The sequence below is a fragment of the Mannheimia varigena genome (assembly GCF_013377235.1).
Classification (GTDB): Bacteria; Pseudomonadota; Gammaproteobacteria; order Enterobacterales; family Pasteurellaceae; genus Mannheimia; species Mannheimia varigena.
This window is the reverse complement of sequence record NZ_CP016226.1, coordinates 1,844,715-2,075,400: the sequence shown is the minus strand read 5'-3', so window position 1 is coordinate 2,075,400 and position 230,686 is coordinate 1,844,715. Positions and strand designations below refer to the sequence as shown.

Sequence of the window (230,686 nt, the reverse complement as noted above, 5' to 3'; positions counted from 1 at the left end):
TAGACTGGCACGGTTTAATTTACCAAAGCCATAAGAATTTAAGTTTCTCACAATATGATAAAGCTCCGCAGAAAGTTCAATACCTGTTGCTCCTCCACCTACAATCGCAATTTTTACATCTTTGTTTTCGCTATGAGAAAAACGTAAGAATAGCTCCATCATTCGTTTTTGGAAATCTTTTGCTTGTTCTGAACCGTCTAAGAAAACACAATGCTCTGTAACCCCTTTTGTATTAAAATCATTTGATTTACTACCGATTGCAATAACTAATTTGTCATAGCTAATGTTACGTTCTTTAACTAATAATTGATTTTTATCGTTATAGATAGGCGCAAGTGATACAGATTTCTGTTCTCTATCTACCGCAACAAGGGTGCCTTGTTGAAACTCAAAACCGTGATTTTTAGCGTGAGCACGATAACTGAGTGCATCAGTCCCTTCATCAAGTGTGCCAGTTGCCACTTCGTGCAATAATGGCTTCCATAAATGAGTTGCGTTGCGGTCAATTAAAATAACCTTCGCTTTTTGTTTTCGACCTAATTTATTACCGAGGTAGGTTGCAAGCTCTAAGCCACCAGCTCCTCCGCCGACAATTACAATAGTTTCCATAAAATACTCCGAAAATTGAAAAATTTAAATTGAATACTAAAGTGCATTGTAGGGAGTAAAAAAATAAAGTCTAGCTAAATTGCAACATTATTTTAACTTTTACTCCACAAAATGAAGTGGCGTTTTACATAAACGACAAATATAGCTTCGTTTATCGCGCATTACGGCATTGTGTCTGCGGATAGAGAGTTGATGGGTTTGGCAACTGCATTGGTAAGTAAATTGTTGTTGCACATTTTGTGTATCAAAACAGTGATAAATTTCTGCTGGCACACCAAACACAGTTTCCATCATCATTTTCCACTCTTTGCCATGTGATCGAACTCGCCCAAAGTGTTGATAAACCAAAATATGAGCAAGCTCGTGTGGCACAACTTGGCTGATAAATTTCAGCCCGTTTTCTTGTAATAACACAGGATTGAACCGTACTTCATTGCGTTCTAAATAAGCAACACCGGCTTTTACTCCGCGCACATTATAATTCACTGCTGGTGGAAAAAAAGTTTTGTTAAAATAACTATTTGCACGGTCTAAATCACGCTTTAGCTGGCGTTGGACCTGCATTTTAAGTTGGCGAAAATCAGACATCAGCGTGGACAATCCATCGGCTGCCAAGATTTATCATAACAGATATAAAGCTCATCCTTTCCACCGCCTAAATAAACACCTTTAAGCTGCGGATTATTCGCTCTTACCCATTTAAATAGCTCAGATTTTGGCATATCAACATCAGGCAATGTCAGTTCATTAAAAAGTGATTTTTGCTTAGCAAAATAAGCCTCAGCTTGATTAAACGCACAAGCCCCGTGTTTTTCCCACTCACCTTGTAACAAGGTCGCTCCTGGCGATTCTGGTAAATATTTTTTGATAGTGTCTTCTTCTACTCTTGGCAAATCCCCTTGACAATAACGAGGGTGATCTTCAATGCGACGGGCATTTTCACTCTGTGGCCATAAGCCGTGAATTACCCAACCAAATTTTTTCTCCCCATCACACTGATATTTCAAATGTTGCGGAATTTTGCCGTTATTATTCCGTCTCTGCTTTTGACAAAACGCTGGAGACCACGAAAGAGCTAAAGTGTAATAATCAGTTCCCACAATATTTTGCTTTAAGCGATCATTTTTCATCTTCACATCATAATCGCCCAACGAAGAAGATTGAGAGCTTGGCTGTGTTATATTCGGCTGATCTTTTTTATCTGAAAAAATAAAAAATAGAAAAATAGCTGCTAATACAGCAGCGACAATAATAGAGAATAGTTTTTTCTGTTTCATATCAAACACTAAGATATTAAAAATATGATTATAAGCGGTCACAAAAAGCATCACTTTTTGAGTGTTGGCTTTGCCAACGGCAACGAAGCTGTGAAAAAGCCTTACAAGGATTGTGAATAATTTTATCTGATTTTTCTGCAAAATTTTAAAAAAATTAGACCGCTTGCAAGCCGAGCCTAATCCATTTTATCAGCTCATCAGATTCTTCGATCGCTAACTCAGGTATAGACCAATAGTGCATTTTTTGCACTTTTCCTTTCGCAAAATAGCTAAATTGCTCTGCATTTTCTGCCAAGAAAAGGGGTAAAGTTTCTATTTTGGTTTTTACAAAAATACGATAATCTTTGCTGATAATTGCCACAATTTTATCGTTATAAAACAAGCAATATGTACCAAACATTTTTTTCGCTCGCAAGCCTGAAATAGACGAGAGTTGATCTAACAAAAAATGAACAAATTCCGTATCAGCCATAGTTGCTCCTATGAGGATAGATTCAGGTTATAATACACAAATTGCAGGGAGAATGATATGAAAGTTGGATTAGTGCTGGAAGGTGGTGGTTTGCGGGGTATTTTCACCGCAGGTGTATTAGACGTATTTTTAGATGAAAATATTCATATAGACGGTGCAATCGGGGTTTCTGCTGGGGCATTGTTTGGAGTGAATTTCCCATCTAAACAAAAAGGCAGAGCATTACGCTATAACAAAAAATATGCAAAAGACAAGCGTTATATGGGACTTCACAGCTTGTTCACTACGGGTAATATTGTAAACCGTGATTTCGCCTATTATGAACTACCTACCACTCTTGACCCATTCGATCAAAAAACCTTTGAAGAATCTGGTATGGATTTTTGGGTAACGGTAACCAATGTGGAAACAGGCGAGCCTGAATATATTAAAATCACCAATGCTTTTGAGCAGATGGAGGCTTTCCGAGCGACATCATCAATGCCCATTGTGTCAAAAATTGTGGAAATTGACGGTAAAAAATATTTAGATGGCGGTGTTTCAGATAGTATTCCTGTACAGAAATTTATTGAGATGGGTTACGATAAGATTATTGTCGTACTTACTCGCCCGCTTGAATATCGCAAGAACCCCAGCTCAATGTGGTTGTTTAAGTGCTTCTATAAAAAATACCCGAAATTAGTCGAGCGTTGGAAAAATCGTTATTCAGAATATAATCAAGCTGTTGAACAGGTTATTCAACTTAACGAAAAGCAACAAATTTTCGTTATTCGCCCAAGCAAGACGCTTAAAATCAGTCGCTTAGAAAAAGACGTGAATAAAATACAGGCGATGTACGATTTAGGTGTGGAAGATGCGAGAAATGCCTTAACTGGACTAAAAGCTTATTTGGCAAAATAGCCAAATTCTATTTGCCTAAAACGTTCAAAAAATATATTATAGACGTCTAGATGGAAATACTTCCAAACAAAATTTCAACAAGCGGTTTATATTTGTAAATTTTTTGCAAAAAACGACCGCTTGTTATTATTTATAATCCGATATTTAAGATAGAGAGGAATACAATGGCAATTAATTTATTTACTTCTGAGTCCGTTTCAGAAGGGCATCCGGATAAAATTGCAGACCAAATTTCAGATGCAGTATTAGATGAAATCTTAAAACAAGACCCGAAAGCACGTGTGGCTTGTGAAACTTACGTTAAAACAGGTATGGCGTTAGTAGGTGGTGAAATCACGACTTCTGCTTGGGTTGATATTGAAAACTTAACTCGCCAAGTGATTTGCGACATCGGTTACACCCATTCTGATATGGGCTTTGATGCTCACTCTTGTGCGGTGTTAAACGCTATCGGTAAACAATCACCAGACATCAACCAAGGCGTGGACAGAGCTGATCCATTAGAGCAAGGTGCAGGCGACCAAGGGATTATGTTTGGCTACGCAACCAACGAAACCGATGTGTTAATGCCGGCTCCAATCACTTACGCACACCGCTTAATGGAACAGCAAGCGAAAGTACGCAAATCAGGCAAATTAGATTGGTTACGCCCAGATGCGAAAAGCCAATTAACTTTTGCTTATGAAAACAACAAAATTATTGGTATTGATGCAGTAGTGCTTTCTACCCAACACGCTGAACATATTTCACAAAAAGATTTGATTGAGGGCGTGATGGAAGAGATCATCAAGCCAGTGCTACCAAGCGAATGGTTAAGCCAAAATACCAAATATTTCATTAACCCAACCGGTCGTTTCGTAATTGGCGGACCAATGGGTGACTGTGGTTTAACCGGTCGTAAAATTATTGTGGATACCTACGGCGGTGCTGCACGCCACGGTGGCGGTGCGTTCTCAGGTAAAGATCCATCAAAAGTAGACCGTTCAGCCGCATACGCTGCCCGTTATGTTGCGAAAAATATCGTAGCGGCGGGTTTAGCAGAACGTTGTGAAATCCAACTTTCTTACGCTATCGGTGTGGCTGAGCCAACCTCAATTATGGTAGAGACATTCGGAACAGGCAAAGTTAGCAACGAAACATTAGTGAAATTAATCTACCAAAACTTCGATTTACGCCCTTACGGTTTAATCAAAATGTTAGATTTAATCAAACCAATCTACCGTGAAACCGCAGCTTACGGTCACTTTGGTCGTGAGCATTTCCCTTGGGAAAAAACAGATAAAGCAGAAGCATTAAGATCCGGTGCTAGTCTATAATTCATTCCTCTAGCAAAAAGCAGTAAAGTGCCCCTTTACTGTTTTTTTATTGGCTCACATCAGACTCAGGGAAACAAAAGGCATAGTAAAAATAATTTACTATGCCTTTGATTTTATCCAATTAAATATTGGTCATTACCAACCTTTAACCACACCACCGTTAAATAATTTTAATGCTTCTTGGAATACTTCTTCAGTTTGGAATGATTTCACGAAGGTTTGTAAACGCGGATCATTTTTGTTGTCTTCACGACTCACTACTAAATTTACATACGGAGAATCTTTTGATTCAACAATAATACCATCTTTATCCGGGCTTAAACCTGCTTGACCTGCATAAGTATTATTAATAATCGCTAACTCTACATCATCTAACATACGGGTTAATAATGCTGTGTCAGCTTGTACGATTTTGATATTTTTCGGATTTTCGATAATATCGTTTTCAGTTGCAAACACATTATTTGGATCTTTTAATTTCAATAAACCGTGCGCTTGAAGTAATAATAATGCACGAGCGGTGTTACTTGCGTTGTTTGGAATTGCAACTTGTGCACCATCTTTTAACTCGGAAATGTTTTTAATTTTCTTCGAATATGCTGCAATTGGCCATACTAAAGTGTTGCCGATAACCGCTAATTTATAGCCGCGGTCTTTCATTTCCTGTTCCATATAAGGCACAGTTTGGAAAGCGTTTGCATCTAAATCTTTGGCGTGTAATGCTGCGTTTGGTTGTGTGTATTCGGTAAATTGAACTAATTCTACTTCTAAACCGTATTTCTCTTTTGCAATTTTCACTGCAACTTCAGTCATTTGTGCTTCAGGACCGGTCATTACGCCAACTTTTAATGGAGCTTGTTTCTCCGCTTTTGCAGGTTCTGCTACCGATTGTGTTTTTTCTTCTTTACAGGCGGCTAATGCTAAAGCAGACACTAACACTACGCCTAATAGTTTTTTAAAGTTCATTTGAGTTCTTCCTATATAAGAGTTTTAAAATAAAAAGCGATTAACCTTAGAGATCAAGCTCAGCGATTAATCGCTATGTGAAAAATCAGAAAATTACCAACCTTTTACTACACCATCTTTGAAGTGTTTTTGTGCTTCTCGGTACACTTCTTCAGTTTGGTAAGATTTGATAAAGTTTTGTACGTTGTCTGCATCTTTATTATCTTGGCGAGCAACAATAATGTTCACATACGGAGAATCTTTAGATTCTACAAACACACCATGATCTTGAGTATTTAAACCAACTTGACCTGCATAAGTGTTGTTCACTACTGCTAAATCAACATCATCTAATGCTTTTGCAGCAATTGAAGTGTCTACTTCTTTAATTTCTAATTTTTTCGGGTTCTCAATAATATCTACTGACGTTGAGAATAAATTAGTATTATCTTTTAACTTAATTAATCCCTGTTTTTCTAATAAAATTAACGCACGGGCTAAGTTAGATGGATCGTTTGGTACAGCAATCACAGCACCGTCTGCTAATTCAGCAACATTTTTCACTTTTTTAGAATAACCGGCTAACGGATAAACGAAAGTGTTCCCCACAATTACTAAGTTGTTTAAGCCTTTTGATTGGCTGTCTTTATCTAAATACGGCTTGTGTTGGAATGCGTTAGCATCTAAATCTCCTTTGCTTACTGCCGTATTTGGTAATGCGTAATCGTTAAATAGAACAAATTCTACTTCTAAACCGTATTTTTCTTTAGCAATTTGTGCGGCTCGTTCTGCAACAGTATGTTCAGGACCTGACATTACACCTACTTTAATTTTTGCAGATGCCGGAGCTGCTGCCGCAGGCTCTGCTTTTTTCTCATCTTTACACGCAGTTAATGCTAATGCAGAAACTAATGCCACACCTAAAATTTTCTTGAAACTCATAAAAACCCCTATTTAATAAAATTAACGATGATCGTAACGTTTTGCTAAAGTATCGCCCAATTTCTGGCTTACCATCACAATCGCCACAATAATGATTGTTGCAATCCATTTTACATAAACCATATTACGGTGCTCCCCGTAACTGATTGCCAAGTTTCCTAACCCTCCGCCACCTACAGCACCTGCCATTGCAGAATAACCGATTAAAGCCACTAAGGTTAAAGTAATACCATTGATTAAAATCGGCAAGGATTCCGGTAAATAGAATTTAGTTACTACTTGCCAATTGGTTGCCCCCATTGATTTTGCTGCTTCAGTTAAACCTGATGGAATTTCCAATAACGCATTAGACGTTAAGCGAGCAAAAAACGGAATTGCTGATACGCTTAACGGCACAATCGCCGCCGTTGTTCCTAAAGTTGTCCCCACAATTAAACGGGTAACAGGTAATAAAATAATCAATAAAATAATAAACGGAATAGAACGTCCGATATTAATAATCACATCTAAAATTTGATGTAATCTTGGGTTTTCTAAAATTTCACCTTTACCTGTTAAAAAAGCTAAAAAACCAATCGGCAAACCAATGATGACAGCTAATGCCGTCGCCACAAAGCCCATATAAATGGTTTCAAAAGTAGATTCCCACACTAAGCCCCACATTTGTGGCGTCATCTCTCTCAAAAAATCAGCCCACATAGCCTAACACCTCTACTTTTACATTATTATCCATCAAATAAAATTTTGCTTCTGCAATCGCATCCGAATTACCGCTTACTTCTGCAATCACAAAACCAAATTTCACACCACCGGCATAGTCAATTTGCGACATCAAAATACTAAAATCAATACCGAATTTTTTCGATACAATTGAAAGAAGCGGTGCATCAACTGAACGCCCTGTAAATTCAAATTTAATAATCGGCTGACTATGTTCTGTTGGTGAACTTAAAAGTTGTTCTCTATATTCTTGCGGCAAATCAAAATGGAAAGTCGATTGAATAAATTTCTGAGCTAATTCCGTTTTCGGGTTCGAGAAAATTTCACTCACCGAACCAGATTCAATCAACTGCCCCCTATCAATAACCGCCACACGATCGCAAATGCGTTTTACCACTTCCATTTCGTGGGTAATCAACAAAATAGTTAAGCCTAAACGTTTATTAATATCTTTTAATAATTGCAAAATAGATTGCGTGGTTGCTGGGTCTAACGCACTGGTTGCCTCATCACAAAGCAGAACATGCGGATCGCTTGCCAACGCACGAGCAATCGCAACACGCTGTTTCTGCCCGCCTGAAAGATTTGCCGGATAAACATCTTTACGATCAGTTAAGCCCACCAACTCCAACAGCTCATTCACTTTCCTATCCACTTCTGCTTTTGGCGTATTGCTCAAACGTAGCGACAACGCCACATTCTCAAACACAGTTTGCGAAGAAAGCAAATTAAAATGTTGGAAAATCATCGCAATATTACGGCGAGCTTTAATCAACTCTTTATCCGACATTGCGGTTAAATCTTGTCCATCAACAATCACTTGCCCCATAGTCGGGCGTTCTAATAAATTTACGCAACGAATTAAGGTACTCTTACCTGCACCTGAAGCCCCAATCACACCATAAATCGTGCCTTTCGGAACTTCAAGGTTCACATTATCGAGGGCGGTAATCTGCTTACCTTTTACCTCAAATTGCTTGCTGATATTTTTCAGCTGAATCATTTTCTATCTATCCACATTAATTAAATTTGTTTTTGCGTATTTTAGACGTCTAGAATGCTATGTCAATCAACTCTCCCGATTTTTTTATTCCAAATAAGCATAACGCATAAAATAATGGCTTGCACTTGAAATAAATTGAGGTTGGGTATGATTGGTTTTCATCTAAATAAACAAGCGGTCGAAATTTGCTATTTTTTTGCAAAAAACAACCGCTTGTCATCCCTATTTTATCGGCTTAGCCTTTACGCCAAATCGTGCCATTTGGCGTATCTTCCAGCACAATGTTCATTGCTTTGAGCTTATCACGCACTTCGTCAGCTACTGCCCAGTTTTTAGCGGCTTTGGCTTCATTACGCTGCTTGATTAAGGCTTCGATTTCGGCAGCTTCGTCATCGTTCGCATCGCCTTTTAAGAAAGCCTCTGGATCTTGCTCAAGCAAGCCTAACACGCCAGCTAGCTCTTTTAAGCGAACCGCTAAACCGTTGGCTTTTGCCATATCTTCGGTTTTGAGTTTGTTCACTTCACGGGCGATTTCAAACAATACCGCTAACGCCCCCGGTGTGTTGAAATCATCGTCCATTGCTGTTTTGAAAGCAATTACATATTGCTCGCCGCCAATCGCTTCGCCCGATACATCACAACCACGCAAGGCGGTGTATAGACGCTCGAGAGCAGATCGAGCCAAATCTAAGTTATCAATGCTGTAATCAAGCAGTGAGCGATAGTGTGCGGTTAAGAAGAAATAACGCAGCGATTCCGCATCGTACAAGCCCAACATATGGCGAATGCTGAAGAAGTTGCCGAGCGATTTCGACATTTTCTCTTTATCAATCGTCAGCATTCCGGTGTGTAACCAATAATTGACATAATCGCCGCCGTGGGCACAGCAAGATTGGGCAATTTCGTTTTCGTGGTGAGGGAACATTAAATCTGAACCGCCGCCGTGAATATCGAAATGCTCGCCTAACTCTTTGCTATTCATTGCCGAACACTCAATGTGCCAGCCCGGGCGACCATTGCCCCACGGGCTTTCCCAGCTCGGCTCACCCTCTTTCGACATTTTCCAAAGCACGAAATCCATCGGATTTTTCTTAACCGATTTGATTTCAACCCTTGCTCCGGCTTGCAGTTGCTCTAAATTTTGGCGAGATAACGCACCATATTTTTGGAAAGATTCCACATCAAACATCACATCGCCATCGGTTGCCACATAAGCGTGTCCGTTTTTGATGAGTTTTTCCACCATTGCGATAATTTCAGGAATATGCTTTGTCGCACGAGGTTCCACATCTGGGCGGAGAATGTTCAAGGCATCGAAATCCTTGTGCATTTCGGCAATCATTCGTTCCACCAATTCATCGCACGTTTCGTTATTTTCTAACGCACGCTTGATGATTTTGTCGTCCACATCGGTAATGTTACGGATATAACGCAAATTGTAGCCCGAATAACGCAAATAGCGGGCAATGACGTCAAACGACACAAAAGTACGACCGTGCCCAAAATGACAAAGATCGTAAACCGTCACGCCACAAACATACATTCCCACTTGATTCGGTTTGATCGGCTTAAATTCTTCTTTTTCACGTTTTAGGGTGTTATAAATTTTGAGCATAGTGTCCTCTGATTAACATTTTCAGTAAAAATACGGCTAAGTATAGCGAATAAGCGGTCTGATTTTGAGATTTTTTTGCAATTTCGTTCAAACTTTTTAATAATAGCGAGCGAAATTTATTTTCCATCCCATTATTATTTATTAAGGAACTTAGAATGATTACATTACACACCAATTTTGGTGACATTAAAATCGAATTGAACTTTGACAAAGCCCCAATCACGGCGAAAAACTTTGAAGACTACTGCAAAGAAGGCTTCTACAACGGCACGATTTTCCACCGTGTGATTGATGGATTTATGATTCAAGGCGGCGGTATGACGGTGGGAATGACCGAAAAACCGACCAAAGCACCAATCCAAAACGAAGCGAGCAACGGTTTAAGCAACAAACGGGGCACGCTTGCAATGGCTCGCACCCCTGATCCGCATTCTGCTTCATCACAATTTTTCATCAACGTGGCGGACAATACTTTCTTAGATTATCGCTCAAAAGAGATGTTCGGCAAAACCGTGGTGCAAGAATGGGGCTATGCGGTCTTCGGCGAAGTGGTTGAAGGAATGGACGTGGTAGATAAAATCAAAGGCGTGAAAACCGGCAACAAAGGTTTCCACCAAGATGTACCAAAAGAAGATGTGGTGATTGAGTCAGTAACTGTGGCTTAATTTTCAGCATAAACAAGCGGTCGATTTTGCGTAAAATATTGCAAAAAATCGACCGCTTGCGTTTATAGAATTTGATAAAGCCAAATAATCAACGGCATCGTGAATACGCAAAGTAAAGTCGTCACACCATAAATTGCACTCGCTTTTCTAGCATCTTGCCCATAGGCCACGGCCATTTGGGTAACAGTTGCAGCTGATGGACTAATGGTTGCTAATAGTGTAATCATTAAAATAATCTCGCCATTTTTTACCCAGCCCTCAAACCCGCATAATTTAACAACGGTCAATAAAATAAGTGGGAGCAGGATTAATCGAAGGAAACTCACCAAATAGATACGTTTATCCGTAATAATTTCTTTAAATGGAATAGCCGCAATCAACATTCCAGCAACTAACATCGATAAAGGCCCGATCATTTGTCCTAAACTTGATAAAGTATGAGCAATTGTTGTAGGTAATTTAATATGTAATAAAAATAAGATTAGCCCTGCAAAAATCGCAATAATATTGATGTTAAAAAGCACTTTTCTCAACGGTACGCTACCCCTCCCACATATTAACGTGCGCAAATGAGACCAAAATAGCATCGTTTGTACCACAATAAATGCTGTTGAATAGATAACCCATTCATTTCCAAACAAAGAAGCGACAATCGGGATAATTAAATTCCCAGAATTAGAATAAACAGTAGTTGCTTGTTCAATATTGTCGAGCTTAAGGATTTTCTTAAATATCCAGCCTAGAAAAACTAACAAGCTACTTAGCAAAATTGAGACGATAAATGCAAGATACAATCCATTTAAAATGATCGGCGTGTAATCAACCTGAAACGCACTAATTAACACTGCAGGGCTAATGATATATAGCCCAATGATTGAAATTGGGTAACTTTGTTCTGACGTTAAAAGTTTGGTTTTTACAATAGCATAGCCTAGTAACACCATTAAGGTAAGCTGTAAAATTTTGTCTGCTAATAAAAGTGCGATTTCCATTACTATTTAAGAGATAACCTCTCTTCTCCCGAATAAATTGTGGATTTGCCTTTACGAGTAAATGCCAGTAGTGTAAATTGATTATCACGAGCCATTTTTACCGCCATTTCGGTTGTAGCTGAAATAGCACATAACATTTCAATCCCAACGGCTAAGCATTTTTGCACCATTTCGAAACTGGCTCGGCTAGTTACAAAAACAAAACCGTTTGGATAACTAGCTTTAGCATACCAACCAATTAATTTATCTAATGCAACGTGTCGTCCGACATCCTCCCGAATCGCTAGTAGTTCTCCCTGCATAGAGAAAAAGGCTGCAGCGTGGCTTGCTCCCGTTTCTTTCGATAAAATTTGCGCATTTTCTAGTTGTTCTAAACAACTTTCTAAAATAAGAGGATTCACACCTTGCAAGCGGTTATTTCTTTTAACAATTTTACAACTTTGATTAACTTGCTCCAACTGCTCTACACCGCAAATTCCGCAGCCTGTTCTACCTGCCATTGAACGGCGTTTATCTTTTAGGGCAACAAATTGTCGGGTTGAAATTTCAAGCTGAATCTCTACACCGTTTTCTTGCTCGATAACATCTAGTCCGTATAATTCCTGCGGTGAATTCAAAATGCCCTCTGCTAAGGAAAAACCGAGTGCGAAATCGTCTAAATCGGAAGGGGTTGTCATCATCACTGTATGAGAAATGCCATTATAAACAAGTGCAACAGGCACTTCTGAAATCAAATTATCTTCGCAATTTTGCTGTTTTAGCTCAGTTATTGAGAATAATAATTTTTTGGCATCTATTTTTGTGATCTTATTCACAATATTCGTCTCTTCCATGCTTAAAAAGTGGTTTGTTTTGTTAAAAAGTTGTATCATTATGAACACTAAAATTTGGTTTAAATCAAATTTCTTTGATATTTAACCTATTTACCGAAAAAAGAGTATATTCATTTCCTTTTATTAGGAGGAAAATGATACACCTCTTAGATCAATTTATTAACCCATTTTGATCAAATTTCTTTTTTATTTCTCATATTAAATATGATTTGGAGTGATTATGCAGATCTCAAGACGTAAGTTCTTCAAGGTCTGTGCAGGCGGTATGGCCGGAACTTCTGCTGCAATGTTGGGCTTTACGCCAGCAACAGCATTAGCTGCCCCACGTGAGTATAAGCTCTTACGAGCTAAAGAAACTCGCCAAACCTGTACTTACTGTGCTGTAGGCTGTGGAATGATTATGTACAGCTTAGGCGGCGAAGCAATGAACAGCAAAGGTAAATTAATCCACATTGAAGGCGATTCAGACCATCCTGTTAGCCGTGGTGCATTATGTCCGAAAGGTGCAGGTGCATTAGACTATGTGAATAGTGACCGCCGTGTACATTATCCAGAAGTGCGTGAACCAGGTTCAAATGAGTGGAAACGTATTTCTTGGCACGAAGCGATTGAACGTATCGCTCGTCATATGAAAGAGGACCGTGATGCCAACTTCATTGAGAAAAATGCAGAAGGCACACCAGTAAATCACTGGTTAACTGCGGGTTTCTTAGCTGGTTCTGCTTGTAGTAATGAAACAGGTTTATTAACGCAGAAGTGGATTCGTTCTCTCGGTATGGTATTTACCGACAACCAAGCGAGTATCTGACACGGACCAACGGTAGCAAGTCTTGCTCCATCATTTGGTCGCGGTGCGATGACCAACCACTGGGTTGATATTAAGAACTCTGATCTCGTTATCGTCATGGGCGGTAACGCTGCAGAAGCTCACCCTGTCGGTTTCCGCTGGGCGGTTGAAGCAAAAAAACAAAACGGTGCGAAGTTAATGGTGGTAGACCCACGCTTTAACCGTAGTGCTGCTGTTGCTGACATCTATATGCCGCTGCGTCCGGGTACGGACATTGCGTTCCTATTAGGTGCGGTCAATTATTTGCTGAAAAACGATAAAATTCAGCACGAATACGTCAAACACTATACCAATGCCACGTTCTTAGTACATGAAGGCTTCAAATTTGAAGACGGTTTATTTACCGGCTATGATGAGGCAACCCGTACTTATAAAGATAGATCAACTTGGACTTATCAAATGGATGAAGAAGGCAATCCGAAGCGGGATATGACTCTTCAAGAGCCTCGTTGCGTGCTTAATATGTTGCGTGAACACGTTTCTCGCTATACGCCAGAAATGGTTGAACGTATTACAGGTACACCACAAAAAGACTTCTTAATTTTCTGTGAAGAGATTGCAAAAACCTCTGCGCCAGATAAAGCAGCAACTTTCCTTTATGCGTTAGGTTGGACACAACATACCGTTGGTGCACAAAACATTCGCTCAATGGCAATTATCCAGTTACTTTGCGGTAACATCGGTGTTGCAGGTGGTGGAGTAAATGCGTTGCGTGGACACTCAAACGTACAAGGTATTACTGACTTAGGTTTATTCCCTGCTCGTCTTCCTGCCTATTTACCACTACCAAGCGAGTCCGATGTTTCATTAGAAGCATTCCTAACTCGCATTACACCAAAAACAATGGGTGCAGGTCAAACTAACTATTGGGCAAATACGCCGAAATTCTTCATCAGTATGATGAAATCGTTCTATGGCGATAAAGCAACTGCGGAAAACGAGTTTGGTTTCCACTATCTACCAAAACTACAAAAAGGTGGTATCGACCACTTCCGTTTCATTGAGCAGATGTATGAAGGCAAAATCAACGGCTACTTCTGTCAAGGTATGAATCCAATTGCCTCTTACCCGAACTCGCAAAAAATCATCAAAGCGTTAAGCAATTTGAAATATTTAGTCATTTTTGACCCGCTTGTAACAGACACTTCCGAATTCTGGAAAAACCATGGCGAGTTCAACAATGTGAATTCGGCAGAAATTCAAACTGAAGTGTTCCGCTTACCAACCACTTGCTTCGCCGAAGAAGATGGTTCAATTGCAAACTCAGGTCGTTGGTTACAATGGCACTGGAAAGCTGCAGATGCTCCACATCAAGCAAAACCAGATATTGATATATTATCTGAGTTACGTGCTGAGTTAATCCATCTTTACCACAAAGAAGGTGGTAAAGCTCCGATTGAGCCTTTTGAAGCAATGACTTGGAACTATGCGAATCCGTTAGAACCAAAAGCGGAAGAGATTGCGAAAGAGAACAACGGTTATGCATTGGAAGACGTAAAAGATGCAGACGGCAACGTGATCGTGAAAAAAGGCGAGTTGCTTTCAAGCTTCGCTCAAATGCGTGATGACGGTACCACCTCAGGGGCGTGCTGGATCTACACCGGTCAATGGACACAAAAAGGTAACCAAATGGCGAACCGTGATAACTCAGACCCGTCGGGCTTGGGTAACACCCTAGGTTGGGCATTTGCGTGGCCGGCAAACCGTCGTATTCTTTATAACCGTGCATCAGCGGATTTAAGCGGTAAACCATGGAACCCGAAACGCCAGTTAGTGAAATGGAACGGTAAGAACTGGAACTATATTGATGTGGCTGACTTCGGTACAGCGCCACCAAATGCACCAACAATGCCATTTATTATGCAGCCAGAAGGTGTATCAGGCTTATTCGTACGTGAGCGTATGATTGATGGTGCATTCCCGGAACACTACGAGCCGTTAGAAACACCAATTGGCACTAATCCACTTCATCCAAATGTGGTAAGTAGTCCTGTTGCTCGTATTCTACCAACAGATAAGGAAGATCTTGGCATAAGTGCAGATTTCCCATATGTAGGCACAACTTATCGCTTAACAGAGCACTTCCACTATTGGACTAAAAATGCACTCATTAATGTGATTGCTCAACCTGAGCAGTTCGTTGAAATTGGTGAGAAACTTGCTGAAGAGAAAGGCATCAAAAATGGTGATAAAGTACGTGTTTGGTCTAAACGTGGTGAAATCAAAGCCGTTGCAGTAGTGACTAAACGTATCCGAGCATTAGTTTCTGACGGTAAACCAATCCATACTATCGGTATTCCGATTCACTGGGGCTTTGCAGCAACTACCGGTGCAAAAAAAGGTTACTTTGCAAATAACTTAACTGTACGCTCAGGCGATCCTAGTTCTAATACGCCAGAGTCTAAATGTATGTTGTTAAACATTGAGAGAATTGGAGGCTAAAAATGGGTGTAGTTCAATCTCAAAACATTATTAAGATCTCCGCAACCTCTGGTTTAACACCTGCACCGCAGGCTCGTTCCCACCAAGTAGAAGTGGCAAAATTAATTGATGTAACTACTTGTATAGGCTGTAAAGCTTGCCAGGTAGGTTGTTCAGAGTGGAATGATATCCGCTCTGACATCAATGCTGCTTGTGTTGGTGTGTACGATAACCCAGCAGACTTAAACGCAAAAGCATGGACGGTAATGAGATTCAACGAAGTTGAAGAAAATGATCGTTTAGAGTGGTTAATTCGTAAAGATGGTTGTATGCACTGTATGGAGCCAGGTTGCTTAAAAGCCTGCCCTGCTCCGGGAGCAATTATTCAGTACGCAAATGGTATTGTTGATTTCCAATCTGACAAATGTATCGGTTGTGGTTACTGTATCGCGGGCTGTCCGTTCAACATTCCACGTATGAACCCGGAAGATAACCGTGTTTATAAATGTACTCTATGTGTTGATCGTGTGGCAGTCGGTCAAGAGCCAGCTTGCGTGAAAACATGTCCTACAGGCGCAATTCGTTTCGGTAGCAAGGAAGAAATGAAATTCTATGCCGAACAACGTATCGCTGACTTAAAAGCTCGTGGTTATGAAAATGCAGGTCTTTACGATCCAGAAGGTGTAGGTGGTACACACGTTATGTATGTATTACACCACGCTGATAAACCAGAACTTTATTCAGGTTTACCAAAAGATCCGAAGATTGATGCCACAGTTACACTATGGAAAGACATCTTAAAACCAGTTGCAGCCGTTGCATTAGGCGGCTTAGCATTAGCTGAGGTTGCACATTATGTGACCGTTGGTCCAAACGTTGAAGAAGATGTTGAAGATCACCACCACGATATTAAAGAAGGAGATAGACATGAGTAAGCCATTTATCGTTACGAATGATACTAAAATTGTTCGTCACAAACCTATTGCTCGTGTTAGCCACTGGTTCCTAGTAATTTCGTTCTTTATGACGATGTTTACAGGTGTGGCATTCTTCTTCCCTGATTTCGCATGGCTAACAGAGATCTTAGGTACACCACAAATTGCTCGTGCAGTACACCCTTTCACAGGGATCATTATGTTTATTGCATTTATTATTATGGCTCTCATTTATTGGCATCATAATATTCCAGAGAAAAACGATATTCGCTGGGCAAAAGGCATTGTTGAGGTGTTAAAAGGTAATGAACACGCGGTTGCCGATAACGGCAAATACAATCTAGGTCAGAAATTACTATTCTGGACATTGATTCTTGCGATGTTTACCCTCTTAATTACAGGGATTATTATGTGGAGACAATTCTTCTCTCACTACTTCTCAATTCCTGTATTAAGAATTGCAATTTTACTTCACTCATTTAGTGCATTTATGTTATTTACTGGAATTCTAGTACATATCTATATGGCATTCTGGGTAAAAGGCTCAATCAGAGGTATGGTTGAGGGTTGGGTAACTGTTCGTTGGGCAAAAAAACACCACCCAAGATGGTATCGTGAAGAAGTACTACCAGAAATTGAAAAACACGTGGTTGATAAAAACAAACACTAAATCATCATTTAAAGTGCGGTATAATAACCGCACTTTTATTTTATAGAGAAAATTATGAGCATTAAAATTTTACACCAAGATGAAATTAAGCAAGCAGCTAGCTCATTCCAACAACCAGAGCTATTATTTGCGAATCCTAAGAACCTCTATTCTCGCCGAGCAAAACGCCTCCGTGAACTAGCACAAGATAATCCATTCAGTGAATATCTAGAATTTGCAGCCAACTTAGTTGATATTCAACTTGAGTTATTAGGCAGCCATCCTATTGCAAATTATTCAGAAAAATTAACCGCTTATGTGGAATCAACACAAGGTGATAAACCTCTTAATAGTAAAAACTTCCAGCGTTCTGATGAATGGAGAATATTACTATTAGCAATCATTGATAAATTTAAACCTTATGCAAATGATACTGTACTTTCAACTATTGAGTGGCTAGAAAAAGCATCCATGTCAGAACTTGAGACTCTAGCTGATTATTTACTAAATGAACGCTACGAACAAGTTAGTGCAGACAAAGCGGTCTTTATTTGGTCAGCTCTATCCCTCTACTGGGTACAACTTACCCAACAACTACCTCGTACTGCTAGAGCGGAAATCGGACATAAACATTTTTGCCCTGTATGTAATTCAGCACCTGTAACGAGCGTTATTCATTTTGGTGAAGCTCAAGGTTTACGTTACTTACACTGTTCTTTATGTGAAAGTGAATGGCACGTAGTACGTTCAAAATGTACAAACTGTGATGAGTCCGGCAAATTAAACTATTGGAGTTTAGATAAAATAGAAGCGGCAGTAAAAGCAGAAAGCTGTGGGGATTGCCATTCTTACTTAAAAGTGCTTTATCAGGATAAAGATATCAATGTTGAGCCAGTCGCAGATGATTTAGCCAGTCTATTTTTAGATTCCGAAATGGAGCAGAAAAATTTTACACGTAGCGGATTAAATCCATTCTTGTTCAAAACAGAATAGTAAAAACGGGCAAATAGCCCGTTTTTTATTCTGGAATTGACACCTTCTTAACATCACATTTATTTTCAATTACGTCTTTATCAGACATAAATGCATATCGACATTGAGATTTAAAATATTGAATTTCCGACTTGTCTGGAATTTTTTGAGCACCAAGACGTAACTCTTCCATAGAAAAATTACTTACCTCATTTTCTATTTCTGAATTAATTTTCTTAGTAGGCTTTTTCAATATTCTACGCTCAGATATTTTAAACTTGGGCTTAGATTCTAGCTGCCACTTAATGGATTGAGTTTTACAATTGCTATCCTTTTGACCTGCATAGGCATTACCAATGATAAAACTACATGGAATAATAATATAAAAAGAAACTCTCATTTCATCCTTATATGAATAACAACAGTTCTTGCTCAAACATTATAATGTACTTAACGCATAGTGACAAATTCTTCAGAGCCAGTTGGGTGAATCGCTACGGTATTATCAAAATCAGCTTTAGTTGCTCCCATTTTGATTGCTACCGCAAAGCCTTGAATCATTTCATCTACGCCAAATCCAATACCGTGTAATCCAACAATTTTTTCCTCTTTACCCGCACATACTAACTTCATTTTGCACGGCTGACGATGTTGAGTCACCGCTGTGTACATTGCTGTAAAGGAAGATTTATATACTTTGACATTCTCCTTACCATACTGCTCAATAGCTTGAGGTTCCGTTAATCCAATAGTTCCAATTGGAGGATGACTAAATACAACTGTCGGTACTAAGTTATAATCTAAATGCTCGTTTGGTTTATTGTTAAATAAGCGTTCTGATAATCGACGCCCTGCTGCCACTGCAACTGGGGTTAACTCAATTCCACCTTCAATAATATCGCCTACTGCATAAAGATTAGGCACATTTGTATTTTGGAATTTATCTACTTTAATAAAACCACGCTCATTGATTTCAATCCCAGTTACATCTAAATTAATCATATCAGTCGCTGGCTCTCGACCAATTGCCCATACTAAAGTATCAACTATAGTTTCTCTACCATCTTCTAGTTTCAATGTAAGAGAACTGTTTTCATTTTTCACTACTTCTTGTGGAATCGCTTGGGTATGTAATTTAATACCATCCTGTTCTAATACCTCAACAAGTGCTTCTACAATTAAAGGATCTTGTTTACGCATTGGAGCATTCTGGCGAACAAAAAGATGTATTTCTACACCTAAACTGCTAAATACCCCTGCTAATTCCACGGCAATGTAGCCTGCGCCGACAATCGCAACTGATTTGGGTAATTCATTTAAGGCAAATACACCATCAGAAGTAATACCATACTCTGAACCTTTTAAATCAGGAATCGTAGGTCTGCCACCTGTTGCGATGAGGATATGATCAGCTGTAACCTCCTCAGAAGAACCGTCTGCATAGCTCACCTCAACCGTTTTCACATCTTTAAAACGAGCAAAGCCATTTAAGACATCAACATTATTTTTACTTAATACATTATTGTAAGAATTATGAATACGCTCGATATAAGCTTCACGATTTTCCACTAATTTGCTGTAATCAAACTTATTAACAGTCACATCAAAACCATAATCAGGTGCATAGCGATGAATCGCTTCTGCAATTTGAGCACCATAAAACATCACTTTTTTCGGCACACAGCCCACATTAACACAAGTTCCACCTAAATGTTTTGCTTCAATAATCGCACATTTTTTACCGTAACTTGCAGCACGATTGATAGAGGCAATACCACCACTACCGCCACCAATTGCTAAATAATCATAATGTTTTGCCATATATATCTCTATCCCTTACTCTTTAGTATTTTTTATGTTTAATGTGAGATGAATTCAATGCTTTATCAATATATGCCATTGCTAGTGCTGAAATGATAAAAGCTAAATGTATCACCACTTGCCATAGCATTGTCTTCTCATCTAATTTTGATGCATTGATGAATGTCTGCAATAAGTGAATGGACGAAATACTAATAATCGCCATGGATAGCTTCACTTTCAAAATAGTTGCATTGACGTGGTCTAACCATTCTGGTTGATCTGGGTGGTTATTCACCTTCAGACGAGATACAAACGTTTCATATCCACCAACAATAACCATAACTAACAGGTTAGCAATCATTACCACATCAATCAGATTCAATACGGCAAGCATTACCATATTAGAATCCATTTCGTTTAAATTTATCACTAATTCATACAATGATTTGATAAATTTATAGGCATAAATGCCTTGTACAATAATTAATCCTAAATAAATAGGTAATTGTAACCAACGGCTAGCAAAAATAATTTTGCCTAAAATATTTGCTCTTTTTTCTGCTCCAACGTTCATATTCATCCTATGTAATAACAATAATAAAAGCGGTCGAATTCTAACAATTTTTTGCAAAAAAATTAAGATATCCAACCGCTTGTATTTAAAGATATTAATTATTTTTTAAAGCCTTTCCCATTATTCCAAGAAACTGTATATTCTAACGGTAATCGACAGCTTGGTAGTGCTGGGGTTGCAGCCTTACCTATTGCCAATAACATAACAGGTAAGTAACGCTTTTCATCAATTTCTAATAAACGCATCACCGATTCACGATCAAAAACACCTATAGCGTGGGTATCGTAGCCTCTATCCTTAGCAATGAGCATAAATTGCATTGAAGCTAGACTTGAGTCAATAAGTACTTGATCGCGAATATCTGAGGCAGTTGCTTGATTATGTAAATTCAATAAAAAGTTGAATTGGCGATCTCGAAATTCTGAATGCAGACATCCTGTTTCAATCGCCCTATCTAAAATATCACCTAATAATTTTTCATACTCTAAATCAGCTAATACAGCTATTACCGCAGCAGCAGTTTCGCAAGGTGGGCCATTAAAAGCCACCTTAGTTGATAAAGTTTGTTTGATTGATTCATCATCGACAACAACAAAACGCCAAGGTTGCAAATTTGCTTTAGAAGGTGCTAATTGAGATAAAGACAACATTTCTTCTAACTCTGTACGGCTAATTTTCGCCATTGAATTAAAGGCTTTAATAGTCTTACGTTGCTCAATTACATTTTTTAAATCCATCTTTTTTCTCCTGCTTTGAGTAAACGGAGAATAGTCTATAGCTGAACTACAAATAATGTAATAATTGAAAAGGGGTATTCACGCAATTTATTGAACTAGGTCAAATTATTGACAAAAATTAACTTGCCCACGCATCTATTGTCAATTTTTGTCCAAAATGACTCTCAATAAGCCGTTTTGTAATCTGATGCTCAGGGTTCAACAAAACATCTTTGGTTTGCCCATATTCCACTACTTCGCCACTTTGCATCACCATTATTTTATCGGCAATATGTTTAATCAAACCGATATTCTGCCCAACATAAATATAAGATATACCTTGGCGTTGCTGAACACTCAACATTAAATTTATTAATTGAGTTTTAACCGAGAAATCTAGCGAATTAATCGTATCATCGATAATAATAATTTCTGGCTCTAGAATTAAGGCACGGGCAAAAGCAATACGTTGTTTTTGTCCGCTAGAGGCTTCAGAAATGGGAACAAGCGAATGCTCTGGATACATACCTACTAGTTTTAGGGTATTAAAAATCCTTTCATTCCTCTCTGCCTCAGATAAATCCGTCGCTAATCGTAAAGGTGTATCAAGGATTTGACCAATATTATAATTAGGATAAAAAGCATCGTTTGGGTCTTGAAACATCATTCGGATATGCTTGGCTCGATATTTATAATCACCAAAATTCAGTGCATTACCTCTAAAAATCATCTCACCTGAAGTAGGCTCAACCATACCGGCAATCATTTTCGCAAGTGTAGACTTACCACCCCCATTTTCGCCAATAATCGCCAAAGTTTCTTTTCGGTTAAGTGTAAAAGAAGCATCTTTAACCGCATAAAAATCCTGCTTATGCAAAAGACTGATACGCTCAATAAAACGTTTGCTGAGATGATTAACTTCAAGTAATGCCATAACAATGATTCAAGGAAAATAAAGTGATAGTTTACCGCAAAAAATAAATAAAAAAAGACCGCTTGTAAGCGAACAAGCGGTCTGATTTACGAGAAACTTTGCAAATTATAATACGTTCACGCAGTTTAAGTCTTCGAAAGATTGCTCTAAGCGTTTAGACATAGACTCTTCCATTTTGCGTAACCAAACACGTGGATCGTAGTATTTTTTGTTTGGTGCATCAGGACCTGTTGGATTACCTAATTGACCTTGTAAGTATGCTTCGTTTGCTTTGTAGAATTGAAGAATACCGTCCCACGCAGCCCATTGGGTGTCGGTGTCGATGTTCATTTTGATCGCACCGTAGCTGATCGCTTCACGGATCTCTTCACGGCTTGAACCTGACCCACCGTGGAATACGAAGTCTAATGATTTCGCCGGTAAGCCACGCTCTTTAGAAACGAACTCTTGTGATGCACCTAAGATAGATGGTTTTAATTTCACGTTGCCCGGTTTGTAAACACCGTGTACGTTACCGAATGCCGCTGCAATGGTGAAACGTGGGCTAATTGGGCTTAATTGGTCGTAAACATATAACACTTCAGACGGTTGGGTGTAAAGTTTAGACTCGTCCACATCTGAGTTATCTACGCCATCTTCTTCACCACCGGTTACGCCGATTTCAATTTCAAGGGTCATACCGATTTTGTCCATACGAGCTAAGTACTCACGGCAGATTTCCATATTTTCTTCGATTGGCTCTTCAGATAAATCGATCATATGCGATGAGAACAATGGACGACCGGTTTCTGCGAAGTGTTTTTCGCCCGCTTCTAGTAAGCCGTCAATCCAAGGAAGTAAGTTTTTCGCAGCGTGGTCTGTGTGAAGAATAACAGGCACACCGTATTCAACCGCTAATTGATGAACGTGTTTTGCACCTGCAATCGCACCTAATACATCTGGGCGAGCACCTGAAGTAGGTTTGATACCTTTACCTGCGTAGAATTGTGCACCACCGTTTGAGAATTGTACGATTACCGGTGATTTAACACGAGCTGCAGTTTCTAATACTGCATTTACAGAGTCAGAACCTACGCAGTTTACCGCAGGAATTGCGAAGTTGTGTTCTTTAGCGTAAGCGAAAACTTTTTGTACGTCGTCGCCTGTTACTACGCCCGGTTTTACGATGTTTAATAATGACATTTTTTGCTTCCTTATATAAAGAGTGAAACACACTGTTAAAATAAATAATAAATAGCGGTCAAATTTGCAAAATTTTTTGCAATTTCAACCGCTTGTAACTCATTAGCCGTTTGCACGTTTTTCTAAAATTTCAACCGCTGGTAATACTTTACCTTCAACGAATTCTAAGAACGCACCGCCACCGGTTGAGATGTAAGAAATTTTATCTTTGATGCCGAATAAATCGATTGCCGCTAAGGTATCGCCGCCGCCTGCAATAGAGAATGCACCATTAGCGGTTGCTTCAGCAATCGCATTTGAAATCACCTCTGTACCTTTACGGAAGTTAGGGAATTCAAACACGCCTACCGGGCCATTCCAAAGAATGGTTTTTGAGTTACGGATAATTTCTGCTAATTGTTCTGCTGATTTATCACCGATATCGAAAATAGACTCGTCAGCTTGTACTTCGTTCACCGCTTTTTCTGTTGCCAGTGCAGTTTCAGAGAACTCTGTACCCACACGCACATCAACCGGAACCGGAATGCTGGTCACTTCAGATAAACGTTTTGCTTCAGGGATTAAATCTGCTTCGTATAATGATTTACCTACTGCGTGGCCTTCTGCTGCAATAAAGGTATTTGCGATACCGCCACCTACGATTAATTGGTCAGCGATTTTTGATAAGCTGTCTAAAACCGTTAATTTAGTAGATACTTTTGAACCACCTACGATTGCCAACATTGGGCGTTGTGGTTCTTTTAATGCTTTACCTAAAGCGTCTAATTCAGCCGCTAATAATGGACCTGCACAAGCAACTGGAGCATATTCTGCTACGCCGTAAGTTGAGCCTTCTGCACGGTGAGCCGTACCGAATGCGTCCATTACGAAAACATCGCAAAGTGCTGCGTATTTTTTCACAAGCTCAGGATCGTTTTTCTTCTCACCTTTGTTAATACGCACGTTTTCAAGTACAACCACTTCATTTTCGTTCACTTCAACGCCGTCTAAGTAATCACGCACTAAACGAACCGGAACACCTAAATCTGAAGCATTTAAATAATCCACAACAGGTTGTAAAGAGTTTGCTTCTTCAAACACGCCTTCAGTCGGACGACCTAAGTGAGAAGTCACCATTACCTTCGCCCCTTTTTGTAAGGCTAATTTTAACGTTGGAATGGTTGCCACGATACGAGCATCAGATGTCACTTTGCCATCTTTTACCGGCACATTAAGGTCAGCACGAATAAATAAGCGTTTACCTGCTAAATCAAGGTCAGTCATTTTAATAACAGACATAGTTTGTTCCTCTTTTGATTAGAATTTAAAAAGTGATAACGGTCGGATTATATCAGCTTCTAATCATTTTGGGCTAACCTAGATCAAATAAAGTGATAATTTTTATCAAATTCCTAGAAATTTTTCTCTTTAACAATTTTTTAATCTTTTTTAAATAAAAAAGTTCTAGTATAGTGCTAAAACCTTCGATTTAAGATAACAAAAAATAATCTGGAGTTTATATGTCTAACACAGCTAAAAATCCTTTAAGAGGGTTAATCATTCTTGCAGTTGATATTGTGATTTTCTTTCTATTACTGCAATATCTTCCTTTCAGTGAACAAGAAAATAGAGGCTTAGCCCTGCTTGTTTTTATTGGTATTCTTTGGCTTACTGAAGCCTTCAATATTACCGTAACTGCCTTGATGGTGCCGATATTTGCTATCGGGCTCAACGTACTACCCACCAAAGCCGCTTTTGCTCCATTCTCAGAGCCAATTATTTTTATGTTCTTCGGAGGGTTTGTGATTGCAGCGGTATTAAATATCCAAAAAATCGATCTTTGGATTGCTAATCACGTTATCCGCTTAGCCAAAGGTAATTTAAAACGTACCGTTATTTATCTATTTGCGGTAACCGCTCTACTCTCTCTCTTTATTAATAATACCGCCGTTGCCGCAATGATGTTGCCTCTCACGCTTGGTATTCTGCATAAAGTGGAACTTAACACTAATCGTAATCTTTATGTGTTTGTTCTACTTGGCATTGCCTTTAGTTCTAGCATTGGGGGAATTGGTACATTAGTTGGCTCTGCACCAAATGCATTGTTAGCTTCTCAGATTAAAATTTCATTTTCTGAATGGTTGCCATATGGTATGCCTGTTGCGATTCTGCTGATGATTACAATGGTAATTAGCTTGCTCGTTATTCTCAAACCCAATTTCAATGTGCCGTTTAATGTTGAAATTGAAGATTCAAAACTTAATGGCAAACAGCTCGCTACGCTGATTATTTTCATTGTTACCGCAATTTTACTAACTTTTAGTAGCTACATTGAGCCTTTTATTCGCAATACTTTAGCATTAAAAGAATCCATTAAAAATTTCGATGCGGTAATTGCAATGGTTGCCGTTGTCGCACTTTGTATTTGTAATACTGCCACTTGGTCTGAAATTCAAGAACGTACTGAATGGGGTGTGTTAATGTTATTTGGTGGCGGATTAGTGTTAAGTATTGTGTTACGAGAAACGGGGGCGAGTAAAATTCTAGCAGATACTATTGTGAATTATATTGGCACAAAACATTGGCTGATTATGACCTTAGTAATGACAGCTTTCATCGTATTCTTAACCGAATTTACTTCAAATACGGCAAGCGCAGCCCTAATGCTTCCTATCTTTATTACTGTTGCTAATTCACTTGGTTTGCCGCCAATTTCACTGGCAGCAATTATTGCTTGCGGTGCTTCTTGTGCCTTTATGTTACCAATTGCAACGCCCCCTAATGCAATCGTGTTCGCAACAGGTTACATTAAACAAAGTGAAATGGTAAAAGTAGGTTTGCTGCTCAATATTTTCTGCGTCACGATTATTGGTTGCTTGTCTTATTTCTTCTGGATGACTTGGCATTAATTGCAAAAAACTCCAGTTTTTTGACCGCTTGAAAACTAAAAAGCTGTTTGAATATACCTCTCAAACAGCTTTTTTATATCAGATAATTTTTATAATGAATTAAAGAAAATCACTAAAATAATTACAGGGATCACAAAGCGAACATAATTAAACCAAATATTAGTCAATGTTTTACCCGTGCCAAGCTCTTCTTTTGCTTCATCTTTTAATACAAAGCCGACAAAAATTGCACTACCTAATGCAGTTAAAATAAAGAGAATATTTCCGCTGATATAGTCGAAGGCATCAAAAATACTTTTGCCCATAATTTGCACATTTTTTAGCACATTATCACTTAATGCAGACGGGATATTACCTAGTATAAAAATGGTTACTAAGGTAATAAAAATCGCTTTCTTACGGCTAATGTTTGCTTTTTCTTGAAGTGCAGTAATAATCACCTCATAAATTGTTAATGAAGTGGTTAAAGCCGCAACAACTAACAAGGCAAAGAAAATAATCGCAAAAATTGTACCGCCCCACATATTTGAGAACACAATCGGCAAACTCTGGAAGACTAATGTCGGACCGGAGTTTGGTGCAACGCCAAAGCTGAATAATGATGGGAAGATCATAAAACCGGCAAGAACCGCAATAATTGTATTCATCACACCCGTAATAGTCGCCGTTTTAACGAGGTTTTCATTTTTATCTAAATAGCTTGAAAGCGTAATTAACACACCAAACCCTAGACTTAATGCAAAGAACACCTGCCCCAATACAAACACAAAAAGTTTTGGCGTGATTTTAGAGAAATCAGGCATCAAATAAAATTTAATGCCTTCCACCGCCCCCGGTAAAGTTACGTTACGGATAACCATTACCAGTAAAAACACAAATAGAATCGGCATCAAGTATTTAACTGAACGCTCAATACCATCAACGATTCCCTTCACTAAAATAAAATAATTTACCAGCACAAAAATAGCGGTATAAGTAATAATAATCGCCGGACTATTAAAAATGCTTTGTTGAAAAAATTGATAAGTGGTTTCTACCGTAACAGGCGTTGAGAGGTCAAGGTTGCCCGTAATTAGGCTACCAATATAATTGAGTACCCAACCACCGAGCACCATATAATAAGCTAGAATACCAAATGCACCGAGTAATCCCATATAGCCTAGTATTTTCCAAGCAGGAGAGATTTTTTTACCATTTGCCGAACCACCAAAGGCATCAACGGCATTCACTCGCATTCTTCTGCCAATTACATTTTCAACTAAAATCATTGGGATGCCGATCACAATCATTGCAATGCAAAATAGGAATACATAAGCACCACCACCGTTTTCTCCAACTAAATAGGGAAAACGCCACGTTGCACCGAATCCAACAGTTGCTCCTGCAACAGTCATAATATACGCCAATCTGCTAGACCACGATTGACGTTCTTCACTTTGATTTGCCATTTGATACTCCACAGGCATAAAAATAAAAAATAACGATTAAATAATAAACACAAGCGGTAACATTTTTAGAAAAATTTGCAAATGATTAGGAAAATAACGCAAATAACTCGCCGACTTTAATTCGGGAATCCGCTTTCTGCCCGATTGAACGCTGAACTTGCACTGATGTGATTTGGGCAGATTGATAAATCAGCCGAGTAAAATCAGTGTCGTGATTTGAAATCAATACAGGAATGCCCTGCTCTTTCACCTCTTGAGCAAGGTTTGCTAAGCGAGTTTGCTGTAACAAACTAAATCCCCCACCTGCGTATTGAGTAAAGTTAGTCTCTTGCAATAATGGAGCATAAGGTGGATCGCAATAGATAACACAATCTATCGCACTATTTTTTACCAGCTCAAATACCTGTTCAAAATCCGCACAAACAAAGGTCGCTTTTTGAGCTTTTTCTGCAAAAAACCGCAACTCATTTTCAGGGAAATAATGGGTTTTATAACGCCCAAACGGCACATTATAACCTTTTTTTTGGTTATAACGACATAATCCGTTATAACCAAAACGATTTAAATAGAGAAAAATAACCGAACGGCGAAAAATATCTTTTGAACGATTAAATTCCGCACGGCGTGCTTTATAAAAGGTTTCAGTATTCGCTTTTGGGTGTAGAAAAAGCAATTTTGTTTGAGCGATATAATGCTCAACATCTGCTTTTACCGTATTGAAAAGATTAATTAAATCAGGGTTAATATCGGCAAGGATATAGTGTTCAAAGTCAGTATTCAGAAACACCGAACCCGCACCGACAAAAGGCTCAACTAGACAAGCCTTTTTCGGCAAATGGGTTTGAATATCTGAAATAAGGCGATATTTACCGCCCGCCCATTTTAAAAAGGCTCGGTGTTTAGAATGACTCATTTAAATTTTTAACGCTGGGTGAAACGTTCAATAGATGCCAGCACTTGTTCTTCGGTTGCTCTTGCTGAGACATAAGCTTGACCAAGTGATTTCAGTAAAATCAAACGTAATTGCCCACCTAATACTTTTTTATCTCGCCACATATACGGCAAGTACTCCAACGGCTCCATACCATCCGGCGAAATAGTAGGTAGGTTTGCTCTCGCCAGTAATTTTTCTAAACGAGCTACATCTTCCACATTCAAATCACCTAAAATGTGCGACAAAGCAGCCGCCTCAAGCATACCAACAGAAACAGCTTCGCCGTGTAGCCATACACCATAACCCATACGAGCTTCAATAGCATGTCCGAAAGTATGTCCAAGATTGAGCAATGCACGATCACCTTTTTCAGTTTCATCACGAGCAACAACATCCGCTTTTAATTGGCAACAACGCTGAATGCAATATTCTAACTCATCTTGTTTTAAACTTACTAAGTCATCAATGTGGCTCTCTAGCCATTCAAAAAACGCAATATCAAAAATTGCCCCATATTTGATGACTTCTGCCAAACCCGCACTCACTTCTCTTTTTGGTAAAGTAGAAAGCGTGTTGGTATCGACAATAACCGAAACAGGCTGATAGAAAGCGCCAATCATATTTTTGCCAAGTGGATGATTAACTGCAGTTTTTCCGCCAACAGAAGAGTCCACCTGTGCTAATAACGTAGTTGGAATTTGGATAAAACGAATACCACGTTGATAAGAAGCTGCAGCATATCCTGCTACATCGCCAATGACACCACCGCCTAAAGCAATTAAAGTGCTATCACGATTATGATTTTTATCTAACAACGCCGTAAAAATCAGGTTTAATGAATCCAAGTTTTTATGTTCTTCACCATCAGGAATTAGCACCGAATCTACTTGGCAGCCTAATTTAGTTAAAGTGCAAGTAACAGTTTCGAGATAATGAAAAGCAACAGTTGGGTTGGAAACAATCATCACTTTATCGCCTGCTTTTAACGGCGAATAACTTGCTGCCTGAGCAAGTATTCCCTCTCCAATAATAATTGGGTAGCGGCGTTCTTTTAATTCCACATTAACCTGTAACATTTCTCGCTCCTTAGCTTATATAGGGCTTAATTAGGGTTTCCTATGCGACTAAATTATCCATCATATCAATGATTTGATTTGCAACTACTTTTGCACTTTGCTCATCAGTGTGGATAGTAATATCTGCAATTTCTTCATAAAGTGGATTACGAATTTTTGCAAGTTCTTCCAATACTTTGCGTGGATCTTCTGTTTGCAATAAAGGACGTTTTTTATCACGCTGCGTACGCTCAAATTGCTTATCAACCGTTGTTTCTAAGTAAATTACAATGCCACGAGCTGATAATACATTGCGGTTATCTTTCGATAAAATAGATCCCCCACCTGTTGAAAGCACAATACCGTGATTCTGTGTTAATTCGTTCAAGATACGTTCTTCACGCTTGCGAAAACCTGCTTCACCTTCAACATCAAAGATCCAATCAATATCCGCACCAGCTCTTTCTTCAATTACACTGTCAGAATCTAAAAATTCCATACCTAATGTTTGAGCAAGTTGTCGACCAATAGTGCTTTTTCCTGCTCCCATAGGCCCAATTAGAAAGATATTACGTTTTTCAGCCATTATTTCTTCTTCTATTATTAAAATTTATAAACATCTGATTTGTGAAATTAAAAGAAAAAACGACCGCTTGTCATACAAGCGGTCTGATTTCTTATAAAAATTGCAATAAAATCGGTTTATTGACTAAAGGTATATAAATAACTCACAAATCGCCCAAAATAAAATTGATCGTTATTATCGCAAAAAATATCCCTATTTATCAACTTTTAAGAACATATTCCTTGCAATTTTTAGAATAATTCCCCACTTTGCAACACACCTGGTGGTGGAAGTCCTAATCGAGCAGGAACAGTTTGTGTTGGCGATTTCTCAGTATAACCTCTTTCAACCACGTATCGTTTTGTTGGTTCTGTTCCTTTAATAAAGAACTCTTTACGTCCATTACCTAAGAAACCACTATTTGGATCAATTTTCACTTCAACAATGTTGCCTGGCACAACATCTTTTTGCACAGGTTTATCAGCAAGGGCTACTTTCATATAATTCACCCAAGCTGGTAACGCTGTTACTGAACCTGAAGCACCTTTACCAAGTTCACGTTTGTTATCATCGAAACCAACATAAACTACTGTCGCAATATCAGCACCAAAACCAGCATACCATGTTGCTTTAGAATTATTTGTTGTACCTGTTTTACCGCCCACATCAGCCCGCTTAATTGTATTAAGCATTCGGTAACTTGTGCCGCGCCAACCATATTCTGGCTCACCAGTCACAGCAGTAGCTAATGCACTACGCATTAAGAATGCTAATTCATTACTTATCACATGAGGAGCATAACGTAGTCCCTTAACATGATGAGAAGACTCTGCCATCAGGCTAGGAGCATTTTTCTCACTATTTTCAGCTTGTAATTCTGGCTCTGATTCTACGATATCCTCCACTACTTCTTCCTCAATACTATTCTGAGTAACTGGAGCTGTCGCTACTTGAGTTTCATCATGAATTTTTACTGAGTCAAAATATTTCGGCTCAGGATAAATCACAGGATTATCGCACACTGAACAAGATACTACAGGATTTGCTTGATACAGCTCATAGCCTTGGGCATCAATAATTCGGTCAATAATATAAGGTTCAATTAAATAACCACCATTATTAAATACCGCATATGCTCGAGCCATTTCAAGCGGAGTGAATGAAGCCGCTCCTAACGCAAGTGACTCTGTGGCGATATACTGGTTACGATTAAAGCCAAAACGTTGTAAATAATCAGCAGTATAATCGATGCCCGCCATTTGCAATACACGAATTGCGACCATATTTCTGGATTTACCTAATGCCACCCTTGCACGCGTTGGACCGCCATAAACACCGTCCGCATTTTTAGGTCGCCACTCTTTTTGCCCTTTCTTTTTAATCACAATTGGGCCATCACTAATGGTGGTAGAAAGGCTTAATCCCTTATTCATAGCTGCGGCATAAATAAAAGGCTTAATCGCCGAACCTACTTGTACTAAAGATTGAGTCGCACGGTTAAAGCGGCTCTGTTCAAAGCTAAAACCACCCACAATAGCTTCAATAGCCCCATTTTCACTATTAATTGACACTAACGCTGAATTAACTTCAGGCACTTGCCCTAAAGTCCACTCCTTGGCTTTATTTAGTCTAACCCAAATCTGTTCTCCAACCTTTAACCCTTTAGGCGCAAAAGACGCATTAACACGTTTTAATGTTGCAGGCTCCCCATTTGCTAATAAAAGCGTATATTTTGATTTATCTGTTTGCATAACCACAGCAGGGGTAAAGGGATCAGATTTTGGTAATTTACTTAAATGGTCGATAATTTTTTCATCATCCCAAGCATCATTTCCTGCCCATAATTTTTCAGCTCCACGCCAACCACGTCTGCGATCATAATCAATCAAATTTTCACGCAATGCATCTTGTGCAGCTTTTTGGTCTGCAGAAAGTACGGTTGCATAGACTTTTAAACCTTTGTTATAAGCAATGTTTTCACCATAACGTTTTACAATTTCTTGGCGAACCATCTCTGTAACATAATCAGCACGAAACTCTAATGCTGCACCATAGTAATTTGCTACAATTGGCTCAGCTTTCGCTTTTTCGTACTGTTGTTGAGTAATATCTTTAGTTTCAAGCATTCTACCCAAAACTACATTACGACGATCTTCTGCACGTTTTACCGAATAAAGTGGGTTCATTGTTGATGGTGCTTTTGGAAGCCCTGCAATAATTGCAATTTCCGAAAGCGTGAGATCTTTTAACGCTTTATTAAAATAGGTTTTAGCCGCTGCTGCTACACCATGCGAGCGATACCCTAAATAAATTTTGTTCAAATAAAGTTCTAAAATTTCATTTTTCGTCAAAACTTGTTCGATTTCTAATGCCAAAATAGCTTCTTTTGCTTTACGCTCAATACTACGCTCAGGCGTTAAGAAAAAGTTTTTTGCTAACTGTTGAGTAATGGTACTTGCCCCTTGTGTATCGCCCTGACTGGTACGCCACAATGCACGCATAATCCCTTTAGGGTCAATCCCTTTATGTTCATAGAAACGAGCATCTTCTGTTGCTAAAATTGCTTTTATCAACATTGGAGGAACATCCTCAAGTTTAACCGGAATACGGCGTTCTTCGCCCACTTCACCAATTAATTTACCATCTAAAGTAAAAATCTGCATTGGTTGTTGTAACTCAACATTTTTAAGTGTTGCAACATCAGGTAAGTCAGACTTGATATGCATATAAAGTAAACCACCGATTACCCCACCTAAAATTAACAGTGAAAGTAAAGCACTAAATATTATTTTTGCGATCCGCATCGAAAAAATCTCTTTTGGTTAATGACGAAATATAAATTTAAAGCCAATATTAAGTTGCTAAGTATAAGCGAAAACGCCCATTTAACCTAACTAAATTGCTATAAATTTTACTTATTGAACTCATTATGAAACTACTTAAACCACCAGTAAAAAAGCCTGTCTCGCCTACAGTTTTAGGCTTAAGTGAAAATGAACAATATTATTGCTTAGTCAAAAATCAAGCTGAAAAATTCAGTACTTTTTGGCAGCAAAAGAGTGAAGGATTAGAGATAGCTATTCAAAAAATCATCGCAGCAGAAACGGTAAATGAACCTTTTACCCTCGTTCGCACCATTCCTTACCAATATATCTGGCGAAAAACTATTTTTATCTCTAAAAAACTTGATGAAATCCAATTACATAGGCAAGTTATCCAAATTTTAAAAAATGAGCAACCACTTGCAATTGAATTACTCAATTTTGAGTATCAGCGATTGCCAAGCAGTAATAACAATCTCGATAAAATAACAATTTATGCATTAAATAAACACTATGCAGAAAGTTTAAATCAATTTAACAGCATTTTAGATTGCGAACTGCATTGTTATATTCGAGGTATTTTTCATTTAAATCCTCAACTTGATAATAACTTTCCCTGTTTTTCTTTTAAGCAAAAAACAGTTCAATTTACAGAAAGCGAACTACTATTTCCTCTGGTTGAACCTAAGAATTGTATTTATTTATCTGATATTTTAATTACCGATACCGATATGCAATCGGATGAATCAAAGCAACTTTATTATCTCGCACTTGGAGCAAGTTTATGGAATGGCAAGGCATTGATTTAAGCGGAAATAGAAAAAGTAAATGGGTATTTACTCACTATAAAAGCATCAAAAATATCGCTTATACATTTTTATTAATCAGCCTTATCAGCTTATGTTTGCTCTTTTATAGTGTTCAGAAAAAGAATGAAATTGAATCTCTTACACAGCAATTAGAGAAACTACAAGCAGATACTGTTGATTTTGAAAACAAAATTTCACACCTTAAAAATAACAATAACATTATTTTACCTTTTGCTGAAAATCAGAAAGTCGAACAGCTATTTACAATAATTCAGCATATCCCTTTAAAAAATGGAGGGATCGATGTAATACAGTTATATCAAGAAAAAGATCTTTATTTAAGAATAGGGGGTAATTTAAGTATAGAGGAAGATTTCAAAAAGCTAGAGCAATATTTATATCAAAAAGAATTTATTGAGACCAAAACAGAGCAAGTAAGTGTTAATCATAAAAATGAAATATCTTTTACATTCAACATAAAACATAAAGGAAACTAAGGTGATTTTAATTAAAAATAAGCTAGAAAATTTATATTTAAATCCGAATAGCACTATCTTCAAAGTAGTTAATTTCATTAGAAAAAACCAAAAAACAATACAAGCTTTTATGTTCTTCACTCTTATTCTTTTACCTATACTTTATATAATCAAAATTCACTTAGATATTAATCAGTTCTTAGAAAAGATAGGCAATCAAAATGTAAACCTTACTCATCAGAAAAATTTATACAACCAATTATTTGATAAGGTTAAATCTAAAAAAACAGAAAATAACTTAACAAATATTAATACTACAATACAAAAAATAGCTCAGAAACATCATCTTAATATTGATAATCTAAATTGGAATTTAGATCAAGGTAAAAGCATTGAATTAAAAATAACTGCTGATAGCCATTCATTGTTTAATTTTATTAACGATCTTAACCAAATTGGCTATTTAAAATATCACTTACTTACTCTAACTAAATCTACTGAAGATAGAAAAGTAGAACTTACGGCTACATTAGTGGTTTTAGCCAATAAGGAATAATATGCGTAACTATTTTTTCTCTTTTTTATTCATTAGTTTTAACGCTACGGCTGTCGATCCATTTTTTGGTGAACAGCCTCAGATGAAAAATGAACAGAATACCCTTGAAGTTCTACCTGAAATTGCAAAAAATTCGGAAAATTTAACCGCTTGCAAGACTTTCGAGCATAAAAACTCTCTCAATTTACTTACTGAATTTGAGAAATTAAAACTTATTGGCTTAGTTAAAATTAATGAAAATTCTACAGCCTTGTTTATCGATGAAAAAGAACAATTACTTGATTTCAAGGAAAACCAGTTCATTCAAAATCAAGAAATTGAGATAAAAAACATTAATTTAAAATCACTCACTTATATTAATTGGAAACTCACAAAAGATTGTCATTTTCCATATGAGATCACCATAAAACTATAGGGGTTAGTATGTTCAGAGTTTTTATTTATTTATTATTTAGCTCTTCACTAGCGTTGGCTGATACTATTTCTCTTGCAGTAAAAAATGCACCAACTTCACTTCTGCTTACTTATTTATCCGAAGAAATAGGGAAAAATATAGTATTAGAGGATGATATTCAAACTAAATCCACCTTAAGATTAGAAAATAAGTCTATTGAGGAGATATTCAAAACGATCAGTAAAGTAAATAAATTATCTTTTAGCCAAGAAAGTGATATTGTTTATATCAGTAAAAAAGAAGAAAAATTGGCTGATTTAAATTCAGCTCCAATAGCCCATTTGCAAAATAACGGACAAAATCCACCGCTTGTAACCACTCCAAAGTTGATGACTAAAACGATAAAGCTCAATTATGCGAAAGCCTCAGAAGTGATTGAATCTTTAACTAAAGGTAGTGGTACGTTTTTATCTGAGAATGGCTATATCCATTTCGATGAGCGAAGTAATAGCTTAATTATTAAAGATAGTGCGAAATCACTGCAAAATATTGAGCGATTAGTCAAAAAACTCGACCAACCTACAGAACAAATTGCGATTGAAGCTCGCATTGTTACTATCAGTAGCGAACATTTGCAAGAGCTGGGAGTGCGTTGGGGAATGTTTTCCAGAGGAGCTGATCACTATAAATTTGGCGGGCAACTTGAAGGTAATGGATTAAGTAATGTAGCTAATAATCTCAATGTGAATTTCCCTGTTGCGAATGGAGCTTCCGCCGTTTTACAAGTGGCTTCCATTAATAGCCGTGTGCTAGATTTGGAACTTAGTGCATTAGAGCAGGAAAACAGTGTGGAAATTATTGCCAGTCCTCGTCTTTTAACCACGAATAAAAAACCTGCAAGCATCAAGCAAGGCACAGAAATTCCTTATGTGATGTATAACACAAAATCAGAAGCAACCGATGTCGAATTTAAAGAAGCTGTGTTAGGATTGGAAGTTGTTCCTCATCTTTCTACTCAAAATCAAATTTTGCTGGATTTAGTCGTAACCCAAAACTCGCCGAACTCTCAATCCGGTAGTAGCGGTTTAATTACTATTGATAAGCAAGAACTCAACACACAAGTTTTTGCTAAACACGGGGAAACTATTGTATTAGGTGGAATTTTTCAATATTTAGCCCAAAAAGGGGAAGATAAAGTGCCTGTTTTAGGTTCAATTCCCTTTATTAAGCGTTTATTCAGCCAAACTAGAGATAAAATCAGCAAACGAGAACTCGTCATTTTCGTTACTCCCTACATTCTTCAATCAAACGAAAAAGTAAGCAGTACGAAAAAATCAAAATAGCGAAGATAAACGCAAGCAAAAATAGGGGAAGTGTGCTAGAATCAGCCGTCATTTTTTGTGTTATAGAATTAGAGGTTTTATGAAAGTTTCCCCACGTCGCCGTGCAAGAGAGTGTGCGGTTCAAGCCATTTATTCTTGGTATATCTCCAAAAATACGGTTGAAGAAGTGGAATTAGCATTTATTGCCGATCAAGATATGAAAGGCGTGGATATGCCTTATTTCCGCAAACTTTTTCGTGGCGTTGTAGATAATGTTGAAGCCATTGATGAAGCATTACGCCCTTATTTAGATCGTGCTGAAGACGATATCGATCCTATCGAGCGTTCTATTCTTCGCTTATCTGGCTATGAGCTTAAATTTGAAGATGATGTACCTTTCCGTGTTGTGATCAACGAAGGTATCGAAGTTGCAAAAGTGTTTGGCTCTGATGATAGCCACAAATACATCAACGGTATTTTAGACAAATTAGTACCCGTTCTCGGTAAGAAATAAAATACTCCCCAATTTTGTATGAAATTGGGGATTTTATTGATCTGAAGGATTAAGGAAATTTTATGGGTGAATTTGATATTATCGATCGTTACTTCAACGCCTCTCAACGCCCACCTCGTAAAGATGTGTTACTCTCTATTGGCGATGATTGTGCGGTAACTTCTCTCAAACCCAATCAACAACTAGCCATCACAACAGATACTTTAGTTTGTGGTACTCACTTTCTTCCAACTATTTCACCTGCTGATTTGGCATATAAAAGTGTGGCAGTTAATTTAAGCGATCTCGCCTCAATGGGGGCTGAACCGGCTTGGATCTCATTGGCTTTAACCTTACCTGAAATCGATCACGATTGGCTGGCTGAATTTAGTGAACATTTCTTTGATATTTTAGATCACTATAATGTTGATCTAATTGGTGGCGATACAACCAAAGGGCATTTATCTTTAACTCTTACCGCACAAGGCATTGTGCCACAAGATAAAGGGCTTTTTCGCCACAATGCTAAAATAGGTGATTGGATCTACATTTCCGGCACACTAGGCGATAGTGCGGCTGGTTTGCAATTATTACTTAAGCAGAAAACCGATAATCTCAACTGGAATAAAGATGAAAGCTATCTTATTCAACGCCATTTACGCCCAACGCCTCGTGTTTTACTAGGCTTAACCATAGCTTCTATTGCGAATGCAGCGATTGATGTTTCAGACGGTTTACTCTCTGATTTAGGGCACATTTTGAAACGTAGTAACTGCGGTGCAGCCTTAAATCTTGATGATTTACCACTTTCAGAACCGCTACTAAATTGTTACTCAAAAGAAGAAGCTGAACATTTCGCATTAAGTGGAGGAGAAGACTATGAACTTTGTTTTACTGTTCATAACGATAATAAGCAAAAACTCGAAAAAGCCCTCACGAACATAGGTGTGAACTATACGTGCATTGGGCAAATTCGCTCCGCCAAAGAAGGCTTAACCTTATTACGCAATAATGAAGTAGTTACATTGCCCGCTCAAAGAGGCTTCGATCATTTCAAAAAATAACAATTATGAAACCAATTAATCTTAAAAATCCTATCCATTTTCTCGCTTTTGGCTTTGGTTCCGGTTTATTAAAACCTGCCCCCGGCACTTGGGGCAGCCTAGCAGGTTTAATAGTTGCGATTATTTTATGGACAGCTACCCAATCCAGCATTTTCTTTGCTATTGTTACCCTAATTAGCTTTATTTCAGGATGCTATATTTGCCACAAAACCAGCCAAGATCTGAATGCTCACGATGATGGACGTATCGTTTGGGATGAAATCGTTGCCATCTTTTTAATGTTTACGTATCTACCTGAATATAATTTATTAGGTTATATATTGGCTTTTATCAGCTTCCGCATTTTCGATATTCTCAAACCATTCCCAATCCGCTATTTTGATGAAACATTAGAAGGTGGCTTAGGCATTATGTTTGATGATATTCTTGCTGCCATTTTCGCTCTTATTTCACTTCATCTTTTATATTATTTTACCTAATATGCTGACAATTTTATTTATTCACTTAGCAGGGCTAGTCAGCCCCGGCCCTGATTTCTTTTATGTCGTTAGACAATCTGCCAGCCATTCTATTAAAAAAGGCATTTTAGCGGCAATCGGCATTTCTATTGGCATTATTTTTTGGGCAAGTTTCGCCATTTTCGGGCTGGCTTGGCTAAGCAAAAGTATGGGCGAAATTTTCCAATATAGCATTATGTTAATTGGTGGCGGCTACCTTGTATATATCGGTTCAAAAATGGTAAGAGTAACTGAAAGTGTTAGGTTTAAAGAACAAAAAACTGAGCTAATACCGCTCAATAATTGTGAAGAAATTAAAAAAGGCTTATTAATCAATATTTTCAATGCGAAAGCAGGGGTTTACTTTACCAGCGTTGTTTCTGCTTATTTAAGTAATTTCACTCAAACATCACAAATGTTTGAACTACTCTTTTTATTTGTAATAAGCACATTGGCTTATTTCTGTCTGGTCGCTCTCCTCTTTTCTCGTCAGCCTATCAGACAATTCTACGCAAAGCATAGCCGCTATATTGATAACATCTCAGGCGTGATTTTTATCCTGTTTGGTTTTATGCTGATTTATGAAGGCTTTACTCATCTCATCAGATAACAAGCGGTTGTTTTTAGCAAAAAATTTGCAAATCAGGTAGAGAATAAATAGTGTTATTTTATACAGTTTCTGCTATGCTACTGCCAATTTTAACTTTCGGATAAAACAATGATAGGACGATTACACGGCAAAATTATTGAAAAGCAACCACCAGAAATTTTACTGGACGTACAAGGTGTGGGCTATGAATTACTTCTCCCAATGACGAGCTTCTACAGCTTGCCACAAGTAGGCGATGAAACCACTATTTTTACCCATTTAGTGGTGCGAGAAGATGCTCACTTACTCTTTGGCTTTGCCCAAAAACAAGATAGAGCCTTATTTCGTGAGCTAATTAAAACCAATGGTGTTGGTCCAAAACTTGCTCTTGCTATTCTTTCTGCAATGTCGGTTTCACAATTTGCGACAGCAATTGAAAATGAAGAATTAGTAAAACTCACTAAAATTCCGGGTATTGGCAGAAAAACAGCAGAACGTTTGCTTGTTGAGCTAAAAGGTAAATTTAAAGGCATTGCTCAAACTGATTTCTTTGTTGAAGTTTCACAGGATGACATTGTTGCAAGCAATACGCCAGATCCGGCAAATGAAGCCCTTGATGCCTTAATTGCCTTAGGTTATAAATCAACTGATGCAGAAAAAATGATCAAGAAAGTCAATAAAGCGGGGGCAACCAGTGAACAGCTCATTCGTGAGGCATTAAAAAATTCGTTATAAACAGTAAATTATGATTGAAGCAGATAGAATTATTAGTGCCTCGCCAAAGCGTGAGGAAGAAGTCATCGACCGTGCAATCCGCCCTAAATTGCTTGCCGATTATGTTGGGCAACCTTCCGTGCGTGATCAGATGGAGATCTTCATCAAAGCCGCCAAATTGCGTGATGAGGCTCTCGATCATTTACTGATTTTTGGTCCTCCCGGTTTAGGTAAAACTACCCTTGCTAATATTGTGGCAAATGAAATGGGCGTGAATATCCGCACGACTTCCGGACCTGTATTAGAAAAAGCTGGCGATTTAGCCGCAATGCTCACTAACCTTGAGCCTTATGATGTACTTTTCATTGATGAAATTCATCGCTTATCTCCCGCTATCGAGGAAGTGCTTTATCCTGCAATGGAAGATTATCAACTCGATATTATGATTGGTGAAGGTCCTGCCGCACGATCAATTAAACTTGATCTACCTCCCTTTACCTTAGTGGGGGCAACTACTCGTGCTGGATCACTCACCTCACCATTACGGGATCGTTTTGGCATTGTACAGCGGTTAGAATTTTATTCAGTGGACGATCTCACGTTAATTGTAAAACGCAGTGCGGACTGTCTTAATCTTAATTTATCCGCAGATGGAGCTTATGAAGTAGCTCGCCGCTCACGTGGTACACCTCGTATTGCTAACCGCCTACTTCGCCGTGTGCGAGATTACGCTGATGTTCGCAATAACGGCATTATTACGTCTGATATTGCAAAGCAAGCCTTAGCAATGCTTGATGTAGATTCTGAGGGCTTCGATTTTATGGACATCAAACTACTCCAAGCAATTGTAGAGCGTTTTGACGGTGGCCCTGTTGGTTTAGATAACCTTGCAGCAGCGATTGGCGAAGAGCGAGACACGATTGAAGATGTGTTAGAGCCTTACTTAATTCAACAAGGTTTTTTACAACGTACTCCTAGGGGGCGAATTGCCACTAATAGAACCTACGCACATTTAGGCATCACCAAAATTGATTAAAGTAATAGATATAAAAAGCGGATAGTCTCAAAACTATCCGCTTTCATTTGTAAAAAATGAGCTAATTTTAACCGCTTGTAGCTACGCTTTTTCTACTTCGAGTCGCTCAAAGGCTAATACTTTGCTTTCTAATTTTCTGAGTATTACTGTCATAATGCCTGTAATCACTAAATAGATCACACCAGCCATTCCGTAAATGGTTAGAGCATCATACTCCGTGCCATATAATTGGCGAGCGTAGCCCATAATATCCATAATCGTAATGGTTGAGGCAAGCGATGTACCTTTGAAAACTAATATAATTTCATTACTGTAAGATGGTAAAGCACGTTTTAACGCATAAGGAATTAAAATTTTAAGCGTATCTAAACGGCTTAAACCCAATGCCGCACAGGTTTCCCATTGCCCTTTTGGGATTGCTTTTACCGCACCGTGAAACAATAATGTCGTATATGCGGCACTGTTCAATGATAATGCCAATACGGCACAGAACCAAGCATCTGAAAACAATCCCCATACAGCACTTTGCGTGATCCACTCAAATTGTCCCGGTCCATAATAAATCAGGAAAAACTGAACTAACAATGGTGTACCTGTAAACAGTGTTAAGAAACTATTAACCACCCATTTTACCGGGCGATTTTCCATTGAAAGTAAAAAAGTGAGGCTTACTGCCAATATAAAACCAACAACCAATGCCACTGCCATTAAAGCAAGACTGGTTGGAATACCCTGTGCAATCACGCTCAAATATTCTTGCCACATATTATCTGCCTCCTCTTTCAAAACGAGTAAAACGCAATTCAAGACGGCGGATAAATACCTGGCTGATTAAGGTAATCGCTAAATAAATTAAGGCTGCTAAACCATACCAAGTGAACGGTTCGTGAGTACGAGTGTTAATCAAGTCAGTTTGACGCATTAAATCGTGAACACCGATAAGCGAAACCAATGCGGTATCCTTCAGTAATACTAACCATTGGTTACTCAACCCGGGTAAAGCGTGTCGCCATACTTGAGGCATCACAATATGAATAAAAGTATAACTGCGGCTTAAACCAAGAGCTGCTCCAGACTCCCACTGCCCAAGCGGAATAGCTTGAATTGCACCACGCAAACTTTGTGAAGCATAGGAAGCAAAAATGAATGAAAGTGCTACAACACCACAACCGAACGGTCCAACTTCAACATATTGCCCTGTCAGCAATTCCAATACTTCAGGCGTACCGAAATAGATCAAAAAGACAACCAGAATTTCCGGTAAGCCGCGTAGTAATGTTAAAAAAGTACTCGTTGCTTTACGCACAACAGCCCACTTACTTGTTTCTAAGGAAACAAAACCAATAGACAGCACAAAGCCAAGTAGTAAAGAACAAACCGCTAACCCTAAGGTCATTAGGGTTGCGGTGTAAATTAAGGGAAGATAATCAGTAAACATCAGATTATTTTGTCATCCATTTATCGTAGATTTTTTGGTATTCGCCATTCTCTTTAATCGCTTTAATACCTTTATTTAGGCTTTCAACTAACTCAGCTTTAGATTTGTTTACCGCAATACCTAAACCATTATTGAAGTATTTTTTATCGGTAATTTTTTCGCCAATAAAACCTAACTCAGGGTTTTTATCGAACATTTCTCTTACCACATCAGTATCACCAAAGATAATATCAATACGTCCATTTTTCAGGTCTAAAATAGCATCTTGTAAACTAGCATAAGATGACACTGAATACTGCTTCGCTTCATTTGCAATATATTGTTGGTAAGTGGTACCGTTCTGCACGCCCACTTTTTTCGCTGTTTCAAGCGTTAAACCTTTATCTTTTACCGCAATAAAGCTTGCAGAACTTTCATAATATGGCTCAGAGAATAACACCTGTTTTGCACGAGCTTCTGTGATATCAATTGCTGAAATTGCCGCATCAAAACCACCACGACCTTTCACTAAACTTGGGATTAATGAGTCAAACGACATACTTTTGAAGTGGCAAGTCGCATTAATTTCTTTACAAATCGCATTGGCGATATCCACATCAAAGCCGATAATTTCACCTTTCTCATTGGTTAATTCAAAAGGCGGGTAGCTTGGCTCCATTGCAAAAGTAATTTCTTGCTGTGCGTTTGCCATTGCAGAGGTGGCAATTAAAGTCGCTAAAAGTAATTTTTTCATTGTTGTGTTCCTTATTTTTATTAGGAGTGTGAAAGATAATTTGCAAACTCAGCGGTTTTTGGTTTCATAAAACAACTTGCATCGCCTTGTTCAATAATTGAACCTTTTTCCATATACACCACTTTCGTTGCTACTTTGCGAGCAACACCAACTTCGTGGGTTACAATCACTTGCGTGATGCCTGTTTGTTGAAGCTCTTTAATAATATCAACAACTTGAGCAGTAATTTCAGGGTCAAGAGCTGCAGTCGGTTCATCAAAAAGTAGTACTTGTGGCTGCATCATTAAGGCTCTTGCAATTGCCACACGCTGTTGCTGACCACCGGAAAGATGCAACGGAAAACGCTCTGCAAACTCGCCTAAACGTAAACGTGCCAAGTGTGTTTTCGCACGGCTTATTGCTTCTTCTTTGCTTAACCCAAGCACTTTCATTGGAGCTTCAATTAAGTTTTGCATTACTGTCAAATGTGGCCATAAGTGATATTGTTGAAATACCATTCCCACTTCACGGCGTAATAAACTTACTTCTTTACTATTTGTTTTCGCGGCTAAATCAAATTTATGATTTGCAATTGCTAATGTGCCGGATTGCGGCACTTCCATTAAATTTAATGTACGAATTAAGGTACTTTTACCTGCCCCACTTGGACCAAGCAAGACAACTGTGTCGCCTTTTTCAATCTCTAAATTAATGTCAAATAAGGCTTGGTTTGAGCCGTAAAAAAAATTGACATTTTGAATGCGAATTGCCATTCGTTAAAATCCTACTACACTTTAAAATAATGAATGAATAGTAATTATTCCTGCATAAATATGCAATAACTTTTTTATTTTATTGTAATTTTTTACTAAAAAATGACCGCTTGTCGAAGTTAAAAGAGTACAAGCGGTTCAATTTCTTCAGAATTTTGCAATTTATTGCGTTATAATCCGTTCAATAGAATTTTAAAATGCTTGATTGAATATGATTAAGACGCTTTTTTCCCTATTTTTAAGCCTGTTGATGATAGGCTCATCTCACGCAGGGCTTTTCTCTTCTAAACCTAAATTTTTAAAAGCGGAAGAAGCCTTTGTTTTTTCGTTAGAAAACCGCAATGAAAACCTGCTACTTAATTGGAACATTGCCGAAGATTATTATCTCTATAAAAAAGAGATCAAAATTACACCACAGAATATTGAACTTGGCGACATCAAATTCCCAGCGGCTGAGCAGTATAATGACGAATTTTTCGGGCAGGTTGAAATTTACCGAAACGAACTACAATTAGCCGTGCCGTTTAAAGACGTTAAAGATAATGCAGCTATTGAGGTGGTTTATCAAGGTTGTACCAAAGGTTTTTGCTACCCACCCGAACGATTAGAACTGAAATTCGATAGTATTCTTACCGCAAATCCTGAAGAACTGGCAGAACAAGCGGTTGAAAATAGCGAAAATTTTGCAAAATCAGAACAAGATAAACTTGCCGATAAGCTATCAAACAACCGCTTTTCGATTTTTTGGTTCTTTGTGCTTGGGTTAGGTTTGGCTTTCACGCCTTGCGTACTGCCAATGTTACCATTGCTTTCTGCCATTGTGATTGGCAATAAAGAACGCCCTTCTACCGCAAAAGCCCTATTGTTAAGCCTAGCCTATGTTCAAGGTATGGCTCTAACTTATACGTTACTTGGCTTAATTGTAGCGGCAATTGGTTTGCCATTCCAAGCCGCACTGCAAAGTCCACCTGTATTGATTAGTTTATCCATTGTTTTCATTTTACTTGCTTGCTCAATGTTTGGTTTGTATGAAATCAAACTACCAAATAGCTGGCAACAAAAACTGAATGCAATGAGCCAAAAACAGCAAGGTGGTGCATTTGGCAGCGTTTTTGTAATGGGTATGATCGCGGGATTAATTGCTTCCCCTTGCACTTCAGCCCCTCTTTCAGGTGCATTGCTTTATGTTGCTCAAAGTGGCGATTTATTAACCGGAGGATTAGCTCTTTACTTATTAGCATTAGGAATGGGGCTTCCGCTTATTCTTATTACACTATTTGGTAATAAAATTCTGCCGAAATCAGGCGAATGGTTGCTAAAAGTCAAAACTACATTTGGCTTTGTGATGCTTGCACTGCCTGTATTTTTATTAAGCCGCGTGTTGCCAAGCCACTATGAACCCTTTTTGTGGTCGGCACTTGCCGTTGCATTTTTGATTTGGTTATTAGAGACAATTCCATCTCATTCTATAATCAGAAAAATTATCAAAATCTTTTTACTCATTGCTTTAGCCTTTGCCGCTAAGCCTTGGACAGATCTAGTTTGGAATGGCTCTCAAATCGAGAAACAAAATACTCAACACTTAACGTTAGAGCAAATTCACTCACTTGCAGATTTAGAGGCAAAATTAACCGCTTCCAAAGGTAAAAAAGTGATGTTAGATCTCTACGCAGATTGGTGTGTTGCCTGTAAAGAATTTGAAAAATATACATTTACAGATATTAATGTTCAGCAAAAACTCAATGAGATGGTTGTTTTACAGATCGATCTCACCAAAAACTCCACAGAGAATATTGCATTTATGCAACATTTTAATGTATTAGGTTTACCTACAATCCTGTTTTTCGATGAAAATGGCAATGAATTAAGCCAATCCCGTGTAACCGGCTTTTTAGATCCAGAAAAATTTGTAAAGTGGTTGAATAATTTATTATGAAGAAGATTCAAAAAATGACAGAATATGAAAAATATATACTTCCATTTTATACAAAGGATATTTTAGGGAATTATATTTTTTCGGAAACATTAACCTTGGTTAGCTATAATGCAAGATTATTTTTCCTTACTGCTGGTCATTGTATTAATGATAACTATGACTATAAGAGGTATGGACTTTATCTTATAACAAAGAATGGAGAAGTGGATTTTTCAAAATATATTCAATATTTTTATCGAAGTAATAAATTAGATTTAATCATAATATTAGTCACTCTTTGTATTAGAGATCATTCCTATATAATGCTTGAGGCTAAACCATCAGAACAACTTAAAGAAGTAGATAATTTCTTTTGGGCTGGTTTTCCTCAAAAGAAAACAGAAAAAACCCAAATAAATAAAGATACTGATATTCAAAGTCTATTTACATCATATTATAAAACTCAACCACATGATGGACATCAAAAGCTTCGCTCATCTTTAAATCAATCTTTGGGTGCATTAATTAAGTTTAATAAGTATGATGGTTACTATATTAAAGGTTTACACGATCTTAAAAATGTCAGCTATTATTATGATGGATTCAAAGATAAAGGGTACTCTTTTAAAGGAATGAGCGGCGGTTGCTTTTTTAATTTTGACAGTGATAAATTTAGCGGTTCTCTCGAATATTATGATATATATCATAACACCCCTACTTTCTTTATAAATATAACAAATTTTAATTTTTTAGGAATTGGGATTGAGCATAAAAAAGGAAAAGACATTATAGGGATATGCAAAAATGCTATTATAGAAGAGTTTATGAATATAAAAGACGAAATAAAAAATAAAGCAAATAAAATCTCTATCACAGTAGGCAAGATATGAACTTAACTATAAACCAAGAAAACCATAAGATTGAAGATATTATTCGCATTTTTGATGAATGCTTCTCAGGCGAATACAACACTCGCTTGGAACGAGGTGGTGATTACCCAATCTACTTGCCGGCATTTTTAGATGAAGACGGCGTACCAAGCGAACGCTCATACAATGTCATTTTGTTTGCCCACGGCTACTACAGCAGTGCATTGCACGAAATTGCTCACTGGCTGGTTGCAGGCGAAGCACGCCGAAAACTAGAGGATTTCGGTTATTGGTATGAACCGGACGGTAGATCAGCCGAACGCCAACGTGAATTTGAGAGCGCGGAAATTAAGCCTCAAGCAATAGAATGGGTACTCGCGACCGCTGCTGGCTTCCGCTATTTTGCGAGTGCCGATAATCTCTCCGGCAACCCGGGCGATAATTCTGCATTCAAACAAGCAGTATATGCTCAAGTAAAAACTTACGCAGAACGAGGTTATCTCCCTAAACGAGCCGAAACCTTGCGTAAAGCATTATGTGCGTTTTATGGCACGCCTGATGTAATTGACTTAAAACAATTTAATATTGAACGAATTTAGTTGCAAAAATCTGAAAAAATATGACCGCTTGTAAACATTACAAGCGGTCTTTTTTGCAAAATTTACACACCAGACAATTTGCTAACATCATCTTCTAATTGATACTTCTCCCCCCATTTAATTTCAGCGTACACTTGTTACTTTTTCCTAGATTTATCGGATAAAAATAGTTATATTAGAGTACACTTGTTCACTGAAATTTAAAATTAAAAACAGAATGATGACATCTTTAGACTTCCACTTTATCAATCGTTTTCACCAACAAGCTCAGAGATTACCTCTACAACCCGCAGCTCGTTTTCTCCAAAATGGGAAATGGGTGGAGTTGAATTGGGTAACATTGCAAAAACATATTGATGAACTTTCTTATGCTTTGCTAGCTAGTGGTATTGGGGTGCAAGACAAAGTGGCTATTTTTGCACAAAATATGCCTCGTTGGACGATTGCTGATATCGGCACAATGCAAATTCGTGCCGTTAGCGTGCCAATTTATGCAACGAACACTGCCAAACAAGTTGAGTATATTTTAAACGATGCCGATATTAAAATTCTCTTTGTTGGCGATCAAGAACAATATGATATTGCTATTGAAATAGCGAACAAGTGTCCACTATTACAAAAAATAGTGGCAATGAAACAGTCTATTAAATTGCGTGATATCAAAATTGCTCAACATTGGCAAGATTTTATCAACGTATCGCCAAATGATACTGAATTGAATCAACGATTAAATGATAAACGTTTAGATGACCTATTCACGCTTATTTATACATCAGGCACAACAGGTGAACCAAAAGGGGTAATGCTAGATTATGCGAATTTAGCTTATCAGCTTCAGGCTCACGATAAAGCACTTCCGAACATCGATGAAAATGATGTATCGCTCTCATTTTTACCCCTTTCTCATATTTTTGAACGGGCTTGGGTCTATTATGTTCTACACCGAGGTGCTATAAACTGTTATTTGGAAGATCCCCATCAAGTTCGTGATGCTCTTACTGCACTAAAACCGACTTTAATGTGTGCTGTACCAAGATTCTATGAAAAAATTTATGCGGCAATATGGGATAAAGTAAATCAAGCTCCAAGCCACCGCCAAACCTTGTTTAATTGGGCTATTCGCTCGGCTCAATCCCATTTACTTGGTAAAAAAACAACTTTTTTAAACCGCTTGCAATACATCATTGCAGATAAATTGGTTTTATCCAAATTACGTTCTCTTCTCGGTGGAAAAATCCGTATGATGCCCTGCGGTGGTGCAACACTTGATCCTTCTATAGGTATTTTTTTCCAAAGTATTGGTATTAACATTAAACTTGGGTATGGTATGACTGAAACTACTGCCACAGTTTCCTGCTGGTCAGAGAACAATATCAATGTTCATTCAATTGGTGTCTTAATGCCTGGTACAGAAGTTAAAATCGGTGAAGAAAATGAGATTTTAGTACGAAGCGGAGCCGTTATGAGAGGATATTACAAAAAGCCTGAAGAAACCGCTAAGACTTTCACAGCAGATGGATTTTTGAAAACAGGGGATGCAGGAGAACTTGATGCTCAAGGTAATCTTTATATTACAGATAGAATTAAGGAGTTAATGAAAACCTCAAATGGCAAATATATTGCACCACAATATGTTGAAGGGAAAATTGGTAAAGATAAATTTATAGAACAAATTGCCATTATTGCTGATGCGAAAAAATATGTTTCTGCATTGATTGTCCCTTGCTTTGACAGCCTTGAGGAATACGCCAAGAAACTGAATATCCGCTATCAAGATCGCTTAGAGCTGATAAAAAATGCTGAAGTGGTTAAAATGTTCGAACAACGCATAAATGAATTGCAAAAAGATCTTGCGAGTTTTGAACAGATACAAAAATTTACCTTATTATCTCAAGCATTTACAACTAAAATGGAAGAAATTACACCTACCTTAAAACTAAGACGAAAAGTGATTTTGGAACGCTACAAAGAACAAATTGAGCAAATGTATAAATAGCACAACTCTTTGAGTTTTAAGTGAAATTCACATAAAAGCAGATCACTGATCTGCTTTTTGTTATACGGCTGCCGTTACAACAATTTCCACTTTCCAGTTTGGGTTAGCCAATTTCGCTTCAACCGCGGCTCTGGGCGGAGCATTATTTTCGGCAACCCATTCGTCCCACGCTCGGTTCATTTCAGCATAGTCTGTCATCTCTTTTAAATAAACCGTTGCCATTAAAATTTTGCTTTTATCAGTGTTGGCTTTTTCTAACCATTTATCAATTTCAGCTAATACTTGTTGGGTTTGAGTGTAAACATCAGCGGTTTCATCAAGTGGCACTTGTCCAGCTAAATACGCCACTCCATTGTGAATAGCAACTTCCGAGAAGCGAGTGCCAACTTCAATACGTTGAATCATATTATTCCTCTAGCTTTTTTAAACATTGTCCTTTATACGTTCTATGCCCTTTAACTTCTTGTCTGATCTCCATTTTTTGATTAGAAAAATCCGTTACAGTTAATTCAATGGTTTTATTATTTTCATTATCAGACAATGAGCTAAATAAATTCTCTTCAAATTGTTGTAAAGCAGGATCACGCTGTAATTCAGCCCATATCTCGGCGCGATAAGTACGTTTTAATGATTGTGTTACTACACGATAAACAATTTTATTATTCTGTAAATTCCAACGTCCATTTTGTTGTATAGCATAAATAAAAATTGGTTTTTGGAGCGGATAATTAATTGTGCCTTGATTGGTAATATTACCATTTGCCGCAAACTTAAGGTTATCCACCGTGCTAATATTAAAATCGTTGTAATTAATCGTACATTTCCAATTGCCGATTAATTGGTTAGAATTAGAAATGTTTGATGAACAACCCGCTAATGCAAATGCGGTTAAACCTAAAAAAATTAACTTTTTCATATTCTCTTGAAAAATAAAGCGGTAAAAAAATCATATTTTTTGACCGCTTGTATGCGATATAAATATTATTCTACTTTAACAATCCAGCCTTCAGGGGCTTCTACATCACCAAACTGAATGCCAGTTAACTCCGCATATAAGCGGCGAGTAATAGGGCCCACTTCCGTTTCAGAATGGAATACGTGGAATTTGTCTTTGTGTTGAATGCCGCCAACCGGGGTGATCACCGCCGCTGTACCACAGGCACCGGCTTCGATAAATTGATCAAGCTGGTCGATATACACATCGCCTTCAACCGCTTCCATACCTAAACGTTCTTTGGCAATATGGAGCAATGAGTATTTGGTGATACTTGGTAAAATTGACTCTGAAATTGGCGTGATGAATTTATTATCTTTAGTGATACCAAAGAAGTTTGCCGCTCCCACTTCTTCAATTTTGGTGTGAGTTTTCGGGTCTAAATAGATTGCATCAGCGAATTTACGGGTAGCAGAACTTTCTTCCACGGCTAATTCGTGTGGTAATAAACTTGCTGCGTAGTTTCCGCCCACTTTTACGCCGCCAGTACCCATTGGAGCAGCACGGTCATAGTCTGTTGTGATAAAGTTAGATGGTGCTAATCCGCCTTTGAAATAAGCACCTACCGGACAGCAGAATACCGAGAAAATAAATTCCGGTGCAGCTCTCACGCCAATGTTTTCCCCCACACCGATTAAAAATGGACGTAGATAAAGCGTTGCACCTGAACCATAAGGGCCTAACCAATCTTGGTTTGCTTTCACCACTTCTTTACAAGCACGAATAAATAATTCGGTTGGCACTCGTGGCATTAATAGGCGATCTGCAGTGCGTTGCATACGCTCTGCGTTTTGATCCGGGCGGAATAGGTTAATCGAACCATCTTTACAACGATAGGCTTTTAAGCCTTCAAAACACTGTTGGCCGTAATGTAAAGCTGTTGAGCCTTCATGAATATGCAATGTATTATCCTGCGTTAATTCACCTTCATTCCATTTGCCATCTTTCCAGTGAGCAATAAAACGGTAATCTGTTTTGATATAGGAAAAGCCTAAATTTGCCCAATCTAAATCTTTTAATGCCATTGTTGTGTCCTTTTATTTTTTATGTTGTGAAATAATTTCCACATTCTAAAACAAAATGGCTAACTAGGTAAGAATTTTCAGCAGATTCAAATAAAAAAATAAGGCTCTTAATCTGATTAAGAGCCTTATTCTTTAATTCGAGCAATTATGCTGCGTGTTTTTCTGCTGTTTCTTTCAACAACGCTTGAAGTTCGCCTTTTTGGAACATTTCTAACACGATGTCGCAGCCGCCAACTAACTCACCCTCCACCCATAATTGTGGAAAAGTTGGCCAGTTTGCAAATTTTGGTAATTCAGCACGAATATCAGGGTTAGTTAAAATATCTACATAACCGAAAGGCACTTGGCAGTTAATTACTGCCTCCACTGCACGAGCAGAGAAACCGCAAGATGGGAATTTTGGAGAACCTTTCATATAAAGCAGAATTGGGTTTTCGCTGATTTGTTGTTTGATTTTGTCGATAGTTTCCATTTATGTTTAACCTCAATTTTAGAATAGTTGAGTAATTGTATCAGAATTACATTTTTACCGAAATAACTTTAAAAGCTAATATCACGCCGCCCGGCAAAAGAGTGCGAAAGCGTTGTACCATCCACCATTTCCAGCGAACCACCCACCGGCACACCGTGAGCAATTCGGGTGGCTTTCACATTGTACATTCTGCACATTTCGGCAATGTAGTTTGCTGTCGCATCGCCCTCGATGGTTGGATTTGTCGCTAAAATCACCTCGTGGAAAGATTCATTTTCCAACCGCTGCTGGAGTAAATCCAGCCCGATTTCACGAGGCCCAATACCGTCAATCGGGGAAAGGTGCCCCATCAACACAAAATAACGCCCTGAAAATTGCCCGGTTTGCTCAATCGCCTGAATATCTTCCGGCATTTCTACCACGCAAAGTTGCCCGCTCATCTGACGGCGAGGATTTTTACAAATGCTACATTCATCTTCTTCGGTAAATGTACGGCAAGATTGGCAATGCCCGATATGGCTCATTGCCTCGCTTAACGCTTTGGCTAAACCTACGCCGCCTGAACGATTACGCTGGAGCAGATGATACGCCATCCGTTGAGCCGATTTCGGACCCACGCCCGGCAACGCCCGTAAGGCTTCCATCAAATTTTCAAGTAAGGGACTGGTTTGCATAATTGCTTAGAATGGGAATTTCATACCCGGCGGTAATTGCATACCTGCCGTTACGCTTGCCATTTTCTCTTTTTGCATCTCTTCTGCACGGCGAACCGCATCGTTAAAGGCTGCTGCCACTAAATCTTCCACCATTTCTTTATCATCTTCTAATAATGATGGATCGATCTCAATACGGCGACAGTTGTGAGCACCATTAATGGTTACTTTTACTAAACCCGCACCAGACTCACCAGTTACTTCAAGTTGAGCGATCTCTTCTTGCATTTTTTGCATACGTTCTTGCATTTGCTGAGCCTGCTTCATTAAGCCGCCTAAGCCACCTAAACCACCTTTTCCAAACATAATTTTTCCTCTAAATTTAGCGATAAAATAAACGGTTCATTTTACTGAACGCTTTTCTGTTGTGCAAGCGGTTAATTTTTCCCAAAAGTTTGCAAATTTGGTAAAATAACGCCTATTTTTAACCGCTTGTACTTTTTTATGGCTTTAACCCGTTTACTGATTAATCATTTCCGCAATATCCAAAATGCCGATTTGGGCTTTAGCCCCCACTTTAACTTTTTAGTGGGTACAAACGGCAGCGGTAAAACGAGCTTGTTGGAATCGATTTTCTATTTAGGACACGGTCGTTCGTTTAAAAGTCATATCAGCAACCGTATTATTCACTACGATAAAGACGATTTTGTGCTGCACGGCAAAATTGATGAGGCTCAACATAGTTGGTCGGTTGGCATTCAGAAATCTCGAAGCGGCGATACCACTCTCAAAATCAACGGCGAAGATGGCAACAAAATTGCCGATTTGGCTCATTTGCTACCAATGCAGATGATCACCCCTGAGGGATTAACGCTGCTAAACGGCGGCCCGAGCTTCCGCCGTGCTTTTTTAGATTGGGGGTTGTTCCACCAACATTCTGATTTCTACACCCATTGGACGAACCTCCGCCGTCTGCTGAAACAGCGAAATTCTGCCCTCCAGCAAGTTCGCTCTTATCAAGAACTGAAAGCGTGGGATATTGAGCTGGTGAAAACGACCTATGCGGTAAGCGAAATGCGGGCAGCGTACGCCGAGGCTCTTCGCCCTGAAATTGAGAAAACTTGTCAATTTTTCTTGCCAGAATTGGAAATCGGTTTAAGTTTTCATCAAGGTTGGGAAAAGGGAACGGATTACGCCGACATTCTGGCACAAGGCTTTGAACGTGACAAAGCCCTCGGCTATACAATGATCGGAGCTCAAAAAGCTGATTTCCGTTTTAAAGCCAACGGCTTGCCGGTGGAAGATGTGCTTTCCCGTGGGCAGTTAAAATTATTGATGTGTGCCTTAAGGCTAGCTCAAGGGGAACATTTGGTCGCTCAAAAGCAACGCCAATGCCTGTTTTTGATTGATGACTTCGCCTCAGAACTCGATCCAACCAAACGTGAACTGCTCGCCCACCGTTTAAGAGAAAGCGGCTCGCAAGTTTTCGTCACAGCCATTACTCAAGATCAACTTAACCAAATGCAGTGGCAAGACCGGGCTGATGATAGTCTGTTTGAGGTAAAAAACGGCAATATTCAGCCGTTGTAAGCGGCTGAATTTTGGGGAAATTTTGCAAAAGAATTCCCTTCGATGGTGCGAGCGTCCACGCTCGTACCAGAAGATCAAATAGTACTAGCGTGGACGCTAGTGCTATCTGAAATTTATCGTCTAGAATCGTGAGCCTGTTGTAGCAAAACTCGGCTCTCTTTTAAGAACTGTTCGGAATAATCGCCAAACCATTGATGAACTTCTTCAAAGGCTTTGATAAAGCCGGCTTTATCCTTATTTTGGAAAAACGCCAAACTCTGCTCAAAGCTCTCTTTTAATGATTCGATAGTCGCAAAATTTTCCGGTTTGTCGGCGATGATGTCTGCATATAAGGCTCCGTCTTGGGCGAATAGACGTCCGATCATTGCCAGTTCCAAGCGGTAAATCGGGGAAGATAACGCCAATAATTGCGAAAGCTGCACCGGCTGGCGGGAAAGGTGCAAGCCAAAAGCAAAAGTGGAAAAGTGGCGTAACGCTTGAATATAGGTCATTGAATGGTCGTGCTCTTTGGCATCAATCAGCTCAATTTTCGCTCCCCAAATTTTCATCTGCTCAATCAACCATTCGTAACGCTCAGCAAAACGTCCGTGGCAGCAGGCGATGACCTGTTTGGCGAGGCTTGCGACATCAGGCCCGAACATCGGGTGCAAGCCCACCACTGCCCCATGGTGAATTTCCAACATTTTTTGTAACGGTTGATGTTTTACCGAGGTCAAATCCGCCAAAATCATATTTTCGGTGAGATACGGCTGCAAACGCTCAATCGTATTTAAGGTGTCGGCAATCGGCACGCAGACAATCACTACATCCGCACCGGATAAAATCTGCTCAGCGTGATCCCAATCGTTTCGCCCGAGGGCTTCCACCTGATAGCCGGAAAGTGTTAAATACTGCCCGAACAAGCCACCGAGCTTGCCCTTACCGCCCACAATCACGATTTTTTTCACATTAGGATTAACGGTTTTGAAGCCGTGCTTGTTCTCGTTAGCGTAAGATTCACGCATTACACGGCGTAAAACATCTTCGATTAAATCTGCCGAAATACCGTTTTTTTCCGCCTCTTCACGGCGAGCGGCAAGCATTGCAGCTTCACGCTCAGGGGCGTAAACCGGAATGCCGTGCTCCGATTTTACCTTGCCGACTTCGGCAACTAAAGCTAAACGCTTGGAGAGTAAGTCGATAAGCTGTTGATCGACTTGGTCGATTTGTTCTCGTAATGGGGCTAATGGGTTCATATTTTTACCAATATAACTTCCCCTCTTTGAGCCACGAGGGATTAGGGGAGATTTATTCGCTTCGCTCATACTGCGTACCGTTGCTAAAGCAACGTTCAAACGCAAGCGTTTGTGGCAGAAGTAATTTTACGCTCATACGAAATTTTAAAATCGTATCAAATCTCCCCCGACCCCTCTTTTCTAAAGAGGGGAGAGAGCTTAGTAAAACTACTCGCTATTGTTGTAAATTATTTATTCCGTAATTTTTCCGCAAAATGCGTTAATAGATTTTCGGTGGTTTCCCAATCAATGCAAGCATCGGTAATGGAAACACCGTATTTCATCTCATTAAATGGCAATTCTGACGACTGATTACCTGCGTGCAAGTTGCTTTCAATCATTAAACCGATAATCGAAGTATTACCTGCAAGTAGTTGCTCCAATACATTTTCTGCCACTATCGGTTGGCGGCGGTAATCTTTATTTGAATTGCCGTGACTACAATCGATCATAATCGCCGTAGGCAAATTCGCTTGCTTGAGCACCCATTCGCAGTCATCAACGTATTGTTTTTCATAATTAGGCGTTTTGCCACCGCGTAAAATAATGTGTCCGTCTGCATTGCCTTTGGTTTTAAGCAAAGTTACTTGCCCTTTTTGGTTAATACCGATAAAACGATGGCTTTGGGCTGAAGATTGCATCGCATTTAACGCTACCGCCAAGCCACCGTCTGTACCGTTTTTGAAGCCGACCGCCATTGATAAACCTGAGGCTAATTCTCGGTGAGTTTGGGATTCAGTGGTTCTCGCTCCAATTGCAGACCAGCTAAAGAGATCCGCCAAATATTGGGGCGTCATTGGATCTAAAGCTTCTGTTGCCAACGGTAAGCCGAGTTCTGCTAAATCAAGGCAGAGTTTACGTCCGATACGCAAACCCGTTTCAACATCAAAAGAGCCATCCATTTTAGGATCATTAATTAAGCCTTTCCAACCCACTGTCGTGCGAGGTTTTTCAAAATAAACACGCATGACAATGTAAAGTTGATCACTAACTTGGTCTGAAAGTGCCTTTAATTTTTTGCCGTATTCAATCGCTGCGACTGGGTCGTGAATCGAACAAGGTCCGATCACAATTAATTGGCGTTTATCATGTTTGTGGATAATATCGGAAATTTCTTTACGCGAACGTTCAATTTGCTTGCGTAAATGTTCCGGCAATGGAAACTCTTGTTTTAGTTCTTGTGGGGTAAGTAAAACTTTTTCATCTTGAATATTCACATTATGTACGCTATCTTGATTAAATACAGTGTTCATTTTTATTTCCTTGTGTAAACCTTAAATTACACTCACTTTACAGCTTTATTTTTAAAGTTTCAACTATTTTTTGCTTAACCATATCAACACTGATTTTTTCCATCCAATCTTTGCCTTTAGCTTTGGTTGCCCAAGCGAGTTCTTGCCAAGATTTAGCATAAGATTGCAAAATTGCTTCATCATATACAGACACAACTTTATCTAAATCTTGATAAGGCCCAGTACGTCTTGGATTGTGGATTGCGTACAAGCCAATAACAGGTGTATTCTGTGTAGTAGCAATATGGGCTGGGCCTGAATCTGAAGAGATCACTAAATCAACCTGACGAACAATACCTGCAAGTTGTTTTAATGAGGTTTTACCTGCAATATTGACGCATTTAGGTGCAAGTTGCTGAATTTTATTTGCTGTTTCCATTTCATATTGAGAAGATGAACCTGCAATTAATATATTGATATTTTGCTCACTTAACCAGTTCGCAATTTCTGCATATCTTTCCGGTAGCCAATCTTTCTCTTTTTTACTTGAACAAGGGGCAATTAGCACATTTTTTCTATTAAAATCAATGAATTGCCTTCCATAATCTAAATCTTCATCATTCACAGGTAAATACCACTTTGCTGATAAATCTGTTACTCCAATGGCTTTCGCAAACATCATTTGCCCATCAAGAACATGTGGGGAATTTATTATTTCTACTTTCTGATTGGTAAATAACCACTGCATTTCCCTTGCCCTGTCTTTATTAAATCCGATTTTTTTATTAGCTTTAATACCAAGCGAAAGCATTGAAGCCCGAAATGCAGTTTGCAAATTAAGTAAAAAATCAAACCGCTTGTGAGAAAGCCTGCTCCACACTGTAAATATTTCTTTCCACCCTAATTTCTTATCAAAAGGGATTAATTGCACATTAGGGATATCTTTCATTAAAGCAGCTTCTGTTTTACCGATAATCCAAGTGATTTCAGCAGAAGGATAATGTCTCTGAATAGCTTGTACTACAGCTAAAGTATGACACACATCACCAATAGCTGATAGACGTAAAATACAAATCGAGAGTGGTTTATTTGGCATAATGATCTAATAGGTTAAACATTAAATAAGCTTATATTAAGACATAAAAAAAGCCACATAAAGTGTTTTATGTGGCTTTTGGTTTTAATTGATGAGATTATTCAACTCTTAAGATACGGCAAGTGTTTGTGCCACCTGCTTTTAATTCATCACCGTGAGTTAAAAGCACTAATTCGCCTGTTAATAAATAACCTTGCTCTTTTAATAAAGAAATTGCTTTTTTCGCTCCATCCATTGTACGGCTTTCTTCATTGTAAAGCACTGGTGTTACACCACGATATAACGCACAAAGGTTCAAGGCTTTTTGGTTACGAGAAAGAGCATAAATTGGTAAGCCAGAGCTGATACGGCTCATTAATTTTGCAGTTTCGCCTGATTGTGTTAATGAAACAATTGCCGATACACCTTCTAAATGGTTTGCTGTGTACATTGCAGACATTGCAACCGCTTCTTCAATAGTTTTAAATGTACCTTCCATACGGTGGCGTGAAATATTGATGCTTGGCATCGTCTCTGCACCTAAACATACATCTGCCATTGATCTTACTGTTTCTACTGGGTAATCGCCGTTTGCTGTTTCGCCTGAAAGCATTACTGCATCAGTGCCATCTAATACTGCGTTCGCAACGTCCATAACCTCTGCACGGGTTGGCATTGGTTTTTTGATCATTGATTCCATCATTTGTGTTGCTGTAATTACCACACGGTTTAATTTACGAGCACGACGGATTAAACGTTTTTGTACGCCAACTAATGCTGCATCACCGATTTCAACCCCTAAATCACCACGAGCAACCATCACTACGTCTGCACCTAAAATGATGTCGTCCATTGCTTCTTCTGTGCCAACGGTTTCTGCACGTTCAACTTTTGCCACGATTTTTGCATCTAAACCTGCTTCTTTCGCTAATTGGCGAGCATATTCTAAATCCGCACTTGATTGTGGGAATGAAACCGCTAAGTAATCTACACCGATTTTCGCGGCTAATTTAATATCTTCTTTATCTTTTTCAGTTAGTGCAGGAGCTGATAAACCACCGCCTAATTTATTAATCCCTTTATTATTTGATAAAGGACCACCAACGGTTACTTCAGTATGAACACGCATACCTTCAACTTCTAACACTTTAAGTTGTACATTACCATCATCTAATAACAGAATATCGCCCGGTACTACATCGTTTGGTAGATTTTTATAGTCTAAACCTACTGCATATTGATGACCTTCGCCACGTGGTAAATCTGCATCTAAGGTAAATTTATCGCCAATGTTTAAGAAAATTTTGCCATCTTTGAAAGTCGAAACACGAATTTTAGGACCTTGTAAATCGCCTAAAATAGCAACATGGCGACCTAATCTTGAGGCAATTTCACGCACTTTATTTGCACGTTCAATATGATCTTCAGGAATACCATGAGAGAAGTTCATACGCACCATATTTGCACCTGCAGCAATAATTTTTTCTAACGTATTGCCACGATCTGTTGCTGGCCCCATTGTACAAACGATCTTGGTTCTTCTGAGTTTTCTAGACATTATTTGACTCCGTAATAAATTTAAAAATATAAGTTAAAATCTTTCTAAGCACTTGATTATGTGTTAAACGGGGGTCATTATACGCCTAAATGGCAAGAGTTTAAATACAAGTAAGGAGAATATTATGAATATTTGGATTATGCGACACGGAGAAGCCAGTTTTAATTCCCCAAACGACGCCGATCGCACTTTAACCAATAATGGTATAAAAAATGTTATTTCGCAAGGCAAATGGCTTGGCGAATATTTAAACGGAAAACAAATTAAACTCGATAAAATTCTGGTTAGCCCTTACCTTCGTGCTAAACAAACCCTTGAAAATCTCATTACAGGTATGCAAGCGGTCAATTTTTCGCAAAATTTTGCAAATCTTACTGAAGAGTGGGAAGAAATTACTCCAGATGGCAACCCTTATGTGATTGAAGACTATCTCCATTTTTTAAGAGAAGAAGGGGCAAAAAATATTCTGTTGATTTCTCATTTACCACTGGTTTACGATTTAAGCCAACGCTTAACGAATAATCAAAGCAATGTGCAATTCCCAACTTCCACCATTGCGGAAATTCATTGGCTTGGAAACAGTGGCGAAGTTGCTGAAATAAAACACATTTAGCCCTATTTTTTATATTGTCAATAAAAATATTTTCACTATTTTTGCAAATTGTCTAATTTATAGACTTCCAAAATGATTAAAAAATGCGTATTATACGCCCCCTAAATCAGTAAAACTGATAACTAAATGATTAATAAAGAAGTACGGTATTTGCCGTACTTTTTATTTGGATATCCCTCTGGTTAAAATTACTTCAAATTTGTTAATAAAAGGTTAAAAATGCAAATAGGACAATATGAAATTAAAAACCGTATTTTCCTTGCACCGATGGCAGGTATTACCGACCAGCCTTTTCGCCGATTATGTAGCCAACTTGGTGCAGGTTTGACGTTTTCAGAAATGATGTCCACAAATCCTGATGTATGGCATACCGAGAAATCGAGATTGCGTTTAGCACATCACGAAGAAATCGGTATCAATGCTGTGCAAATTGCAGGTTCAGACCCATTTGAGATGGCAGAAGCCGCAAAAGTAAATGTTGAGTATGGGGCAGATATTATTGATATTAATATGGGCTGTCCTGCGAAAAAGGTAAACAAAAAAATGGCAGGCTCTGCTCTGCTGCGTGAGCCTGAATTAGTCGCTCAAATATTAGATACTGTAGTGAATGCCGTTGATGTACCTGTTACTCTCAAAATTAGAACAGGCTGGGATCCTGAAAATAGAAATTGTCTGACAATAGCCAAAATTGCAGAACAAGCTGGCATTAAAGCCCTCACTATTCATGGACGCACTCGCAGTTGTTTATTCAATGGCGTGGCAGAATATGAAAGCATTAAAGCCGTTAAACAAGCCGTATCCATTCCAATTATTGCCAATGGCGATATCATTTCAGCAGAAAAAGCGAAATCTGTTTTAGATTACACTAATGCTGATGCAGTGATGATCGGACGAGGTAGTTTTGGAAATCCTTGGCTATTTAAGGAAATCAACGATTTTTTTGAAACTGGGCAATATTCCACATTACCCGAAAATGAAAAATATCAACTGATGTTTAAGCATATTGAAGACTTACACCAATTTTATGGGGAAGATAAAGGCTATCGAATTGCCCGTAAACATGTTGGTTGGTATGTGGAACAATTGCAACCGGAATCAAATTTTAAACGCACTTTTAATACGTTAAGCTCAACTAAAGAGCAATTAAACGCATTAGAAGATTTTGTTAAATCGATTCGTTAGAATCTTAATAATAACGTTGGATAGAAAAAAAAATGTTAGAACAACAACCTACACAAAACCCATTAACAGTAACAATGTTAAATGCACAGGCACAGCAGGTTAATAAACCTCTGCGCGATAACGTTAAAGCAGCATTAAAAAACTATTTATCTCAATTAAATGGTGAAGATCCAACAGAATTATACGAATTAGTATTATCTGAAATCGAACACCCGATGTTAGATATGGTGATGCAATATACTCGCGGTAACCAAACTCGTGCTGCAACAATGTTAGGCATTAACCGTGGCACATTACGTAAAAAATTAAAAAAATACGGTATGGGCTAATCTTAAGCATCATAAAAAACGATTTTAATTCGTATATTAATTAAGCAAATAAAAAACGCTGAATATACCATTCAGCGTTTTTTCTAGTTTATTTAAACAGCTAGAACTTCATTTCAAATGCTAAACTGAAATTTCGTCCGGGAGCAGCAAATCGGGTATAATTGCTACCTTGGTCTTGATTGACTGCATTCACACTAGATTGGCGTACAGACTCCCAAGTGGAATATTTACGATTAGTTACGTTATAAATACCGCCACGTAAAGTATAGTTTTTATAGTTGAGATAGCCCGTAATATCATGCGTATACCAAGAATTGGTGAGCTTGCCGCCTAAATCAACACGATGTATACCGTGGTGTCGTGTTCCTGAAACCTCATCTGCTTTTTTAGCTCTAGAGTAAGTAGTTGTAATTCCAATCCCCCATTTTTCTTCGGGATGATCATAGCCAAATCCAAACACATAGCGAGCAGGTTGAATCGCATCTAATATCGGATCATTTACACTGGTCAATCTTTGGTCGGTGAGTTTCCGATCTTTTACTTTGACACGGTTGTACGCTACCGAAGAATAAAATCCATCAGGAATTAGTGAGAGAATACCGTGTAGATCGAATTTGGCGATTAAATTCACTCCATTTAAAACCACATCTTGAATATTATGGTAGTTATAGAAACATTCGGATTTCTTATGTGTGAGTTTTTTACAAGCCGTTGCGATCATATTCCGATAATTATTTCGGAAATAGCTCACATCAATATAACCAAATTGCCCTTTAAAACTTACCCCCATTTCATGATTCATTGATTTTTCCGGCTCTAAGCGGTGGTTGCGTTGCTCATTTTGCACATATTCATTATCAATTAAGCCAATATGAGTTCGTTTACCATAAAGTTCGTAGAAAGCCGGTACTCTAAATCCATTGGAAATACGGTATGAAAGTGCAACAAAGTCGCTTGGTTTGAGCGTGATACCACCATTCCAAGACCAATTTCGATAAGTTCGACTAAGTGTCCATAGATCATCAGATTTAAATCGATGTTGATCAAAACGTACCCCTAAGCCAAGATCAACATACTCGCTAGTTATTAAATCACGGAAGCTGACAAAACGGCTGTCTCCTTTAATTTTACGAGGTTCGCAGTTTAAAATACCGCCATGTTTATTGTCACATAATGATACAGTTTCAATACTACGTGGAAGGCGTCGATAGATATAAGGATCATCTAATCGTCCTCTGCCGCGAATATTGATATATCCGCCTTTGGTGTATTGGGCATACATATCACCGTGGTTCATTAGAGAATTAAAACGATCAAAGCCAAGGCTAAAATTCATCTTATGAGTCTGTTTAAATATCCCTTGCCCAGCAGTAAATGCTTTATCAAATTCTAAGCGGATCAAGCGGTGTTTTTCTTGATAATTATTGCGTTCAGTTTGATACATAGACCAAGCTTTATCCAAGCTAGGGCGGCAATTTTTATCAACGTTCGGATAATCGCTACAATGCAAGCGGTGCATACGGCTATATAACTCAATATTTTGTTTATCAGCAATGAGTTTAAAACTATCCAGCCAACGATTATTTTCCGGCTTGTATTGATAATTGAAACCTAAACGACGTTTATGATGATGTTCATCAAAAAATTTTACACGGCTATAACGCAGCCCATAAGGGATACTTCTATCAAATACTAAGCCATCTAAAATATTATTACCTTCATAAACAGGGTTCTTACTCCATAGATTATCTAGCTTAATATTAACATCATCTTTTGTGTAGTAAGCCGGCGTTTGCATATCACGTATATCATAACGCTGCTTCGTATCTTCTAAAACCGTACCAAGATAATGAGAAGAATTAAAATGATAACCTAACTTCACGAAAACAGAATTGCTCTTATAATCCAAAGGATTTGGTGCAATACGCTCTTTACCTGTATATTCTTTAGCAGATAACTGCTCAGTACGATAAGGAATTTGCTCAATCTGTTTACGTTCTTCGGAAGTATATTCCGGTGCTTTTCTAAACGGGAAATTATCACGATTCAATTTAACGGTTGCTCGTGGGGTGCAATCCAATGTTGGACAAGCATCCTCTACGATAAAAAATGATCCTCCAGGAGCATTTTGTGCAGACCCGGGGTAAAGATCATAGCGATTTTCAAAACCGGTGATACGTTGAATATTATGATGTAGTTTATTGGCTTCAGAGTGGACTTTAGTCTCTTTACCGTTACGATGGGTCGCAATTACAAGGGCTTCAAATCCGTTGGCTTCTCCCGCAGCGGCAATAGATTGTAAAAAATGGCTATTTTTACTGGTATAAGCGGTCTTAGTATCTAATCCCCACTGTTGTCCATCTTTAATTACATCCTGAGCATCTTTACTGCGGAAACTAATTGCTCCACCGAGAGCACCAGAGCCATATTCAGCAGAGCTTGCCCCTTTACTTAATTCAATTGAGCGAATATTCTCATATTCGATTTCATTTATCGCCCCACCATTAGCACTTGAGCCAAGAGTATTATAATGCTGTGCTTGTGGTAGACCATCAACTAACATAGCAACTCGGTTTTTATCTACTCCTCGAATAGCATAACCACTACTAGCCCCTCTACCTTGTTCAACAACCGAAATCCCGGGATCATAGCGAGTTAAATCACGAATCCCAAGAATTTGATTTTTACTCATCTCACTATAATTTTTAACAACTTTTCCTAAGCCGGTTACCTCGTTTTGACGTTCGTGAGCGTAACGACTTTCTGTTACAATAACTTCGTCTAAAACAGCCACATCACTATTTTCTGTCATTTTTTCATTTTCAGTCGCCGCACTATATGAATGGGAAAGTGCAAACAACACCGCTGACGCAATGGTTGAATAGCGAAAATGATGATATTTCATTATCATTAAGTAGGATCTCCTTTATTTAATTTTGCAAATTTTTATAAAAAATAACCCGCTTGCTTAAGTGAAACGAGCGAAGAAATTATGATTATTTTTCTATTTGACGTTTACCGCCAAACATAATACTGACTTTATCTTTATCCGTTTCTGCACTATGCACAATACCACCTAATTCAGTTGCTTTGGGACCATAAAAACCCCCTTCAAATTGGGTATTGATATGTACTACCGTGCCACCATTGGTACTTTTCGGATCAAGATTAAAACCAGAATCACTCGTTTTGGCAGTCCCTGCAAAACCATTAGCTTTCACTTCACCTTCAAGTGTTAGCATTGGACGTTCTTCAACGCCATCATTAGCAATCAATTTGCCATTGATTTTTTTATTGGCAAAATCTACATCAAAGAGTGAGCGAGTGCCACTTTCACTATTACTTGGTGACTCAGCTCCTACCGGACCGGATTTGCTACGCATTATCCCATTCCAAGTTCCGCGATATTGCACCATCCCGCTTGGTAAATCCATCACTGCTGTACGTTCACCCACTAAATATTGATGAGCACTATCATTATCGTTTTCTACATTGTAAGTCCCAAATTTGACATAGTCTAAATTATTACAACAAACTGAAATTCGATACGTTTTACCATTTATAGTACGGGTAACCACATCATCAAATTTCATTTCGGAAAAGCTATTTTTACCTTCTGCGATAAGAGGAATTTGCTGATTATTAATAATCAAATGTGTCGCATTCCCGAAAGTATCCATTTCAGTTTTACTCAAGTCTTTCAAGTTAATTTTGAGAGCATCAAAGGTTCTTTCGCTATCATTTTCTTTTGCATCCCGTTTGCCTGCAAAAACAACAAATATTGACTTATCATCCGCTAAGAATTTACCGGCGAGTTCTTGAGCCTCTCCGCCAAAAAATCCCCCTTCAAGCGTAGTAGAACTTTTACCAAAATAAGGATCATTGGGATTTTTTGCATTTGCTTTACCTGCAAAGCGATTGCCTTTAATTTTGGCATCTATGTAGTACATTGGTGTAATTTCTTGCTCTGTAGTACGACTAACATAACCATTACTTACTAATGTTCCAGTTAAAGTTTTATTAGTAAAATCAGCAGTAAACTCGCCTGTATGCCCCATTGGTTTTGTAGGGTCATCCACATTAACATCGTGCCTATTTTCCGGCGTTGCACCAATGTTTATACCTGCTGCTGAATTATTAAAATACTTGTTATCTTTCCCTTTTCTTGCATCAGTAGTAAAATCCCAGTACCCATTATAAGTAGCTTTTTGGGCTGGCATTGCTTTTGCAGGCTCAGTACCTAAATAGTAAACATACCCATGTGCACCTATTCTAAAAATATCTTTAGCCTCCCTTTCAGGTTTTGCACCAGAGTGCAATACATAGCCGGAACGGACAAAATTAAAATCTCTTGTATGTAGTTTGTGCTTACCATCATGAGTATGACTAAATCCGTCATCACTACTACCGTACGCTTTTACCTCTTCTTCATACGGAATTTTGGTTATATCTCCAGTAATCTCCGTTATATCACCAATAGGAGCTACTTCTTCACCTCCTTTCGAAAAAGGTTGTAGATTACGACGCGGAATTTTGGCTGAAAAACCAAATCCTGGCTTCAATAGAACTGCAGCTTCAGTACTATTTACTGTACGTCTTGCGCTGCTATTATCATCTTGTAAACTTGGTTTTTGAGGTACATTTGACGTATGAGATTCAGCTTTAGATGATTGAACATCAAAACTTCCACCATTTGCTGAGCAAGCAGTAAGTAACGCTGCATTAAGCAGCACAAAGCCGCTTTTAAGTTTAAACATAGTGTCTCCTTTTAAATAAAATAATAATCATTATCATTTTATTTATTATATAAACTAATGTAAAGGTTTGAACTTATTTTGCAGCATGTTAATGCTTTTAATTAAGCAGGAAGGAGAGAGATGTAGCTAACGCTTTGAGTATAAATAAATGAGCTAACTATGCTAGCGATCTCCACACTATAAGGGAAAAAGTAAAGAAATAGGGTAAGGTAATTAATTTACTGACTTGAATGTAATAACAATAAAAAAATCTGCCCGTTACATATAATGTAACGGGCAGATAAAATCACTGTTTCACTTTCCAAATTATAGATGTTCTTCTACCGACACAGGTGGAAATCCGCCTAACTCTTTTAGCTTATTGACCATTGCACAAAATAGTTCGGTGGTTTTTTCAGTATCATAGAGTGCGGAGTGGGCTTGATGCCCATCAAAGCTGATCTTCGCGGCTTGGCAGGCTTTAACTAACACCGTTTGTCCGTACATAAAACCTGCAAGAGTTGCAGTATCAAACATTGCAAAAGGGTGGAAGGGATCACGTTTGGCGTTAATCCGTTTAATTGCTGCTTGTAAAAAGCCCTGATCGAATGCTGCATTGTGAGCAACAATTACCGCACGTTGGCAGCCTTGTTCTTTCATTGCTCTACGCACCATTTTAAACATTTCGGGAATGGCAATATTTTCTGCCACTGCACCACGCAGTGGGTTATCAATATCAATGCCGTTAAATTTGAGCGATTCAGGATTAATATTCGCCCCCTCAAACGGTTTGATATGGAAATGGCACTTTTGATCTTCCACTAAGTAGCCGTTTTCATCCATTTTAACCGTAATTGCTGCCAGTTCTAATAACGCATCAGTTTGAGCATTTAGCCCTGCGGTTTCAACATCAATCACAACGGGCAAATAGCCACGAAAGCGATTTTTTAATAGATTATAATCCGTTGGTTGTGTAATCGATTGAGGGGTAGATTCAGTTATATTTTCCATTTTATTTTCAACTTAAAAATACAAGCGGTCTGATTTGCAAAATTTTTTACAAATCCGACCGCTTGTGAATAGGTAAAAGGAATTAGTTTCCTAATGCAGCTGTCGCATTTTTGTTTTCAATAAATTCAATTTTATAACCATCTGGATCTTCAGCAAAGGCAATTACTGTTGTGCCACCTAATACAGGGCCTGGCTCACGAGTAATTTTGCCGCCTGCTGCACGCACATCTTCAATCGTTTGATAAATATCATCAACGCCTAATGCGATATGACCATAAGCCGTGCCTAGCTCGTAGCTATCTACGCCCCAGTTGTAAGTTAGCTCAATAACTGCACTTTCGCTTTCATCAGCATAGCCTAAGAATGCTAAAGAGTACTTGTATTGCTCGTTCTCGCTTCTGCGTAACAAACGCATACCTAATACTTCGGTATAGAATTTGATTGAACGCTCTAAATCTCCAACGCGTAACATTGTGTGTAAAATTCGCATATTTTCTTTCCCCCTTGAAGTTAAAAAGTATTGCGTATTATGGCATAATTTGTGCCTAAAATCATTTTCTTTCCATTTTTTAGGATTATTTATGGCTCACGATCACGACAGCCCATCAAAACTTGAAATTGCCACACACGCCGCCTTGCCGATGGTGTTAATGTTATTTATTGAAATGGCACTTAATTTTTACTCTGCTCCAGATAATACTATTTTTATCTCCCCTTACTTATTAGCGTTTTTTGTTACTTCTTTTATTGCTATTTTAGTGTTATGGAAAGGTGAAATTTGTCGTGGGCAAACCAGCCGTTTAACCTTTATTCTGCCTTTCTTACTAATTTTTGCCGTCGGAAATTTTATTTATTCGATTGGCTTCACGCCTAAATATAACCCAATGGCGATTGCCAGTTTTGCTGCTATTTTATCTTGCTTAATTTATTTCCGCCTACCAGAAGATGAACCATTATATAACACGTTGATCTATTGTGGCTTTGGCATTGTAGCAATTGGCATTATTCAATATTTAGCGATTTATTGGATTGAACTGCCCTCACTATTTAACGGAATTCGTGCTAATAACTTTGCCCAAGTGCTGCTCGGCATTTTACTCGCTGGCTGGTACTTAATGTTGGCAAAAAGCCGCTTAGAGATTTTCTTAAAATTATTGGTAAAAGCGGCGTTAATTGCCTTAATACTTAACTACTGCTGGTCATCATTTGTGTTATATCAACACTTGCAAATTATGCCAGAAATGCCTTTGCTCTCATTTATTCTCTATTTCATCGCCCAATTTATAATTTTATTGATGTTGGCGTGGCTGTTACTTGGAAAAAATATTAAAAATCCGACCGCTTGGAGTGTCGCAACACTGCTTGCGATGCTATATCCTTTTTCTAATGTTGTAGTTTGATTTTATGAAATGGGCATTAAGAATTTTCGGCATATTTACCGCAATCTTGATTGCGGTGATTGCCTTTTTATTCGTACCTAATGCCCAACTAGCTATTCCCATTAACTGGATTTTACCAAAAGATTGGAAAGTACAACTTCCACAAGGGTTAAACCTGAATTGGCAAGGTTCATCAGTTTCACAATTTCAACTTTCTTATCGAGATTGCCCGCTGATTAGTACAGATAAAACGGATCTCACTTGGATTAAGCAAAACCATCTATTTGTTGAAAAATTAGACATTGACTACCACTGCCTATCACTCTTACCGCAATCAGAAAATAATTCCGAGACTTCGCTAAAAGCATTACTGGCAGTTATTCCTGATGGCGAAGCAACCATTCAGTCGCTTAATTGGAAAAATCTGCCAGCAAATTTTAATCCAAGAATTATCCAGTTATTAGAGCAACAAGCTGCTTTAAAACTTTCATTGTTTGATGGGAAAATCAAGGCAGCATTGGCCCAACAAGCGGTCGATTTTTCCGCATTTTTTGCAAACGGCAAATTGAATGCCGATTTAACTTATCAGCCGAGTGAACAAGAGCAGCATAAACTTACCTTTTCTGCTGAAATTGAGGATAATTTCCTCACTCTCCCACCCACCCTTTTTGCAGAATATCACTGGCAGCTGCCCAATGAAATCATTGCCACCAAAGCCTTACAAACAGGGCATTCAACTTTAAATTGGCAGAAAAATGCCCAACAACAACTTGAGGGTAACTGGCAAGCAAGCCTTAATAATGCTGAAAATGATAAGCTCGATTTCCCTTTTCTGTTTGATGGAAAAAGCCTAGAAATTAAACAAGGGCGTTTTGACTGGAGCTTAACCGAACGCTTTCCGCTGCACGGTTTTGTTACGGCGAAATTTACACCACAATCTTTTACCAATGAGCCATTTTTTCCCCTCAAAATCGCTATTCGTATCAGCTTACTTTCCCAAAATAGTTGGGGGAAAGGTAATATTGTTATATCCAACTCGGAGGGAGAAATTACCGAACAAGGGTTGAATTTACCGCTGCGTTTAACGGGTAATATCAAGCAAGGTAACTTTATTTTATACAGCAGCATTCCTCTGGATTTTCAAGGTAATTACGATGATTTAGCCCTGAAATTTTTACCTACTTCCCTTCTTCGTTTGACAGGGCAAGAGCGTTATTTAACGATTGAAGATTTACGCTTTCCGCTTGCAGGGATCAAAATAGATAAATACGGCATTCACGGGCGACTACACGCTATTTTGCGGGGGCAAAGTCCTGACTTTAAAAATATTGAATTCCATTTAGATGGACAAGCTCAAAATTTTAAAGCGGGTGCGTTGGATTTCTTCCAAGATCCGAAAGACCCTAAGGCAATTAAAGACAGCTGGAAATGGCGAATTTGGGGAAGCTCAAACCTTAAAGCCCTTAATAGCAAAGTCAATTTAAGTGGACGAGGGCAATGGCATAAAAATATTGTTCAACTCAACGAATTAAGGGGAGATTTATCCTCTGTGAGGCTTGATGGCACAACCATTCCTAAAACAGAGCTAACCAACACTCAAGCAATTAAATTCAATATCAAAAAATTCACACTTGATGGAGCTATGCAGCTCAAATCGCCTGAAATTACCTTTGATTACGGCGGAGGACTACCAAAACCACAAGCAAAACTGGCTTTTAGTGGCGAGTTGGAAAATCTTAATTTCAAAGGTACTATAAGTAGCACCGAACTCGGTCCACTGAGATTATTTGCTCATCGCCAACTAACCGCAGATGCCAGCCAAATTATCGGCAAACTTTATTGGCCAGAACAATCTGCACACGGTTTTCAGCCACTTTTTCCATTCCGTAGCCAATGGGTAATTAATAACGGCACAATTCGTGGCGAAACCGCCTTTACCGCCAGCTCGCAAAAGGGATTAATTGCAGGCGGACATTTAGCTATTCGCAATGGAGGATTATCCTTGCCCGATGGCGAGGCGAAAGGTATTGAATTTGCGCTGCCCTACCGTTATCAAAACGGACGTTTTCATTTTGGGGTCAAAAAACCCATTGATGTTAAAGTTGCACAAGTCAAACTAGGTGATTTAGCCCTTGATAATGCCTCAATGAAAATTAATGGGTATTATCCTTACAATAAATCTAAGCCACTCAATTTAAATAAGCTATCCTTTGAATTATTTGGTGGTAAACTCAATGTAAAACGTTTTGCTTTACCACAAACCGAGATTGCTTATCTCAATTTAGAGCGGCTAGATTTTGAGAAAATTTTACAATTTATGCAATACCAACAAATCGATCTAAAAGGCAAAGCCAACGCCACTTTGCCATTTTGGCTAAGCGGCAAGCCTTGTTATATTTGTGATGGCTTACTCACGCAAGCAGAAACTTCTTATTTAACCTTTACTCCTGAATTGCTTTCAGAAATGAAGAAAAGTGGTTACACCGAACAAATTTTGCTACATTTAGTGGATAAAAGCACGATTAATGATTTTCGTAGTCTGATTAATGTTGGCCCGAAAGGCGATTTAGTGTTGGACGGAAAATTAAAATTATCGTCTAACCAAGATCAATCCAAAGTGAATTTAAACTATAATCACCGAGAAAATATGTTTGATTTGTGGAAATTAATTAACTACAGCTCACAATTTGAGCAAAAGCTAGAAAATTATCTCTACCAAAAATTAGATGATGAATAAAAATAACGGAAGAAAAATGAAAACAGCCTCATTTTGTTTTGCAATTTTTTTGCTAAATTTGACCGCTTGTACACCCAAAGTGCAGCTCGAAACGCCTGCTGATGGGATAACCATTAATATGAATGTAGTAGTAGATCACCGCATTGATGTGAAGATGGACGAAAAATCCCGTGCGGTGATCACGAAAAGTGAAAATAAAACGAAAAATTAGTTAAAGGTTGCCATTTGGTGATCTTTAAATTGCTGATAAATATCGGCTAACTTTTCTCCTGTCGGTAACACGAGATCCGGACTTAAATCAAACATCGGCACAATCACGAATTCACGATTTTTCATCTCAATATGTGGCACGTTCAAACGCTCGGTTTGAATTTGCTCATTGCCGTATAAAATAATATCCAAATCCAACGTCCGCTCGCCCCAACGGCGTAAACGCACTCTGCCCTGCTCATTTTCAATGCTTTGTAACTTATCTAGCAATTCAGTTGGCGATAATTCGGTTTCAAATTTCGCTACGGCATTCACATAATCAGGCTGATCTTGCGGTCCAACCGGTTTTGAGCCATAAAATGGGCTAATTTCAAAATGAATTGCAAATTTTTTTAATTTTTCGACCGATTGTTTAAGCTGTTCGAGAGGATTATCAAGGTTTGAGCCTAAGGCGATGTAGACAGTTTGCATAATTTTCCTTTCCTAAAAAAGTAGGAGCGAAAGATTTTTCGCCCCTACAACATTATTCAGTTTTAGATGTTTTCGTTTTTTTCTTAAACGTTCTACGGCGGCGTTTTTTCTTCGCTTCAGGCTGAACATTAGGCAAATGACGAACCGATTTTAACAACTCACCACGTTGCCCCTCATTGCTGAATTGGTATTCGTGCCACCAAGCAGAAAGTTCAACTAAATCTCCACCTTCAATCTCCGCACGCATCACTAGCAAGTCAAAGCCTGCACGGAATTTGATATGTTCCAGCGTTTGTTTCGGGCGGTTGCCACTACGTTTCATCATTTGAAATTGCAATGCCCAAATATCACGAATAACCGAAGTATGGCGACGGTGCAGAGCAACTGCTTTACAGCTATCAGCTAAGATATCGTTTGCTGCTAACATCATTGCATCGTGGCTGTTGAAACCTCCTTCATTTTTAAGCTGTTCCATTTTTTCACGTAATGGATACCAAAGCAGTGCAGCAAATAAGAAAGCAGGATTAACAGGTAATTTATCCGCAATGCGTTCATCCGTTGAGGCTAATGCTTTATTAATCATACGCTCAGCATTTGAATCCCCTTTCGGGGTAAAAAATGGCGTTAGCACAGGGAACAAGAATTGCCACAAATTGTATTCACGCAATAATTGATAGGTTTTTAGACCTGCTCCTGTTTGTAATAATTTGAGTGATTCATCAAATAAACGAGCAGCTGGTATATTCGTTAAAAGTACCGCCATATCACGAATTGGAGCTTCTGCTGCTTTATCAAGGAACATATCCAACTTCGCCATAAAGCGAATCGCTCTGAGCATACGCACAGGATCTTCTTGATAGCGAATAGCTGGTTCGCCAATTAGCGATAATTTGCCTGCTTGTAAATCTTCAATACCGTTGAAGAAATCAAAAATCAAGTTACGTTTTGTGTCGTAATATAACGCATTGACGGTAAAATCACGGCGTTCTGCATCATCTCTTAATGTGCCATACACATTATCACGCAACAACATTCCTTCATCACTTACTTTGGAAATTTTATCGTTACGATGTGATTCGTGTCCTGCACGGAAAGTTGCTACCTCAAAAATTTCACGCCCGTAAACAATATGAGCTAAGCGGAAACGACGACCAATCAAGCGGCATTGTCTGCCAAAAATACGTTGAATTTCTTCTGGACGAGCATTGGTGGCAATATCGAAATCTTTTGGTTTTTTCTCAAGTAATAAATCACGGATACAACCGCCAACAATATAGGCTTCAAATCCTGCAAGATGTAATTTATCTACAATAGAAAGGGCATTTTTAGGGAAATCCTTTGGACTAATGCCGTATTGAGCAGCACTTACCGTAAATTTTTTATGTAGGAGATGAGAAGGCACATCTGCTTGATGACCTTTACTACCTTTTTTATGACTTTTTTGTTCTGTTAATTTAGGTGCTGAACGTTTAGAGCGACTTGATTTATTGGTTTTCTCTACTCTTGACCCAACTTCTAGCTTATTTTCCTTTTCTTGCTTTTTCGGTTTGGAAAACAAGGATTTAATATAATTAAAAATAATACACCTCTAAATAGTAAATGCCTCTTATAAAAGAGGCATTATGTTACTTGATTATAAACCTAGCTGCTTCTCACGAATTTCAGCCAATGTTTTGCAATCTATACATAAATCTGCAGTTGGACGAGCTTCTAGACGTTTAATGCCGATCTCAACACCACAGGTCTCACAAAATCCGTAATCATCTTCTTGAATTTTATGTAGCGTTTGCTCAATTTTTTTCAATAATTTACGTTCGCGATCACGATTACGAAGTTCAAGGCTAAACTCTTCTTCTTGGCTTGCACGATCATTAGGATCAGCAAAATTAGTCATATCTTCTTGAAGCTGACTTTTAGTTCGCTCTGCTTCTTCCATAATTTGCCCGTGCCATGCTGTCAGAATTTTTTTGAAATGCTCACGTTGAGCTTCATTCATATATTCTTCATCTTTTGCTGGCTCGTAAGGCTTAACACCTGCTAATGCTAATAAACCGAGAGAGGTGGTTTTAGCCGCTTGAGTCATAGATTTACTCCTTGTGTGGAATTTTATTGTTTAAATTATCACCCGAATACAACTTAACTTCCTTGTAACCGCACTACACGAAAAAATCAACATCTTCGGGTTTTTAGTAATGGCGGCTATAAATAACACAAAATTGGTTTACTCACAAACAAATTTGCAAAATTTTTGTATTATCTTCAATTAATTTGATAAAAAATAACAGCCGAATAAAAATTCGGCTATTCTATACTAAGATACTAAGTAAATTTTACCAGCTTTTCGACCATTCAGAGAGCCATTTTTGAATAGTCTGCTGAGAAACTGGGGTAAATTCTAACGATTTATATTCAGGCATCTCTGAAAACGCAGGATCAACACCTTCTTTTATCACAGGGCTCATCACATTATGATAAGAGATGATATGTTGTGCCTGTGGGTTGTGTAAAAACTCCAGAAATTGATTTGCCAATGCTTTTTGCTTTGTCGTTTTCACAATAGCTGCATTTTCGACTTGTACTAAATGCCCTTCCTCGAATGGAGCTGCCACATATTTATCGGTGTTTTCGTGCCACTTATGATATAAAGGCGATGTTGTGTAACTTAACACTAAATCTGACTCGCCTTTCAGGAATGCACCATAGGTTTCAGACCAACCTTTGCCCACCGTGACCGTATGTTTTGCCAATGCTTTCCACGCATTTGGAGCCTCATCACCATATACTTGATTTATCCACATTAAGAAACCACGCCCAACGCTACTGGTCCTAGGGTCTTGATAGATAATTTTTAAGTCTTGGCGTTCAACCAACTCTTTCAAACTTTTTGGTGGGTTTTTCAGCTTTTCTTTATCGTAAATAAAGGCATAAGAACCTGTATCATACGGGAAGAAAATTTTATCTTTAATTTCTAGCTTTGTTTTAGCCTCAAATTCTGTAAATAAACCACTTTTTTCGGCTTCAGGTTGAAGAAAATTATCAATGCCTAATACCACATCTGCTTTCGTTTTTTCACCTTCCAAACGCACACGATTAAACATCGTTACACTATCATCAAGTGGTATAAATTTTAAATCACAGTTACACTCTTTCTCGAAATTTTGTTCCAACTTAGGTGCAGGTCCATATTCAGAAGCAAAAGAGCTATAGGTATAAACCGTGAGTGTCGGTGAGTTAGCGGAAGTGGCAGCGCTAAGCAGTACAAGTGAAGATAAAATGAATTTCATAAAACGTCCTTCTAAAAATCAATGAATAGAAGGATTTAAGAAAGGCAAATTGCAATCTCAAATCCCTACGCTGATATTAATCAGATCAGGTTCTATGGGTATTTCTCAGCCACAAGCAGTTAGTTCTTATAGAAAATTTGTAAATTTTTATACAAATTAAACCGCTTGCAGCACCCCAATGAGAACGCTGCATTGTAAAAACTTTATCGGAAAATTTCAACAGCAAGCAACCGTTTGCTTTTCATGTAAAAAGCCATTATACTACCGCCCTAGTCCAAACAAGGAACTAGAAATGAATTATCCAATTTTGACAACACCAAATTCCATGCAGCTACGCTTCGTATTTCGAGGCGTGGCTGTTTTTTTATTCATTTCATATTTATTTCAAAATCGCTTTTTTAAGCGGTTTTTTTTCGCCTAAATTTTGCAAATACTACATTTTATAAGAGGAAGAATATCAATGAGCCAGCTAATTCGCACCCTGAAAAGCCATATTCGAGATGAGATCATCAAAAAAGGCGGTTGGGTTAATGCGCACGCCCACGCAGACCGAGCGTTTACGATGACACCGGAGAAAATCACCGTTTATCAAAATGCGAATTTGCAGCAGAAGTGGGATTTAGTGGACGAAGTAAAACGCAACTCCAGCGTAGATGATTACTACCGCCGCTTTTCACAAGCCATTGAGTTGATGATTTCGCAAGGGGTCACGGCATTCGGTACTTTCGTGGATATCGACCAAGTATGCGAAGACAGAGCGATCATCGCCGCCCACAAAGCCCGTGAAGTGTATAAAAACGACATCATTTTGAAATTCGCTAACCAAACCTTAAAAGGTGTGATCGAACCCACGGCGAAAAAGTGGTTCGACATCGGTTCAGAAATGGTGGATATGATCGGCGGCTTACCTTACCGTGATGAGCTGGATTACGGTAAAGGCTTAGAGGCGATGGATATTTTGATGGACAAAGCGAAATCGCTCGGCAAAATGTTGCACGTTCACGTCGATCAATTCAACTCGCCAAAAGAGAAAGAGACGGAACAGCTTTGTGATAAAGCCATCGAACACGGAATGCAGGGGCGAGTGGTGGCAATTCACGGCATTTCGATTGGCTCTCACCCGAAAGAGTACCGCAAAATGCTCTACCAAAAAATGCGAGATAGCCAAATGATGGTGATCGCCTGCCCGATGGCATGGATCGATAGCGGCAGAAAAGAGGATTTGCAGCCGTTCCACAACGCTTTAACCCCAGCCGATGAGCTGATTCCCGAAGGCATTACGGTGGCGGTTGGCACGGATAATATCTGCGACTATATGGTGCCACTGTGCGAGGGGGATATGTGGCAGGAATTGAGCTTACTTTCGGCAGGTTGCCGCTTCACCAATCTTGAAGAAATGGCGAATATTGCCAGCATCAACGGGCGGAAAGTATTGGGATTAATTTAGTTTCCAAAAACGTTAAAAGGCGAACATCAGTTCGCCTTTTGCAAAATTCAGAGAAAAATTGACCGCTTGCAGCCACTACCTAGCCGGCCAAAATCGCTCGCACTCGTTCCAAATCTTCCGGCGTATCCACCCCAACTTGTGGAGCTTCTTTTGCTAGCTCGATATAAATTTTCTCTCCGTACCATAACGCACGCAGCTGTTCTAATGATTCCAACTGTTCCAATGCGGTTGGTTGCCACGCTACATATTGCTTCACAAAACCGGCACGGTAAGCGTAAATCCCGATATGGCGTAAGTAATTTTGGCTTGCCACGAAAGCATCATCGCAATCTGGGAAGCTGTCACGAGCAAACGGAATGCTGGCTCTGGAAAAATAAAGAGCCATTCCGTTTTTATCCGCTACTGCTTTTACGGCGTTCGGATTGAATAATTCCTCTCGAGTTTCCAACTTCACACCAAGGGTTGCCATATTCACTTGGTAGGCGTCTAAATTGCGAGCCACTTGTTCCACAATCACCGGTGGCACTAACGGCTCATCGCCTTGAATATTAACGATGATGTCGTTATCCGCAATCTGCATTTTGTCGATCACTTCTGCCAAACGCTCGGTGCCGGAATTGTGTTTGTCAGAAGTCATACAGACTTCCGCCCCGAACGCTTTAGCGGTAGCTTCAATTTCAGGGTGATCGGTGGCGATAATCACACGGCTCGCCCCAGCCTGTTGAGCTTTTTCCCAAACGTGTTGAATCATCGGTTTGCCGGCAATATCCAACAACGGTTTGCGAGGTAAACGGCTCGAGGCATAGCGAGCTGGAATAATTACGGTGAAGTTCATAGTCTATCCTTACGCTTCTTGAGCGTCTAAGAAACGCTCTGCATCAAGGGCTGCCATACAGCCTGTTCCAGCAGAGGTAATCGCTTGGCGGTAGTTGTGATCCATTACATCACCGGCGGCAAACACACCTTCAACCGAAGTTGCCGTTGCATTGCCTTCTAAGCCTGATTTCACTTTAATATAGCCGTTTTCAAGCTCTAACTGACCGTCAAAAATTGCTGTGTTCGGAGCGTGACCGATTGCCACAAAGAAACCATCAACTTTCACTTCTTCGGTGCTCTCGTCTTTGGTCGATTTTAAACGCAAACCGGTTACGCCCATATTGTCACCCAGTACTTCGTCCACGGTGCGGTCTGTGTGCAGAATGATTTTGCCCTCTTCAATGCGTTTTTGTAGGCGACCTAATAAAATTTTCTCAGCACGGAAGCTATCACGGCGGTGAACCAAATGCACTTCGCTGGCTAAATTCGCTAAATATAACGCTTCTTCAACCGCGGTATTGCCGCCGCCAACTACCGCAACAGGCTTGTTACGATAGAAAAAGCCATCGCAAGTTGCACAAGCGGAAACGCCTCTGCCTTTGAATTTTTCTTCAGACGGTAAGCCCAAATATTTTGCCGATGCCCCGGTTGCGATAATTAACGCATCGCAAGTAAAGGTGTGTAAATCGCCTTTTAAGGTAAATGGGCGTTGAGATAAATCGACCGTATGAATATGGTCAAACACAATTTCAGTATCGAATTTTTCAGCGTGTTTGAGCATTTTGTTCATCAATTCAGTGCCGGTGGTGTGTTCAAATTCCCCCGGCCAGTTCTCGATTTCATCAGTGGTGGTCAGCTGCCCACCTTGTTGCATACCGGTGACTAAAACAGGGTTCAAGTTAGCACGAGCCGCATATACCGCTGCCGTGTAACCTGCCGGGCCTGAGCCTAAAATTAATAGTTTTGCGTGTTTGGTTGTCATCATAAATCCTCTCAATAAATGTAGTAGTATTCTATCTTAAAATTCCATTCAACTCTATTTTCGTTTTCACTCAAATTTTTTTGATTTTGTGACACACTTAACAGAAATATCAACACTTTTCCTGTAGATTAAAGCCGCTTCACTCACTTCTAAAAGGAGAAAACTTATGAAAAAGCTTATTAATTCAATTGAAACTGTGTTAGATGAACAACTCTCCGGTTTCGTAAAAGCACATTCTGACTTAATATTAAATAAAGAACCTGTCTATATTTATCGCACACCACCAAGTAATCAACCGAAAGTTGCTTTAATTTCAGGCGGTGGAAGCGGACACGAGCCAATGCACGCTGGCTTTATTGGAAAAGGTATGCTTGATGGGGCTTGCCCGGGAGCAATTTTCACCTCACCAACGCCAGACCAAATGTTTGAATGTGGTTTAGCAGTAGATCGGGGCGAGGGCGTTTTGTTAATCATCAAAAACTACACTGGTGATGTGCTAAATTTTGAAACCGCAACTGAATTATTGGCAGATAGTGGTGTGCAAGTGGCAACGGTATTGGTTGATGATGATGTGGCAGTAAAAGACAGCCTCTATACCGCCGGTCGCCGCGGTGTTGCCAATACCGTCTTGATTGAAAAATTACTCGGTGCAGCCGCAAACAAAGGCTATTCCTTAACCGAGCTTGCTGAACTTGGTAATAAACTCAATAATAACGGACACTCTCTTGGTATTGCGCTTGGCGCTTGTACCGTGCCAGCCGCAGGTAAACCATCATTTACCTTAGCAGAAAATGAAATGGAGTTTGGTGTGGGTATTCACGGTGAACCTGGCATTGAACGCCGTCCGTTTGAGAATTTAGATAAAACCGTAAAACAGATGTTTGAAACTTTAATTGCTCACGGCGATTACACTCGAACCATTCGTCATTGGGATAATCAAACCCAACAATGGAATGAAGTAGAAGAAAGTAAGCAAGCGCTCCAGAAAGGCGATCACGTTATTGCTCTTGTAAATAATTTAGGTTCTGTACCGCTTTCAGAGCTTTATGCCGTTTATGATACCCTCGAAAAAGAATGCGAATCTTTTGGTCTAACCATTGAACGTAGCCTTGTTGGCTCCTATTGCACTTCTTTAGATATGCAAGGAATGTCTATCACCTTACTCAAAGCCGATGATGATATTCTGCAATTATGGGATGCACCGGTTAATACCCCTGCATGGCGCTGGGGCGAATAATCATTTTAAGGAAAATATATGACAATATCAAAACAACAAATTTTAAAATGGCTTGAATTATGCCAACAAGTAATGGACGAAAAGCGTGATTATTTGACCGAGTTGGATACCGTTATCGGCGATGGAGATCACGGCTTGAATATGCAGCGTGGCTTTAGCAAAGCAATTGAAAAAGCTAAAACGGTGGAAGACAAAGACATCGGCACAATTTTAAAGACGGTCGGAATGACCTTACTTTCACAAGTTGGAGGTGCAAGCGGTCCACTTTACGGTACATTTTTCATTAAAGCTGCACAAAGTGCAAATACGAAAGAAAGCCTTACTTTCTCTGAACTGTTAGCTTGCTTGGAACAAGGAATTGAAGGCGTTGTGCAACGAGGGAAAGCAGAAATTGGTGACAAAACAATGTGCGATCTATGGTTGCCTTTGCTGGCTGAGCTAAAAAAAGCAGATATCTCTCAATCGATTGGCCCAATTTTGTTACAAGCGGTCGAAAAAGCAGAAAATTTTGCAAATCAAACAGTCCCTCTTGTTGCTAAAAAAGGACGAGCCAGCTATCTGGGAGAACGAAGTGCAGGGCATCAAGACCCAGGGGCTACTTCGAGTTACTATATTTTCAAAGCCTTGGCAGACGCAGTACAGTAAGGAGAAAATATGGTTAATTTAGTCATTGTTTCTCATAGCGCAAAACTCGCGGAGGGAGTCTCTGAAATTCTTTCACAAATGGCTCAAGGCGGTTGCCGAATTGCTGTTGCAGGAGGAATTGACGATGCGGATAATCCGATCGGCACTGACGCCGTTAAAATTATGCAGGCGATTGAATCGGTCTTTACACCTGATGGTGTGATTGTTTTTGTCGATTTAGGCAGTGCAGTATTAAGTACCCAAACCGCTATTGATTTACTTGAGCCGGAAATTGCCGAAAAAGTGGTTATCAGCTACGCACCTTTAGTGGAGGGAGCTTTTGCTGCGGTGGTAGCAGCCTCAGCCGGCGATAGCTTAGAGTTAATTTTAAAAGAAGCCAATGAAGCCGCTCAGCTTAAACAAGAGCAAGCGGAATAAGCCTCGCTTAAAACAAAAAATGCCGTAATCAGTTACGGCATTTTCATTTTATTAATACAGCAGAGAATAAAGCTGTCTTCTGAATTTAGACACAATAGGATCTGTTCCAAGTGCTGATAATATTGCTAAAAATTGGTTTTTCAGCTCGCCGTTTGATACATTCAAATCTGATTTCAACCAATCAAATAAGAGCGTTAAGGCTTCTTCATTTTTGTGAGCTTGGTGTAATTGATTAGCCAATTTAATCGCAATTTCAGGTGTTTTGCTTTGAGCATAATCAGCTTGCAACTGTTGCAACTCGGGGGATTCACTCGCCTGCTCTAATAACTCGATTTGAGCTTGCAAACCGTGCCAACGGCTATCTCTGTCTTGAATTGGAATCGCTTTTAAGATTTCACGAGCCGGCTCAACATTTTTCATTGCGATATAAGTTTCAGCGTAGAGCAAAGCAAAATCGCTGTTTTTCTTTTCCGTCATTTCCCAAGCGGCTTTTAGCAAAGGCAAGGCTTCATCGTAGCGTTGATCTTGTAGAAGTTCTAGAGCTTGGTTAAATTTAAGTTCTTCCTCTTTCGGTAAAATATTAGCAAGCCGAATTCGCAACTCTTGCTCACTTACCGCACCTTGAATAGCATCAATCGGCTGACCGTTCGAGAAGAGATAAAGCGTTGGAATTTGTTGAATGCGAAATTGTGCGGCTAATGTCTGCTGTTCATCACAGTTAATCGTTGCCAACAAAAATTGCTGTGGGTTTTCATCCGTAATACGGCGGAGTAAAGCATCCATTTCTAGCGAGGCAACCTCACGGGGAGAAATAAAATGAAACACTGTCGGCATTTGCCCTGCAGCACTCCACACTTCACTAAAATTTTGTTCGTTTACATTTACCAAATAGTCCATAAAAATCTTCTTTAAGCTAAAAATTACATTTTATATTGTAGTGTTAATAAGAGGTTTCAATAGGTAGCCCGTTTCTTTCCCACGCTTCAAAACCACCCTTTACGCTGTAAACGTTTTCAAACCCTTGTTCAATCAAAAATTGAGCGGTACTTTGACTACTAACCCCATGATAACAAATAACGACAACAGGATCATCGTAATCAACTTCGTCTAAAAATTTACCGTAACTTTGGTTAGTTAAATGAAAAGCATCTTGCGGGTGGCTATAAACGTAGCGACGAGCATCACGAATATCAGCAAGCACCGCCCCTTCTTTTTCCATTAATTCCCACGCTTGCTGGGGGAGTATTTCTTTAAAAGTAACTTCCATAAGTGATTTATTCCTCAAATAAATAGGCAAAACTATACCATAAAATAGCTAAGAGAATGGCTATTATTTCGAGTTGAAAATTCAATGTTCATTAGATATAATTGCGAACTATTTTCAAATGCGAGATTTATCCATTTTTTCTTTGAGGTTTTATATGAATCAACTTTTTCATTTTTTAGAACGTTATACAGACTTCGTTATTTTAGGTTTATTAGGTTTATTAAGCGTTATTTGTGTATGGAAGGCAATTGAACGTATTATGTTCTATTCGAAAGTGAATATTTCCAAATATAGCACCTTAGAAGAATTAGAAATCGACTTAACCCACAACCTAACCACCATTTCTACTATTGGCTCAAATGCACCTTATATAGGGCTATTGGGCACCGTTATTGGTATTCTTCTCACCTTCTACAACTTAGGACAATCAGGTGGCGATATTGATGCTGCCGCTATTATGGTAAACCTTTCCTTAGCATTAAAAGCAACTGCAGCAGGTATTTTAGTAGCAATTATTGCAATGGTTTTCTATAACGGTTTTGGCCGTAAAGTAGAAGAAAATAAATTGAAATGGTTAGCTCTACAAGCTAAAAATCATCAAGCGGTCTAATTTCCTCTATTTTTTGCAAATTAAGAAGGCATAAAGATGAAAAAATTTGATGAAATCAACATCATCCCATTTATTGATATTATGTTGGTATTGTTGGCTATCGTGTTAGTTACAGCCTCTTTTATCTCACAAGGTAAAATTCAAGTGAATGTACCAAAAGCGACAACAACACAGCCGATGCAAGCAGATGAACTTGCTAAACTTTTGACCATTACTGAAAACAATGAATTTTTCTTTAATGACAAACCTATCACAAAAGAACAGCTTGTGGCGGAAGTTTCAACTTGGGATAAAAGCCAAAAAGTATCACTTAAAGTTGATGGTGCAGTTGCTTTTGAAAAATTTGTGGAATTAACCGATGTGTTATCTGCAAATGAGATCAAAAATGTGGCAATTATTACGAAAAAAGAAACCGTTGCGACACCTGCTACCAATACGCCAACCACACCAGCTCAAGCACCAATAATGCCTTAGTAGGATAAATGAGATGAAAAAACACCATTCTAGAATCGGATTAATTGCCTCATTAGCCATTCACGGTGCATTGATTGGTGGTAGTTTTGCCTTGCTTAATGAGCAAAAAATTGAAAAAACGGCAGAGCAAAATTCGCTTTCAATGGAAATGGTTGCGGCTTTATTAGAGCAACCACAGGTGGCAGTTTCACCCGAAACTACTGAAGAAGTGAAGGAAATTGAGCCGGAAAAAGTTGAGCCACCTGAACCAGAGGTTCAACCTGAGCCTGAAGCTATTCCTGATCCAGTCCTAAAACCGAAAAAAGAAAAGCCAAAGGAAGAAAAACGTAAAGAACGTCCAAAAGAGAAAAAAGAAAAACTAAAAGAAGAGAAACGCAAAGAGAAGCCAAAAGAGCGAGAGAAACCTCAGCAAAAACCAATCAAAGCCCTAGAGCGTGGTCCTGAAGTTAAACAAGGCATTGTAGCAAAAGCTATTCCGAATGCGGTACAAGGCGAAAAAATGGTTACTGGCGTTGTAGGCGGGCAAAAAGGCGGCTCATTGAATTCAACCTCGACTACAGGAGGCAATGCAAGCGAGCTTTCCGCTTATAAAACCGCATTACAGCGTGCATTACAACGTAAAGCAAATAATTCATACCCTCAGCGTGAAAAGATGATGCGTAAAACAGGCACGGTAACTATTAAATTTAATGTTACCTCATCTGGAGCAATCTCAAATGTCTCAGTGGTTAATTCTTCAGGTAACAGCAATTTGGACAATGCCGCGGTAAAAAGTGCACAGGCGGTAAGTATGCCATCGCCACCAGCAGGTTTCCCACCTTCAGTTACCGTACCAATTAGATTTTCTCTTGAATAAAAAAACACCCTCAAAAGTAATGAGTTTTGAGGGTGTTAATGCAAAAAACGTAGAGAAAACAACCGGTTACTTGCGACTTACATCACTATTTCTTACATCTCTACTTACCTCACCTGAACGCGTTTGCGTACTAACTGCCGTTCCAGGGTGTTTAAAGGTATAGTCTGCTTTGCTGAACTCGCCTGTTTGATTGTTTAAGAAGAAATGGCGATATTCGTTTACCCATAATGCTGTTGCCCCACACACTGCTACAGGCATTACTACCAAATTAACAAATGGGATCATCGTAAATAAGCTCACTAAGGCACCAAAAGTAAAATTAAGGGTGCGATATTGTGCAAGTGCATTTCGCATACGTTGAAAACTGATTTTATGGTTATCAAACGGATAGTCGCAATATTGAATTGCAATCAACCACGCACCAAACATAAAGGTCAGAACCGGCACTATGGTTTGCCCAACCACAGGTAAAAAGCCAAGCACAAAGAGAACAATTAATCTTGGAATGCTGTACATCATTTTCTGCCATTCACGTTTTAGCATTCGTGGCACATCTTTTAACATTGATCCGAAAGACATATCGCCCAATGGCTCACCCGTCAGTTGTAGTTCAACTTTTTCAGCCAGTAAACCATTAAAAGGAGCTGCAACAAAGTTTGCTAATGTGGTAAAAGCAAAATAAAAGCCGACTAAAATCATTAAAAAAATTAACGGAATTAGAATAAAGCTAAGCCATTCCAACCAACTTGGTAACATTAATGCCAACAACCCACCAATATTGGCAAAAAACGCCCATATCAGCCCTACCATTAACACCGTATTAATCAAAATCGGAAAAATCACAAAGGGTAAAAATTGGCGTTTCAGCAACAACTTCCAGCCATAAATAAAGTAATGAAAACCAAGCCCTACTTGGTTTTGTGGCTCTGAAAAAACAGAAGACATAATGATTCCTTATTTTTTGTCAAAAATTCTTTAGAAATATGGTAAGCTACACACACTATTTTCGCAAATATGAAAATGTATTTTTTACTGATTATTTAAAAATAAAGAGGACACAATGGAACTGCATATTATTTTCTTTATTCTAGCTGGATTATTGATTGCGGTGTTGATCGGCTTTAGTATTTGGTCTGCCCGCCGTGAAAAATCGAACATTTTCTCAAATACCTTTTCAAGTAGACCTGTTATTGTGCCTCCACCAAATAATGAGTTAAATAACAATATTCCTGCTTCGTTGCAGCCACAGGCTAATGAGTATCAAGCGATGTCTGTACCGGAAGAAAATCCACAGCAGATCCAACAGGAAGTGGAAAGCTCATTGCAAAATATCAAAATCAGTTTACCGGGAGAACCTCAAGTTCAAGCAGTACCACCTGTTCAACAACCTATATCTGAGCCTGTTAGTACTTATGGTCAGCAAATTTCGAATCAGCAACATATTCAAAATACACCTGACTTTGCGAACCCGACGATTAATGTTGCTATTACTCCTGAACAAGAAGTGCAAGTTGCACCTGTAGAAGAAAGCGAAGTTGTACAAACTGAGCAGGAAGAAAACCCATTTGTAACGCTTTATGTTTATGCACCACAAAACGAGCCGTTCCGTGGCGACTATGTGGTTCATTACTTGGAAGAAGTTGGGTTGCGTTTTGGCGAACACCAAATTTTCCACCGCCACCAACACATTGACGATTCGCTCAGCCCAATTATTTTCAGTGCGGCAAACTTAATGAACCCAGGTACATTTGATTTACACAATATTACCAACTTCTCGACCGCTGGCTTGGTACTATTTATGCAGTTACCAACCGAAGGCAACGATATTGTGAATATGAAATTGTTACTGAGCAATGCGGAACACTTGGCATCATCGCTCGGTGGCTATTTATATGACGATGCTCAACAGCCATTTAGCGAAGAATCCCGCCAACGTTATATGCAACGTGTAATGCATTAATTGCAAAAATAATTGTTTTTTCGACCGCTTGTTACAAGCGGTCTTTTTTGTAGAGAATTTTACCAATGTCTTTATTTAGCCAAGGCTCTTTATTTGAAGAAAATACAACATCAGCGTTAGTTGAGCAAATCGAACAGCTTCGCCAAAAGTTACGTCAATACGAGTATGAATATCACGTTTTAGATAATCCTAGCGTACCGGATGCGGAATACGACCGCTTAATGAATGAACTGAAAAATATTGAATGGCAACGCCCGGAACTGATTACCGCAGATTCGCCAACGCAACGAGTGGGTGCAAAGCCATTATCAGGCTTTGCTCAAGTTACACACGAAATGCCAATGCTTTCGTTAGATAACGCCTTTGGTGATGATGATTTAGATGGCTTTTTACGCCGAATGGAAAGCTATATTATTGCCAATCCAAATGAGTTAACATTTTGCTGCGAGCCGAAATTAGACGGTTTAGCCGTAAGTATTTTGTATGAAAACGGCTTACTTACCCGTGCAGCTACCCGAGGCGATGGCACAACAGGCGAAGATATTACCGCCAATATCCGTACCATTCGTAATATTCCATTAAAACTAAACACGCTCAATCCACCAGCTCGTTTAGAAATTCGTGGTGAAGTGTTTATGCCACAAGCGGGCTTTAATGAGTTAAATGAAAAAGCCTTAGCCAAAGGCGAGAAAACCTTTGCTAACCCTCGTAATGCGGCAGCAGGTTCGTTAAGACAGTTAGATCCAAAAATTACTCGCCAACGCCCACTCGTGCTAAATGCTTACGGTATTGGCATTTATGAAAGTGATGATGAATTGCCAAACACTCAGTTTGAGCGTTTGCAATGGCTCAAATCGCTTGGCATACCTGTCAATAATGAAATCCGCTTAGCTCAAGGCAAAACAGAACTCTTGGCGTATTATGCTGAAATCCAAGCTAAACGCCCAACGCTAGGCTATGATATTGATGGCACAGTATTGAAAGTCAATGACATTGCCTTACAAGAGCAACTTGGTTTTATCTCTCGCTCCCCACGCTGGGCAATTGCTTACAAATTCCCTGCACAGGAAGAAATGACTATTTTGAAAGAAGTAGATTTCCAAGTAGGAAGAACAGGGGCAATCACGCCTGTTGCAAAATTAGAGCCTGTGTTTGTAGCAGGTGTAACAGTAAGCAATGCTACGCTACATAATGGCGATGAAATTGAACGTTTAGGCATTGTGATTGGCGATACCGTGATTATTCGCCGTGCAGGCGATGTTATTCCACAAATTACAGGGGTGGTTGCTGAACGCCGCCCTGAAAATGCAAAAAAAATTGAATTTCCGACCGCTTGTCCAATCTGTAATTCAGCGGTGGTGCGTGTGGAAGGCGAAGCCGTAGCACGCTGCACTGGCGGACTGTTCTGCGGAGCCCAACGCAAAGAAGCGTTAAAACATTTCGTTTCTCGCAAAGCGATGGATATTGACGGCGTAGGCGAAAAACTGATTGAGCAGTTAATGGCTCGTGAGTTAATTAAAACTCCAGCCGATCTATTCAAGCTCGATCATACAACTTTAATGCGATTAGAACGAATGGGCGAAAAATCGGCTCAAAATGCCCTAAACAGTATCGAAAAAGCGAAAAATACCACCCTTCCCCGCTTTTTGTTCTCATTAGGCATTCGTGAAGTTGGGGAAGCAACTGCTTTGAACTTAGCTAACCATTTCGGTTCACTTGAAGCAATTCGCCAAGCCACTTTCGAGCAATTAAAAGAGGTGCAAGATGTGGGCGAAGTGGTAGCAAACCGCATCGTTAGCTTCTGGCAAGAACCACATAATGTTGAAGTAGTTGAAGATTTGATTACTCAAGGCGTGCATTGGGAAAATGTAGTTAAAATTGAAATTGTCGATAATCCATTAAAAGACAAAAACGTAGTGTTAACTGGCACTCTCACCCAAATGACCCGAGATGAAGCCAAAGCTCTATTACAAAGTCTAGGCTGCAAAGTTTCAGGTTCGGTTTCAAGTAAAACCGATTACCTCATCGCAGGTGAAAAAGCAGGCTCAAAGCTAACTAAGGCTCAGGAATTAGGGATACAAATTCTCAGCGAACAAGGATTTATTGAGCTCACAAAAGGCTAATAAAAAGGGCAGTATCTGATGGAATACTGCCCTTTTGTTTATTATTTCACTTAATTACCCAATAATACCAAACTGCTGTGCTAAGAATAGTAAGGCAAAAGCAGTTAAATAAATTAGCCCAACTACAGCTAACCAGAATAATCCACCTGTTACACGATGTTCACCTTTCAACACTAATGAAAAGTTTAACCACGCAAAAATTGGCGTTGAAACAAATGATGAAATCATTGCAAATTTCAGCATTGCCGCTACATCACTCATAAATACACTAATAATTAAGATGCCAATTGCAGATGTGAGTGTTAACCAAATCGCTAATTCTGTTTGAGAATGCGCTTTACGCCCTGTTAAAATACGCAATGTTTCTGCATTCGCACGGGAATAACCATCAATAACCGTAATGGTTGTACCAAACATACACATAAAGGCAATGAATGCAATTAACAGTTTAGACCAATCACCAATTGCAAAGGCGTACATTTTGATTAATTGGGCAATATATTTTACACCTGCCTGCTCAACTTGTTCGCCTGAACCATATTGTACTAATGCACCTAATGCTAAGAATACGATTGCTAAAATTGCTGTACCAATATAACCCACATTAAAGTCAAAAATACCATCTTGATAGCTGATTTTACTAAAACGTTTTTTGGCAATAACCCACATTGAGTTAATCGCTGAAATTTCAATTGGTGCAGGCATCCAGCCCATTAATGCAACAATAAAACCAAGAGCAGCTAAATTCCAAGGTGATGGTTCAATAAAATCAGGAGCAACTGGAATACCGCCTTTTAACGCTGCAATAACTACCGCTGTTACTGTTGAAATGGTTAGAGCAATCATAATCCATTTAGAGAGAGAATCTAAGAAACGATATTTTCCTAAAAGCAATATTCCCCAGGTTACTACAATCACGATTGTTCCTGCCATTGGAATGCTTAAATCAAATGAAACACCTAGTGCTGAAAAAATAAATTTTAAGATTGCAGCAGTTACAATACCCACGGCTGCAGTATTAATCATACCTGCCAGTACATTTAGAATAAAGAAAATAACAAGATAAATACCACCCTTATCTTTATAACCTTCTAATAAACTTTTGCCACTAGATAAAGTGTACTGCACTCCGAAACGGAAAAACGGATACTTAAACAAGTTTGCTAAAATAATAATAATCGCTAATTGCCAACCATAAATCGCCCCCGCTTGAGTGGAAGCAACAATATGCGAACCACCCACAGCTGCTGATGCCATTAAAATACCCGGTCCCATTGCGGCAAATTTACTTTTCCAAGTTGATTGTTCTATTTGTTGTGTCATATATTCTCCAAAATATGTGTAAGACCTCGAATAAGTTTTCATTCTACTCATAAAATAAAGTAAAAAATAGATGTTCAAAAATCTTGTTAAAAAAATGCTAAAATTATTATTCTGCTTAATAAATTGAAATTCTTTTATATGGCGATCATAAAAACAATTTAACAAAATTTAATGCTAAAAATATAAATATAAGCAGATAAAAATAAAATTTGATTTTTTTGTGAAAAAAATAGAGAAGATACGAAACAGGAATCAATTTGCAAATTTTTAGCAAAATTCAACCGCTTGTAGGTAATAAAAAAGTGCGTTACCGCACTTCTTTATCTTTATCCATTAAGATGAAATTATTTTGAATAGCGTTGGAACACTAAACAAGCGTTTGTACCACCAAAGCCGAAGCTATTAGACATTACAGTGGTTAACTCTTTGTCTTGGCGTTCAGTTACAATATTCATACCTTCAGCTTGCTCATCGAGAGTTTCAATATTAATGCTTGGTGCGATAAAATTGTTATCCAACATTAATAATGAATAAATTGCCTCGTGGGCCCCTGCAGCACCAAGAGAGTGCCCTGTCATTGATTTAGTTGAAGAAATAGCAGGAGTCTTATCGCCAAATACATTGCGGATTGCACCCAGTTCTTTCACATCACCGACTGGAGTAGAGGTACCGTGTACGTTAATGTATTCAATTTCGCCATTTACAGTTGCCATAGCTTGTTTCATACAACGTTCTGCACCTTCACCACTTGGGGCAACCATATCGTAACCATCAGATGTTGCACCATAGCCCACAATTTCTGCGTAGATCTTGGCACCACGAGCAAGGGCGTGTTCTAATTCTTCAATCACTAAGATTGCACCACCACCTGCAATAACAAAACCATCACGATTTGCATCATAAGCACGGCTCGCTTTAGTTGGCGTGTCATTATATTTAGAAGATACTGCCCCCATCGCATCGAACTGTGCCGCGCCTTCCCAGCAAAGCTCTTCTGCACCACCCGCAAAAACAACATCTTGCTTGCCTAATTGGATTAACTCCATTGCGTGTCCGATTGCGTGAGCTGAAGTTGCACAAGCAGAACTAATGCTATAGTTTACTCCTTTAATTTTAAAGGGCGTAGCTAAACAAGCAGATACGCTTGATGCCATTGTTTTAGTTACCGCATAAGGCCCAATACCTTTTACACCGCGAGGTCCACGCACTGCATCTGTTGCCGCAACTTGAGCACGAGCAGAGCCGATACCAGAGCCAATTACTAAACCTGTACGCTCGTTTGAAACATTATCTTCAGTTAAACCGGCATCTTCGATTGCTTCTTTCATACAAATGTAGGCATAAGCTGCCGCATCGCCCATAAAACGGTAAACTTTACGGTCAATCAGCTCTGCTGGGTTTAATTTAATCGTGCCCGCCACTTGGCTACGCATACCTACTTCAGCAAAATCAGGTACAAATTCAATACCTGACTTACCTTCTTTTAATGAGGCTAACACTTCTTCTTTATTGTTACCAATACTTGAAATAACACCTAAACCTGTAATAACAACTCTTTTCATTTTGTTTCCTTCATCATTTATGAAAAAATAGTAAATTCAGCTTACACTTGTTCGCTCAAATAAGCTACTAAAACTTATCTATTTTACACAAAATTGTGACTGGTCTGAACTCTTTTCGAATAAGATAGTGGTCAGATCCGAGCTGTTTTATACAAAAAGATATAAATCAGATTTATTTTTACAGCATTCCATAACAATAGCTTTTGAGCTAAAATGTTGAGTAGATCACATTTTTAGTAAGGAAGCTGACGTGAAAACACTAAGTCTGAAAGCTAATCAAATCACAGTAGAAAAAACGACTATTACTACTGATAAACTTAGCTTTTCTCAAAAATTAGACTTTACTAAAAAGCGGCTCGATCAATTAAATACCTACCGCATTGAACGAGCAATGAGAGCAAATAACCAATGCTTCACCCATGTTTTTTCGTTACTTCCACTGCTTATCCATCTAAATCATCCTACATTGCCTGCTTATGTTGAGAATGCTCCGCAAGGTATTTGGCGTTTTGAACTCTCTGATTATCAGAAACAATCATTAATGTCTTATAGCTTTGATGAGGCAATTTCTGCTTATCATTTAAAAAATCAAATCAGTTTTGATGCACTTTACTGTATGGGAAGCATCGGTTCTATTACCCAAACAAGTTTGTCTGATTTAGATTTATGGCTCTGTTATTCAAATGATTTAACCATTGAGCAATATAAGCTAATGGAGTTAAAAATCACTAAACTACAAGAATGGGCAAAAACTTTCGATGTAGATATCAATATTTTCTTAATGAATCCAGAGCAATTTAAAGCTCAAACTTATAGTAGCGGTGTGACAGATGAACATAGTGGTTCAGCTCAGCATTTTTTCTTACTTGATGAATTCTATCGTTCAGCAATCTTACTTGCTGGCAAACGCTTACTTTGGTTACATTTACAGAAAAATGAATATTTAAACGCACATAACAATCCTGATATTGATCTCAGTGAATGGATAGATTTTGGTGATTTTTCTAGTCTTTCAACCAGTGAATTTTTTGGTGCAAGCTTATGGCAACTCTATAAAGGTATTAATAATCCGTATAAATCTGCTATTAAAATTTTATTGCTTGAATGCTATGCCCATACTTACCCTAAAACAAAGCTCATCTCAAAAGAGTTTAAGAAAAAAATATTAAGTGATGAGGCAGTAACATATCATTTTGACCCATATCTTGCGATGCTTGAGCTAGTTACCGAACATCTTATTGCTCGTAAAGAATGGGTAAAATTAGACCGCTTGCGTGTTTGTTTTTACACTAAAGCGATTGAAGGAACTCTCCATAAAAGTTGGCGAGCAAATGATTTACAAGAACTAGTAGAATCTTGGTCTTGGAATGAGAAACAGACTAATTTGCTGTTTAATCGTCCCAATTGGAAAATCAAACAAGTGATGAAACACGAAATCATGCTTGTCGATCACCTACTACAGAGCTATCGCAATCTTATCCATTTTGCACGGAAATTTCATATTAATCCGAGTATTATGACAAACGACATTGATATCCTAATGCGCCGACTCTATTCTGTTTTTGAAAATCTGCCAGGTAAAGTTTCTCTCATTAATCCTAAAATTTCATCGAATTTAGCAGAACCTAATCTGACTATTATTGAAGCAAGAACTGGTGGCTCGATGCAGCCAGGTTGGTATTTAGTAAACCAAGTGCCAAAAAGCCAATATGATGCCGAAAATCGTTATGTTCACTATAACCGTAGCCCAATCAAATTAATTGCTTGGGGATACTTTAATGGGATTATTAATGCAGCAACGCATCTACACACAATAAGCTCAAGCCTAAACACCGAGAAATTACGCCAATTCATTACTGATTTACGTCTTTCATTTCCTATTCAAGCTCCCGAAATGACAGATGAAGATCTATATCATCCAAACGAGATTCGTAATTTATCCATCGCGATTAATTTAGTACAAGATCCAACACTAAATATCCAGAACTTACCGAAAAAAATTCAACAAAGTGATTTGTTTAACTTTAGTAGTTCACAAAAGTCATTAGTGGGAAGCGTAAGCATTATTTACCGAAATGTCTGGAATGAAATCAGAACCCAACACTTTGAAGGCGATGATGCTATTTTAAAAGCACTTAAATTAGTCTCTAACCGCATTTATCAAAGTGCATCTTCACCACAATCAGTCAATGTGTTTTGTTATAGCAAATACTTACGAAGCGAGCTACGTGATTTTGTTGCAGATTTAGTGCATAAATGTATTACGATTCAAACAGGTTGCGTATTACCATCTGATGGTAATGACACCTTCAAAATGGCAGGTAAAACCTGGCAGCTCGTTTTCAGCAAACAGAATTTTGGTATTCGACAAGTAGAAGAACAAGCGGTCGAAAATGCCGATAATTTTGCAAATACGAAGACAACCTCACCTGAAAATAACAAGAAATCATTCCCGAAACAAATTAGTGAATTTGCCAGTGAAGGATTCCTTCAATTTTTCTTTGAAGACAATTCTAACAGTAGCTTTAACGTTTATATTGTAGATGAGCGTAATAATGTAGAAAGTTACTACAACTGCCAAGGAAACAAAGAAGAAAAAATAATAAAAATCAATAAGTTACAACATGACAAGCATCTTGATTCAGATGAATATTCCACATTTAGTAGTTTTAACCATCCGCAGTTTTATCAATTAATTTCACTAAATGATGATATTTCTATTGTGCCTTACCAAAGCAGGCAACACTTAGATTATTTAGCTCAAAAAGCCCTTTCTAAATAAGCAAAAAGGCTAATATGTATATTAGCCTTTCTTATAACAAAACTCTTAGTGTCTATATTTACCTGCCATTGCTTGGTACACCGCATTTTCATTCGCTAAGATGGTGTACTTGGCATTTAAAATGGCAAGTTGGGAATTACGCTCGGTGTTCATTGCAGCTATCCATTCACGGAATTCTGAAACACCTTGTTCATAACGATTTTTGTAGTATGTACTGATGCGTTTATCTTGATTATATGCATCTTGTAGCACTTTTAACGAGCTTCTTGATTGCGTATAGCCATAATAATAACGATCAATTTCATTTAACGCCGAAGTAATTTTTTGCTCATAATTTAAACGAGCCGTTACATAATCCGTTTCTGAAATTTTTACATTATTTTTTACACGATTCCAATCTAAGAATGGTAAATCCAGTTTAATTAACGCATTACCAACCAGGTTATCTGCAATATTCCCCACATTTGTAGCATTACCTGTAATAGAACCGCCAATAGTTAAAGTTGGGAACCAGCTTTTCTCTGTCGCCGTTAAAGATTTAAAGGCACTTTGTAAACGTTGTAGCGAACCCACTACATCAGGGCGATTTGCAATCGCTGAAACCGGCACATTTAAATCCACACCTTGCAATTTCACGTTCATAATATTTGGATAGCGGATATTAAGCGGTGTATTTGGGTGAACATTTAGCAAATTGCGTAACGTCTGCTCTGCCGTTTTTTGCATTGTGCGTAATTCAATCACCTTGTTGCGAGCAGTTAAAACTGCTTGCTGTGCTTGATCTACCGCTAAACGGTCAATTGCACCTGCATTCATCTTGTTCGTTAAAATACGGCTGATTTGCTCATAGTTTTTAATGCTTTCTTCGGTAATACGAATAGCATCACGGTAATAAGCTAATTGATAATAAGTAGTTACCACTGAGTTGATGATAGATAAGCGAGTTGCTTTTAAATCTTCAACCGTCGCTTTATGAACCCATTCTGCCGCACTCGCGGTGTCAGCTAAACGCTGCCATAAATCAATGGTATAACTTAAATTGAATGCTGCTTGAGCCGCTGTAGTTGAAACACCGGTTGAAATATTATTAGAAGAAGCCGAACCCAATCCTTTTGCGGCTGAAGCAGAACCTGAACCACTAAAGGTTGGAACTAGATTTGCCCCCACTAAGTTCGCATTATAAAGAGCTTTATTTACTGCAATCCCGCTTTTTGCTAAATCAAGGTTGTTTTTAATGGCTAAATCAACAACACGGTTTAATTCAGCATCACTATAACCTTGCCACCATTGCTCGTTAATTTGATATTGCTTAGTGATTTCATCATAACTTTGATAAGTTTCTTGTGCTTTTTGCAAAGAACCATCATTGCTCATATTTCCGGTGGTACAAGCCGTTACTGTTAAGGCTAACACCACAGAAAAGGCTAATTTTGAGAGTTTCATTCTATGTCCTTATTTGGGATAAAATAATTTTGTGAAAAAATTTGGGTAGAAAACCGGCGTATTCTACCCAAAAACTGCGTTTCTTTCCAGCTAAAATGAACGCTTGTTCATTTAGTTATGTAATAGTTCACTAATCAGATTGGTATGACGAATTTTCTGACTATTTAAACTGACACGCTCTGCCACTAAAATTGCTTTTAGCTCAGAAAGAGCTTGTTCAAAGTTATCATTAATAATCACATAATCAAACTCATCATAATGGCTCATTTCAGAAACGGCTTCTGCCATACGTTTTGCAATGGTTTCTGCTGAGTCTTGCCCTCGCCCGATTAAGCGTTTTTCGAGTTCAGCTTTTGAAGGTGGCAAAATAAAGATCGTTTTCACATTTGCCACTTTTTCCCGAATCTGTCTTGCCCCTTGCCAGTCAATATCAAGGAAAACATCAATCCCTTGTTCAAGGCTGCGTTCAATCATTGGTAGCGATGTGCCATAGTAATTACCGAACACTTCCGCCCATTCCAAAAAATGCTCTTGCTCAATTAAACGCTTAAATTCTTCGTGGTTGGTAAAGTAATAATGCACGCCATCTTGTTCAGCCGGACGTGGATTACGGGTTGTGTGAGAAACAGAAAGTTGGACTTCAGAACGTGGCAAATCAGCTAATAATGCGTTAATTAACGACGATTTACCTGCACCACTGGGTGCTGAAATAATATAAAGATGACCTAAACTCATTTTCTTAATCAATTTAAAACAGATAAAAATAATGGACAATTTTCATTGTCCATTACACAAAATTACTTACGAGCCAAAGGCGGAACAAAGGTAATACCTAAATCCCAAGGCTGCTCAATCCAGGTTTCTTGTGGAATGTCGATGATATAATCATCAACTAATGGAGCACCTTGTGGTTTAGCAAATACGGTTACAAAACGTGCTTTCGGGTACATTCTGCGAATTTCTTTTGCGGTATTTCCGGTATCCACCAAATCATCTACTACAATAAAACCTTCGCCGTCAGTTTCAGCTGCGTGTAATACTTTTAATTCACCTTGATTATCGTGATCGTAGCTTGCGATACACACTGTTTCTACGTGGCGAATACCCAACTCACGTGCTAAAACAGCAGCAGGGAATAAACCGCCACGACTTACTGCAATAATCCCTTTCCACTGAGAAGCGGGTAATAAATTTTCTGCCAACTTACGGGCGTGCATATGGAACATATCCCACGTTACCACATATTTTTCGTTTGTGTATTTTTCGCTCATAGAAACAACCTAATATAAAATTGGGGCTCACCCCGATATAAAAAAATTGCACTAGAATAACCTGAAAATGGTTTTTTCGCCATCATTTCATTCATTTTTTTATACAACTTATTACGCAACCGTATGCGTAGTGCAAAAAACCAGCACTAAAATAGCTTCTCTAACGTAAAAAACAGTTCTTTATTTTGTCGAGAGTAAAAATCGGCAATATTACTATCCATTTTTTGATAACGGAAATTCAACTTCGGCACAATGCCTTGCCAATGCCAAGTACGATTCCAAACCGCAAGATTAACTTGATATTCCTTATCTTGCCGTTTATAGCCAAATAAATAGTGCTTATCAGCAAAATAGCGTTTTCCAAAGCCTAAACTTGCCTGAGCTGCCCATTTTTCGCCTTGATAAATCGCTCCAACTCTTGCTAACCACTTATTTGACGTTTGAGCTTTCTCACGAGCAACCTCACGGCTGCTGTCTAAATTTGCAAAAAATCGCCAATTTTTGACCGCTTGCCATTGTAATCCGCCGCTGATTTGGTGCTGGTAACTGCTATAACGACTTGCGGTTAGCTCATCAAAATAGCGTTTTTGTAAATGGGTAACACTGCCTGATATCAACCATTGTGAATTGAGATAACGCAAGCCACTTACCGTTGCCCCAAACTGATAATTATAACGGCTACTGCCTAGCCAATTCTGCTCAATAAACGGCGAAACGCTAAAGCGATAGCGAGCCTTGCGGTAACTATAACTTGGTGAAATAGAAAGAGATTGTTCACGGTAATCTTGATTATCCCAATAATAAATACCGCTATAATTTAGCCCTAATTCCACAAAGTGATTACCACGCAAATTCTGTAATTTGCTTAACCCTAAGCCATAACGAATTCCTTTGGCCGATTGTGGTAAATTTTCTTCATTTTTGCGGAAAATCCGCCCATTTACGCTTACAATCGGCGAAGATGACGCATTATTCACGTTATTTGTCTGGGTATATTGCAAGTAAAAATCAGGCTGCCAACGCTCATTTTCTGCAATTTGCATTTGAGTATTCGCCGCAATTTTGCCTAAATCGGGCGGTAAATTGGCTTGAATACGGCTAAATTCACGCTCCGCCTCACGAAATTGCTGATCTTCTGCCAAAATTAACGCTAAATCAAAACGTGGATAAACCAAATTGGAATTTCTGGAGAGTAATTGGCGATAGTGAAAAATGGCTGAATAATGATCTTTTTTCGCATAGGCAAGTGCCGCTTTGGCGTAATGCCAAAGTAAAGGATCAACATTGGGCATTTGCTGATAATGGCTTAAAAGCGGTGCTAAGTTTTCCCAATTTTGGCTCAAAATTGCTTGATTAATTTGCTGTTCAACAGTCTGATTGAATGAATATTCAGCTTGATAAGCGGTCGTTTTTTGCGATTTTTTTACAAAATTTTGCTCAAATTTGACCGCTTGTGAATGGCGTTCAAAAGAAACGGGATCTGTGTTGTGCTCAATCGCGGTTTCTGCCAACACAAAAGAGCTAAAAAGTGGAAATAACAGGGTATATTTTTTCATAAAGACAAAGAAAATTGGGGATACGGTTAATATAAATGCCGTTTAATTTGTGGTTAAACGGCATTGGATATTAGAAAAGGTTATTATTGGATATCGCCACGAGTGCCTGCTAGACCGAGTTTTTCATCACCAATATTTAACTCTCCTCCTATTTCTTCAGCATTCGGTCCAAAAAATTGAACTTTATAATCCCCACCTGAATAATAATTTCCACTATTATGATTTGGATTACCTTGATGTTTTGAGGCTGTGCCCGAAATTATCCCATTATCAATATTCCCCTGTGATAGCGTATAACTATCCCCAAGTGAATTTCTAATCTTTCCAGATCCAATTCTTTGAGAAAAATCTACATTATATGACAGATCACCAGAGCGATAAAATCTATAGTCAAACGCTTTCCCTGTGTAAGTAGCTTTTCCTTCCTTAGGTAGAATTTCTGTTTTGAGACCTCTAGTATCTACAGTAGATACATCAGAATTTACATAAACATCATTATTCCAACCTATTTTAGTAGTAGTTGTTACAACGACAACAGAATATTTTTGGTTATACAAATTTCCCCAATGCTGTACATCTAGATTACCTTCTTGGCTAGATGTGTGAGGGACTGTTGAAAATCCCTTTTCTTCAATATCTATCCCTTTGGCTTTTGATATCTTTTCAGCGTCTAAACGCTCTGCTTCCGCTTTCTCTTTCGCTGCTTTTTCGGCTGCTAAACGTTCCGCTTCCGCTTTCTCTTTCGCCGCTTGTTCCGCCGCTAAACGCTCCGCTTCTGCTTTCTCTTTCGCTGCTTTTTCTGCCGCTAAACGTTCCGCTTCCGCTTTCTCTTTTGCCGCTTTTTCTGCCGCTAAACGCTCAGCTTCTGCTTTTTCTTTAGCAGCCTTGTCCTTCGCTGTCTTCTCAGCTACGGCTTTATCGGCTTGTTGTTGAGTGGTTTGCGGTTTAGCATTCGGTTTTGTTGCATTGTTTGAGTTGCCACCGGAGCCGCCACTACCACAAGCCGTTAAACTCAACAAAATCAAACTTGCTAATGTTACTTTTTTAATAGACATAAAATGTTCCTTTTGTAAGATAAAAGATAATTTTTGTGTTTAAAACACACTCAGATTGTACAAAAAAAAAACAATCAGTCATCAAGTTCTTTTTTCACTTTTTTTAAGATTTTTTTATTAAATTTCAATCAAATTATTCTACAATGGTAGAGATAGCTATCCAGCTTAAATACAAGCGGTGATTTTTTCTCAATTTTTTACAAAAGGAGCTCATTATGTCTGAAATTGCAACTCTCTCCCCTCAACTGCTCTGGCAATGGTTTGATAAAGTGTGTGCTATTCCGCACCCGTCTTATCACGAGGAAGAACTAGCAGAATTTATTGTGAGTTGGGCAAAATCGAAAAATTTCTTTGTAGAGCGTGATGAAGCGGGTAACGTGTTAATCCGTAAGCCTGCAACGGCAGGAATGGAAGATCGTGCCGTCATTGCCCTACAAGCTCATTTAGATATGGTGCCACAAGCCAATGCCGGCACAGTTCACGATTTCAAAAAAGACCCGATTCAACCTTATATTGATGGCGAATGGGTGAAAGCGAAAGGTACAACGCTTGGGGCGGATAACGGCATTGGTTTAGCTTCGTGCTTAGCTGTGTTGGATAGTGATGACTTAGCTCACCCAACCATTGAAGTGCTACTTACAATGACAGAAGAAGCGGGAATGGAAGGAGCGATTGGTTTACGCCCGAACTGGCTGACTGCCGATATTATGATTAATACCGATACCGAAGAAAATGGTGAAATTTATATCGGCTGTGCCGGTGGCGAAAATGTGAATATAACGCTTCCCGTTTTTTTAGTGCCACATCAGCAAGATGCGGCTCTTACCTTTACGCTTAAAGGCTTACAAGGCGGGCATTCAGGTTGTGATATCCACACAACTCGAGCAAATGCAATTAAAGTTTTCGCTCGTATTTTGGAAGAAGCTTACAACGAAGTGGAATTTCAAATTTCCGCTGTTCAAGGTGGCTCTGTGCGTAACGCTATTCCACGTGAAGCTCACGCAACACTAATTGTTTCTGCAGAAAATAAGGAAAAATTGACCGCTTGTTTAACCCAAACTGCCGAGCAGTTAAAAACAGAGCTCAGAATTGCAGAGCCAAACTTCCAATTTTTCATTGAAGAAGCTGGCGTGCCTGAACAAGTATTCGACCTAGCGAGTACCGCACGTGTAATTCACTTCATTAACGCTCTGCCAAATGGTGTGGTGCGTAATAGCGATGTTGTGGAAAATGTGGTGGAAACTTCATTAAGCATTGGCGTGCTGAGTACCAAAGAGAGCGATGTAAAAGCGACTATTCTCGCTCGTTCTTTAATTGAAGGGGGCAAAGCCGATATTCGCAGTAAAATTCGCTCATTAGCCACACTTGTAGGGGCGGAGGTTGATTTTTCCGGCAATTATCCGGGCTGGGAACCAAATCCATATTCAAAAATCACCCCATTAACCAAAGCGATTTACGATGATATTTTAGGTTATGAATCTCAAATTAAAGTTATTCACGCAGGTTTAGAATGCGGTTTAATCAATAAAATCTATCCTAATATGGATTTTGTGTCGATTGGACCAACTATTCTCAACGCCCACTCGCCAGATGAAAAAGTGCATATTCCGGCGGTGGAAACGTATTGGAAGTTATTAACTCGCTTGCTTGCACAAGCTCCGCAAAAATAATTTCATCAATATAAAGGGCGAATACCTTTCGCCCTTAAATACCTTGTTATTTTTTATTTGCTTTCAACATCGCCATTAAATTCGCGATATTCGCCGAAGACTTCGCCCCTTTTTGTTGCTCGGTGAGCGGTGGTTTATCTCTTTCCCACACCAAATCATCTTGCGGCAGCTCCAGTAAAAAACGGCTCGGCTCAGGCTTGATAATTTCACCATATTGACGGCGTTCTTTGCAGAGCGAAAAAGTCAGTGTTTGTTGAGCCCGAGTAATACCCACATAGGCCAAACGGCGTTCTTCCTCTACATTCTCTTCATCTAGGCTGGTTTGGTGCGGCAAAATGCCCTCTTCCATTCCAATTAAGAAAACATGCGGAAACTCCAATCCTTTCGAGGCGTGGAGCGTCATTAGCTGCACTTGGTCGGCTTCGTCATCGTCTTCGCCACGCTCGAGCATATCTCGCAACGTCAGGCGGTTCACCACCTGCACCAAATTCATCGGCTCTTCAATTTCATCCCCCTCAAGCATTCCTTGCACCCACTCAAACAAGGTTTGCACATTGCGGCTCTGCATTTCCGCCACTTTCAGGTTCGCCGCCATTTCATACAAATGGGCTTCGTATTGAATTTTTGCCAGCAGATCTTTCACCGCCTCAATCGGATCTGAACGCTCCGCTTGGTCGGCAATTTCCACAATCCATCGAGCAAAATCCTGCAAAGCTTGGTAAGGCTTCGGCGTGAGACGTTGAATCAGCTCAAAATCGAAAATCGCCTCAAACAAGCTCACCTGTTTTTCATTCGCCAGCATGCCCAATTTTTCCAGTGTTGCTGCCCCGATTTCACGTTTTGGCGTGTTCACAATGCGTAAAAATGCCGCATCGTCATCTTGGTTCACCACCAACCGCAAATAGGCCATCATATCTTTGATTTCCGCCCGAGCAAAAAACGAGGTGCCGCCCGAAATTTTGTAAGGAATGCGGTTCTGCATCAGCAATTTTTCCAGCAATCGGGATTGATGATTGCCCCGATATAAAATCGCATAATCCTTATATTTCGTCTTGCGAGAGAAACGGTGAGCAATCAGCTCGCCGACAATCCGCTCCGCCTCGTGTTCCTCATTTTTTGCCTCAATCACATTCAGTTTTTCGCCCTCGCCAAGCTCGGAAAAGAGACGTTTGGTGAACAGGTGATCGTTATTGTCGATTAAAATATTGGCACAATGCAAAATCCGTTGGCTGGAGCGGTAATTTTGCTCCAGTTTTATCACTTTCAGCTCGAAATCTTCACGCAGCCGCTGCATATTTTCCGGCTTCGCCCCACGCCAAGAGTAGATGGACTGGTCATCATCACCCACTACGGTGAAATTCGGCTCGTTGCCGACAATCAACTTAATCAGCTCGTATTGGCTGGTGTTAGTGTCTTGATATTCGTCCACCAGCAAGTAACGAATTTTCTGCTGCCAACGGGCTTTTGCCTCTGGAAATTGGCGGAACAGCAGCACCGGCAGCATAATTAAATCGTCGAAATCCAAGGCGTTATAAGCCTTGAGCTGGTTTTGGTAGAGCTGATAAAAATGCGAAAAGACTCTCTCACGCTCATCACGCACCCGAGCAATCACCATTTCAGGCGAAAGCAGATCGTTCTTCCAATTTGAAATGGTGGAAATCAGGGCTTTGAGCAAATCCTTATCTTCCGTCACATTTTCCGGCAATAGATGTTTGAGCAGAGCAATTTGGTCGTGTTCGTCAAATAGCGTCATTCCCGATTTAAAACCGAGCAGCTTGTATTCACGCTTTAAAATATCAAAACCGAGCGTGTGGAACGTGGAAATCGTCAGCCCTTTGCTGTTTTCCTTGCCGATAGAGTGAGCCACCCGCTCCCGCATTTCACGAGCCGCCTTGTTGGTAAAAGTCACCGCTGCAATCTGCTTCGGCGAATAGCCACAATGTGCAATTAAATGGGCGATTTTATTAATAATCACCCGAGTTTTGCCCGAGCCGGCTCCCGCCAGCACAAGACAAGCCCCCTGCGTATATTCCACCGCCTGTTGTTGTTGAGAATTGAGTTTCATTGGATCTGTTGAAAAGTGATTTTGCCGGCTATTTTAACGGAAAGAAAACAAGCGGTCGAATTTCTGCTAAAACTTGCAAAAAGTAGAGGAAATTTGACCGCTTGGTAAATTGAATCACGAATGTTGAGAAATATAGTCTTCCAACACTTGGTTCATTCGGGTTTGCCAACCTTTGCCAGTGGCTTTGAATGCTTCAATCACTTTTGAGGAGTAACGAATAGTGACACTCACTTTTTTATCAGCACTTGTCGGTCTGCCTCGTTTTTTGGCTTGTGAAACTAAGACTAAATGTTGTAATTGTGGTGGCAGTTGGTCAAAATGAAGTGCATTGTCGAAATCTGTTTGTGTCCACATCGGATTTTCAATCTCAATCACTGAATTTTTTGTTTTGCTCATAAAGTTTTATCTCCCTCACATTCGCTTTTCTAAAACTGATTACTCTCACGGCTTCATTTCTCAAACAGAAAACGAGAGCATAAAGCCGATTGCCTATTCGCCCTAATGCTCGGTATCTTGTTTCTGCATATTCATAACGTAAATCCTCTCGAATAAAGGCCGTATCAAACTCGAAATCTGCAACCATAGAGAATGGCAAATCCCGTTCTATACGATTTTTCTCGCTTTTTTGTTCGTCATATTCTAGCTTCATTCATAGAACCTCTGAATTTATAGCATTCTGATTTTTTAAGATCAATGATTTTTTGTTGTTACAAAAAGTCATTAGACTCTTAGCATATTCGGAATATATCAATTCGGCATTCATTAAAATGCCATTTTTCGACACAGATCGCAAAAATAAATTTATTGATGTACAAAGCGGTCAGATTTCTTCCAAAATTTGCAAAAAACAAGCAAAAGTAGACCGCTTGTTAATCCGAGAAAAATCGGGAAAACGCAAATTTTTCCTTTCAATCTTGCCCCTTTAGCTATATCATTATCAATTGATTTTTTGGGGGCTGCAGGCCTGGTTTTTTAATCCTTTTCTTTTGATTTAAGGGAAAACAACAGTAGATGGAAAAATTAGAACAAAAAGCTATCATCGAGCTTAAAAATGTAACAAAAAGCTACGGTAGTAAAACGATTCTTAAAAATTTGAATTTAACCATTAACGATGGCGAATTTTTAACAATTTTAGGGCCTTCGGGTTGTGGTAAAACAACTGCATTACGTTTAATTGCCGGTTTTGAAGATTTGACTGAAGGCTCAATTATTCTTGATGGGCAAGATGTTTCTAATGTTCCAGCGGAGCAACGCCCTGTTAACACCGTATTCCAAAGCTATGCGTTATTCCCACATATGACCATTTTTGAAAACGTGGCGTTTGGTTTACGTATGCAAAAAGTACCTAATGCAGAGATCGAGCCTCGTGTCATGGAAGCATTGCGTATGGTTCGCTTGGAAGACAGAGCTCAGCAAAAACCGGCTCAACTTTCCGGTGGTCAGCAACAGCGTATTGCGATTGCTCGTGCGGTGGTGAATAAGCCAAAAGTGTTGTTGTTAGATGAATCGCTTTCAGCATTAGACTATAAATTGCGTAAAGAGATGCAAAACGAGCTGAAAGCGTTGCAGCGTCAATTAGGCATTACCTTTATTTTCGTAACACACGATCAGGAAGAAGCCTTAACAATGTCTGACCGTATCATCGTAATGAACGGCGGTAAAATTGCTCAAGATGGAACACCTCGTGAAATTTATGAAGAGCCGAGCAACTTGTTTGTGGCGAAATTCATTGGCGAAATCAACGTATTTGATGCGACTGTGATTGAGCGTGTTGATGCCAAAAACGTGAAAGCGAATGTGGAAGGCCGTATCTGCAACATTAAAGTAGAAGATATGGAAGTTCATCCAAATCAAAAACTGAAAGTGTTGTTGCGCCCTGAAGATATTGTGATTGAAGAGTTAGACGAGAACGAAAGCTCGAAAGCGATCATTGGTCACATTATTGACCGTAACTATAAAGGTATGACGTTAGAATCAAGCGTAAAACTTGATCACAACGGCTTGAACGTGTTGGTTAGCGAATTCTTCAACGAAGACGATCCAAACATTGACCACGATGTGGGTCAGAAAGTGGCTCTCACTTGGTACGAAGGTTGGGAGGTTGTGTTAAACGATGAAGGCGAATAACAAATTCCAAAATGGTGCGGTCGCAACTATTTTCGGTTGGTTATTACTTTTCGTATTAGTGCCGAACGTACTCGTTTTAATTATTAGTTTCTTAACAGAAAACCGCCAAAGTCAATATTTCGTTGATTTTGCTTTCAGTCTTGATGCTTATAGATCGTTATTTAACGATACCTACGCCAAAGTGCTATGGAACTCGCTTTATATGGCGGGTATTGCGACGTTCTTCTGTTTAATTATCGGCTACCCTTTTGCCTTTATTATTGCCAAAATGCCAGCGAAAGTTCGTCCGTTTTTACTCTTTTTAGTGGTATTGCCGTTCTGGACAAACTCACTCATTCGAATTTACGGTATTAAGATTTTCTTAGGCGTAAAAGGCTTTTTAAACGAAAGTTTAATGGCATTAGGCATCATCAGCGAGCCGTTGCGTTTATTAAACTCCGAAGTGGCGATTGTCATTGGTTTGGTTTACATCTTGTTGCCATTTATGATTTTACCGCTTTATTCTTCTATTGAGAAAATTGACAACCGCTTATTGGAAGCTGCGAAAGACTTGGGTGCAAACGCATTCCAACGTTTCGTTAAAGTCACAATTCCACTCACCATGCCGGGCATTGTGGCAGGCTGCTTGTTAGTATTGCTTCCAGCAATGGGTATGTTCTATGTAGCAGACTTATTAGGCGGCGGTAAAACACCATTAGTGGGTAACATTATTAAGAGCTTATTCTTAAATACCAACCAATTTGCCTTAGGCTCTGCGGTGAGTATTGCTTTAACTATCTTAATGGCATTAATGCTTTATGTTTACTATCGTGCAAATAAATTATTGAATAAAAAGGTGGAGCTTGAATAATGAAAAAGACAGTTAGAAACCTTTTTATGTTAGCAGTGTTTGCCTACCTCTACATTCCAATTATCATTCTTGTGATCAACTCATTCAACGCTGATCGCTTCGGTCTGAATTGGAAAGGCTTTACCTGGAACTGGTACGAACGCTTATTTGCCAACGATACGCTCGTACAAGCGACAATGAACTCATTAACCATTGCGTTCTTTGCAGCAACATTCTCCACTATTTTAGGAGCATTAACCTCTATCGCTCTCTACCGTTACCGCTTCCGTGGTAAAAAATTAGTGGGCGGAATGTTATTCGTGGTAATGATGTCGCCGGATATCGTAATGGCGGTGTCAATGCTTGTGCTATTTATGATTTTAGGCATTAAATTAGGCTTTATTTCGCTGTTAATTGCCCACATCACCTTCTGTTTGCCTTATGTAGTGATTGCGATTTCATCACGCTTAAGCGACTTTGACGGCAAGATGTTGGAAGCAGCGAAAGACTTAGGAGCAAGTGAAGTAACGATTTTACGCAAAATCATTCTACCGCTTGCGTTGCCTTCGATCATTTCAGGTTGGTTATTGAGCTTCACGATCTCATTAGATGACGTCATTGTTTCATCATTCGTGACCAGCCCAAGCTACGAAGTATTACCACTGAAAATCTTCTCATTGGTGAAAACCGGTGTGACCCCAGAGGTCAATGCCCTTGCAACCATTATGATCATTTTCTCACTAACGCTTGTGGTATTAAGCCAGTTAGTGGTGAGAAAGAAGGTTTAAATCACCATAGCTAGATAAAATAAACCCCTTAACATTACTGTGTTAAGGGGTTTATTATTTGCAAAATTCTGACTAAAAACGACCGCTTGCATAACAAAATATTGAAAATATCCTAATTATAAATATAGTTATTACAAATCAAATCTTTACAAAACTTTTAATTTACGCTATTAATTACTCCCAAAAATAACTAAAAAGAGTGGTGTTTATGCTGAAGTTTATCTTTAAACGTCTTCTTGAGGCGATTCCAACCCTGTTTATTCTGATTACCTTTTCTTTTTTCCTAATGCGGCTTGCTCCCGGCAGTCCGTTTACCAGCGAAAAAGCCTATCCGCCCGAAGTGATGGCGAACATTGAGGCGAAATACCATATGAACGAGCCTCTCTACAAGCAATATTTCATCTATATGGAAAACTTGGCGAAAGGCGATTTCGGCCCCTCTTTCAAATATAAAGATCAGTCGGTAAATAACCTGATTGCTTCTGCCTTTCCTGTTTCAATCAAACTCGGCATTACCGCTTTTATTTTTGCGGTGGCGATTGGGCTAACCGCTGGCACGGTGGCAGCTCTCAAACAAAATAGTAAGTGGGATTATTGGGTGATGGGCTTTTCGATGACGGGCATTATTATGCCAAGCTTCGTCTTCGCTCCGCTTTTAGTTCTTGTCTTTGCGATTTACCTCAAATGGCTGCCTGCCGGTGGCTGGAACGGCGGTCAGCTCTATTATATGGTGCTGCCGGTGCTTTCTCTTACTATCAGCTATGTGGCAGGTATCGCCCGTATCACTCGTGGCTCAATGATTGAAGTGCTGCACTCAAACTTCATTCGCACCGCCAAAGCTAAAGGTTTGCCGATGAATAAAATCATCTTTAAACATGCCCTCCGCCCTGCTCTGTTACCGGTGATTACCTATTTAGGCCCTGCATTCGTGGGCATTATTACCGGCTCAATGGTAATTGAAAGCGTGTTTGGCTTGCCAGGCATCGGGCAGCTTTTCGTGAATGGGGCGTTAAACCGTGACTATTCATTAGTGTTGAGCCTGACGATTTTAGTCGGCACCCTCACCATTTTATTCAATGCGATTGTCGATATTTTATATGCGGTGATCGACCCGAAAATTCGTTACTCATAAGGAGCGGAAAATGCAAAATTCTACTGAAAATCAACCGCTTGTTGAGCTAACCGCAACCGTTCAAGGAAGAAGTTTATGGCAAGATGCCCGCCGCCGTTTTTTCCGAAACAAAGCTGCGGTGGCAAGTCTGGCGATTCTGTTTTGTATCCTATTATTTATCACCTTTGCCCCAATGCTAATGCCGTTTAGCTATGAAGATACCGACTGGAATATGATGGGTATTCCTCCGGATTTTGAATCTCAACACTATTTCGGCACAGATTCGTCTGGGCGAGATTTATTAGTGCGTGTGGCAATAGGCGGACGCATTTCATTAATGGTCGGCATTGCTGGTGCATTAATTGCGGTGATTATCGGCACTATTTACGGGGCGATTTCCGGCTATTTCGGCGGTAAAGTCGATATGGTGATGATGCGTTTTCTCGAAATTTTAAGCTCATTCCCATTTATGTTCTTCGTGATTTTACTTGTTACCTTCTTCGGGCAAAATATTTTCCTGATTTTTATTGCTATCGGAATGGTAGCGTGGCTGAACCTCGCCCGTATTGTGCGTGGACAAACCCTTTCCCTGAAAAATAAAGAGTTTGTGGAAGCCGCCATTGTGTGTGGCGTCTCTCGCCGTCAAATTATTTGGCGACACATTGTGCCAAACGTGCTGGGCTTGGTGGTGGTTTATGCCTCTCTTGAAGTGCCGTCTTTGATTTTATTTGAGTCTTTCCTGAGCTTCTTAGGGCTTGGCACACAAGAGCCGATGAGTAGCTGGGGAGCGTTATTAAGCGATGGTGCGGCACAAATGGAAACCTCGCCGTGGTTGCTCGCCTTCCCTGCTTTTTTCCTATGTTTAACGCTGTTTTGTTTTAATTTTATTGGTGATGGCTTGCGTGATGCCCTCGATCCAAAAGATAAATAGAGGTTGAAAATGAAATTATTAGAAGTTAAAAATCTCGATGTTTATTTAAAAACGGACGAAGAGTTGGTGCACGCAGTGCGTAATGTCTCTTTCTCGATTGAAAAAGGGCAAACCCTGGCTATTGTGGGCGAGTCCGGCTCGGGTAAATCCGTCACCTCAATGGCGATTATGCAACTTTTGCCGAAAAACATTGTGAAATTCGGCGAAAATTCCAGCATTATTTTTGAAGAGCAGGAGCTACTCTCGCTGTCCGAAAAGTCAATGCAAGCGATTCGAGGTGATCGTATTGGTATGATTTTCCAAGAGCCGATGACCTCGCTCAACCCTTATCTGCCTATCGGAAAACAAGTGGCAGAAGCAATTCAAACGCATAATCCACAAATTACCAATGCTCAAGCCGAAAAATTGGTATTGGAAACCTTACAGAAAGTAAAAATTCCTGACGCTGAAAAGAAAATGGTGTGCTATCCGCACGAATTTTCGGGCGGTCAGCTACAGCGGATTATGATCGCAATGGCAATTATCAACAAACCTGATTTGCTGATTGCCGATGAGCCAACCACTGCTTTAGACGTGACAACTCAAGCCGAAATTTTGGATTTAATGCACGATTTACAGCGTGATATGGGAATGGCGATTATCCTGATTTCCCACGACTTGCGTTTGGTGCATAAATACAGCGATTTCGTCTGCGTAATGCAAAGCGGCGAAATCATTGAGCGTGGCGAAACCGAGCAAGTGTTCACAAATCCACAGCACCCTTACACTCAAGAGCTGCTAACCCCAATTCCCGATAATCTCAAAGGCGAATTGCCGGCAAATGCTCCAACACTGATTCGAGCAGAAAATATCGAGGTGGATTACATCTTAAAACGCTCGCTATTCGGCAAGCCGAAAAAGGTGTTCAATGCGTTGAAATCGATTTCGCTTGAGCTCAAAACCGGCGAAACCCTCGGCATTGTGGGGGAATCGGGCTCGGGCAAATCTACGCTCGGGCGTGCGATTATGCAAATTTTGGATTACCGAGGCAATCTCACTTTTGCCGACAAAACCCTCGCTAAATTGAATAAAGCCGAACACCAAGCACTGAAAAAAGATATGCAAATGGTGTTCCAAGATCCGTTCAACTCGCTTTCGCCACGCTTAACCGTGGGCGAAATCATCGCCGAAGGCTTAACCGTGCATTATCCGCAAATGAGCAAAGCCGAACGCCGTGAAAAAGTGATGAAAATTTTGGAAGAGGTGAATTTAAACCCTGCGATGATCAACCGCTATCCGCACGAGTTTTCCGGCGGACAACGCCAACGTATTGCGATTGCCAGAGCGATTATTTTAGAACCAAAATTTGTGTTGCTGGACGAGCCAACCTCCGCCCTTGACCGCTCTACCCAAATCACCGTGATCGAACTACTCAACCGCTTACAGAAAAAATATGGCTTAAGCTATATTTTCATCAGCCACGATCTCGCCGTGATCCGAGCCTTAAGTGACCGAGTGCTCGTAATGAGCCAAGGCGACATTGTAGAAAGCGGCGATGTGAAACAGATCTTCAACGCCCCACAACAAGAGTACACCAAGCGGTTAATTTTGGCGTCTAATTTGTAAATTAAAAAAACCTTATTTTAATCAAAATAAGGTTTTTTGTTTTATAGAAAATCATTCTATTTCTTATTTTTATAGACTATATCGCTAAATATTGGAACTTTTATGAAATTCTATACTCCAATAGGTATGGTTATCTAGCACATTAGATAATATATCATCTCAATATTTAAAAGGAAACTTTATGAAAAAATTAATGATGATCGCAACAGCAGCAATGATGGTTAGTGGTTTCGCCCATGCAGCCGGAGAGCAAAGCGATCCAAGAGAAGCTCACGAAAGCACAGTAAAAACGTCAACAGTCAAATACAGCTGTCAAAATGGTAGGAAGGTAACAGTTAAGTACGGCTTTAATAAGCAAGGGATTCCAACTTATGCAGAGGCAAAATTAAACGGAAAAACCCGTTTTATGCCGATTAACTTAAATACAACGGATGCAACCGGCACTAACTTCGGTGATGAAAATAATTTTAGTCTTTACGGTGACCCAATGGAGTTCGACAACCACCGCAAAGTGGAAATGAGTATTCAAAGCCCTTCAAGTGAAATTTTATATAAATTCTGCAAACCAAGAAAAAACTAAGGCTTGGTTTAAAAGCCCTTAACACTCTAAAACACTAGGTAAAAAACCTTATTCTTAGGAATAAGGTTTTATTCTTCAGCATATCCTGTTACTGATAATTTTTTCCCATCTAAATAAGCTTTTCCATCTTTAACCACCAAGCGCCCCGAACAGAACCATTCAATAACCAGTGGATAATATTGATGTTCTTGTTCAACAACACGCCCCATAACATCTTCAACTTCATCATCAGGATAAATAGGTACTTTTGCTTGCAGTACAACCGCCCCAGCATCAACCTCTTCATTTACAAAATGAATGGTTGTCCCGTGCTCAGAATCGCCCGCTTCTATCGCTCTTTGATAAGTATTTAATCCTGGATATTTTGGTAATAATGAAGGATGAATGTTTAGAATTTTCCCCTCAAAACGTTGGGTAAACTCAGGCGTTAAAATCTTCATATAGCCTGCAAGCACGATTAACCCTGCTCCTAACCGCTCGATTTGCTCAGCAATCGCTAGATCCATTTCTAGATTACTTTTATAATCTTTACGAGAGAATACAAAGGTTGGAATGCCTTCATTTTTCGCTCGAACAAGTCCATAAGCATCGGCTTTATTACTGATTACACCACAAATTTTCCCACTTATTTGCCCTAAATTTTGTTTATCAATAATTGATTGTAAATTTGAACCATTACCTGAAATTAATACAACAAACTTTTTCATTTCATCACCAAATAAATTAAAAGCGGTAATATTTTATGAAAATATCACCGCTTGTCAGTCTATTTAATTCATTATGCGTAAACTGGTAAACGTTTACAGATATCTAATACTTTCGCTTTCGTCTCTGCAATCACTTGTTCGTGATTGTCTTTACCGATACTTTCCAATACATCACACATCCAACCGGCTAGTGCGGTTACGTCTGCTTCTTTAAAGCCACGACGGGTAACAGATGGTGTACCTACACGGATACCTGATGTTACAAATGGTTTTTGTGGATCGTTTGGTACTGAGTTTTTATTTACCGTGATATTTGCTGCACCTAAAGCTGCATCTGCCGCTTTACCAGTTAAGCCTTGTTTTACAAAACTTACTAGGAATAAATGATTTTCCGTTCCGTTAGAAACAACTTCAAAGCCACGTTGTTTAAATACTTCCACCATTGCTTTTGCATTTTTTACTACTTGTTGTTGGTAGGCTTTAAATTCAGGCTCTAATGCTTCTTTAAAGCAAACCGCTTTTGCTGCAATAACGTGCATTAACGGACCACCTTGACCTGCCGGGAATACCGCAGACTGTAGTTTTTTATAGATTTCTTCATCGCCACAAGCAGATAAAATTAAACCACCGCGAGGACCGGCTAATGTTTTATGTGTTGTAGTTGTAACAACATGTGCGTGTGGAAGTGGATTTGGGTAAACTCCAGCTGCGATTAAACCTGCAACGTGTGCCATATCCACAAATAAGTAAGCACCTACTTCATCAGCAATTTCACGCACTTTTGCCCAATCAATCACTTGAGAATAAGCAGAGAAACCAGCCACAATCATTTTTGGCTTAACTTCTTGAGCTTGCTTACGCAATGCATCGTAATCAATTAAGCCTTCTGCGGTAATACCATATTGCTCCGCTTTATAGATTTTGCCGGAAAAACTGACTGAAGCACCGTGTGTTAAATGCCCACCGTGAGCCAAACTCATTCCTAAAATCGTATCGCCCGGATTTAATAACGCCATATATACTGCGGCATTTGCTTGCGAGCCAGAATGCGGCTGCACATTAGCATAATCAGCACCAAATAGCTCTTTAGCACGATCAATAGCTAATTGTTCAACAATATCCACATACTCACAACCGCCATAATAACGTTTACCTGGATATCCCTCAGCATATTTATTTGTCAATTGTGAACCTTGAGCTTGCATTACACGTGGGCTTGCATAATTTTCTGATGCAATTAACTCAATATGTTCTTCTTGGCGACGATCTTCATCTTGGATAGCCTGCCATAAAACAGCATCATAATCTGCGATATTCATATCACGTTTTAACATTGTTGGACTCCTATAAAGCTTAAGTAAACGTTTGCGTAAGTTGATTTACCGATATTTTACGCATTTTTTAATCTAATAGATAGTATTAATTTAAATAATCATATTCCTATAAAAGCAGAAAGCAACAAGCGGTTATATTTTGTAAACATTTTACAAAATATAACCGCTTGTAAGACAGTAATTTCGCTTTTCTAACCCGCCAATTCTGCTCTAATTATTGCTGCACCTTGACTAAGTGCATTGAGCTTACCACGAGCGACTTCACGAGAAAGTGGAGCCATACCACAATTAGTGCAAGGATAGAGCTTATCGGCATCAACAAATTGTAATGCTTTACGCAATGTATCTGCTACTTGTTCTGGCGTTTCAATTACATTGGTAGCCACATCAATTGCTCCCACCATTACTTTTTTACCACGAATAAGTTCAATTAAATCCATTGGTACTTTAGAGTTCTGACATTCAAGCGAGACAATATCAATTTTAGATTGTTGTAATTTCGGGAAACTCTCCTCGTATTGCCGCCATTCTGAACCAAGCGTTTGTTTCCAGTCCGTATTGGCTTTAATACCGTAGCCGTAGCAGATATGCACCGCAGTTTCGCATTTTAAGCCTTCGATAGCTCGTTCAAGAGCTGCAACGCCCCAATCGTTTAATTCATCAAAGAATACGTTAAACGCAGGTTCATCAAATTGAATAATGTTCACCCCTGCTGCTTCTAACTCTTTTGCTTCTTCGTTTAGAATTTTGGCAAATTCCCACGCTAATTTTTCACGGCTTTTATAGTGAGCATCGTACAGAGTGTCGATCATTGTCATCGGGCCCGGCAATGCCCATTTGATTGGCTTATCAGTATGAGCTCGAAGGAATTTTGCATCTTCAACGAAGACTGATTTAGGGCGAGAAACTGCACCTACCACGGTTGGCACGCTGGCATCGTAACGATTACGAATGCGGACAGTTTCACGCTTGTTAAAATCTACACCGTTTAAATGCTCAATAAAAGTAGTTACAAAATGTTGGCGAGTTTGTTCACCATCACTCACGATATCAATGCCTGCTGCTGTTTGTTCAGCAAGTGAAACTAAAAGAGCATCTCTTTTTGCTTGTAATAATTCACTACCGCTGAATTTCCATTCAGACCAAAGCTTTTCAGGCTCGGCAAGCCAAGTAGGTTTTGGTAAACTGCCAGCAGTGGACGTTGGGAGAAGGATTTTGCTCATAATTTTGTTTTCCTATATAAAATGCGTAAGAGCGAGCCCTGTTCCCGCCCAATATTAAGTATTACGGTCGGCACAGAACCTGACCTAACAGTGACATTCGTTTATTTATCGTACACCCAAGCATCTAAAATCGCTTTGTACGGCTTTATGAAATACTCTTCAGCATATTTACCTTGCTGAATAGCCAACTGTGTGCGTTCAACACGATCGTATTCTACTTTGGTTAAAGAGTAATCGTCATAAGTCAGGCTTGGTTTGTAAGTTTCGCCTGCCACAGAGTTCGCATTATAAATTTCCGGACGGTAAATTTTTTGGAATGCCTCCATTGTTGCAATGGTGCTAATCAATTCTAAGTTACTGTAATCATTTAACAGATCTGCTGTTTCAGCAAAATAGAATGCATAAGGTGCGACTGATTTTGGTGGCATAAAGTAACGCACTTTTAATCCCATTTTTGCAAAGTATTCATCGGTTAATGAATAGTCGTTTTGCACATACTCCACACCTAAAACTGGATGAATGTTAGTAGTTTTATGGTAAGTACGAGTAGTTGCCACACTTAAGCAGAGGACTGGAGCTTTCTTAAATTGGGATTTGTACTCCGCTGATGCTAACAAGTACTTATACAGCTTACCATGTAAATCACCGTAGCCCTCTGGCACAGTAAAGTTCGGTTTATCTTTGTTGAAATCAAGCAGTAATACGCTAAAATCGTAATCACGTACAAATGAAGAGAAACTGTTACCTAGAATACCATCAAGGGTTTTACCAACTTTATGATCAACCACTGAGGTTTTTAACCACTCTAACGCAGGGAAAAACTCACCTTTACCTTCAATGTCAATATCCATAGACACAATGTCTAATTTCACCGCATAACGAGCTGCTGATGGGTTATCCCAATTCGCTAAATCGTTGAAACGCTTATTGATCATCGCAATCACATTTTGTAGATTTTGCTTGCGGTTTTCGCCACGTGCAAGATTCGCAAAGTTAGTTGTTAAACGGGTATTGTTTGCCGGTTCATAGTTTTCGGTAAATTCAAGTGTGTGTAGTCGGCATTTGAAATTTGTGCTCATCTTAACGTCTCCTTTTGAGTTCTTATTGTTGCTGAGATGACTTATTGAACCACAAATTCTCATTGAATAAAAATGATATGTTTTGAAGTTTAATATGAATAAATTTCATATTGCATTCTAAAGAATATTCGAGGATAAAAAAGGCGAACACTATTAGTTCGCCCTTATTTCTTTTTATTTATCTTGTTATAGTCCAACTTTTTTATAAATATCTTCCCCATTTCGTCTAGTTTTGAGTAGTCGTAGGATCCAAACATATTGCTCTGGGTTTTTCTCCACAAAGTATTCAATCACACGGTTCATTTCTCGGGCGGATTGAACAGGATCGCCAGAAAATTCAAGTGGTGGTAAAATTTCCATCTCATATTTTGCTTTATCGGCATTATAGTTCGAGAACATCGGGATCACTTCCGCATTTGCCACCCTCGCCATTTTATTCAAACCAGGAAGGGTTGCTTTTTCGGTTGCAAAAAAATCCGCATACACACTTAATTCCTCACCGAAATCTTCATCAGGCAAGAAGTAACCAACATCGCCTTTGCGTACATCCGCTAAAAAGGCTTTAATGCCATTTTGGCGAGTGTGCATTCGCCCACCTAAACGCTCTCGGGTAATGTTCCACAGCCAATCAACTAACGCATTGCGGTGTGGATTGTACATTGAGGTCATAGGATAGCCTAACGAGAACATTGCCACCCCCGCCATATCAATCGACCAAGTGTGTGGCACAAGCATAATCACGTTTTTTCCGCTCTCTTTGGCTTTTACCACATATTCAAAACCTGTAAATTCACAACGTTTTTGTAAATACGACACTGGGCGGATTGCCGTTTCACCAATTGCTAACATCGTTTGAGCCACCGTGATAAACATTTTCTCCACCACTTCTTCACGCTTTTGCTCACTCCAATGCGGAAAGCAGTAACGCAAGTTCACTTTTGCCCGATGATAGCCTTTTTTATTTTTCTTTTTAAGGTATTTATAGGCAGTTTTACCTACAAAAGTAGAAAATTTATCTCTTATTCTTGCCGGCACATATGCCAAAATCACAAGCCCCAATACGCCTAACCACACGCCCCAATACTTTGGGTGGAGAAAAGACCATCGGAATTTGTGTGTGTAACCGTCTTGAGCGGTAATTCTTGTCATTCTGTATTCCTCTTTATTTGTCACTTTTCTTTGCTTGTGCAAAGAAAAGTAACGAAATCTTATCTCTTATCAATAATATTCTTCACCGCCAATATCACCCCAAGCCCGATAAAAGCTCCAGGTGGTAAAATTGCAAGCAGCAAACCTGAATCAATATGCAATACGTCAATATAGAGTGCTTTTGCCCAGTCGCCAAATAATAAATCTAAACCATAGAAAAGCGTTCCATTACCAAGAATCTCACGCAACGCTCCTAACACCACAAGGCTTAATGTCATTCCTAGCCCCATTGAAAAACCGTCAAAGGCGGAGAATTTGACTTCATTTTTCGAGGCGTAGGCTTCAGCTCGCCCAATCACAATACAGTTAGTCACAATCAGCGGAATAAAAATACCTAGCGATTGATACACAGGGAATGCAAAAGCATTCATTAGAAGCTGTACTGCCGTTACAACCGTTGCAATAATCATCACATAAATTGGAATGCGGATATCGTGCGGTGTAATTTTACGGAAAAGCGATACCGTTACATTAGTGCAAATCAGCACAAACATTGTCGCTAAGCCCAGGCCTAACGCATTGGTTACGCTATTTGAAACCGCTAACAAAGGGCAAAGCCCTAATAATTGGACTAACGCACCGTTATTTTTCCACACACCATCGGCAAACAGATCTTTCCACACTGCTGCCTGTTTAGGTTCTGCTTCAATATTGGCTACAGGGATTTGGTTTTCTCTTTCCATTATTGCCCCTATCTACACTCTTTAAATTGGTCGATCATTTGCGGATTTTGTACAAGTTCGGTAATCACCCATTTTGCACTTTGGCGGATATTATTCACTACTGCACGAGGAGTAATGGTAGCACCAGTGAATTGGTCGAATTGTCCGCCATCTTTTTTCACATTCCACTCTGCTTCATTTTCTAAGCTAAAATGTTTATTGGTGAAAGATAAAATCCAGTCTGACACACGGGTTTCAATTTTATCGCCCAAGCCCGGTGTTTCTTTATGTTCAAGGGTACGAACACCTAACAGATTACCATTTGGTTCTATACCCATTAATAATACGATGTTGCCTGAATAACCATCCGGTGCGGTACTTTGAATTAAGTAAGCGGTCGTTTTTTCCGATTTTTTTGCAAAATAAAGACGATTTAAGTAAGTGTGATTTTCTAACTCAATCATTTTACAAGTGGCTAAAACATCGTTATCAAAATAGGTTTTTGGCACAACTTCTTCTAATAATTTACGCTGTTGCATTGCTGTTACATCATCAATTCTGCTTTTAGTAAGCAGATACACACCGGTGGAAACTGCGGTACTTAACAACGCAATTAAACCTAAAATTAGGGCATATTTTAACGTGATTTTTGAGGTATTCATTATTTTCTATCCAATTTTGTACCGTAAAGTCTTGGTTGTGTGTAGTGGTCGATTAACGGTACGCAGATATTTGCCAGTAAGACGGAAAATGCAATCGCATCAGGGTAATTGCCGTAATAGCGAATAACATAGAGCAGAATGCCGACCAACGCCCCGAAAATCAGTTTTCCTTTAGGTGTAATAGAGGCACTGACAGGATCGGTTGCAATAAAAAATGCCCCGAACATCATCGCACCACTGAATAAATGGCTGATAAAATTAAGATGTTCTTGTTCGGTTACTAACTCAGTTACTCCGCTTAACACAATAAACACTGCCAGCATTGAAACGGGGATTTGCCAGTGGATAATGCGTTTATAAATCAGCACAAGCCCGCCTAATAAAAAAGCAATATTAAGTTGTAGCCAACCTGTTGCAAATAATCCGTTAAAAATCGGTGTATTCATTACAGCGTCGAAACCCGATTTGGATAAACTGCTTTTCATACTGTCTAACGGTGTGGCTTGTGCGATGCCATCAACGCTACTCACTAATTGGTGAAGGCTAAAACCATCGCTGGTTACTCCACTGAAAATTAATGAAATTGCATCACTAAATGTAGGTGGCTCATTTAACAAATCAATCGGCACAATCCAAGAAGTCATCTGCACAGGGAAGGAAACCAATAATAACGCATAACCGATCATTGCAGGATTAAACAGATTCTGCCCTAAGCCGCCATAACTGTGTTTTGCTAGTAACAGAGCAGCTATAACGCCAATGACGATAATCCAATAAGGAGCATAAGGTGGGATCGACATTGCTAAAATCAATGCGGTTAAAATGCCCGACATATCCGCCAAATAGAAAGCGGTCGTTTTTTTGCGTAATTTTGCAATTCCCACTTCAATGATAATTGCCAACACAATCGCAATCACAATTTGGATTAGCACCCCAAAACCGAAATAATAAAGCTGAACCCCAAGTGCGGGTAACATCATCGCAATCACCCACAACATAATATTGGCAGTGAGATTACTTGAATGGGTATGTGGGGAACTTACAATTTTGAACATTAATATAAGCCTTTTTATAAAAAATAAGAAAAGATCTAATTAAACCTTTGGCAAATTCAAATTAAACCGAATTGCTAATAAGCGGATAATAATCACGGTGAAAACGGTAGCGAGATAAACCCAATCACTTTCTAGCCCAAATGAATTTGCCATTACAAAAATCACGCCGCCAATCAAGCTTGCCGTTACATAAACTTCTTTTTGTAGCACAATCGGCACTTCGTTGCGGAGAATATCCCGAATGACACCACCGAAACAGCCGGTTACGCCGCCGAGGGCGATACAAATTAAGGGGTGCAGCCCGAAATCTAAGCCTTTTTGTACACCGATTACGGTGAACACACCAAGCCCGATGGCATCAAACACCAGCAGGCTGGTTTGCCAACTTTTGCGAGGAATTTGATTACGGAAAATCGCCGTAATCACCACCGCAATGGAGATCATCAGCACATAAATCGGCTGTTTCATCCAAAACACCGGGGTTGAGCCGATCATCATATCTCGCAGCGTGCCGCCACCGACGCCGGTCACAAAAGCCAAAATAAACATACCGAAAATATCCATTTTGTGCTGGCGGGCGGCGATTGCCCCTGAAATCGCAAACACAATCGTCCCAATCAGATCCTGAATAAACAGGAACGACCAAGGCTGCGGTGGAAATAATTCGCTAAACATTTTTGTATCCCAGTAGCACTAAATCTTCAAAATGGCTTTGCATATCCGCCACTTGAGGCAATTTACCCCATTCGGAAAAACCACATTTTTTCAGTAAGCCCAAACTTGCGGCATTGTTGCCAAACACTAACGCTACCAGCGTGTGTAAGCCGTGTTTGGGCATTTTGTCAATCACAAACTCCACGCACATTTTGCCTAAACCTCTGCCTTGAGCGTTGCTGTCTAGGTAGAAGCTGATTTCCGCCGTGCCATCATAAGCTACTCGGGAGTGAAATGGCGAGAGGCTGCACCAACCAAGGATTTCGCCCTGTTGTTCATACACCCAAATCGGGTATTTTTCGCTGGCACGGTGGAAATCGAACCATTCTCGGCGGCTTTCCTTTGTCGCAGCAACGAGATCTGCCGTCACGGTGCGGCGCTCGATGACTTGGTTATAAATCGCCAAAATGGTTGGGAAATCAGCTTCTCTGGCTAATCTAAACATCACTTTTCTCCAATGCTGATTTTTTGGCTTTAGCTCGAGCGATTGCAGCAGCTACGGCTGCTTTACGTGGATCGGTTTCAGTATTGTCCGCAATTCCTGTTTCACTATTTGCAATATTTTCTGATTTTTCGACCGCTTGTTGAGCAGCTTTTTTCGCTTTTGCTCGGGCTAGTGCGGCGGCTACAGCGGCTTTGCGTGGATCTGCTTCGGTAATTTCAGCTTCGCTGTTTGCAATATTTTCCGATTTGTCAACCGCTTGTTGAGCGGCTTTTTTCTCTTTTGCTCGGGCTAATGCCGCAGCAACTGCCGCTTTGCGTGGATCAGTTTCTGCATCGCTTGTACCTTCAGTTTCAACGTTTGCAATATTTTCCGATTTTTCGATCGCTTGCTCTGCCTGTTTGGCTAAACGTCTAGCTCTGCGTTGTGCCATTAAATCGCTGTTATCAGGCTCGCCGTTAGGTTTTGCTTGTACTTCTGGAGCTTCTGCCACAGCCTCCGATGCTTTTTTCGCTTTCAAACGTTCAAGAGCTGCTTTTACAGGATCAACCCCACCTGCATTTGCCACTTCTTCACGACGTTTTTCAGCAGCTTTAGTAATACGAGCTGTTCGAGCATCTCGCTCTTTTTGTAAACGGGCTTCTCTCGCCTCAAATCGGATTTTCGCTTCTTCTGCCTTGCGTGCTTTTTCCTCGATCTCAAAGATTTTCGCTTTTTCTTGGCGGAAGTATTGAATGAGCGGAATATAGCTTGGGCAAACGTAGGCACAAACACCACACTCAATGCAAGAATCCAAATTGTATTCTTTGGATTTATCGTGATCTTCTGCACGAGCAAACCAATAAAGCTGTTGTGGTAATAAGCCAACAGGGCAAGCGTCAGAACAGTTTGAACAACGAATACAGCTACGCTCTGGCTCAGGCGGTGCGTATTCAAAATGATCTGGAGCAATCAAACAGTTTACCGTTTTGGTAACAGGTGCCTGCAACGAAGGCAGAATAAAGCCCATCATCGGCCCGCCTAAAAACACGGGGAATCGTTTATCTGCTTGGTAGTCCACCTGCTCTAATAGGTGCTGAATTGGCGTACCGAGTCTTGCCCATACGTTACCTTTATTGCGAATTTTATCGCCCGTAAGCGTAACTACTCGCTCAATTAACGGCTCATCATCAATAATCGCACGTTTAATTGCATACGCTGTGCCGACATTGTGCATTACAATACCCATTTGAATCGTGCGTTGCCCCGCAGGGATTTCAAGCCCTGTTAAAACTTGAATTAGCTGATCAGACGCCCCAGACGGATATTTAGTCGGAATAGCTCGCACAAACATATCATTCGAGCCTTTTAAGGCATCTTCTAAGGCTTTAATGGCATGCGGTTTGTTATCTTCAATCGCAATCACTACTTCTTCAGGGCGAAGCACATAACGCAAGATCCGAATGCCTTCAATCAGATCGCGGGTATAATCTTGCATTAATCGATCATCACAAGTGATGTAAGGCTCACATTCTGCCCCGTTAATCACAAGCAATTTGCAGCGTTTATCCGCAAGGCTTAATTTTGTTGCAGTTGGAAACACCGCTCCACCTAAGCCGGCAATGCCGTATTGGTAAACTTTTTGAATAATTTGATCGCTTGTAAGGCTTAAGAAATCTTCAATTGGCTGGCGTTCTACCCATTCATCTTTGCCATCGGTTTCGATGATAATCGTCATTTCAGGCAAGCCTGAAGCGTGGGTGGAAATATAAGGCTCAATACCAATCACTCGTCCTGATGTTGGGCTGTGAACGGGTAATTGGCGATAATTTTCGCCTTTTGTGAGTGGCTGTCCTTTTAGCACCAAATCCCCAACTTTAACCAATAATTCTCCTGGCCAGCCTGAATGTTGCACCACTGGCACATAGAAAAAGCGAGGTAAATTTAGCGTTCTAATTGGTTTGCTGTTAGATTGGCTTTTATTTTCCATTGGGTGGATACCACCCGGGAAATCCCACAGTTTGCCTATTTCTTTATTTTGGCGGATTCGTTCAATCACTAAATTAGGATTGCTCATTTTTGCCTCCGCCAGTCACTAATCTTTTCTGTAATTCGGTTGTATTTACCACAGGAATAATTAAATTTTGGTCAAACTTCCAGTTCCACGACTGCGTGGTTTGTTTAACCGGAATCATTTCAATACAGTTGGTCGGGCAAGGAGCAACGCAAAGCTCACAACCTGTACAGAGATCAGGTATGATGGTGTGCATTGCCTTATTGGTGCCGATAATCGCATCCACAGGGCAAGCCTGAATACATTTAGTGCAACCAATGCAAAGATTTTCAATCACAAACGCTACTTTAACCTCAGGCTCTTCCATTCCTTCCATCGGTGGCACTTCTACTCCTAAAAGTTCGGCAAGATTAACCACTAAAGGCTGACCGCCCGGTACACATTTTGTAATTACATCACCGTTAGCAATGGCTTCTGCGTAAGGTTTACAACCCGGATAACCACATTGCCCGCATTGGCTCTGTGGTAATAAAGCATCAATTTGTTCAACAATTGGATCAGCTTCAACTTTTAATTTTATGGAGGAATAGCCCAAAATCGCCCCGAAAATCAGTGCGATAAAAGCGATAGCGATAAGGATATAAGCGATAATTGGTAAATCAAGCATTAGAGTTTCACCAATCCTGTAAAGCCCATAAAGGCAAGCGACATCAAGCCTGCGGTGATTAACGCAATAGAGGCCCCTTGGAATGGTCGAGGCACACTAGCAGCTGCCAAACGTTCACGCAAGGCAGCAAATAAGACTAACACTAATGAAAAACCTGCCGCTGCACCAAAGCCATAAAGCACAGACTCCACTAAGTTATTAGCTAAATTCACATTTAATAATGCGACCCCAAGCACCGCACAGTTGGTGGTAATAAGCGGTAAATAAATCCCTAATAGGCGGTAAAGTGTTGGGCTAGTCTTGTGTACGATCATCTCGGTTAATTGCACGATTACCGCAATCACTAAAATAAACACTAGTGTGCGTAAAAACTGTGCGTTTAGAGGCACAAGTAAGTAGGTTTCAAGCAAATAGGCAGAAAGAGAAGCGACAGTCAGCACAAAAGTGGTCGCAAGCCCCATCCCAATAGCGGTTTCAACCTTTTTCGACACTCCCATAAACGGACAAAGCCCTAGAAATTTCACAAGGACAAAGTTGTTAATAAGTGCCGTGCTGATGATTAACAGAATATAATCGACCATAGATTCCACAACATAAAGAGAACAAGCGGTTAAATTTGTCTGTTTTTTGCAAAATGTTAGCAAAATTCGACCGCTTGCTATGAAAATTTCAATAAAAAATAACGTGATATTATCCCCTGTTTTTGCTTCATTCACAATAAGAAATCGGAAGTACTTTTTTAAGCCAAAAACTGCCCTATATTTCAAGGTAAAATTCAAGTAAAATAGGGAGAATTTTTTTGTGAGGAATACGAACAATGTCAAGTCAATTTGTCTATACGATGCACCGAGTCGGCAAAGTTGTGCCACCGAAGCGTCATATTCTGAAAGATATTTCCCTGAGCTTTTTCCCAGGTGCGAAAATCGGGGTGCTTGGTTTAAACGGTGCGGGTAAATCAACTTTACTTCGCATTATGGCAGGCGTGGATAAAGAGTTTGAGGGTGAAGCTCGCCCGCAGCCGGGGATTAAAATCGGCTACTTGCCGCAAGAGCCGAAGCTCGATCCGCAACAAACGGTGCGTGAAGCGGTAGAAGAAGCAGTAGCAGAAGTGAAAAACGCTTTAACTCAGCTTGATGAAGTTTATGCTCAATACGCTGATGAAAATGCCGATTTCGACAAATTAGCCGCCAAACAAGCGGAGCTGGAAGCGATTATCCAAGCTCACGATGGTCATAATTTACAAAACCAATTAGAACGTGCAGCAGACGCATTACGCTTACCGGATTGGGATGCAAAAATCGAGCATTTGTCAGGGGGCGAACGTCGCCGTGTGGCACTTTGCCGTTTATTACTCGAAAAACCGGATATGTTGTTGTTAGACGAACCAACCAACCACCTGGATGCTGAGTCTGTGGCGTGGTTAGAACGCTTCTTACACGACTACGAGGGCACTGTGGTAGCGATTACCCACGACCGTTACTTCTTGGATAACGTAGCAGGCTGGATCTTAGAGCTTGACCGTGGTGAGGGCATTCCTTGGGAAGGCAACTACTCTTCTTGGTTGGAGCAGAAAGAAAAACGTCTTGCCCAGGAGTAAGCAGCGGAATCTGCTCGTCAAAAATCCATTGAGAAAGAGTTGGAGTGGGTTCGTCAAAATCCAAAAGGTCGTCAAGCAAAGAGCAAGGCTCGTATGGCACGCTTTGAAGAGCTTAACAGCGGCGAATACCAAAAACGTAATGAAACCAACGAACTCTTTATTCCACCAGGCCCACGCCTAGGCGATAAAGTGATTGAGGTGCAAAACTTAACCAAATCTTACGGCGACCGCACTTTGATTGACGATTTGTCATTCAGCATTCCGAAAGGGGCGATTGTCGGCATTATCGGGGCGAATGGTGCGGGTAAATCGACCTTATTCCGTATGCTTTCAGGTCAAGAACAGCCGGACAGCGGTTCTATCGTAATGGGCGAAACGGTTGTATTGGCAAGCGTAGATCAGTTCCGTGATGCGATGGGCGATAAGAAAACCGTATGGGAAGAAGTCTCTAACGGACAAGATATTCTCAATATCGGCAACTTTGAAATCCCAAGCCGTGCTTATGTTGGGCGTTTCAACTTCAAAGGCGTCGATCAACAAAAACGAGTAGGCGAATTATCGGGCGGTGAACGTGGTCGTTTACACTTAGCGAAACTTCTACAACGTGGCGGTAACGTACTGTTATTGGACGAACCGACCAACGACCTTGACGTAGAAACCCTGCGTGCGTTGGAAAATGCGATCCTAGAATTCCCGGGCTGTGCAATGGTAATCTCGCACGACCGCTGGTTCTTAGACCGTATCGCCACCCACATTTTAGACTACGGCGATGAAGGCAAAGTAACCTTCTACGAAGGTAACTTCTCCGACTACGAAGAGTGGAAAAAGAAAACCTTTGGTGAGGCAGCTACTCAGCCGCATCGTGTGAAATATAAACGAATTGCGAAATAAAGCGTAATAAACTAAAAAAGCTCAAATCTGCCATCAGATTTGAGCTTTTTCATATCTCTATGTATAAAAATAGAATTTATTTTTTACACGGAGAAACCGCTTCAATAATAGAAATGCCCATAAAGGTCGCATTTTCACATACAGGACCTGAACCGTCGTGTCCACGCACACCTGTACAAGCGGATAATGTTGCAACAACAGATACAACTGCAAAAATTTTCATTATATTTTTCATATTTTGTCTCCTTTAAAATTAAAACTTTTATATTATATTAAAAATCATCTTTTAACGAAAGCAATTTAACCACATTCAATGTATGGTTTTTGTGCATTTAATCTACTTTTAAAACTCAAAGTAAAAATTTCTCTACAAGCGGTTCAATTTTGGTAAAATTTTACAAGATCAAATTATAGAAAGGGAAAATATGACAGAAGAAAAAATTATTCGCCAAGTGGTTCTGGATACTGAAACCACAGGAATGAATATGGCAGGTGGCCCGCCACAAATTGGGCATAATATTATCGAAATCGGAGCGGTTGAAGTGATTAACCGCCGTTTGACCGGGAGAACTTATCACGTTTATATCAAGCCACCTCGTAACGTGGATGAAGAAGCGATTGCGGTTCACGGTATTACTAATGAATTTTTGCAGGACAAGCCTGTTTTTGCCGATATTGCTGATGAATTTTTAGACTTCATCAAAGGAGCTGAGCTGATTATTCATAATGCCCCCTTCGACGTGGCGTTTATGGATCAGGAATTTTCTTATCTGCCTAATCCTCCGGCGAAAACATCTGAAATGTGTACAGTTACCGATAGCCTACAAATGGCACGAAAGATGTATCCGGGTAAGCGAAATAATTTAGATGCTTTGTGTGATCGTTTAGGCATTGATAATAGTAAACGTGTATTACACGGAGCTTTACTAGATGCTGAGATTCTAGCCGATGTTTTCTTGATGATGACCGGCGGGCAAATTTCATTATTAGGCGAAGAAGAAGTAGAAACGATATCGGCTGTTGTCGATAGTGAAGAAGAATTTTCAGCAATTACACTAAATGCAGATGATGCTATTATTCTTAAAGCCAATACTGAAGAGGAAGAATCGCATTTGGCATTATTAAAGCTGATTGAAAAGAAATCGAAAGGTAATTGTCTTTGGACAAAAGCAATGACTGAAGAATCGGAAATCTTAAATTAATTCAAAAATAAACCCAGCACTAGGCTGGGTTTATTTTTATCTTTATTACTGATTATTCAGCAACAACGTTTACTGCTACAGTTGCGTTCACTTCAGCGTGTAAGTGAACTTTAACTTCGTGTTCGCCAGTTGTACGAAGTGGACCTTCACCTAAACGAACTTCAGATTTAGCTACTTCAACGCCTGCTGCTGTTAATGCTTCAGCGATGTCTTTAGCAGAAACAGAACCGAATAAACGACCATCATCACCTGCTGTTGCAGATACTGATACAGCTGCGATTTCAGCAATTTTAGCTGCGCGAGCTTGTGCAGTTGCTAATGCATCCGCTGCTTTCGCTTCTAATTCTGCACGGCGTGCTTCAAAGTGAGCAATGTTTGCTGCAGTTGCCATAACCGCTTTACCTTGTGGGATTAAGAAGTTACGAGCAAAACCAGATTTAACGGTTACTTGGTCGCCCACAGAACCTAAGTGAGCAACTTTGTCTAATAAAATAACTTGCATTGTACTCTCTCCTGATTATTGGTGGTTATCAGTATATGGAAGTAACGCAAGGTAGCGAGCGCGTTTGATCGCACGAGCTAATTGACGTTGATACTTCGCACGAGTACCAGTAATACGGCTAGGAACAATCTTGCCGCTTTCAGAAATGTAGTTCTTTAATGTAGCGATATCTTTGTAATCGATTTCAACAACATTTTCCGCTGTGAAACGGCAGAACTTACGACGACGGAAATAACGTGCCATTTGGCTTCTCCTGATCTATAAATTCAATTTGTTCGGTGTGTAAGACTAACTGATTTAAACCGTTAAAGTCTTTGTGGGTGTGGATAAAACCTTTCACTCGCACATTGGCACCGAGCTTGATTTGTTGGGTTAAATAACTAAATTGATTGCCACTCAAAATCACTTGGATTTTGCACCACGCTTGACGTTCTAAATTTACCTCAGTTTGTGTTGAACGATGTTCTAACCAAAAACTGTAATGAGGTATGCCAAGAGGGCTTAGGCTTTGTTTAATCAACGTGGCGACTTTGCCCGTTAGTATTAAACAATTTTCAACAGACAAATTATTCGCCTGCTTCTTCTACTTCAACTTCTGCTGCTTCAACAGGCTTACGCTCTTCACGTGCTTTTAACATCGGAGAAGCTTCTGTTACAGCCGCTTTAGTGTGAACGATTAAGTTACGAAGAACTGCATCGTTGTAGCGGAAGTTAGTTTCTAACTCGTCGATTACACTTTGAGGTGCTTCTACATTCATTAACACATAGTGTGCTTTGTGAAGTTTGTTGATTGGGTATGCTAATTGACGACGACCCCAATCTTCTAAGCGATGAACTTGACCGCCAGCTTCTTTAACAGATGCTGTGTAACGCTCAATCATTGCCGGTACTTGTTCGCTTTGGTCCGGGTGAACCATAAAAACGATTTCGTAGTGACGCATTGATGACTATCCTTACGGGTTAGCAGCCTCCAACTTTAGCCAGTCACCAACTTGTGGAAGCAAGGATTAAAAAACAAATGTGACTGAACGGCGGAATTATACGGAAAAAAGACTATTTTGCAAGCAACAATTCGCAAATTTGCAAAATTTTTAGGAAAAATAACCGCTTGTTTTGAGGTTTATTTGTCAGCCTAAATAAAGTAGAATACGCAAACGTTTGCTTTGGTTACACATAAGGAATTCAAATGAATATTTTAATTATTGGAAATGGTGGTCGTGAACACGCATTAGCTTGGAAAGTGCGTCAATCTCCCCTAGCGGATAAAGTATTTGTCGCACCGGGCAATGCCGGTACAGCAACGGAAAACGGTATTGAGAATGTGGCGATTTCAGGCACAGATTTACCGGCGTTAGTTGCGTTTGCAAAAGAGAACAACGTAGGTTTAACCATTGTCGGGCCGGAAGCCCCGCTTGTGGCTGGCGTAGTAGATGCTTTCCGAGCCAACGGCTTGAAAATTTTCGGCCCAACCCAAGCAGCGGCTCAGTTAGAAGGCTCGAAAGCCTTTACCAAAGATTTCTTGGCTCGCCATAATATCCCAACCGCAGAATACCAAAACTTCACCGAAGTTGAACCGGCACTTACCTACCTAAAAGAAAAAGGTGCTCCGATTGTGATTAAAGCGGACGGTTTAGCCGCAGGAAAAGGCGTGATTGTGGCAATGACGCTGCAAGAAGCGGAAGATGCCGTACGTGATATGCTTTCAGGCAATGCATTTGGTGACGCCGGCAGCCGTGTGGTGATCGAAGAGTTTTTAGATGGCGAAGAAGCGAGCTTTATCGTGATGGTGGACGGCAAAAACGTGGAGCCGATGGCAACCTCACAAGACCACAAACGTGTGGGCGAGGGCGATAAAGGCTTGAACACTGGCGGAATGGGGGCTTACTCACCGGCTCCGGTTGTGACCCAAGCGCTCCACAACCGTGTAATGGAAGAAATTATCTACCCAACCGTGCGTGGAATGGCGGCAGAAAATAATCCATACACCGGCTTTTTATACGCAGGTTTGATGATTATGCCAAACGGTCAGCCGAAAGTGATCGAATTTAACTGCCGCTTTGGCGACCCTGAAACCCAACCGATTATGATGCGTTTGGAGTCCGATTTAGTCGAACTCTGCTTAAAAGCGTGCGATGGCGAGCTAGACACCATTCAATCCAAATGGTGCGAACAAGCCGCGCTAGGCATTGTGCTTGCCGCTGAAGGCTACCCAGGCGATTACCGCAAAGACGATGAAATCACCGGTATTCCAGCCGCTACCCCAAATCAAAAAGTATTCTTAGCTGGTGTGGAGCAAAAAGAGGGCAAATTAGTCACCAACGGCGGACGTGTGCTTTGTGCCACCGCTCTCGGCAACTCAGTATTTGAAGCCCAACAACAGGCATTAAAACTGGCTGAACAAATCCAATGGACAGGCAGATTCTACCGCCGTGATATCGGCTACCGAGCGGTTGCCAGAGAACAAGCAAAATAATAAACAAAGCTAAAAAATAAAGGCATACAACTTCTGGTTGTGTGCCTTTTTCATATTATGATTCTGCTATTCAAGAATTCTGATAAAGATGCTTAAGGAACACAATGACAACGCCAAGCCCTTATTTTACGATCCTAACATCAAAGAATATGCCAATCCGGCGGCTTTTGGGAAAATTGAAGCTCTGTTAAATGCGAAAGGAGATTTGCAAAAAAATAACCAAATCTTACCGCTTGTAAAGGTGATTACAAAGCAGATGCCGAACCACAAGTGGTCAAAATTCCGCTATTTTTTGCCAATTTCCGCCACTTAGAAAATCACGCTTGAAATAACGTAACAAGCGGTCATTGTTTCGTAATTTTTTACCAAAAAATAACCGCTTGCATTTATTTAATTATCTAATTTCTTGCCTATGATTTCTATGAAGTTTAATCCAGTTGTAATAGCCGTAAATTGAGTTGCAGAGATACATCACATACATCACTAATAATGGCAAGCTAGTTTCTCCATTTTTGAAATACATTGCCGCCCAAAGTGAGATCGTCATAATATTAACGATAATCCATAACGCCCATTGTTCTCGGTAACGCAGCACCATTAGGATTTGTGCCACAATTGAAATCACAACTGTCGCACCATCTAATACCGCTAATGCACTACCTAGATATTTTAGCAATTGAATATAGAGGTAAGTCCCAACAATAGTTGAGATAACAACAATTACCCACTGTTTAGCCGTTAAAGCCTTTGCAATTACCTCCTTTGCACCTGATTTATTCACCGTATTTTGGCTGCTCATATTCTTGCGCCAAAAGTAAAAACCGATAAATTGCACAGGAACATAAACCAAGAGGTTTAACATCATTTCACCATAAAGTTTGAAGGTATAAGAAATATAGGCATAAAGCGACACAGAAATTAAGCCAAAGAAGTAGTTACTGATCTTCCCCTTCCCTACAAACACTACACATAGAATACCATTGATAGCGGCGATGGTAGCAAGCCAAGTATCGGGTTGATAGACAAAGATTCCTATTTGAATAACAAGAAAAATTAATAGCCAAATAGCCTCAAAAGTAGTCCAACCACTAAAAATTTCTTTCCTTATTTTATCTAAAATAGATAAGTCGCCCATTTCTCCTCCAAATAAAGTGAAATATACGTTTTAAATTCTAGATCATACAAAGCAAAAAATCAAAATAAGCATAACATCTACAACAAAATCTACCATCTACAAAAACTGACAAAAAATTACGTAAACTTACAAAGTTAGCACTACTCGTCAGTGGTATTACCACTATAATTCTCTACTACTTATTAGAACATTAAAGCAAGTGCAATCTTTCGCATTAAATTTCTAATAAACAAATCTAAGGAGTAATTTATGAATAAAATTTATCGAATAGTTTGGAATCACGCTAAGCGTACTTGGACTGTGGTTTCTGAATTATCGAGAAGTTCAAGTAAATCAGGCTCGAAAATAGCAAAAACATCTTTAACTTCTAAGGCATTTAAATTAAGTGCAGTAAGCCTTGTGCTGTCAGCATCTTTTGCAAATGCAGCGGAGGTAGCTTATACCTTTAATGGGGGAATGGTTCCTGACAATACGCAAACGGCTGAATCAATTGATAAGTTAACAGCAGTTGCTATTGGCACAGGCTCTAACGTGAAGTCAACGATTACTACTGTGACTGATCCTGTTTCAGGAGAAACTATTGACAATATTAGTAATGCAGGTAAGTACTCTACTGCTATCGGCTATAATGCAACTGCAACTGCAGATGCTTCAACTGCTTTAGGAGGACTTGCTAGTGCTACATATGCGTCAACCGCTTTAGGGGCAAATTCAACAGCAAGTAATTTATCTGTTGCGGTTGGTTATGAGTCTAATGCCACAGGTTTTCGTGAAGTATTTATTGGTAACAAAGCAGGTGCAAACCATACAGATACCTCATATAACATCGGATTAGGTTATTCTGCTGGTTCTAACTTAACTGGTAATAATACTATTTCTATAGGTAATGCGGCAGGTGATGGCACAAGTGGTGACCATAATATTGCGATTGGTACTTATGCTAATGCGAAAGTAGCAGGGCCTACTACTAACGTAACCAGTAGTAACAATATTGCGATAGGTAATTCGGCTCTTGCAAATGGCATTAATAATTATAAGAGCTCAGCAACAGCAACAACTACAGATGTAGGGGGGGCTACTGCTATAGGTAGTCACGCATATGCAACTGGTATAACGAGCTCTGCCTATGGTGCTGAATCAAATGCTTCTGCGATTCACTCAACTGCGTTAGGTTCAAAATCTAAAGCAAGCGGTGATAACTCAACAGCGGTTGGTTATGAAGCAAGAACATCTGGGCATGGTTCAACTGCATTAGGCTACTACGCAAATGCTACTGCTCTTTTAACAACAGCTGTTGGTACAAATTCAAATGCAGGTAAAGACTATGATTCTGCTTTTGGTCGTGAAGCTAACGCAAGCGGTGGCTCTGCAACGGCTTTAGGTAACCGTGCAACAGCTTCAGGCGCTGCTTCAATTGCTCTTGGTTTAAGCTCTAAAGCAACAAACCAGCGCACTATTGCAATCGGTGATTCAGCAAATGCAACAGGCTTTTACTCAACAGTTATTGGAGCTGCTGCAACTGCAACAAACTCAACGGTGATTGGTCGTAATGCAACAGCAGGAAATGCTGATGCTGTAGCGTTGGGTAGTAATTCCGTTACGGCAGAGGCTGTATCAACAACAGATGCAACGGTAAATGGAATTACTTATAGTGGATTTGCAGGTAAAGAACCAATTGCCACCGTTAGTATTGGTGCAGAAAGTAAAGAAAGAACGCTTACTAATTTAGCTGCTGGTCGCATTTCAGACACTTCTACAGATGCTATTAATGGTTCACAACTATACTTAACTCAAAAAGCATTAGGTAATGTAGCCAATTCTACTGCAACTATTTTAGGTGGTGGAGCAACGGTTAATACTGATGGTAATATTACTGCTCCAACTTATACTTTAGTAAATGGAAGCCCAGCTACTGATGAAAACGGCAATCAAGGAACATACACTAATATTTCTGCAGCACTAAGTGCATTAAATACTGCTGTTATTAGCCCATTAACCTTTGCTGGTGATACAGGCACTAGTGTTACTCGTCGTTTAGGCTCAACACTAAATATTAAAGGCGGTGCAACAGATACATTAACTGATGGAAATATCGGTGTTGAAACTGATGGTACTGATACTTTAACTATTAAATTAGCAGAAAAAGTTAACTTAGGTGCAAACGGTTCATTAACTACAGGTGATACTGTTTTAAACACAACAGGTGTAACTATCTCTAATGGTGCAGCAGGAAACACAGTAAGTTTAACTAAAGACGGTTTAGATAATGGCGGAAACAAGATTATTAATGTTGCCGCTGGTGAAGAGGATACTGATGCAGTCAATGTAGGTCAGCTTAATGAAGTAATTAGTAAATTTGCAGTGCATTATGTGAGTATTTCTGATGATGGTATCCAACGTTACAACTATGACAATACAGGCTCTAGCGGAGTTAACTCTATGGCTATTGGGGTTGCAACCAGTTCAAATGGTAATCTTGCAACCGCTTTAGGTTCAGAGGCTAAAGCAAATGGTGAACGTACCACTGCTGTGGGACCTCGTGCAACAGCTGATGGCATGAATGCAACCTCTGTAGGTTATAATGCAAATGCAAATGCCACAAATGCCTTAGCAGTTGGTTCTGCAGCTAATGCAAATGGTGATACCTCAACAGCTATTGGTACTGCTTCAACAGCAACAACTGCTCGTGCAACTGCATTAGGTGCTAAATCTGAAGCTACCGGTGAAAATTCAACCGCTGTAGGTTATGAAGCAACTTCAACCGGCGCTGGCTCTCTTGCTGCAGGTTATAACGCAAACGCTGGGGGTACACAGTCAACCGCTTTAGGTAATTCTGCTAATGCAGATGGAATGTGGTCAACCGCTGTGGGGAGAAATGCTAACGCTACAGGCAGCTCCGCAACTGCTTTAGGTAATAACGCAAATGCTGTTGGCGCTGCTTCTGTTGCATTAGGCGTTAGCTCACAAGCAACTACAACTGGTGCTGTAGCTCTCGGACAAAATGCTTCAGCAACACATATTGGTTCCGTTGCTTTAGGTACAAATTCTGTTACCGCAAAAGCAGTTGCAACAGAAAGTGCTCAATTAAATGGCAATACATACACATTCGCTGGAACGACCCCAACTTCAACTGTAAGCATTGGTTCTGAGGGTAATGAACGAACATTAACGAATGTTGCTGCAGGCCGTATATCCGGAACCTCAACTGATGCAATTAATGGTTCACAACTTTATGCAGCTTATACTGAAATTGATAATTTAAGTACTGAAGTAACTGATCTAAAAAATGGCGGACTTAGTTTTGCAGATGATACAGGTACAAAGCTTACTCGTAAGTTGGGCGACACATTAAATATTAAAGGTGGTGCTGATACAACAACATTAACTGATAACAATATCGGTGTTGTTGCAAATGGTGATGATACATTAATTGTTAAACTAGCTAAAGATGTTAATTTAGGTGACGATGGTTCTGTTACTACAGGTAAAACCAAAGTAAATACTAATGGTTTAACTATTGAGAATGGACCAAGTATCACGACAACAGGCGTAGATGCAGGTAGTTTAAAAGTAACTAGTGTTGCTGATGGTGATATTTCACCTGTTTCTGCTGATGCTGTGAATGGTAGCCAACTCTATAGCACTGCAAATTCTATAGCTAATGCATTAGGTGGCGGATCAACCGTTAATACTAATGGTACTGTTTCAGCTCCAAGCTATACTGTTGTTAATGGTGCTCCTGCCAGTGAGGCAAATAAGACTGTTAACAATGTAGGTGATGCAATTACTGCACTAAATGATGCTGTAACGAGCCCATTAACATTTGCCGGCGATACAGGAACTGCTTCTACTCGTAAGTTAGGTTCTACAGTAACAGTAAAAGGTGGAATATCTGACGAATCGGCGCTAACAGATAATAATATCGGCGTTGTTTCAGATGGTAATGGCACACTAAATGTAAAGCTAGCTAAAGATGTTAAGGTGAATTCTGTAACAGCAACAACTGTGGCCGCAGATACTGTTAAAGCAGGCGATACTGAAATCACAACAAATGGATTAACTATTAATGGTGGTCCAAGTGTTACTAAATCAGGCATTAATGCAGCTAACAAGAAAATTACTAATGTGGCTAAAGGTACAAATGATACTGATGCAGTTAATTTCGGGCAATTAAAAGCATCTGAGCAAAATATTAACAATAAGATCAACAATATCGATTCTAAAGTTAATAAAGTAGATAAACGTTTACGTGCAGGTATTGCAGGAGCTACTGCAACAGCTGGCTTACCTCAAGCATATTTACCAGGCAAAAGTATGCTTGCCGCTTCAGGAGGTACATATCGTAATGAAGCTGCAATCGCGGTAGGCTATTCTCGAATCTCGGATAATGGAAAGGTTATTTATAAATTAACCGGTAATAGCAATACCCGAGGTGACTTCGGCGGAAGTATTGGCATGGGGTATCAATGGTAATATCCTAACAAAGAAATTCATTTAACATTAGCAAGGTTTACAGAATTATAGTTCTGTAAACCTTTTACTTTCTTATGGAAATATGAGGCAGAAAAGAATAATAAACAAAATAGTTAGTCTTTTTTACTCTTAACCTGCCTTTTTATAAACTTCGTCTATTTATTATGGATAAAATGGGAAGAAAATTGGAATTAACAGCACAGCTAGACCCCAATAGATTAAATTCAATGGCAATCCGATTTTAATAAAATCAGTAAATTTATAACCACCCGCACCATAAACCATCGTATTAGTCTGATAACCGACAGGTGTCATAAAACTCGTTGCTGCAGCAAACATTACCGCAATAATAAATGGCGAAGCATCTACCCCAAGCATTTTGGCTGTTGAAATAGCAATAGGCGTTAATAACACAGCAGTACCAGCATTACTCATAAACTCTGTTAAGGTTGATGTAAGTAAGTAAAGTACTGCTAGAACAACCAATGGACCAAATGCACCAACTTTTCCAAGTGTATTATCTACAATAAATTGAGCAGCTCCACTATTTGCCATTGCTTCACCTAATGGTAATAAACCGGCTAATACAAGAATAATTTTCCAGTCTATTGATTGGTAAGCCTCATCAGCCGTTAAACATCCAGCAATACACATTGCCACCGCACCAACTAAAGAACTAATTGAGATAGGAACAATATCCAATGCGGCAGTAGCTACTACAGCAGCCATAACTACTAGAGCAAATTTTGCACGCCATGATCTCTCTGTTTTGACTAATTCGGAAGACAAAACGATAAAATCTTTATTTTTACGCAAACTCACCATATCTTCACGAGGTAAGGTAACTAATAGAATATCTCCCATTTTAAACCTTATCCCACGCAAACGCTCACGAATTACTCTACTACGGCGCTGCATACCCAATACCGTTGCATTTTTATTCCAGCGTTGTTGCAAGATAGGGATGGTACCTCCTACCCAGCGAGAAGTTGGTGAAATCATTACTTCTGTTAAAACTAAATCATCAAAACTTTCTTCATCAAGATCACGCCTGCCATACACAACATGATGTAGACCATATTTTTCACGTGCACTCGCTAAATTTTCCGATTCACCACGTAATAATAAAATATCGTGTTTTTGCAGTACTTGATGACTTGGTGTGGATAAACGCTCGCCATCGCGCAATACCGCAATAGTAAATAGATTAAATTCGTCCATTAAGCCTGAATCAGATACTGTTTTTCCAATTAATACAGAATCTTTGTTTACCTTAAGCTCAGATACATACTTACCAAAACCCTCTCCATCTTCTAGTTGTAATCGAGATTCTGGTAATAGGAAACGACTTGTAATTAATAGATAAGCCCCCCCTACTAATAAGAAAATGATTCCCAGGGGTGCAAACTCAAACATACTAAACCCAGGATGTCCTTGTTGTTGAGCAATTGCATTAACTAATAAGTTAGTAGATGTACCAATAAGAGTACAGACCCCAGCCATTTGAGATGAAAATGAGAGAGGAATTAATGCCTTAGAAGGCGCTAAATTAATATTCTGAGCAGCAGCAATCACAATTGGAATTAATACCGCAACAACTGCTGTATTATTCACAAAAGGAGAAATGACAGCATTTACGCCACATAATACCAAAATAAATAACCAAGGCGTTTTCACCTTTGCCAGCAAACCACCTATGCTATCTAACGCTCCACTATTCTGTAAACCTGCAGCTAACACAAACATTGCAGTAACAGTAACTGTTGCGGAATTAGAGAATCCGCTTAATGCGGATTTAGTATCAATTTGTCCTAATAAAACCAAAGACGATAAAACTAAAATAGCTACCGCATCCATTCGAATTTTTTCTGTTGCAAATAAAAATACCGCAATAAAAGTTACTGCTAATGTTGCGACAATATCCCAAGACATCCTTTTACTCCAATTTCAATATAAGAAAGCGCAATCATAAATCAAGCCTTTATGTTTGTCTTTAAATTTTATTAAAATAAAAAATAGCCGACTCACACTAGAATCAGCTATATCATTCAACTAACCACGATATTTTTGATGTTGTTTTACCGCTTTTCTGATCTGGCGAATGTTTGTTCGGCGTCGGTTTGCCGTAACGTCCACTTTGGTTTCCGTTTCTGCTGGTAAGCCGACCAACTCACGCAAGTAGTTTACCTGCTCCAAGCCCATCTCTTCCCAACCGCCACGAGGCAAGCCTTTATCAAGCTTGATATTGCCGTAGCGAATGCGAATTAAGCGACTTACTTCCACCCCTTGTGATTCCCACAAACGGCGAACTTCACGGTTACGCCCTTCAGTTAAGGTCACATCAAACCATTGGTTTAAGCCTGTTCCGCCCACGACTTTAATTTGCTTGAAGTTTGCCGGGCCGTCTTCCAGCTGCACACCTTTGCGTAAGCGTTGCAACATTGCATCATCAATATTGCCGAACACACGCACCGAATATTCACGCTCCACCTCACGGCTCGGGTGCATTAAGCGGTTTGCCAGCTCGCCGTCTGTCGTGAACAGCAATAAGCCTGAGGTGTTGATATCCAAACGCCCCACCGCAATCCAGCGTGAACCGGTTAAGCGAGGCAAGCGGTCAAATACAGTTGCTCTGCCCTCAGGGTCTGAACGAGTGCAAAGTTCGCCTTCCGGTTTGTAATACATCAACACACGACAGATCTCTTTCTGGGTAGAAATTAAGTTGATCAAATGTCCGTCAATACGAATTTTGGTGGAAGAACTCACTTGTACACGGTCACCCAAGGTAGCAATTTTGCCGTCTACGCTCACACGCCCTGCGGCAATGATCTCTTCTAATTCACGGCGAGAACCTTGCCCTGCACGAGCCAAGATTTTTTGTAGTTTTTCACCCACCACTTTGACTTTTTTCTCTTGGTTTTCCGCCCCTTTTGCAGCGTCACTAGCGGTCGTTTTTACGACTTTTTTTGCAACTTTGGCGGCTAAAGGTTTCGAGGTTGGTCGCTGCGGTTTTTCCGTGCTTTTGCCGAATTTACGTTCTGATTTTTGATCTTCTTTTTTGAAAGAAGGACGGCTATCGCCACGTTTGTCCGAGCGAGCGTTGTGGGTTGGTTTCTTTTGAAAAGTTGTCATAAAGTTCCTTTTGTCGCTTTCACAAGCGTCTGAATATGCGGACGCTGATGCGTCCATACAAAATTAATTAAACGGCGTTGGGTCACCCGAGCCTTCTCGAATAACGGTTGGCGAGTCTTCACTTAAATCCACCACCGTGGTTGGCTGTTGCCCTAAATAGCCGCCGTGGATAATCAAATCCACCCGATGTTCCAAATGCTCTCGGATTTCATCAGGATCGGATTCGGTCATTTCGGTATCCGGCAGCATCAGCGAGCAAGACAAAATCGGTTCACCAAGGGCGGAAATTAATGCCAATGCAATCGCATTATTCGGCACACGAATGCCGATAGTTTTACGCTTCGTCATTAAACGGCGAGGCAATTCTTTGGTTGCCGGCAGAATAAAAGTGTAAGGATTTGGCGTATTATTTTTGATTAAGCGGTAAGATTGATTGGTCACCGACGCATAGGTTGAAAGCTCAGACAAATCACTGCACACTAAGGTAAAATTGTGATTTTCCGGCAATTTACGAATGGCGACAATTCTGTCCATTGCGTGCTTATCGCCAATGGCACAACCTAAGGCATAACCTGAATCGGTCGGATAAACGATTACGCCCCCGTTTTTAATAATTTCCACCGCTTGATTGATCAAGCGTGGTTGCGGATTATCGGGGTGAATATAGAAAAATTGCGTCATCTTACCTCAAGCCTTAGGCTGCACTCAAAAAGTGCGGCAATTATACACGAATATCTTTTAATCACGAATAAATATCTGAAATAACCGCTTGACTTCTCTTTAATGTACTAGTTTAATAGTGCAAAACATTTTTAATTCGGGAACCTGCTATGCCTCAATTACAAATCACTCAAACTCAGCTGCCTTATTTTGCAGATACCACGGCGGTTTGTTACGCCTTGTGCGGTGAGCGTCCGCATACGCTGTTATTAGACTCCGCCGAAATCCAAAGCAAAAATAGCCTGAAAAGTTTACTGTTCGCTAAATCGGCGGTGCATATTTTTTGTGAAGATCAAACCGTCACTTTCCACGCTCTCACCGAAAACGGCAAAGCAGTGTTGCCTTTAATCGAACAAGCCCTCGGCAAATTAAACCCTGCTCCGATTTGCAAATTATTAAGCGAAAATAACCGCTTGCAAGCGGTTTTCCCAACTATCAGCAACCATTTAGACGAAGACAGCAAGCTGAAAGCCACCACCATTTTTGACGGTTTACGCAGCGTGAGCCGCCTTTTTGCCGAAAGCCCATCGCCGGTCTATTTGGGAGGCTTATTCAGCTACGATTTGGTGGCGAATTTCATTCCAATGGAGAACATCAGCCTGCAAGATGACGGTTTGAGCTGCCCAGATTATAGTTTCTATTTAGCCGAGCAGCTGCTCACTATCGATCACCAAACCGAAACCGCTGTTCTCAACAGCTTCTGTTTTAACCCGAGCGAGCAGGAAAATCTCGCCCAACAAGCGGTGGAATTTTCCCAAAAATTAGCAAATCTGAACGAAACGGAGCTTTCACTCAACATTCAAGCCGCAAGCGGTGAGGCGAAAGCGAATATTGAAGATGAAGCATTTAAAGACATTATCCGCAAGCTGAAACACCATATTAATATTGGTGATGTGTTCCAAATTGTGCCATCTCGCCGTTTCAGCCTGCCTTGCCCGAACACCTTGGCAAGCTATCGCCAACTGAAAATCAACAACCCAAGTCCGTATATGTTTTTTATGCAGGGGGAGAATTTCACCCTGTTTGGGGCTTCTCCGGAAAGTGCGTTGAAATATTCCGAGTATAACCGCCAGCTCGAAATTTACCCGATTGCTGGCTCTCGCCCTCGTGGATTTGACGAGCAAGGCCATATCGATCCTGAGCTAGACAGCCGTTTGGAGCTGGAATTACGCCTCGATCAAAAAGAGCTTGCCGAGCATTTAATGTTGGTGGACTTGGCTCGAAATGATGTGGCTCGAGTGAGCGAATCCGGCACTCGCCGTGTGGTAGATTTAATGCAAATTGACCGCTATTCGCAGATTATGCACCTCGTTTCCCGTGTGATCGGCACACTTCGCTTTGACTTAGATGCTCTTCACGCCTACCAAGCCTGTATGAATATGGGAACATTAACCGGAGCCCCGAAAATCAAGGCGATGCAGCTTATCTACCAAGTGGAACAGCAAAAACGCCATAGCTATGGCGGTGCGGTGGGCTATTTGACTTCAGACGGCAATTTAGACACCTGTATCGTGATTCGCTCCGCCTTCGTGCAGAACGGCATTGCCTATGTGCAAGCAGGCTGCGGCGAGGTGTTGGATTCCGATCCGCAAGCAGAAGCAGATGAAACCCGCCACAAGGCAAAAGCGGTGTTGAAGGCGATTGGGCAAGTAAATTTGGGGTAACACACTATGGCAAATATTCTTTTTATTGATAATTTCGACTCTTTTACTTACAACTTGGTCGATCAATTCCGTGAGCTTGGGCATCAGGTGACGATTTTCCGCAACGACTATCCGCTTGAGGATTTCCTCGCCAAAGCCCAAAATACCGAAAATTGCTTGGTGGCACTCTCCCCTGGCCCAGGAAATCCGGCTGAGGCGGGTAATTTGCTGGAAATCATTCGCCGTTTGAAAGATAAAGTGCCAATGATTGGAATTTGTCTCGGACATCAAGCCTTGATCAAAGCTTTCGGCGGTAAAGTGGTTCACACCGGCACGGTGTTACACGGCAAGGTTTCTCGCATTGAGCACGACAACCAAGCGATGTTTGCCGGCATCAACAACCCGATGCCAGTGGCTCGTTATCACTCGTTAATGGGCGATGAATTGCCCGAAGAATTTGAAGTGAACGCCAAATTTGAGCATATTGTGATGGCAATCCGCCACAAAACACTACCGATTTGCGGCTTTCAGTTCCACCCGGAATCCATTCTCACCGTGCAAGGCACAAAATTATTGAAACAGTCGGTGGAATGGTTACTTGGAGGCAGAAATGATTAGTGTCTATGGGCTAAAACAGGCCTTAGCCGACCGCCGAGCAAAAATCGCCGAAGTCATTTTTGACTGTATGGAAATGAGCCTTGGCGTGCCAAAACAACGCCACGCATTACGCTTTGAATTGTTAGAAGCGGAGAATTTTTATCCGCCGATTAACCGCAGCCAAGATTTTATTGTGATTGAAATTAACTTGATGCAAGGGCGTAGTGAGCAGATCAAAAAACGGCTGATTAAAGGCTTATTCAGTGCCTTGCAATCCAAAGTCGGCATTGTGCCAATGGACGTAGAAATCACCATTAAAGAGCAACCCGAACATTGCTGGGGCTTCCGTGGAATGACAGGCAATGAGGCAACTGATTTGGAATATCAGGTGCACCGCTAATCTGTGATGCCTCAAGCGGTCACAAAAAGCATTGCTTTTTGAACGTTGGCTTTGCCAACAGCCCCAACAGGGTGAACAATCCGTCATACGGATTGTGAATAATTTTTAAGGAAAATATTATGCAAAAATTACTCGATAAATTATTCGCCAACCAAGCCTTAACCCGAGCGGAATCCCACGCTTTTTTCAGTGAAGTGGTGAAAGACAATATCTCAAACGAACAGCTCGCCGCCGCGCTTATCGCCTTGAAATTACGGGGCGAAACGGTGGAAGAAATCGCAGGGGCTGCTACCGCAGCGTTAGAAAATGCCGCCCCATTCCCAACGCCGGATTACGCCTTTGCGGATATTGTCGGCACGGGGGGCGATGGGCATAACACCATCAATATTTCCACCACCTCAGCCTTGGTAGCGGCGACAATGGGCTACCGCATTGCCAAACATGGCAACCGCAGTGTATCGAGCAAAACCGGCTCAAGCGATGTGCTCACCCATTTGGGCATTAATGTGGGCGTAAGGCCTGAAACCTCACGCCTCGCCCTTGATGAAACCGGCATCTGCTTCTTATTCGCCCCAACCTACCACGGCGGTTTTAAATATGCGGCTCCGGTTCGCCAAGCGTTGAAAACTCGCACCCTGTTCAATATTTTAGGGCCGTTGGTAAACCCGGCTCACGCCAAACGACAACTACTCGGCGTTTATTCGCCGGAACTGGTGAAAGTTTATGCCGAAACGGTGAAAACTTTAGGTTGCGAACATACCATTGTGGTTCACGGTGCAGGCTTAGATGAGGTGGCGGTACACGGCGAAACGCAAGTGGCAGAAATCAAACAAGGGCAGATTAAAGATTACACGCTGACCCCTGAAGATTTCGGAGTTCAACGTCACTCTTTAGAAACCCTCAAAGGCGGCGAACCTGCAGAAAATGCGAAAAAAGTGACCGCTATCTTGCAAGGCAAAGGCGAACCGGCTCACATTGATGCGGTGGCGGTAAATGTGGCGTTATTGATGAAAACCTTCGGCGAAAACGATTTAAAAGCCAACGTGCAGAGAGTGAAAGAAACCCTCGCCAGCGGAAAAGCATTTGAAACCTTGGTGAAATTGTCGCAATATAACGATTAGTTATTAATTCCCCCTACTCCGCCGTTGGCGGTACTTCCCTCAGAGGGGGAAGTACCTTGCTTCGCAAAGGGTAGGGGCAATATCATCAAGGAAAACCTATGCTACAACTCTATTTCAATCCACCGAAATCATCGTGGTCGCTCAGAGTTTGGATTCTGCTCAAAACGTTGAATATTCCCTTTGAGCCCAAAATCGTCCGCTATCAGTCTGATTTAAACGCTCAACGTCAAGCATTTCAGCAATTTTCTCCCACCGCTAAAATCCCTGTTTTGGTGGATAACGGTCACACGGTTTGGGATAGCCTAGCCATTACCGAATATGTGGCAGAAATCTACCCACAAGTTTGGGCGGACGATAAAATTGCACGAGCGTGGAGCCGAAGTGCGTGTGCGGAAATGCACTCAGGTTTTAACGTTTTGCGAGAAATTTGCGATTTTCGACCGCTTGAACGCATCACATTAACCGAGATTCCTGCCAAATTAGCCAATGAATTAAGTCGAATTGATCAACTTTGGCAAGAAGGGTTGAACCGTTTTGCCGGCAACTTTTTAGGCGGCGAGCAATTCACCGCCGTTGATGCCTTTTTCGTACCCATCGCATTACGCATTGAAACCTACGGCTTGCACGCTTATTTCAGCGAAAAACCACTGGCTTACCAACGCCGATTATTAGCGTTACCTCAATTAAAAACCTGGTTGGAAGGGTAAGGAAAAATGAAAAAAAGCATTTACGACACCCCGATTTTTTTCGAGCGTTACCAGCAGCTTCGCCAAAATCCAATCAGTATGAATGAAGTGGTGGAAAAGCCGACAATGTTCTCTCTTCTGCCCGATTTAAAAGGCAAAAAAGTGCTGGATCTCGGCTGCGGTACCGGCGTGCATTTAGCTCGCTATTTGGAACTGGGGACGGAAAAAGTGGTCGGGTTGGATCTTTCAGAATTAATGCTACAACAAGCGGAAACGGATCTTTCCGCTCGTTGGCAAAAAGGGCAGGATTTTTCCCTCTATTGCTTGCCGATGGAGCGTTTAAATGAGATCGCAGAAAATGATTTTGATCTGGTTACAAGTTCCTTTGCCTTTCACTATATTGAAAATTTCCCCGACCTACTTGCAAAAATTTCCGCAAAAATGACCACTTTCGGCATGCTGATTTTCTCGCAAGAGCACCCGATTGTGACTTGTTACAAAGAGGGCTACCGTTGGGAAAAAAACGAAGCAAAACAGCAGGTAGCTTATCGCCTCAATTATTATCGGGACGAGGGCGAGCGAGACCGCAGTTGGTTTCAACAGCCATTTAAAACCTATCACCGCACAATGGCAACCATTGTGAATAACCTGATTCAAGGTGGATTTCAGATCGAGCAAATGGAAGAGCCGATGTTTGCCGAACAACCCGAATGGCACAATGAATTTAAAGATCTGCAACATCGCCCGCCGCTGCTTTTTGTGAAAGCAAGCAAAGGTTAAGTGTTTATTTTGCAATCATTTGATTATTTTTTAGCAAAAAACATTTGCTAAATTTAGGTGAAAGCACTATTATTCACGCACCAGTACGGAGCGGTAGTTCAGCTGGTTAGAATACCTGCCTGTCACGCAGGGGGTCGCGGGTTCGAGTCCCGTCCGTTCCGCCAACAAATTGAAGCCTCTGAGAAATCAGAGGCTTTTTTCATTTATCACACTGTAATCCATTTTTGGAGCTGCCCCAGTCCATTCAGGCGGGTACTCGTCAAATTCGGCGAGATTTTCAATTCATCGAACATCGCTTTTAAATCGAAACTTTTCAATTCTTCCATGGATTTCTCAGTGAGTGCGGTCACGACAATAAATAAAATCCCCTGCATTAATCGGGCATCACTGTAAGCTTGTACCTTTCTCGGATCAAGTTGGAACTGAAACCACAATCGGCTTTCGCAACCTTCAATTTCGGGCAAGGTTACGAGTTCTACCTCACTCGGTTTCGGGAGTTGGCGGCTGAATTGAATTAACAAGCGGTATCTTTCTTCCCACGATTTGCAATCTTCAAATTTTTGGTAAATCTCTGCTAATGTCATAGTATCCTCAATAAATTTGCAAAAGATTTTAACAATCTGTCCGCTTGTTGTTAATGATTTTCTGAAAATTTGCTAGAATAGAGTGATTTTCGTATTACGATAGAGGAAATAATAATGGCATTAGTCCCAATGGTGGTAGAACAGACCTCAAAAGGCGAACGTTCTTACGACATTTATTCACGCTTATTAAAAGAGCGTATTATTTTTTTAAATGGTCAAGTTGAAGACCAAATGGCAAATTTAATTGTGGCACAACTGCTCTTTTTAGAAGCGGAAGATCCTGAAAAAGATATCTATTTATATATTAATTCGCCAGGTGGTGTGGTAACGGCAGGCTTAGCGATTTACGATACGATGAACTTTATTAAGCCTGATGTGGCAACCCTTTGCACAGGGCAGGCAGCTTCAATGGGAGCATTTTTACTCTCAGCAGGTGCGAAAGGTAAGCGTTTTGCCCTGCCACACGCTCGCATTATGATCCATCAACCTTTAGGTGGTGCGAGAGGTCAAGCAACCGATATTCAAATTCAAGCTGAAGAAATTTTACGCTTAAAGGCAACGCTAACTCGCCGTATGGCAGAACATAGCGGACAAGATTACGAAAAAGTGTTAGCTGATACTGAACGTGATAATTTTATGTCTGCGGAAGAGGCAGCTGAATATGGCTTAATTGACAAAGTTTTAACCTCTCGTAGCGAGGTGGCATAATGGCGTTTGAAAAAGAACCACACTGTAGTTTTTGCGGTAAAAAACGCACTGAGGTCGATCAATTAGTAGAAGGCACTGAAGGCTATATTTGTAACGAATGTATCGAGGAATCGTACGCCCTATTGCACGGTGAAGAAGAGCCGTTAATTGATGAAAATCAAGATGATGATGCAAGCTTTTTTACCAATGTGCCAACACCACACGAATTACACGAACATTTAGATGATTATGTTATCGGGCAAGAACACGCTAAAAAAGTGCTTTCTGTAGCAGTTTACAATCACTATAAACGTTTAAGAAGTGCATTATCAAATCATGAAGCAACCAATGGTGTTGAGCTAGGTAAAAGTAATATCCTGTTAATTGGTCCTACTGGTAGCGGTAAAACTTTACTTGCCGAAACCCTGGCTCGCCGTTTAAACGTGCCGTTTGCAGTGGCTGATGCGACTACTCTTACCCAAGCCGGTTATGTGGGTGAAGACGTGGAAAACGTTATTCAAAAATTATTGATGAAATGCGATTTTGAAGCAGAACAAGCGGAACGTGGCATTGTCTTTATTGATGAAATCGACAAAATCACCCGTAAATCGGAAAGTGCCTCCATTACCCGTGATGTGTCAGGCGAGGGCGTACAACAAGCCTTACTAAAACTGCTTGAAGGCACGGTGGCGAATATCAATCCACAAGGTGGGCGTAAGCATCCGAAAGGGGAAACCATTCCGGTGGATACCTCAAAAATCCTCTTTATTTGCGGTGGGGCGTTTGCAGGTTTAGATAAAATTGTAGAATCTCGCACAAATACGCAGGGCGGTATTGGCTTTGGTGCGGCATTGAGAAAAGATAAAGATCGCCAAGATTTAACAGAATTATTCAAACAAGTTGAGCCTGAAGATTTGGTTAAATTCGGCTTAATTCCTGAGTTAATCGGTCGTTTACCTGTAGTTACGCCACTACAAGAGTTAGACGAAGAAGCCTTAATTCAGATCTTAACCGAGCCTAAAAATGCAATTATCAAGCAATACCAAGCCTTATTCGAAATGGAAGGCGTAGAATTACACTTCACCAAAGAAGCATTAATCGCCATTGCAGGCAAAGCCATTGCCCGTAAAACAGGGGCTCGCGGTTTACGTTCAATCGTAGAAAACTTGTTGCTTGATACAATGTACGATCTCCCAACCTTAAATGCGAAAAAGGTAACTATCGGCAAAGGTTGTGTGGAAAACGGCGATAAGCCGAAGGTGGAATAATCCACAATAAAGCACATATTGATGTATGTGCTTTATTTTTACTCCTTATTTTAAATTATGAAAATCTGGCAAACAAAATCCCTTATTACTTGGCTGCTTTCGCCGCTTTCATTTCTGTTTTGGTTGATTAGTAACGTTCGCAAGCGGTTATATTCTTGGAATATTTTGCAATCGTACCGTTCACCTGTGCCGGTGTTGGTGGTGGGTAATATTTCTGTGGGCGGAAATGGCAAAACCCCTGTGGTGGTATGGTTGGTGGAGCAACTGCAAGCTCGTGGCGTAAAAGTTGGCGTGGTTTCTCGGGGTTATGGCGGCAAAATCAAAACTTTTCCGCAATTAGTTACTCACGAAAGCTCAGCTGAAATGGTAGGCGATGAACCTGTTTTGATTGTTCAGAGAACCAATGCTCCTCTTGCAATTTCGCCAAACCGCCAGCAAAGCATTGAATTACTGCTAAGCCAGTTTGAGCTAGACATCATTATTACCGATGATGGCTTGCAACATTATGCCTTACAGCGAGATATGGAATGGGTGGTGGTGGATGGCGTTCGGCGTTTTGGTAACAGTTTTGTATTACCAGCCGGAGGTTTGCGAGAACTGCCAAGCCGTTTGAAATCGGTAGATGCGGTGATTTGTAACGGCGGAGAGCCAAAGCCTAATGAGCATTTAATGACGCTTGAGCCATCTGATGCGATTAATCTGCTTACCAATGAACGTAAGCCGTTAAGCGAATTTATCCAGCCTTGCGTAGCGATTGCCGGTATTGGTCACCCACCTCGCTTTTTTACGATGTTGGAAAAACTTGGGCTTCCGCTTACTCATACGCAAGGTTTTGCCGATCACCAAGACTTTGATAAAACCCAACTTCTTGAATTAGCCGATAGTCAAACACCATTATTAATGACGGAAAAAGATGCGGTAAAATGCAAAGAGTTTGCACCAACAAATTGGTGGTATGTGCCTGTTTCTGCAAAATTTTCAGAAAATTCGACCGCTTGCTTGTTAGACCCAATTCTACAAAAACTAGGAAAATAGTATGAACGAAAAACTACTTAACAACCTTGTCTGCCCTATTTCAAATGAACAATTAGAATGGGATAAAGAGAACAACCAGTTAATCAATCGTAAGCTCAATATCGCTTACCCAATTAAAAATGGCATTCCCGAATTACTACCCGAGGCCGGGAAGGCATTATAAATTCAACAGATGTTAGTAGAATCTTATTAATCGGATAAAATATCAATAAATTTATTGAATCTCTACATTAAAGAGGAATACAAAATGGCAATTTTAGTAACAGGTGGTGCAGGTTATATTGGCACTCATACAATCGTAGAATTATTGAATATCAACCGTGAAGTTGTAGTATTAGATAATCTACATAATGCTTCCGAAATTTCATTAGAGCGTGTAAAACAAATTACAGGCAAAGATTTAACCTTTTATAAAGGTGATGTGTTAGATCGTGATATCTTACGCAAGATTTTTGCAAATCATAAAATTGAATCCGTTATTCACTTTGCTGGCTTAAAAGCGGTGGGGGAAAGCGTACAGAAACCTTTGTTTTACTATGAAAACAACGTAGGTGGCTCAATTGTTTTAGTGGAAGAAATGCTTAAAGCAGGCGTAAATACGATTGTGTTTAGCTCGACTGCAACAGTATATGGTGTACCTGAAATTGTTCCTGTAACAGAAGAATTTCAAGTGGGCGCAACAACTAGCCCTTATGCAACGTCAAAATATATGGTTGAACGTGTTTTAGAAGATACTGTAAAAGCCAACCCACAATTTAGTGCGGTTATTTTACGTTACTTCAACCCAGTAGGGGCTCACGAAAGCGGCTTGATTGGTGAAGATCCAAACGGTATCCCAAATAATTTAATGCCATTTATTAGCCAAGTTGCGGTAGGTAAATTACCACAATTATCTGTTTTTGGTGGCGACTACTCTACCCACGATGGCACGGGTGTGCGTGATTATATTCACGTTGTTGATTTAGCGGTAGGTCATCTAAAAGCCTTAGATAAACACCAAGACCAAGCTGGATTACATATCTATAATTTAGGGACTGGCATCGGTTATTCTGTGTTAGATATGGTAAAAGCATTTGAAAAAGCAAATGACATTAAAGTACCTTACCAAATAGTAGCACGCCGTGCAGGTGATATTGACTCATATTACTCTAATCCTAAAAAAGCCCTCGAACAACTCGGCTGGAAAACAGAACGTGGCTTAGAGCAAATGATGAAAGACACTTGGAATTGGCAAAAAAATAACCCGAATGGTTATAAAGGCTAGAAAAATTAAGAGCTATCGAAAGATAGCTCTTTTCTTTAAATCGCAAATAATTAGAGAAGATGGTATATTAATCCATATCATCTTCCCTTTTGCAAAATTTAGGAAAAATATGACCGCTTACAATGCTGAAAATAACGCAGCAAAGCCCTCTATTTGGCAGCATATTTTCACAAAAAATATGCTACTTTGTCTTTACACTGGGTTTTGTTCTGGCTTGCCGTTATTTGTGTTAATTCAGCTAATGCCAGCGTGGCTAACTAGTGCGAATTTAGATATTAAAACCATTGCGGCATTTACTCTAACTTCCCTTCCCTATACTTGGAAATTTTTATGGGCTGCGTTATTAGACCGTTATTTTCCACCATTTTTGGGCAGACGTAGAAGCTGGATTTTTATTTCGCAAATTGGGCTATTAGTTATTTTAGCTAGCTTCGGCTTGTTCGACCCTGTCAAAGATATTTCTATCATTGTTACCCTCTCGGTACTATTGGCGTTTCTTTCTGCTACCCAAGATATTGTGGTAGATGCTTTCCGCCGTGAGATTTTATCGGATAAAGAACTGGGTTTAGGTAATTCTATTCACGTTAATGCTTATCGCATTGCGGGTTTAATTCCCGGCGGCTTATCACTGTTTTTAGCGGATCATTACGCTTGGGATACCGTTTTCCTGATTACGGCTGCTTTTTTAGTGCCTTGTTTATTCGTTACGTTAATAGCCGCTGAACCTAACCATAAACCAATCGACCGCTCTAAGCCGTTTTATATGGCGTTTGTTGATCCGTTCAAAGAGTTCTTTACTCGTAAAGGAGTTGCAGGGGCTATTGGCTTAATTCTGTTTATTTTCCTCTATAAATTGGGCGATTCTCTCGCTACCACACTGCAAACTAAATTTATTTTAGATATGGGTTTTACCAAATCGCACATTGCAGGCATTGTGAAAATGACTTCACTATGGTGTAGCATTGGTGGTGGTATCATCGGTGGTATTGCAATGTTAAAACTGGGCGTGAACCGTGCCTTGTGGTTGTTTGGTTTAGTTCAGTTAGTAACCATTTTAGGTTTTGCTTATCTTGCCAGCTTTGGATATTTCCCCACCGAAAGCATTGGGGCTGCCGAGCTTTGGAAATTAGGTTTAGTGATGGCAGGCGAATATCTGGGCGTAGGGCTTGGCACCGCCGCTTTCGTAGCCTTTATGGCTCGTGAAACTAACCCTGCTTATACTGCAATGCAACTGGCTATTTTCACTAGCCTTGCTGCCCTGCCAAGCAAAATGCTCGGGGCATACACCGGGCACCTGGTAGAAATGATGGGCTATTATCAATTCTTCTGGCTCTGCTTCTTTATTGGCATTCCGGGAATGTTAATGCTGTTTAAGGTTGCTCCTTGGACAGAGCAAAACTCAGCTTAGTTACAAGCGGTTAAATTTATAAAAAAATTTGCAATTTTAGGCAGTAATCGGTAAGGTTATTGCCTAAGTTATTTATTCATTTTTTTAGTTATTGAGGTTTATAAATGAAAGTGATTTTATTAGGCGCACCGGGTGCAGGCAAAGGCACTCAAGCTCAGTTTATTATGAACAAATTCGGTATTCCGCAAATTTCAACGGGTGATATGTTCCGTGCGGCAATCAAAGAAGGTACGGAATTAGGAAAACAAGCTAAAGCCTTGATGGACGAAGGTAAATTAGTACCAGATGAATTAACCGTGGCGTTAGTAAAAGATCGTATCGCACAACCAGACTGTGCCAAAGGTTTCTTATTAGATGGCTTCCCTCGCACTATTCCACAAGCGGACGCATTAAAAGAATCAGGCGTGAAAATTGATTTAGTGCTTGAGTTTGATGTGGCTGATGAAGTGATTGTTGAGCGTATGAGTGGTCGCCGAGTGCATCAACCGTCCGGTCGTACTTACCACGTAGTGTACAATCCACCAAAAGTAGAAGGTAAAGATGATGTAACTGGCGAAGATTTGATCATTCGCCCAGATGATAAAGCAGAAACAGTATTAGAGCGTTTAGCAATTTACCACAAACAAACCAAGCCGTTAATTGCTTACTATACTGCAGAAGCAGAAGCAGGCAACACTCGTTACGAGCGTTTAGATGGTACAAAACCTGTTGAAGAAGTGAGTGCAGAATTAGCGAAAATTTTAGCTTAATTTAAGACGCACAAGCGGTAAAATTTCTTGAAAATTTTACCGCTTGTTTTTTTAACTAAACATAGTTTCTTGTTAGCATAAACAGATCATCATAGATTGGTGAAATAAACACTTCTGGATTTTCAATCTGAATCTCTTTTGTATTCTCTTTTTTCTCTAAGGTCTGCTCGATTTTACTTTCTTCTTTAACCATATCACTTTGTACAATTGGTTTATTTTCTGCAAGGAGTGATATTTGATTTTCCACATTTTCCTGCTTAGATTCTAATTTTTGAGCTTGTTCTACTTTAGGTATTTGATCATTAATTTCTACCGTAGTTTCAGCTTGTGGTGAAAAAAGCTGTTCACCAACTTCTTGAGTTTGTTCAGACTGTTTTTCCTCTACTCTTGGTTTGTAAGATGGATCTAACAATTGGCGGCTAATATCCATTTTGGGGTCAAGCCAAATAGCAACAATGGCATCATTAAAAAGTTTGTCAAATACTTTAGAAACCACTTTATCATTTAAGATAAAATATCCTCTATCTTCTAGTGCGATATAGTGCAAAGTATCTTCTGGCTTAATATCAGGAAAGGTTTTTCTTAGATGAGTGATTATTTCATTTACCTCTTTTTCTGGTAGTTGAATACCTAAATTATTCCAAGTTCTTGCAAGAGAGGCCGCAAAATCACGCCCTTCCCACGGCTTTTTATATTGTAGGGTCAACATTAAAGGGCGAGTCCCCTCAGAATAACTCCCTGTTTCTGTAAAAAGCGTAACATGGTAGATATTAAACGGCCCCCAGGTATAATTCACATCATTAATTTTCATCCAATTCGCATTCGCTGTGCCTAAGAAAAGCGAAAACAGTATCGAAAAGAGCGCTTTGTAACGCATTATATTGTGTCCTTAAATCTAAAATTGCTGCCGATTATTATAGCGTTAAATATCTTGATTACGCATAATAATTTTCGATATAAATTTTGTGATCTAGTTCAAATTTTTGGAAAGATTTCAACAAGATTTATCTAAAAAATGGTAGCATCTAGCTATTAAATTATTTACAAACACACTATAGGAGTTAAATATGTTTCCAGAATTTCGTGATTTAATTACAGAGTTGAAACAAAGCGATGCACATTTTACTCGCCTGTTTGATAAACATAATGAGCTAGATCAACGTATTAAAAATATGGAAGCCAATATTGAGATTGCTACCCAAGAAGAAGTTGAGACGCTCAAAAAAGAAAAATTACATTTAAAAGATCAGATTTATTCAATCTTAAAACAGAAATCAGCCTAATCAAAATGAATAAAGCTCAGAAAAATTCTGAGCTTTATTGTTTTAAAATTAAAGCTTTACCGGCTCAATAATTTCACTTGGGTAGCAGCCAAGCACTTTCAGGTAACTCGTCACTTTTTCCAATTCCGCTAGCGCTTTTTGCGTGTTGTCAGAATGAATATTAGCCTCTAGCTCTACATAGAACATCTCTTCCCACGGCTTACCGTAAATTGGGCGAGATTCCAGTTTCATCATTCGGATATTGTGTGTTTTAAACACCATTAACGCATCTACCAACGCACCTGCCTGTTGAGTCGTGGTCATTAATAATAGCGTTTTGGTCTGCACTTGTGGCGACACCTTCACCACTTCTTTCGAGAGTACAATAAAGCGAGTGATGTTATTCGGTTGGTTGGCAATATCGGTTTTGATATTGGTTAAACCGTATAACTTGCCACCATCTTCATTACCCAACGCCACAATATTCGGCTTGTTTAAGCGAGCCACCATTTGCATTGCGTGGGAACTGCTTTCGCAATATTTGATATGCATCTTGTCTAGCGTTGCCAAGAACTGACTGCATTGTTGAGCCGGTTGTGGATGGGTGTAAACCGTGTCCACTTCCGCCAAATCCACATTGCCGTTGGCTAATACGCAATGTTTGATGGGGTACGCTAGCTCACCTACTAAAGTGAGATCAGTATGTTGTAATAAATCGTACACCTCGTTGATCGAACCTGACGTGGTATTTTCAAGCGGCAACACGCCGAAATCTGCTTCGCCAAGGCTGACTTTTGAAAAAACTTCATCAAAAGATCCGCAGCTTAATTCCACTAGCGAACCTTGATATTTCTTCGCAAACTGACGAGAAGCCATATTAGAATACGAACCTCGCATTCCCAAAAAGGCGATAGAAACCTGCTCTTCTTTTTGAGCATTCAATTTATTCTGCAGATAATTTTGCTGAGTGAGCACCGAATCTTCAATAATGCGTTGGAAAATTTGGGTCACATATTGCGGATCGAGCTGGTAATTTTCCGCCTCGGCAAAATTCACCAACTCTTGTAATAACGCTTTTTCACGCTCCAAATCACGCAACGGTTTTTGGGTAATCTCTTTGCTTCGCACCACATCAAACGCCAAGCGATGACGCTCCGCCAACAATTTTAATAAATTGCGATCAAGAGTGGTGATTTGTGTTCGAATATCGGATAAATCTAAAGACATTGTGCATTCTCTCAATAATAGCTTGCCTGAAATTATAACCTGTTCAAAAATAAAGGAAAGACAAGCGGTTGATTTCGCAACAAAATTTGCGAAAAATTCAGCTTTTTCTACCGCTTGCTACAGTGTAGAAAAGCATTTCTTTCACCGATTTTTTTGTTAGAATAGCCTCGCTCTCGGCACTCACCGAGTGATTACCAACCAAATGGAGTTTTTTTATGAAAAAATTACTAGCACTTTCTGCTATCGCACTTTTAGCAGCTTGTACTCAGTCACACCATCACAAAGGTCACGATCATCACCATAAAGGTAATGAAGCTCACGCTAAAAATCCGGCTCTAGCACAAGCGATGAAAGATTGCCATAGTACCTTCAACAAAGACAGCAAAGACAGCAAAGATATGACAGCATTTGAAAAATGCTTAAAAGAGAAAGGTTTCGAGAAACCGGCTGATCACCCAACAGCAGGAAAAATGCACAAGCACAAAAATCCTGCACTTTCGAAAGCGATGAAAGAGTGCCACAAAGCAGTAAAAAGCAAAAAAGACCGTGCGAAATTTGAAGCCTGCTTAAAAGAAAAGGGCTTTGAAAAACCGGCAAACCACCCGAAAGTGAGCGGTCACCACTAAAACATAAGCGGTTGAATTTACAATATTTTTTGCAAATTCAACCGCTTGTCTTCGTACGTTAAACTACCTGCCTTTAATTCCCCGAAATCCCTTTATGGCGTAACAACGCATCAAGAGTTGGTTTTCTGCCACGGAAGCGTTCAAACAGCACCATTGGTTCTTCTGAGCCGCCACGGGTTAAGATGTTGTCAAGGAATGACTGCCCGGTTTCGGCGTTGAAAATGCCCTCTTCTTCAAAGCGTGAGTACGCATCTGCCGAAAGCACTTCCGCCCATAAGTAGCTGTAGTAGCCTGCCGCATAGCCGCCGGCGAAAATGTGCGAGAAACTATGTGGCGTTCTTGCCCATTCCACGCCTTTTGTGACCGCTACTTGCTCTTTCACGGCTTTGAGTAATTCCAACATTTGCCCTTGTTTGTTCGGGTCATATTCGGTGTGTAGGCGGAAGTCAAACAAGCCAAACTCCAACTGACGAAGCACAAACATCGCCGCTTGGAAATTTTTCGCTGCTAATAGCTGATCTAACTTCGCTTTTGGTAACGGCTCGCCGGTTTCGTAATGCCCTGAAATAAAGGCTAACGCCTCTTCTTCCCAGCACCAGTTCTCTAAGAATTGGCTTGGTAATTCCACTGCGTCCCACGGCACGCCGTTAATTCCGGCAACATCGCCCACGTCAATTTCGGTGAGCATATGGTGAATGCCGTGCCCAAATTCGTGGAATAGCGTGGTGACTTCATCGTGAGTGAATAACGCCGGTTTGTCGCCAATCGGTTTGTTGAAGTTACAGGTTAAATACGCCACTGGTTTTTGCAAGCTGCCGTCAGCTAAGCGTTTTTGGTTGATGCAGTCGTCCATCCACGCACCACCACGTTTGTTTTCACGGGCGTATAAATCAAGGTAGAACGAACCACGCAAGCGGTCATTTTTGTCAAAAATATTGAAAAAACGCACATCTTTGTGCCAAACGTCCACACCTTGTTGCTCTTCCACACGCATTGCAAAAATGCGTTTCATCACTTCAAATAAGCCTGAAAGCACACGATTTTCCGGGAAATAAGGGCGAAGTTCTTCATCGTTTACCGAATATAACGCCTGTTTCTGTTTTTCGCTGTAGAAAGCGATGTCCCACAAATCAAGCTGTTCCACGCCGAAATGTTCTTTCGCAAACTGTTGTAATTCGCTCAATTCATTTTTACCTTGAGCTTTTGAGCGAGCAGCCAAATCGTTTAAGAAATCCAACACTTGTTGAGGATTTTCCGCCATTTTGGTGGCGAGAGAATAATCCGAGTAGGTTGTGAAGCCAAGCAGCTGCGATCTTTCGTGGCGAAGTTTTAAGATCTCATCGATCACGGCACTGTTGTCCCACTTACCGGCATTCGGGCCTTGATCTGAAGCACGGGTTACGTAGGCACGGTACATTTCTTCACGCAACGCTTTGTTTTCGCAGTAGGTCATCACCGGCAAATAGCTTGGAATTTCAAGGGTGAAGCGATAGCCTTTTTTGCCTTTGCTCTCTGCGGATAATTTCGCTGCCTCTAATGCAGATTCCGGCAAGCCTTTCAGTTGGGCTTCGTCTGTAATCACAATATCCCAGCCCATTGTGGCATCTAGCACGTTGTTGCTAAATTGCGAGTTGAGTTCCGATAAACGAGCAGAAATTTCGCCGTAGCGCTTTTGTTTATCCGCAGGTAACGAAATACCCGATAATTCAAAATCTTGCAGGCTATTTTCAATCGCTTTTTTCTGAGCGGCGGAATAATTCGCAAATTCAGGGCTATTTTTTAATTTCACATAGCCTTGATATAAGCCTTGGTGCTGCCCTGCCCAAGTGCTGTATTCCGAAAGCAGCGGTAAGCAGGCTTGGTAAACTTCACGCAATTCCGGCGAATTTTGCACCGCATTCAAATGCCCAACTGGCGACCACGCACGAGAGAATTTATCTCCCGCCATTGCTTGTGGCATATAGAAATTTTCCCAAGTCGGAGTCTCGATTTTTGCAACCGCTTCTACCGTTTCACGACATTCTTTGATCACTGCTTCCACAGCAGGTTTAATGTGTTCCGGTTTGATTTGCGAAAAAGCCGGCAAGCCGGTGTAATTTAAAAGAGGGTTTGACATTATTTTTCCTCACGTTGTAGGAGCGAAACATTTTCCGTCCCTGTTATCATTGTTTTTGTAGGGGCTAATTGCAATTAGCCCCTACAGATTAGAATTTCACTGTATGTCCGTAACTTTCAATGATTTTTTGGATACGTTCTAAATCTTCTTTTGGTGGCGGCAACACGCCGTCCAGCTCATATTTGTAGCCCAAGGTTTCCCATTTGTGAGCCCCGAGGCGGTGGTATGGTAGCAACTCGACTTTTTCGATGTTGTCCATTCCTTGAATAAATTGCCCTAAACGGTGGGCGGAATCGTCATCGTCCGTGTAGCCCGGCACGACCACATAGCGAATCCAAGTCGGCTTGTTCATTTTGTGTAAATAACGAGCAAAATCCAGCGTTCGCTTGTTAGACACGCCGATCAAATCTTGGTGGATTTCATCATTCAGCTGTTTTAAATCAAGCAACACGAGGTCGGTCACTTCCAGCATTTCATCAACCACAGGGCTATAGTTACGCACAAAGCCGTTGGTGTCTAAACAGGTGTTGATGCCCTCGGCTTTGCAAGCTCGGAACCAATCTCGCACAAATTCCATTTGCAGCACCGCTTCACCGCCTGAAGCCGTCACTCCGCCGCCTGTTGCTTTCATAAAGTGCTTGTAAGTGGTGACTTCTTTCATCAGATCTTCTACGCTGATTTCCTTGCCACCGTCCAAATCCCAAGTATCACGGTTGTGGCAATATTTGCAACGCATTAGGCAGCCTTGCAGGAACAGAATAAAACGAATCCCCGGGCCGTCCACCGTACCGCAAGATTCGTAGGAGTGATAACGAGCAATAGACATAAACAACCTTCTATTTTGTAAAATTTTTCTAAAAATTGACCGCTTGTAAGGGGCAAATTACAATTTGCCCCTACGTATTTAAAAGTTAGCCGTTGCTATAACACCGCTTGCCATACTTTTTGCGGCAACAAATAAACATCTTTCTCCGCTTTCTCGCCCTCGCCGACAATATGCCCGATACCGCTTGCCATCACTGCCAAAGTCACGTCAAACGCATTGAGGCTGTCGCCGTAGCCGGCGGTGAGGTTGAACATTGAGCCGTCTGCAAGTAGGTAAATGGTTTTGTCGCCAACTTGGTAAGCATTTACATACGGCATCGGTTCGCTCATCGGGTGCTGTTTGAGGAATGGCACGTCAATCTCTTCGGCAACGTGGCCGACATTCAGAATAAATAAGCCCGATTTTGCCTGTTCGATCAGCTTGCCGCCCAGCACGTTTTTCGCTCCTGTGGCTGTTGCAATCACATCGGCGATTTTCACCGCTTCTGCCAGTGGCATTACCTGCCAGCCGTCATATTGAGCTTGTAACGCACGGGCTTTGTCGATTTCCGCGATGATCACTTTACCGCCGTAGGCTTTCGCCGAAGCCGCCACGCCTTGCCCCACTAAGCCATAACCAATCACCACCACGGTTTTTTCGTGCAGGGTTAAGTGGGTGGTGTCGAAAAAGGTGTGCCAAGCAGTTAAGCCGACCATATGGCGGTTGTGTAAGCCCTCTTTCACTGGCAAGTCGTCCCAGTTAAAAATCGGGTAGTTTGGTTTCAAACCATTTAAGCGATTCACGCCCGAGCCGGTCGCTTCCAAGCCTGCTTTCACGCCGGTTTGTAAGCCTTTGGAGTGAATGAGCGAGGTTAAATCTGAACCCATTTCGCACAAATGGGTCGGCTGCCAGTCAATCGCTTTTTGGAAACTCTCGTGCCATTCTTCATTCGACATATTTCGCCAAGCGTGAGCTTCTGCTCCGTGTTCCACCAAATAAGCGACCACATCATCTTGCACCGTGGTTGGATTGCAAGTGGTTAAAAACACCTTCGCCCCTTTGTCCAACAAGCCTTTTACCAGCGGTGCCATTTTCAGGTCTAGGTGCATATTGCACGCTAAACGAATGTGAGAAAGGTCAGGTAATGCCTCAACAGCAGCACGGGTACGGGTTAAATGAAGTGTTGCCCAATCCAATTCGGCAGAAAAATTTTGGTAAATCATAAATCCTTATCAGCAATAAATAACATCGTCATCGAAGACTAGAATTATACGCTATTCTTCAAGGTTTTTGGAGGAAAATGCAAAATGTAGCAAAAACAAAACCGCTTGTAAGTTGCCCTACAAGCGGTCTTTTTTCATCAGAGATTTACCAATTCAGATTACATACTTTCAGTAAAAGTACGGGTAATTACGTCCATTTGTTGCTCTTTGGTGAGTGAGTTGAAACGCACCGCATAGCCTGACACACGAATGGTTAATTGTGGATATTTCTCTGGGTGCTCTACCGCATCTAATAGCGTATCACGGTTTAACACGTTTACGTTTAAGTGCTGACCACCCTCTACTGTTGCTTCGTGGTGGAAGTAGCCATCCATTAAGCCCGCAAGGTTACGTTTTTGTGCTTCATAATCTTTACCTAACGCATTTGGCACGATAGAGAAGGTGTAAGAAATACCGTCTTTTGCGTAGGCAAATGGCAATTTAGCCACAGAAGTTAATGACGCTACCGCACCTTTTTGGTCACGTCCGTGCATTGGGTTCGCACCCGGTCCGAATGGAGCACCTGAGCGGCGACCATCTGGTGTATTACCTGTTTTCTTACCGTAAACCACGTTAGATGTAATAGTAAGAACAGACTGAGTTGGCGTTGCGTTGCGGTAAGTTTTGAGTTTTTGAATTTTCTTCATAAAACGTTCGACTAAATCAACAGCAATTTCATCCACACGGTTGTCGTTGTTACCAAATTGTGGATATTCGCCTTCAATCTCGAAGTCGGTTGCTACATTTTTCGCTACACCAACCACTTCGCCTGCTTTGTTTTTGATCTCAATATCACTGCGGATTGGTTTTACTTTCGCATATTTAATGGCTGAAAGTGAGTCTGCCGCTACAGATAAGCCTGCGATACCACACGCCATTGTGCGGAATACATCACGATCGTGCAGTGCCATCAATGCTGCTTCATACGCATATTTATCGTGCATAAAGTGAATGATATTTAATGCAGTAACGTATTGTGTTGCTAACCAGTCCATAAAGCTGTCTAAGCGTGTCATTACATCATCGTAATCTAAATATTCGCTTGTGATTGCTTCTGTTTTCGGACCAACTTGGTCACCTGATTTCTCGTCCACACCACCATTGATTGCGTATAATAAGGTTTTCGCTAAGTTTGCACGAGCACCGAAGAATTGCATCATTTTACCTACGATCATCGGTGATACGCAGCACGCAATCGCATAGTCATCGTTTTGGAAATCTGGACGCATTAAGTCATCATTTTCGTATTGTACTGATGATGTGTCGATAGACACTTTCGCACAATAACGTTTGAAGCCTTCCGGTAATTGCTCAGACCATAAAATCGTTAAGTTTGGTTCTGGCGATGGGCCCATTGTGTAAAGAGTGTGTAAAATACGGAAGCTGTTTTTCGTTACTAATGTACGACCATCTAAACCCATACCAGCTAAGGTTTCAGTTGCCCACATTGGGTCACCTGAGAATAATTGATCGTATTCTGGTGTACGTAAGAAACGCACCATACGTAACTTCATTACTAAGTGGTCAATCAACTCTTGCGCTTCTTGTTCGGTAATTTTGCCTGCTTTTAAGTCACGTTCAATGTAAATATCTAAGAATGAAGAAACACGACCGAACGACATTGCTGCACCGTTTTGCGATTTAACTGCTGCAAGGTAAGCAAAATAAGTCCATTGCACCGCTTCTTGTGCGTTACTTGCCGGTTTAGAAATATCAAAACCGTAGCTTGCTGCCATCTCTTTCATTTTGCCTAATGCACGGTGCTGCTCGGCAATTTCTTCACGCAGTTGAATAGTGGCTTGAATATCTTCACCGGATTCTAAACGAGCTTGTAATGAAGCAAACTGACGTTGTTTGTCTTTCATTAAGAAATCTGCACCGTAAAGAGCCATACGACGGTAGTCACCGATAATACGGCCACGACCGTAAGCGTCTGGTAAGCCGGTAATTACACCCGATTTACGGCAACGTAAAATATCCGGGGTGTAAACGTCAAATACACCTTGGTTGTGAGTTTTGCGGTATTCAGTAAAAATTTGCTCTACTTCAGGTTTTAATTCACGACGATACACTTTACAAGAGCCTTTCACCATATTGATACCACCAAAAGGCATAATTGCACGTTTTAATGGCGCATCAGTTTGAAGACCCACAATTTTTTCTAATGATTTATCAATATAACCCGGAGCGTGTGAAGTAATGGTTGATGGAGTATCACAATCAATATCGTACGGTTCGTGCGTTTTATTTTCTACTTTAATCATTTCCATTACATCTGCCCACAATTTGCTTGTTGCAGGTGTTACTTCAGCTAGGAAAGACTCATCACCCTCATAAGGTGTGTAGTTTTTTTGGATAAAATCACGCACATTTACTTCAGTTTGCCAATCGCCAGCGGCAAAACCTTCCCACGCTTTTTGTTGAGCGTCTGTTAATTGAGTCATTTTAAGTCCTCTATGTTAGTAAGTTAAAACGAAAAGCAGTTAATTTTTGGTAAAATTTTGCAAAAATTTGACCGCTTGATTCTAAAATCTTAGTGCTTTCTAATATATAAGAACCATTGCATTAAGCCGATGAAAAAAACTCCACCGACAATATTGCCTAATGTAGCAGGAATAAGGTTCTTAAATACAAAATGGTATAAATCTAAATCCGCAAATTGTGCAGGATCAACATTAATTGCAGCCCAAAATTCTGGACTTGCAAAATGAGAAATTGCAATTCCCATTGGAATCATAAACATATTCGCCACACAGTGTTCAAAACCTGATGCAACGAACATTGCAATTGGCAACATCATAATAAAGGCTTTATCGGTTAGGCTTTTACCTGCATAAGACATCCAAACGGCAATACACACCATAATGTTACAGAAAATGCCTAAACAGAATGCTTCAAACCAGGCGTGATGAATTTTATGCTGTGCCGTATTTAAAATAACCAAGCCCCATTGCCCTTTAGCCGCCATAATCTGACCGCTAAACCAAACAAGCAACACAATTGAAATTGCACCGATAAAGTTACCAAAATAAACTACTACCCAGTTTTTAAACATTTGTAGCCAGTTAATTCTTTTACTGGCTCGGGCAACAATGGTAAGGGTTGAGGAGGTAAACAATTCTGCCCCAAATACCACACACATAATAACGCCAAGCGAGAAAACCAAACCGCCGATTAATTTGGCGACACCCCAAGGCATTTCACTCGCACCCACTTGGGTTGTGGTATAAAATACAAAAGCTATTGCAATAAAACCACCTGCGGTAATGGCAGAGAGAAAGGAATATAATTGATTTTTTGTTGCTTTATAAACCGCACCATCTTCTGCGATTTTTGCCATTTCAGCAGGAGAAAACATCAGACAACCTTAAAAATGAGAATTGAAAAACCGATATATTTTGAAGGAATTATAGACCTCTTCGTTTCATCTTTAAATAAATTCTTACATAATCAGAAGGATTTCCACCCTTTTTTTTGATGTAGAACAAAATCCCTTTAAAGTACAACATTTAATCAAATTTCAACAAACAAAATTTTAACAAATTAACAATAAATTTATGACAGATTATCTTACTTCACTTTTCAGCTTATTCTCCTCTGAGCAAAACCAACTCATGACGATGTTTTTTAGTGGACTGCTCAGTTCAACATTATTACCCGGAAATTCTGAAATTATTTTTACTGCTCTTGCAAGCCAACATTTCGTTACAAATATAACGCTAACTTCTTCGCTAACTACTCTGGTAATTGTTGCCACTTTAGGAAATAGCTTGGGTAGCTTAATTACTTATGCAATGGGCTTATTAGTGCCTCATCCGAAAAAATCAGATAGTAGCTATACACAATGGGCATTAGAAAAAAGTAAAAAATATGGCATTTTAGTCTTGCTTTTTAGTTGGCTCCCCATTGTTGGCGATATTTTCTGCGGCATCGCAGGCTGGCTCAGATTCAACCCTTGGCAAAGCATTATATTGATTATAATTGGCAAGCTATTGCGATACCTCTTTCTATTGGCAACACTCTATCCTGTTTTGAAGTATGTTTTATAAAGCACAAAGCGGTTATTTTTAGTAAATTTTTTACCAAAAACAACCGCTTGTATTTAATTATAAGCCTCTTAACGCCTCAATACGTTTTTCTAATGGTGGGTGACTCATAAATAATTCTTTACTACGTGCACCATTAATCATAAACGCGGCAAGAGAACCATGTAACTCTTGTGGCTCGTGAATGCGTTGTAAACGTTGTAAAGCCGCAATCATTTTCTCTTTACCCACTAATTGTGCGGAACCTGCATCAGCACGGAACTCACGATGGCGAGAGAACCACATTGCGATCATAGTCGCTAACACTCCAAATACCATTTGTAGAGCAATGTCCACCACCCAGAACACTAAAGTGTTGGTGCTTGAATTACCGTTACTGTCACGAGAGCTTGCCGCCATTGTGGAAATAATACGCGCCAAGAAAATTACGAAAGTATTTAATACACCTTGTAAAAGCGTCATTGTTACCATATCACCATTTGCAATATGGGCTATTTCATGTGCAACAACAGCCTCAGCCTCATCTTCTGTCATAGAATTCAGTAAACCGGTACTTACCGCAACAAGTGAATTATTTTTAGTCGCCCCTGTTGCAAAAGCATTCACATCTGCTGAGTGATAAATTGCAATATCCGGCATTGGAATATTCGCTTGTTGTGATTGACGTTGAACAGTATTAAATAACCATTTCTCGGCTTGGTTACGTGGTTCTTTGATTACCTCAGCACCAACAGAGCGTAACGCCATTGATTTAGATAGAAATAAAGAGATCAATGAGCCTGAAAAACCAAATACTAAAGAAAGGATCAGGATGCCACCAACACTTTGCCCTTGAATGCCCGTTGCATTAAAAATAATGTTCAGCACAATCCCTAAAACAAAGGTAATTGCTAAGTTTGTTAATAAAAATAGAATGACACGTTTTGCCATAATGTTGTAAATCTCCAAAAATAAATAATGCAATAATTGCTTACCTAAGATAATGATTTTGTCAGCAATTTCAAGCAATTGTTCACAATTATTCCCATAAATTTAACTGATGATTTACTTTTTTCTCAGGAAAGTGAACTGTTAGACCAATCAATCTTATTTTTCGTTCATTTCGTCTAACAAAAATTTGCTGCAAAAGCGTTTCAAAACGTGCGTAACTCAAGCCGTCTGTTGTCCTCTCAAGAGTGGTTTGGCTGAAATCGTCAAATTTTAATTTAATGCCTAATTTTTTAAACTCGCTCAACGGCATTTCCGCACCGCTTCGCTCAAGGCGAAACATCAATTTATCGAATAAATCGGCGATAATCTGTTGAGCCTCTTCAAAGGTAGAAATATCATCAAGCAAGGTATTTTCTACCGCGAGCGATTTTCGAGGGCGAAACGGCTCAATTTTCCGCTCATCAATACCGTGGCAGAAGTCCCAAAGCCGCTGCCCGAATTTGCCAAATTCCCGATAAATCAACGCCTGCTCAGCGTTTTGTACATCACCACAGGTTTCCAGCCCCAGCTTGTGTAGCTTCTCATTCGTCACTTTGCCCACACCAGGAATTTTTGCAAGCGGTAGATTTTTCACAAAAGTTTGCACCTCATCAGGCGTAATCACAAACTGCCCGTTTGGCTTGTTTTGATCTGAGGCGATCTTCGCCAAAAATTTTAGCGGAGCAACGCCAGCCGAGGCAGTTAATTTCAATTCCTGCCAAATATCATTGCGAATAGCCTGTGCAATCCAAGTCGCCGAACCGGAGTAAAGCTCGCAATCCGTCACATCTAAATAGGCTTCATCAAGAGAAAGAGCCTCAATAATCGGCGTGTAGCGATAAAAAATTTCATGGATTTGTGCCGAAACCGCTTTATAAAGTGGCATATTCACCGGCAGCAACACCAAATTCGGGCATTTTTTTAGGGCGGTTGCGGTCGGCATTGCACTGCGTAAGCCAAATTTTCGGGCTTCGTAATTGCAGGTAGTCAGCACGCCACGCTGATTAGCTCGACCGCCCACTGCGACAAGCTTGCCCACTAACGAAGGATTATCCCGCATTTCTATCGCTGCATAGAAACAATCCATATCAATATGGATAATTTTCCGTTGAAACTCCGCCACCATTTGCAAAATTTTCCTCAAAAACGACCGCTTGCCGCCTTCTTTCTCACAAAAAAAAACTGTATATAAAAACAGTTTTATTTTATGCTCTTGTTGTTAGAATTTCAAGCTCTACAAAATAATTAAAATAAGGATAAAAAAATGCTCTACGGTTTAGCCATTGTGCTGATTCCCCTCTTTCTGGGTTACCTAATCACGGTTAAAAACCACCGCTATATGGCAATCGTCAATAAAGTGGTGAACATCTGCCTTTACCTGATTTTGTTGGTAATGGGGATTTCGCTCGGACAAATTGACAACATCTTAACCGAGCTGCCGCAAATCGGCGGAATGGCGTTTAGTTTGGTGGCGATTTTGCTGCTTTCTAACATTGTAGGATTGGTGATTTACGACAAATTTCAGCCAATGAAACGAGAAGAAGTAAATCAAGACGAATTACCCTCTCGCCTGCATTTATTAATTGATTCCCTCAAATTAATCGGCGTAACCTTACTAGGCGGCATTATTGGCTATTACACTAAAGGCTCTGTAGATTTCCCTTTACACTCAAGTACTTATGTTTTAGAAGTGATGATTTTCGGGGTGGGTATTCAGCTTCGCAACAGCGGCATTCCATTGCGTGAGGTGTTTTTCAACAAACGGGGGATTTATACTTCTATCGTAATGGTGGCAAGTTCGTTAATTGGCGGTGTAATTTCCGCTTTCTTGCTGGATATTTCGCTCGCCAAAGGCTTAACCTTTGCTTCTGCTTTCGGTTGGTATTCGCTTTCAAGCGTGTTGGTGAACGATGTGTGGGGTCCGATTTACGGCAGTATCGCCTTTTTTAACGATATTTCCCGCGAAATTTTATGTCTGTTTTTAGTGCCACTGTTTATGCGACAATTCCCCTCCACCGCCGTTGGAATCGGCGGAGCAACCTCGCTGGATTGTATGCTCCCAATTATTCAAAAATCAGGCGGTATTCAAATTGTACCACTAGCGATTAGCTTCGGATTTATTGTGAATTTAGCCGCACCACTCTTGCTGGCAATTTTTATTGGGTTAGAAGGCTAAGTTACAAGCGGTGATTTTTAATCAACATTTTGCAAAAATTTGAGTAAAAATCACCGCTTGTGTGTTTTTATTTCTCACTTTCAAGCCAATTTCCGCTATAATTTGCAAGTTTTCCCCGATGTTCGGGCAATCATTTTCAAAATTCAAAAGGATAATTTTATGATGCGTTCTCACTATTGCGGCCACCTAAACCGCACTCATGTTGGACAAGCCGTGATATTAAGCGGTTGGGTTCACCGTGTTCGTAACCTTGGTCGTTTTATTTTTATGCAAATTCGTGACCGTGAAGGCATTGTGCAAGTGTTTTTCGATGAGAAAGACGAGGCACTTTTCAAACAAGCCTCTGCTCTACGTTCAGAAGCCTGCGTGCAGATTCAAGGTGAGGTGATCGCCCGTGATGAATCGCAAATCAACAAAGAGATGGCGACCGGTGAAATTGAAGTCTTGGTGAAAAATCTAGTGGTATATAACAACGCTGAAGTGATGCCGCTTGACTTCAACCAAACCAACACCGAAGAACAGCGTTTGAAATATCGCTATTTGGATTTACGCCGCCCTGAAATGGCAGAAAAACTCAAAACCCGTGCCAAAATCACGAGTTTCGTTCGCCGCTTTATGGACGACCACGGTTTCTTAGACATCGAAACCCCAATGCTTACCAAAGCGACACCTGAAGGGGCTCGTGACTATTTAGTGCCAAGCCGTGTGCATAAAGGCAAATTCTATGCATTGCCACAATCTCCACAACTTTTCAAACAGTTGCTGATGATGTCGAGCTTTGACCGTTACTACCAAATCGTAAAATGTTTCCGTGACGAAGATTTGCGTGCAGATCGCCAGCCGGAATTTACCCAAATCGATGTGGAAACCTCGTTCTTAACCGCCGAAGAAGTACGTGCGTTAATGGAAGAGATGATTCACGGCTTATGGTTAGACCGCTTGAACGTGGACTTAGGCAAATTCCCAATGATGACGTGGGCAGAAGCGATGCAACGTTTCGGCTCAGACAAACCGGACTTGCGTAACCCGTTAGAAATGGTGGACGTGGCGGATATTTTAAAATCGGTCGATTTCAAAGTATTCAGCGGCCCAGCGAACGATCCGAAAGGGCGTGTTGTGGCTCTTCGTGTACCAAATGGGGCATCGCTCACTCGTAAAAATATTGATGACTACACTCAATTTGTCGGCATTTACGGAGCAAAAGGCTTAGCGTGGTTGAAAGTGAATGACGTAAACGCCGGCTTAGAAGGTATTCAAAGCCCGGTGGCAAAATTCTTAAACGAAGAGGTGTTAAAAGCCTTATTTGAACGTTTAAATCTACAAAAAGATGACATCGTGTTCTTCGGTGCAGACAACTGGAACGTGGCAACCAACGCTATCGGTGCATTACGTTTGAAAGTGGGTAATGATTTAGGCTTAACCGACACCAAAGCGTGGAAACCATTGTGGGTGGTTGATTTCCCAATGTTTGAGCGTGATGACGAAGGCAATTTATCCGCAATGCACCACCCATTCACCTCGCCAAAAGATTTATCGCCGGAAGAGTTGGTGAAAGATCCTGAAAATGCGGTGGCGAATGCTTATGATATGGTGATCAACGGCTACGAAGTGGGCGGCGGCTCAGTGCGTATTTTCAGCCAACAAATGCAACAAACCGTGTTCAGCATTTTAGGCATTAACGAAGAAGAGCAACAAGAGAAATTCGGCTTCTTGCTTGATGCGTTAAAATTCGGTACACCACCACACGCAGGTTTAGCGTTCGGTTTAGACCGCTTAACAATGTTGATTACCGGCACCGACAACATTCGTGATGTGATCGCCTTCCCGAAAACTACCGCAGCAGCGTGTTTAATGACAGAAGCACCAAGCTATGCAAATCCGAAAGCGTTGGATGAGTTGGCGATTACGGTGAAAGCGGTTGAAAAAGCCGAATAATTTGCAAATAGCTTTTAGCTCCCGGCACGAGCCGTGCCGGGTTACGCATAATTGAGCAGCTCCGCTGCTCTTTTTTCTTTTTGGGTTAAAACAAACTCTGCTGTCCTAACAAATGCTCCGGCACAGGTTTTATCTGAAATCCTTTCTCCGCCAAAAATCCTTTGAGCGTTTGGATATTATAAAATGCGTGACTTTTGGTGGTGTTTTCAAAGTAGAGATAGAGTTTGTCGAACTCTGCTTTTCGATGAAACAGCAAATCTGCCAAACCGTTCAACTCTTCGTCCGAATAACGATAATCGTGGCGTTCTGCCGCACTTTGCCCTTTCCACCAATCAGAATTGCGACCATGCAGTCGTAAATAAGCGGTGCGTTGGTTTGCGAAAAAATGAAACGCTGGCAAACCGATATTCTGCGGATAATCCACATTGCACCAAATCAGATTTGGGCTGTTCGCAAAGGTGTCAAACACAGGCGAAATATGCCAACTTGGATGGCGAAACTCAATCGCAAGCGGTTGATTTTCAAACCATTTTATCAATTCACCCAAATAACGGCGATTGGGTAGCGTGCGTTCAAATTGAGTTGGGAACTGAATAAACAAATTCGCCAATACATTTTGCTCCATAAGCGGTTGCAACACATTCAAAAAGGCTTGAGCTTGCTCTAAAACTGCGGTGCGTTGGTGGCTGAAATCTTGGTGTAATTTCACCGAAAAATTCAGCCTCCCCTCCGCTTTCTGTACCATTCCCTCAAAAGCTTTCTGCCCAATGGGAGCGTGGAAAGTGCTATTGATTTCGAGCGTGTCGTAATGCTGGCTGTAAACCGCCAGAAAATCCTCTTTTTTCGTGCCGAAAGGATAAAGTGTGCCGAGCAGATCGGTGTCGGCATAGCCGCCTGTGCCGATGTAAATATGGGGAAAAGTCATCATCATTTGTTGCCAAAATTGTTTTTGCAAATTTTAGAGCTTTTTAGACCGCTTGCAAATGGTTAATAAAGGAGTAAGATTTGTTATCTTTTGTTGTGAGGGATCACTATGTGGATTTGGTTTACTCTACTTGCTGCGGTGGCTCAAGCCGGTCGCAATGCCTTTCAAAAACAGCTCAGCCGAGATGTGCCAGTGCTGGGTGTTACCCTTGCTCGCTTTTTCTACGCCGTGCCATTAGCAAGTGGCTATTTGGTGTTTTTATATTGGCACGATGAATCACTGACTTTACCGAATTTCCCACAGCTCTTTTTTGTGTATGTGGTGGGTGCAGGCTTAGCTCAAATTTGGGCGACCTCATTAATGGTTCAGCTCTTTCACTTAAAAAATTATGCCATCGGCGTGGGTTTAGCCAAAAGTGAAGCCGTTTGGGCGGCACTGCTTGGGGTGCTGTTTTTCGGCGTAACCATCAGCCCAATCGGTTGGCTAGGCGTGCTGTTAGGTGGCGTGGCGATTTTCCTGATGACCGGCAGCGGCAATTTACGCCAACTTTCGTGGAAAACGCTGTTTCTCGGCATCAGTAGCGGTTTGTGCTTCGCCCTCACCTCACTTTGGGTTCGGGAGGCCAGTCTGCAGCTCAACAGCCATTTTTTAATTTCAGCGGCGTGGGTGCTGTTTACTGTGATCACGTTTGAAGCGGTGCTTTTGGTGGTCTATTTAGCCCTTCTCCAAAAAGAAACGCTGACCAAATTTTTCCAATTCCCGAAACTAGGAATGCTCACCAGCCTATTCTCTTTTCTCGGCTCATTCGGCTGGTTTAACGCAATGAGCCTCAACCACGTCGCCTTTGTGAAAACCCTCGGGCAGGTGGAAATTTTCTTTATTTTAGGCATTTCCTACTTTATTTTTAAAGAACGTCTGAAAATTCAAGATTTTGTCGGGCTAATTTTAGTGGTAATTGCAGCTATTTTGGTGGTAATCAATTAATGCAGTATAAAAATCCAAATAGTGTGCTAGTGGTGATTTACGCCCAAAACACTCGCCGAGTGTTGATGTTACAACGCAAAGATGATCCTGAATTTTGGCAGTCGGTAACAGGCTCTATCGAAATAGGCGAAAAGCCGATTGAAGCTGCTGAGCGCGAAGTGTTCGAGGAAATCGGTTTGCAAATTTCCGCTGAAACACGACCGCTTGTCGATTGTCAAAAGCAGATAGAATTTGAAATTTTTCCGCATTTTCGGTATAAATACGCACCTAATATTACACACTGTGTCGAGCATTGGTTTTTGTTACCGCTTGAGAGCGAGCAAGAGCCGATTTTAAACGAGCATTTGGCTTACCGTTGGGTTGAAGCAGATAAAGCCGTTGAGATGACTAAATCGCCGAATAATGCCGATGCAATCAAAGAATTTATTTTAAGGTGCGAGTAACCGTACCATTTTCATTAAGAGGACAACAAAATGGCAGGCCATAGTAAGTGGGCAAATATTAAACACCGCAAAGCAGCACAAGATGCACAACGTGGAAAAATCTTTACCAAATTAATTCGTGAGTTAGTGACCGCAGCCAAACTCGGCGGTGGCGATGTGAGTGCAAACCCTCGTTTGCGTTCAGCGGTAGATAAAGCGTTATCCAGCAATATGACACGAGACACCATCAACCGTGCGATTGAGCGTGGTGTGGGTGGTGGTGATGACACCAATATGGAAACCAAAATCTACGAAGGTTATGGCCCGGGCGGCACAGCAGTAATGGTGGAGTGTTTAAGTGATAACGCAAACCGTACCATTTCACAAGTTCGTCCAAGTTTCACCAAATGTGGTGGTAACTTGGGGACTGAGGGGTCTGTAGGTTATTTATTCAGCAAAAAAGGCTTAATCCTAATCGCATCAGGCGATGAAGATGCGTTAACGGAAGCTGCAATCGAAGCGGGTGCAGACGATATTCAGCCACAAGAAGACGGCTCATTTGAAATCTATACTGCTTGGGAAGATTTAGGCGATGTGCGTGATGGTATTGAGCAAGCAGGTTTCAAAATTGAATCTGCAGAAGTGACTATGATTCCATCAACCACCGTTGAACTTGATGCAGAAACTGCACCAAAACTTCTTGATTTAATCAACCGCCTTGAAGATTGTGATGATGTGCAAAACGTATATCACAATGGTGAAATCAGTGATGAAGTGGCTGCGTTGCTTTAATTAAACAGCCTGTTTAAAAGTATAAAAATGAGCATAATTTCAGTTATGCTCTTTTTTTATGAACTTTTTCCTATCATAGCGTACTAATTAATTAGAAGTACCAACTTCTATATTCTATGAAAATTACTTAAGGAGAAAACTATGAAATTAGTTAAATTCGTTCCTGCTTTAGCAGCAACCTTAGTTTTAGCAGCTTGTTCTAATGCAAATAATCAACCAGCTCCTCAGCCAACAGTAGATCCTGTAACAAAAGCAGCTGACCAGGCAACTCAGCAAGTTAATGAAATTGCAGGCAATGCAGCTCGTGGTGCAGCAGCTGTAAAAGTAGAAAAAGCAACTGACGGTTCAAAATCTATCGTATATCGTTGTCAAAGTGGTAAATTAGTTACTGCAAACTATGTATTCCAAGGCGATGATGCTAGAGCAGTAAATTTAGTATTACAAAACGGTAAGAAAACACAAAAAATCCCTACATTAGCACGTGATGACGCAAACCAAGACTTTACATCATTCAAGTCTGATAACTATATCTGGAATGTTTCAACCGGCTTTACACTTGCAAATGCAACAGGTGAAACAACCGGTATGCTAACCAAGTTAGGTAAAGGTTCAGATGAAATCTTAGCAAAACTTTGTGATGTAGATAAACAATTAACATCAAGATTAAATAAATAGAATTGATTGATTCTATCACCCGGCGAGAGGATAATATCCTCTCGCTTTTTATTTTACTATCCACAATATGACTATTATTTTAGGAATTGACCCCGGCTCAAGGGTGACCGGTTATGGAGTTATTCGTCAAACGGGACGGCATTTGGAGTATCTCGGCAGCGGTGCAATTCGTACTTCTGTTGATGATCTGCCAACCCGTTTACAACGCATTTATGCCGGTGTGAGTGAAATCATTACTCAGTTTCACCCGGATATGTTTGCGATTGAGCAAGTGTTTATGGCTAAAAACCCAGACTCTGCATTAAAACTCGGCCAAGCTAGAGGAACAGCCATTGTCGCTGCAGCGAACCATAATTTACCGGTATTTGAATATGCTGCGCGTTTAGTTAAGCAAACCGTGACAGGTATTGGCTCTGCCGATAAAGTACAGGTTCAAGATATGGTCACTCGAATGTTACAACTTTCAACTAAACCACAAGCAGATGCGGCTGATGCTTTAGCTATTGCCATTACGCACGCTCATTCAATGCAACATTCATTAATTGTCGCGAAGCAAAGTCAGCAAAATGTACATAGTGAGAAAGAACAGATTTTAGCTTTGATGAAAACCCGTTATAGCAGGGGAAGATTTAGGCTGAAAGGTTAATAAAAAACCGCTTGATAGTTATATAACTAACAAGCGGTTATTTTTTGAAAAAATTTTGCAATTACTCGCCTTCAAATGGTGCAGAGAAGCGTTCTATTCTTGCTCCGATGCCGCGTAATTTTTCTTCAATGTGTTCATAACCACGATCGATATGGTAAATTCTGTCCACAATAGTTTCGCCATTTGCAATACAGCCAGCTAATACTAAGCTGATTGATGCACGAAGATCGGTTGCCATTACTTCTGCTGATTTCAAACGATCTACGCCGTAGCAAATAGCAGTATTGCCTTCAATTTCTGCTTTAGCTCCCATACGGATTAATTCTGGAATGTGCATAAAACGATTTTCAAAAATTGTTTCCGTAATACGACTTGTGCCATCTGCTACCGCATTTAGTAACGTAAATTGAGCTTGCATATCCGTTGGGAAGCCTGGGTGTGGCATTGTGCGAATATTTACAGCTTTCGGGCGACGACCAAGTGAATCTAAAGTAATCGTACTTTCTGTAACATCCACTTGCATTCCTGCCTCACGTAATTTCTCAATTACTGCATCAAGTGTATCAGCTTTGGTGTTACGACAAGTAATGCGGCCACCAGAAATGGCAGCAGCCACTAAGAATGTCCCTGTTTCGATACGATCTGGCACAACGCTGTGTTCACAACCGCCTAAATGCTCTACTCCTTCAATGGTAATCATATCTGTACCAGCACCCGAGATTTTAGCTCCCATTGCATTTAAGAAATCGGCTGTATCAACAATTTCAGGCTCACGGGCTGCATTTTCAATAATAGTTGTCCCTTTTGCAAGCGTACCTGCCATCATCACCGATAAAGTTGCCCCTACGCTCACTTTATCCATATAGACTCTTGCACCGTTTAAACGACCTTGTGAGGTTGCTTTTACATAGCCTTCATCTAACTCAATTCTAGCTCCCATTTTCTCTAAGCCAGAAATATGCATATCGACTGGTCGAGCACCAATCGTACAACCGCCTGGTAAGGAAACCTGCCCAACTTTAAAGCGTGCAACTAATGGCGCTAACGCCCAAATAGAGGCTCGCATTGTTTTTACTAATTCGTATGGTGCAATATAGTTATTGATGTTACTTGCATCAATATGAACAACGCCTTTTTCCTCTGTTTTTTCAACAGACACACCTAATTGACGTAAAATTTTAAAGGTTGTATCAACATCTTTTAAATCAGGTACATTTTTTAATGTCACTGGCTTTTCTGCCAAAATAGAGGCAAATAAAATAGGCAGGGCTGCATTTTTTGCACCTGAAATATCTACCGTTCCACTCAGAGAGAATGGACCGTACACACGAAATTTTTCCATTTGGGATTAGTCCTAAAATTAAGAATAGTATTTGTACGAATTTGTAGGGGCCAATTGTAATTTCCCCTAAGATTAACCGACAATATTCAATAAGCGCTCAGTTTTCCACTTTTCTGTGCTGAATACTTTAATGGTTAATGCATGAATTGCATTAGTAGTAAAATATTCAGCCAGTGGTGCGTAAACAGCTTGTTGCTGTTTTACTCGTGAAAGTGTAGCAATACTATCGCTCACTACAATGACACCAAAATGGGCATTTTCCCCTTGTGCATGTACTTCAATTGCATCAGGTAAGGCTTGTTTTAAAATTTCTTCAATTTGTGATGGATTCATTACTCAGTCCTAATCTAATTTGCTTATTAATTTCTAATAATAAATTGTTCAAGCCAATTGTCTAAATCATATAAATCTGCCAACGTTTTTATTGAATCAGGCGTATTAATTAGACTATTTGGAATAATTTTATGATAGTGATTTAATAAATCAGCAAGCAATGTAAAACCAGCTGAATCTACTCGAGCTAGATCTTTTAAATCCCAATAGAGATATTTTTGTCCATTTAGAGATAAAAAAGAAGCACGTTGCTTCCATAATGGAAGCAACGTGTCACGAGTTAATTCACCTGACAGTTTCACAAAAAGACTTTCATTGTTTCGCTGAATGTCCCATTGTAATGTTTTTTGAGGCATAACTAAACTACTTATTTTAAGGTAATTGGTTGTTTTGCTGATTGAGCAACTTGAGCTGTTAAAGCATCAATACCTTTTTGACGAATTACACCTGCCCACTCATTTTGCTTAGTTGCAACCATACTTACCCCTTCAGCAGCCATATCGTATGCTTGCCATTCACCCGTTCTGCTATTTTTACGCCATTTAAAATCTAATTTAATTGGCTGAGCTGCGCCTTTACCAGATACGTTTACACGAATGCTTACGACTGATTTTCCATCAACCGATTTCGGGCTTTCGATTTGTACTTGTTGATCTTGGTATTGAGTCAAAACTTGTGCGTAAGATTGCTCTACAAATTGGCCAAACGCGTTAAAGAATGCTTCTTTTTGTGCATCAGAGGCAGAAGATAAGTTTTTACCTAACACTAACTGCCCTGCATATTTAACATGAACGTGCGGCATTAAATCACTACGCACGATAGTACGCAAATATTCAGGATTTGCTTTGATTTTGCTTTGGTTTGCTTTGATATTGCCAAATAATTTATCTGCTGTTTGTTGCATTAATACATAAGGGCTTGTTTCAGCAAATGCAGTAGTTGAAAATAACGCAGAAACTGCTACTAACCCTGTTACGATAATTTTTTTAATGTTTTTTAACATTATTGATAATCTCCAAAAACTCTAAATTAGAGGTTATTGTTACGCTGATTATTCTGCTGGAGCAGAATCAATCGTTTTTTCACCTTTAGTTTTATCTGACTTTTTATCGCCATATAAGAACTGACCAATTAAATCTTCCAATACCATTGCCGAGTTTGTATCCACAAAGGTATCACCTTCTTTCATCATTGCGGTTTCACCTTCAATCATAAAGCCGACATTTAACGCAACGTATTGCTCACCTAATAAACCTGAGGTTTTAATCGAAAGTGAGCTAGTGTCAGGAATCTGATTGAAGTTTTGATTCACTGCTAAAGTCACTTTCGGGGTGTAGGTTTTGCTGTCGAGGGAAATATCTGCCACTCTGCCTACTACCACGCCTCCTACTTTAATTGGAGCACGTACCTTTAGTCCACCAATATTGTCAAAAGTTGCATATAAGTTGTAAGTTTTCTCTGAAGAAAATCCTTGCACATTTGCCACACGCAAGCCTAAAAAGACCAACGCCCCTAAACCCAGTAGTACAAATAAGCCTACCCAAAATTCATATTTAATTGATTGACGCATTGCCTGTTCCTTTTCCTAAAATCAACCGCCGAACATAATCGCTGTTAAAATAAAATCTAATCCTAAAATCACGAGTGAAGCATTTACTACAGTTCTAGTCGTTGCTTGGCTAATGCCTTCCGAAGTTGGCACACAATCATAGCCATTAAATAATGCAATCCACACCACGGCAAAAGCGAAAATCACACTTTTAATAAAGCCATTGATTAAATCGCTGGCATTAACCGAATTTTGCATTACAGACCAGAAACTACCACTATCAACGCCTTTCCAATCTACCCCAACAAGCGAGCCTCCCCAAATACCAATCGCTGTAAAAATCACTGCTAGAACAGGCATTGAGATCACCCCAGCCCAAAAGCGTGGTGCAATAATGCGTCTTAATGGATCAACTGCCATCATCTCAAGGCTAGAAAGTTGTTCCGTAGCTTTCATTAAACCGATTTCTGCCGTTAATGCTGAACCTGCACGCCCTGCAAATAATAATGCGGTAACAACAGGTCCAAGTTCTCGTAATAATGAGAGAGAAACCAATGTGCCTAGACTGCTTTCCGCAGCAAAGTCCACCAACACCACATAGCCTTGTAAGCCTAATACCATACCGATAAATAAACCCGAAAGCATAATAATTAAGAGAGATTGCACACCAAGTACATAAAGTTGCTTAATCAGCAACGGCGTATGTTTTCTAAATTCAGGCTTACCAATTAATGCTCCCCATAACATAAAGGCCGAACGCCCGAGTGTACGGATAAAATTAATCACAAAAGCCCCAATAGAGCTAATAAAATTAACCACTAAACAGCTCCTCTGTATATTCTTTTGCCGGATAATGGAAGCGTACTGGACCGTCTGATTTACCCGCCAAGAATTGTACTACTTGCGGATCTTCACTTTCCAACAGCATTTCAGGAGTGCCTTCAGCGATCACTCGCTTATCCGCCACAATATAGACGTAATCCGCAATACTCAACACTTCTTTCACATCATGCGAAACTACAATTGAAGTCAGATTCAATGCTTGGTTGAGCTCTTTAATCAACTCCACTATCACCCCCATGCTGATCGGGTCTTGCCCTGTAAATGGCTCATCATACATAATCAGATCAGGATCCAATGCAATAGCGCGAGCAAGTGCGGCACGGCGAGCCATACCGCCTGATAATTCAGAAGGCATTAAATTTGCTGCACCTCGAAGCCCTACTGCTTCAAGTTTCAACAGCACTAATTTTCTAACAAGTTCTTCAGGTAAGCGTGTATGCTCTCGAATAGGGAAAGCCACATTGTCAAATGTAGAAAGATCAGTAAATAACGCCCCAGATTGGAACAACATTCCCATTCGCTGACGAATTTCGTAAAGTTCTTTGTTATTGGCTTTACAAATATCTCTGCCATCAAATAATATTTCACCTGATTCAGGTAAAATTTGCCCGCCAATTAAGCGTAATAAGGTGGTTTTACCTATTCCAGACGGCCCCATAATGGCAGTTACTTTGCCTTTTTGCACTTGCAAATTGAGGTTGTCATAAATCACTCTCTCACCTCTTTTGAAGGTTAAGTTCTTTACTTCAACCAAATTTTCCGTTTTAGACATCAAAATAGGACTCAAATTAATAAAAGTGATGTATGGTCTATTAAATTTGAGAGAAAGTCAAAAAACTTTTAATAATCTGACAAAACTTTGGCTTACAAGCGGTTTGATTTTAGAAAAATTTTGCAAATTGGTGAACTGATAAAAAAAGGTCTTGTCTTAGTAAGGACGAGCGATTTCACTCGTAGATTATAAAAACATAGGATATGAGGAATATATACAATATGAATAAAACACTCAAAAAATCATTTTTAACTGCATTAGTTTTAGGTTCAAGCATTGCAGCGATGCCAATAGTGGCACAAGCGACATTACCAACGGCAGTTAATGGTCAAGCTGTACCTAGCCTGGCTCCGATGTTAGAAAAAGTTCGCCCTGCGGTAGTAAGCATTGCAGTTGAAGGTAAAACAAAAAACGACTCTCGCCGCACCCGTGAAATTCCACCAGAATTTGAATTTTTCTTTGGTCCAAATGCAGATTTCTTCGGCGATCGTCAATCAGCACCTCGCAACTTTCGTGGCGTAGGTTCAGGCGTTATTATTAATGCAGAGAAAGGCTATATAATCACAAATAACCACGTTATTGATAATGCAGATAAAATGACGGTAAAACTAGAAGATGGTCGTGAATTTAATGCTAAATTAGTCGGAAGCGATCCACTTTCAGACGTAGCCTTAATCCAAGTTGAAAATCCAAAGAACTTAACCGAAATTAAATTTGCTGATTCCGACAAATTACAAGTAGGCGATTTTACCGTAGCTATCGGCAACCCATTCGGTTTAGGGCAAACCGTAACATCAGGTATTGTATCTGCACTGGGTCGTTCAACAGGTAAATTAGACGAAGGTTATGAAAACTATATCCAAACTGATGCTGCAGTTAATCAGGGTAACTCTGGTGGTCCATTAATTAACTTACAGGGTGAATTAATTGGTATCAATACAGCAATTATTTCCCCAAGCGGTGGTAATGCAGGTATTGCTTTTGCGATTCCAAGTAATATGGCAAACAGCCTTGTTAGCCAGATTATTGAATTTGGTGAAGTAAAACGTGGAATGCTTGGTATTAAAGGTGGCGAGTTAAATGCCGATCTTGCGAAAGAATTTAATATTTCAGCCCAACAAGGTGCGTTTGTAAGTGAAGTATTACCAGACTCGGCAGCAGCTAAAGCTGGCTTTAAAGCAGGCGATGTGATTACTGAAATCAACGGTCAAAAAATTCGTAGCTTCAGCGAATTAAGAGCGAAAGTCGCTACGTCAGGGGTAGGTAAAGAAATTGAATTAACCTACTTGCGTGATGGCAAAGAAAATAAAGCTAAAGTTACGCTACAATCAGACTCAGAAGCCAAAACCACCGCAGAAAATATCATTCCTTCATTAAAAGGAGCGGAGTTTAATAACTACAGCTCAAAAGGCATTAAAGGTGTTGAAGTTTCAAGCGTAGAAAAAGGCTCAATCGCCGAAATGCGTAGCTTGAAAAAAGGCGATATCATCATCGGCGTAAATCGCCATTCGGTAGAAAATATCGCCGATTTACGCAAAATTTTAGATTCTAAACCATCTGTAGTCGCACTGAACATCGTGCGTGACGGCGGCAACTTCTATGTAATTTTGCAGTAAGTCAATAAGCCAACAAACGAAAGCCGATGGTTAAACTATCGGCTTTTTTACTGCTTTGCCTCCAATATCTGCCGTGCCATTGTCATACTTTGAATAATGGCTCGGCGGTCGATGGCGTCGTTATTGCTATCTAGCACTTTTCGCCAATAGACTAAAGCTTGGGCGTAGTTGTTGGTGAGGAAACTGTCGGAAGCCAATAACAGCAGGCTGGCAGTTTCGTTTTTGTTTAAAGCGAGGGCTTGCTCAATCAGGGCTTGGATTTCAGCATTCATTTTCTGCCCGTTGTCATAGTAACGAGCCGTTGCCATTGCCCCAAGCACTGTCGGCTTTTTGCCGAGCAGTTTCTCGGCATTTTGGTAGCAAACCAAGGCAGCGTCAAAATCATTATCTAACGCATAGGCTTGCCCCAGTTCATACCACAAATCGCCATTATTCGGATTTTCTCGCAGCTGATTTTGTAGGCTGACAATATAGCGTTCATTTTTTGATGTGCCGTGCGGATCGTTTACTTGCTGTTCAAATTTTTGGTGAACCTGCAGCCCTTCTTGCACGATCTGGTAACGCCCTGAAAACCCATAATAAGCGGATCCAATCAGTAAAATGGCCAGAATACTTACGGCGGCGAGCTTTGCAAGCGGTCGATTTTGGGTAGAATGTTGCAACTGATTTTGTTCAAATTGAGCCTTCTCAAAGGTGTAACGCTCCGCCGCTTCTTGCTCAAGCTCGGCTCTCTCTTCATTTGCAAATTGTTGGGCAAATTTCACCGCTTGTTGGTAGCTTTGTTGGCTTAATTGTTCCCGGGTTTCCATTATTTCGCTCTCCGTTTTTTCGTTCGCCACAAGATCGCTGCCAATAGTAGGCTAAACAGCCCCACCGGTAATCCCCACAGCACCCAAGTTTGCGGATTGAACGGCGGATCGTAATGGACAAAACTACCGAAGCGGTCGGTCATAATGCGGATAACTTCCTCATTCGTTTTGCCTTGGTTGACCATTTCATACACTTCAATTCTCATATTGTAGGCAGCGGTGGCATTAGATTCCACCAAGTTTTGGTTTTGGCATTGCAAGCAACGTAGCGAACGAGCCAAGGAAATCGCACGCACTCTGTCCGCCTCGTTTTGGAATTGGAAAGTATCCACCATTTCAGCTTGAAGCGAGCCTACCAAACCAAACACAAGCGGTAAGATTAGCCATATTTTTTGCAAAAACGACCGCTTACTTTTCATTACGCAGTTCCTCTAACTTTGGCAAGAAATCTTGGGCAAAATCGGGGTTGTAGCCTTTTTGTTGGTAACGCACTACGCCGTGGCGGTCAATCAAATAGCTTGACGGAGCGGATGATACTTTAAGCGTTTGAATTAAAAAGCCTTTTTCGTAATCATCAATAATCAAACTGAACGGATTTCCCCAATTTTCTAAGGCTTTCAAGGCATTATTCGGGCGGTCGCTGTAGGTTAGCCCAACAATCGGCACGCCTTGCTGTTTGAGTTCTAATAAAATCGGAAATTCTTTAATACACCAAGTACACCAGCTTGCCCAAACGTTGAGAATATAAGGCTCTTGAGGCAAGCTGTTGTTATTTAAATGAGCATTACCATCAAGTAAGTTTTTGCCCACAAATTCAGGGAAAGGCTTGCCCTGCCAATCTTCGGTTGGTGAAAGTGCATCTTTATTCATTAACGGCACGGCAAGAAAGCCCACAATCATTACAAGTATCAAAATAGGAATAAGTAACAGTGTTTTTTTCATTTTTTATGTTCTCTACGATAGCCGAATAATGCCAAAATGGAGGCAATAATCATAATAATACCACCCAGCCAAAGGGCTTGCACATAAGGCTTGTAATGCAGGCGGAAAGCGTATTCTAAATTACCGAATTTATCGCCCATAACAATGTAAATATCGTCTAAATAGTGGTGATAAAGCCCGACCTCTGCCATTGTCATCGTACGCACATCGTAATAACGTCTTTCCGGCGTTACTGTTGCAAGCACTTTCTCGTCTTTACTAATTGAAAATACGGCTTGTTCTGAGGTGTAATTTGGACCAATTAAATCGTGATAATCTTGATATTTGAAGGTAAAACCCGCTAATTCCGCCTGTTCATTTGGTTTTAAACGCACGCCGATTTCATCGCCATAATAGCTGTTCATCATCGCTCCAATCACGCAGATCGCAAAGCCGATGTGGGCTAATCGCATTGCAAGCGGTTTTATTTTGAACATAAATGGCAAATAAGGGATATGGGTTAAAATAATCCATACCGCGAAACTGATGAACACAATTGTCAGTAGCACGAAATCAAAATGCGGTCTTTGTGAAATAGAGGTGTAAATTATGCCGAGAGCCAAGCCTACTGCCACAGGGAATAACCATAATTTTACTAAAATCTGTTTAGCTGGGATCTGTTTCCAGCGTAGCACTACTGCAAATCCCATCACTACCATTAGCAGTAAACTAAGCGGAGCAAAAACACTATTGAAATACGGAGCACCAACCGAGATCGATCCCCAATTCATTATGGTAAAGATCATCGGATAAAATGTACCTAACAATACGACACAAGCTGCTACACTAAATAAGCCGTTAATCAGTAGGAATGCAGTTTCTTTCGAGAGCAAATCAAAACGAACTTTGCCTTGCCATAAATTAGCTCTAAAGGCGAAAAGAGCTAAAGCAACGAAACTGAGGCTAAAAAAGAGGATAAGAATTGCCATTCCTCTGTCAGGATCAACCGCAAAAGCGTGAACAGATGTTAAAACCCCGGAGCGAACAATAAATGTGCCTAATAAACTTAGAGCGAAAGCGAAGATGGCAAGTAAAATTGTCCAGTAGTAGAACACGCCTCGTTGTTGGCTCACAATCAAACTGTGTACTAATGCTGTGCCTAATAACCAAGGCATTAATGAGGCATTTTCGACAGGATCCCAGAACCACCAGCCGCCCCAGCCGAGTTCATAATACGCCCACCAAGCCCCTAAAATAATGCCTGCGGTGAGAAATCCCCACGAAATCATCGTCCACGGGCGGATCCAACGCATTACTGCCGCATCCATTCCACCAGAAATTAAGGCAGCGACAATCATCGCAAAACTCACCGCAAAGCCTACATAGCCTAAGTAAAGTAGCGGAGGGTGGAAGATTAAACCAATATCTTGCAACATTGGATTGAGATCTCGCCCTTCCGGTGGAGGTGGAAAACCTCGCTCGAACGGGCTAGAAACTAACAAAATGAAAAGCAAGAAACCAAGCGAAATCAGCCCCAGCATTACCAAAGTTCGATTGGCAAACAAGCGGTCAATTTTTTGCGAAAATTTGCAAAATACCGCAGACCAAAGCACAAGAGCAGTGAGCCAAAACAGCATTGAGCCTTCGTGTCCGCCCCAAGTAGCAGCAAATTTAAAGAAATCAGGAAGTTGGCTATTGGAATGGGCTGCGACATAGATAACAGAAAAGTCATCTGTCAAAAAAGCATAGGCTAAAGCAGAAAAGGAAATTGTGGTAAAAGCAGCTTGCAAATAAGTAAACAAAGGCGATAACGCCAGCCAATGATATTGCTTGCGTAGCTCTCCCCAGAGTGAAAAACCAATTTGAAAAACCGCTGAAATCGCAGCCAATAAAAGTGAAAAATAGCCCAGTTCAGGTAGCATAAATTATCCCAAGATGACTGCGTTTAGAATAAAACGGGAGGGTTAAAACCCTCCCCTACATTCATTAGACTTTCCTTTTAGCTTGCAACAGTAAGCTGTCCTGCATAAAGGATAAAGTAACGTAAACAGAGTACACCGATTAAGTCGAAAACGGAAATCAAGATAATAAATTTCACGTTGTGTTTCAAGCGGTGGCTGCCGAAAATATTGGCAATCAGTGGAATGGCAATACCGATAAGCATTACGCCAATCCAGAACACGGTTCCCCAGAAGCCGCTTAGAGCGTTGCTGAGAGCGAGCTGTTTGTCTGCTCCGCCGAAGTGTAAGCCCACGAAGAATGCCACGATTAAGCCTAATTCGGTTACCATAATCGGCACTTCAAATTTGTGCATAAAGTAAACTTCGTTGCTTTCGCCCGATAATTTCCCTGCCAGTAAAACCACAAGGAAAGTCGCAGCGATACCCGATGATGCCCCTGAAGCTAAGAACAACGCTGGAAGTACCGGGTTATTCAGCATTGGGTAGCTCACCAGAGCCGAGAGTAAGAAGCCTGTATAAGCCCCAAGCACTGCTGCCAGCACGAATAAGATGAACTCAATCGGTTTAATGAATTTCGCTTCAGCAAAATCGATCCAACCCAAGACAAATTTAAACATTGGCAGATAACGGCTGATAAATACTGCCAGCCAATCTTTAAACATTATGGCAATCCAAACGACCAACACTGCCATATACACTTGGAATAGCATTACCCCCATCGACATCACGGAAGTGAAGTTGTAGTTGAACATCAATTTCCAGAATGTCCAAGGTTTGGTCAAGTGGAAAATCAGCAAGGTTAAACCGATAAGTGTTGGCACCGTGCCAAGAATTGCCGCACTGCGAATTACCCAGTTTTGGCTTGGTTTCTCAATTTTGGCTCCACTGTTGCGGTAAGCAATCGCTAACTGAACCGCACCTGATGAAATCCCCAACAGGAATAAGTAGATAGCGATGGTGCTGTCCCAAACTAAATTTGGGGTTTGGAAAGGTACATATTCATTCATTATCTATGTTCTCCTTTACCAAATGGAATGTGATACAAGTTCGGTTCTGTGCCGAGCGAAGTTTTCGTGCGATAAACAGGGTTGTTTTTCACTTTATGGAAAATATCACTGGTTGGGTCGTTCATATCACCGAAAGTCAATGCTTTGGTTGGGCAAGCCTCAACACACGCCGGCTGTTTGCCTGCTGCCAAGTTGGTATCACGGCAGAAGTTACATTTATCGGCAGATTTTTTCTCTGGGTGAATGAAACGAACACGGTACGGACAGACCGCAATACAATATTGACAACCTACGCATAAGTCTGAGTGAACGTCCACAATGCCGGTTTCAGGATCTACAAATGAAGCTCCTGTCGGGCAAACGCTCACGCACGGTGCGTTGGTACAATGTTGGCAAGATTGGCGGAAGAACTCGTACTCGACATTCGGAAATTCGCCAAACGGTTCGCTACGGATAATTTCTAAACGGGAAACACCTTCTGGCACGTTGTTGGTAGTGCGGCAAGCGTCCATACAAGCCGTACAACCGATGCAAGCGGTTTCATCGTGAACCATCGCATAACGGATTTTCTTTTTTTCTTTCTCAGTCGCAAGAGTTATAGAGGTGGCAAGCCCTGTACTTGCCACAACTGCGATAGCACCAGCCCCTGAGACGAAATCTCTACGGGTGCAAGTCATTATTTTGTTCCTTTTGCTTCTGTGGATTTCATTGCAGGATTTTTAAATTCTCCTGAATGCACTTTGGTATGGCAATCTACGCAGAGTTTGATACGATCTTTCTCTGCAATACCTTTCATCGGCTCTTTTTCCGGATGAATTTCGTGGCAGTTAGTGCACGAAATTTTTGATGCGTGAGTATCGTGAGCCCAGAATTTTTCACGCAAAGTGTCCGGATTATGGCATGCCATACACACTTGGTTTTGCTCGTGAACAGAACGCTCTAACTCAGAGTTAGATGCCTTACCGTGCGGATTAAAACGCATCACATCTTTCGCCCCTTTACGGTGGCTTTCAGAAATATTGCCGTGGCAGCTTACACAAGTAATTTGCTCACCGTTATTCGGGCTTTTCACATCTTTCTGGAAGTGTTTGCCAGCGTGGTGGAACGGTTTACCTGTTGCATTCGCCGATTCGTGACACTGCGTACAGTATTTATTCGGATCACGGCGAGCGTCTTGGGTAATTTGTGAATTATCCGCTTGCTCAGATTGCCAAAGTGGTTTTGGCGGAGCCGGCATTTCTGCACTAGCGGTTGAAATCGCAAAAAAACTTGCAAATACCGCCGCTTGTAGGAGGGCGATTCCTCGCCCTGCTTTTGAGATTAAATTTTTCATCGTTTCACCTCAAGCTACATTATTTTGCATCTGCTTTTGGTGCATCTTCTGCTGGCAATAAGCCTTTAGCACGAGCTTCTTTTTCCCATTGTGGAACAACTGTTTTTAAGAATTCATCTTTCGCAGCTTGCTCTTTAGGAATATCTAAACCAATCGCTAATTGAGCTTTCTCTTTGGTTGAGATATCTGGAATTGCAACCGGGGTGGTCACACCGTGTTTCGCTAATACCACACCTAACTCTGCACGAGCATCTGCTGCTCGGTCAATACCGGTTGCGATAGTGCGTAGCATTACGTCAGGTGCGTGGAAGTGGTTACCGTGACCTGCTGCTGAGTAGTCCCAACGCCATTGAGCATGACGAATTGCAGTTAAAATATCTTTCATTTCAGCTTCAGTCGCGCCAGCTTCCCAAGCCGCTTTCGCTTCGAAGTGAGCTTTCACTAATTGATCTTCTAAACGAATCATCGCTTCTTTCACATCGTGTTTGTATTGTTTCACACGTTTTTCAAGCGTTTCTTTGCTTTGCTCGTGGCAAGTTTTACAAGTTGCTTCAAAGTTATCGAACGGATTACCGATTTTGTGTTCGGTATAAACTTTTCCGTCTTTGTCTTTCACTTTCGGCATATGGCAATCAATACAAGTCACGCCATTTTTACCATGTGTACCTTGAGCCCAAACTTCAAAGTCAGGGTGCTGAGTTTTTAACATTGGTGCTTTAGATAACGCATGTGTCCAATCAGCAAATTTGATTTCATCGTAGTATTTTTCGATACTATCAACATCAATACCTTTATCCCAAGGGAAAGTCACATCTTTCTTATCTTTGAAGTAGTATTCCACGTGGCAGTTTGCACACACCGCTGGGCGTTGTCCATGTTTATCTAAGTCTTCAAATTTCCAGCCAATAGTGTTTAATGCACGTAATACGTGAGGGCGAGCCACACGCAATGCCGGTTTACCCTGTTTAAACTCTTCTGAAGCCGTATCGTGGCAATCAGCACAACCGATTGAATTCACCACTTCTGAACCGTATTTTGCCCATTTCGGGTCAAAATAGCCACGCTCGCCTTTTTCTTCAATTAAACGAGCCACGTCAGGGCCTTTACAAGTCCAACAAGCCATTGGCTGCGGGCCGTCATCTTCACCTTTTGGAGCACCGGTACGCAAAATATCACGCACGTCTGTAATCGCATAATAGTGACCACGCGGTTTGTTATAGTCTTTAGAGAATGCGTAGCCTGCCCATAAAATCACATAACGTGGGTCGTACTCTAACGCACTACCACGGTCTGTTGATTGAGAAGTCGCCTTCCAAGAGTTGTATTGGAGCGGATATTTCTCTGCAAAAAGATGGTTTGCAGACTCAACCGTTACGCCTAATTTTTCGTGTTTCACGGCTTTATCTGTTAAAGACTCTTTTTTTGCTTCTTCAGCTAAAGCTGGCTGTAAACACCCCAATATTGAAATTGTTGCCACTATCAGGCTTTTTGCTAGAAATTTCATTTTGGTTCTCCCACTCAGGTAAAAAATTATTAAATCTAAATAAGAATTTTTCCTATTAAATTAATAAGATAATCCTAATAATTCATTTAGGAGAATATGAAATTTATATCAATTCGACTATCTCAAAATGGAGATTTATTGAAATAAATCAATAAAATCCAGCAAAATACCCCTTAAGAGGTAAATCATTGTTTCATTTAAATAAAAATTACTTTTATTTGCTTAAATTACAGGTAAATCAATTCTTATTTAAGCTTAAATTAAAGTTTAAAAAATAGTAGATTTATGGTATCTATAACATCTTTAAAAAATAATAAAAAAATACAAAGGACACAACATAATGAATGGTGCAAGATTTATCGCCGAGAGCCTAAAAGCTCACGGTGTAACCACAATTTTTGGCTATCCGGGCGGGGCAATTATGCCAACCTACGATGCCATTTATGATTCAGGGCTGGATCACCTCCTCTGCCGTAACGAACAAGGGGCGGCAATGGCGGCGATTGGTTATGCTCGCTCCACCGGCAAGGTCGGCGTTTGTATCGCCACTTCAGGCCCTGGGGCAACCAACTTGATTACTGGTTTAGGCGATGCGGCGTTAGATTCTATCCCTGTTGTCGCCATCACAGGGCAAGTGGCTAGCCACTTAATTGGCACAGATGCTTTCCAAGAAGCGGACGTTCTCGGCATGTCACTTGGCTGCACTAAACATAGCTTTATCGTGCAAAATATCGAAGAGCTGCCTGAAATTTTAGCCTTAGCCTTCCAAATTGCTCAAAGTGGCAGACCAGGCCCGGTACTGGTAGACGTGCCTCGTGACGTGCAATTAGCCGCCACTTCGGCCTCTCCGATTGTGTATGAAAAACTCAAACCTGCGGCACAAGATTCAGCAAAATTAGCCGAAGCCAAGCAGCTTCTTGCCGAAGCAAAACGCCCAGTGCTTTATGTCGGCGGTGGCGTGGGAATGGCAGACGGTGTGCAAGCGGTCAGAAATTTCGCAAAAATTGCAAATATTCCTTCTGTTTCCACGCTTAAAGGTTTGGGCACCATTGAGCCTACCGATCCGCTTTATATGGGAATGATCGGTATGCACGGCACCAAAGCGGCAAACTATGCGGTGCAAGAGTGCGATTTGTTGATTGCGTGCGGTGCTCGTTTTGACGACCGTGTGACTGGCAAATTAGACACCTTCGCCCCACACGCCAAAGTGATCCACATTGATATTGATAATGCCGAGATCAACAAGCTCCGCCAAGCCCAAGTGGCTCTTAAAGGTGATTTAATTGAAGCCGTGAATGCTCTCGCTCAACCATTAAACATTGATGCGTGGCGTGAAGATGTGCGTAATTTGAAACAGCAGTTCGATTTCCAATATCAAGACAACGCCGGCGATGGCGATATTGATGCCGTTGCCTTGCTGCACACACTTTCTGAGCGTAAAGATCCAAACAGCGTGGTGACAACAGATGTCGGTCAGCACCAAATGTGGTCGGCACAACATTTAACCTACAATTCCCCGAAAAACTACATCACCTCTGCGGGCTTCGGCTCAATGGGCTTCGGATTACCGGCTGCAATTGGAGCAGTGAAAGCTCGCCCAAACGATCAAGTGATTGTGATCACCGGTGACGGTTCGATCCTAATGAATATTCAAGAACTCGGCACCATCAAGCGAGGCAAACTGCCGGTGAAAATTTTGCTACTGGATAACCAACGATTAGGCATGGTTCGCCAATGGCAATCGCTCTTTTTCCACGGTCGCCACAGTCACACCATTTTAGATGACAATCCGGATTTCGTAATGCTTGCCAAAGCCTTTGATATTGAAGGCGAACGTATTGAAAAGGCTTGCGAAGTTTCAGACGGAATTGACCGCTTGTTAAATGCCAAAGGGGCGTATCTGCTCCACGTTTGCATTCCACAAGAAGATAATGTTTGGCCTCTCGTGCCGCCCGGCGCATGCAACGCCGATATGTTAGACGATGATGTGTAGGAGGAAAAATGCAAACATATCAATTAACTCTCAGAGCAAATAAGCGCCCAGAAACCTTAGAACGTATCTTGCGCGTGATTCGTCATCGTGGTTTTGAACTAAAAAGTTTAAATGTAGAATCTGATGAGCGTATTTTTAACTTAACATTAACATTAAGTAGCCAACGCCCACTAACACTATTAACCCATCAATTAGAAAAACTTTTTGATATTATCGAAATCAATTAGTTAAACTTTCCAAGACCGTGTAGAAAATATGCGGTCTTTTTTTCCCAAAAAATTTATAATTTGCTATCTTTTTGATTTTATTCACTTCTTCAAATTTCAACTTATTTTTCTTATTTTTTGATCTTTATTTTTACGCTCAATAGTTCTAACATACTATATATAGTGTTAAAAATTGTTAAAAATCACAATATATTGTACCAATGAAAAAATAAGATGGAAAACCTAAGATTTAACTCAGAGCAAATTGTTTGGCAAGAAGTACCGAATGAGACCTCGCTGGCTTTTCTCATTACCGGCTGCCCCTTAGGCTGCAAAGGCTGCCATAGTGCTGACAGTTGGAAAACCGGTCAAGGTAATGAATTAACCTGTGATTATCTCATTGAACGCCTAATACGCTATCAAGGTTTAATTAGCTGTGTACTATTTATGGGTGGCGAATGGCAAGCAGAAAAATTACTCCCGTTATTACAACTTTGCAGACAGCGACGCTTACAAACTTGCCTTTACACTGGCTTAGAGCAGAATGAAATTCCCCACTATTTATTAACTGAATTAACCTATTTAAAAACCGGTCGTTGGATTGCCGAACGAGGCGGATTGAGCAGTCTAACCACCAACCAACGTTTTATTGATTTACGCAATAACGAAAATCTCAACCACTTATTTATCAAAGGAGCAACGCTATGATTCGCTTAGAAGCGGAACAAATTTCAGAAAAATTAGCTTTTATTGACCATTACATTCAAGCGAAAAATGCAGCTGACGGCTCAAAAATGGACGCTAATGCTAACGTCACTCAAAAAAACATTGCCACAATGGAAAACGAGCTGATGAAAGATTTTTTTGTGCAAATTAATCGAGCGAAAGTCAGCGAAAAAATTGCAAAACTTTTTGATAAAGAGACCGCTTGTGAATACTTACGCCAAATCGAAGCGCACGAAATTTACGTCCACGATGAAACCAGCCTCAAGCCTTACTGTGTCTCGGTAACAATGTACCCGTTCTTGCGTGATGGCTTAACCAAACTCGGTGGCGAATCCAAAGCCCCAAAACATCTCGCTTCTTTTTGCGGATCTTTTGTCAATTTTGTTTTTGCGGTTAGTTCCCAATTTGCCGGAGCTGTTGCGACCGTTGAATTTCTTACCTATTTTGACTATTTTGCCCGTAAAGATTATGGCGATAACTACCTAGAAACCCATCGTTTAGACATTGAAAACCACCTTCAACAAGTGGTTTACAGCATTAACCAACCTGCCGCAGCACGGGGTTATCAAAGTGTGTTTTGGAATATTTCGGTTTACGATAAGTTTTATTTTGAAGCTATGTTTGGCAACTTTGTATTTCCTGATTTTGAAAAGCCAAACTGGGAAACTACGACTAAATTACAACTTTTCTTTATGCAATGGTTTAACAAAGAACGCAGCAAAGCCATTCTCACGTTCCCGGTCGTTACCGCCGCAATGCTCACCGAAAACGGAAAATGCAAAGATGATAAATTTGCCAACCAAATGGCAAATGAACTGGCACAAGGTAATTCCTTTTTTGTTTATCAGTCGGATAACCCTGATTCCCTCGCTTCTTGTTGCCGTTTACGCAATGAAATTAGCGATCACACCTTCTCTTACTCACTCGGTGCTGGCGGTGTCGCAACTGGGTCGATTAATGTGATTACGATTAATATGAACCGTTTGGTGCAAGATGGGCGTGATTTGAGCCAAGAAGTCAGTAAGATCCATAAATATCAGTATGCTTACCGAAAATTGATGGAGGAATATTTAGCAAACAGAATGCTGCCTGTTTATGATGCGGGATTTATTTCACTAGATAAACAATTCCTCACCATCGGCATTAACGGTATGGCGGAAGCAGCAGAATCGCAAGGCTTAAAAGTGGGCTACAACCCGGAATATATTGAATTTGTGCAATCTCGCTTAAAAACGATTTTTGAGGCAAACCAAGCCGCCAGCCAACAATATGGCGTGAAGTTCAACACTGAATTTGTGCCTGCCGAAAATTTAGGGGTAAAAAATGCGAAATGGGATAAAGCAGATGGCTATTTCGTGCCTCGTGATTGCTACAACTCCTATTTCTATGTGGTAGAAGATGAAGAAACTAACGCTCTCGATAAATTCTTACTGCACGGCAAAGAATTGATTGAATGGCTAGATGGCGGCTCTGCCCTGCATTTAAACCTTGATGAAGCCTTAACCGCCAATGGCTACCGTTCTTTATTAGACACTGCCGCCAAAACAGGCTGTAACTATTTCTGCATTAATGTCAAAATCACGATTTGCAATAAATGCAGCCATATCGATAAACGCACTTTACATCGTTGTTCTAAATGCGGCTCGCAAAATATTGACTACGGCACACGGGTTATCGGCTATCTAAAACGGGTTTCCGCCTTTAGTTCTGCCCGCCAAAAAGAACATAGTTTGCGGTTTTATCATAGGGAAGCGGCTTAAATCTCAAGGTACTTTACAGTCACGTTCTCAACGATTATATTAACCACTCATTTAGTCGGGGTGCTTGTTTACTCAAATAAAGCAAGCTGAGAAATACCCGTTGAACCTGATGCAGTTAGCACTGACGTAGGAAACTAAAAGACAGCCAAATTCCCCCTGTTTATTCCCGTTTGTGTTGGTGCGTTTCTTTTTTCAACCTTGAGGAATAAACGATGACCAAATCATTTCAATCCCACTTTTTGCAAAAAATTCGGCAAAATCGACCGCTTGTGCACAACATTACCAATATCGTAGCGGCGAATTTTTCCGCTAATGGCTTGTTGGCTCTCGGGGCTTCACCGATTATGGCAGCAGCCATTGAAGAGATGGAAAGCGTGCCGGCGTTAAGTTCTGCGGTGGTGATCAATATCGGCACATTAATCGGCAAAGAAGTAGAAGCGATGGTGCTTGCCGGCAAAACAGCCAACCGTTTAGGCATTCCTATTCTGCTTGACCCTGTCGGTGTTGGAGCTACGCCATTTCGCCGCCAAACCGTTGAAACCTTGCTAAACGAAATCCAATTCAGTGCAATTCGAGGCAATGCTGGAGAACTCGCCACCATTGCAGGCGTAGCGTGGCAAGCCAAAGGCGTCGATGCCGGCGAGGGCTCGCACAATATGGTGGAAATCGCCGCACAAGTTGCCAAAAGTTACCAAACCATAGTCGCCATCAGTGGAGAAACTGATGTCGTTAGCAACAGCTCACACACTGCGTTATTACGCAACGGCAGCCCGATGTTCCCACAAATTACCGCCTCAGGCTGCTTGCTCAGTGCAGTTTGCGGAGCATTTCTAGCAGTGGCAGAAAAAGAGCAATATTTCAACGCACTGATTGAGGCTTGCACCGCTTATGCCGTTGCCGGTGAAATTGCCGCCAAATCGCTCAAACCAACGGAATACGGGCAGTTTGCGGTGAATTTATTAAACGAACTCGGGGCTTTAACACCGGAAACCGTTGAGCAATATGCGGAAGTGGAATATGTCTAACACTCAATCTAGCCCACACTCAAGCCCGACTAAAGTCGCCGTAGCCTCAATGGTTGGCACGGCGATTGAATATTTTGATAACTATATCTACACAATGGCAGCGGTGTTGGTATTTAATGTGCAGTTTTTTAACAGCGATGATCCGGTTTCCAACCAGTTAATGTCACTTTCAGTGCTGGCTCTCGCCTTTTTCACCCGCCCGATGGGTTCCATTATTTTCGGGCATTTTGGTGATAAATATGGGCGGAAACAAACCTTAATTGCCTCGCTTTTATTAATGGGGCTTTCCACTGTGGCTATCGGGCTGCTGCCAAACTATGCCGCCATCGGCATTTGGGCAACGGTGCTGCTCTGCTTGTGCCGTATTGGGCAAGGGCTAGGCTTGGGCGGCGAATGGGGCGGAGCCGCATTAGTCGCTACCGAACACGCCCCGAAACACAAGCGGGCGTTTTTTGGTATTTTTCCGCAAATGGGGGCTCCCATCGGCTTGTTATTAGCCAATGGGGCGTTTTACCTCGTGAACTTGATTTATGGCGAACAAGCCTTTCTAGACTGGGCGTGGCGAATCCCGTTTGTGGCTTCCCTCGTGATGATTTTTATCGGCTTATATATCCGTATTAAAATCAGCGAAAGCCCGATTTTCCTCAAAGCGGAACAACAAGGCAAAAACCGTCACACACCGCTGAAAACCCTGCTTAGCAAGCATTTCAAGCCGTTTATCATCGGCGTACTAATTGCCACCGCAGGCTATGTGCTATTCTATATTTTGGTTGCTTTCACCCCAATTTTCGTAAAAAGCCCGGTGGCAGTATCCAAAGCAGGCTACGCCACGGGTTTAGGCTTGCCGGCAAATCTCTACACTCAATATTTGCTGATCACCTCCGTGATTTTCGGGATCGCCATTTTCTTCTCAGGCCTATATTCCGACCGCATCGGTCGCCGATTACTGCTACTGATTGCAACAGGAACAACCGTAATCTATGGCTTAACTATGCCGTTTTTCCTGGAAAACGGTACGCCAACTTCGATCTTTATTTTCTTAAGCATCGGAATGATCTTAATCGGCTTAAGCTTCGGGCCAATGGCGGTGATTTTGCCTGAACTCTTTCCAACCGAAGTCCGCTACACTGGAGCTTCCCTCGCCTACACTGCCGCCGGCATTTTAGGAGCGAGCGTGTTTACCATTGTGGCGGTGAAAATCAACGAAAACTTTGGATTATTTGGAGTTGGAGGGTATTTATCCGCCGCTTCATTACTGAGTTTCTGGGCATTGTGGCAAGTTCACGAAACCAAAGATTTGGAATTAGCGGAGATTTAAAAAAGAAAGGGCGAGTAAATCTACTCGCCCTTATCATTTGCAAAAAAATGAACGAAATTTAACCGCTTATTTTTCTAAACTGTGAACTTCCTCACAAAAATAGTTGCCACAAAAATCACCAACATCACAGGAATGGTCAGACCGAACGGTAAATGCACTTGGCTGTAAGAGAGAGCGTGGTACAGCACAAAACCTGTCAGCCATAATCCACAGGCACTCCAATCTATTTTTGCTTGCAATTCGGTGCGTTTTAGCACGAAGAAATCGGCAATTTGCACAGCGATCATCGGAGCGAACACAGAGCCAATCAACAGAAGGAAGTTTTCATATTGCGTAACCGGCAAACTCAAGGCTAACAGCGTGCCCATTAGCGTTACCGCAATGGCTGTCGGCGTTTCTTTCAGTTTCGCACTAATATTACTGGCACTGACCCCGGCGGAGTAGGCATCAAGAAAGGTGGTGGTAACTGTGGATAACATCATCACTACAATACCTACCAAGCTCATTCCTGTTAGTAACAGCATTGGGGCAATTTCACTCTGCCCAGTGAACAGTACTATTCCCAAACCCAGGGCGTACATCCATGCACTGGTCAGCAAATAGCCCACACTTGCGGCAAAAGTGGCGGCAAGCGGCTTTTTCGCTTTGCTGGTGTAGTCAGAAACCAGCGGCAGCCACGAAAGCGGCATAATAGTGGCAAGTTCCACCGCCGTGCTAAAGGGCATTTCGCCTGAAACGGTAGAGCTTGGCTGCCCATTTAGCACTTTCACGCTGAGCCATAACGTCAGCACAAACATCGCAATAAGTGTGGCAAGTTTGAATTTTCCCACCTGATTTGAGCCTGTGAATAGCCATAAAATAATCAGCACCCCAAGCACGACTGCCCAAAGGCTAAAAGCGGAAAACTCCCACAATGCCAAACTGAGGGCGTTACTGATTTCCGCCCCGGTGTAAATCATAATTGCAGTCCAGCCAACCAGCTGTAACACATTGGCAAGCGAGAAAAACACTGAGCCTTTACCAAAGGAAATCTGCACTGTTTGCATCGCATTTTTGCCGGTTTTCGCCCCGATAAAACCGGCAGCGAAAAAGAGAATACCGCCCAGTAAATGCCCCAGCACAATCGCTAGCAAGCCTTGCTGCCAACCGAGCGGAGCAATCCAAGTGCCAACCACAATCGCACTGGCACTAATGCCGGCTCCAGCCCAAATTAATCCACTGTTTAGGGAGCTAAGGGTTCTACTCATTGCTGCCTCCGTTTGCAAATTTTTCCAGATTTTTAACCGCTTGTTGCCAATCTGTTGCTTGCGTGATCGCACTGACCACTGCCGCACTGCCTACACCGGTTCTCATCACATTTTCAATTCTGTCTTCATTAATTCCGCCAATCGCTACCGTTGGAATGTGAAGGGTAGCAACCAAATCCGCATACTTCGCCAAATTGATTAAGCCCTGCGGCTGTGACGGCATTGCCTTGGTTTGGGTTGGGAAAACATGCCCAAAAGCGATGTAAGACGGCTGCACCGCCAAGGCTCGCATAATTTCAAAATAGCCGTGAGTGGAAACGCCAAGCCGTAGCCCGGCTTGCTGAATGGCATCGAGATCGGCGGTGGCTAAATCTTCCTGCCCTAAATGCACACCGTACGCCTGATATTTCACTGCAAGCTGCCAGTAATCATTTACGAACAATCGCACATTGTGCTGTTTGGCTAGTGCTATTGAGCGTGCAATCTCAGCTTCAATTTCTGCAAGCGGTCGATTTTTCACTCGAATTTGCAAGGTTTTTACGCCCGCAAGAATTAAGCATTCAATCCACTCAAAGCTCTCTACCACAGGGTAAAGCCCAAGCTGATAATCGGTGGAAGCAAAGGCGTTTTTCGGCAACGCCAGAGGTGCAGAAATCAGCTCGGTTTGCGGGAAGAAATGAATGTCGGTCGGGTAGCCGGTGTGGCATAGCGAACTTAACGCCGTTTGCCCTCTGCCCTCTTTTTCCGACAAGCCTTTTTGCAGATAGGCAGTGGCAACGGTGACGGCATCAGGCAGGTCGAAGCCTTTTGCCAGCATCGCTCCAATGGCTGAAGCAAAAGTGCAACCTGTACCGTGGGTGTTCACGCTCTCCAAACGAGGGTGCTTGAACGCATAAATTTCGTGCGGCGTGAGCAGATAATCACTCACCGTATCGCCCTGCCACTCAACGTGTCCACCTTTCGCCAACACGGCTTTAATTCCTTGTTGGAACAGAGTTTGAGCGGCAGTTTTTACGCCTTCAAAGGTGGTAATTTCGGTTTCGCTAAGCAAGGCTAATTCCGTACCGTTTGGCGTGATTAAATCCACCAGCGGATAGAGTTTTTGCTGCACCACCGGCAGTAAAATACTCTCCGACAAAGCTTGTCCGCTGCTCGCTACCGCCACCGGGTCATACACCACATAGCAAGGTGCTTGGCTTTCCGAGCGGATTTTTTGGATATATTCGCACAAAATTTCCACCTGATTTTGCGAGCAAAGCAAGCCGATTTTGATAGCATTCGGGTAGCCCTGAACAAGCAAAGCCTCAAATTGCTGGCGGAAAGTGTGGTCATCAATCGGCGTGACGCAAAGCACGCCGTGTGGGTGCTGGGCAGTCACAGAAGTCACCACCGAGCAGCCTACCAAGTTGAAATCGTGAAAAGTGTGTAAATCAGTCTGAAGCCCTGCTCCGGCACAGGAATCTGAGCCTGCAACCGTCCAGATAACTTTTGGCTGATGATTGGAATGATTAGACATAGACATCGCAAAATCCTCTTTTTTAAAGTTAGGGTTTGCTTGTCAGAGATGTGGCAATGGGCAAAATTGAATGTTAAAACTTGTTCCCTACGCAGGTACTAACCTACAGGTTCCACGGATCTCGCTTTCGCGATCTCAGCCTTACGGCACTCCGACAAGAGTTTTAGTATAGCTTACAAGCGGTGATTTTCCACAAAAAATTTGCAAAATTTTCTGAAAAATAAACCGCTTGTTATCATCAATTAATTCACTTTCTCACAATTTAAACAGTAGAGATACATCTGTTTTGGGTCGTTAAAACGGGAGAGTTGCTCCATTTTTTGGTGCGATTTTTTAAGCATCGGTAAATCTAGCCAGTTCGCTACATTCAGTTGTAGCTGAGCCTTGAAATCACGGGCAAGCGTGCCGAATAGACTGTCGTCTTGCTCGGCAAACCATTGCAAACCGAATTTTTCCACTTTCGCTTTGCTCTGCTCTGCCCGTTTTTGGTTAATCAACTCAGAAAGCGTGGCGTAGGCGATATTAAAATTGCCCAATTCATCAACCAAGCCGTGTTGGAGAGCTTGATTGCCCGTCCAAACCTGCCCTTGGGCGACTTTATCCACCGCTTCTTTTGACATTTTTCTGCCACGAGAAACCAGCTCTAAGAAACGGTCGTAGCCATTTTCAATACCGATTTGAAGCACCTCGCCTTGCTCTTTCGGCAGCGTTTTCAAGCCACTTTGCTCTGCCAAGATGGAAGTCGAAATGCCATCTTCACTCACGCCTAATTTTTTCGCGGTTTTCTCGAAGGTTACCGCCAAGCCGAAAATGCCGATGGAGCCGGTGAGCGTATTTGGGCTGGCGATGATTTTATCACTGGTTGCTGCAATCCAGTATCCGCCCGAAGCCGCCATTCCGCCCATTGAGGCAACCACCGGCTTGCCGACTTTTTGGAACTCTTCCACTTCTTGGCGAATAAGCTCTGATGCCATCGCACTACCGCCCGGGCTGTTAATGCGTAAAATCAAGCCTTCTACGTTTTTATCAGCTCTTGCTTCTTGCAGCAATTTCACCACGGTTTCGCTGCCCACGCCGGTTTCATCGCTTTCGCCGAGCATAATCGCCCCCTCCACGTTCACTACCGCCATTTTAGGGGCTTTAATGTCCGCAAAACGGTCATTCAGCTCAAGCTCGTAGTCTGAAAATTCAATGTGGTTATAGCTGCCCTCGCTATTTTCACCAAATTGCGAAATCAGCTGGCTTCGGCTCTCTTCGTTGGTCACTAACTGGGTGACCCATTTTTGGTTGAGGGCAAATTGGGCATCATCGCCTTTTGCTTGTTTATATTTTTCGATATACGCCGCTGGGGTTAAATTAATCTCTTGAGCGGAAATTTTGCGGTTTTCGGCAATGGTTTCCACCATTTTACGCCAAGTGTCGCTGAGCCAACCTTGAGCGTTCTGTTTGGCTTCTGCCGACATATCGTCTCGCAGAAACGGCTCAACCGCTGATTTATAAGTGCCAACACGGAAAATATGCGGCTCGGCTTCGATTTTTTCGAGTAACGATTTGAAATAAATATTGGAATAACTTAAGCCTTGCAGCTCCACAAAACCGGCTTTGTTCAGATAAATTTCATCGGCAAAAGAGGCCAAATAATATTGCTTTTGCGAATATTGCTCGCCGATGGCAATGACAGGCTTACCTGAGGTTTTAAAATTGTTAATTTCATTACCGACTAAATCCAAAGAGGAAAAATCCGCATTTTGCAGATAACTCAAATCTAGCACCAAGCCTGTAATTTGTGGGTCATTTTTCGCTTTGCTGATCGCCTGCACCACATCAAAGGTGGAGATTTTAAACGGCTCTGAACCGCCAATTTCTGACTGCAACAAGCGGTAGAAATCGGTAAATTCTTCACGATTATCCGCTAAATATCCGTCTAAATTTAAGCGTAATGCCCCTTGGGTAAATATCGGTTTTTCGCTATGGTGCGAGCTGGAAAGAAAGCCCACCAGCGGCACTAATAACAAAATAAACAGGATAAAAAAGAGGTTTACCACGCATTCACGAACGCAACGAAACAGACGGTAGAATGCTTTAAGAATGTTTAACATCAGCAATTTCCAAAAATAAAATAAGTCGGCACAGTATAAAGCAATCACGCTGTGAATAAAATATGCTATGCTTGGGCGGAATTTGGATCAACCATAGGAATATTATGCAAGCTCTTGATTTATTACTTCACCGCCGCTCCAGCAAAAAATTTGGCGAAACCGCCCCAACCTCCAAACAGCTTGAGCAGATTTTACAAGCCGGGCTGAGAGCCCCGGATCACGGCAAATTAAAGCCTTATCGCTTTGTGGTGATTGAAAAAAGCGGAATGCCGCAATTATGCGAGTATTTCAAATCTGCCGTTGAAGAGTTTGAAATGGGCGAAGAGCGTTTGAAAAAAGCGGAAAAATTAGCCAACCAAGCTCCAATAATTATCGGCGTAGTGGCAAAATTAGATCACACCATCGCCAAAGTGCCGGCATGGGAGCAGATGATTACCGCAGGCTGTGCCGGCTACGCCATTCAGCTTGCCGCTAATGCATTAGGCTTCGATACGGTTTGGATCAGCAATAAATGGATCAACGGCTCGGCACTACGCTCGGCATTCAGCTGCCAAGAAAACGATAAAATCATCGGCTTAATTATGCTTGGCTCGCCACTTGAGGGCGGTATCGCCCGAGCGGACGCCGAAAATTTAGACGGTTTTGTCAGCTACATTAAATAAGATGAAGACGATTTTGATCACCGGTTGCTCCAGCGGTATTGGCTATGCAACCGCATCTCACCTCAAAAATGCAGGCTGGCGTGTGATTGCCAGCTGCCGTAAGCCCGAAGATGTGGCTCGTCTTCAAGCGGAGGGATTTGAGTGCCTTTTGCTTGATGTGACTAATTCGGAGCAAATCCAAAACGCCTTTGATTATGTGCGTGCAAGCGGTCAATTAGATGCAATTTTTTGCAATGCCGGCTACGGGCAGCCCGGCTGTGTGGAAGATGTACCACGAGAGGCACTACGTGAGATTTTTGAAACCAACGTGTTTGGAGCCTGGGAAGTGATTAATCAGGCAATGAAAATTTTCCGCTCGCAAAACCACGGTAGAATTTTAATCAACAGCAGCATTTTAGGTTTTGCCGCAATGCACTACCGAGGGGCGTATAACGCCACCAAATTCGCCTTAGAGGGCTTGGCAGATACGCTCAGATGCGAACTGCACGGCTCCAATATTTACGTTTCTCTTATTGAACCTGGCCCGATTCAAAGCAACTTCCGCCCCAATTCGGTGGCAAAACTCAAGCAATATATTGATGTGGAAAATTCCTATCACAAAGAGCTGAACCAAACCCAATACCAACGCTTAACCACCAAAGGCAATGCAAATCCATTCACACTGCCTGCCTCTGCCTGTGCTGAGGCGTGCTTAAAAGCATTAACTGTAGAAAAACCCAAAGCACGTTATCAAGTCACTTTCCCCACCAAACTGTTCTGGTGGCTACGGCGAATTTTACCCACAGTGGCATTTGATTATATGAATAGGAAATTTGGTGGGTAGTTCATTAAGTTACGTTACTTTCCGTTAGCTTCTCTAGCCAGCTCTTGTGCAAAATATTTCATAGAAGACATTTTATCCCGTATCTGCTGTTTAATATTTGCCATTTCATTATCCATTTCTTTTACCCATTCCTTGGATAGTTCTTTTCCTTGATATTTTAAATAAAGAGCATTATTAGTAATTTCTAACATTTTGTACGTTAGATGATAACTCTCTTCAATATCTTCACGCAACTCTAGAGCAAGGGGATGTTTAAGTTTTAAATTGTTTAGTTCCAATACTACTTTATCTAAATGACCTTTTATCTCGTTCATATATTGAGATGCTAGTTCCATATCCTGCTTTGTTACTTCTCTTTCAGCACTATTCTTAATTAAAGAATCGGTTTTCAATCGAGTATTTCTTGCATTAGCGTGAAATTCTTGCCCCAATGTTTCATTAAACTGCTTTAAAAGCAATGCATCTTCCCTAGCATTTACATCATAGGCTAAAGATTGCGAAGATAAAAATAATGTAAAAATCAAAGTAAATATAAAGGAAATATATCTATTATTCTTGATTAGCATTAGATACTCCTTTAATAGAAAACATTATCACAAGTATAATAACATCAATAAGTATTATGCCAGTAGTCATAATCGCAATCATATCGCTCAATTGTTTTGGAGTATCCCAATATAGAAAATAGAAAACCACTTTGTATAATATGTATAAAATAACATTCAATAATATTAGGTGATGAGTATAAGTGGAGGTGGCGATATTCAGGTCTCTCAATCTACGTCTGGCAGCAGCAAAGAATATATATCCTAGAGTGCTACAAGTAAGTAACATAAATATAAAAAAGATACCTGCATTAATAGCAGGAGTATTGTCGTGTATAAATATTAGGGGTGCTAATTCAGACATTAAAAAAAATATAGGTAATGTAAATAGAGTAATAATAAAAAATTGTAGCCTGTTAGCTCTACCTTCAAAAGAAAATAATTTTCCTTCAGAAAATAATTGTGATTTAATGTGATCGATTCCTGAGCTGTTATTCATCATTTTCTCCTTATTATTTTTTACGTTGAATACGAAGTTCTAACACCTTCTGTGAATAATTCCATACAACCTCAAAATAAGGTTGCTCCTTTGTAATTCTTTGCATTACTTTTTCAATAATCTCATCGGAGTAATGAAGTAAAATATCCGCATCTTGTTCATAAAGGTGTAAGTCCTCTTCAATCAAAATACGAATCTTATTTTTAACTACATTATTGATAAGCTCATACGCCTCATTAAGCTCTTGATTTTTCATATTAGGTATCTCTACTTAGATAAAGAAAGGTTTGCAGGTATTGTTAGGGCTTTCTCTGTCAAGAGAAAGCCCGATTAGGATATCCTAATCGGGCTTATGACTAAAAAGCAGAAATAAGTAAAATAATTTTATTTCTTCCACCCTTTCAACGCATCAGCAAAGGCATTGTTACCAAATGTGTTGCGATTATCACGTTGCAAGCGGTCATTTTTTTGCGGATTTTTGCGAATTTCTGCTGAATTTCGACCGCTTGTTGGCTCTTTTTTGTCGGTGGGTTTATCGTCTAAACGCATTGTTAGGGCAATACGTTTACGAATAACGTCCACCTCAAGCACTTTTACTTTTACTACATCGCCTGCTTTTACCACCGAATGAGGATCTTCCACAAAAGAGTTTGAGAGCATTGAGATATGGACTAAACCGTCTTGGTGAACACCAATATCCACAAATGCCCCAAAGTTTGCCACGTTTGTAACCGTGCCTTCTAAGATCATACCCACTTTTAAGTCGGTAATTTCTTCCACTCCATCCATAAACACCGCCGTTTTAAACTCGCCTCGTGGGTCTCTTCCCGGTTTTTCCAGCTCTTTGAAAATATCATTCACGGTTGGCAAGCCGAACTGTTCGTCCACAAAATCTTTCGCATTTAGCGAATGGATTTTCGAGCCGTTGCCCATTAATTCCGCCAAAGTAGATGTAGTTGCCTGTAAGATTTTTTCCACAATCGGGTAGGCTTCAGGGTGAACGCTTGAGGCATCGAGAGCATTTTTTCCGCCGATAATTCGCATAAATCCGGCACATTGTTCAAAGGCTTTTGGCCCTAAGCGAGGGACTTTTTTCAAGTCTGAACGGCTGTTAAAACGTCCGTTTTCATCACGGAACGCCACAATATTTTGTGCCAGCGTTTTCGTCATTCCGGCCACTCGAGCCAATAGCGGTGCGGAAGCAGTGTTGAGATCCACGCCCACCGCATTTACGCAATCTTCCACCACCGCATCTAATTTGCGAGCAAGTTGAGATTGATTCACATCGTGCTGATACTGCCCCACGCCAATCGCTTTCGGCTCAATTTTCACTAATTCCGCCAGCGGATCTTGCAAACGGCGGGCAATCGATACCGCCCCACGCAAAGAAACATCAAGGTTCGGGAACTCGTTCGCCGCAAATTCCGATGCTGAGTAAACCGAAGCTCCGGCCTCGCTCACCACCACGGTTTGCGGTTTGTTTTCTTTGATTTCCTTAATCACCTCTTTGGCAAAACGCTCGGTTTCACGAGATGCCGTGCCGTTACCAATCGCAATCAGCTCTACATTGTGCTTTTTAATCAGGGTAAAAATCGCAAGTTGAGCTTCCGCTTCTCTGCCGGTATGCGGATAAATAGTCGCCGTATCTAACAATTTCCCTGTATTATCCACAACTGCTACTTTCACGCCGGTACGCAAGCCCGGGTCTAGCCCCATTGTGTTTCTCGCCCCAGCCGGTGCTGCCATTAACAGAGCAGAGAGGTTCCGAGCGAATACGTCAATCGCCTCTTCTTCCGCTTTTTCACGCAGGCTGCCCATCAATTCGGTTTCTAAATGCAATGCTGCTTTGATTTTCCACGTCCACGCAATCACTTGCTCACGCCATTTGTCGGCAGGTTGATTGTTGAAAATCACGCCCAAATGTTCACGGATAATCTCTTCGCAATGGCTAGATTTCGCCCCCTCTTCCGCTTCAGGATCGGCATTTAAACTAAGCGATAAAATGCCCTCGTTTCGCCCACGGAACATTGCCAACGCTCGGTGCGATGGCACGCCGTTAAACGGCTCGCTATGAGCAAAATAATCACGGAATTTCTCGCCCTCTTGCTCTTTGCCCTCAATCACTTTCGCTTCCAACGTGGCGTAAGCGGTCAAATATTGGCGAAGTTTTGCAAGTAGCTCGGCATCTTCAGCAAAACGCTCCATTAAAATATATCTCGCTCCGTCTAACGCCGCTTTGCTGTCCGCAACACCTTTGTCAGCATCAATAAAGTTTGCCGCCAAGGTTTCAGGATCTTGTTTCGGATCGTTCCAAAGCGTTTCCGCCAATGGTTCTAAACCTGCTTCAATCGCAATCTGCCCACGAGTACGGCGTTTCGGTTTGTACGGTAAATAGAGATCTTCCAATTCCGTTTTGCTTTCGCAATGCAAGATTTTGTCGCGCAGTTCATCGGTGAGTTTGCCTTGATCTTCAATGGATTTCAGAATGGTTTGGCGACGGTCGTCCATTTCACGCAGATAAATTAAGCGAGTTTCAAAATGGCGAAGTTGGGTGTCGTCTAAGCCGCCGGTCACCTCTTTACGGTAACGGGCGATAAACGGAATGGTGTTACCTTCGTCAAGTAAGTTGATGGCGGCAAGAATTTGGTGGTTGCCGACGTTTAATTCGCCGGCGATAATTTGGCTGATTTTTGTATTTAAGTCAGTCATTTAATTTCCTTTCAGTAACGTGGCTCGAGGTTTGTCCAGCTTCTCAAGCTCAATAAGTGTTTCGGCAACTTTTTGCGGATTAGGCTCTTTTTTCGCACATAAAATGATGTTCTCTAAACTATCCGCTTGGTGATAATAAGGCTTCGGACTTGCCACTGCCTGTTCAAATTGTTGATAAGCCTGCTGAAATTGACCTTGTTTACATAAAAAAGTGCCGTAATTATTCCGCACATCAGGGCGGTTTTGGCTTAATTTCAAGGCTTGTTGATAGGCTTTTTCGGCATTTTGTGCATCGGCAGTTTGCTGATAATAGTAGGCAAGCACCGAGTGGGGCAGGTAATCGTTCGGGTCATGAGCGAGGGCTTTGTCAATATTCTGTTTCGCTTTGGGGAAATCGTTCTGCTCCAAATAAGCAAGAGCTAAGTTTATACGAGCTTTCACCGCTTCCGAGCGGTTAAATTCAGTTTCTGAAACGGTTTCGGGAGTAGAGGAACACGCAGCTAACAAAAATAGCGTGATACAAGCGGTGATATTTTTCAAATATTTTGCAAACATGGTGTTCTCCCTAATGGTTGGTCATTTTACTGTTCAACAATGGCTAAGACTAGCGATTTTTTCTCAATGAGGGAAATTCTTAATGCGAATTTTTCGATACAGATCGCAAAAATATTTACCCTTGACATTAAACCAACTTCAACCTTTATGATGCTTACTCTTTTATACTATTTATACACAACTATAATTTAATTTTTATAAAAGGAGACAACCATGCCTGAGATCAAAATAAAGCATCTCACATTCGCTGACATTATTGTGTTGGCACTTATTTTTTTCGGTAGTGCTATTTACGATTCATCCATCGGATACATTGAATTACTACAAAACAATCAAGTTAAACCTGAGCACTTATCCATTAATGATCTCGCTAGATGGGAAGTAACAGCTATGCAGGCACTTTTATTACTGATTGCTTGGCTGTATCTCCATTGGCGAAAGTTTGATTTCGGCGTACTGAATATTAAAGTAAATCGCTATACCTTACCACTTACGTTGCTTTTAGTGGTTGGGGCGGGGCTACTTGCTGATTTCTACCAGATTCTGCATACTTTTATGATACCAGAACATTATCCCGAGACTGAACAAACGGCTTATCCAGGGATACAATATACCCCCGAATTGATCGTAACCTCTTTGTTTAACGGATTTTTTGAAGAAATTTTCTTTATGGGATTGGTTTTTGCAGTCAAACCGCAAACATTGCCTAAAACAATCATATTAAGCCTTTTTATACGCTTTGCTTTCCATACTTATCAAGGCTTAGCTGGTGCATTAACTATCACGACCTTAGGAATCTCATTCTGGTTATTCCGTCGTAAAATTCCAATGCTAGTACCGTTTTTTCTAGCTCACGCCATATTTGATATTTTTGGCCTCAGCTTTTGGGGGCTATTAGCTTAACAAGGAGAAAGATGTGAAGCGTTTTACTCTTATTATCTTATCTATCTTTATTTTAGGCATACTATTTGCAGTGTTAGGGCTAGGTATCTTTGATAATAAAGACCGTTGTTTAGATAGCGGAGGGCAATACGACGAAGTTAGAAAACATTGTATCAAATAGTTACTCTTATATATTTAATATGGGGCAATTACTTGCCCCAATAAATTATTCCCGAGTGATTTCCATCCAATACTCATGAAAATCGCACAATCCGAGGTTGGGATGACGAATTGTGCCAAGATATTGATAAATAACATATTGTGAACGATAGCCTAATTTCTTCGCTAAATAAATTAGCTTGTCAGCATTGCCATCATTGGTTTCTCGCCCAACATACATTAAACCGTTAAGATAAGGCATCGGTTGTTTATCTGCCGGCCGAATAACCTCTCCATTGCTGTTTTTTGTCCAAATACCCGCTTTCCAATCATATTTATTATCTGCACGAAATAAACTCGCCGACTGGAAAGGAACAAGCGATTTTTTAACATCTTCTGTATTTCGCAGATCTACCTTATAAATCGGCGGCATTTGGCGATAAACCAATGTTGGCTTTCTTTTCTCTAATATATTTAGACGCTTTAACGCCTGTTCTTTTAAATCAATTTTGGCTAATGTTTTTTGTAAATTCTTAATCTTAGCCTGTAGCTCTACTCGATTCTCATCCAATAATGCCAATAATTCATCTGCTGCCATTTGTGGAATTTGCTTGATCTTGCCAAGAGGTATTTCCATTTCCCGATAATCTAGCACATCAATTAAATCTAACAATGTGTTTGGAGATACATGTCGATAGTCGTTCTGTTGGTTTCGCTCAAATGTAACCAAACCTTCCTTATCCCAGTAACGCATCGTAGAAGCCGGTATTCCAAGCATTTTCGAAGCAGTTTTTAGACTTAATCCATTTTTAAAATAATGCATATCTGATATATTTTCTTTTGTCATCACTAAACCTTAAACTTTCTTTAAGCTTTATATACAATATGTTAATTAGCATAAGAAAAAAAGCAAAGCTAAAAAGGTTCTTGGAAAATCCGATCTCTTATAGGAAATTAAAAGCTACATAAAATACCCAAAGTAGAAATTTTTAGGAAACCGCATTTTCTCAAACACGAATGAATAGACAATAAAACAGCAAGCGGTCATATTCTTCGAGAAATTTGCAAAATATCCGGAAAATATGGTCGCTTTATGTTTTATTGCATTATTTGCATTGAAACGTAAGTTTTGCCACACCATTAACCAATAAATGCGACTCCGTCTCATTTTTCAACACCCGAACCAGTTTATTCTGTTTGGCACAAAAATCTGTGGCATTTTTCAGAACATAGGCTTCTGCACCACCTTTTCTCCCAGAAATTAGTGACGCTTCAACAGCAGCTACATAATTTCCTTCAGCATTCTGTGTTACATCGGAGCTATAAGTTAATCCTAATCCGTTTAATTCTGTATTATCTTTTTTTCACCGTACAGCCAGTTAATACGAAAGCACATAGTACGGTAGCCAAGAAAGTTTTTTGCATCTTGTATCCTCTAAAAATAATTTATCAAAATAGTCTTCAGTTTTTGCAATGGAGCAGACCATTACAATCTTTTAAATAACTCAATGCTTTTTACAGATAACCGAATAAAGCAGCAGAATAATAAAGGTTATAGCAACCTTAATGTCAAGTAGAAGTTTTATAAAAATATCATTTTATTGAAAAAATATGATATAAACCCCGTTGCTCCTTGTATCTTAAGCTCACAAAAAACCTCCAAATGGTCGATTTCATTAAAGTTAAGCGACAATGTAATATCTTCAAATTGTGATACGACTAATCTCTGTTTACTCAACAAACACTGGCAAAATGCTAAAGAAAATTTTTCCGCGACTAAATCAAAGTTTTCCTCAGAAAAGTGATTGCCATCGCTGATTTTTATCCAAGAAAGTAATCAATTATTCAACTTGTAGAGCACAGTAAAAACGAGTGATATAAAACCATAAAGCTTCGCGTAGGCATTTTAATTACAGCCTTTATCAATATTAAACTGTTTAAAAGCTAGGAATTGTATTGTCATAAGAAATCAAATTAACGATTAAATAAAATATGGCTAACTTAAATCATTCAAGTAAGTTTAATGTCAAGCAAAAAGTTCACTTACCTGAAATAATACTTATTTACTTGACATTAAACCAACTTTCATCATTAAACTTTATCCTTAGTGTCATAAGGTTTGAGGATAGTATCAGAGTAATAAAAAGTTTTTTTAAATTAAAGATTTCTACAAGCTGGTTTATAAGGAATTTCAATAGCGTGTTTTATCATTTAATCTAAAAAGAAAGTATGGAGTATCATAATGAAAAAATATATTTTCAAACCAACATTAGTATCCGCTCTTGTTGCGTCAGTAGTAACTACAGGTGTTTATGCTGAAGAGGATATAGAAAAACAGGAGAAGCAAGCTATCCCTTCTATCATTAACCCACATAATCAGATCGGATTGACAAAACCCATCGCTGAAAAATACAGCGGAAAAGGAGTAAATATCGGCGTGCTTGACGGTGGATTTATGGTAGAACACACCTTAGTTGACCGTAGTAAATTACACTCAGTTACCTTTGAGCTGACGGACTCTTCCGGCAAGAAAAGGCTATACGCCCCACACATTTATGAAATAGAAACAGAGCAAGATGAAGAAGGCAATGAAAAGAAAGTCTATTCCATGCACGGAGGACAAGTAGCAGGCATTATCGGAGCTAAATCCGCTGCTCAACATCAATACGCTGGAGGTATCGCTAAAAACAGTGAAATCTATATAACATCTATTGATCCACAGAAAACAGAAGAAGACACATCAAAATCTGATGACGGACGCAGTGATATTTTGTTAGGTGAAACCTCCGATCTAAAAGATGGGCGTCGAGCATTTTCAACGGCAATTAATAAGTTGGTAGAGAAAAATGTCTTAGCCATTAATAATAGTTGGAACGAAGATGCAGCCACTGACTCGGCACTGGAGTTAGAGCAAAAATATAAAGAAGCTATTGTTCAAGCAAAAGATAATGTATTGATTAATGCGATTAAAGCCGCGGTACAAGAAAATACCTTGATGGTATTTGCAGCAGGTAATGAAAGTAAAAAACAGCCAGGCATTATGGCAGCTCTACCTCAATATCTTCCAGAGCTGGAAAGCCATTATCTTTCTGTAGTTGGCGTAGATGACGGTAAAAACTTATCAGAATATTCTAACCATTGTGGCGTTAGCAAAAATTGGTGTGTAGCAGCACCAGGAAACTTAACTGTACTAGCCACAGATGGCGCGGAAGAAAATAAAAAATACTCCGGCTTAAAACTAGATGCTGGAACATCATACTCTACTCCTGTTGTAACAGGCTCTTTAGCCATTTTAAAAGAGCGGTTCAATTATTTCACTCCAACACAAATCAGAGACACATTATTCACTACTGCAACGGATTTAGGCAAAAAAGGGGTAGATGATGTTTTTGGCTGGGGATTAATTAATCTGGAAAAAGCAGTTCAAGGACCTTCACAACTGTTACGAAACGAAACCTATAATGTTACCCAAAACGACATTTGGACAAACAGTTTGCAAGGAAAATACCGTTTAACTAAACAAGGAGCTGGAGAGCTAACTTTAGCCGGTAACAATAATCACATAAAAGAAATTGACGTTGAAAAAGGAAAATTAGCATTACTCGGTAAAACTGTTTCAGATAACATCAATAATCAAGGACACTTGACTGCTGCTGATTTAACCGTAAATAAAGCATTTCAATCTAGTTCTGCAAGCCATTTGGAAATTTGGGCTAATAACGCCTTCATTGCTCAAGGTAAAAATACTATGGTTAATTTGGCTGGAACACTTTTGGTTGCAGAAGCATTGAAACAAAATGCTCAAGAAGGACAAACCTTAACCAACGTATTGTTGGTGCGTAACGGTGCTAATTATCAAGGCGGTTTTGATGCATTGCAACCGAGCAAAATATTGGCAGAAAAAGGCTTGCGACAAGATTTATATTTCAAAAATGACCGTATTGAATTAAAAGCCAATTCGAATAAGGCATTTAGCGATCCAAAAGCAAGCGGTAACGCTAAACATGGGTTAGATGCATTAAATGCCTTGCGTGACACCAAAGTTGCTTGGCGAAAAGGGACTTATAACAACTGGTTGCAACATGCAGTGGAACATAATGATTTGCAAAATTTCCACTATTATATCGGTAACAATATATATGCCGACAGTTTGGCATTTTTGCGTAACCAAACAATTAACCGTTTAAATGGAACATCTCTCTCGCTACACCGCCACCAAGACAATGTACCAGAATCATTGAAAGTTTGGGTTGAGGGTAACGGACAAAGATATAAATCCGATCAAAAACAGCTGGATCAAAAAACTGAATTTAAAACGCGCGATAATGGATTTAGCATTGCTTATAAAGTAAATGACAAGGCATTATTAATCGGGAATCTAACTCACCTAGACACTAACCTAGATAAAAATCAGGCAACCGGAAAAATAAAACAGCTTGAAGCTGGTTTGGCTCTTCGCTATGCCCAGTCCTCGCATGGTTGGTTCGATGATATTTCAGGAAAAATCGGACAGATTAATTACAGACAAAATCGTTATTTTAACGGTGCTTCGTTGGCTTCCGGCAAAAATAAAGGACTACAGTTGAGTGGAGAACTCCGTCGCGGTTACAGATTAACCGCAAATAATTGGCAGATTGAACCAAGCCTTGGCTTACAAGCAGTACACTTATCAATGCGTCAGTTAAAAGAACAAGGCGAGCTTGCAACCGATACGACAGCCTTCCATAAAACAGATGTCAATTTATCTGGCGGCTTACAAGTAAAACACCTTTTCCAATTTAATGATTGGGCGGTTACACCTAACCTCAGCTTAAATTACACCCACCGCCTTAACGGGAAAAATAATGAAATACAAAGTGATTTATTTGGGGTAAAAATTAAAAGCAAATCTGAAATATACAGTAACAATATCGCTGAAGTGGGATTTGGGCTTACTGTTGAAAAGAATAATTGGTTTACTTCTGCCGAATTTAGACAAAGTAAATTTAAAGGCGGCAAAACTTCTACTTGGTTAGCAAAATTCGGGGTTCAATTTTAATTACCCCTTAACAAAAGCTGTAATTATTTTTATGAAAAAGGAGCAATTCCATGATACTCAATAAAAAATTAATTTTAACGCTTGCTGCAAGTTTAGTGATGGCAGCTTGTGGTAACAGTGGTAGTAAGGCTCATAGTAAGTCTCAGACCAATATCTCAGGCTTCCAAATGCAACAACCAAAACAACTCGAGCAGCCAAAACAGTTAACACCACAATATAGTGGTTACCTTTCTAATTATGCTACCAGTAACGCAGAATTTACAAAATTTTCTGCGACAACTGCTACCCAAGTTCAACCTACACAACTAAATTTATACCAATTTGAGAAAACCTCAGGAAAGTATAATTCATTCACTGGAAAAGAAGTTATCGCAGAAAAAACACATAAATCAGTTTCATTAAGCTCAATTACTGTACAAGGACTTGATGTTAGCGATTATAAGCTTTATTTATTAGCACCTAACAGCAAGGTCTATTACGGCTTTTACTCTGATGCGTTGAATAATGAAATCACAAGTATAGATGATAAATATAACAATTATTTTTATCTGTTTGATAAAAATACTATTTCCAAAGATGCCCCAACATCTCTCACCGCCACTTATGTTAAAGAAGATGGTTTTATCTACGGTTCAACTGGGAAAGAAGAAGGCTCTACTCACTTACCACAAGTAGGAACTGTAAATTTAAGATTCGTTGATGGGAAAGCCCAAGGTGAAGTCATTGATCGATCAGGGCATAACGAAGAGGTATTTACGTTCTCTGGTGATAGCAAAAATTTAGTTATTACACCAACTGATAAAAATCGAATTACTACTCAGCGAGATCCTGCTTCAATGGAATTGAATTTTATTGATTCAAAACAAGGAACTAACGATTACAAATACGTTACTGGTACAACAAAAGGAGACCACTGGAGTGGTGTATTAGCTGCCGAACAGAAACCGTAAAAAGCATTATACTTATGCGCTACTCTTTTAAGTAGCTAACTATGGTAACAATTATGATAGTCTCGCTACTAAAGACATTTAGTAAAATATCAAGACAAATTTGACCGCTTGTATATTTGCCTGAAATAAAAATACCGACTGAAAATGATTTCGGTCGGTACTTTACTCAGTAAATTATTAATGCGTTTTCACATCAATCCCTTGTCCAAACTTACGTTTTTCTAGGGTGCGTTTGGTGCGGTCGATCACATCGCCGGCAAGCTGACCGCAAGCAGCGTCAATGTCATCGCCTCGGGTTTTACGCACTGTTACGGTGAAGCCGTACTCCATCAGCGTTTTTTGGAAGCGATCAACACGGGAATTTGAACTCTTGCCATAAGGAGCTTCCGGGAACGGATTCCAAGGAATTAAGTTCACTTTACACGGGGTATTTTTCAACACTTCCGCAAGTTGATGTGCGTGATCTGTGCTGTCATTGACGTGATCGAGCATTACATATTCAATCGTTACTTTACCGTGATTTGCATTTGATACTTCAAGGTATTTATTCACCGACTCTATCAACATTTTGATGTTATATTTTTTATTAATCGGCACTAACACATCACGCAATTCATCATTCGGTGCGTGGAGCGAGATCGCTAACGCCACATCAATTTGCTCACGCATTTTATCTAATGCCGGCACAACCCCTGAGGTGGAAAGGGTTACACGGCGTTTGGATAAACCGTAGGCAAAATCGTCCAACATAATTTCCATTGCAGGAATCACATTGTTCATATTCAGAAGCGGCTCGCCCATTCCCATCATCACTACATTGGTAATCGGACGTACACCGGTTACGCCAAAGTTACCGATAATTTTAGAAGCTCGCCACACTTGCCCGATAATTTCTGACACGCTTAAATTTCGGTTAAAACCTTGTTGTGCCGTTGAGCAGAAAGTACAAGCTAACGCACAGCCTACTTGTGAAGATACACAAAGGGTTGCACGATCATCTTCCGGGATATACACGGTTTCGATTTGCTGATCGCCTACTTGCATAGCCCATTTGATTGTACCATCTGCCGAGCGTTGTTCTACCGCCACTTCCGGTGCTTTGATTTCCGCAATGCGTTTTAATTTCTCACGCAATACCTTATTGATATTGCTCATATTATCGAAATTATCTTCCCCAAAATGGTAAATCCATTTCATTAGCTGATCGGCACGGAAAGGTTTTTCCCCCATTTCGGCAAACAGCTCACGCATTTCTTGGCGGTTTAGGTTTAATAAATTGATTTTTTCTTTCGGTTGGTCTGCTACTCCACAGGCAGCATTAGTGATTTGTTCTGACATAAAATTAGAAAGCCTCGTTGTTACACGTTTTGTGGCAAAAGGTTAGGACGAACTTGCCCTTGTTTTGCGATGATTTTTAAAGCGTGCAATTTTACTGGTTCTTTTGTTTTAAGGCTAGTGCTTTTTAAGTCAAAATGTTTTGGATAAATAATATCCTTATAAAATATAAGACTATTTACATTAATCTAAATGATCTATAGAATACCTAACGATAATAATCATTCTCAATAACAAAAGGAGGCTGAAAATGAAATTATCAACAATCAAAAAAGCATTAGTCTTAACCTTTGGCTTAAGCTCTGCAATGGCAATGGCAGAACCGTTTAAAGTTGTAACCACCTTTACCGTTATTCAAGATATTGCACAAAACGTAGCAGGTGATAAAGCTACAGTTGAATCAATTACTAAACCCGGGGCGGAAATTCACGATTATCAACCTACGCCAAAAGATATTGTGAAAGCCCAAAAAGCTGATTTAGTATTGTGGAACGGTATGAACCTAGAGCGTTGGTTTGAGCGTTTCTTTGAAAATGTAAAAGGTAAACCTGCTGTTGTTGTAACTGAAGGTATTACGCCAATGCCAATTACCGAAGGCGAATATAAAAATCTGCCAAATCCACACGCTTGGATGTCCACCGACAATGCATTAATTTACATTGAAAACATTCGTGCAGCTTTAGTAAAATACGACCCTAAAAATGCCGAAACTTACAATGCTAATGCAAAAGCCTATGCTGAAAAAGTAAAAGGCATTGCAGAACCACTACGCCAACGTTTAGCCTTTATTCCGGAACAGCAACGCTGGTTGGTTACAAGCGAAGGGGCATTTAGCTATCTTGCAAAAGACTACAACTTAAAAGAGCTTTATTTATGGGCGATCAATGCCGAAGAGCAAGGCTCACCGAAACAAGTTAAAAAAGTGATTGATGGCGTGAAAGCGAATAAAATCCCTGTTGTCTTTAGTGAAAGTACCGTTTCTGACAAACCTGCTAAACAAGTGGCAAAAGAAACCGGTGCGTTATACGGTGGTGTGATTTATGTAGATTCACTTTCAGAAAAAGATGGTCCTGTACCAACTTATTTAGATCTACTGAATGTTACCATCAGCACCATTGTTGAAGGTTTCGAGCGTAGTAAAAAATAACCAGAGTTAAAATGACAACACATTCAACCTCCATTTCCGTCGAAAATTTATCCGTCCGTTACAATAACGGACACATCGCCTTGCACGATGTGTCGTTTCAGCTTGAAAACGGTACGATTTGTGCATTAATCGGGGTAAATGGAGGGGGTAAATCCACACTTTTTAAAAGTTTAATGGGGCTGGTAAAACCACTTACCGGCTCGGTTAAACTGAGTCAATTACCCATTTCTAAAGCCTTAAAGCAAAATTTAGTCTCTTATGTGCCACAAAGTGAAGAGGTAGACTGGCAATTCCCTGTTTCTGTTTATGATGTCGTAATGATGGGGCGATACGGCTATATGAATTTCTTGCGTATTCCTCGTGGAATTGACAAACAAAAAGCAGAACAAGCAATGGAGCGTGTCGGTGTTTTGCATCTGAAAGAACGACAAATTGGCGAACTTTCCGGTGGGCAGAAAAAGCGAGTCTTTCTCGCCCGAGCCTTAGCCCAAGAAAGTAAGATTATTTTGTTAGATGAGCCTTTTACAGGTGTTGATGTAAAAACTGAAAATGCCATTGTTGAATTGCTCAAACAGCTCAAAGAAGAAGGGCATTTGATTTTAGTTTCTACTCATAATCTTGCCAGCGTGCCAAGTTTTTGCGATCAGGTGTTAATGATCAACCGAACATTATTAGCCGCAGGCAAAACAGAAGAAACCTTTAATAATCAAAACCTAGAAAGGGTATTTGGTGGTTTATTGCATTATCAAAAATAGTATTTGAACAATAGGGAGGCTAACGCACTCCCTATTTTTATTTGTGTTAGCGGATTTTAGAATACGCAAAACTTAGGAAAAAAATGACCGCTTGTACTAGAATGATAGTCGGACCTGTAGCAGCATCAATATGGTAGCTTAGTAAAGTACCAAATACAGATGAACCGACGGAAATCACTAACGCAATGGCAAGCATTTTATCAAACCGCTTTGTGAGCAAGTAAGCAGTAATCCCCGGTGTAATCAGCATTGCCACCACTAAAATCACCCCTACAACTTGCATTGCACTGATAATAGTTAAAGCTAATAGTGATAGCAAGCCATAGTGTAATAATTTCACCGGTAAACCAACCACTTTGGCTTGATTCATATCAAAACAATAAAGTAAAAAATCTTTACGTTTGAGCAGCATAACTGTAAAGGTGAAAAGGCTGACTACTACTGTTTGGATTAAATCGCTTTTCGTTACACCCAATAAGTTTCCAAATAAAATATGGGTTAAATGTTCACCCGTATTAAATGCGGTAAATAATAGAATCCCAAAGGCAAACATACCCGAAAACACAATCCCCATAATGGTGTCTTCTTTTAAACGACTGTTCTCTTTTAAATAGCCAACCGATAACGCACAAAATAAGCCCGAAGAAAATGCACCAATCGCAAGTGGTAAACCTAATAATGAAGAAATCACCACACCCGGCAATACTGCGTGGGAAATGGCATCCCCCATTAAAGACCACCCCTTCAACACTAAATAGCAAGAGAGAACGGCACTCACACTCGCCACTAAAATAGCTGTGATGAGGGCAGTTTGCATAAACTCAAACTGAAGAGGTTCTAAAATCCAATCAAGCATTTTGCTCCTCCCCTTCTCGCTCTCCTCCTTTCACAAATTGACCTTTTTGCGACACTAAACCATATTTAGGAGCGAAACAAAATGCAGCGAGAAAAATCAAGGTTTGTAGGCATACAATCAGAGCTCCTGTTGCCCCATCTAAAAAGTAGCTTAAATATGCTCCTAGCCCTGAAGTTAGTGTGCCGATAATCATTGCAATCATTACGACTTTAGAGAAACGATCCGACAATAAATACGCCGTTGCTCCCGGTGTTACCACCATCGCAATCACTAAAATTGCCCCAACAGTTTGTAATGCCACTACCACACAGGCACTTAACAGAGTAAAGAAGATGACTTTATAGCGTAATGGCGAAATACCCACTGAAAGAGCGTGGTGCTCGTCAAAAAAGACGAGTAGCAAATCCTTCCAAAATAGGATCAAACCGAGTAACGAAATGGCGATAATCAGTACCACTTGCCACAAATCTTCATCAGCAATCCCTAAAATATTTCCCATCACAATGGAATTTACGTCCACTGATGTCGGATTTAAGGAAACAATAAACATACCTAAGGCGAAAAAGGTGGTAAAAATAAAGCCGATGACAGCATCTTCTTTAATTTTTGTGAGGCTTTTTACCCAAAGAATAGAGAGAGCCGCCAAAATCCCTGAAAAAAACGCCCCAACGGCGTAAGGTAATTTTAACGCATAAGCAATAGCAACTCCTGGCACGACTGCGTGCGACAAGGCATCACCAATTAAAGACCAGCCTTTTAACATTAAAAAAGCGGAGAGAAAAGCACAAACCAAGCCCACTCCCATACTCACAAAAATCGCTTTTTGCATATAGTTGTAGGCAAAGGGTTCTAATAAAACATCAAGCATAAAATCCTAACAAGTTGTTGATAATAGTTCGCATATACTACCATATAAACCACTTTGTATGTAGGGATTAAACTTGTATTTTGCTAAATATCTAATTTAAAATCGTAAGGATTCGGATAGCGATAAACAAAGCCTAGCTCTCTGCAAATTTTGTCTGCTTTTACTACTCTTACAAGCGGTTGATTTTCATCAGAAAATTGCAAATCTGCCAAGCCTAAGCGTTTTGCTATTTCGCTATAATACGCTTTACGAGTAGGATGCTGTTCGGCACACAAATGGAAAATGCGTTGCCCGTTTGGCTTCGCTAAAAGCAGGGAAATTGCGGATAAACAATCCTCTAAATGGACTAAATTCACGGGTTGGTTTGGTGATTTCAAATTCGATTTTCCCACCAAATAAAACACAGGGTGGCGTTGCTTACCGGCTAGTCCAGCTAATCGCAAAATATCGCAATCAAGTTTTTGGCTTAACAACCAATTTTCTACTTTTGCAAGCAACGAATTTGGATCCACTTCAGTATCTTCGGTAAAATTCCCCTCCGACATCGGCAAAACTGAGGTCGAGCTGATAAAAATCAAATGTTTTAAGCCTTTAGTCATCGCAAATGATGTAAGTTTTTGAATACCTAAAAAATAATCCTCTTCACTTGTCGTAGAAGGCGGCAAAGTAATCACCATTGCATCAGTTGCCAAAATAAGCTCAATGTCAGGCGTAATAGCAAAATGATTTAAGTCTAGCGGATAACACTCAACTGGTATATCGCCCACTGTGCGTTTTGTGCCGGCAACTTGCCAGCCCTCATTTTGTAATTTTTGGGCGAGCGGTAAACCGAGCCAACCTAAGCCAATAATGGTGATTTTTTTCATAAATTTTAGGCACAAAAAAAGCACCTCGTGGTGCTATCTGCTCTTTTTAAGATTGGAGCGGGAAACGAGGCTCGAACTCGCGACCCCGACCTTGGCAAGGTCGTGCTCTACCAACTGAGCTATTCCCGCATATTTGGTATATTATCGAAATGGTGCCCGAGGCCAGACTTGAACTGGCACGCCCCGAAAGGCGAGGGATTTTAAATCCCTTGCGTCTACCGATTCCGCCACTCGGGCTCCGATAATATTTTGATTTTAAAATTGTCTTTTTCTAAATGGTGCCCGAGGCCAGACTTGAACTGGCACGCCCCGAAAGGCGAGGGATTTTAAATCCCTTGCGTCTACCGATTCCGCCACTCGGGCGACACGATATAGAAAAATTGGAGCGGGAAACGAGGCTCGAACTCGCGACCCCGACCTTGGCAAGGTCGTGCTCTACCAACTGAGCTATTCCCGCAAATTTTAAATTGTTGATTTCTAAATGGTGCCCGAGGCCAGACTTGAACTGGCACGCCCCGAAAGGCGAGGGATTTTAAATCCCTTGCGTCTACCGATTCCGCCACTCGGGCAGCACGATATAGAAATTGGAGCGGGAAACGAGGCTCGAACTCGCGACCCCGACCTTGGCAAGGTCGTGCTCTACCAACTGAGCTATTCCCGCATTTAAAAACGCTACGAACTTCGTAGCGTCTCAACAGGTGCATATTCTATGGATTTCCGATTTAATGTCAAATAAATTTACAGGAAATCTTTAAAAAATGGTTTAAGTGGCGAAAAATAAGGCTTTTTTGCAAATTTTTGCACAAATTTAACCGCTTGTAATTCACTCTAGGCTAAAATTGATGCTTGGTAAAACCTGTTGAAATACCAACTACAACCGTTGCCGCCTTTTCCATTGTATCAACAGAAATAAATTCAAAACGTCCGTGGAAGTTCTCTCCTCCGGTAAATAAATTCGGGCAAGGTAATCCCATAAACGACAAACGAGAGCCATCTGTACCACCTCGAATTGGCTCTAAATTCGGCTCAATGCCCTGCTCCCGCATTACTTTTTCCGCAATCTCAATCAGGTATGGATAGCCGTCTAATACCTCACGCATATTGCGATACTGTTCAATAATCTCAACTTTGCCGCAGTTTTCGCCGTAAATTTTCTGCATTTCTGCTATCGTATCTGTCAACATTTTGCCAAATGTTGCCAGCTCTTCACGCTCAAAACTACGAAGAATATAACGCACTTCTACTTTATCTACACCGCCTTCAATATCGTGCATCATAATAAAACCTTTACGATGCTCACTGGTTGCCGGGGTTAAATGTGGCGGTAAACGGTTCTGGAATTCACACGCTCGTTCTAACGCATTGATCATTTTACCTTTTGCCGTGCCGGGGTGAACGCTGCGACCAAAGAAAGTTACCACTGCAGCATCGGCATTGAAATTCTCATACTGCAACTCGCCAAGCGGACCACCATCAAGCGTAAACGCTACATCGGCACCAAAAGCTTTTACATCAAAATGATCTGCACCACGTCCAATCTCTTCATCGGTGGTAAAACCAATGCGGATTTTGCCGTGCGAAATCTGCGGATTAGCTTGTAAATACTCAATCGCCGAGAGAATAATCGCAATGCCCGACTTATCATCCGCTCCTAGCAGACTTGTGCCGTCAGTCGTTACCAATGTGTCGCCAATAAGTTTGTTTAAATTTGGAAAGTCGTTCGGCGAGAGCTTATCACCACTACCGCTTAATAAAATATCGCCACCTTGATAGCATTCAATCACCTGTGGCTTAACGTTCTTACCATTAAAATCGGGTGAAGTATCAACGTGTGCAATCAATCCCAACACAGGAATGGAGATATCCGTATTGGCAGGCAGTGTAGCAAACAGATAGCCGTTAGGATCGAGAAAAATTTCCGTCAGCCCCATTGATTCCACCTCTGCTTTCAAAAGGTTGAGCAAATCCCATTGTTGAGGAGAACTTGGCACGCTTTGGCTTTTCGGGTCAGAAGTAGTGTAGATTTGGGTATAACGTAAAAGACGGTTGAGAAGAGCTTGTTTCATATAATGTCCTTAATCATAGAATTTGCAACATTTTAGCCGAAATTGACCGCTTGTTACCAACAATATTCGGTTTTCATTTCTGTGCGGCACTCTTTCAAATAAAAAACGATTTTTACGAGATAAATCGCAAAAATCGTTTTATGTGATACCCGATTTGTTATGCACTTTTCATTGAAGCTACAAGAGCGTTCAATGTCTCTATTTGTACCTTTTGCATTTCAATAATCTCCGCTTGATGGGATATTGTCTGCTTTAGCTGAGCAATGTCGGAAACTAAATTTTCTGAAGTCGGATTAATAATATTGATACTATGATTATTTCCACTTTCTTGAAAATAAACCACATTTTTCTCGCCTAATGTCATCAATTCCAACATATCGTAATTCAATACCTCACAAATTTGGCGAAGGCGAGAAAGATTAAGCTGGGTTTATCCTCTCTCAATTTTGGAATAACCGTGTACGGAAAGCCCAACTCTTTCAGCCATTTCTTCCTGAGACCAACCTCTCGCTTCACGCAAAAAACGGACTTTTTCATTCACATTCATTTTAATCTCCATAAATTCGGTAGAAATGTTCACTTTGGGTTGATTGTAGAGTATTAAACGATAATGACATAATAAATTTAACATCATTTTAAGGAAAATTATGTCTCGCAGTTACTTATTCTATTTTAGCCTATTAATATCTCCCTTTACATACTCTAATGAAGAAATTGATGAGGCTCTCAAACTAGATCCTCGTGTACAGCAATTTGCTGAAGATTTGATGCACAAACAATACTCCTACGAAGATGCTTTTAAATTTGCAGTTTCACAAGCTAAACAGTGTCTTTATGGGAAAACCACTCCAAATAGTAGGATCTGTCAATCCTATGGTTTTTGGAAAGTTCATCTACGTCAATAATAGGAGAAAATCCGTGAAAAAAGCTCTTTTAGCCTTCTCAATCTTATTTGTTTCTTATTCTGCACACGCAGCTAAATGTGCTGATTTTGCAACACAAGCACAGGCACAATCTTATATGCATCAATATAGTGCATATAATTTAGACAGAGATCGTGATGGCATTGCCTGTGAACATCTACCACGCCGCTAAAATATCAATATTTTTAGCTATTTCTAAAGGCAGATGATCTCTGTCTTTTTCTATTCAGCCACAATATCGTTTAGCAAATTCTCCACAAATTCCAACCGCTTGTGGTTTTCTTCCAGCGGTAATCTGAACTTGAATTTCACTGCCCCTTCAAAGCTGTACACTGCCGGTTGTTTTTGAATAAGCTGAATAAACTTCATCGGATCCGGCTGGGCGGTCGGTTTAAATTCCAAGTAACCGCCGTGAATGCCGGCATCGATTTTCTTCAAGCCGAGCGGTTGGGCAGCAATGCGAAGTTGGGTAATCGCAAACAAGTTTTTGGTTGCTTCCGGCAGTAGCCCGAAGCGGTCGATCAGCTCGATTTTGAGATCTTTGAGCTGTTCATCGCTCTCACTGCTCGCAATCCGTTTGTAGAATGACAGTCGCATATTCACATCCGGCAGGTAATCGTCCGGAATTAATGCCGGCACTCGCAACTCAATCTCCACTTGGTTTTGGGTGATTTCGTCCAAGGTCGGTTCACGCCCTTCCTGTAAGGCTTTCACGGCATTTTCGAGCAAGTCCATATAGAGCGAGAAGCCGATGCTCTCAATCTGTCCGCTCTGTTCCGAGCCGAGTAGTTCGCCTGCCCCACGGATTTCTAAATCGTGGGTCGCAAGGGCGAAACCTGCCCCAAGATTGTCGATGGTACTCATCGCTTCCAAACGTTGCTCTGCATCTTTGGTCAGTGTTTTCGGGTGTGGCGTAAGCATATAGGCGTAGGCTTGGTGGTGGGAACGCCCCACACGCCCACGCAGTTGGTGAAGCTGTGCCAAGCCGAATTTATCCGCCCGTTCGATGATAATCGTGTTAGCGGTCGGCACGTCAATTCCTGTTTCGATAATGGTCGAGCAGACCAGTAGGTTAAAGCGTTGGTGATAAAAATCGCTCATCACTCGCTCCAACTCACGTTCACGCATCTGCCCGTGACCAATCACCACACGGGCTTCGGGGACGAGCTGGCTGAGTTTTTCGGCACAATTTTCAATGGTGGCGACATCATTATGCAGGTAGTAAACCTGTCCGCCACGCAGAATTTCACGCAAAATCGCTTCTCGAATCACCGCTTCATCGCTTTGTCGCACAAAGGTTTTAATGCTCAGACGACGAGCCGGTGGGCTGGCGATAATCGAGAGATCACGCATTCCGTTGAGTGCCATATTCAGCGTTCTTGGAATTGGCGTGGCGGTGAGCGTGAGAATATCGACATTGGCTCGCAGTTGTTTGATTTTCTCTTTTTGACGTACACCGAAACGGTGCTCTTCATCAATCACGAGTAAGCCGAGATCACGGAAAGCGACATCGTCCTGCAATAGCTTGTGTGTACCGACCAAAATATCGACCTTACCTTCGGCAACTTTTTCCAAAATCGCTTTCTGCTCTTTGGCGGTTTTGAAACGTGAAAGCACTTCGACATTGACCGGATAGTTGGCAAAACGGTCTTTAAAATTCTCGAAATGTTGCTGGGCAAGCAAGGTGGTCGGGGCGAGAATAGCAACCTGTTTATGGTTCATCACCGCCAAGAACGTTGCCCGAATAGCCACTTCGGTTTTACCGAAGCCGACATCACCACACACCAGCCGATCCATCGCCTTCGCTTGGCACATATCGCTGATAACGGCATTGATCGCCATTTTCTGATCGTCCGTTTCCTCGTAAGGGAAAGTCGCACTGAAACGGTCGAATTCCGCCTTGTCGTAGGCAAAAGCAAAGCCGGTCTGGCTTTCTCGTTTGGCATAGACATCAAGCAACTCCGCCGCCACATCACGGATTTTCTCCGCCGCTTTTTGGCGAGTTTTCGCCCACGCTTCCGAGCCGAGCTTATGTAACGGTGCGGTTTCGTCCGCACCGCCAATATAACGGCTGATTAAATGTAGAGAAGCCACCGGCACATAGAGCTTGGCATCGTTGGCATAGTGCAACACCAAGTATTCGGCTTTCATTCCGCCTGCGTCCAACACGGTCAAACCGCCGTAGCGACCGACACCGTTTTCCAAATGCACTACCGCTTGCCCGATTTTCAGCTCCGCCAAGTTGCGAATCAGCGTATCGGGATTGACGGTTTTACGGTTTTTTTCGCTGCGTTTTTGTTGGACTTTTTCGCCAAGGAGATCGGTTTCGCAAATTATTGCTAAATTCTGACCGCTTGTTTCGATCACAAAACCCTGATCCAAATTGGAAATCATCAACGCAAGCGGTGCTATTTCATCGGAAATTTGCAAAATCTGCTTCGGTTTCACGCCCAACGGTGCAAGCAAATCCAACAACGTTTCTCTTCGCCCTTCGCTCTCCACCGAAAACAAAATATCACCCTTAAATTTTTGGCGGAACTGTTGGAACGCCTCAAACGGCTCTTTTGCACCTGATTGAATGGCTAAATCAGGCAAGTTCTCCACATTTGCGTTCATTTTCGCTGCCGATTTGCGGATTTTCTCTGCCGTTATAGTTAAACGTGGGTAGCCTTTCAGCCAGCGGTTCACTTCATCAATCGCAAACCAGAGATCACTCGGTGGCAACAGTGGACGCATCGGATCGACTCGGCGGCTCTCAAAACGGTTTTGCGTATCTTGTTGAAATTGTTCGGCTTTTTGTTGAATATCGGCGTAAGTGATAAACAGCGTGTTCGGGTTGAGATAGTCAAACAGGCTCGCCATTTCCGCAAAAAACAGCGGCTGCCAATACTCAATCCCCGCATTCAAAATACCTTTGCTGACCTGTTGATAAATATGCTCCGGCTCACGGCGGATTTCTCCGAAAGTTTCACGGAATTTCGCTCTAAAATGCTCGATCCCGTTGCTATCTGTCGGGAACTCGTGGGCTGGAAGTAGATTGATTTCATCAATTTCCGCCTTAGTGCGTTGGCTATCCACATCAAAGGTGCGGATAGTGTCGATTTCATCGTCAAAAAAATCCAAACGAAACGGCTCGTCCGCCCCCATTGGGTACAAGTCCAAAATCGCCCCACGCACCGCATATTCGCCATATTCCAACACCTGATCCACCGCTCGATAGCCGGCATTTTCCAACTGCAAACGCAGATTTTGAATCGAAAAACGGTCGCCTTTTTTAATCAATAACACATTGTTGGCAAGGTAGCTCGGCGGGCAGACTTTCTGCATTAAGGTGTTGATTGGCAACAGAAAAATCTGCTTACGCCCTTGTTGTAGCTCAAACAGGGCGGAAAGTCGGGCGGAGATAATGTCCTGATGCGGCGAGAAATTATCGTACGGCAAGGTTTCCCAATCGGGGAAAAGTTGCACCGGCAGATTGGCAAATTGCGGCAACGATTTTTCCAGCCGTAACGCCGTGCGAGTGTCGGGGGTAACGACCACCGTTAAGCCGTTGAACTGTTGGGCAGCTTGGCTGATCGCAAGCGTATCGGAATGACCGACAAGATTGCCGAGAGTTTGGTGATCTTGAAAATTACCGCCAATTTGTGGCAGATTAAGTGAAATTAGAGACATACAAGCGGTCTATTTTTGATAAAAAATTACAAATTGTCTCTAGTTTACTAAAGCAAACCAGATTGTGCAAAATAAGCTGAAAAATTATTCTATCTCTCCCGATAGCATTGCTGAAAATTTCTGATAGAATAAATTCCCTTTTTAATTTACTCAAAAAAAATTATGAAAAATAAAATCTTAGGAAGTGCATTAATGATTGCAGGCACCACAATCGGTGCTGGTATGCTTGCAATGCCGCTAACCTCTGCGGGTATGGGTTTTGGTGCAACTGCTTTATTACTCATTGGGTTATGGGCATTATTGGCTTATACAGGCTTGTTATTTATGGAGGTATATCAAACCGCTCCACAAAAAGATGTGGGGGTAGCAAGCCTCGCGGAGCAGTATTTTGGTTTGTTCGGACGTGCTTTAGCGACTTTTAGCTTGCTTGTTCTACTCTATGCATTACTTTCAGCTTATATTACCGGTGGTGGTTCACTGCTTAGTGGTATTATGCCGGAAATGGTAGATGCTGATATGAAACTTAAAATCAGCATTTTAATTTTTACAGTGGTATTAGGTGCCTTTGTTGTAGTTGGTGTGAAATCCGTTGATGGTTTAACCCGAGTGCTGTTTCTTGGAAAAATCATCGCTTTCATTGCTGTGTTAGTGATGATGTTACCAAAAGCGAAACTAGAAAACTTAACTGCCATTCCGTTAGATAATTTATTAGTGCTTTCTGCTGTGCCTATTTTCTTTACGGCATTTGGTTTCCACGTAATTATGGGGACTATCAATACCTATTTAGATGCTGATATCGGCAAAATTCGTAAATCGATTTATATCGGTACGGCTATTCCGTTAGTTGCTTATTTATTATGGCAATTGGCTACGCACGGTGTATTAAGTCAAAACGAATTTACGACTATTTTAAAACAAGACCCTACTTTAAACGGCTTAGTAACCGCAACCAGCCAAATTACAGGTAGCACAATTTTAGGCGAAATGGTTCGTTTGTTCTCTGTACTTGCATTAATTACCTCATTCTTAGGTGTTTCGATGGGTATTTTTGAGGGTGTGGGCGATTTATTAAAACGCTTAAACTTACCAACTAACCGCTTATGGCTGACTATTGCGACCTTCACGCCGCCACTGTTGTTTGCATTGTTCTATCCTGACGGTTTTATTATGGCTTTAGGTTATGCAGGTTTATTATTTGCCTTCTACGGAATGATTTTACCTATCGGTTTGGCGTGGAAAGCTCGTAGACAGCACCCAAATCTGCCTTACCGTGTAATTGGCGGTAATTTAGCCTTAGTTATCGCCTTAATCGCAGGTATTTGCATTATGGTCATTCCATTTTTAATTCAGCTAGGTTATTTACCACAAGCTGTGGGTTAATAAACCGATAAAGGCTACGATTTATCGTAGCCTTTTTACAAGCGGTTAAATTTGAGTAATCTTTTGCAAGTTAGCCGATTAATTTATATAACGCCCTGATTTGATCTTCTTTTAATGCCCCACCTACTTTTTCTCTGCCGACAAAAATCTTAAACATCGCATTCCCTTTTTTGTTGATAAACACCAACGAAACCGTGCGTTTTCCTCTAAATGGGCGGTCTAATAGATAAATCTTGGCACAATTTTCATAGCGTAAATGCCCTTGTAAACCGCCATTTTCTTTGTGTTCAAAATTGTAAAATCCACGAGAAATTGAACCGCTTGGTAATTTGCCAACAAACTCAACAATCGCATCTTCCGTATGCGAAATAAAGGTAATTGCATCGTCCCATTCGTGAATTTCTTGTAGAATTTCAGCAAAGCGTTCCCCATCTGTTACTTTAAGCATATCCGGTGGAAGGTTAAGCATTACATCTTCCAGCGAACATTGATATTTTGAAGCAACCATCTCTAAAATTTGACCTGAATTTTCATTTAATTCATTGCGTAAAGCGGTTTGTTGTTCTAACGATAACATAAATTCTCCTTAAGAAAAGAGAGCCTTAAAGCCCTCCTTATAAATATAATTAGAAATGGTACTCAAAACTTGCTGCAAAATTTCGTCCTGGCTCATAGTACCGTTGCAATCCAGGATACCCTCCATATTTATGATTTTCGCGAACCCCTACAGAATTAACAGCACCGCCAGTTGTATTTAAACCACGTAATGTATCCCAAGTGTGATATTTACGGTTAAATAAATTGTAAACACCAGCACGCAACGTGATATTTTCTGTTGGTTTATAAAAACCATATAAATCTACGACAAAAGCTTTTGCGTTTAAATGCTTCCATTTATCTAAACCTGTTTCGTGAGAATATTCAGTACAGCGCACCTCATATTCATTCCCCCAATATGGATAGTAAGGATTTGGAGTTTTCTGCTCTTTTACACATTTTTCAGGTAAAGTTTTTAAATATTTTGCCTCTTTAGCTTTTTTAGCTCCTAAGAAGGTTAAACGAGAAAATATTCCCCATTTACCTTCTGGTTGCTCATAATCTAAACCAATAACAGCTTTAATTGGCTGAATAGAAAGTAAATCTGCTCCATTTGACATATTCCCCTTACTATAACCTAATGAACCGAATAGCTTCCAACCCTCAGGGACAGATATGGCAGAGTTTAAATTCCACTTACCTGTTACTTCTATACCGTAGATTTTCGCAGAATCTATATTCTGCATTTGTTGAACAGGTCGCCAAAATTCTTTGCCATAAGCATGATAAACATCCCAAGTTTCTTGCTCCCATAGAAAATCTTTGTATTTTGTATGGTGCAAATTCACGGAAAATTGTCCTACATTGCCTTGCCCTTGCAGGCTTAAATTTTGAGTTAAACTACGTTCCGCTTTTAAGTTTGGATTTGACATCCACGCCCCAGCGGCATTGTCTCGATAATCGAAATACATTTCTGATGCATTTGGTATACGAAAACCTGTTCCAATGTTATAAGCAAGTTTCCAAATATCAGTAACTTGCTTTTCTATACCTGCGCCCCAAGTTATTTGGTTAAATTTAGCATTCTCTATTTTTACACAATTTCGACATGCTAAACCAGCAAGATCTTTTTGCTTATATTTAGCCCAATCATAACGAATACCAACTTTTGCTTTCCAATTATTTTTTAAGTCTATACTATCTTGTAATGATAAATAATTTATCTTACTTTTAATTGGGTGCATCATTGTTGAATTCGGTAAATGAGTCCAAGCACCAGATACATAAACTGAGTCTTTATGTAGCACATCAAAATCTCTTTCTGCTGCTGAGACCTTAAATGAGAATTGATGATTTAATTTACCCAATTCTAAAACTTGACTATCTATACGGAAGTTTAAACGTTTTAATTCTGTACTAAAAATACGAATATTCGTATCGCTAGGCGTTCGTTTCTGAGCAGGTACCCATTTGGTTGCTGCCTCTGCTCGCTTCCCTTCATAGTTATAGGCTGATGTTTCTGTCTTTTGATAATCAAGATCGGTTCTTACTGAAGCGATCCATTTAGACTCCGGGAAAAATTCATAAAAAACATTTACTGTATCACGCTTACTACGATCGTCTGCTTCACGCCAATATGAGCTTAAATAAACAGCAGAATCCTCAATAATGTAATTTTTATTATTTTGACCACTATATGAAATGCCAATACGATGTTTATCATTAAAACGGTAAGCAAATTTTGCTAGGTAGCTGTGATTTTTATGAGTAGAATCATCTGGCGTTTGTTTACTACTGCCAATAGTTCTGGTGTGTAACGAATCTTCAGGAATTGTATAACCACCTGCACTTTCCATTTCATGACCATAACGATTTGAGTATACTAATACAGCTTCAGCTTGGTCACCTAAATACCCAATACCAAATGTATTGACCCATTCATTATTACGAGTGGCATAACCTGTACGATAAAAAGCACCAAATTTATTATCACGTACAATATCATAAGCCTCAAGCGTTCGATAATTAACACCTCCTCCTAAGTTCCCGCTACCTTGATTAAAAGAATTAGCCCCCTTTGATACCTCAATGGTTCGAGCTAATTCAGGATCAATAGATTGACGAGATGTATTTAAATTACCATAACGTTTATAAAGTGAGTTCTCCTCTGAATCAGGTAGTGCAATTCCATCAATACTAATGCCAACGCGATTATCCTCCACGCCACGAATAGCAAATCCTTTTTGATGCCGTCCTTGATTTACAATGCCGACATCAGGGCTATAACGAGCTAAATCTCGATTATTTTGAATAAGCTCTTGTTGAATTACCTCTTTCGTTTTTTTCTCTGACGAGACTTCAACGTCTTCTTGAGCGACTACATTAACTTCAGATAATTCTGCAATTACTTCTTCTTTTGCATATAAATTTTGTGATATCAAAATACTATTTATACTTAACGCTAATAGGCTTAAATGTAATTTATTATATTGGTTATTAGAATAATTAATAAACATAATTGTTCTCCTTTCCTTAAGTAAATATTAACCAATTTTAATTGATGAGATATATTATCAATTACGTCAACATTTTAGTCAATAATGATTATCATCTTGATTTTTTATTTTGATGTAATTTATAATTTCTCAAAATGGTTAGAAAAATTAAAAACTAAAAGGAGAAATAATGACAACAAACCGCCAAGAGGTTTTACAAAACCGTTTAGGTCCTGAACTAGAAGAACTAAAACAGCAAATTAAGACGATTGTAATGGCAACAACAGATAAAGATGGTACACCAAATGTGAGCTATGCTCCTTTTGTTATTCACAATGGAGAATATAAAGTACTTATTTCAACTATCGCCCGCCACGCACGAAATTTGCAGGATATACCTAAAGTTTCATTAATGCTGATTGAAGATGAAAACAAAAGTCGTCAAATTTTTGCACGCCGTCGTTTAACCTTTGATGCAACAGCACGCATTATTGAACGCAATCAAGAGGAATGGAATGTCAGCATTAATGCACTTAAAGCCAGACACGGTGAATTAATTGATGATCTATCTAATATGCAAGATTTCAAACTCTTTAGCTTTAAACCAATTGCAGGGTTATTTGTGAAAGGTTTTGGGCAAGCATTTGATGTTGGCGTTGATGATTTAATCAGCTTAGTACATCTTGATCAAGGACACCAAACTCTATAATTCCTATACTTCCTAAACGGCTATAAATGGCAATATTTATAGCCGTTTTGTTTGATACAAGCGGTCATATTTCTTGGAAAATTTGCAATAAATTTAGTACAATAGCCAAACAATTCTAGCGGCAAAATGCCAATCAAAAAGGAAATCCTATGCCACCTAAAGCCAAACTAAGAAAAGATTATAAAGCACCAGATTTCACGATTACAGACATTTATCTCGACTTTCAACTTGACCCGGATCGCACCTTTGTAACCTCAATGTTAACGGTTGAGCGTAAAAATAGTGATGCAACCACACTTCGCTTAGATGGTCATAGTTTTGATTTCCTTTCTATTAAATTTAACGGTGAGCCATTTTCATCTTATGAAAAAGATGATGAATCTTTAACCTTAAATTTAGCAGAGGTAAAAGCCGATCATTTTGAGCTACAAATTGAGACAGCTTTAAACCCTACACAAAACACCTCACTACAAGGTTTATATAAATCAGGCGACGGACTTTGCACACAGTGTGAAGCTGAGGGTTTTCGCCAAATTACTTATATGCTTGACCGCCCCGATGTACTTGCAAAATATACGACAAAAATCACCGCTAGTAAGAGCAAATATCCTTACTTACTCTCTAACGGTAACCGTATTGCTCAAGGTGAATTGCACGACGGCAGACACTGGGTGGAATGGCAAGATCCATTCTTCAAACCAAGTTATTTATTTGCATTAGTGGCTGGCGATTTTGACCTCCTACAAGATAAATTCATTACCAAAAGCGGACGTGAAGTTACGTTAGAAATCTATGTCGATCGTGGTAATTTAGACCGTGCCCCTTGGGCGATGGAGAGCTTAAAACGCTCAATGAAATGGGACGAAGACCGCTTCGGTTTAGAGTACGATTTAGATATTTATATGATTGTTGCCGTTGATTTCTTCAATATGGGGGCAATGGAAAATAAAGGCTTAAATATCTTTAACTCTAAATTTGTATTGGCGAAACCGGAAACCGCAACTGATACCGATTATTTAGATATTGAAGCAGTTATCGCCCACGAATATTTCCATAACTGGACGGGCAACCGCATTACCTGCCGTGATTGGTTCCAATTAAGCCTAAAAGAGGGTTTAACCGTTTTCCGTGATCAGGAATTTACCTCTGATTTATGGGCTCGCTCGGCAAAACGTATCGAAGATGTCCGTCTATTGCGTACCGTGCAATTCGCCGAAGACGCCAGCCCGATGGCTCACCCTATTCGTCCGGAAAAAGTGATCGAGATGAACAATTTCTACACCGTCACCGTGTATGAAAAAGGGGCAGAAATCATTCGTATGATCCACACCCTATTAGGCGAAGAAAACTTCCAAAAAGGAATGAAGCTCTATGTGGAAAGACACGACGGTTCAGCCGCTACCTGTGAAGATTTTGTCAAAGCAATGGAAGATGCTTCAGGTGTTGATTTAGAACAGTTCCGCCGTTGGTATAGCCAATCGGGAACACCTGAACTCACGATTTCCGATGAATATGATGAAGCACGCAAAACTTATCGTTTGCATATTTCACAAATGACTCCACCAACGCACGATCAGTTAGAAAAATTGAACTTACATATTCCATTGAAAGTGGCGTTATATAGTGAGAATGATGGAAAACGCATTCCATTACAATATGAATTATTAACGGTCAGTGATGTGCTAGATGTTACCGCTGAACATCAAACCTTTGAGTTCCACAATGTAACACAACGTCCTGTACCTGCGTTATTGTGTGATTTCTCTGCTCCTGTGCGTTTAGATTACAACTATACCACCGACCAGCTTTTAACCTTACTCAAACACGCTGAAAATGATTTTGTACGTTGGGACGCTGCACAAATGCTCTACACCAATGAGCTGCGTGAAAATTTAAGCCGTTATCAGCAAAATCAGCCACTTAGCTTTTCAAAAGGTTTAGTAGATGCTTTAACCTTTGTATTGGATAATTCAGCCAAATCGCCTGAATTAACCGCATTAACGCTCACATTACCGAAAGAAACTGAATTTGCCGAGTCGTTTAAAACCATTGACCCAACGGGTATTTCTCTTGTGCGTGAGTTTATGCAACATTCGATTGCTACCGCATTGCAAGATAAATTATTAATTGTTTATAACCAAAATAAATGCGATGCTTATCAAGTGGTAGCGGAAGATATTGCTAAACGTGCATTACGCAATGCCTGTTTAAGTTATCTTGCCTTCACAGATTTAGGCAATGCCCTTGTGCATAAACATTACAATAATGCAGACAATATGACTGATACTCTAGCCGCATTACAAGCTGCAACCAAAGCACAGCTAAGTTGCCGTGATGCGTTATTGGCTGATTTTGAGGAAAAATGGAAGCACGATGGCTTGGTAATGGATAAATGGTTTATGATTCAAGCTACTCGTCCGGATGAAAACGTGTTAGCGATTGTGCAAGGTTTAATGGAACACCCAAGTTTCAACTTTAACAATCCAAACCGACTACGTTCATTGGTAGGGGCATTCTGCGGTCACAACCCGAAAGCTTTCCACGCTATTGATGGCTCAGGTTATCGTTTCTTGGTAGATACCCTTATCAAACTCAACGAAAGCAATCCGCAAGTGGCTGCTCGCTTAATTGAGCCGTTGATTAAACTTTCTCGCTACGACAACCAACGCCAAACCCTAATGCGTCGAGGCTTGGAACGCCTGCGTGAAATGGATAACCTCGCCCGAGATTTATTCGAGAAAATCGAAAAAGCGTTGGATTAATCCCTTTA

The 230,686-nt window shown here is 40.5% G+C and carries 221 protein-coding genes, 7 tRNA genes, 1 pseudogene and 3 riboswitches (1 of these 232 running past the window's edge); of the genes and pseudogenes, 96 read left to right on the top strand and 133 right to left on the bottom strand.

Annotation, left to right across the window (positions count from 1 at the left end):
• From A6B40_RS09785 to A6B40_RS09770, 4 genes are all read right to left on the bottom strand, one after another.
• Nucleotides 1-609: the beginning of an NAD(P)/FAD-dependent oxidoreductase gene (locus tag A6B40_RS09785; protein WP_025216917.1), read on the bottom strand. It extends 672 nt beyond the left edge of the window; the window shows 609 of its 1,281 coding nt (coding positions 1-609); its start codon is at nucleotides 607-609; the stop codon falls past the left edge of the window.
• A gap of 99 nt (nucleotides 610-708) precedes the next feature.
• Nucleotides 709-1,197, bottom strand: coding sequence for a SprT family zinc-dependent metalloprotease (locus A6B40_RS09780; RefSeq protein ID WP_025216916.1), 489 nt, complete (start codon nucleotides 1,195-1,197; stop codon nucleotides 709-711).
• On the bottom strand, nucleotides 1,197-1,886 hold the full coding sequence (locus tag A6B40_RS09775) for a ribonuclease T2 family protein (RefSeq protein WP_025342821.1): 690 nt from the start codon (nucleotides 1,884-1,886) through the stop codon (nucleotides 1,197-1,199). Before A6B40_RS09775 ends, A6B40_RS09780 begins: the two co-directional genes overlap by 1 nt.
• Nucleotides 1,887-2,040: 154 nt before the next feature.
• Nucleotides 2,041-2,358 carry a TfoX/Sxy family protein gene (locus A6B40_RS09770; protein ID WP_176672260.1) on the bottom strand — a complete coding sequence of 106 codons (318 nt, stop codon included), beginning with the start codon at nucleotides 2,356-2,358 and terminating at the stop codon, nucleotides 2,041-2,043.
• Between the two features lie 57 nt (nucleotides 2,359-2,415).
• Between A6B40_RS09770 and A6B40_RS09765 the strand changes: the two genes are divergently transcribed.
• Together A6B40_RS09765 and metK are read left to right on the top strand one after the other, a co-directional pair.
• Nucleotides 2,416-3,258 (top strand): patatin-like phospholipase family protein, encoded by an 843-nt coding sequence (locus tag A6B40_RS09765; RefSeq protein WP_112110714.1) that lies wholly within the window; start codon nucleotides 2,416-2,418, stop codon nucleotides 3,256-3,258.
• 164 nt (nucleotides 3,259-3,422) lie between these two features.
• The gene (gene metK, locus A6B40_RS09760; RefSeq protein WP_025216912.1) at nucleotides 3,423-4,574 is read left to right on the top strand and encodes a methionine adenosyltransferase; all 1,152 of its coding nucleotides are present in this window, start codon (nucleotides 3,423-3,425) and stop codon (nucleotides 4,572-4,574) included.
• 135 nt (nucleotides 4,575-4,709) lie between these two features.
• Here metK and A6B40_RS09755 read toward each other — a convergent pair whose 3' ends face one another.
• From A6B40_RS09755 to cysS, 5 genes are all read right to left on the bottom strand, one after another.
• Nucleotides 4,710-5,540, bottom strand: coding sequence for a MetQ/NlpA family ABC transporter substrate-binding protein (locus A6B40_RS09755; RefSeq protein ID WP_176672259.1), 831 nt, complete (start codon nucleotides 5,538-5,540; stop codon nucleotides 4,710-4,712).
• 93 nt (nucleotides 5,541-5,633) lie between these two features.
• Entirely contained in the window at nucleotides 5,634-6,461 is an 828-nt protein-coding gene (locus tag A6B40_RS09750) for a MetQ/NlpA family lipoprotein (protein WP_176672258.1), read from the bottom strand.
• A gap of 21 nt (nucleotides 6,462-6,482) precedes the next feature.
• Nucleotides 6,483-7,160, bottom strand: coding sequence for a methionine ABC transporter permease (locus A6B40_RS09745; RefSeq protein ID WP_025216909.1), 678 nt, complete (start codon nucleotides 7,158-7,160; stop codon nucleotides 6,483-6,485).
• Complete coding sequence (metN, locus tag A6B40_RS09740; protein ID WP_025247453.1) at nucleotides 7,150-8,184, bottom strand: methionine ABC transporter ATP-binding protein MetN; 1,035 nt, start codon at nucleotides 8,182-8,184, stop codon at nucleotides 7,150-7,152. The genes A6B40_RS09745 and metN overlap by 11 nt, the downstream gene beginning before the upstream one ends.
• Before the next feature lie 235 nt (nucleotides 8,185-8,419).
• Nucleotides 8,420-9,799, bottom strand: a complete 1,380-nt coding sequence (gene cysS / locus A6B40_RS09735; protein ID WP_176672257.1) for a cysteine--tRNA ligase — start codon at nucleotides 9,797-9,799, stop codon at nucleotides 8,420-8,422.
• Between the two features lie 155 nt (nucleotides 9,800-9,954).
• Between cysS and A6B40_RS09730 the strand changes: the two genes are divergently transcribed.
• A complete protein-coding gene (locus A6B40_RS09730; protein WP_025247451.1) occupies nucleotides 9,955-10,464 on the top strand; it encodes a peptidylprolyl isomerase in 510 nt (169 codons plus the stop codon).
• Nucleotides 10,465-10,526: 62 nt separating this feature from the next.
• Here the strand turns inward: A6B40_RS09730 and A6B40_RS09725 are convergent, their stop codons facing one another.
• Nucleotides 10,527-11,456 carry an AEC family transporter gene (locus tag A6B40_RS09725; RefSeq protein WP_176672256.1) on the bottom strand — a complete coding sequence of 310 codons (930 nt, stop codon included), beginning with the start codon at nucleotides 11,454-11,456 and terminating at the stop codon, nucleotides 10,527-10,529.
• Between the two features lie 2 nt (nucleotides 11,457-11,458).
• Nucleotides 11,459-12,271, bottom strand: a complete 813-nt coding sequence (gene fdhD, locus A6B40_RS09720) for a formate dehydrogenase accessory sulfurtransferase FdhD (protein ID WP_236966868.1) — start codon at nucleotides 12,269-12,271, stop codon at nucleotides 11,459-11,461.
• Nucleotides 12,272-12,509: 238 nt separating this feature from the next.
• Here fdhD and fdnG point away from each other — a divergent pair, with 238 nt between their 5' ends.
• Genes fdnG through fdhE form a run of 4 tightly spaced genes read left to right on the top strand, consistent with a single transcriptional unit; the run spans nucleotide 12,510 to nucleotide 18,134 of the window.
• A complete protein-coding gene (gene fdnG / locus A6B40_RS09715) occupies nucleotides 12,510-15,578 on the top strand; it encodes a formate dehydrogenase-N subunit alpha (RefSeq protein WP_176672255.1) in 3,069 nt (1,022 codons plus the stop codon).
• A 2-nt stretch (nucleotides 15,579-15,580) separates the two neighbouring features.
• Nucleotides 15,581-16,492, top strand: coding sequence for a formate dehydrogenase subunit beta (gene fdxH / locus A6B40_RS09710; protein WP_025247447.1), 912 nt, complete (start codon nucleotides 15,581-15,583; stop codon nucleotides 16,490-16,492).
• Nucleotides 16,485-17,162 (top strand): formate dehydrogenase subunit gamma, encoded by a 678-nt coding sequence (locus A6B40_RS09705; protein WP_025247446.1) that lies wholly within the window; start codon nucleotides 16,485-16,487, stop codon nucleotides 17,160-17,162. Before fdxH ends, A6B40_RS09705 begins: the two co-directional genes overlap by 8 nt.
• Nucleotides 17,163-17,216: 54 nt before the next feature.
• Complete coding sequence (gene fdhE, locus A6B40_RS09700) at nucleotides 17,217-18,134, top strand: formate dehydrogenase accessory protein FdhE (protein ID WP_176672254.1); 918 nt, start codon at nucleotides 17,217-17,219, stop codon at nucleotides 18,132-18,134.
• Nucleotides 18,135-18,159: 25 nt separating this feature from the next.
• On the opposite strand, the gene A6B40_RS09695 is transcribed toward fdhE, so the two are convergent.
• From A6B40_RS09695 to A6B40_RS09665, 7 genes are all read right to left on the bottom strand, one after another.
• Nucleotides 18,160-18,513 carry a hypothetical protein gene (locus A6B40_RS09695; RefSeq protein WP_025342830.1) on the bottom strand — a complete coding sequence of 118 codons (354 nt, stop codon included), beginning with the start codon at nucleotides 18,511-18,513 and terminating at the stop codon, nucleotides 18,160-18,162.
• Between the two features lie 50 nt (nucleotides 18,514-18,563).
• Nucleotides 18,564-19,934 carry a glutathione-disulfide reductase gene (gorA, locus tag A6B40_RS09690; protein WP_176672253.1) on the bottom strand — a complete coding sequence of 457 codons (1,371 nt, stop codon included), beginning with the start codon at nucleotides 19,932-19,934 and terminating at the stop codon, nucleotides 18,564-18,566.
• 22 nt (nucleotides 19,935-19,956) lie between these two features.
• Nucleotides 19,957-20,490, bottom strand: coding sequence for a TIGR00645 family protein (locus A6B40_RS09685; protein ID WP_025216896.1), 534 nt, complete (start codon nucleotides 20,488-20,490; stop codon nucleotides 19,957-19,959).
• Between the two features lie 98 nt (nucleotides 20,491-20,588).
• Nucleotides 20,589-21,227: a nitroreductase family protein gene (locus tag A6B40_RS09680; RefSeq protein ID WP_025216895.1), complete on the bottom strand. Its 639-nt coding sequence runs from the start codon at nucleotides 21,225-21,227 to the stop codon at nucleotides 20,589-20,591.
• Between the two features lie 118 nt (nucleotides 21,228-21,345).
• The gene (locus A6B40_RS09675) at nucleotides 21,346-22,140 is read right to left on the bottom strand and encodes a peptide ABC transporter ATP-binding protein (RefSeq protein ID WP_025216894.1); all 795 of its coding nucleotides are present in this window, start codon (nucleotides 22,138-22,140) and stop codon (nucleotides 21,346-21,348) included.
• A 105-nt stretch (nucleotides 22,141-22,245) separates the two neighbouring features.
• A complete protein-coding gene (gene fbaA / locus A6B40_RS09670; RefSeq protein WP_025216893.1) occupies nucleotides 22,246-23,322 on the bottom strand; it encodes a class II fructose-bisphosphate aldolase in 1,077 nt (358 codons plus the stop codon).
• 102 nt (nucleotides 23,323-23,424) lie between these two features.
• A complete protein-coding gene (locus A6B40_RS09665; protein ID WP_176672252.1) occupies nucleotides 23,425-24,600 on the bottom strand; it encodes a phosphoglycerate kinase in 1,176 nt (391 codons plus the stop codon).
• A 221-nt stretch (nucleotides 24,601-24,821) separates the two neighbouring features.
• Here A6B40_RS09665 and A6B40_RS09660 point away from each other — a divergent pair, with 221 nt between their 5' ends.
• A complete protein-coding gene (locus tag A6B40_RS09660) occupies nucleotides 24,822-26,210 on the top strand; it encodes an SLC13 family permease (RefSeq protein WP_176672251.1) in 1,389 nt (462 codons plus the stop codon).
• A gap of 89 nt (nucleotides 26,211-26,299) precedes the next feature.
• Here the strand turns inward: A6B40_RS09660 and A6B40_RS09655 are convergent, their stop codons facing one another.
• The 5 genes from A6B40_RS09655 to A6B40_RS09635 form a co-directional block, all read right to left on the bottom strand.
• A complete protein-coding gene (locus A6B40_RS09655; protein WP_176672250.1) occupies nucleotides 26,300-27,658 on the bottom strand; it encodes a sodium-dependent transporter in 1,359 nt (452 codons plus the stop codon).
• 85 nt (nucleotides 27,659-27,743) lie between these two features.
• Nucleotides 27,744-28,571, bottom strand: a complete 828-nt coding sequence (locus tag A6B40_RS09650) for a Dam family site-specific DNA-(adenine-N6)-methyltransferase (protein ID WP_176672249.1) — start codon at nucleotides 28,569-28,571, stop codon at nucleotides 27,744-27,746.
• Nucleotides 28,572-28,579: 8 nt separating this feature from the next.
• Nucleotides 28,580-29,668 carry a 3-dehydroquinate synthase gene (gene aroB, locus A6B40_RS09645; RefSeq protein ID WP_176672248.1) on the bottom strand — a complete coding sequence of 363 codons (1,089 nt, stop codon included), beginning with the start codon at nucleotides 29,666-29,668 and terminating at the stop codon, nucleotides 28,580-28,582.
• A 40-nt stretch (nucleotides 29,669-29,708) separates the two neighbouring features.
• Nucleotides 29,709-30,233 carry a shikimate kinase AroK gene (gene aroK, locus A6B40_RS09640; RefSeq protein ID WP_025216887.1) on the bottom strand — a complete coding sequence of 175 codons (525 nt, stop codon included), beginning with the start codon at nucleotides 30,231-30,233 and terminating at the stop codon, nucleotides 29,709-29,711.
• A 230-nt stretch (nucleotides 30,234-30,463) separates the two neighbouring features.
• Complete coding sequence (locus A6B40_RS09635; RefSeq protein ID WP_176672247.1) at nucleotides 30,464-33,016, bottom strand: penicillin-binding protein 1A; 2,553 nt, start codon at nucleotides 33,014-33,016, stop codon at nucleotides 30,464-30,466.
• Between the two features lie 125 nt (nucleotides 33,017-33,141).
• On the opposite strand from A6B40_RS09635, the gene A6B40_RS09630 reads away from it, so the two are divergent.
• From A6B40_RS09630 to ruvB, 11 genes are all read left to right on the top strand, one after another.
• On the top strand, nucleotides 33,142-33,843 hold the full coding sequence (locus A6B40_RS09630; RefSeq protein ID WP_176672246.1) for a competence protein ComA: 702 nt from the start codon (nucleotides 33,142-33,144) through the stop codon (nucleotides 33,841-33,843).
• Nucleotides 33,819-34,340 (top strand): hypothetical protein, encoded by a 522-nt coding sequence (locus tag A6B40_RS09625; protein ID WP_176672245.1) that lies wholly within the window; start codon nucleotides 33,819-33,821, stop codon nucleotides 34,338-34,340. Before A6B40_RS09630 ends, A6B40_RS09625 begins: the two co-directional genes overlap by 25 nt.
• Nucleotide 34,341: 1 nt before the next feature.
• Nucleotides 34,342-34,875 (top strand): hypothetical protein, encoded by a 534-nt coding sequence (locus A6B40_RS09620; protein ID WP_176672244.1) that lies wholly within the window; start codon nucleotides 34,342-34,344, stop codon nucleotides 34,873-34,875.
• A 1-nt stretch (nucleotide 34,876) separates the two neighbouring features.
• Nucleotides 34,877-35,290, top strand: coding sequence for a hypothetical protein (locus A6B40_RS09615; protein WP_176672243.1), 414 nt, complete (start codon nucleotides 34,877-34,879; stop codon nucleotides 35,288-35,290).
• An 8-nt stretch (nucleotides 35,291-35,298) separates the two neighbouring features.
• The gene (gene pilQ / locus A6B40_RS09610; RefSeq protein ID WP_176672242.1) at nucleotides 35,299-36,612 is read left to right on the top strand and encodes a type IV pilus secretin PilQ; all 1,314 of its coding nucleotides are present in this window, start codon (nucleotides 35,299-35,301) and stop codon (nucleotides 36,610-36,612) included.
• Between the two features lie 79 nt (nucleotides 36,613-36,691).
• Nucleotides 36,692-37,105, top strand: coding sequence for a transcription antitermination factor NusB (gene nusB / locus A6B40_RS09605; protein ID WP_025216880.1), 414 nt, complete (start codon nucleotides 36,692-36,694; stop codon nucleotides 37,103-37,105).
• Between the two features lie 62 nt (nucleotides 37,106-37,167).
• On the top strand, nucleotides 37,168-38,148 hold the full coding sequence (gene thiL / locus A6B40_RS09600) for a thiamine-phosphate kinase (RefSeq protein WP_025247433.1): 981 nt from the start codon (nucleotides 37,168-37,170) through the stop codon (nucleotides 38,146-38,148).
• A 5-nt stretch (nucleotides 38,149-38,153) separates the two neighbouring features.
• Complete coding sequence (locus A6B40_RS09595; protein ID WP_176672241.1) at nucleotides 38,154-38,627, top strand: phosphatidylglycerophosphatase A family protein; 474 nt, start codon at nucleotides 38,154-38,156, stop codon at nucleotides 38,625-38,627.
• Nucleotide 38,628: 1 nt separating this feature from the next.
• Entirely contained in the window at nucleotides 38,629-39,255 is a 627-nt protein-coding gene (locus tag A6B40_RS09590) for a LysE family transporter (protein WP_176672240.1), read from the top strand.
• Nucleotides 39,256-39,363: 108 nt separating this feature from the next.
• Nucleotides 39,364-39,969 (top strand): Holliday junction branch migration protein RuvA, encoded by a 606-nt coding sequence (ruvA, locus tag A6B40_RS09585; protein ID WP_176672239.1) that lies wholly within the window; start codon nucleotides 39,364-39,366, stop codon nucleotides 39,967-39,969.
• Nucleotides 39,970-39,979: 10 nt separating this feature from the next.
• Nucleotides 39,980-40,984: a Holliday junction branch migration DNA helicase RuvB gene (ruvB, locus tag A6B40_RS09580; RefSeq protein ID WP_176672238.1), complete on the top strand. Its 1,005-nt coding sequence runs from the start codon at nucleotides 39,980-39,982 to the stop codon at nucleotides 40,982-40,984.
• 81 nt (nucleotides 40,985-41,065) lie between these two features.
• Here ruvB and artM read toward each other — a convergent pair whose 3' ends face one another.
• The 4 genes from artM to artP are packed head-to-tail and all read right to left on the bottom strand — an operon-like array spanning nucleotide 41,066 to nucleotide 43,907.
• Nucleotides 41,066-41,749 carry an arginine ABC transporter permease ArtM gene (gene artM, locus A6B40_RS09575; protein WP_025216874.1) on the bottom strand — a complete coding sequence of 228 codons (684 nt, stop codon included), beginning with the start codon at nucleotides 41,747-41,749 and terminating at the stop codon, nucleotides 41,066-41,068.
• Between the two features lies 1 nt (nucleotide 41,750).
• Entirely contained in the window at nucleotides 41,751-42,422 is a 672-nt protein-coding gene (artQ, locus tag A6B40_RS09570) for an arginine ABC transporter permease ArtQ (RefSeq protein ID WP_025216873.1), read from the bottom strand.
• Nucleotides 42,423-42,426: 4 nt separating this feature from the next.
• Nucleotides 42,427-43,155, bottom strand: a complete 729-nt coding sequence (locus tag A6B40_RS09565) for a transporter substrate-binding domain-containing protein (protein ID WP_025235488.1) — start codon at nucleotides 43,153-43,155, stop codon at nucleotides 42,427-42,429.
• A 20-nt stretch (nucleotides 43,156-43,175) separates the two neighbouring features.
• Nucleotides 43,176-43,907, bottom strand: a complete 732-nt coding sequence (gene artP, locus A6B40_RS09560) for an arginine ABC transporter ATP-binding protein ArtP (RefSeq protein WP_138317592.1) — start codon at nucleotides 43,905-43,907, stop codon at nucleotides 43,176-43,178.
• Nucleotides 43,908-44,118: 211 nt separating this feature from the next.
• Between artP and A6B40_RS09555 the strand changes: the two genes are divergently transcribed.
• From A6B40_RS09555 to A6B40_RS09540, 4 genes are all read left to right on the top strand, one after another.
• Entirely contained in the window at nucleotides 44,119-45,843 is a 1,725-nt protein-coding gene (locus tag A6B40_RS09555) for a protein-disulfide reductase DsbD (RefSeq protein WP_176672237.1), read from the top strand.
• Nucleotides 45,844-45,857: 14 nt separating this feature from the next.
• A complete protein-coding gene (locus A6B40_RS09550) occupies nucleotides 45,858-46,712 on the top strand; it encodes a hypothetical protein (RefSeq protein WP_176672236.1) in 855 nt (284 codons plus the stop codon).
• 8 nt (nucleotides 46,713-46,720) lie between these two features.
• Nucleotides 46,721-47,290 (top strand): elongation factor P hydroxylase, encoded by a 570-nt coding sequence (locus A6B40_RS09545; RefSeq protein ID WP_176672347.1) that lies wholly within the window; start codon nucleotides 46,721-46,723, stop codon nucleotides 47,288-47,290.
• Nucleotides 47,291-47,510: 220 nt separating this feature from the next.
• Nucleotides 47,511-49,286 (top strand): AMP-dependent synthetase/ligase, encoded by a 1,776-nt coding sequence (locus A6B40_RS09540; protein WP_176672346.1) that lies wholly within the window; start codon nucleotides 47,511-47,513, stop codon nucleotides 49,284-49,286.
• 60 nt (nucleotides 49,287-49,346) lie between these two features.
• Here the strand turns inward: A6B40_RS09540 and A6B40_RS09535 are convergent, their stop codons facing one another.
• The 6 genes from A6B40_RS09535 to A6B40_RS09510 form a co-directional block, all read right to left on the bottom strand.
• A complete protein-coding gene (locus A6B40_RS09535) occupies nucleotides 49,347-49,691 on the bottom strand; it encodes a RidA family protein (protein WP_025342849.1) in 345 nt (114 codons plus the stop codon).
• 1 nt (nucleotide 49,692) lies between these two features.
• Nucleotides 49,693-50,202: a membrane lipoprotein lipid attachment site-containing protein gene (locus A6B40_RS09530; RefSeq protein WP_112111348.1), complete on the bottom strand. Its 510-nt coding sequence runs from the start codon at nucleotides 50,200-50,202 to the stop codon at nucleotides 49,693-49,695.
• Nucleotides 50,203-50,267: 65 nt separating this feature from the next.
• The gene (locus A6B40_RS09525; RefSeq protein WP_025247423.1) at nucleotides 50,268-51,305 is read right to left on the bottom strand and encodes a branched-chain amino acid aminotransferase; all 1,038 of its coding nucleotides are present in this window, start codon (nucleotides 51,303-51,305) and stop codon (nucleotides 50,268-50,270) included.
• A gap of 145 nt (nucleotides 51,306-51,450) precedes the next feature.
• Nucleotides 51,451-51,777 (bottom strand): Grx4 family monothiol glutaredoxin, encoded by a 327-nt coding sequence (gene grxD, locus A6B40_RS09520; RefSeq protein WP_025216864.1) that lies wholly within the window; start codon nucleotides 51,775-51,777, stop codon nucleotides 51,451-51,453.
• A 68-nt stretch (nucleotides 51,778-51,845) separates the two neighbouring features.
• Nucleotides 51,846-52,451, bottom strand: coding sequence for a recombination mediator RecR (recR, locus tag A6B40_RS09515; RefSeq protein ID WP_025216863.1), 606 nt, complete (start codon nucleotides 52,449-52,451; stop codon nucleotides 51,846-51,848).
• A 6-nt stretch (nucleotides 52,452-52,457) separates the two neighbouring features.
• A complete protein-coding gene (locus A6B40_RS09510) occupies nucleotides 52,458-52,796 on the bottom strand; it encodes a YbaB/EbfC family nucleoid-associated protein (RefSeq protein WP_025216862.1) in 339 nt (112 codons plus the stop codon).
• 138 nt (nucleotides 52,797-52,934) lie between these two features.
• Between A6B40_RS09510 and recF the strand changes: the two genes are divergently transcribed.
• Entirely contained in the window at nucleotides 52,935-54,020 is a 1,086-nt protein-coding gene (gene recF / locus A6B40_RS09505) for a DNA replication/repair protein RecF (RefSeq protein ID WP_176672235.1), read from the top strand.
• Between the two features lie 113 nt (nucleotides 54,021-54,133).
• Here the strand turns inward: recF and tyrA are convergent, their stop codons facing one another.
• From tyrA to pyk, 4 genes are all read right to left on the bottom strand, one after another.
• Complete coding sequence (gene tyrA / locus A6B40_RS09500) at nucleotides 54,134-55,255, bottom strand: bifunctional chorismate mutase/prephenate dehydrogenase (RefSeq protein ID WP_176672345.1); 1,122 nt, start codon at nucleotides 55,253-55,255, stop codon at nucleotides 54,134-54,136.
• Nucleotides 55,256-55,482: 227 nt separating this feature from the next.
• Complete coding sequence (locus A6B40_RS09495; RefSeq protein ID WP_176672234.1) at nucleotides 55,483-56,547, bottom strand: 3-deoxy-7-phosphoheptulonate synthase; 1,065 nt, start codon at nucleotides 56,545-56,547, stop codon at nucleotides 55,483-55,485.
• 37 nt (nucleotides 56,548-56,584) lie between these two features.
• Nucleotides 56,585-57,622 (bottom strand): glycosyltransferase family 9 protein, encoded by a 1,038-nt coding sequence (locus tag A6B40_RS09490; protein ID WP_176672233.1) that lies wholly within the window; start codon nucleotides 57,620-57,622, stop codon nucleotides 56,585-56,587.
• 97 nt (nucleotides 57,623-57,719) lie between these two features.
• On the bottom strand, nucleotides 57,720-59,159 hold the full coding sequence (gene pyk / locus A6B40_RS09485; RefSeq protein ID WP_025216857.1) for a pyruvate kinase: 1,440 nt from the start codon (nucleotides 59,157-59,159) through the stop codon (nucleotides 57,720-57,722).
• Between the two features lie 124 nt (nucleotides 59,160-59,283).
• Here pyk and sixA point away from each other — a divergent pair, with 124 nt between their 5' ends.
• The 3 genes from sixA (at nucleotide 59,284) to fis (ending at nucleotide 61,283) form a co-directional block, all read left to right on the top strand.
• Nucleotides 59,284-59,772: a phosphohistidine phosphatase SixA gene (gene sixA, locus A6B40_RS09480; RefSeq protein ID WP_138317584.1), complete on the top strand. Its 489-nt coding sequence runs from the start codon at nucleotides 59,284-59,286 to the stop codon at nucleotides 59,770-59,772.
• A 219-nt stretch (nucleotides 59,773-59,991) separates the two neighbouring features.
• On the top strand, nucleotides 59,992-60,954 hold the full coding sequence (dusB, locus tag A6B40_RS09475; protein ID WP_025216855.1) for a tRNA dihydrouridine synthase DusB: 963 nt from the start codon (nucleotides 59,992-59,994) through the stop codon (nucleotides 60,952-60,954).
• Nucleotides 60,955-60,986: 32 nt separating this feature from the next.
• Entirely contained in the window at nucleotides 60,987-61,283 is a 297-nt protein-coding gene (gene fis / locus A6B40_RS09470; protein ID WP_006247967.1) for a DNA-binding transcriptional regulator Fis, read from the top strand.
• A 100-nt stretch (nucleotides 61,284-61,383) separates the two neighbouring features.
• Here fis and A6B40_RS09465 read toward each other — a convergent pair whose 3' ends face one another.
• The 4 genes from A6B40_RS09465 to gloA form a co-directional block, all read right to left on the bottom strand.
• Nucleotides 61,384-64,188 (bottom strand): lactoferrin/transferrin family TonB-dependent receptor, encoded by a 2,805-nt coding sequence (locus tag A6B40_RS09465; RefSeq protein ID WP_176672344.1) that lies wholly within the window; start codon nucleotides 64,186-64,188, stop codon nucleotides 61,384-61,386.
• Between the two features lie 91 nt (nucleotides 64,189-64,279).
• Nucleotides 64,280-66,040, bottom strand: a complete 1,761-nt coding sequence (locus A6B40_RS09460) for a transferrin-binding protein-like solute binding protein (RefSeq protein ID WP_176672232.1) — start codon at nucleotides 66,038-66,040, stop codon at nucleotides 64,280-64,282.
• A gap of 306 nt (nucleotides 66,041-66,346) precedes the next feature.
• Complete coding sequence (gene rnt / locus A6B40_RS09455) at nucleotides 66,347-67,030, bottom strand: ribonuclease T (RefSeq protein WP_025247414.1); 684 nt, start codon at nucleotides 67,028-67,030, stop codon at nucleotides 66,347-66,349.
• An 82-nt stretch (nucleotides 67,031-67,112) separates the two neighbouring features.
• Nucleotides 67,113-67,520: a lactoylglutathione lyase gene (gene gloA / locus A6B40_RS09450; RefSeq protein ID WP_025216851.1), complete on the bottom strand. Its 408-nt coding sequence runs from the start codon at nucleotides 67,518-67,520 to the stop codon at nucleotides 67,113-67,115.
• 91 nt (nucleotides 67,521-67,611) lie between these two features.
• Between gloA and A6B40_RS09445 the strand changes: the two genes are divergently transcribed.
• The 3 genes from A6B40_RS09445 to A6B40_RS09435 are packed head-to-tail and all read left to right on the top strand — an operon-like array spanning nucleotide 67,612 to nucleotide 71,357.
• Entirely contained in the window at nucleotides 67,612-68,430 is an 819-nt protein-coding gene (locus A6B40_RS09445; RefSeq protein ID WP_176672231.1) for a hypothetical protein, read from the top strand.
• A 4-nt stretch (nucleotides 68,431-68,434) separates the two neighbouring features.
• A complete protein-coding gene (locus A6B40_RS09440) occupies nucleotides 68,435-71,146 on the top strand; it encodes a YdbH family protein (protein ID WP_176672230.1) in 2,712 nt (903 codons plus the stop codon).
• 16 nt (nucleotides 71,147-71,162) lie between these two features.
• Entirely contained in the window at nucleotides 71,163-71,357 is a 195-nt protein-coding gene (locus A6B40_RS09435; protein WP_025216848.1) for a YnbE family lipoprotein, read from the top strand.
• On the opposite strand, the gene folK is transcribed toward A6B40_RS09435, so the two are convergent.
• The 4 genes from folK to thiB all read right to left on the bottom strand — a co-directional run bounded on the left by folK (nucleotide 71,354) and on the right by thiB (nucleotide 75,111).
• A complete protein-coding gene (folK, locus tag A6B40_RS09430; protein ID WP_176672229.1) occupies nucleotides 71,354-71,827 on the bottom strand; it encodes a 2-amino-4-hydroxy-6-hydroxymethyldihydropteridine diphosphokinase in 474 nt (157 codons plus the stop codon). The genes A6B40_RS09435 and folK overlap by 4 nt on opposite strands.
• A 52-nt stretch (nucleotides 71,828-71,879) precedes the next feature.
• A complete protein-coding gene (gene pcnB / locus A6B40_RS09425) occupies nucleotides 71,880-73,385 on the bottom strand; it encodes a polynucleotide adenylyltransferase PcnB (RefSeq protein ID WP_236966866.1) in 1,506 nt (501 codons plus the stop codon).
• Nucleotides 73,386-73,460: 75 nt separating this feature from the next.
• A complete protein-coding gene (gene dksA / locus A6B40_RS09420; protein ID WP_025216845.1) occupies nucleotides 73,461-73,910 on the bottom strand; it encodes an RNA polymerase-binding protein DksA in 450 nt (149 codons plus the stop codon).
• 247 nt (nucleotides 73,911-74,157) lie between these two features.
• A complete protein-coding gene (thiB, locus tag A6B40_RS09415) occupies nucleotides 74,158-75,111 on the bottom strand; it encodes a thiamine ABC transporter substrate binding subunit (protein ID WP_176672227.1) in 954 nt (317 codons plus the stop codon).
• Nucleotides 75,112-75,155: 44 nt separating this feature from the next.
• Nucleotides 75,156-75,299, bottom strand: a riboswitch (TPP riboswitch).
• Between the two features lie 272 nt (nucleotides 75,300-75,571).
• On the opposite strand from thiB, the gene A6B40_RS09410 reads away from it, so the two are divergent.
• Nucleotides 75,572-76,558: an amidohydrolase family protein gene (locus A6B40_RS09410; RefSeq protein ID WP_025216843.1), complete on the top strand. Its 987-nt coding sequence runs from the start codon at nucleotides 75,572-75,574 to the stop codon at nucleotides 76,556-76,558.
• Between the two features lie 79 nt (nucleotides 76,559-76,637).
• Here the strand turns inward: A6B40_RS09410 and kdsB are convergent, their stop codons facing one another.
• Both kdsB and trxB read right to left on the bottom strand, forming a co-directional pair.
• Nucleotides 76,638-77,393, bottom strand: a complete 756-nt coding sequence (gene kdsB, locus A6B40_RS09405; RefSeq protein ID WP_176672226.1) for a 3-deoxy-manno-octulosonate cytidylyltransferase — start codon at nucleotides 77,391-77,393, stop codon at nucleotides 76,638-76,640.
• 9 nt (nucleotides 77,394-77,402) lie between these two features.
• Nucleotides 77,403-78,359: a thioredoxin-disulfide reductase gene (trxB, locus tag A6B40_RS09400; RefSeq protein WP_025216841.1), complete on the bottom strand. Its 957-nt coding sequence runs from the start codon at nucleotides 78,357-78,359 to the stop codon at nucleotides 77,403-77,405.
• 163 nt (nucleotides 78,360-78,522) lie between these two features.
• On the opposite strand from trxB, the gene dhaK reads away from it, so the two are divergent.
• The 3 genes from dhaK to dhaM are packed head-to-tail and all read left to right on the top strand — an operon-like array spanning nucleotide 78,523 to nucleotide 80,655.
• Nucleotides 78,523-79,593, top strand: a complete 1,071-nt coding sequence (dhaK, locus tag A6B40_RS09395) for a dihydroxyacetone kinase subunit DhaK (RefSeq protein ID WP_176672225.1) — start codon at nucleotides 78,523-78,525, stop codon at nucleotides 79,591-79,593.
• 18 nt (nucleotides 79,594-79,611) lie between these two features.
• The gene (gene dhaL, locus A6B40_RS09390; RefSeq protein WP_176672224.1) at nucleotides 79,612-80,238 is read left to right on the top strand and encodes a dihydroxyacetone kinase subunit DhaL; all 627 of its coding nucleotides are present in this window, start codon (nucleotides 79,612-79,614) and stop codon (nucleotides 80,236-80,238) included.
• 9 nt (nucleotides 80,239-80,247) lie between these two features.
• On the top strand, nucleotides 80,248-80,655 hold the full coding sequence (gene dhaM, locus A6B40_RS09385) for a dihydroxyacetone kinase phosphoryl donor subunit DhaM (protein ID WP_176672223.1): 408 nt from the start codon (nucleotides 80,248-80,250) through the stop codon (nucleotides 80,653-80,655).
• 51 nt (nucleotides 80,656-80,706) lie between these two features.
• On the opposite strand, the gene A6B40_RS09380 is transcribed toward dhaM, so the two are convergent.
• Complete coding sequence (locus A6B40_RS09380; RefSeq protein ID WP_176672222.1) at nucleotides 80,707-81,552, bottom strand: co-chaperone YbbN; 846 nt, start codon at nucleotides 81,550-81,552, stop codon at nucleotides 80,707-80,709.
• Nucleotides 81,553-81,595: 43 nt separating this feature from the next.
• Nucleotides 81,596-81,922: a thiosulfate sulfurtransferase GlpE gene (glpE, locus tag A6B40_RS09375; protein WP_025216836.1), complete on the bottom strand. Its 327-nt coding sequence runs from the start codon at nucleotides 81,920-81,922 to the stop codon at nucleotides 81,596-81,598.
• Between the two features lie 154 nt (nucleotides 81,923-82,076).
• On the opposite strand from glpE, the gene exbB reads away from it, so the two are divergent.
• Genes exbB through A6B40_RS09360 form a run of 3 tightly spaced genes read left to right on the top strand, consistent with a single transcriptional unit; the run spans nucleotide 82,077 to nucleotide 83,862 of the window.
• Nucleotides 82,077-82,532 (top strand): TonB-system energizer ExbB, encoded by a 456-nt coding sequence (exbB, locus tag A6B40_RS09370; RefSeq protein WP_025216835.1) that lies wholly within the window; start codon nucleotides 82,077-82,079, stop codon nucleotides 82,530-82,532.
• A gap of 36 nt (nucleotides 82,533-82,568) precedes the next feature.
• Nucleotides 82,569-83,006, top strand: a complete 438-nt coding sequence (exbD, locus tag A6B40_RS09365; RefSeq protein WP_025216834.1) for a TonB system transport protein ExbD — start codon at nucleotides 82,569-82,571, stop codon at nucleotides 83,004-83,006.
• Nucleotides 83,007-83,019: 13 nt separating this feature from the next.
• Nucleotides 83,020-83,862 carry a TonB family protein gene (locus A6B40_RS09360; protein ID WP_176672221.1) on the top strand — a complete coding sequence of 281 codons (843 nt, stop codon included), beginning with the start codon at nucleotides 83,020-83,022 and terminating at the stop codon, nucleotides 83,860-83,862.
• Nucleotides 83,863-83,928: 66 nt separating this feature from the next.
• Here A6B40_RS09360 and cysZ read toward each other — a convergent pair whose 3' ends face one another.
• Nucleotides 83,929-84,807: a sulfate transporter CysZ gene (gene cysZ, locus A6B40_RS09355; protein WP_138317569.1), complete on the bottom strand. Its 879-nt coding sequence runs from the start codon at nucleotides 84,805-84,807 to the stop codon at nucleotides 83,929-83,931.
• Between the two features lie 115 nt (nucleotides 84,808-84,922).
• On the opposite strand from cysZ, the gene zipA reads away from it, so the two are divergent.
• Nucleotides 84,923-85,822, top strand: coding sequence for a cell division protein ZipA (zipA, locus tag A6B40_RS09350; protein WP_112110660.1), 900 nt, complete (start codon nucleotides 84,923-84,925; stop codon nucleotides 85,820-85,822).
• A 65-nt stretch (nucleotides 85,823-85,887) separates the two neighbouring features.
• Nucleotides 85,888-87,945: an NAD-dependent DNA ligase LigA gene (gene ligA / locus A6B40_RS09345; protein ID WP_176672220.1), complete on the top strand. Its 2,058-nt coding sequence runs from the start codon at nucleotides 85,888-85,890 to the stop codon at nucleotides 87,943-87,945.
• 54 nt (nucleotides 87,946-87,999) lie between these two features.
• Here the strand turns inward: ligA and A6B40_RS09340 are convergent, their stop codons facing one another.
• Both A6B40_RS09340 and fabB read right to left on the bottom strand, forming a co-directional pair.
• Nucleotides 88,000-89,268: an NRAMP family divalent metal transporter gene (locus tag A6B40_RS09340; RefSeq protein WP_025247397.1), complete on the bottom strand. Its 1,269-nt coding sequence runs from the start codon at nucleotides 89,266-89,268 to the stop codon at nucleotides 88,000-88,002.
• Nucleotides 89,269-89,612: 344 nt separating this feature from the next.
• Entirely contained in the window at nucleotides 89,613-90,830 is a 1,218-nt protein-coding gene (gene fabB / locus A6B40_RS09335) for a beta-ketoacyl-ACP synthase I (RefSeq protein ID WP_025247396.1), read from the bottom strand.
• 250 nt (nucleotides 90,831-91,080) lie between these two features.
• Between fabB and A6B40_RS09330 the strand changes: the two genes are divergently transcribed.
• A complete protein-coding gene (locus tag A6B40_RS09330) occupies nucleotides 91,081-93,612 on the top strand; it encodes a class I adenylate cyclase (protein ID WP_176672219.1) in 2,532 nt (843 codons plus the stop codon).
• 45 nt (nucleotides 93,613-93,657) lie between these two features.
• Here the strand turns inward: A6B40_RS09330 and tdeA are convergent, their stop codons facing one another.
• The 5 genes from tdeA to A6B40_RS09305 form a co-directional block, all read right to left on the bottom strand.
• A complete protein-coding gene (gene tdeA, locus A6B40_RS09325; protein ID WP_176672218.1) occupies nucleotides 93,658-95,055 on the bottom strand; it encodes a toxin/drug exporter TdeA in 1,398 nt (465 codons plus the stop codon).
• Nucleotides 95,056-95,166: 111 nt separating this feature from the next.
• Nucleotides 95,167-95,790, bottom strand: a complete 624-nt coding sequence (gene gmk, locus A6B40_RS09320; RefSeq protein WP_025236515.1) for a guanylate kinase — start codon at nucleotides 95,788-95,790, stop codon at nucleotides 95,167-95,169.
• Between the two features lie 62 nt (nucleotides 95,791-95,852).
• Nucleotides 95,853-96,326 (bottom strand): xanthine phosphoribosyltransferase, encoded by a 474-nt coding sequence (gene gpt / locus A6B40_RS09315; protein ID WP_025216824.1) that lies wholly within the window; start codon nucleotides 96,324-96,326, stop codon nucleotides 95,853-95,855.
• Nucleotides 96,327-96,472: 146 nt separating this feature from the next.
• Nucleotides 96,473-97,882 carry a surface lipoprotein assembly modifier gene (locus A6B40_RS09310; protein ID WP_176672217.1) on the bottom strand — a complete coding sequence of 470 codons (1,410 nt, stop codon included), beginning with the start codon at nucleotides 97,880-97,882 and terminating at the stop codon, nucleotides 96,473-96,475.
• An 83-nt stretch (nucleotides 97,883-97,965) separates the two neighbouring features.
• Nucleotides 97,966-98,937: a factor H binding protein domain-containing protein gene (locus A6B40_RS09305; protein ID WP_176672216.1), complete on the bottom strand. Its 972-nt coding sequence runs from the start codon at nucleotides 98,935-98,937 to the stop codon at nucleotides 97,966-97,968.
• Nucleotides 98,938-99,152: 215 nt separating this feature from the next.
• Between A6B40_RS09305 and A6B40_RS09300 the strand changes: the two genes are divergently transcribed.
• Nucleotides 99,153-100,607: an aminoacyl-histidine dipeptidase gene (locus A6B40_RS09300; protein WP_176672215.1), complete on the top strand. Its 1,455-nt coding sequence runs from the start codon at nucleotides 99,153-99,155 to the stop codon at nucleotides 100,605-100,607.
• Between the two features lie 46 nt (nucleotides 100,608-100,653).
• On the opposite strand, the gene rep is transcribed toward A6B40_RS09300, so the two are convergent.
• The 3 genes from rep to A6B40_RS09285 all read right to left on the bottom strand — a co-directional run bounded on the left by rep (nucleotide 100,654) and on the right by A6B40_RS09285 (nucleotide 103,321).
• A complete protein-coding gene (gene rep / locus A6B40_RS09295; RefSeq protein WP_176672214.1) occupies nucleotides 100,654-102,672 on the bottom strand; it encodes a DNA helicase Rep in 2,019 nt (672 codons plus the stop codon).
• A 114-nt stretch (nucleotides 102,673-102,786) separates the two neighbouring features.
• Complete coding sequence (locus A6B40_RS09290) at nucleotides 102,787-103,068, bottom strand: BrnA antitoxin family protein (RefSeq protein WP_176672213.1); 282 nt, start codon at nucleotides 103,066-103,068, stop codon at nucleotides 102,787-102,789.
• A complete protein-coding gene (locus A6B40_RS09285) occupies nucleotides 103,040-103,321 on the bottom strand; it encodes a BrnT family toxin (protein ID WP_176672212.1) in 282 nt (93 codons plus the stop codon). The genes A6B40_RS09290 and A6B40_RS09285 overlap by 29 nt, the downstream gene beginning before the upstream one ends.
• 362 nt (nucleotides 103,322-103,683) lie before the next feature.
• On the opposite strand from A6B40_RS09285, the gene potA reads away from it, so the two are divergent.
• From potA to A6B40_RS09250, 7 genes are all read left to right on the top strand, one after another.
• Nucleotides 103,684-104,799, top strand: a complete 1,116-nt coding sequence (gene potA / locus A6B40_RS09280) for a spermidine/putrescine ABC transporter ATP-binding protein PotA (RefSeq protein ID WP_025216817.1) — start codon at nucleotides 103,684-103,686, stop codon at nucleotides 104,797-104,799.
• Complete coding sequence (potB, locus tag A6B40_RS09275; RefSeq protein ID WP_176672211.1) at nucleotides 104,786-105,649, top strand: spermidine/putrescine ABC transporter permease PotB; 864 nt, start codon at nucleotides 104,786-104,788, stop codon at nucleotides 105,647-105,649. The genes potA and potB overlap by 14 nt, the downstream gene beginning before the upstream one ends.
• Nucleotides 105,649-106,416, top strand: a complete 768-nt coding sequence (gene potC / locus A6B40_RS09270; RefSeq protein WP_038643013.1) for a spermidine/putrescine ABC transporter permease PotC — start codon at nucleotides 105,649-105,651, stop codon at nucleotides 106,414-106,416. Before potB ends, potC begins: the two co-directional genes overlap by 1 nt.
• A gap of 208 nt (nucleotides 106,417-106,624) precedes the next feature.
• Nucleotides 106,625-107,548, top strand: a complete 924-nt coding sequence (gene oppB, locus A6B40_RS09265; protein WP_025216814.1) for an oligopeptide ABC transporter permease OppB — start codon at nucleotides 106,625-106,627, stop codon at nucleotides 107,546-107,548.
• A gap of 10 nt (nucleotides 107,549-107,558) precedes the next feature.
• On the top strand, nucleotides 107,559-108,458 hold the full coding sequence (oppC, locus tag A6B40_RS09260; protein ID WP_025216813.1) for an oligopeptide ABC transporter permease OppC: 900 nt from the start codon (nucleotides 107,559-107,561) through the stop codon (nucleotides 108,456-108,458).
• A gap of 9 nt (nucleotides 108,459-108,467) precedes the next feature.
• Nucleotides 108,468-110,063 carry an ABC transporter ATP-binding protein gene (locus tag A6B40_RS09255; protein ID WP_176672210.1) on the top strand — a complete coding sequence of 532 codons (1,596 nt, stop codon included), beginning with the start codon at nucleotides 108,468-108,470 and terminating at the stop codon, nucleotides 110,061-110,063.
• A 181-nt stretch (nucleotides 110,064-110,244) separates the two neighbouring features.
• Nucleotides 110,245-110,643, top strand: a complete 399-nt coding sequence (locus A6B40_RS09250) for an ACP-like domain-containing protein (RefSeq protein ID WP_176672209.1) — start codon at nucleotides 110,245-110,247, stop codon at nucleotides 110,641-110,643.
• A gap of 68 nt (nucleotides 110,644-110,711) precedes the next feature.
• Here A6B40_RS09250 and purN read toward each other — a convergent pair whose 3' ends face one another.
• The 13 genes from purN to rsxA form a co-directional block, all read right to left on the bottom strand.
• Nucleotides 110,712-111,350, bottom strand: coding sequence for a phosphoribosylglycinamide formyltransferase (gene purN / locus A6B40_RS09245; protein WP_176672208.1), 639 nt, complete (start codon nucleotides 111,348-111,350; stop codon nucleotides 110,712-110,714).
• 71 nt (nucleotides 111,351-111,421) lie between these two features.
• A complete protein-coding gene (gene glyA, locus A6B40_RS09240) occupies nucleotides 111,422-112,684 on the bottom strand; it encodes a serine hydroxymethyltransferase (RefSeq protein ID WP_025216809.1) in 1,263 nt (420 codons plus the stop codon).
• A gap of 191 nt (nucleotides 112,685-112,875) precedes the next feature.
• Nucleotides 112,876-113,907: a methionine synthase gene (locus tag A6B40_RS09235; RefSeq protein WP_025216808.1), complete on the bottom strand. Its 1,032-nt coding sequence runs from the start codon at nucleotides 113,905-113,907 to the stop codon at nucleotides 112,876-112,878.
• A 101-nt stretch (nucleotides 113,908-114,008) separates the two neighbouring features.
• Nucleotides 114,009-114,986, bottom strand: a complete 978-nt coding sequence (locus tag A6B40_RS09230) for a putative oxygenase MesX (RefSeq protein ID WP_176672207.1) — start codon at nucleotides 114,984-114,986, stop codon at nucleotides 114,009-114,011.
• A gap of 186 nt (nucleotides 114,987-115,172) precedes the next feature.
• Nucleotides 115,173-116,135: a lauroyl-Kdo(2)-lipid IV(A) myristoyltransferase gene (lpxM, locus tag A6B40_RS09225; RefSeq protein WP_025247383.1), complete on the bottom strand. Its 963-nt coding sequence runs from the start codon at nucleotides 116,133-116,135 to the stop codon at nucleotides 115,173-115,175.
• A gap of 59 nt (nucleotides 116,136-116,194) precedes the next feature.
• A complete protein-coding gene (locus tag A6B40_RS09220; protein WP_176672206.1) occupies nucleotides 116,195-116,878 on the bottom strand; it encodes an electron transport complex subunit E in 684 nt (227 codons plus the stop codon).
• 8 nt (nucleotides 116,879-116,886) lie between these two features.
• Nucleotides 116,887-117,519, bottom strand: a complete 633-nt coding sequence (gene rsxG, locus A6B40_RS09215) for an electron transport complex subunit RsxG (RefSeq protein ID WP_176672205.1) — start codon at nucleotides 117,517-117,519, stop codon at nucleotides 116,887-116,889.
• A complete protein-coding gene (rsxD, locus tag A6B40_RS09210) occupies nucleotides 117,519-118,574 on the bottom strand; it encodes an electron transport complex subunit RsxD (RefSeq protein ID WP_176672204.1) in 1,056 nt (351 codons plus the stop codon). The genes rsxG and rsxD overlap by 1 nt, the downstream gene beginning before the upstream one ends.
• Nucleotides 118,575-118,613: 39 nt before the next feature.
• Nucleotides 118,614-119,249: a trimeric intracellular cation channel family protein gene (locus A6B40_RS09205; RefSeq protein WP_025216802.1), complete on the bottom strand. Its 636-nt coding sequence runs from the start codon at nucleotides 119,247-119,249 to the stop codon at nucleotides 118,614-118,616.
• Entirely contained in the window at nucleotides 119,242-119,733 is a 492-nt protein-coding gene (locus A6B40_RS09200) for a GNAT family N-acetyltransferase (protein ID WP_176672203.1), read from the bottom strand. The genes A6B40_RS09205 and A6B40_RS09200 overlap by 8 nt, the downstream gene beginning before the upstream one ends.
• The gene (gene rsxC / locus A6B40_RS09195; RefSeq protein WP_176672202.1) at nucleotides 119,726-121,786 is read right to left on the bottom strand and encodes an electron transport complex subunit RsxC; all 2,061 of its coding nucleotides are present in this window, start codon (nucleotides 121,784-121,786) and stop codon (nucleotides 119,726-119,728) included. Before rsxC ends, A6B40_RS09200 begins: the two co-directional genes overlap by 8 nt.
• Nucleotides 121,773-122,390, bottom strand: a complete 618-nt coding sequence (gene rsxB / locus A6B40_RS09190; RefSeq protein ID WP_025342893.1) for an electron transport complex subunit RsxB — start codon at nucleotides 122,388-122,390, stop codon at nucleotides 121,773-121,775. Before rsxB ends, rsxC begins: the two co-directional genes overlap by 14 nt.
• Nucleotides 122,390-122,971: an electron transport complex subunit RsxA gene (gene rsxA, locus A6B40_RS09185; RefSeq protein ID WP_176672201.1), complete on the bottom strand. Its 582-nt coding sequence runs from the start codon at nucleotides 122,969-122,971 to the stop codon at nucleotides 122,390-122,392. Before rsxA ends, rsxB begins: the two co-directional genes overlap by 1 nt.
• Nucleotides 122,972-123,207: 236 nt before the next feature.
• Between rsxA and ettA the strand changes: the two are divergent.
• Nucleotides 123,208-124,878 (top strand): annotated as a pseudogene (gene ettA / locus A6B40_RS09180) (energy-dependent translational throttle protein EttA).
• A 76-nt stretch (nucleotides 124,879-124,954) separates the two neighbouring features.
• On the opposite strand, the gene A6B40_RS09175 reads toward ettA, so the two are convergent.
• Nucleotides 124,955-125,113 carry a hypothetical protein gene (locus A6B40_RS09175; RefSeq protein ID WP_176672200.1) on the bottom strand — a complete coding sequence of 53 codons (159 nt, stop codon included), beginning with the start codon at nucleotides 125,111-125,113 and terminating at the stop codon, nucleotides 124,955-124,957.
• A gap of 190 nt (nucleotides 125,114-125,303) precedes the next feature.
• Between A6B40_RS09175 and dnaQ the strand changes: the two genes are divergently transcribed.
• A complete protein-coding gene (gene dnaQ, locus A6B40_RS09170) occupies nucleotides 125,304-126,080 on the top strand; it encodes a DNA polymerase III subunit epsilon (RefSeq protein ID WP_176672199.1) in 777 nt (258 codons plus the stop codon).
• Nucleotides 126,081-126,132: 52 nt separating this feature from the next.
• On the opposite strand, the gene rplI is transcribed toward dnaQ, so the two are convergent.
• From rplI to rpsF, 4 genes are read right to left on the bottom strand one after another with little or no spacing between them, the layout of a single operon-like run.
• Nucleotides 126,133-126,582: a 50S ribosomal protein L9 gene (gene rplI / locus A6B40_RS09165; RefSeq protein WP_025216795.1), complete on the bottom strand. Its 450-nt coding sequence runs from the start codon at nucleotides 126,580-126,582 to the stop codon at nucleotides 126,133-126,135.
• A gap of 15 nt (nucleotides 126,583-126,597) precedes the next feature.
• Nucleotides 126,598-126,825 carry a 30S ribosomal protein S18 gene (gene rpsR / locus A6B40_RS09160; RefSeq protein ID WP_005598105.1) on the bottom strand — a complete coding sequence of 76 codons (228 nt, stop codon included), beginning with the start codon at nucleotides 126,823-126,825 and terminating at the stop codon, nucleotides 126,598-126,600.
• Nucleotides 126,800-127,147 (bottom strand): primosomal replication protein N, encoded by a 348-nt coding sequence (priB, locus tag A6B40_RS09155; protein ID WP_176672198.1) that lies wholly within the window; start codon nucleotides 127,145-127,147, stop codon nucleotides 126,800-126,802. Before priB ends, rpsR begins: the two co-directional genes overlap by 26 nt.
• A 1-nt stretch (nucleotide 127,148) precedes the next feature.
• Nucleotides 127,149-127,523: a 30S ribosomal protein S6 gene (rpsF, locus tag A6B40_RS09150; RefSeq protein WP_025236533.1), complete on the bottom strand. Its 375-nt coding sequence runs from the start codon at nucleotides 127,521-127,523 to the stop codon at nucleotides 127,149-127,151.
• A 245-nt stretch (nucleotides 127,524-127,768) separates the two neighbouring features.
• Between rpsF and purD the strand changes: the two genes are divergently transcribed.
• Both purD and A6B40_RS09140 read left to right on the top strand, forming a co-directional pair.
• The gene (gene purD / locus A6B40_RS09145) at nucleotides 127,769-129,055 is read left to right on the top strand and encodes a phosphoribosylamine--glycine ligase (protein ID WP_176672197.1); all 1,287 of its coding nucleotides are present in this window, start codon (nucleotides 127,769-127,771) and stop codon (nucleotides 129,053-129,055) included.
• Between the two features lie 88 nt (nucleotides 129,056-129,143).
• Nucleotides 129,144-129,368, top strand: coding sequence for a hypothetical protein (locus A6B40_RS09140; RefSeq protein WP_236966865.1), 225 nt, complete (start codon nucleotides 129,144-129,146; stop codon nucleotides 129,366-129,368).
• 81 nt (nucleotides 129,369-129,449) lie between these two features.
• Here the strand turns inward: A6B40_RS09140 and pnuC are convergent, their stop codons facing one another.
• Nucleotides 129,450-130,190 (bottom strand): nicotinamide riboside transporter PnuC, encoded by a 741-nt coding sequence (pnuC, locus tag A6B40_RS09135; RefSeq protein ID WP_112110633.1) that lies wholly within the window; start codon nucleotides 130,188-130,190, stop codon nucleotides 129,450-129,452.
• 249 nt (nucleotides 130,191-130,439) lie between these two features.
• On the opposite strand from pnuC, the gene A6B40_RS09130 reads away from it, so the two are divergent.
• Nucleotides 130,440-134,663, top strand: a complete 4,224-nt coding sequence (locus A6B40_RS09130) for a YadA-like family protein (protein WP_176672196.1) — start codon at nucleotides 130,440-130,442, stop codon at nucleotides 134,661-134,663.
• 162 nt (nucleotides 134,664-134,825) lie between these two features.
• On the opposite strand, the gene A6B40_RS09125 is transcribed toward A6B40_RS09130, so the two are convergent.
• The 3 genes from A6B40_RS09125 to A6B40_RS09115 all read right to left on the bottom strand — a co-directional run bounded on the left by A6B40_RS09125 (nucleotide 134,826) and on the right by A6B40_RS09115 (nucleotide 138,476).
• Nucleotides 134,826-136,595 carry an SLC13 family permease gene (locus A6B40_RS09125; protein WP_176672195.1) on the bottom strand — a complete coding sequence of 590 codons (1,770 nt, stop codon included), beginning with the start codon at nucleotides 136,593-136,595 and terminating at the stop codon, nucleotides 134,826-134,828.
• 120 nt (nucleotides 136,596-136,715) lie between these two features.
• Entirely contained in the window at nucleotides 136,716-137,795 is a 1,080-nt protein-coding gene (gene rluB / locus A6B40_RS09120) for a 23S rRNA pseudouridine(2605) synthase RluB (RefSeq protein WP_176672194.1), read from the bottom strand.
• 63 nt (nucleotides 137,796-137,858) lie between these two features.
• Nucleotides 137,859-138,476 carry an L-threonylcarbamoyladenylate synthase gene (locus A6B40_RS09115; RefSeq protein WP_176672193.1) on the bottom strand — a complete coding sequence of 206 codons (618 nt, stop codon included), beginning with the start codon at nucleotides 138,474-138,476 and terminating at the stop codon, nucleotides 137,859-137,861.
• A gap of 149 nt (nucleotides 138,477-138,625) precedes the next feature.
• Here A6B40_RS09115 and trpE point away from each other — a divergent pair, with 149 nt between their 5' ends.
• The 7 genes from trpE to A6B40_RS09080 all read left to right on the top strand — a co-directional run bounded on the left by trpE (nucleotide 138,626) and on the right by A6B40_RS09080 (nucleotide 143,906).
• A complete protein-coding gene (trpE, locus tag A6B40_RS09110; RefSeq protein ID WP_176672192.1) occupies nucleotides 138,626-140,179 on the top strand; it encodes an anthranilate synthase component I in 1,554 nt (517 codons plus the stop codon).
• A gap of 6 nt (nucleotides 140,180-140,185) precedes the next feature.
• Nucleotides 140,186-140,776, top strand: a complete 591-nt coding sequence (locus A6B40_RS09105; RefSeq protein WP_176672191.1) for an aminodeoxychorismate/anthranilate synthase component II — start codon at nucleotides 140,186-140,188, stop codon at nucleotides 140,774-140,776.
• A complete protein-coding gene (locus tag A6B40_RS09100) occupies nucleotides 140,769-141,155 on the top strand; it encodes a tautomerase family protein (RefSeq protein ID WP_025342905.1) in 387 nt (128 codons plus the stop codon). Before A6B40_RS09105 ends, A6B40_RS09100 begins: the two co-directional genes overlap by 8 nt.
• A 119-nt stretch (nucleotides 141,156-141,274) precedes the next feature.
• Complete coding sequence (trpD, locus tag A6B40_RS09095; protein WP_176672190.1) at nucleotides 141,275-142,276, top strand: anthranilate phosphoribosyltransferase; 1,002 nt, start codon at nucleotides 141,275-141,277, stop codon at nucleotides 142,274-142,276.
• A 98-nt stretch (nucleotides 142,277-142,374) separates the two neighbouring features.
• Nucleotides 142,375-142,983 (top strand): glutathione S-transferase, encoded by a 609-nt coding sequence (locus A6B40_RS09090; RefSeq protein ID WP_176672189.1) that lies wholly within the window; start codon nucleotides 142,375-142,377, stop codon nucleotides 142,981-142,983.
• A 6-nt stretch (nucleotides 142,984-142,989) separates the two neighbouring features.
• Nucleotides 142,990-143,742 (top strand): class I SAM-dependent DNA methyltransferase, encoded by a 753-nt coding sequence (locus A6B40_RS09085; protein ID WP_176672188.1) that lies wholly within the window; start codon nucleotides 142,990-142,992, stop codon nucleotides 143,740-143,742.
• Between the two features lie 87 nt (nucleotides 143,743-143,829).
• Nucleotides 143,830-143,906: transfer RNA gene (locus A6B40_RS09080), tRNA-Asp, on the top strand.
• Between the two features lie 42 nt (nucleotides 143,907-143,948).
• Here A6B40_RS09080 and A6B40_RS09075 read toward each other — a convergent pair.
• On the bottom strand, nucleotides 143,949-144,326 hold the full coding sequence (locus tag A6B40_RS09075; protein WP_176672187.1) for a SufE family protein: 378 nt from the start codon (nucleotides 144,324-144,326) through the stop codon (nucleotides 143,949-143,951).
• Between the two features lie 114 nt (nucleotides 144,327-144,440).
• Here A6B40_RS09075 and clpP point away from each other — a divergent pair, with 114 nt between their 5' ends.
• From clpP to adk, 7 genes are all read left to right on the top strand, one after another.
• Complete coding sequence (gene clpP / locus A6B40_RS09070) at nucleotides 144,441-145,034, top strand: ATP-dependent Clp endopeptidase proteolytic subunit ClpP (protein WP_025247358.1); 594 nt, start codon at nucleotides 144,441-144,443, stop codon at nucleotides 145,032-145,034.
• Nucleotides 145,034-146,281: an ATP-dependent protease ATP-binding subunit ClpX gene (gene clpX / locus A6B40_RS09065; protein WP_176672186.1), complete on the top strand. Its 1,248-nt coding sequence runs from the start codon at nucleotides 145,034-145,036 to the stop codon at nucleotides 146,279-146,281. The genes clpP and clpX overlap by 1 nt, the downstream gene beginning before the upstream one ends.
• A gap of 57 nt (nucleotides 146,282-146,338) precedes the next feature.
• The gene (gene lpxK, locus A6B40_RS09060) at nucleotides 146,339-147,316 is read left to right on the top strand and encodes a tetraacyldisaccharide 4'-kinase (protein ID WP_176672185.1); all 978 of its coding nucleotides are present in this window, start codon (nucleotides 146,339-146,341) and stop codon (nucleotides 147,314-147,316) included.
• 1 nt (nucleotide 147,317) lies between these two features.
• The gene (locus tag A6B40_RS09055) at nucleotides 147,318-147,479 is read left to right on the top strand and encodes a Trm112 family protein (protein WP_025216775.1); all 162 of its coding nucleotides are present in this window, start codon (nucleotides 147,318-147,320) and stop codon (nucleotides 147,477-147,479) included.
• Between the two features lie 84 nt (nucleotides 147,480-147,563).
• Nucleotides 147,564-148,580 carry a UDP-glucose 4-epimerase GalE gene (gene galE, locus A6B40_RS09050; protein WP_176672184.1) on the top strand — a complete coding sequence of 339 codons (1,017 nt, stop codon included), beginning with the start codon at nucleotides 147,564-147,566 and terminating at the stop codon, nucleotides 148,578-148,580.
• A 109-nt stretch (nucleotides 148,581-148,689) separates the two neighbouring features.
• Nucleotides 148,690-149,988 (top strand): AmpG family muropeptide MFS transporter, encoded by a 1,299-nt coding sequence (locus A6B40_RS09045; RefSeq protein WP_176672183.1) that lies wholly within the window; start codon nucleotides 148,690-148,692, stop codon nucleotides 149,986-149,988.
• A 104-nt stretch (nucleotides 149,989-150,092) separates the two neighbouring features.
• Nucleotides 150,093-150,737, top strand: a complete 645-nt coding sequence (gene adk / locus A6B40_RS09040; protein ID WP_025247353.1) for an adenylate kinase — start codon at nucleotides 150,093-150,095, stop codon at nucleotides 150,735-150,737.
• 55 nt (nucleotides 150,738-150,792) lie between these two features.
• Here the strand turns inward: adk and A6B40_RS09035 are convergent, their stop codons facing one another.
• Entirely contained in the window at nucleotides 150,793-151,614 is an 822-nt protein-coding gene (locus tag A6B40_RS09035; RefSeq protein ID WP_176672182.1) for a dihydroorotate dehydrogenase, read from the bottom strand.
• Between the two features lie 190 nt (nucleotides 151,615-151,804).
• Here A6B40_RS09035 and A6B40_RS09030 point away from each other — a divergent pair, with 190 nt between their 5' ends.
• Nucleotides 151,805-152,020 carry a YdcH family protein gene (locus A6B40_RS09030; protein WP_025216770.1) on the top strand — a complete coding sequence of 72 codons (216 nt, stop codon included), beginning with the start codon at nucleotides 151,805-151,807 and terminating at the stop codon, nucleotides 152,018-152,020.
• Between the two features lie 48 nt (nucleotides 152,021-152,068).
• Here A6B40_RS09030 and A6B40_RS09025 read toward each other — a convergent pair whose 3' ends face one another.
• On the bottom strand, nucleotides 152,069-153,226 hold the full coding sequence (locus tag A6B40_RS09025) for a chorismate mutase (RefSeq protein ID WP_176672181.1): 1,158 nt from the start codon (nucleotides 153,224-153,226) through the stop codon (nucleotides 152,069-152,071).
• A 215-nt stretch (nucleotides 153,227-153,441) separates the two neighbouring features.
• Between A6B40_RS09025 and A6B40_RS09020 the strand changes: the two genes are divergently transcribed.
• A complete protein-coding gene (locus tag A6B40_RS09020) occupies nucleotides 153,442-153,852 on the top strand; it encodes a hypothetical protein (protein ID WP_176672180.1) in 411 nt (136 codons plus the stop codon).
• Nucleotides 153,853-153,925: 73 nt separating this feature from the next.
• Here the strand turns inward: A6B40_RS09020 and prlC are convergent, their stop codons facing one another.
• The 5 genes from prlC to focA form a co-directional block, all read right to left on the bottom strand.
• Nucleotides 153,926-155,968 (bottom strand): oligopeptidase A, encoded by a 2,043-nt coding sequence (gene prlC / locus A6B40_RS09015; RefSeq protein ID WP_176672179.1) that lies wholly within the window; start codon nucleotides 155,966-155,968, stop codon nucleotides 153,926-153,928.
• A gap of 88 nt (nucleotides 155,969-156,056) precedes the next feature.
• A complete protein-coding gene (gene pflA / locus A6B40_RS09010; RefSeq protein ID WP_025216766.1) occupies nucleotides 156,057-156,794 on the bottom strand; it encodes a pyruvate formate lyase 1-activating protein in 738 nt (245 codons plus the stop codon).
• Nucleotides 156,795-156,889: 95 nt separating this feature from the next.
• Complete coding sequence (locus A6B40_RS09005) at nucleotides 156,890-157,996, bottom strand: adenosylhomocysteinase (protein WP_176672178.1); 1,107 nt, start codon at nucleotides 157,994-157,996, stop codon at nucleotides 156,890-156,892.
• A gap of 158 nt (nucleotides 157,997-158,154) precedes the next feature.
• A complete protein-coding gene (gene pflB / locus A6B40_RS09000; RefSeq protein WP_025247347.1) occupies nucleotides 158,155-160,479 on the bottom strand; it encodes a formate C-acetyltransferase in 2,325 nt (774 codons plus the stop codon).
• A gap of 89 nt (nucleotides 160,480-160,568) precedes the next feature.
• Nucleotides 160,569-161,393: a formate transporter FocA gene (gene focA / locus A6B40_RS08995; protein WP_025247346.1), complete on the bottom strand. Its 825-nt coding sequence runs from the start codon at nucleotides 161,391-161,393 to the stop codon at nucleotides 160,569-160,571.
• A gap of 199 nt (nucleotides 161,394-161,592) precedes the next feature.
• On the opposite strand from focA, the gene A6B40_RS08990 reads away from it, so the two are divergent.
• Nucleotides 161,593-162,084, top strand: a complete 492-nt coding sequence (locus A6B40_RS08990) for a YqaA family protein (RefSeq protein ID WP_025216762.1) — start codon at nucleotides 161,593-161,595, stop codon at nucleotides 162,082-162,084.
• A 57-nt stretch (nucleotides 162,085-162,141) separates the two neighbouring features.
• Here the strand turns inward: A6B40_RS08990 and htpX are convergent, their stop codons facing one another.
• Both htpX and dinB read right to left on the bottom strand, forming a co-directional pair.
• The gene (gene htpX, locus A6B40_RS08985; protein ID WP_176672177.1) at nucleotides 162,142-163,011 is read right to left on the bottom strand and encodes a protease HtpX; all 870 of its coding nucleotides are present in this window, start codon (nucleotides 163,009-163,011) and stop codon (nucleotides 162,142-162,144) included.
• A gap of 88 nt (nucleotides 163,012-163,099) precedes the next feature.
• On the bottom strand, nucleotides 163,100-164,176 hold the full coding sequence (gene dinB / locus A6B40_RS08980; protein ID WP_176672176.1) for a DNA polymerase IV: 1,077 nt from the start codon (nucleotides 164,174-164,176) through the stop codon (nucleotides 163,100-163,102).
• A gap of 138 nt (nucleotides 164,177-164,314) precedes the next feature.
• On the opposite strand from dinB, the gene A6B40_RS08975 reads away from it, so the two are divergent.
• On the top strand, nucleotides 164,315-165,226 hold the full coding sequence (locus A6B40_RS08975; protein WP_176672175.1) for a LysO family transporter: 912 nt from the start codon (nucleotides 164,315-164,317) through the stop codon (nucleotides 165,224-165,226).
• A 159-nt stretch (nucleotides 165,227-165,385) separates the two neighbouring features.
• Nucleotides 165,386-167,161 (top strand): aspartate--tRNA ligase, encoded by a 1,776-nt coding sequence (gene aspS, locus A6B40_RS08970; RefSeq protein WP_176672174.1) that lies wholly within the window; start codon nucleotides 165,386-165,388, stop codon nucleotides 167,159-167,161.
• Nucleotides 167,162-167,246: 85 nt separating this feature from the next.
• Here aspS and A6B40_RS08965 read toward each other — a convergent pair whose 3' ends face one another.
• Complete coding sequence (locus A6B40_RS08965) at nucleotides 167,247-168,086, bottom strand: DUF72 domain-containing protein (protein ID WP_176672342.1); 840 nt, start codon at nucleotides 168,084-168,086, stop codon at nucleotides 167,247-167,249.
• A gap of 108 nt (nucleotides 168,087-168,194) precedes the next feature.
• On the opposite strand from A6B40_RS08965, the gene A6B40_RS08960 reads away from it, so the two are divergent.
• From A6B40_RS08960 to ruvC, 5 genes are all read left to right on the top strand, one after another.
• Entirely contained in the window at nucleotides 168,195-169,070 is an 876-nt protein-coding gene (locus A6B40_RS08960; protein WP_176672173.1) for a DMT family transporter, read from the top strand.
• On the top strand, nucleotides 169,070-169,513 hold the full coding sequence (nudB, locus tag A6B40_RS08955; RefSeq protein WP_112110611.1) for a dihydroneopterin triphosphate diphosphatase: 444 nt from the start codon (nucleotides 169,070-169,072) through the stop codon (nucleotides 169,511-169,513). The genes A6B40_RS08960 and nudB overlap by 1 nt, the downstream gene beginning before the upstream one ends.
• A 30-nt stretch (nucleotides 169,514-169,543) precedes the next feature.
• Nucleotides 169,544-170,284, top strand: coding sequence for a YebC/PmpR family DNA-binding transcriptional regulator (locus tag A6B40_RS08950; protein WP_025216753.1), 741 nt, complete (start codon nucleotides 169,544-169,546; stop codon nucleotides 170,282-170,284).
• 141 nt (nucleotides 170,285-170,425) lie between these two features.
• Complete coding sequence (locus A6B40_RS08945; RefSeq protein WP_025247334.1) at nucleotides 170,426-170,959, top strand: hypothetical protein; 534 nt, start codon at nucleotides 170,426-170,428, stop codon at nucleotides 170,957-170,959.
• A 67-nt stretch (nucleotides 170,960-171,026) separates the two neighbouring features.
• Entirely contained in the window at nucleotides 171,027-171,605 is a 579-nt protein-coding gene (gene ruvC / locus A6B40_RS08940) for a crossover junction endodeoxyribonuclease RuvC (protein WP_025247333.1), read from the top strand.
• Nucleotides 171,606-171,666: 61 nt separating this feature from the next.
• Here ruvC and murA read toward each other — a convergent pair whose 3' ends face one another.
• The 7 genes from murA to mlaF form a co-directional block, all read right to left on the bottom strand.
• On the bottom strand, nucleotides 171,667-172,947 hold the full coding sequence (gene murA, locus A6B40_RS08935) for a UDP-N-acetylglucosamine 1-carboxyvinyltransferase (RefSeq protein ID WP_025216750.1): 1,281 nt from the start codon (nucleotides 172,945-172,947) through the stop codon (nucleotides 171,667-171,669).
• A gap of 72 nt (nucleotides 172,948-173,019) precedes the next feature.
• The gene (locus A6B40_RS08930; protein WP_176672172.1) at nucleotides 173,020-173,280 is read right to left on the bottom strand and encodes a BolA family protein; all 261 of its coding nucleotides are present in this window, start codon (nucleotides 173,278-173,280) and stop codon (nucleotides 173,020-173,022) included.
• Nucleotides 173,281-173,306: 26 nt separating this feature from the next.
• Nucleotides 173,307-173,636: an STAS domain-containing protein gene (locus tag A6B40_RS08925; protein WP_025216748.1), complete on the bottom strand. Its 330-nt coding sequence runs from the start codon at nucleotides 173,634-173,636 to the stop codon at nucleotides 173,307-173,309.
• An 11-nt stretch (nucleotides 173,637-173,647) separates the two neighbouring features.
• The gene (mlaC, locus tag A6B40_RS08920) at nucleotides 173,648-174,283 is read right to left on the bottom strand and encodes a phospholipid-binding protein MlaC (protein WP_025216747.1); all 636 of its coding nucleotides are present in this window, start codon (nucleotides 174,281-174,283) and stop codon (nucleotides 173,648-173,650) included.
• 48 nt (nucleotides 174,284-174,331) lie between these two features.
• Entirely contained in the window at nucleotides 174,332-174,850 is a 519-nt protein-coding gene (gene mlaD / locus A6B40_RS08915; protein WP_025216746.1) for an outer membrane lipid asymmetry maintenance protein MlaD, read from the bottom strand.
• A 21-nt stretch (nucleotides 174,851-174,871) separates the two neighbouring features.
• Nucleotides 174,872-175,648, bottom strand: coding sequence for a lipid asymmetry maintenance ABC transporter permease subunit MlaE (gene mlaE / locus A6B40_RS08910; RefSeq protein ID WP_025216745.1), 777 nt, complete (start codon nucleotides 175,646-175,648; stop codon nucleotides 174,872-174,874).
• Complete coding sequence (gene mlaF, locus A6B40_RS08905) at nucleotides 175,641-176,444, bottom strand: phospholipid ABC transporter ATP-binding protein MlaF (RefSeq protein ID WP_025342925.1); 804 nt, start codon at nucleotides 176,442-176,444, stop codon at nucleotides 175,641-175,643. Before mlaF ends, mlaE begins: the two co-directional genes overlap by 8 nt.
• 221 nt (nucleotides 176,445-176,665) lie before the next feature.
• Here mlaF and A6B40_RS08900 point away from each other — a divergent pair, with 221 nt between their 5' ends.
• Nucleotides 176,666-178,060 (top strand): Do family serine endopeptidase, encoded by a 1,395-nt coding sequence (locus A6B40_RS08900; protein ID WP_176672171.1) that lies wholly within the window; start codon nucleotides 176,666-176,668, stop codon nucleotides 178,058-178,060.
• 47 nt (nucleotides 178,061-178,107) lie between these two features.
• On the opposite strand, the gene A6B40_RS08895 is transcribed toward A6B40_RS08900, so the two are convergent.
• The 8 genes from A6B40_RS08895 to nrfA form a co-directional block, all read right to left on the bottom strand.
• Entirely contained in the window at nucleotides 178,108-178,869 is a 762-nt protein-coding gene (locus A6B40_RS08895; RefSeq protein WP_176672170.1) for a TPR domain-containing protein, read from the bottom strand.
• Nucleotides 178,869-179,288 carry a heme lyase NrfEFG subunit NrfF gene (gene nrfF / locus A6B40_RS08890; protein ID WP_176672169.1) on the bottom strand — a complete coding sequence of 140 codons (420 nt, stop codon included), beginning with the start codon at nucleotides 179,286-179,288 and terminating at the stop codon, nucleotides 178,869-178,871. Before nrfF ends, A6B40_RS08895 begins: the two co-directional genes overlap by 1 nt.
• Entirely contained in the window at nucleotides 179,278-179,811 is a 534-nt protein-coding gene (locus A6B40_RS08885; RefSeq protein WP_176672168.1) for a redoxin family protein, read from the bottom strand. The genes nrfF and A6B40_RS08885 overlap by 11 nt, the downstream gene beginning before the upstream one ends.
• Nucleotides 179,808-181,712 carry a heme lyase NrfEFG subunit NrfE gene (nrfE, locus tag A6B40_RS08880; RefSeq protein WP_176672167.1) on the bottom strand — a complete coding sequence of 635 codons (1,905 nt, stop codon included), beginning with the start codon at nucleotides 181,710-181,712 and terminating at the stop codon, nucleotides 179,808-179,810. The genes A6B40_RS08885 and nrfE overlap by 4 nt, the downstream gene beginning before the upstream one ends.
• A 77-nt stretch (nucleotides 181,713-181,789) precedes the next feature.
• Nucleotides 181,790-182,758 (bottom strand): cytochrome c nitrite reductase subunit NrfD, encoded by a 969-nt coding sequence (nrfD, locus tag A6B40_RS08875; RefSeq protein ID WP_176672166.1) that lies wholly within the window; start codon nucleotides 182,756-182,758, stop codon nucleotides 181,790-181,792.
• The gene (gene nrfC, locus A6B40_RS08870; RefSeq protein ID WP_176672165.1) at nucleotides 182,758-183,435 is read right to left on the bottom strand and encodes a cytochrome c nitrite reductase Fe-S protein; all 678 of its coding nucleotides are present in this window, start codon (nucleotides 183,433-183,435) and stop codon (nucleotides 182,758-182,760) included. Before nrfC ends, nrfD begins: the two co-directional genes overlap by 1 nt.
• Entirely contained in the window at nucleotides 183,435-184,091 is a 657-nt protein-coding gene (gene nrfB / locus A6B40_RS08865) for a cytochrome c nitrite reductase pentaheme subunit (protein ID WP_112110600.1), read from the bottom strand. Before nrfB ends, nrfC begins: the two co-directional genes overlap by 1 nt.
• Before the next feature lie 19 nt (nucleotides 184,092-184,110).
• On the bottom strand, nucleotides 184,111-185,595 hold the full coding sequence (gene nrfA, locus A6B40_RS08860) for an ammonia-forming nitrite reductase cytochrome c552 subunit (RefSeq protein ID WP_176672164.1): 1,485 nt from the start codon (nucleotides 185,593-185,595) through the stop codon (nucleotides 184,111-184,113).
• A 340-nt stretch (nucleotides 185,596-185,935) separates the two neighbouring features.
• Here nrfA and ilvG point away from each other — a divergent pair, with 340 nt between their 5' ends.
• The 6 genes from ilvG (at nucleotide 185,936) to A6B40_RS08830 (ending at nucleotide 192,623) form a co-directional block, all read left to right on the top strand.
• Nucleotides 185,936-187,588 (top strand): acetolactate synthase 2 catalytic subunit, encoded by a 1,653-nt coding sequence (gene ilvG / locus A6B40_RS08855; RefSeq protein WP_176672163.1) that lies wholly within the window; start codon nucleotides 185,936-185,938, stop codon nucleotides 187,586-187,588.
• A gap of 8 nt (nucleotides 187,589-187,596) precedes the next feature.
• Complete coding sequence (gene ilvM, locus A6B40_RS08850) at nucleotides 187,597-187,815, top strand: acetolactate synthase 2 small subunit (RefSeq protein ID WP_025216733.1); 219 nt, start codon at nucleotides 187,597-187,599, stop codon at nucleotides 187,813-187,815.
• Between the two features lie 213 nt (nucleotides 187,816-188,028).
• On the top strand, nucleotides 188,029-188,502 hold the full coding sequence (nrdG, locus tag A6B40_RS08845) for an anaerobic ribonucleoside-triphosphate reductase activating protein (protein ID WP_176672162.1): 474 nt from the start codon (nucleotides 188,029-188,031) through the stop codon (nucleotides 188,500-188,502).
• Nucleotides 188,499-190,280: an anaerobic ribonucleoside-triphosphate reductase gene (nrdD, locus tag A6B40_RS08840; RefSeq protein WP_176672161.1), complete on the top strand. Its 1,782-nt coding sequence runs from the start codon at nucleotides 188,499-188,501 to the stop codon at nucleotides 190,278-190,280. Before nrdG ends, nrdD begins: the two co-directional genes overlap by 4 nt.
• Before the next feature lie 46 nt (nucleotides 190,281-190,326).
• Nucleotides 190,327-190,430: riboswitch (TPP riboswitch) on the top strand.
• Between the two features lie 62 nt (nucleotides 190,431-190,492).
• Complete coding sequence (gene thiM, locus A6B40_RS08835; RefSeq protein WP_176672160.1) at nucleotides 190,493-191,305, top strand: hydroxyethylthiazole kinase; 813 nt, start codon at nucleotides 190,493-190,495, stop codon at nucleotides 191,303-191,305.
• Nucleotides 191,298-192,623: an MFS transporter gene (locus A6B40_RS08830; protein ID WP_176672159.1), complete on the top strand. Its 1,326-nt coding sequence runs from the start codon at nucleotides 191,298-191,300 to the stop codon at nucleotides 192,621-192,623. The genes thiM and A6B40_RS08830 overlap by 8 nt, the downstream gene beginning before the upstream one ends.
• A 74-nt stretch (nucleotides 192,624-192,697) precedes the next feature.
• On the opposite strand, the gene cytX is transcribed toward A6B40_RS08830, so the two are convergent.
• From cytX to sppA, 3 genes are all read right to left on the bottom strand, one after another.
• Nucleotides 192,698-193,870 carry a putative hydroxymethylpyrimidine transporter CytX gene (gene cytX, locus A6B40_RS08825; RefSeq protein ID WP_176672158.1) on the bottom strand — a complete coding sequence of 391 codons (1,173 nt, stop codon included), beginning with the start codon at nucleotides 193,868-193,870 and terminating at the stop codon, nucleotides 192,698-192,700.
• Entirely contained in the window at nucleotides 193,863-195,392 is a 1,530-nt protein-coding gene (thiE, locus tag A6B40_RS08820) for a thiamine phosphate synthase (protein WP_236966864.1), read from the bottom strand. The genes cytX and thiE overlap by 8 nt, the downstream gene beginning before the upstream one ends.
• Before the next feature lie 61 nt (nucleotides 195,393-195,453).
• A riboswitch (TPP riboswitch) is annotated at nucleotides 195,454-195,550 on the bottom strand.
• A 78-nt stretch (nucleotides 195,551-195,628) separates the two neighbouring features.
• On the bottom strand, nucleotides 195,629-197,485 hold the full coding sequence (gene sppA / locus A6B40_RS08815) for a signal peptide peptidase SppA (RefSeq protein WP_176672157.1): 1,857 nt from the start codon (nucleotides 197,483-197,485) through the stop codon (nucleotides 195,629-195,631).
• A 104-nt stretch (nucleotides 197,486-197,589) separates the two neighbouring features.
• Here sppA and A6B40_RS08810 point away from each other — a divergent pair, with 104 nt between their 5' ends.
• Complete coding sequence (locus tag A6B40_RS08810; RefSeq protein WP_176672156.1) at nucleotides 197,590-198,147, top strand: nitroreductase family protein; 558 nt, start codon at nucleotides 197,590-197,592, stop codon at nucleotides 198,145-198,147.
• Between the two features lies 1 nt (nucleotide 198,148).
• Nucleotides 198,149-198,970, top strand: a complete 822-nt coding sequence (locus tag A6B40_RS08805; protein WP_176672340.1) for an SDR family NAD(P)-dependent oxidoreductase — start codon at nucleotides 198,149-198,151, stop codon at nucleotides 198,968-198,970.
• Nucleotides 198,971-198,984: 14 nt separating this feature from the next.
• On the opposite strand, the gene A6B40_RS08800 is transcribed toward A6B40_RS08805, so the two are convergent.
• The 5 genes from A6B40_RS08800 to pilW form a co-directional block, all read right to left on the bottom strand.
• Complete coding sequence (locus A6B40_RS08800) at nucleotides 198,985-199,536, bottom strand: hypothetical protein (protein ID WP_176672155.1); 552 nt, start codon at nucleotides 199,534-199,536, stop codon at nucleotides 198,985-198,987.
• On the bottom strand, nucleotides 199,520-200,017 hold the full coding sequence (locus A6B40_RS08795) for a DUF805 domain-containing protein (protein ID WP_176672154.1): 498 nt from the start codon (nucleotides 200,015-200,017) through the stop codon (nucleotides 199,520-199,522). Before A6B40_RS08795 ends, A6B40_RS08800 begins: the two co-directional genes overlap by 17 nt.
• A 10-nt stretch (nucleotides 200,018-200,027) precedes the next feature.
• Entirely contained in the window at nucleotides 200,028-200,270 is a 243-nt protein-coding gene (locus A6B40_RS08790) for a hypothetical protein (protein WP_112110588.1), read from the bottom strand.
• 128 nt (nucleotides 200,271-200,398) lie between these two features.
• Nucleotides 200,399-202,723, bottom strand: coding sequence for a Tex family protein (locus tag A6B40_RS08785; RefSeq protein WP_176672153.1), 2,325 nt, complete (start codon nucleotides 202,721-202,723; stop codon nucleotides 200,399-200,401).
• A complete protein-coding gene (gene pilW, locus A6B40_RS08780; RefSeq protein ID WP_025247310.1) occupies nucleotides 202,724-203,278 on the bottom strand; it encodes a type IV pilus biogenesis/stability protein PilW in 555 nt (184 codons plus the stop codon). It lies immediately after the preceding gene.
• A 213-nt stretch (nucleotides 203,279-203,491) separates the two neighbouring features.
• Here pilW and A6B40_RS08775 point away from each other — a divergent pair, with 213 nt between their 5' ends.
• Nucleotides 203,492-204,181, top strand: a complete 690-nt coding sequence (locus A6B40_RS08775; RefSeq protein ID WP_025216721.1) for a CPBP family intramembrane glutamic endopeptidase — start codon at nucleotides 203,492-203,494, stop codon at nucleotides 204,179-204,181.
• Nucleotides 204,182-204,386: 205 nt separating this feature from the next.
• Here A6B40_RS08775 and A6B40_RS08770 read toward each other — a convergent pair whose 3' ends face one another.
• Nucleotides 204,387-205,166 carry a MerR family transcriptional regulator gene (locus A6B40_RS08770; protein ID WP_025216720.1) on the bottom strand — a complete coding sequence of 260 codons (780 nt, stop codon included), beginning with the start codon at nucleotides 205,164-205,166 and terminating at the stop codon, nucleotides 204,387-204,389.
• Between the two features lie 1,395 nt (nucleotides 205,167-206,561).
• Between A6B40_RS08770 and A6B40_RS08765 the strand changes: the two genes are divergently transcribed.
• On the top strand, nucleotides 206,562-209,357 hold the full coding sequence (locus tag A6B40_RS08765) for a S8 family peptidase (RefSeq protein ID WP_176672152.1): 2,796 nt from the start codon (nucleotides 206,562-206,564) through the stop codon (nucleotides 209,355-209,357).
• A 50-nt stretch (nucleotides 209,358-209,407) separates the two neighbouring features.
• Nucleotides 209,408-210,307 (top strand): hypothetical protein, encoded by a 900-nt coding sequence (locus A6B40_RS08760; RefSeq protein WP_176672151.1) that lies wholly within the window; start codon nucleotides 209,408-209,410, stop codon nucleotides 210,305-210,307.
• A gap of 177 nt (nucleotides 210,308-210,484) precedes the next feature.
• Here the strand turns inward: A6B40_RS08760 and rlmN are convergent, their stop codons facing one another.
• Entirely contained in the window at nucleotides 210,485-211,645 is a 1,161-nt protein-coding gene (gene rlmN / locus A6B40_RS08755) for a dual-specificity RNA methyltransferase RlmN (protein ID WP_176672150.1), read from the bottom strand.
• A gap of 247 nt (nucleotides 211,646-211,892) precedes the next feature.
• On the opposite strand from rlmN, the gene A6B40_RS08750 reads away from it, so the two are divergent.
• Both A6B40_RS08750 and A6B40_RS08745 read left to right on the top strand, forming a co-directional pair.
• Complete coding sequence (locus A6B40_RS08750; RefSeq protein WP_112110581.1) at nucleotides 211,893-212,789, top strand: metal ABC transporter substrate-binding protein; 897 nt, start codon at nucleotides 211,893-211,895, stop codon at nucleotides 212,787-212,789.
• 11 nt (nucleotides 212,790-212,800) lie between these two features.
• Nucleotides 212,801-213,544, top strand: a complete 744-nt coding sequence (locus A6B40_RS08745; protein WP_025216715.1) for a metal ABC transporter ATP-binding protein — start codon at nucleotides 212,801-212,803, stop codon at nucleotides 213,542-213,544.
• A gap of 46 nt (nucleotides 213,545-213,590) precedes the next feature.
• Here A6B40_RS08745 and A6B40_RS08740 read toward each other — a convergent pair whose 3' ends face one another.
• From A6B40_RS08740 to A6B40_RS08685, 12 genes are all read right to left on the bottom strand, one after another.
• A complete protein-coding gene (locus A6B40_RS08740) occupies nucleotides 213,591-214,400 on the bottom strand; it encodes a metal ABC transporter permease (protein WP_176672149.1) in 810 nt (269 codons plus the stop codon).
• Complete coding sequence (locus tag A6B40_RS08735; RefSeq protein ID WP_176672148.1) at nucleotides 214,393-215,268, bottom strand: metal ABC transporter permease; 876 nt, start codon at nucleotides 215,266-215,268, stop codon at nucleotides 214,393-214,395. Before A6B40_RS08735 ends, A6B40_RS08740 begins: the two co-directional genes overlap by 8 nt.
• An 83-nt stretch (nucleotides 215,269-215,351) precedes the next feature.
• A complete protein-coding gene (locus tag A6B40_RS08730) occupies nucleotides 215,352-216,134 on the bottom strand; it encodes a Rossmann-fold NAD(P)-binding domain-containing protein (protein WP_176672147.1) in 783 nt (260 codons plus the stop codon).
• Nucleotides 216,135-216,187: 53 nt separating this feature from the next.
• Nucleotides 216,188-216,263, bottom strand: a tRNA-Gly gene (locus tag A6B40_RS08725).
• A gap of 21 nt (nucleotides 216,264-216,284) precedes the next feature.
• Nucleotides 216,285-216,371, bottom strand: a tRNA-Leu gene (locus A6B40_RS08720).
• A gap of 39 nt (nucleotides 216,372-216,410) precedes the next feature.
• Nucleotides 216,411-216,497 (bottom strand) — tRNA-Leu (locus A6B40_RS08715).
• An 18-nt stretch (nucleotides 216,498-216,515) separates the two neighbouring features.
• A tRNA-Gly gene (locus A6B40_RS08710) sits at nucleotides 216,516-216,591 on the bottom strand.
• 25 nt (nucleotides 216,592-216,616) lie between these two features.
• Nucleotides 216,617-216,703, bottom strand: a tRNA-Leu gene (locus A6B40_RS08705).
• 16 nt (nucleotides 216,704-216,719) lie between these two features.
• Nucleotides 216,720-216,795, bottom strand: a tRNA-Gly gene (locus tag A6B40_RS08700).
• 172 nt (nucleotides 216,796-216,967) lie between these two features.
• The gene (pepT, locus tag A6B40_RS08695) at nucleotides 216,968-218,200 is read right to left on the bottom strand and encodes a peptidase T (protein WP_025235389.1); all 1,233 of its coding nucleotides are present in this window, start codon (nucleotides 218,198-218,200) and stop codon (nucleotides 216,968-216,970) included.
• Between the two features lie 157 nt (nucleotides 218,201-218,357).
• Entirely contained in the window at nucleotides 218,358-218,576 is a 219-nt protein-coding gene (locus A6B40_RS08690; protein WP_155930839.1) for a hypothetical protein, read from the bottom strand.
• A 54-nt stretch (nucleotides 218,577-218,630) separates the two neighbouring features.
• Nucleotides 218,631-218,747, bottom strand: a complete 117-nt coding sequence (locus tag A6B40_RS08685; RefSeq protein WP_176672146.1) for a helix-turn-helix domain-containing protein — start codon at nucleotides 218,745-218,747, stop codon at nucleotides 218,631-218,633.
• Between the two features lie 100 nt (nucleotides 218,748-218,847).
• Here A6B40_RS08685 and A6B40_RS08680 point away from each other — a divergent pair, with 100 nt between their 5' ends.
• Complete coding sequence (locus tag A6B40_RS08680) at nucleotides 218,848-219,105, top strand: hypothetical protein (RefSeq protein ID WP_025235387.1); 258 nt, start codon at nucleotides 218,848-218,850, stop codon at nucleotides 219,103-219,105.
• A 13-nt stretch (nucleotides 219,106-219,118) separates the two neighbouring features.
• Nucleotides 219,119-219,295, top strand: a complete 177-nt coding sequence (locus tag A6B40_RS08675; RefSeq protein ID WP_231475494.1) for an excalibur calcium-binding domain-containing protein — start codon at nucleotides 219,119-219,121, stop codon at nucleotides 219,293-219,295.
• Nucleotides 219,296-219,345: 50 nt separating this feature from the next.
• Here A6B40_RS08675 and mfd read toward each other — a convergent pair whose 3' ends face one another.
• Nucleotides 219,346-222,795, bottom strand: coding sequence for a transcription-repair coupling factor (mfd, locus tag A6B40_RS08670; RefSeq protein ID WP_176672145.1), 3,450 nt, complete (start codon nucleotides 222,793-222,795; stop codon nucleotides 219,346-219,348).
• Between the two features lie 162 nt (nucleotides 222,796-222,957).
• On the opposite strand from mfd, the gene A6B40_RS08665 reads away from it, so the two are divergent.
• A complete protein-coding gene (locus A6B40_RS08665) occupies nucleotides 222,958-224,175 on the top strand; it encodes an aromatic amino acid transport family protein (protein ID WP_176672144.1) in 1,218 nt (405 codons plus the stop codon).
• A 70-nt stretch (nucleotides 224,176-224,245) separates the two neighbouring features.
• On the opposite strand, the gene hutX is transcribed toward A6B40_RS08665, so the two are convergent.
• Complete coding sequence (gene hutX / locus A6B40_RS08660) at nucleotides 224,246-224,752, bottom strand: heme utilization cystosolic carrier protein HutX (RefSeq protein WP_176672143.1); 507 nt, start codon at nucleotides 224,750-224,752, stop codon at nucleotides 224,246-224,248.
• A gap of 49 nt (nucleotides 224,753-224,801) precedes the next feature.
• Nucleotides 224,802-227,228: a TonB-dependent hemoglobin/transferrin/lactoferrin family receptor gene (locus A6B40_RS08655; protein ID WP_176672142.1), complete on the bottom strand. Its 2,427-nt coding sequence runs from the start codon at nucleotides 227,226-227,228 to the stop codon at nucleotides 224,802-224,804.
• A 169-nt stretch (nucleotides 227,229-227,397) separates the two neighbouring features.
• Between A6B40_RS08655 and hutZ the strand changes: the two genes are divergently transcribed.
• On the top strand, nucleotides 227,398-227,916 hold the full coding sequence (gene hutZ / locus A6B40_RS08650; protein ID WP_025247297.1) for a heme utilization protein HutZ: 519 nt from the start codon (nucleotides 227,398-227,400) through the stop codon (nucleotides 227,914-227,916).
• Nucleotides 227,917-228,065: 149 nt separating this feature from the next.
• Nucleotides 228,066-230,678, top strand: coding sequence for an aminopeptidase N (gene pepN, locus A6B40_RS08645; protein WP_025247296.1), 2,613 nt, complete (start codon nucleotides 228,066-228,068; stop codon nucleotides 230,676-230,678).
• Nucleotides 230,679-230,686 lie beyond the last annotated feature (8 nt).

Excerpts from the sequence above, each read along its gene's own strand:
- A6B40_RS09780 (WP_025216916.1), bottom strand. The coding sequence starts at position 1,197 with ATGTCTGATTTTCGCCAACTTAAAATGCAGGTCCAACGCCAGCTAAAG.
- A6B40_RS09775 (WP_025342821.1), bottom strand. The coding sequence starts at position 1,886 with ATGAAACAGAAAAAACTATTCTCTATTATTGTCGCTGCTGTATTAGCA.
- A6B40_RS09770 (WP_176672260.1), bottom strand. The coding sequence starts at position 2,358 with ATGGCTGATACGGAATTTGTTCATTTTTTGTTAGATCAACTCTCGTCT.
- A6B40_RS09765 (WP_112110714.1), top strand. The coding sequence starts at position 2,416 with ATGAAAGTTGGATTAGTGCTGGAAGGTGGTGGTTTGCGGGGTATTTTC.
- metK (WP_025216912.1), top strand. The coding sequence starts at position 3,423 with ATGGCAATTAATTTATTTACTTCTGAGTCCGTTTCAGAAGGGCATCCG.
- A6B40_RS09755 (WP_176672259.1), bottom strand. The coding sequence starts at position 5,540 with ATGAACTTTAAAAAACTATTAGGCGTAGTGTTAGTGTCTGCTTTAGCA.
- A6B40_RS09750 (WP_176672258.1), bottom strand. The coding sequence starts at position 6,461 with ATGAGTTTCAAGAAAATTTTAGGTGTGGCATTAGTTTCTGCATTAGCA.
- A6B40_RS09745 (WP_025216909.1), bottom strand. The coding sequence starts at position 7,160 with ATGTGGGCTGATTTTTTGAGAGAGATGACGCCACAAATGTGGGGCTTA.
- metN (WP_025247453.1), bottom strand. The coding sequence starts at position 8,184 with ATGATTCAGCTGAAAAATATCAGCAAGCAATTTGAGGTAAAAGGTAAG.
- cysS (WP_176672257.1), bottom strand. The coding sequence starts at position 9,799 with ATGCTCAAAATTTATAACACCCTAAAACGTGAAAAAGAAGAATTTAAG.
- A6B40_RS09730 (WP_025247451.1), top strand. The coding sequence starts at position 9,955 with ATGATTACATTACACACCAATTTTGGTGACATTAAAATCGAATTGAAC.
- A6B40_RS09725 (WP_176672256.1), bottom strand. The coding sequence starts at position 11,456 with ATGGAAATCGCACTTTTATTAGCAGACAAAATTTTACAGCTTACCTTA.
- fdxH (WP_025247447.1), top strand. The coding sequence starts at position 15,581 with ATGGGTGTAGTTCAATCTCAAAACATTATTAAGATCTCCGCAACCTCT.
- A6B40_RS09705 (WP_025247446.1), top strand. The coding sequence starts at position 16,485 with ATGAGTAAGCCATTTATCGTTACGAATGATACTAAAATTGTTCGTCAC.
- fdhE (WP_176672254.1), top strand. The coding sequence starts at position 17,217 with ATGAGCATTAAAATTTTACACCAAGATGAAATTAAGCAAGCAGCTAGC.
- A6B40_RS09695 (WP_025342830.1), bottom strand. The coding sequence starts at position 18,513 with ATGAGAGTTTCTTTTTATATTATTATTCCATGTAGTTTTATCATTGGT.
- gorA (WP_176672253.1), bottom strand. The coding sequence starts at position 19,934 with ATGGCAAAACATTATGATTATTTAGCAATTGGTGGCGGTAGTGGTGGT.
- A6B40_RS09685 (WP_025216896.1), bottom strand. The coding sequence starts at position 20,490 with ATGAACGTTGGAGCAGAAAAAAGAGCAAATATTTTAGGCAAAATTATT.
- A6B40_RS09680 (WP_025216895.1), bottom strand. The coding sequence starts at position 21,227 with ATGGATTTAAAAAATGTAATTGAGCAACGTAAGACTATTAAAGCCTTT.
- A6B40_RS09675 (WP_025216894.1), bottom strand. The coding sequence starts at position 22,140 with ATGGCATTACTTGAAGTTAATCATCTCAGCAAACGTTTTATTGAGCGT.
- fbaA (WP_025216893.1), bottom strand. The coding sequence starts at position 23,322 with ATGTCATTATTAAACATCGTAAAACCGGGCGTAGTAACAGGCGACGAC.
- A6B40_RS09665 (WP_176672252.1), bottom strand. The coding sequence starts at position 24,600 with ATGTCTGTTATTAAAATGACTGACCTTGATTTAGCAGGTAAACGCTTA.
- A6B40_RS09660 (WP_176672251.1), top strand. The coding sequence starts at position 24,822 with ATGTCTAACACAGCTAAAAATCCTTTAAGAGGGTTAATCATTCTTGCA.
- A6B40_RS09655 (WP_176672250.1), bottom strand. The coding sequence starts at position 27,658 with ATGGCAAATCAAAGTGAAGAACGTCAATCGTGGTCTAGCAGATTGGCG.
- A6B40_RS09650 (WP_176672249.1), bottom strand. The coding sequence starts at position 28,571 with ATGAGTCATTCTAAACACCGAGCCTTTTTAAAATGGGCGGGCGGTAAA.
- aroB (WP_176672248.1), bottom strand. The coding sequence starts at position 29,668 with ATGTTACAGGTTAATGTGGAATTAAAAGAACGCCGCTACCCAATTATT.
- aroK (WP_025216887.1), bottom strand. The coding sequence starts at position 30,233 with ATGGCTGAAAAACGTAATATCTTTCTAATTGGGCCTATGGGAGCAGGA.
- A6B40_RS09635 (WP_176672247.1), bottom strand. The coding sequence starts at position 33,016 with ATGCGGATCGCAAAAATAATATTTAGTGCTTTACTTTCACTGTTAATT.
- A6B40_RS09630 (WP_176672246.1), top strand. The coding sequence starts at position 33,142 with ATGAAACTACTTAAACCACCAGTAAAAAAGCCTGTCTCGCCTACAGTT.
- A6B40_RS09625 (WP_176672245.1), top strand. The coding sequence starts at position 33,819 with ATGGAATGGCAAGGCATTGATTTAAGCGGAAATAGAAAAAGTAAATGG.
- A6B40_RS09615 (WP_176672243.1), top strand. The coding sequence starts at position 34,877 with ATGCGTAACTATTTTTTCTCTTTTTTATTCATTAGTTTTAACGCTACG.
- pilQ (WP_176672242.1), top strand. The coding sequence starts at position 35,299 with ATGTTCAGAGTTTTTATTTATTTATTATTTAGCTCTTCACTAGCGTTG.
- nusB (WP_025216880.1), top strand. The coding sequence starts at position 36,692 with ATGAAAGTTTCCCCACGTCGCCGTGCAAGAGAGTGTGCGGTTCAAGCC.
- thiL (WP_025247433.1), top strand. The coding sequence starts at position 37,168 with ATGGGTGAATTTGATATTATCGATCGTTACTTCAACGCCTCTCAACGC.
- A6B40_RS09595 (WP_176672241.1), top strand. The coding sequence starts at position 38,154 with ATGAAACCAATTAATCTTAAAAATCCTATCCATTTTCTCGCTTTTGGC.
- A6B40_RS09590 (WP_176672240.1), top strand. The coding sequence starts at position 38,629 with ATGCTGACAATTTTATTTATTCACTTAGCAGGGCTAGTCAGCCCCGGC.
- ruvA (WP_176672239.1), top strand. The coding sequence starts at position 39,364 with ATGATAGGACGATTACACGGCAAAATTATTGAAAAGCAACCACCAGAA.
- ruvB (WP_176672238.1), top strand. The coding sequence starts at position 39,980 with ATGATTGAAGCAGATAGAATTATTAGTGCCTCGCCAAAGCGTGAGGAA.
- artM (WP_025216874.1), bottom strand. The coding sequence starts at position 41,749 with ATGTGGCAAGAATATTTGAGCGTGATTGCACAGGGTATTCCAACCAGT.
- artQ (WP_025216873.1), bottom strand. The coding sequence starts at position 42,422 with ATGTTTACTGATTATCTTCCCTTAATTTACACCGCAACCCTAATGACC.
- A6B40_RS09565 (WP_025235488.1), bottom strand. The coding sequence starts at position 43,155 with ATGAAAAAATTACTTTTAGCGACTTTAATTGCCACCTCTGCAATGGCA.
- artP (WP_138317592.1), bottom strand. The coding sequence starts at position 43,907 with ATGGCAATTCGCATTCAAAATGTCAATTTTTTTTACGGCTCAAACCAA.
- A6B40_RS09555 (WP_176672237.1), top strand. The coding sequence starts at position 44,119 with ATGATTAAGACGCTTTTTTCCCTATTTTTAAGCCTGTTGATGATAGGC.
- A6B40_RS09550 (WP_176672236.1), top strand. The coding sequence starts at position 45,858 with ATGACAGAATATGAAAAATATATACTTCCATTTTATACAAAGGATATT.
- A6B40_RS09540 (WP_176672346.1), top strand. The coding sequence starts at position 47,511 with ATGACATCTTTAGACTTCCACTTTATCAATCGTTTTCACCAACAAGCT.
- A6B40_RS09535 (WP_025342849.1), bottom strand. The coding sequence starts at position 49,691 with ATGATTCAACGTATTGAAGTTGGCACTCGCTTCTCGGAAGTTGCTATT.
- A6B40_RS09530 (WP_112111348.1), bottom strand. The coding sequence starts at position 50,202 with ATGAAAAAGTTAATTTTTTTAGGTTTAACCGCATTTGCATTAGCGGGT.
- A6B40_RS09525 (WP_025247423.1), bottom strand. The coding sequence starts at position 51,305 with ATGGCATTAAAAGATTTAGATTGGGCAAATTTAGGCTTTTCCTATATC.
- grxD (WP_025216864.1), bottom strand. The coding sequence starts at position 51,777 with ATGGAAACTATCGACAAAATCAAACAACAAATCAGCGAAAACCCAATT.
- recR (WP_025216863.1), bottom strand. The coding sequence starts at position 52,451 with ATGCAAACCAGTCCCTTACTTGAAAATTTGATGGAAGCCTTACGGGCG.
- A6B40_RS09510 (WP_025216862.1), bottom strand. The coding sequence starts at position 52,796 with ATGTTTGGAAAAGGTGGTTTAGGTGGCTTAGGCGGCTTAATGAAGCAG.
- recF (WP_176672235.1), top strand. The coding sequence starts at position 52,935 with ATGGCTTTAACCCGTTTACTGATTAATCATTTCCGCAATATCCAAAAT.
- tyrA (WP_176672345.1), bottom strand. The coding sequence starts at position 55,255 with ATGAACCCATTAGCCCCATTACGAGAACAAATCGACCAAGTCGATCAA.
- A6B40_RS09495 (WP_176672234.1), bottom strand. The coding sequence starts at position 56,547 with ATGAACACTGTATTTAATCAAGATAGCGTACATAATGTGAATATTCAA.
- A6B40_RS09490 (WP_176672233.1), bottom strand. The coding sequence starts at position 57,622 with ATGCCAAATAAACCACTCTCGATTTGTATTTTACGTCTATCAGCTATT.
- pyk (WP_025216857.1), bottom strand. The coding sequence starts at position 59,159 with ATGTCTAGAAAACTCAGAAGAACCAAGATCGTTTGTACAATGGGGCCA.
- sixA (WP_138317584.1), top strand. The coding sequence starts at position 59,284 with ATGAATATTTGGATTATGCGACACGGAGAAGCCAGTTTTAATTCCCCA.
- dusB (WP_025216855.1), top strand. The coding sequence starts at position 59,992 with ATGCAAATAGGACAATATGAAATTAAAAACCGTATTTTCCTTGCACCG.
- fis (WP_006247967.1), top strand. The coding sequence starts at position 60,987 with ATGTTAGAACAACAACCTACACAAAACCCATTAACAGTAACAATGTTA.
- A6B40_RS09465 (WP_176672344.1), bottom strand. The coding sequence starts at position 64,188 with ATGAAATATCATCATTTTCGCTATTCAACCATTGCGTCAGCGGTGTTG.
- A6B40_RS09460 (WP_176672232.1), bottom strand. The coding sequence starts at position 66,040 with ATGTTTAAACTTAAAAGCGGCTTTGTGCTGCTTAATGCAGCGTTACTT.
- rnt (WP_025247414.1), bottom strand. The coding sequence starts at position 67,030 with ATGGAAAATATAACTGAATCTACCCCTCAATCGATTACACAACCAACG.
- gloA (WP_025216851.1), bottom strand. The coding sequence starts at position 67,520 with ATGCGAATTTTACACACAATGTTACGCGTTGGAGATTTAGAGCGTTCA.
- A6B40_RS09445 (WP_176672231.1), top strand. The coding sequence starts at position 67,612 with ATGGCTCACGATCACGACAGCCCATCAAAACTTGAAATTGCCACACAC.
- A6B40_RS09440 (WP_176672230.1), top strand. The coding sequence starts at position 68,435 with ATGAAATGGGCATTAAGAATTTTCGGCATATTTACCGCAATCTTGATT.
- A6B40_RS09435 (WP_025216848.1), top strand. The coding sequence starts at position 71,163 with ATGAAAACAGCCTCATTTTGTTTTGCAATTTTTTTGCTAAATTTGACC.
- folK (WP_176672229.1), bottom strand. The coding sequence starts at position 71,827 with ATGCAAACTGTCTACATCGCCTTAGGCTCAAACCTTGATAATCCTCTC.
- dksA (WP_025216845.1), bottom strand. The coding sequence starts at position 73,910 with ATGACTCAAGCGGCTAAAACCACCTCTCTCGGTTTATTAGCATTAGCA.
- thiB (WP_176672227.1), bottom strand. The coding sequence starts at position 75,111 with ATGAAATTCATTTTATCTTCACTTGTACTGCTTAGCGCTGCCACTTCC.
- A6B40_RS09410 (WP_025216843.1), top strand. The coding sequence starts at position 75,572 with ATGAGCCAGCTAATTCGCACCCTGAAAAGCCATATTCGAGATGAGATC.
- kdsB (WP_176672226.1), bottom strand. The coding sequence starts at position 77,393 with ATGAACTTCACCGTAATTATTCCAGCTCGCTATGCCTCGAGCCGTTTA.
- trxB (WP_025216841.1), bottom strand. The coding sequence starts at position 78,359 with ATGATGACAACCAAACACGCAAAACTATTAATTTTAGGCTCAGGCCCG.
- dhaK (WP_176672225.1), top strand. The coding sequence starts at position 78,523 with ATGAAAAAGCTTATTAATTCAATTGAAACTGTGTTAGATGAACAACTC.
- dhaL (WP_176672224.1), top strand. The coding sequence starts at position 79,612 with ATGACAATATCAAAACAACAAATTTTAAAATGGCTTGAATTATGCCAA.
- dhaM (WP_176672223.1), top strand. The coding sequence starts at position 80,248 with ATGGTTAATTTAGTCATTGTTTCTCATAGCGCAAAACTCGCGGAGGGA.
- A6B40_RS09380 (WP_176672222.1), bottom strand. The coding sequence starts at position 81,552 with ATGGACTATTTGGTAAATGTAAACGAACAAAATTTTAGTGAAGTGTGG.
- glpE (WP_025216836.1), bottom strand. The coding sequence starts at position 81,922 with ATGGAAGTTACTTTTAAAGAAATACTCCCCCAGCAAGCGTGGGAATTA.
- exbB (WP_025216835.1), top strand. The coding sequence starts at position 82,077 with ATGAATCAACTTTTTCATTTTTTAGAACGTTATACAGACTTCGTTATT.
- exbD (WP_025216834.1), top strand. The coding sequence starts at position 82,569 with ATGAAAAAATTTGATGAAATCAACATCATCCCATTTATTGATATTATG.
- A6B40_RS09360 (WP_176672221.1), top strand. The coding sequence starts at position 83,020 with ATGAAAAAACACCATTCTAGAATCGGATTAATTGCCTCATTAGCCATT.
- cysZ (WP_138317569.1), bottom strand. The coding sequence starts at position 84,807 with ATGTCTTCTGTTTTTTCAGAGCCACAAAACCAAGTAGGGCTTGGTTTT.
- zipA (WP_112110660.1), top strand. The coding sequence starts at position 84,923 with ATGGAACTGCATATTATTTTCTTTATTCTAGCTGGATTATTGATTGCG.
- ligA (WP_176672220.1), top strand. The coding sequence starts at position 85,888 with ATGTCTTTATTTAGCCAAGGCTCTTTATTTGAAGAAAATACAACATCA.
- A6B40_RS09340 (WP_025247397.1), bottom strand. The coding sequence starts at position 89,268 with ATGACACAACAAATAGAACAATCAACTTGGAAAAGTAAATTTGCCGCA.
- fabB (WP_025247396.1), bottom strand. The coding sequence starts at position 90,830 with ATGAAAAGAGTTGTTATTACAGGTTTAGGTGTTATTTCAAGTATTGGT.
- tdeA (WP_176672218.1), bottom strand. The coding sequence starts at position 95,055 with ATGAAACTCTCAAAATTAGCCTTTTCTGTGGTGTTAGCCTTAACAGTA.
- gmk (WP_025236515.1), bottom strand. The coding sequence starts at position 95,790 with ATGAGTTTAGGTCATCTTTATATTATTTCAGCACCCAGTGGTGCAGGT.
- gpt (WP_025216824.1), bottom strand. The coding sequence starts at position 96,326 with ATGAGCGAAAAATACACAAACGAAAAATATGTGGTAACGTGGGATATG.
- A6B40_RS09310 (WP_176672217.1), bottom strand. The coding sequence starts at position 97,882 with ATGAAAAAATATACCCTGTTATTTCCACTTTTTAGCTCTTTTGTGTTG.
- A6B40_RS09305 (WP_176672216.1), bottom strand. The coding sequence starts at position 98,937 with ATGTCTATTAAAAAAGTAACATTAGCAAGTTTGATTTTGTTGAGTTTA.
- A6B40_RS09300 (WP_176672215.1), top strand. The coding sequence starts at position 99,153 with ATGTCTGAAATTGCAACTCTCTCCCCTCAACTGCTCTGGCAATGGTTT.
- rep (WP_176672214.1), bottom strand. The coding sequence starts at position 102,672 with ATGAAACTCAATTCTCAACAACAACAGGCGGTGGAATATACGCAGGGG.
- A6B40_RS09290 (WP_176672213.1), bottom strand. The coding sequence starts at position 103,068 with ATGAGCAAAACAAAAAATTCAGTGATTGAGATTGAAAATCCGATGTGG.
- A6B40_RS09285 (WP_176672212.1), bottom strand. The coding sequence starts at position 103,321 with ATGAAGCTAGAATATGACGAACAAAAAAGCGAGAAAAATCGTATAGAA.
- potA (WP_025216817.1), top strand. The coding sequence starts at position 103,684 with ATGGAAAAATTAGAACAAAAAGCTATCATCGAGCTTAAAAATGTAACA.
- potB (WP_176672211.1), top strand. The coding sequence starts at position 104,786 with ATGAAGGCGAATAACAAATTCCAAAATGGTGCGGTCGCAACTATTTTC.
- potC (WP_038643013.1), top strand. The coding sequence starts at position 105,649 with ATGAAAAAGACAGTTAGAAACCTTTTTATGTTAGCAGTGTTTGCCTAC.
- oppB (WP_025216814.1), top strand. The coding sequence starts at position 106,625 with ATGCTGAAGTTTATCTTTAAACGTCTTCTTGAGGCGATTCCAACCCTG.
- oppC (WP_025216813.1), top strand. The coding sequence starts at position 107,559 with ATGCAAAATTCTACTGAAAATCAACCGCTTGTTGAGCTAACCGCAACC.
- A6B40_RS09255 (WP_176672210.1), top strand. The coding sequence starts at position 108,468 with ATGAAATTATTAGAAGTTAAAAATCTCGATGTTTATTTAAAAACGGAC.
- A6B40_RS09250 (WP_176672209.1), top strand. The coding sequence starts at position 110,245 with ATGAAAAAATTAATGATGATCGCAACAGCAGCAATGATGGTTAGTGGT.
- purN (WP_176672208.1), bottom strand. The coding sequence starts at position 111,350 with ATGAAAAAGTTTGTTGTATTAATTTCAGGTAATGGTTCAAATTTACAA.
- glyA (WP_025216809.1), bottom strand. The coding sequence starts at position 112,684 with ATGTTAAAACGTGATATGAATATCGCAGATTATGATGCTGTTTTATGG.
- A6B40_RS09235 (WP_025216808.1), bottom strand. The coding sequence starts at position 113,907 with ATGAGCAAAATCCTTCTCCCAACGTCCACTGCTGGCAGTTTACCAAAA.
- A6B40_RS09230 (WP_176672207.1), bottom strand. The coding sequence starts at position 114,986 with ATGAGCACAAATTTCAAATGCCGACTACACACACTTGAATTTACCGAA.
- lpxM (WP_025247383.1), bottom strand. The coding sequence starts at position 116,135 with ATGACAAGAATTACCGCTCAAGACGGTTACACACACAAATTCCGATGG.
- A6B40_RS09220 (WP_176672206.1), bottom strand. The coding sequence starts at position 116,878 with ATGGAAAGAGAAAACCAAATCCCTGTAGCCAATATTGAAGCAGAACCT.
- rsxG (WP_176672205.1), bottom strand. The coding sequence starts at position 117,519 with ATGAATACCTCAAAAATCACGTTAAAATATGCCCTAATTTTAGGTTTA.
- rsxD (WP_176672204.1), bottom strand. The coding sequence starts at position 118,574 with ATGTTCAAAATTGTAAGTTCCCCACATACCCATTCAAGTAATCTCACT.
- A6B40_RS09205 (WP_025216802.1), bottom strand. The coding sequence starts at position 119,249 with ATGTTTAGCGAATTATTTCCACCGCAGCCTTGGTCGTTCCTGTTTATT.
- A6B40_RS09200 (WP_176672203.1), bottom strand. The coding sequence starts at position 119,733 with ATGTTTAGATTAGCCAGAGAAGCTGATTTCCCAACCATTTTGGCGATT.
- rsxC (WP_176672202.1), bottom strand. The coding sequence starts at position 121,786 with ATGAGCAATCCTAATTTAGTGATTGAACGAATCCGCCAAAATAAAGAA.
- rsxB (WP_025342893.1), bottom strand. The coding sequence starts at position 122,390 with ATGCTTGATTTACCAATTATCGCTTATATCCTTATCGCTATCGCTTTT.
- rsxA (WP_176672201.1), bottom strand. The coding sequence starts at position 122,971 with ATGGTCGATTATATTCTGTTAATCATCAGCACGGCACTTATTAACAAC.
- A6B40_RS09175 (WP_176672200.1), bottom strand. The coding sequence starts at position 125,113 with ATGAAAAATATAATGAAAATTTTTGCAGTTGTATCTGTTGTTGCAACA.
- dnaQ (WP_176672199.1), top strand. The coding sequence starts at position 125,304 with ATGACAGAAGAAAAAATTATTCGCCAAGTGGTTCTGGATACTGAAACC.
- rplI (WP_025216795.1), bottom strand. The coding sequence starts at position 126,582 with ATGCAAGTTATTTTATTAGACAAAGTTGCTCACTTAGGTTCTGTGGGC.
- rpsR (WP_005598105.1), bottom strand. The coding sequence starts at position 126,825 with ATGGCACGTTATTTCCGTCGTCGTAAGTTCTGCCGTTTCACAGCGGAA.
- rpsF (WP_025236533.1), bottom strand. The coding sequence starts at position 127,523 with ATGCGTCACTACGAAATCGTTTTTATGGTTCACCCGGACCAAAGCGAA.
- purD (WP_176672197.1), top strand. The coding sequence starts at position 127,769 with ATGAATATTTTAATTATTGGAAATGGTGGTCGTGAACACGCATTAGCT.
- A6B40_RS09140 (WP_236966865.1), top strand. The coding sequence starts at position 129,144 with ATGCTTAAGGAACACAATGACAACGCCAAGCCCTTATTTTACGATCCT.
- pnuC (WP_112110633.1), bottom strand. The coding sequence starts at position 130,190 with ATGGGCGACTTATCTATTTTAGATAAAATAAGGAAAGAAATTTTTAGT.
- A6B40_RS09130 (WP_176672196.1), top strand. The coding sequence starts at position 130,440 with ATGAATAAAATTTATCGAATAGTTTGGAATCACGCTAAGCGTACTTGG.
- A6B40_RS09125 (WP_176672195.1), bottom strand. The coding sequence starts at position 136,595 with ATGTCTTGGGATATTGTCGCAACATTAGCAGTAACTTTTATTGCGGTA.
- rluB (WP_176672194.1), bottom strand. The coding sequence starts at position 137,795 with ATGACAACTTTTCAAAAGAAACCAACCCACAACGCTCGCTCGGACAAA.
- A6B40_RS09115 (WP_176672193.1), bottom strand. The coding sequence starts at position 138,476 with ATGACGCAATTTTTCTATATTCACCCCGATAATCCGCAACCACGCTTG.
- trpE (WP_176672192.1), top strand. The coding sequence starts at position 138,626 with ATGCCTCAATTACAAATCACTCAAACTCAGCTGCCTTATTTTGCAGAT.
- A6B40_RS09105 (WP_176672191.1), top strand. The coding sequence starts at position 140,186 with ATGGCAAATATTCTTTTTATTGATAATTTCGACTCTTTTACTTACAAC.
- A6B40_RS09100 (WP_025342905.1), top strand. The coding sequence starts at position 140,769 with ATGATTAGTGTCTATGGGCTAAAACAGGCCTTAGCCGACCGCCGAGCA.
- trpD (WP_176672190.1), top strand. The coding sequence starts at position 141,275 with ATGCAAAAATTACTCGATAAATTATTCGCCAACCAAGCCTTAACCCGA.
- A6B40_RS09090 (WP_176672189.1), top strand. The coding sequence starts at position 142,375 with ATGCTACAACTCTATTTCAATCCACCGAAATCATCGTGGTCGCTCAGA.
- A6B40_RS09085 (WP_176672188.1), top strand. The coding sequence starts at position 142,990 with ATGAAAAAAAGCATTTACGACACCCCGATTTTTTTCGAGCGTTACCAG.
- A6B40_RS09075 (WP_176672187.1), bottom strand. The coding sequence starts at position 144,326 with ATGACATTAGCAGAGATTTACCAAAAATTTGAAGATTGCAAATCGTGG.
- clpP (WP_025247358.1), top strand. The coding sequence starts at position 144,441 with ATGGCATTAGTCCCAATGGTGGTAGAACAGACCTCAAAAGGCGAACGT.
- clpX (WP_176672186.1), top strand. The coding sequence starts at position 145,034 with ATGGCGTTTGAAAAAGAACCACACTGTAGTTTTTGCGGTAAAAAACGC.
- lpxK (WP_176672185.1), top strand. The coding sequence starts at position 146,339 with ATGAAAATCTGGCAAACAAAATCCCTTATTACTTGGCTGCTTTCGCCG.
- A6B40_RS09055 (WP_025216775.1), top strand. The coding sequence starts at position 147,318 with ATGAACGAAAAACTACTTAACAACCTTGTCTGCCCTATTTCAAATGAA.
- galE (WP_176672184.1), top strand. The coding sequence starts at position 147,564 with ATGGCAATTTTAGTAACAGGTGGTGCAGGTTATATTGGCACTCATACA.
- A6B40_RS09045 (WP_176672183.1), top strand. The coding sequence starts at position 148,690 with ATGACCGCTTACAATGCTGAAAATAACGCAGCAAAGCCCTCTATTTGG.
- adk (WP_025247353.1), top strand. The coding sequence starts at position 150,093 with ATGAAAGTGATTTTATTAGGCGCACCGGGTGCAGGCAAAGGCACTCAA.
- A6B40_RS09035 (WP_176672182.1), bottom strand. The coding sequence starts at position 151,614 with ATGCGTTACAAAGCGCTCTTTTCGATACTGTTTTCGCTTTTCTTAGGC.
- A6B40_RS09030 (WP_025216770.1), top strand. The coding sequence starts at position 151,805 with ATGTTTCCAGAATTTCGTGATTTAATTACAGAGTTGAAACAAAGCGAT.
- A6B40_RS09025 (WP_176672181.1), bottom strand. The coding sequence starts at position 153,226 with ATGTCTTTAGATTTATCCGATATTCGAACACAAATCACCACTCTTGAT.
- A6B40_RS09020 (WP_176672180.1), top strand. The coding sequence starts at position 153,442 with ATGAAAAAATTACTAGCACTTTCTGCTATCGCACTTTTAGCAGCTTGT.
- prlC (WP_176672179.1), bottom strand. The coding sequence starts at position 155,968 with ATGTCAAACCCTCTTTTAAATTACACCGGCTTGCCGGCTTTTTCGCAA.
- pflA (WP_025216766.1), bottom strand. The coding sequence starts at position 156,794 with ATGTCTATTGCTCGTTATCACTCCTACGAATCTTGCGGTACGGTGGAC.
- A6B40_RS09005 (WP_176672178.1), bottom strand. The coding sequence starts at position 157,996 with ATGATTTACCAAAATTTTTCTGCCGAATTGGATTGGGCAACACTTCAT.
- pflB (WP_025247347.1), bottom strand. The coding sequence starts at position 160,479 with ATGACTCAATTAACAGACGCTCAACAAAAAGCGTGGGAAGGTTTTGCC.
- focA (WP_025247346.1), bottom strand. The coding sequence starts at position 161,393 with ATGTTTTCTCCTGCTGAAATGGCAAAAATCGCAGAAGATGGTGCGGTT.
- A6B40_RS08990 (WP_025216762.1), top strand. The coding sequence starts at position 161,593 with ATGACAGATTATCTTACTTCACTTTTCAGCTTATTCTCCTCTGAGCAA.
- htpX (WP_176672177.1), bottom strand. The coding sequence starts at position 163,011 with ATGGCAAAACGTGTCATTCTATTTTTATTAACAAACTTAGCAATTACC.
- dinB (WP_176672176.1), bottom strand. The coding sequence starts at position 164,176 with ATGGTGGCGGAGTTTCAACGGAAAATTATCCATATTGATATGGATTGT.
- A6B40_RS08975 (WP_176672175.1), top strand. The coding sequence starts at position 164,315 with ATGCTCTACGGTTTAGCCATTGTGCTGATTCCCCTCTTTCTGGGTTAC.
- aspS (WP_176672174.1), top strand. The coding sequence starts at position 165,386 with ATGATGCGTTCTCACTATTGCGGCCACCTAAACCGCACTCATGTTGGA.
- A6B40_RS08965 (WP_176672342.1), bottom strand. The coding sequence starts at position 168,086 with ATGACTTTTCCCCATATTTACATCGGCACAGGCGGCTATGCCGACACC.
- A6B40_RS08960 (WP_176672173.1), top strand. The coding sequence starts at position 168,195 with ATGTGGATTTGGTTTACTCTACTTGCTGCGGTGGCTCAAGCCGGTCGC.
- nudB (WP_112110611.1), top strand. The coding sequence starts at position 169,070 with ATGCAGTATAAAAATCCAAATAGTGTGCTAGTGGTGATTTACGCCCAA.
- A6B40_RS08950 (WP_025216753.1), top strand. The coding sequence starts at position 169,544 with ATGGCAGGCCATAGTAAGTGGGCAAATATTAAACACCGCAAAGCAGCA.
- A6B40_RS08945 (WP_025247334.1), top strand. The coding sequence starts at position 170,426 with ATGAAATTAGTTAAATTCGTTCCTGCTTTAGCAGCAACCTTAGTTTTA.
- ruvC (WP_025247333.1), top strand. The coding sequence starts at position 171,027 with ATGACTATTATTTTAGGAATTGACCCCGGCTCAAGGGTGACCGGTTAT.
- murA (WP_025216750.1), bottom strand. The coding sequence starts at position 172,947 with ATGGAAAAATTTCGTGTGTACGGTCCATTCTCTCTGAGTGGAACGGTA.
- A6B40_RS08930 (WP_176672172.1), bottom strand. The coding sequence starts at position 173,280 with ATGAATCCATCACAAATTGAAGAAATTTTAAAACAAGCCTTACCTGAT.
- A6B40_RS08925 (WP_025216748.1), bottom strand. The coding sequence starts at position 173,636 with ATGCCTCAAAAAACATTACAATGGGACATTCAGCGAAACAATGAAAGT.
- mlaC (WP_025216747.1), bottom strand. The coding sequence starts at position 174,283 with ATGTTAAAAAACATTAAAAAAATTATCGTAACAGGGTTAGTAGCAGTT.
- mlaD (WP_025216746.1), bottom strand. The coding sequence starts at position 174,850 with ATGCGTCAATCAATTAAATATGAATTTTGGGTAGGCTTATTTGTACTA.
- mlaF (WP_025342925.1), bottom strand. The coding sequence starts at position 176,444 with ATGTCTAAAACGGAAAATTTGGTTGAAGTAAAGAACTTAACCTTCAAA.
- A6B40_RS08900 (WP_176672171.1), top strand. The coding sequence starts at position 176,666 with ATGAATAAAACACTCAAAAAATCATTTTTAACTGCATTAGTTTTAGGT.
- A6B40_RS08895 (WP_176672170.1), bottom strand. The coding sequence starts at position 178,869 with ATGGAAACCCGGGAACAATTAAGCCAACAAAGCTACCAACAAGCGGTG.
- nrfF (WP_176672169.1), bottom strand. The coding sequence starts at position 179,288 with ATGAAAAGTAAGCGGTCGTTTTTGCAAAAAATATGGCTAATCTTACCG.
- A6B40_RS08885 (WP_176672168.1), bottom strand. The coding sequence starts at position 179,811 with ATGAAAAAAACACTGTTACTTATTCCTATTTTGATACTTGTAATGATT.
- nrfE (WP_176672167.1), bottom strand. The coding sequence starts at position 181,712 with ATGCTACCTGAACTGGGCTATTTTTCACTTTTATTGGCTGCGATTTCA.
- nrfD (WP_176672166.1), bottom strand. The coding sequence starts at position 182,758 with ATGAATGAATATGTACCTTTCCAAACCCCAAATTTAGTTTGGGACAGC.
- nrfC (WP_176672165.1), bottom strand. The coding sequence starts at position 183,435 with ATGACTTGCACCCGTAGAGATTTCGTCTCAGGGGCTGGTGCTATCGCA.
- nrfB (WP_112110600.1), bottom strand. The coding sequence starts at position 184,091 with ATGAAAAATTTAATCTCAAAAGCAGGGCGAGGAATCGCCCTCCTACAA.
- nrfA (WP_176672164.1), bottom strand. The coding sequence starts at position 185,595 with ATGAAATTTCTAGCAAAAAGCCTGATAGTGGCAACAATTTCAATATTG.
- ilvG (WP_176672163.1), top strand. The coding sequence starts at position 185,936 with ATGAATGGTGCAAGATTTATCGCCGAGAGCCTAAAAGCTCACGGTGTA.
- ilvM (WP_025216733.1), top strand. The coding sequence starts at position 187,597 with ATGCAAACATATCAATTAACTCTCAGAGCAAATAAGCGCCCAGAAACC.
- nrdG (WP_176672162.1), top strand. The coding sequence starts at position 188,029 with ATGGAAAACCTAAGATTTAACTCAGAGCAAATTGTTTGGCAAGAAGTA.
- nrdD (WP_176672161.1), top strand. The coding sequence starts at position 188,499 with ATGATTCGCTTAGAAGCGGAACAAATTTCAGAAAAATTAGCTTTTATT.
- thiM (WP_176672160.1), top strand. The coding sequence starts at position 190,493 with ATGACCAAATCATTTCAATCCCACTTTTTGCAAAAAATTCGGCAAAAT.
- A6B40_RS08830 (WP_176672159.1), top strand. The coding sequence starts at position 191,298 with ATGTCTAACACTCAATCTAGCCCACACTCAAGCCCGACTAAAGTCGCC.
- cytX (WP_176672158.1), bottom strand. The coding sequence starts at position 193,870 with ATGAGTAGAACCCTTAGCTCCCTAAACAGTGGATTAATTTGGGCTGGA.
- thiE (WP_236966864.1), bottom strand. The coding sequence starts at position 195,392 with ATGTCTATGTCTAATCATTCCAATCATCAGCCAAAAGTTATCTGGACG.
- sppA (WP_176672157.1), bottom strand. The coding sequence starts at position 197,485 with ATGTTAAACATTCTTAAAGCATTCTACCGTCTGTTTCGTTGCGTTCGT.
- A6B40_RS08810 (WP_176672156.1), top strand. The coding sequence starts at position 197,590 with ATGCAAGCTCTTGATTTATTACTTCACCGCCGCTCCAGCAAAAAATTT.
- A6B40_RS08805 (WP_176672340.1), top strand. The coding sequence starts at position 198,149 with ATGAAGACGATTTTGATCACCGGTTGCTCCAGCGGTATTGGCTATGCA.
- A6B40_RS08800 (WP_176672155.1), bottom strand. The coding sequence starts at position 199,536 with ATGCTAATCAAGAATAATAGATATATTTCCTTTATATTTACTTTGATT.
- A6B40_RS08795 (WP_176672154.1), bottom strand. The coding sequence starts at position 200,017 with ATGATGAATAACAGCTCAGGAATCGATCACATTAAATCACAATTATTT.
- A6B40_RS08790 (WP_112110588.1), bottom strand. The coding sequence starts at position 200,270 with ATGAAAAATCAAGAGCTTAATGAGGCGTATGAGCTTATCAATAATGTA.
- A6B40_RS08785 (WP_176672153.1), bottom strand. The coding sequence starts at position 202,723 with ATGACTGACTTAAATACAAAAATCAGCCAAATTATCGCCGGCGAATTA.
- pilW (WP_025247310.1), bottom strand. The coding sequence starts at position 203,278 with ATGTTTGCAAAATATTTGAAAAATATCACCGCTTGTATCACGCTATTT.
- A6B40_RS08775 (WP_025216721.1), top strand. The coding sequence starts at position 203,492 with ATGCCTGAGATCAAAATAAAGCATCTCACATTCGCTGACATTATTGTG.
- A6B40_RS08770 (WP_025216720.1), bottom strand. The coding sequence starts at position 205,166 with ATGACAAAAGAAAATATATCAGATATGCATTATTTTAAAAATGGATTA.
- A6B40_RS08765 (WP_176672152.1), top strand. The coding sequence starts at position 206,562 with ATGAAAAAATATATTTTCAAACCAACATTAGTATCCGCTCTTGTTGCG.
- A6B40_RS08760 (WP_176672151.1), top strand. The coding sequence starts at position 209,408 with ATGATACTCAATAAAAAATTAATTTTAACGCTTGCTGCAAGTTTAGTG.
- rlmN (WP_176672150.1), bottom strand. The coding sequence starts at position 211,645 with ATGTCAGAACAAATCACTAATGCTGCCTGTGGAGTAGCAGACCAACCG.
- A6B40_RS08750 (WP_112110581.1), top strand. The coding sequence starts at position 211,893 with ATGAAATTATCAACAATCAAAAAAGCATTAGTCTTAACCTTTGGCTTA.
- A6B40_RS08745 (WP_025216715.1), top strand. The coding sequence starts at position 212,801 with ATGACAACACATTCAACCTCCATTTCCGTCGAAAATTTATCCGTCCGT.
- A6B40_RS08740 (WP_176672149.1), bottom strand. The coding sequence starts at position 214,400 with ATGCTTGATTGGATTTTAGAACCTCTTCAGTTTGAGTTTATGCAAACT.
- A6B40_RS08735 (WP_176672148.1), bottom strand. The coding sequence starts at position 215,268 with ATGCTTGATGTTTTATTAGAACCCTTTGCCTACAACTATATGCAAAAA.
- A6B40_RS08730 (WP_176672147.1), bottom strand. The coding sequence starts at position 216,134 with ATGAAAAAAATCACCATTATTGGCTTAGGTTGGCTCGGTTTACCGCTC.
- pepT (WP_025235389.1), bottom strand. The coding sequence starts at position 218,200 with ATGAAACAAGCTCTTCTCAACCGTCTTTTACGTTATACCCAAATCTAC.
- A6B40_RS08690 (WP_155930839.1), bottom strand. The coding sequence starts at position 218,576 with ATGTTGGAATTGATGACATTAGGCGAGAAAAATGTGGTTTATTTTCAA.
- A6B40_RS08685 (WP_176672146.1), bottom strand. The coding sequence starts at position 218,747 with ATGAATGTGAATGAAAAAGTCCGTTTTTTGCGTGAAGCGAGAGGTTGG.
- A6B40_RS08680 (WP_025235387.1), top strand. The coding sequence starts at position 218,848 with ATGTCTCGCAGTTACTTATTCTATTTTAGCCTATTAATATCTCCCTTT.
- mfd (WP_176672145.1), bottom strand. The coding sequence starts at position 222,795 with ATGTCTCTAATTTCACTTAATCTGCCACAAATTGGCGGTAATTTTCAA.
- A6B40_RS08665 (WP_176672144.1), top strand. The coding sequence starts at position 222,958 with ATGAAAAATAAAATCTTAGGAAGTGCATTAATGATTGCAGGCACCACA.
- hutX (WP_176672143.1), bottom strand. The coding sequence starts at position 224,752 with ATGTTATCGTTAGAACAACAAACCGCTTTACGCAATGAATTAAATGAA.
- A6B40_RS08655 (WP_176672142.1), bottom strand. The coding sequence starts at position 227,228 with ATGTTTATTAATTATTCTAATAACCAATATAATAAATTACATTTAAGC.
- hutZ (WP_025247297.1), top strand. The coding sequence starts at position 227,398 with ATGACAACAAACCGCCAAGAGGTTTTACAAAACCGTTTAGGTCCTGAA.
- pepN (WP_025247296.1), top strand. The coding sequence starts at position 228,066 with ATGCCACCTAAAGCCAAACTAAGAAAAGATTATAAAGCACCAGATTTC.